This is a genomic window from Sporosarcina gallistercoris, from assembly GCF_050459885.1.
GTDB classification, from domain to species: domain Bacteria; phylum Bacillota; class Bacilli; order Bacillales_A; family Planococcaceae; genus Sporosarcina; species Sporosarcina gallistercoris_A.
On sequence record NZ_JBCMNO010000018.1, the window covers coordinates 115344 to 288802 of the forward strand.

Annotated in this window: 155 protein-coding genes, 4 pseudogenes, 3 riboswitches and 4 other annotated features (1 of these 166 only partly in view); of the genes and pseudogenes, 27 read left to right on the forward strand and 132 right to left on the reverse strand. The window is 42.6% G+C overall.

Annotation, left to right across the window (positions count from 1 at the left end):
• From pheA to ABE021_RS11360, 33 genes are all read right to left on the reverse strand, one after another.
• Positions 1-844: the 5' portion of a prephenate dehydratase gene (pheA, locus tag ABE021_RS11200; protein WP_430288762.1), read on the reverse strand. Its footprint begins 41 nt before the window's first position; 844 of the gene's 885 nt are visible here — the first part of the coding sequence; the start codon lies at positions 842-844; its stop codon lies off the left edge, out of view.
• Positions 845-859: 15 nt separating this feature from the next.
• Positions 860-1315 carry an ACT domain-containing protein gene (locus tag ABE021_RS11205; RefSeq protein WP_430288764.1) on the reverse strand — a complete coding sequence of 152 codons (456 nt, stop codon included), beginning with the start codon at positions 1313-1315 and terminating at the stop codon, positions 860-862.
• Positions 1316-1350: 35 nt separating this feature from the next.
• Positions 1351-2643, reverse strand: coding sequence for a GTPase ObgE (gene obgE / locus ABE021_RS11210; RefSeq protein ID WP_430288765.1), 1293 nt, complete (start codon positions 2641-2643; stop codon positions 1351-1353).
• 11 nt (positions 2644-2654) lie between these two features.
• Positions 2655-3179 (reverse strand): Spo0B domain-containing protein, encoded by a 525-nt coding sequence (locus tag ABE021_RS11215; RefSeq protein ID WP_430288767.1) that lies wholly within the window; start codon positions 3177-3179, stop codon positions 2655-2657.
• A gap of 268 nt (positions 3180-3447) precedes the next feature.
• On the reverse strand, positions 3448-3738 hold the full coding sequence (gene rpmA, locus ABE021_RS11220; protein ID WP_025783524.1) for a 50S ribosomal protein L27: 291 nt from the start codon (positions 3736-3738) through the stop codon (positions 3448-3450).
• A gap of 12 nt (positions 3739-3750) precedes the next feature.
• Complete coding sequence (locus ABE021_RS11225; RefSeq protein ID WP_430288768.1) at positions 3751-4077, reverse strand: ribosomal-processing cysteine protease Prp; 327 nt, start codon at positions 4075-4077, stop codon at positions 3751-3753.
• A 6-nt stretch (positions 4078-4083) separates the two neighbouring features.
• Entirely contained in the window at positions 4084-4392 is a 309-nt protein-coding gene (rplU, locus tag ABE021_RS11230; RefSeq protein ID WP_025783522.1) for a 50S ribosomal protein L21, read from the reverse strand.
• Positions 4393-4406: 14 nt separating this feature from the next.
• Positions 4407-4481, reverse strand: a sequence feature (ribosomal protein L21 leader region).
• 43 nt (positions 4482-4524) lie between these two features.
• On the reverse strand, positions 4525-5136 hold the full coding sequence (locus ABE021_RS11235; protein WP_430288771.1) for a site-2 protease family protein: 612 nt from the start codon (positions 5134-5136) through the stop codon (positions 4525-4527).
• The gene (locus ABE021_RS11240) at positions 5133-5684 is read right to left on the reverse strand and encodes a hypothetical protein (protein WP_430288772.1); all 552 of its coding nucleotides are present in this window, start codon (positions 5682-5684) and stop codon (positions 5133-5135) included. The genes ABE021_RS11235 and ABE021_RS11240 overlap by 4 nt, the downstream gene beginning before the upstream one ends.
• A 148-nt stretch (positions 5685-5832) precedes the next feature.
• Positions 5833-6630 carry a septum site-determining protein MinD gene (gene minD, locus ABE021_RS11245; protein ID WP_430288774.1) on the reverse strand — a complete coding sequence of 266 codons (798 nt, stop codon included), beginning with the start codon at positions 6628-6630 and terminating at the stop codon, positions 5833-5835.
• 1 nt (position 6631) lies between these two features.
• Positions 6632-7303 carry a septum site-determining protein MinC gene (gene minC, locus ABE021_RS11250; protein ID WP_430288775.1) on the reverse strand — a complete coding sequence of 224 codons (672 nt, stop codon included), beginning with the start codon at positions 7301-7303 and terminating at the stop codon, positions 6632-6634.
• 26 nt (positions 7304-7329) lie between these two features.
• Entirely contained in the window at positions 7330-7851 is a 522-nt protein-coding gene (mreD, locus tag ABE021_RS11255; RefSeq protein WP_430288776.1) for a rod shape-determining protein MreD, read from the reverse strand.
• A complete protein-coding gene (gene mreC / locus ABE021_RS11260; RefSeq protein ID WP_430288777.1) occupies positions 7848-8741 on the reverse strand; it encodes a rod shape-determining protein MreC in 894 nt (297 codons plus the stop codon). Before mreC ends, mreD begins: the two co-directional genes overlap by 4 nt.
• Before the next feature lie 19 nt (positions 8742-8760).
• Positions 8761-9777 (reverse strand): rod shape-determining protein, encoded by a 1017-nt coding sequence (locus ABE021_RS11265; protein ID WP_430288778.1) that lies wholly within the window; start codon positions 9775-9777, stop codon positions 8761-8763.
• A 90-nt stretch (positions 9778-9867) separates the two neighbouring features.
• Complete coding sequence (gene radC, locus ABE021_RS11270) at positions 9868-10566, reverse strand: RadC family protein (RefSeq protein WP_430288779.1); 699 nt, start codon at positions 10564-10566, stop codon at positions 9868-9870.
• On the reverse strand, positions 10566-11168 hold the full coding sequence (locus ABE021_RS11275; protein WP_430288780.1) for a Maf family protein: 603 nt from the start codon (positions 11166-11168) through the stop codon (positions 10566-10568). The genes radC and ABE021_RS11275 overlap by 1 nt, the downstream gene beginning before the upstream one ends.
• A gap of 96 nt (positions 11169-11264) precedes the next feature.
• Entirely contained in the window at positions 11265-11936 is a 672-nt protein-coding gene (locus tag ABE021_RS11280; RefSeq protein WP_430288781.1) for a hypothetical protein, read from the reverse strand.
• A gap of 88 nt (positions 11937-12024) precedes the next feature.
• Complete coding sequence (locus ABE021_RS11285) at positions 12025-12780, reverse strand: prepilin peptidase (RefSeq protein ID WP_430288782.1); 756 nt, start codon at positions 12778-12780, stop codon at positions 12025-12027.
• A complete protein-coding gene (locus ABE021_RS11290) occupies positions 12777-13475 on the reverse strand; it encodes a hypothetical protein (protein WP_430288783.1) in 699 nt (232 codons plus the stop codon). Before ABE021_RS11290 ends, ABE021_RS11285 begins: the two co-directional genes overlap by 4 nt.
• Positions 13459-14157: a hypothetical protein gene (locus ABE021_RS11295; RefSeq protein ID WP_430288785.1), complete on the reverse strand. Its 699-nt coding sequence runs from the start codon at positions 14155-14157 to the stop codon at positions 13459-13461. The genes ABE021_RS11290 and ABE021_RS11295 overlap by 17 nt, the downstream gene beginning before the upstream one ends.
• Positions 14141-15118: a type IV pilus biogenesis protein PilM gene (gene pilM / locus ABE021_RS11300; RefSeq protein ID WP_430288786.1), complete on the reverse strand. Its 978-nt coding sequence runs from the start codon at positions 15116-15118 to the stop codon at positions 14141-14143. The genes ABE021_RS11295 and pilM overlap by 17 nt, the downstream gene beginning before the upstream one ends.
• Positions 15119-15188: 70 nt before the next feature.
• A complete protein-coding gene (locus ABE021_RS11305) occupies positions 15189-15641 on the reverse strand; it encodes a prepilin-type N-terminal cleavage/methylation domain-containing protein (protein WP_430288787.1) in 453 nt (150 codons plus the stop codon).
• 121 nt (positions 15642-15762) lie between these two features.
• Entirely contained in the window at positions 15763-16974 is a 1212-nt protein-coding gene (locus ABE021_RS11310) for a type II secretion system F family protein (RefSeq protein ID WP_430288789.1), read from the reverse strand.
• A 2-nt stretch (positions 16975-16976) separates the two neighbouring features.
• The gene (locus ABE021_RS11315) at positions 16977-18014 is read right to left on the reverse strand and encodes a type IV pilus twitching motility protein PilT (RefSeq protein ID WP_430288937.1); all 1038 of its coding nucleotides are present in this window, start codon (positions 18012-18014) and stop codon (positions 16977-16979) included.
• A 15-nt stretch (positions 18015-18029) separates the two neighbouring features.
• Entirely contained in the window at positions 18030-19685 is a 1656-nt protein-coding gene (locus tag ABE021_RS11320; RefSeq protein WP_430288790.1) for a GspE/PulE family protein, read from the reverse strand.
• A gap of 25 nt (positions 19686-19710) precedes the next feature.
• The gene (locus tag ABE021_RS11325) at positions 19711-21135 is read right to left on the reverse strand and encodes a G5 domain-containing protein (RefSeq protein ID WP_430288791.1); all 1425 of its coding nucleotides are present in this window, start codon (positions 21133-21135) and stop codon (positions 19711-19713) included.
• A gap of 35 nt (positions 21136-21170) precedes the next feature.
• Positions 21171-21419 carry a hypothetical protein gene (locus ABE021_RS11330; protein ID WP_430288792.1) on the reverse strand — a complete coding sequence of 83 codons (249 nt, stop codon included), beginning with the start codon at positions 21417-21419 and terminating at the stop codon, positions 21171-21173.
• Complete coding sequence (locus tag ABE021_RS11335) at positions 21416-22696, reverse strand: hypothetical protein (RefSeq protein ID WP_430288793.1); 1281 nt, start codon at positions 22694-22696, stop codon at positions 21416-21418. The genes ABE021_RS11330 and ABE021_RS11335 overlap by 4 nt, the downstream gene beginning before the upstream one ends.
• A gap of 11 nt (positions 22697-22707) precedes the next feature.
• Positions 22708-23136, reverse strand: coding sequence for a prepilin-type N-terminal cleavage/methylation domain-containing protein (locus ABE021_RS11340; RefSeq protein ID WP_430288794.1), 429 nt, complete (start codon positions 23134-23136; stop codon positions 22708-22710).
• Positions 23137-23155: 19 nt separating this feature from the next.
• Positions 23156-23587, reverse strand: coding sequence for a PulJ/GspJ family protein (locus ABE021_RS11345; RefSeq protein WP_430288795.1), 432 nt, complete (start codon positions 23585-23587; stop codon positions 23156-23158).
• A gap of 132 nt (positions 23588-23719) precedes the next feature.
• Entirely contained in the window at positions 23720-25450 is a 1731-nt protein-coding gene (locus tag ABE021_RS11350; RefSeq protein WP_430288796.1) for a diguanylate cyclase, read from the reverse strand.
• Between the two features lie 22 nt (positions 25451-25472).
• On the reverse strand, positions 25473-27185 hold the full coding sequence (locus ABE021_RS11355) for a diguanylate cyclase (RefSeq protein ID WP_430288797.1): 1713 nt from the start codon (positions 27183-27185) through the stop codon (positions 25473-25475).
• Positions 27186-27231: 46 nt separating this feature from the next.
• Entirely contained in the window at positions 27232-28455 is a 1224-nt protein-coding gene (locus tag ABE021_RS11360; RefSeq protein ID WP_430288798.1) for a bifunctional folylpolyglutamate synthase/dihydrofolate synthase, read from the reverse strand.
• An 88-nt stretch (positions 28456-28543) separates the two neighbouring features.
• Between ABE021_RS11360 and ABE021_RS11365 the strand changes: the two genes are divergently transcribed.
• Positions 28544-29410, forward strand: coding sequence for an ATP-grasp domain-containing protein (locus ABE021_RS11365; protein WP_430288799.1), 867 nt, complete (start codon positions 28544-28546; stop codon positions 29408-29410).
• Positions 29407-30207 (forward strand): ATP-grasp domain-containing protein, encoded by an 801-nt coding sequence (locus ABE021_RS11370; RefSeq protein ID WP_430288800.1) that lies wholly within the window; start codon positions 29407-29409, stop codon positions 30205-30207. Before ABE021_RS11365 ends, ABE021_RS11370 begins: the two co-directional genes overlap by 4 nt.
• Positions 30208-30614: 407 nt before the next feature.
• Here the strand turns inward: ABE021_RS11370 and ABE021_RS11375 are convergent, their stop codons facing one another.
• The 24 genes from ABE021_RS11375 to ABE021_RS11490 form a co-directional block, all read right to left on the reverse strand.
• A complete protein-coding gene (locus ABE021_RS11375) occupies positions 30615-33263 on the reverse strand; it encodes a valine--tRNA ligase (protein ID WP_430288801.1) in 2649 nt (882 codons plus the stop codon).
• 149 nt (positions 33264-33412) lie between these two features.
• Positions 33413-33640, reverse strand: a binding site (T-box leader).
• Between the two features lie 235 nt (positions 33641-33875).
• Positions 33876-34487 carry a hypothetical protein gene (locus ABE021_RS11380; RefSeq protein ID WP_430288803.1) on the reverse strand — a complete coding sequence of 204 codons (612 nt, stop codon included), beginning with the start codon at positions 34485-34487 and terminating at the stop codon, positions 33876-33878.
• Between the two features lie 118 nt (positions 34488-34605).
• Positions 34606-35895, reverse strand: a complete 1290-nt coding sequence (hemL, locus tag ABE021_RS11385; protein ID WP_430288804.1) for a glutamate-1-semialdehyde 2,1-aminomutase — start codon at positions 35893-35895, stop codon at positions 34606-34608.
• Positions 35892-36875 carry a porphobilinogen synthase gene (hemB, locus tag ABE021_RS11390; protein ID WP_430288805.1) on the reverse strand — a complete coding sequence of 328 codons (984 nt, stop codon included), beginning with the start codon at positions 36873-36875 and terminating at the stop codon, positions 35892-35894. The genes hemL and hemB overlap by 4 nt, the downstream gene beginning before the upstream one ends.
• A 3-nt stretch (positions 36876-36878) precedes the next feature.
• Complete coding sequence (locus ABE021_RS11395; protein WP_430288807.1) at positions 36879-37637, reverse strand: uroporphyrinogen-III synthase; 759 nt, start codon at positions 37635-37637, stop codon at positions 36879-36881.
• Entirely contained in the window at positions 37627-38559 is a 933-nt protein-coding gene (hemC, locus tag ABE021_RS11400) for a hydroxymethylbilane synthase (RefSeq protein WP_430288808.1), read from the reverse strand. The genes ABE021_RS11395 and hemC overlap by 11 nt, the downstream gene beginning before the upstream one ends.
• A gap of 58 nt (positions 38560-38617) precedes the next feature.
• Positions 38618-39448 carry a cytochrome c biogenesis protein CcsA gene (gene ccsA, locus ABE021_RS11405; protein ID WP_430288809.1) on the reverse strand — a complete coding sequence of 277 codons (831 nt, stop codon included), beginning with the start codon at positions 39446-39448 and terminating at the stop codon, positions 38618-38620.
• Between the two features lie 88 nt (positions 39449-39536).
• Positions 39537-40901, reverse strand: a complete 1365-nt coding sequence (gene hemA / locus ABE021_RS11410; protein WP_430288810.1) for a glutamyl-tRNA reductase — start codon at positions 40899-40901, stop codon at positions 39537-39539.
• A gap of 251 nt (positions 40902-41152) precedes the next feature.
• Positions 41153-41740 carry a ribosome biogenesis GTP-binding protein YihA/YsxC gene (gene yihA, locus ABE021_RS11415; RefSeq protein WP_430288811.1) on the reverse strand — a complete coding sequence of 196 codons (588 nt, stop codon included), beginning with the start codon at positions 41738-41740 and terminating at the stop codon, positions 41153-41155.
• On the reverse strand, positions 41737-44055 hold the full coding sequence (gene lon, locus ABE021_RS11420) for an endopeptidase La (RefSeq protein ID WP_430288813.1): 2319 nt from the start codon (positions 44053-44055) through the stop codon (positions 41737-41739). The genes yihA and lon overlap by 4 nt, the downstream gene beginning before the upstream one ends.
• A 124-nt stretch (positions 44056-44179) precedes the next feature.
• Positions 44180-45445: an ATP-dependent protease ATP-binding subunit ClpX gene (gene clpX, locus ABE021_RS11425; protein ID WP_430288814.1), complete on the reverse strand. Its 1266-nt coding sequence runs from the start codon at positions 45443-45445 to the stop codon at positions 44180-44182.
• Positions 45446-45817: 372 nt separating this feature from the next.
• On the reverse strand, positions 45818-47116 hold the full coding sequence (gene tig / locus ABE021_RS11430) for a trigger factor (protein WP_430288815.1): 1299 nt from the start codon (positions 47114-47116) through the stop codon (positions 45818-45820).
• A gap of 104 nt (positions 47117-47220) precedes the next feature.
• Complete coding sequence (locus ABE021_RS11435; protein WP_430288817.1) at positions 47221-48198, reverse strand: tetratricopeptide repeat protein; 978 nt, start codon at positions 48196-48198, stop codon at positions 47221-47223.
• 74 nt (positions 48199-48272) lie between these two features.
• Entirely contained in the window at positions 48273-48809 is a 537-nt protein-coding gene (locus ABE021_RS11440; protein ID WP_430288818.1) for a hypothetical protein, read from the reverse strand.
• Positions 48810-48853: 44 nt separating this feature from the next.
• On the reverse strand, positions 48854-48997 hold the full coding sequence (locus tag ABE021_RS11445; protein WP_430288819.1) for a hypothetical protein: 144 nt from the start codon (positions 48995-48997) through the stop codon (positions 48854-48856).
• 11 nt (positions 48998-49008) lie between these two features.
• Positions 49009-49464 carry a GNAT family N-acetyltransferase gene (locus tag ABE021_RS11450; protein ID WP_430288821.1) on the reverse strand — a complete coding sequence of 152 codons (456 nt, stop codon included), beginning with the start codon at positions 49462-49464 and terminating at the stop codon, positions 49009-49011.
• 236 nt (positions 49465-49700) lie between these two features.
• A complete protein-coding gene (locus ABE021_RS11455) occupies positions 49701-50417 on the reverse strand; it encodes a YetF domain-containing protein (RefSeq protein ID WP_430288822.1) in 717 nt (238 codons plus the stop codon).
• Between the two features lie 187 nt (positions 50418-50604).
• A complete protein-coding gene (locus ABE021_RS11460; protein ID WP_430288824.1) occupies positions 50605-51288 on the reverse strand; it encodes a copper homeostasis protein CutC in 684 nt (227 codons plus the stop codon).
• A gap of 144 nt (positions 51289-51432) precedes the next feature.
• Positions 51433-51810, reverse strand: coding sequence for a hypothetical protein (locus ABE021_RS11465; RefSeq protein ID WP_430288825.1), 378 nt, complete (start codon positions 51808-51810; stop codon positions 51433-51435).
• Between the two features lie 227 nt (positions 51811-52037).
• Complete coding sequence (locus tag ABE021_RS11470; protein ID WP_430288826.1) at positions 52038-52400, reverse strand: hypothetical protein; 363 nt, start codon at positions 52398-52400, stop codon at positions 52038-52040.
• Positions 52401-53300: 900 nt separating this feature from the next.
• Complete coding sequence (locus ABE021_RS11475) at positions 53301-53786, reverse strand: N-acetyltransferase family protein (RefSeq protein WP_430288827.1); 486 nt, start codon at positions 53784-53786, stop codon at positions 53301-53303.
• A 63-nt stretch (positions 53787-53849) separates the two neighbouring features.
• Positions 53850-54086, reverse strand: coding sequence for a hypothetical protein (locus ABE021_RS11480; RefSeq protein WP_430288828.1), 237 nt, complete (start codon positions 54084-54086; stop codon positions 53850-53852).
• Positions 54087-54494: 408 nt separating this feature from the next.
• Positions 54495-54833 (reverse strand): hypothetical protein, encoded by a 339-nt coding sequence (locus ABE021_RS11485; RefSeq protein ID WP_430288829.1) that lies wholly within the window; start codon positions 54831-54833, stop codon positions 54495-54497.
• Between the two features lie 153 nt (positions 54834-54986).
• Positions 54987-56165: a MalY/PatB family protein gene (locus ABE021_RS11490; protein WP_430288830.1), complete on the reverse strand. Its 1179-nt coding sequence runs from the start codon at positions 56163-56165 to the stop codon at positions 54987-54989.
• Positions 56166-56389: 224 nt separating this feature from the next.
• Here ABE021_RS11490 and ABE021_RS11495 point away from each other — a divergent pair, with 224 nt between their 5' ends.
• Positions 56390-58411 carry a penicillin-binding transpeptidase domain-containing protein gene (locus tag ABE021_RS11495; protein WP_430288831.1) on the forward strand — a complete coding sequence of 674 codons (2022 nt, stop codon included), beginning with the start codon at positions 56390-56392 and terminating at the stop codon, positions 58409-58411.
• Positions 58412-58733: 322 nt separating this feature from the next.
• Entirely contained in the window at positions 58734-59933 is a 1200-nt protein-coding gene (locus tag ABE021_RS11500) for an iron-containing alcohol dehydrogenase (RefSeq protein WP_430288832.1), read from the forward strand.
• 76 nt (positions 59934-60009) lie between these two features.
• Here ABE021_RS11500 and ABE021_RS11505 read toward each other — a convergent pair whose 3' ends face one another.
• Positions 60010-60480: a peptide-methionine (S)-S-oxide reductase gene (locus tag ABE021_RS11505; RefSeq protein WP_430288833.1), complete on the reverse strand. Its 471-nt coding sequence runs from the start codon at positions 60478-60480 to the stop codon at positions 60010-60012.
• A gap of 205 nt (positions 60481-60685) precedes the next feature.
• Positions 60686-62494, reverse strand: a complete 1809-nt coding sequence (locus ABE021_RS11510) for a M3 family oligoendopeptidase (RefSeq protein ID WP_430288834.1) — start codon at positions 62492-62494, stop codon at positions 60686-60688.
• Positions 62495-62881: 387 nt separating this feature from the next.
• Between ABE021_RS11510 and ABE021_RS11515 the strand changes: the two genes are divergently transcribed.
• Positions 62882-63229, forward strand: a complete 348-nt coding sequence (locus tag ABE021_RS11515) for a hypothetical protein (RefSeq protein ID WP_430288836.1) — start codon at positions 62882-62884, stop codon at positions 63227-63229.
• Between the two features lie 285 nt (positions 63230-63514).
• Here ABE021_RS11515 and ABE021_RS11520 read toward each other — a convergent pair whose 3' ends face one another.
• Positions 63515-66667 (reverse strand): efflux RND transporter permease subunit, encoded by a 3153-nt coding sequence (locus ABE021_RS11520; protein WP_430288837.1) that lies wholly within the window; start codon positions 66665-66667, stop codon positions 63515-63517.
• A 276-nt stretch (positions 66668-66943) separates the two neighbouring features.
• Here ABE021_RS11520 and ABE021_RS11525 point away from each other — a divergent pair, with 276 nt between their 5' ends.
• Complete coding sequence (locus tag ABE021_RS11525; RefSeq protein WP_430288838.1) at positions 66944-67828, forward strand: TetR/AcrR family transcriptional regulator; 885 nt, start codon at positions 66944-66946, stop codon at positions 67826-67828.
• A gap of 277 nt (positions 67829-68105) precedes the next feature.
• Here the strand turns inward: ABE021_RS11525 and ABE021_RS11530 are convergent, their stop codons facing one another.
• The 4 genes from ABE021_RS11530 to ABE021_RS11545 all read right to left on the reverse strand — a co-directional run bounded on the left by ABE021_RS11530 (position 68106) and on the right by ABE021_RS11545 (position 70847).
• On the reverse strand, positions 68106-68585 hold the full coding sequence (locus ABE021_RS11530; protein ID WP_430288840.1) for a DnaD domain protein: 480 nt from the start codon (positions 68583-68585) through the stop codon (positions 68106-68108).
• 225 nt (positions 68586-68810) lie between these two features.
• Positions 68811-69824, reverse strand: coding sequence for an LLM class flavin-dependent oxidoreductase (locus ABE021_RS11535; RefSeq protein ID WP_430288841.1), 1014 nt, complete (start codon positions 69822-69824; stop codon positions 68811-68813).
• A gap of 136 nt (positions 69825-69960) precedes the next feature.
• Positions 69961-70644 (reverse strand): DUF3169 family protein, encoded by a 684-nt coding sequence (locus tag ABE021_RS11540; protein ID WP_430288842.1) that lies wholly within the window; start codon positions 70642-70644, stop codon positions 69961-69963.
• Positions 70641-70847: a helix-turn-helix transcriptional regulator gene (locus tag ABE021_RS11545; RefSeq protein WP_191689581.1), complete on the reverse strand. Its 207-nt coding sequence runs from the start codon at positions 70845-70847 to the stop codon at positions 70641-70643. The genes ABE021_RS11540 and ABE021_RS11545 overlap by 4 nt, the downstream gene beginning before the upstream one ends.
• Before the next feature lie 411 nt (positions 70848-71258).
• Positions 71259-71436, forward strand: a riboswitch (Lysine riboswitch).
• 119 nt (positions 71437-71555) lie between these two features.
• Here ABE021_RS11545 and dapA point away from each other — a divergent pair.
• Positions 71556-72440, forward strand: coding sequence for a 4-hydroxy-tetrahydrodipicolinate synthase (gene dapA / locus ABE021_RS11550; protein ID WP_430288844.1), 885 nt, complete (start codon positions 71556-71558; stop codon positions 72438-72440).
• Positions 72441-72876: 436 nt separating this feature from the next.
• Here dapA and ABE021_RS11555 read toward each other — a convergent pair.
• The 12 genes and pseudogenes from ABE021_RS11555 to ABE021_RS11610 all read right to left on the reverse strand — a co-directional run.
• Positions 72877-73332: pseudogene (locus ABE021_RS11555) on the reverse strand (transposase); the annotation flags it as partial.
• A gap of 546 nt (positions 73333-73878) precedes the next feature.
• Complete coding sequence (locus ABE021_RS11560; RefSeq protein WP_430288845.1) at positions 73879-74961, reverse strand: tartrate dehydrogenase; 1083 nt, start codon at positions 74959-74961, stop codon at positions 73879-73881.
• A gap of 39 nt (positions 74962-75000) precedes the next feature.
• A complete protein-coding gene (locus ABE021_RS11565; RefSeq protein WP_430288847.1) occupies positions 75001-75987 on the reverse strand; it encodes an NAD(P)-dependent oxidoreductase in 987 nt (328 codons plus the stop codon).
• A gap of 118 nt (positions 75988-76105) precedes the next feature.
• Positions 76106-77293 (reverse strand): thiolase family protein, encoded by a 1188-nt coding sequence (locus ABE021_RS11570; RefSeq protein ID WP_430288848.1) that lies wholly within the window; start codon positions 77291-77293, stop codon positions 76106-76108.
• Between the two features lie 3 nt (positions 77294-77296).
• Positions 77297-78457 (reverse strand): acyl-CoA dehydrogenase family protein, encoded by a 1161-nt coding sequence (locus ABE021_RS11575; RefSeq protein ID WP_430288849.1) that lies wholly within the window; start codon positions 78455-78457, stop codon positions 77297-77299.
• A gap of 14 nt (positions 78458-78471) precedes the next feature.
• Complete coding sequence (locus tag ABE021_RS11580; protein WP_430288939.1) at positions 78472-79251, reverse strand: enoyl-CoA hydratase/isomerase family protein; 780 nt, start codon at positions 79249-79251, stop codon at positions 78472-78474.
• 13 nt (positions 79252-79264) lie between these two features.
• Positions 79265-80110 carry a 3-hydroxyacyl-CoA dehydrogenase gene (locus ABE021_RS11585; protein WP_430288850.1) on the reverse strand — a complete coding sequence of 282 codons (846 nt, stop codon included), beginning with the start codon at positions 80108-80110 and terminating at the stop codon, positions 79265-79267.
• A gap of 101 nt (positions 80111-80211) precedes the next feature.
• Positions 80212-80892 (reverse strand): 3-oxoacid CoA-transferase subunit B, encoded by a 681-nt coding sequence (locus ABE021_RS11590; protein ID WP_430288851.1) that lies wholly within the window; start codon positions 80890-80892, stop codon positions 80212-80214.
• Entirely contained in the window at positions 80879-81565 is a 687-nt protein-coding gene (locus tag ABE021_RS11595; RefSeq protein ID WP_430288852.1) for a CoA transferase subunit A, read from the reverse strand. The genes ABE021_RS11590 and ABE021_RS11595 overlap by 14 nt, the downstream gene beginning before the upstream one ends.
• Before the next feature lie 214 nt (positions 81566-81779).
• Positions 81780-83258 (reverse strand): sodium/proline symporter, encoded by a 1479-nt coding sequence (locus tag ABE021_RS11600; RefSeq protein WP_430288853.1) that lies wholly within the window; start codon positions 83256-83258, stop codon positions 81780-81782.
• A 47-nt stretch (positions 83259-83305) separates the two neighbouring features.
• Positions 83306-84466: an NAD(P)/FAD-dependent oxidoreductase gene (locus ABE021_RS11605; protein WP_430288854.1), complete on the reverse strand. Its 1161-nt coding sequence runs from the start codon at positions 84464-84466 to the stop codon at positions 83306-83308.
• A 41-nt stretch (positions 84467-84507) separates the two neighbouring features.
• The gene (locus ABE021_RS11610; RefSeq protein ID WP_430288940.1) at positions 84508-85485 is read right to left on the reverse strand and encodes an ornithine cyclodeaminase family protein; all 978 of its coding nucleotides are present in this window, start codon (positions 85483-85485) and stop codon (positions 84508-84510) included.
• A gap of 164 nt (positions 85486-85649) precedes the next feature.
• On the opposite strand from ABE021_RS11610, the gene ABE021_RS11615 reads away from it, so the two are divergent.
• On the forward strand, positions 85650-86846 hold the full coding sequence (locus ABE021_RS11615; RefSeq protein WP_430288855.1) for a sugar diacid recognition domain-containing protein: 1197 nt from the start codon (positions 85650-85652) through the stop codon (positions 86844-86846).
• A gap of 372 nt (positions 86847-87218) precedes the next feature.
• Here the strand turns inward: ABE021_RS11615 and ABE021_RS11620 are convergent, their stop codons facing one another.
• The 11 genes and pseudogenes from ABE021_RS11620 to ABE021_RS11670 form a co-directional block, all read right to left on the reverse strand.
• The gene (locus ABE021_RS11620) at positions 87219-87962 is read right to left on the reverse strand and encodes an amino acid ABC transporter ATP-binding protein (protein WP_430288942.1); all 744 of its coding nucleotides are present in this window, start codon (positions 87960-87962) and stop codon (positions 87219-87221) included.
• 42 nt (positions 87963-88004) lie between these two features.
• Positions 88005-88661 carry an amino acid ABC transporter permease gene (locus ABE021_RS11625; RefSeq protein ID WP_430288856.1) on the reverse strand — a complete coding sequence of 219 codons (657 nt, stop codon included), beginning with the start codon at positions 88659-88661 and terminating at the stop codon, positions 88005-88007.
• A gap of 53 nt (positions 88662-88714) precedes the next feature.
• The gene (locus tag ABE021_RS11630; protein ID WP_430288857.1) at positions 88715-89857 is read right to left on the reverse strand and encodes a saccharopine dehydrogenase family protein; all 1143 of its coding nucleotides are present in this window, start codon (positions 89855-89857) and stop codon (positions 88715-88717) included.
• A gap of 86 nt (positions 89858-89943) precedes the next feature.
• Complete coding sequence (locus ABE021_RS11635; protein WP_430288858.1) at positions 89944-90753, reverse strand: transporter substrate-binding domain-containing protein; 810 nt, start codon at positions 90751-90753, stop codon at positions 89944-89946.
• Between the two features lie 233 nt (positions 90754-90986).
• Positions 90987-92468 (reverse strand): aldehyde dehydrogenase family protein, encoded by a 1482-nt coding sequence (locus ABE021_RS11640; protein WP_430288943.1) that lies wholly within the window; start codon positions 92466-92468, stop codon positions 90987-90989.
• 104 nt (positions 92469-92572) lie between these two features.
• A complete protein-coding gene (locus ABE021_RS11645; RefSeq protein ID WP_430288859.1) occupies positions 92573-93733 on the reverse strand; it encodes an LL-diaminopimelate aminotransferase in 1161 nt (386 codons plus the stop codon).
• A 225-nt stretch (positions 93734-93958) separates the two neighbouring features.
• On the reverse strand, positions 93959-95173 hold the full coding sequence (locus ABE021_RS11650) for a NupC/NupG family nucleoside CNT transporter (RefSeq protein WP_430288860.1): 1215 nt from the start codon (positions 95171-95173) through the stop codon (positions 93959-93961).
• A 176-nt stretch (positions 95174-95349) separates the two neighbouring features.
• Positions 95350-96306, reverse strand: coding sequence for a nucleoside hydrolase (locus tag ABE021_RS11655; protein WP_430288861.1), 957 nt, complete (start codon positions 96304-96306; stop codon positions 95350-95352).
• 307 nt (positions 96307-96613) lie between these two features.
• Positions 96614-96715: riboswitch (purine riboswitch) on the reverse strand.
• 689 nt (positions 96716-97404) lie between these two features.
• Positions 97405-97938 carry a GNAT family N-acetyltransferase gene (locus ABE021_RS11660; RefSeq protein WP_430288862.1) on the reverse strand — a complete coding sequence of 178 codons (534 nt, stop codon included), beginning with the start codon at positions 97936-97938 and terminating at the stop codon, positions 97405-97407.
• Positions 97939-97957: 19 nt separating this feature from the next.
• Entirely contained in the window at positions 97958-98419 is a 462-nt protein-coding gene (locus ABE021_RS11665) for a GNAT family N-acetyltransferase (RefSeq protein WP_430288863.1), read from the reverse strand.
• A gap of 322 nt (positions 98420-98741) precedes the next feature.
• A pseudogene (locus ABE021_RS11670) lies at positions 98742-99527 on the reverse strand (class I tRNA ligase family protein); the annotation flags it as partial.
• Positions 99528-100164: 637 nt separating this feature from the next.
• Here ABE021_RS11670 and ABE021_RS11675 point away from each other — a divergent pair.
• Positions 100165-100605 carry an ASCH domain-containing protein gene (locus ABE021_RS11675; RefSeq protein WP_430288864.1) on the forward strand — a complete coding sequence of 147 codons (441 nt, stop codon included), beginning with the start codon at positions 100165-100167 and terminating at the stop codon, positions 100603-100605.
• Positions 100606-100933: 328 nt separating this feature from the next.
• Here the strand turns inward: ABE021_RS11675 and ABE021_RS11680 are convergent.
• The 8 genes and pseudogenes from ABE021_RS11680 to ABE021_RS11715 form a co-directional block, all read right to left on the reverse strand.
• Positions 100934-101506 (reverse strand): annotated as a pseudogene (locus ABE021_RS11680) (class I tRNA ligase family protein); the annotation flags it as partial.
• A gap of 50 nt (positions 101507-101556) precedes the next feature.
• Positions 101557-101818: a binding site (T-box leader), on the reverse strand.
• A 111-nt stretch (positions 101819-101929) separates the two neighbouring features.
• Entirely contained in the window at positions 101930-103174 is a 1245-nt protein-coding gene (locus ABE021_RS11685) for an MFS transporter (protein WP_430288865.1), read from the reverse strand.
• A gap of 60 nt (positions 103175-103234) precedes the next feature.
• Positions 103235-103488 (reverse strand) — a binding site (T-box leader).
• 463 nt (positions 103489-103951) lie between these two features.
• The gene (locus tag ABE021_RS11690) at positions 103952-104299 is read right to left on the reverse strand and encodes a hypothetical protein (RefSeq protein ID WP_430288867.1); all 348 of its coding nucleotides are present in this window, start codon (positions 104297-104299) and stop codon (positions 103952-103954) included.
• Between the two features lie 289 nt (positions 104300-104588).
• Complete coding sequence (locus ABE021_RS11695; protein WP_430288868.1) at positions 104589-105932, reverse strand: TldD/PmbA family protein; 1344 nt, start codon at positions 105930-105932, stop codon at positions 104589-104591.
• A 2-nt stretch (positions 105933-105934) separates the two neighbouring features.
• Positions 105935-107323 carry a TldD/PmbA family protein gene (locus ABE021_RS11700; RefSeq protein WP_430288870.1) on the reverse strand — a complete coding sequence of 463 codons (1389 nt, stop codon included), beginning with the start codon at positions 107321-107323 and terminating at the stop codon, positions 105935-105937.
• A 258-nt stretch (positions 107324-107581) separates the two neighbouring features.
• Positions 107582-108451 carry a polysaccharide deacetylase family protein gene (locus tag ABE021_RS11705; RefSeq protein ID WP_430288871.1) on the reverse strand — a complete coding sequence of 290 codons (870 nt, stop codon included), beginning with the start codon at positions 108449-108451 and terminating at the stop codon, positions 107582-107584.
• A gap of 141 nt (positions 108452-108592) precedes the next feature.
• Positions 108593-109465, reverse strand: a complete 873-nt coding sequence (locus ABE021_RS11710) for a DUF3298 domain-containing protein (protein ID WP_430288872.1) — start codon at positions 109463-109465, stop codon at positions 108593-108595.
• Position 109466: 1 nt separating this feature from the next.
• Positions 109467-109958, reverse strand: coding sequence for a sigma-70 family RNA polymerase sigma factor (locus ABE021_RS11715; RefSeq protein WP_430288874.1), 492 nt, complete (start codon positions 109956-109958; stop codon positions 109467-109469).
• 298 nt (positions 109959-110256) lie between these two features.
• On the opposite strand from ABE021_RS11715, the gene ABE021_RS11720 reads away from it, so the two are divergent.
• The 3 genes from ABE021_RS11720 (at position 110257) to ABE021_RS11730 (ending at position 114661) form a co-directional block, all read left to right on the forward strand.
• Positions 110257-112332, forward strand: coding sequence for a S9 family peptidase (locus ABE021_RS11720; protein ID WP_430288875.1), 2076 nt, complete (start codon positions 110257-110259; stop codon positions 112330-112332).
• A gap of 243 nt (positions 112333-112575) precedes the next feature.
• Positions 112576-113136, forward strand: coding sequence for a TetR/AcrR family transcriptional regulator (locus ABE021_RS11725; protein WP_430288876.1), 561 nt, complete (start codon positions 112576-112578; stop codon positions 113134-113136).
• 187 nt (positions 113137-113323) lie between these two features.
• Positions 113324-114661 carry an MATE family efflux transporter gene (locus ABE021_RS11730; RefSeq protein WP_430288877.1) on the forward strand — a complete coding sequence of 446 codons (1338 nt, stop codon included), beginning with the start codon at positions 113324-113326 and terminating at the stop codon, positions 114659-114661.
• A 306-nt stretch (positions 114662-114967) separates the two neighbouring features.
• Here ABE021_RS11730 and thrS read toward each other — a convergent pair whose 3' ends face one another.
• The 3 genes from thrS to ABE021_RS11745 all read right to left on the reverse strand — a co-directional run bounded on the left by thrS (position 114968) and on the right by ABE021_RS11745 (position 120082).
• A complete protein-coding gene (gene thrS, locus ABE021_RS11735; RefSeq protein ID WP_430288878.1) occupies positions 114968-116158 on the reverse strand; it encodes a threonine--tRNA ligase in 1191 nt (396 codons plus the stop codon).
• A 732-nt stretch (positions 116159-116890) separates the two neighbouring features.
• Positions 116891-117787 carry a DMT family transporter gene (locus ABE021_RS11740; protein WP_430288880.1) on the reverse strand — a complete coding sequence of 299 codons (897 nt, stop codon included), beginning with the start codon at positions 117785-117787 and terminating at the stop codon, positions 116891-116893.
• 174 nt (positions 117788-117961) lie between these two features.
• Entirely contained in the window at positions 117962-120082 is a 2121-nt protein-coding gene (locus tag ABE021_RS11745) for an AAA family ATPase (RefSeq protein ID WP_430288881.1), read from the reverse strand.
• A 313-nt stretch (positions 120083-120395) separates the two neighbouring features.
• Here ABE021_RS11745 and ABE021_RS11750 point away from each other — a divergent pair, with 313 nt between their 5' ends.
• From ABE021_RS11750 to ABE021_RS11765, 4 genes are all read left to right on the forward strand, one after another.
• Positions 120396-120779, forward strand: a complete 384-nt coding sequence (locus ABE021_RS11750; protein WP_430288882.1) for a CidA/LrgA family protein — start codon at positions 120396-120398, stop codon at positions 120777-120779.
• Positions 120770-121462, forward strand: coding sequence for an LrgB family protein (locus ABE021_RS11755; protein ID WP_430288883.1), 693 nt, complete (start codon positions 120770-120772; stop codon positions 121460-121462). Before ABE021_RS11750 ends, ABE021_RS11755 begins: the two co-directional genes overlap by 10 nt.
• A gap of 206 nt (positions 121463-121668) precedes the next feature.
• Positions 121669-122724, forward strand: a complete 1056-nt coding sequence (locus tag ABE021_RS11760) for a M42 family metallopeptidase (protein ID WP_430288884.1) — start codon at positions 121669-121671, stop codon at positions 122722-122724.
• A gap of 146 nt (positions 122725-122870) precedes the next feature.
• A complete protein-coding gene (locus ABE021_RS11765; protein WP_430288885.1) occupies positions 122871-123167 on the forward strand; it encodes a hypothetical protein in 297 nt (98 codons plus the stop codon).
• Between the two features lie 58 nt (positions 123168-123225).
• On the opposite strand, the gene ABE021_RS11770 is transcribed toward ABE021_RS11765, so the two are convergent.
• From ABE021_RS11770 to ABE021_RS11800, 7 genes are all read right to left on the reverse strand, one after another.
• The gene (locus ABE021_RS11770) at positions 123226-123573 is read right to left on the reverse strand and encodes a hypothetical protein (RefSeq protein WP_430288886.1); all 348 of its coding nucleotides are present in this window, start codon (positions 123571-123573) and stop codon (positions 123226-123228) included.
• Between the two features lie 207 nt (positions 123574-123780).
• A complete protein-coding gene (locus ABE021_RS11775; protein WP_430288887.1) occupies positions 123781-124098 on the reverse strand; it encodes a hypothetical protein in 318 nt (105 codons plus the stop codon).
• 425 nt (positions 124099-124523) lie between these two features.
• The gene (locus ABE021_RS11780; RefSeq protein WP_430288888.1) at positions 124524-125186 is read right to left on the reverse strand and encodes a lysoplasmalogenase; all 663 of its coding nucleotides are present in this window, start codon (positions 125184-125186) and stop codon (positions 124524-124526) included.
• Between the two features lie 94 nt (positions 125187-125280).
• A complete protein-coding gene (locus tag ABE021_RS11785; protein WP_430288889.1) occupies positions 125281-127233 on the reverse strand; it encodes a bifunctional metallophosphatase/5'-nucleotidase in 1953 nt (650 codons plus the stop codon).
• A 42-nt stretch (positions 127234-127275) separates the two neighbouring features.
• Positions 127276-127989 (reverse strand): GntR family transcriptional regulator, encoded by a 714-nt coding sequence (locus ABE021_RS11790; RefSeq protein ID WP_430288890.1) that lies wholly within the window; start codon positions 127987-127989, stop codon positions 127276-127278.
• 25 nt (positions 127990-128014) lie between these two features.
• Positions 128015-128629, reverse strand: a complete 615-nt coding sequence (locus ABE021_RS11795; protein WP_430288891.1) for a sterol desaturase family protein — start codon at positions 128627-128629, stop codon at positions 128015-128017.
• A gap of 425 nt (positions 128630-129054) precedes the next feature.
• Positions 129055-130131, reverse strand: a complete 1077-nt coding sequence (locus ABE021_RS11800; RefSeq protein ID WP_430288892.1) for an S-layer homology domain-containing protein — start codon at positions 130129-130131, stop codon at positions 129055-129057.
• Positions 130132-130580: 449 nt separating this feature from the next.
• Between ABE021_RS11800 and ABE021_RS11805 the strand changes: the two genes are divergently transcribed.
• Entirely contained in the window at positions 130581-131369 is a 789-nt protein-coding gene (locus ABE021_RS11805; protein ID WP_430288894.1) for a serine hydrolase, read from the forward strand.
• A gap of 82 nt (positions 131370-131451) precedes the next feature.
• Here the strand turns inward: ABE021_RS11805 and sstT are convergent, their stop codons facing one another.
• Positions 131452-132693 (reverse strand): serine/threonine transporter SstT, encoded by a 1242-nt coding sequence (sstT, locus tag ABE021_RS11810; RefSeq protein WP_430288895.1) that lies wholly within the window; start codon positions 132691-132693, stop codon positions 131452-131454.
• A gap of 378 nt (positions 132694-133071) precedes the next feature.
• On the opposite strand from sstT, the gene ABE021_RS11815 reads away from it, so the two are divergent.
• The 3 genes from ABE021_RS11815 (at position 133072) to ABE021_RS11825 (ending at position 135846) form a co-directional block, all read left to right on the forward strand.
• Positions 133072-133362, forward strand: coding sequence for a hypothetical protein (locus ABE021_RS11815; RefSeq protein WP_430288896.1), 291 nt, complete (start codon positions 133072-133074; stop codon positions 133360-133362).
• Positions 133363-133551: 189 nt separating this feature from the next.
• The gene (locus ABE021_RS11820) at positions 133552-133989 is read left to right on the forward strand and encodes a hypothetical protein (RefSeq protein WP_430288898.1); all 438 of its coding nucleotides are present in this window, start codon (positions 133552-133554) and stop codon (positions 133987-133989) included.
• Between the two features lie 228 nt (positions 133990-134217).
• The gene (locus ABE021_RS11825; protein ID WP_430288899.1) at positions 134218-135846 is read left to right on the forward strand and encodes an alkaline phosphatase family protein; all 1629 of its coding nucleotides are present in this window, start codon (positions 134218-134220) and stop codon (positions 135844-135846) included.
• A gap of 287 nt (positions 135847-136133) precedes the next feature.
• Here ABE021_RS11825 and ABE021_RS11830 read toward each other — a convergent pair whose 3' ends face one another.
• The 5 genes from ABE021_RS11830 to ABE021_RS11850 form a co-directional block, all read right to left on the reverse strand.
• Positions 136134-136730 carry a hypothetical protein gene (locus ABE021_RS11830; RefSeq protein ID WP_430288901.1) on the reverse strand — a complete coding sequence of 199 codons (597 nt, stop codon included), beginning with the start codon at positions 136728-136730 and terminating at the stop codon, positions 136134-136136.
• A gap of 175 nt (positions 136731-136905) precedes the next feature.
• Positions 136906-137289: a DUF2691 family protein gene (locus tag ABE021_RS11835; protein ID WP_430288902.1), complete on the reverse strand. Its 384-nt coding sequence runs from the start codon at positions 137287-137289 to the stop codon at positions 136906-136908.
• Between the two features lie 267 nt (positions 137290-137556).
• Entirely contained in the window at positions 137557-137865 is a 309-nt protein-coding gene (locus tag ABE021_RS11840) for a hypothetical protein (RefSeq protein WP_430288903.1), read from the reverse strand.
• A gap of 391 nt (positions 137866-138256) precedes the next feature.
• Positions 138257-139432 (reverse strand): CynX/NimT family MFS transporter, encoded by a 1176-nt coding sequence (locus tag ABE021_RS11845; RefSeq protein WP_430288944.1) that lies wholly within the window; start codon positions 139430-139432, stop codon positions 138257-138259.
• Positions 139433-139494: 62 nt separating this feature from the next.
• Positions 139495-140184: a FadR/GntR family transcriptional regulator gene (locus ABE021_RS11850; RefSeq protein ID WP_430288904.1), complete on the reverse strand. Its 690-nt coding sequence runs from the start codon at positions 140182-140184 to the stop codon at positions 139495-139497.
• A gap of 374 nt (positions 140185-140558) precedes the next feature.
• Here ABE021_RS11850 and ABE021_RS11855 point away from each other — a divergent pair, with 374 nt between their 5' ends.
• Both ABE021_RS11855 and ABE021_RS11860 read left to right on the forward strand, forming a co-directional pair.
• A complete protein-coding gene (locus ABE021_RS11855; RefSeq protein WP_430288945.1) occupies positions 140559-141212 on the forward strand; it encodes a 2OG-Fe(II) oxygenase in 654 nt (217 codons plus the stop codon).
• An 853-nt stretch (positions 141213-142065) separates the two neighbouring features.
• Positions 142066-142599, forward strand: coding sequence for a hypothetical protein (locus ABE021_RS11860; protein ID WP_430288906.1), 534 nt, complete (start codon positions 142066-142068; stop codon positions 142597-142599).
• A gap of 143 nt (positions 142600-142742) precedes the next feature.
• A riboswitch (TPP riboswitch) is annotated at positions 142743-142842 on the forward strand.
• A gap of 236 nt (positions 142843-143078) precedes the next feature.
• On the opposite strand, the pseudogene ABE021_RS11865 reads toward ABE021_RS11860, so the two are convergent.
• A pseudogene (locus tag ABE021_RS11865) lies at positions 143079-143864 on the reverse strand (transposase).
• A gap of 299 nt (positions 143865-144163) precedes the next feature.
• Here ABE021_RS11865 and ABE021_RS11870 point away from each other — a divergent pair.
• Entirely contained in the window at positions 144164-144928 is a 765-nt protein-coding gene (locus ABE021_RS11870; RefSeq protein ID WP_430288907.1) for a 3-oxoacyl-ACP reductase, read from the forward strand.
• A gap of 196 nt (positions 144929-145124) precedes the next feature.
• Here the strand turns inward: ABE021_RS11870 and deoC are convergent, their stop codons facing one another.
• From deoC to ABE021_RS11890, 4 genes are all read right to left on the reverse strand, one after another.
• Complete coding sequence (gene deoC, locus ABE021_RS11875) at positions 145125-145787, reverse strand: deoxyribose-phosphate aldolase (protein ID WP_430288908.1); 663 nt, start codon at positions 145785-145787, stop codon at positions 145125-145127.
• An 18-nt stretch (positions 145788-145805) separates the two neighbouring features.
• A complete protein-coding gene (locus tag ABE021_RS11880; RefSeq protein ID WP_430288909.1) occupies positions 145806-147110 on the reverse strand; it encodes a pyrimidine-nucleoside phosphorylase in 1305 nt (434 codons plus the stop codon).
• Between the two features lie 42 nt (positions 147111-147152).
• Positions 147153-148334: a NupC/NupG family nucleoside CNT transporter gene (locus ABE021_RS11885; RefSeq protein ID WP_430288910.1), complete on the reverse strand. Its 1182-nt coding sequence runs from the start codon at positions 148332-148334 to the stop codon at positions 147153-147155.
• 203 nt (positions 148335-148537) lie between these two features.
• Positions 148538-149479: a sugar-binding transcriptional regulator gene (locus tag ABE021_RS11890; protein ID WP_430288911.1), complete on the reverse strand. Its 942-nt coding sequence runs from the start codon at positions 149477-149479 to the stop codon at positions 148538-148540.
• Between the two features lie 204 nt (positions 149480-149683).
• On the opposite strand from ABE021_RS11890, the gene ABE021_RS11895 reads away from it, so the two are divergent.
• Positions 149684-150382, forward strand: a complete 699-nt coding sequence (locus tag ABE021_RS11895) for a pseudouridine synthase (RefSeq protein ID WP_430288912.1) — start codon at positions 149684-149686, stop codon at positions 150380-150382.
• Positions 150383-150780: 398 nt separating this feature from the next.
• Here the strand turns inward: ABE021_RS11895 and ABE021_RS11900 are convergent, their stop codons facing one another.
• The 3 genes from ABE021_RS11900 to ABE021_RS11910 are packed head-to-tail and all read right to left on the reverse strand — an operon-like array spanning position 150781 to position 153842.
• Positions 150781-152460: an ABC transporter ATP-binding protein gene (locus ABE021_RS11900; RefSeq protein WP_430288913.1), complete on the reverse strand. Its 1680-nt coding sequence runs from the start codon at positions 152458-152460 to the stop codon at positions 150781-150783.
• Positions 152457-153224, reverse strand: a complete 768-nt coding sequence (locus ABE021_RS11905) for an energy-coupling factor transporter transmembrane component T family protein (RefSeq protein WP_430288914.1) — start codon at positions 153222-153224, stop codon at positions 152457-152459. The genes ABE021_RS11900 and ABE021_RS11905 overlap by 4 nt, the downstream gene beginning before the upstream one ends.
• Before the next feature lie 15 nt (positions 153225-153239).
• Complete coding sequence (locus ABE021_RS11910; RefSeq protein WP_430288915.1) at positions 153240-153842, reverse strand: ECF transporter S component; 603 nt, start codon at positions 153840-153842, stop codon at positions 153240-153242.
• A 146-nt stretch (positions 153843-153988) separates the two neighbouring features.
• Between ABE021_RS11910 and ABE021_RS11915 the strand changes: the two genes are divergently transcribed.
• Positions 153989-154138 carry a hypothetical protein gene (locus tag ABE021_RS11915; protein WP_430288916.1) on the forward strand — a complete coding sequence of 50 codons (150 nt, stop codon included), beginning with the start codon at positions 153989-153991 and terminating at the stop codon, positions 154136-154138.
• A gap of 567 nt (positions 154139-154705) precedes the next feature.
• Here the strand turns inward: ABE021_RS11915 and ABE021_RS11920 are convergent.
• Positions 154706-156754 carry a transglycosylase domain-containing protein gene (locus ABE021_RS11920; protein WP_430288917.1) on the reverse strand — a complete coding sequence of 683 codons (2049 nt, stop codon included), beginning with the start codon at positions 156752-156754 and terminating at the stop codon, positions 154706-154708.
• Positions 156755-157066: 312 nt separating this feature from the next.
• A complete protein-coding gene (locus ABE021_RS11925; RefSeq protein ID WP_430288918.1) occupies positions 157067-157306 on the reverse strand; it encodes a hypothetical protein in 240 nt (79 codons plus the stop codon).
• 395 nt (positions 157307-157701) lie between these two features.
• Here ABE021_RS11925 and ABE021_RS11930 point away from each other — a divergent pair, with 395 nt between their 5' ends.
• Positions 157702-158553 (forward strand): DegV family protein, encoded by an 852-nt coding sequence (locus tag ABE021_RS11930; protein WP_430288920.1) that lies wholly within the window; start codon positions 157702-157704, stop codon positions 158551-158553.
• 96 nt (positions 158554-158649) lie between these two features.
• On the opposite strand, the gene ABE021_RS11935 is transcribed toward ABE021_RS11930, so the two are convergent.
• The 11 genes from ABE021_RS11935 to ABE021_RS11985 all read right to left on the reverse strand — a co-directional run bounded on the left by ABE021_RS11935 (position 158650) and on the right by ABE021_RS11985 (position 171539).
• On the reverse strand, positions 158650-159441 hold the full coding sequence (locus tag ABE021_RS11935; protein ID WP_430288921.1) for a hypothetical protein: 792 nt from the start codon (positions 159439-159441) through the stop codon (positions 158650-158652).
• Between the two features lie 129 nt (positions 159442-159570).
• Positions 159571-160623, reverse strand: a complete 1053-nt coding sequence (locus ABE021_RS11940; RefSeq protein WP_430288922.1) for a ParA family protein — start codon at positions 160621-160623, stop codon at positions 159571-159573.
• A gap of 215 nt (positions 160624-160838) precedes the next feature.
• Complete coding sequence (locus ABE021_RS11945; protein WP_430288924.1) at positions 160839-161285, reverse strand: type I restriction endonuclease subunit R, EcoR124 family; 447 nt, start codon at positions 161283-161285, stop codon at positions 160839-160841.
• Between the two features lie 4 nt (positions 161286-161289).
• Complete coding sequence (locus tag ABE021_RS11950) at positions 161290-161463, reverse strand: hypothetical protein (protein WP_430288925.1); 174 nt, start codon at positions 161461-161463, stop codon at positions 161290-161292.
• Positions 161464-161481: 18 nt separating this feature from the next.
• Complete coding sequence (locus ABE021_RS11955; RefSeq protein WP_430288926.1) at positions 161482-161589, reverse strand: hypothetical protein; 108 nt, start codon at positions 161587-161589, stop codon at positions 161482-161484.
• A 1213-nt stretch (positions 161590-162802) separates the two neighbouring features.
• Positions 162803-165967 (reverse strand): type I restriction endonuclease subunit R, encoded by a 3165-nt coding sequence (locus ABE021_RS11960; protein WP_430288927.1) that lies wholly within the window; start codon positions 165965-165967, stop codon positions 162803-162805.
• 23 nt (positions 165968-165990) lie between these two features.
• Positions 165991-167205, reverse strand: coding sequence for a restriction endonuclease subunit S (locus tag ABE021_RS11965; RefSeq protein ID WP_430288928.1), 1215 nt, complete (start codon positions 167203-167205; stop codon positions 165991-165993).
• The gene (locus ABE021_RS11970) at positions 167195-168787 is read right to left on the reverse strand and encodes a type I restriction-modification system subunit M (protein ID WP_430288929.1); all 1593 of its coding nucleotides are present in this window, start codon (positions 168785-168787) and stop codon (positions 167195-167197) included. The genes ABE021_RS11965 and ABE021_RS11970 overlap by 11 nt, the downstream gene beginning before the upstream one ends.
• A gap of 274 nt (positions 168788-169061) precedes the next feature.
• Positions 169062-169982: an HNH endonuclease gene (locus tag ABE021_RS11975; RefSeq protein WP_430288930.1), complete on the reverse strand. Its 921-nt coding sequence runs from the start codon at positions 169980-169982 to the stop codon at positions 169062-169064.
• A 402-nt stretch (positions 169983-170384) separates the two neighbouring features.
• On the reverse strand, positions 170385-170993 hold the full coding sequence (locus tag ABE021_RS11980; protein ID WP_430288931.1) for a DUF4352 domain-containing protein: 609 nt from the start codon (positions 170991-170993) through the stop codon (positions 170385-170387).
• Positions 170994-171032: 39 nt separating this feature from the next.
• Positions 171033-171539, reverse strand: a complete 507-nt coding sequence (locus ABE021_RS11985) for an antirestriction protein ArdA (RefSeq protein WP_430288933.1) — start codon at positions 171537-171539, stop codon at positions 171033-171035.
• A gap of 767 nt (positions 171540-172306) precedes the next feature.
• Here ABE021_RS11985 and ABE021_RS11990 point away from each other — a divergent pair.
• Positions 172307-173272, forward strand: a complete 966-nt coding sequence (locus ABE021_RS11990) for a polysaccharide deacetylase family protein (RefSeq protein ID WP_430288934.1) — start codon at positions 172307-172309, stop codon at positions 173270-173272.
• The last annotated feature ends 187 nt before the right edge of the window (positions 173273-173459 follow it).

Consider the following 173459-nt stretch of genomic DNA (forward strand, 5'->3'; position numbering starts at 1 on the left):
ATCCGAATGAGGACACATCACAATTGAGGGCCTTCAGTTCTTCCATTGCACCCTTCATCATCGGATGACTTTCCGTTTCTGCAACGTCAATGATAAAAAAGTAATTTCCGAGACCCGTTTTCAAGGGGCGGGACTCAATCTTACTTAAATTCAGCTTGCGCCAAGAGAACACCGATAAAATCTGATGAAGCATACCTGGCTGATCATCTTCGGGCAACTTAATCATAAGAGTGGTTTTCGGAATTCCTCCGCCCTCATAGGCTAACGTTTCTTTCCGTAACGACAGGACAACAAACCGCGTATGATTGAAATGGAAATCATGTATCGATTCTTCAGCAATGTGGAGTCCATATGTATCAGCAGCAAGATGATTGCCTATCGCAGCAATTGGAAGCTCCGGATGCTCCGAGACGTATTTAGCTGCTGCTGCCGTTGATGACGTTTGAATGAGCGGTACTCGTCTGAAGTGATACTGTAAGTATTTGTGACATTGTGCAAGCGCATGAGGATGTGAGTGAATCGACTCTACTGAATCGATTTTCTCCGCTTGTTCAGGATGCACCATCAGATGTTGGCGGATAGGTGTTGAAAGTTCTGCATTTATGAACAAATCACTGCCATGGAACAAATAGTCAATTGTGAGCGGCACAGACCCTTCCAACGCGTTTTCAAGCGGTACAATCGCATACGCAACATGACCTTCCGTGACGGCTTCTATACAATCAGGAATCGATCGATACGGAATGAGGCCATCCGATCCAAAAAAGTCTGTCGCAGCAATATGTGTAAATGAAGCTTCCGGCCCTAAATAAGCAACGGATGGTGTTAAAGATTCCTGTTTCATCATCAAATTCCCCTTTCACAATGCGCCTGAACTGACCAAATGGACCGAGTCTACAAAGCTCGGTCCTTTCAGTTTAAGGATGAAGGCCTCCATCGAGATATCCATCTCCGTCACATCCAGCGACAACGTAATGTTAGCCCTGCCCTGAACAGGTATCGTTTGGTGAATGGTCAGCACATTACAATGCGATGAAGAAATGAGTTCCATCAACACTGCAAGTGAACCTTTCAAGTCTTCCAATTGGATGAATACTGTCAGCACACGTTCTCGCGCTATCGCTTCAAATGGATATACCGCGTCCTTATATTTATAGAAAGCACTTCTCGATAATCCGACTTGAGCGGTCGCCTCTTGAATAGTTGTCGCGTCTCCGGATACAAGGAGTCGTTTAGCTTCAAGCATCTTTTGCATGGACTCAGTCAAGACATCTTCACGCACCAAATAGAATTGGTCTTCCCCCCGTTGTTTCATCGTTAATCCCCCTGCAACCGAAGAACGGCTCTCTATTAATCGATAAATTCAAATTCGAAGTCAAGCAGACGAACAATATCTCCGTTTTCCGCGCCACGCTCGCGAAGAGCATCATCCACGCCCATACCACGCATCTGACGTCCGAATTTACGGACAGATTGGTCGAAGTTGAAATCAGTCATCTTGAATAATCGTTCGATGGCATATCCTGATAATACGTAAGCACCATCGTCATCGCGTGTAATTTTGAAGTCAGGTGTTTCCGGTTCGTATTTATATAGAACGGAGTGCTCTTCTTCTGTTTCTTCCACTTCGTGCATCGGGAATTCAGAGGTCACTTCCAATAGATCGGCAATTGCAAATAATAGCGAATCTAATCCATTGCGGGTAATTGCTGAAATCGGGAAGATTTTGTGGTCAGTTTCACCCAGTTTTTCTTTGAACGCTTGGAGGTTTTCTTCAGCATCCGGCATATCCATTTTGTTTGCCACAATGATCTGAGGACGCTCCATCAGCCGTAAGTTATATTGCTCAAGCTCTTCATTGATGGTCTCGAAGTCTTCAAATGGATCTCTTCCTTCCAACCCTGACATATCGATGACGTGGACAATGACACGAGTCCGCTCAATATGACGTAAGAACTGATGTCCGAGTCCAACCCCTTCGTGAGCCCCTTGGATAAGCCCCGGCAGATCCGCCATGACAAATGTCCGGTGGTCCTCTGTTTCAACAAGTCCCAAGTTAGGAACGAGTGTCGTAAAGTGGTAATCTGCAATTTTAGGCTTCGCCGAAGAAAGGACAGACAGTAATGTGGATTTCCCTACACTCGGGAATCCAACAAGACCGACATCCGCAAGAACTTTCAGTTCAAGCATGATTTCCCGTTCAACGCCTGGTTCTCCTTTTTCAGATAGCTCGGGTGCTGTGTTTTGCGCTGTCACAAAGCGACTGTTACCGCGTCCCCCGCGTCCGCCACGAGCAATCACCGCAGTTTGGCCATCTTCCACTAAATCTGCAATAATCTCTTTTGTTTCCACATCCGTCACAATTGTGCCAGGTGGAACTTTAATAACCATGCTCGTGCCTCGACGGCCGTGCTGGTTCTTGTTGGCACCGTGTTCTCCACGTGGTGCTTTAAAATGACGTTGATAACGGAAGTCCATCAATGTCCGCAGTCCTTCGTCCACGACGAATATGACATCTCCGCCATTTCCGCCATCGCCCCCTGCGGGCCCACCGAATGCTATATATTTTTCACGACGGAACGCGACGATTCCATCTCCGCCGTTTCCACCCTTAACGTAAACTTTTACCTGATCGACAAACATGTGGTTTCCTCCTATTGTCCACGAATCGTGAACGTCCAATACTCGTTTTCTAAAGACAGTTTAGCTGTCCAGTCTTTCGTATATACATCATTCCATACAATCGGCGCAGTTTGTCCGGGTAGCGAAATTGAAACATTCCACTCGTCCTCTGCGGTGGTCACTACTATGTTGACCATCGAGTCAGCGTAAGGATCTGCGCCAATGACGAGCTGCTGGAATGCATCGTCCAATACAGCAACGATTGCCTGAGCATCTGCTTTACGTGCAGATGTTTTTGGTCCAATTGTCGTTTTCAACTCTTTAGTGAATGCTATGTAGTTCCAGTCGAAAGTTAACATCCACGTTTCGAGTGCGGGCATATCTAGTCCACTCAGTTGGGAATCGGTACGCATTCTTTCTGTTGCTTCCAGGAGTTTGCGCCGCGCTTCGGGGACATTATTGAGGTCCATATGCATGAGAATGAGCTGCAGCTCATTCAAAAAATCATGTCGGGCGAATTTCATCGCATCCCGGACAGTCAACTCCGATTTTTCCATCTTCTTCACCGCCTGCAGTTTCGTTCTTTACAGTATAGCATTATGAGGGTATTGTTCGTCAAAAAGTTAAGACGGGGACTCCACATTATATATGGTTCAATCGACTGTCCAGATTCCCACTTCAGACGAATGCTTGCCGAGGCGCTGTCTGAAACCGCTTCACTCACCAGTTAAAGCTCGCAAATGATATAATCCTCTTGTTTACAGATTTGCAAAATAAAAAAAGAACTGCACACTTGGCGCGTGCAGTCCTTTTTGAATTCAATTCTTATGCTTCCTGCACTGCAGGATACACACTTACTTTTTTCTTGTCGCGGCCAAAACGCTCGAAGCGTACTACGCCGTCAACTTTAGCGAAAAGAGTATCGTCGCCTCCGCGACCTACGTTTTCACCTGGGTGAATTTTCGTTCCGCGCTGGCGGTAAAGAATAGAACCACCAGAAACGAATTGCCCATCGGCACGCTTAGCGCCAAGACGTTTCGATTCGGAGTCACGACCGTTCTTTGTAGAACCTACCCCTTTTTTCGATGCGAAAAACTGAAGATCTAAACGTAACATGTATTCCACCTCCTACTTGGTAAAAGTTATTTTTATAAATTGCGCATAGTCTTGTTCAATCGTCTGCATGGAAACAATCATCGCACGCACGATCACTTGCTGATCATGATCATCTTCCGTCTCCGGCAGAATGACTTTCAGATATCCGCCATCTTCTCCTTGTTGGATCGCTGGTGAATTTCCAGTGAGTGAAATAACCGCATTCACAGCGCCGAAAGACACCGCTGAAGCAGCTGCACACACTAAGTCTTTCCCATGTTCTGCGTAATCGGCATGTCCGCTCATCTCAAAAGAGCTGATTCGGCCAGATGCTTGTTCCTTTACGGTGATTTGAATCATAACAGCTTACAGGTTGATGCCTTCGATAACAACCTTAGTATAAGGCTGACGATGACCCTGTTTTCTGCTGTAGTTCTTTTTCGGCTTGTATTTGAAGACAGTGATTTTTTTGCCTTTGCCCTGTTTAACGATTTTCGCTGTTACAGAAGCACCTTCCACGAATGGAGCGCCAACTTTCACGTCATCTCCACCTACAAAAAGAACTTTGTCAAATGTTACAGCCTCATCAGCTTCTCCCACCAATTTCTCGATGAAGATCTCCTGACCTTGCTCAACTTTGATTTGCTTTCCACCAGTTTCAATAATTGCGTACATACTTGCACCTCCTCAAATAGTCTTAGACTCGCCTTCCCAGGTGATCCATACGGATACTTGTACCTGGTTCAGTGCGGTTGCAGCACGGGTGCGCTACAAACATAACATTAGAATAATAACATGCACAGAACTTTACGTCAAGTCCTTCCTTTTCAATTGCTCATAAATCCGTCGATATCGTCTGAATCGAAAAACACTGATATTCTGCAAACATAAAAATACTGCGAGACTTATTAAAAGTGCAGTTTCAGGTAACCCTGTCACTAACATAGCAGCGCCGACAATCAGAAACGCGATTGAAAACAAAAGAAATGCAGTATGGTCGAAATATCGGCTTTCTTCACGTTCAGCTAGAGCAAGTAACGCCTGTCCGCCGTCTAACGGCAAAATCGGCAGTAAATTCACGAATAGGATCAAAAGCTGGATGCGGACCACCTCAAAAGAACCTGGAAAAGGTACTGTCATTGCTACTACAAGCAACACTGCAGTGGCAATCGGACCGCCAAGTGCTAGCAGAACACGTGCACGCCGCGTATGGTCAGCACGCCCTGCAATCTCCAATTCTCCCCCATAGGGAAGAATGGTTATCGAACGGACGCGCATTCGGTTCGCCTTTGCCGCTGCTAAATGTCCGGCTTCGTGAATGAGCAACGAGCCGAACACAATCGCATAAGCAGCGAGTCCGCCCATTACAGCAAGCAAAATGAAGACTGGCAGCAGAATCGGATGCAACCGGAACCTCAAGGACTCACTTCCGAAAAGAATGCAGGCAGTAACGTAGGGTCAAGTACAAGTCCGTCCCGCTTCACTTTCAAATACATCGTCCCTTCTTCCATCACCGCGAGCGTGTCCCCTTTGTCGACAGCCGTATATGGCAACTTTGCAAACGAGCCTACGAATCCGTAAGTGACTTCATCCCCATTATCATATTGTACAGTGAGCGTTTTACCCGATTGTCTGGTGAATCCAGTAAACACGATAAGACCACTTCCCCGAGCCGCAATCGGAAGCGGTTCAGCATAAGACAGGATCACACCCGTTTTATACGGTTGCATCGATTCGTACGCTGCAAACGGATCGACTGCTTCCACTTCTCCGCTCACTTGGATCATTCCGGATTCCTCAGAGTCTACCATCGAAGCCACCCATTTTTTCATCGCCACAAAATCTTGACCCGTTGAAAGATATTGAGTGACAGGCCGTTCCATTACGCCGAGTTGCTCTAGTTTAGCAACCCCAAGGATAGAGACCGTAAAAACGAGCGCCAAGACCCACTTCGTCTTCCCTCTCACACGCACACCCCCTTTTTTTCAGTATATGAAGCATGACTCCTGAATAGTCGGGTGAGCACGGAGTTTAGTATGCAAAGAGACAATCCCGACAAACGGATTGCTCAACAAAAAAATCCTCCGCACCGGAAGGTACAGAGGATTGGAGATCTCATTTTGAGAATAGCAACTTCAATTTACCAAAGAATCCTGGTTTTCCAGTATCCACTGACATCAATGGAACGGATTCCCCAAGTATTCTGCGGGCGATGTTACGATACCCTTGTGCAGCCGGATTGTTAGGGTCCATGACAACCGGCTCTCCCTTATTGGAAGACGAGATAACGTTTTCATCGTCAAGCACGATTCCGAGCAAGTCAATCGAGAGATGTGAAGTAATATCATTGACGTCGAGGGTATCCCCTGAATTGATGAGATTTCTCCGGATCCGATTAATGATGAGCTTCGGCGGCTCGATATCTTCCGCTTCCAGTAGACCAATAATCCGGTCCGCATCTCGTACTGCTGAAATTTCAGGCGTCGTCACGACTATCGCCCGATCCGCCCCTGCTACGGCGTTTTTGTAACCTTGTTCAATACCTGCAGGACAATCAATCAAAATGTAATCATAATCACGTTTCAACTCAGTTATCAATTCTTTCATCTGCTCCGGCGTAACTGCGTTCTTATCGGTCGTCTGAGCAGCAGGCAGCAAAAATAATCGATCTTCGAACCGTTTATCTTTGACGAGCGCCTGCTGTATTCGGCAACGGCCTTCTATGACATCTACCAGATCGTAAATAATACGATTTTCAAGGCCAAGAATGACGTCTAAATTCCTCAATCCAATATCTGTATCGACTAGACAAACTTTCTTACCTTGAAGGGCCAATGCAGTACCGAGGTTTGCTGACGAAGTAGTTTTACCAACTCCGCCTTTCCCAGATGTTATGACAATCGCTTCTCCCACATTAGCTCCCCCCTTTAAATGTTGACAACTCCGGCCGCAATAATCTTAAGTCCTGGAGACGGTCAATGGCGATGAATCCATTGGTGTGCAAGTATGCGCACTCCATTTCAGGATGTTCAGACAAAATTGCAAGCTCATCTGTCATCGTTTCAATTTGGTCCGCAATCATGAGGTGTGTCGCTTCCAACCACGAAGCCGCAATAACCGCTTCCCGGTTGCCGGCGTTTCCTGCATGCGCTTTCCCTTTCAGCCTGCCAAGTATATAAATGCTTCCTGCCGCAGAGACATGTCCGTTCGGATTCACATCACCGATGACAACCAAATCACCTTTGGCATATACTTCCTGACCGGAACGCACAATGCCAATGTATGTCTCGGACTGCCGTTCCTGGACGCGGCGGTTGCATTCTTCCAATGTAATGACATCACTTTGTATCTTGGAAACTCGTAAATGTCCAGCAGACTGGACAACCTGTATAATCTCTTTTGCTGCCTGCTCACTGCAATAGCGAGATCCTGTGTGGATTTGCACTTCGACAGCTCCCTCGAGACCGGGATCCTGTGCTTTCTTGCCTAACTCTTCCAGTAGTTCTGAGTAGGCGCACTGATCGTCAAGGCGCAAGATGAGTCCATCCTTGGTCCCTTTAATTGTTACTGCTTGCTGTTTCGACACTTGCGTCACCCCGCCCCATGCGAAAATTACATACCGGCTTGCTTCTCTACGACCCGTTTGTAAATCAGATTTTTGAACAACCAGCCAAACATGATAATGAATATCAAGTTAGCAATCACTGTAGGTACAAGTCTCGCTGTCACAAACACTTCCATTTTGATCGACGTCAGCGCAATCAGACTAGCGAACAGATATGACATCATTTCCAGCAAGACGACCATAATTAGAGACAAGAGCATAACAGTCCCGGTAGACCGATGCACTTGACGGATGATCACAAAAGCTAAGAAACAAATCAACGGATAGAGAAACGTATATATTCCAATGATATCAATGTGATACATATCATACAAGAGGCCAAATAAGAAACCATAGATAACCGCCTTGCGAAGATCATAGTAGGAAGCGATGAATACTAAGTAAACAATGAGAAATCTCGGAACGAGTGTATAGCGGACATCACCTAGTTCAATTGGTGAAAACAGACTGAAGACCGGTTCCAGAAAAAACAGAACGACAGCAATAAGAGGGACGATGAACCGGGTCATGATCCATCCTCCCCCTCCGTTGCCGACGTTCCAGGGTCATCTGTCCCTTTTACAGTTGCAGACTGTCTTTTTGCGATCATGACGTGATCCAGCATCGAGAACTCAGCAGCCGGGCGTACATACGCCAACTTCGTGAGTCCGTAATCATCCGTCGATACTTCTGTCACTTCTCCAATTAAGAGACCCTTCGGGAAAATACCGCCGAGACCGGAGGACATGACTTTTTGTCCCACTTTCACTTCAAAACCGGAATCGATCCGTTTCATAATCAATTCGCCGCGTTCGGGATCGTATCCTTCCATCAGACCAAAAATATCTTTCTTTCCAGGAATCATTGCAGACACACGGAAGTTCTGGTTTTCAGTCGACAGCAATTCGACCGTGGAAGTATATTCCGTCACAAGGACGACCTTCCCGACCAGCCCATTTGCGGTCAACACAGCCATGTTGAGTTTGATCCCCTGACTTTTTCCTTTATCGACAATGATTTTCTCTTCCCATTGATCGGGATTCCGTGAAATGACAGTTGCTTGAACAGGATCATACGCACGCAGATCATCTTCCTTATCGATAATCTTACGTAAACGCTCATTCTCTTCCTTGATATCTGCCAATTCGACTTCAGTTGAAGCATACTCGGTCAGACGGGCTTTCAACGCCTTGTTTTCTTCATATGTATTCAAAATACCATCAATGTCATCGAAAAATCCGGTAATGGAATGAGCCGGTTTGGAAAATAGGGATTGTCCAAAACCGACGACATCCTTCACCATCTTTTCAGGGAGGTTGGCGCTTTGCCGGTCTTTAAGGGAAAAAGCTATCAATGCCACTAAGACAATTACGCCCACGAGCAATAAAATTAATCGTTTGTTCGAAAAAAATCGCGGCATTGCCGATATCCTCCCTCAATTATTTCGCTTGCATTTTTTTAATCACGTCAAAGTTGTCAAGTGCTTTACCTGTTCCGATTGCCACACAATCCAAAGGATCTTCTGCGATAAATACTGGCATATTCGTTTCATCAGAAATCACTTTGTCCAAGTTGCGTAAAAGTGCACCACCGCCAGTTAAGACGATACCGCGTTCCATTACATCAGCTGACAATTCCGGCGGTGTTGTTTCCAACGTCTTTTTCACACCGTCGACAATTTGCAGCAACGATTCACGAAGCGCTTCGACAATTTCGTCCTGAGAGATTTCGAGTGTTTTCGGCAGACCTGTCAACAAGTCCCGTCCACGGATTTCCATCTTCTCAGATGTCTCCAGTACACTAGCAGAACCGATTTCAATTTTAACCGCTTCAGCTGTACGCTCACCGATTGTCAAGTTGTATGTTTTACGGATATAGCTGATAATCGCTGCGTCCATAGTATCCCCACCGACACGAATCGACTCACTAGTTACGATTCCTCCTAAAGAAATAACCGCAACTTCAGTCGTACCGCCACCGATGTCGACAACCATACTACCAGTAGGTTCCCACACAGGTAGGTTCGCACCAATTGCTGCTGCAAACGGTTCTTCAATCGTGAAGGCATCTTTTGCGCCAGCTTGACGAGCCGCGTCAATGACTGCACGCTGTTCAACAGAAGTAATTCCATAAGGCACGCAAACCATTACATTCGGTTTCTTCCATGAACCGCCTGCCGCTTTTGTCGCTTCTTTCATATAGTGCTCAATCATTGCCGTAGTGATATCAAAGTCAGCAATAACTCCGTCTTTCATCGGGCGTGTTGCAACGATCGATCCTGGCGTACGGCCGATCATATTTTTCGCAGCACTACCTACAGCTACGATTTCATTTGTAATCGTATTTTTTGCAACTACGGAAGGTTCCCGCAGAACAATTCCTTTTCCTTTGATGAAAACCAACGTATTGGCGGTGCCGAGGTCAATCCCGACATCTCTCGCTCCTAGTCCAAACAAATTCGTTCTTCCTTTCTGCAGTACCGTTTTTATGAGGCTTCTTAAAAGCATACACCATAGTATAACGGAAAGGCGAACAAATTCACAGTGTCACATGTATCCCTTTTCTTTAAGCGAGATAAAGCGCTGGTCTCCGATGATAATATGATCCAAAAGATCGATTCCCATCAGCTCCCCCGCTTCAGCGAGCCGTTTCGTCACTTCGATGTCTTCCGGTGAAGGGGTTGCATTTCCTGAAGGATGATTATGAGCGACGACTAAAGACGCAGCCGAGCGTTTAACCGCTTCTCTGAAAATCTCCCGCGGATGGACAATGGACGAATTCAGGCTGCCTATGAAAATCGTCTGCTTATGCAGCACTTCGTTTTTCACATTCAGGAACAGGACGACAAAGTGTTCTTGTGTCAACTTTGACATATCCGTCATCAAATAGGCAGCGGCGTCTTCCGGTGATTTGATGGTATACCGGCCGTCTTGCGCAACTGAATAGATTCGTTTGCCAAGTTCAGCCGCAGCCATGATCTGCACCGCTTTCGCATCTCCCACACCTTTGACGGAAGTCAGCTCTTCGATTGTGACATCTCTTAAATCCTGGATCTTATCAAACTCGGATAATAGCTTATTCGCAAGAACCAGGACAGATTCTTCACGTGAGCCCGTCCGAAGCAGAATCGCAACAAGCTCCTGATTGGACAAACTGGATGCACCTTGGCGTGTCATGCGCTCGCGCGGTCTGTCTGAGAAATGGATATCCCGTATCATTAACGTATCTTTATAATCCGTCAGCATCAGAGATCGTCCCCTTTCAACCAGATCAGACCACTCGAACGCATAGCATCCGCCAGTTCTGCAATAGGAAGTCCGACGACGTTATCGTAATCACCAGTAATCTCCGAGACAAGCAATCCGCCTGCTGTTTGAATGCCATAGCCGCCTGCTTTGTCCAACGGATCACCTGTTGCTGCGTATGCATGAATAAGTGCGTGATCTAATTTTCTGAATGTCACTTCAGTTGTGGATGTGAAATTGGTGACCGCGCTGTCTTTTATAAGCGTGACGCCGGTTATGACACTGTGAGTCCGTCCCGATAGCTCTCGAAGGAATTCCTCTGCTTGAGCAGCCGACTTCGGCTTCGGGAACACCTTTCCGTCTAACGCGACCACCGTGTCGGCTCCTATAACCAGAGTCCCCGGGTGGTCTTCGTATATAGCGGACGCTTTAATGGACGCCAGAGCTTGTGCATAAGTTTCCGGCTTTTCACCATTTTCTATCGGACGCTCAACGGCATTGCTGGCGTGCACTATAAACGGTACTCCCAATCTCCCAAGCAACTCTTTTCTCCGTGGCGAAGCTGAAGCTAAAATAATGGTTTCATTCGTTTCAAAAAACATACGTAAACTCCCCCTTTGCCACATCATACGACAATGTGATCCGGAAGAAAATTGTGTGGAAAACTGCAAAATAAGGATTTGGCACCTTTTCAACGATCAAAAATCAAGTTTGACACACTCACCCGTCTCTGAATAGTGGGCTAACACATGCATTTTGATGATATTCAGATCGTCTGTAAATGCAGTGATCGCAGCTATATTACTCGCAAATGCATCTTTTTTCCCTTTGCCGACGGTCTGTTTCCGTGAAGTGACCAAATCCTGAATTTCGGAAATTTGCGAAGCACCGAGCACACTCCTCAATAATTCGCCTTCTCCACTGTCGCAGACGAGCGGAGAAACGGTCACTTGTTTACGGAATACCCCTTCCTCACCAGCGGGGTCTGCATCTTTTTCAGAAAGTCCAAGTGCACTCCATACATAGAACTGACCATCAGCATGGACAGCTGCAGCTTTCGGCAAGTTTTCATCCGCTATGAAAGTCGTTGCGGATGTCTTGGACGAAAATACCCCATGCTGTTTCGCATACATGGCAATGGGTGCGCCAGCAGCGGCTTTTTCAGGCTTCGTTTCCTCTTTCTTTCCACTCGTTTGACCGGTTGCCGGACCGCTTGCCGGCACATTTACGTTAGGTGATGCAGCACTTTCAGGTTTCTCTGTTTTCAATAGGATGAATCCGACAATTGCAACTGCCGCAATCCCTAATAACACGCCTTGTCCGAGCGCCAGCATAATTGTCAGTTTCGAATACTTTTTCTTGAAGTTCATAACAATCCCCCCAGTTTCATTAACCGTATCAAAGCGGACATGAAAAAGAACAAGACTCGTGTCGTCTTGTTCTGGAAAATTGTTCGACTTAAGTAAACAGCGTCAGATACCATCCGACAAGGGTGTCGCCGCAGAAGTAGCTGATGACCGCTGCCACAGCGATGGAAGGCCCGAATGGGACGGGTGTTTTACGCCCTTGCTTTGTTTTGCGCAAGTAAAGAATCCCGACAAGCGAGCCGATGAATGCCGCTAAAAACAACGTCAGCAATGTCAGTTGAGTGCCTAGAACAAGTCCGATGACGAAAAACAGCTTGATGTCACCGCCGCCCATGCCGCCTTTCGACACGATCGCGATCAGTAAGAGCACTAAGAAACCGACTGCTGCTCCTAAAAGACTATCCCACCACGGGGAGAGCGGACTAAAAAAGCGCAACAGGGCAATTGCCATTCCAAATGGCAACAAGACCTTATTTGGAATCAGCATATACATAATATCTGAAACCGTAATGATGACGAGCATGGAAACAAAAAGCAGTGCCACTGCAAGTTCTAGTGAAAAGCCCAGATAATAGAATGACAGGGCGAATAAAGCTCCCGTGTTGAGTTCCATTAAAGGGTATACGATACTGATTTTCGTTCCGCATCCACGACATTTCCCCCGTAGAAACACGAATGAGATTACAGGAATCAAGTCAATTGCAGTCAGACGACGATCGCAAATTGTACAATGAGAAGGCGGCGAGACGATCGATTCTTTTTTTGGAACACGTAACCCGACGACATTAAAAAACGATCCGAATACTAGTCCGTAAACGAAGAAAAAGCTTGTCCAGACAGCCGTCATTCCTCTTCACCTGCACGAGTTGTCGGATCTTCTTTCCCAGCAGGCATCGGGGCATCCAGTCTAGGTAGTTCCGGTACGAGCTCCTGGAGGTCGGGGCGGTAGAACGCTTGGAATGACACCATCAGTTCAAGCGGCTCTTTTTCAGCACTTGCTTCCCGGATTTCTTCGGGTGTACCGAGTTCGATGGATTGTACTACAAAAATACGCTCCGTTGCTTCCACTTCACGGATGAATCGATCCATCTGATCATAAGAAGATGCTGTCAACCCGACTTCGACGGTCAAGCGTTTTAGAGCAAGTTCGGGATCTTCCGTACCAGGTTCTACTGATTCACCCGCTTCAATAGGTGCCTCACTTAGTTCATCCTGAGCCAACGTCACATTCGTTATCAATGCCTCCGACTTCACCTCGGCTTTTTCAAGTTGAAGGAGCAACAGGTCCTCGAGTGGTAGGACAGGAACTTTCCGTTGCAATGGACGGGAACTATTCGACTGTTCAACCGGCTGGGACGCCACTTGCCTCTGTAACTCAAAGAGCACTTCCCGCTGGTCCGCGAGTGAAGTGATGACTCTCGTATTCTCTTCCCTTGCAGGCGCATAGAGCTGAAACCAGCTGTAACTGACGAGCACTGCGAAAAAGAGGACGGCAAGAATGAGAAGAACGATGTCTTTCTGACGTTTAGTTAGACTCCGCATCGGACCCCTCCTCTTCCGGAACAGTAGATTCATTGCTATCAGCATCATTTGCTGGTGGTTCAGTAGTTTCGTTGTTTTCAACAGTTTCTTCAGGAAGCGGAGGAGCCGCCCCATCGATCACTTGGCGTCCATCTGTAAAGAAAATGGTATACGTCGCTAGATAACGAGGTAACCAGTTGCTCACGACACCCTCTTCCTGATCGATTTCTTCGGCTTCGATCGATTCGATCGATGCAGTCTCCACTAAGTCAGATGACATTATGCGAGTTAAGTAGTAAGCTGCTTCCGTCTTATCATCAAACTGGATTTCAACTGTCGCTTGATGAGGTGCCGCAAATGCAAGCGAACGGAAAAAACCGCGTCGCGGAAGTTGTGCGACAAGGTCTTCAAGCAACGGAGCCGTTTCATAGCGATAGTCTTCCACCCATTTCACACTTGCAGCAAGCTGATCATGAGATTGGGCAGTATCCGAGCGATCCAATTGGCCGGACAGCTCAGATTGAGTCTCTTGAAGTTTCACCAATTGGTTGTCCAAACGCTCCGTATCCGAGGTCATACTCCGTGTAAGAAAAAAGAAAATGAGCCAGAAAAGAAGCGCCGCGCCGATAAACGCAAGCGCAGCGTAGAGGAGGCCGGAGCGCTCCTTCTCCTTTTCCGGCAATAGGTTAATGTCGACTAGCATGGTGCACCTCTTTCAGCGCCAATCCGATCGTCCGATTGAACGACGCAGGGACTATCCCGCCATCTGTAAATGAAAGCGGCTCGGGCAACAGCGGGCCTGCCACCACATTCAGACGTTCGGATACTTGACTCAGCAGCTCGTCTATTTCCGCATACTCACCATTAAAGAGGAGATGCGTAATCGTCGCACTGCCGTTCCACATATTATAGCGATAAAAATTCACGAGCTTTTCAAGCTCCTGGACAATCGCACGAGGAGACAATCCATTGGATACTGTCGATAATTCAGTCGCCGACACATCGAGTTCCGTGGCATTCTCCAAATCGACAGGACGCATGAATTGCGGATAGTGTTGATGGAAAATCGAGACGACGAGTTTTCCTGCGGTAAGATCAGCTAAAAGAACATGCTCGTCCCCCGTGAACTGATGTTTTTCATGCGCCAACCGATAAAGTGCGAGCGGTGCAATGTCCGCGACGGCAGGTACCAATTTCGCTTCTGTTAACGCGGTCTCATATCCAGTGAGCACACTTTCCTTGGAAGCGATCAAAATCGCTTCACGAGTTTCTTCATTCGGCAAGTAGGGCACCACGTCAAAAACCGGATCATCGAACGGCAAATAGATCGACGACCCGATTTCTATGAAAAAGTGCCCTTTGAGTTCATCTTCCATGACGTCTTCCGGATATGGCACTTTCCGGATCATGACATATGTATCGGGCGCAAGGAACTGGACACTGCGTTTCGCAATGCCCCATTCCTTCGCAAGCCCGTCGAGCACAGTCGCCAAACCAGCTGTATCCACCACACGACCGTCATGGACGGTGTTGGGCGGAAGTGGTATTTCCACCGCCTCTTCCACGGTTAATGGATCTCCCGCTTTCAGCTTTACGTAGCGCACGGCGTCTTCTTCAATTGTAAGTGAGATGGGCCGCTTTGGGCGGGAGAATGGGAATGGCATGGGTTGGCTCCTTAGTGAATGATTAATGATTAATGATTAATAATGAAAATAAATCAGTTACTATTTGATATTATGAATTAGGGACTTTAACATCGTTACCACTTAATGTGATTTGTTCACTTGTTGCTTTAGTAAAAGTTACACTTACATTTTTAGAAGTACCCGTGCCTGAAATTTTTAAAGCTTTGTTAGTGCCTTCTTTATAAACCTTTGCACTTGTGTCTTTATTAAAAGAAGCAGTATCTTCTAAAAACCCTTCTTCTACGAGCTTTACCAGAGTTACACTAACAACACCTGCATTTCCGTCATTCCCCGTATTACCTTCCGCAAAATATATGTTTGCTGCCGATAATACAGTTTGAGCGTCTGCTTTAACAGCTTTAATTCTACTATTCTCAATAATACTTCCAATTGAGGGTATAGCAATCGCCGCAATAATACCCAAAATCACAATAACTGCGAGTAGCTCGACGAGTGTCAGACCTTTTTCATTTTTCAACTTCTTCTGTAAAAATTTCTTCATTTCTTATTCCTCCTTAGTGTACGTGCTTTTGTTCCTGTTGTCAGTATACCAAAAGTTCTGGTCGAGAGGAACTATTATTCTACTAATTTATAAAATTTTAATGGACTTTAAGTTTTACTTGTTACAAATTATCTATCTCGTTAAATAGACTGAACATCGGCAGTAAAATTGCGAGGACAATAGTCCCAACTAATCCTGCTAACAGCACAATCATAATCGGCTCGATAAGTGCTTTCAGTCTTTCTGTCGACGCATCGACTTCGCTTTCGTAGAAATCCGCAACTTTCGCAAGCATGGCATCCAAAGATCCAGTTTGCTCTCCGATTGCAATCATATGAGGAATGAGCGGTGGAAACGCCCAATGCCCTTCCATCGGCTCGGTAAGAGACCCTCCCCGCTCCAATGATTCGCGTGACTTTACAAGCACTTTCCGCACGACTTCATTTTCGATCACTTTTTCTGTCATTGAAATTGATTGCAAAATCGGAACTGAACTCGAGAACAAAGAACTAAGCGTTCGAGTTAACGTTGCCAGTAAAGATTTTTTCACAATATCCCCGAATATCGGCAGACGAAGTAAAATCGTATCGAGCATCATTTTTCCAGCAGGATTATTTCGGATGAGATAAAACCCGATTGCAATCGCTGCGACGGTCATGACAATTACATACCAATAGGACAGAGCAAAATCACTTGCACTCATGACAAAGCGTGTCAGCATCGGTAATTCTCCACCTACACTGGCGAACAAATCCACGAACATCGGCACGACAAAGGTCAGTAAGAAAATGACAACTCCGACTGCTACAATTCCAACGACTACTGGATAGGATAGTGCAGACAACACTTTTTGTCGGGTCTTATACGCTTTTTCATAGTGGATCGCGAGCCTGTCCAGTGCATCATCCAGTGTGCCTGACAACTCACCGGCTTTGATCATATTCACGACGAGTGGTTCGAACGCTTTCGGGTGCTTTGCAAATGAATCCGACAACGCTCCACCAGTTCGTAAATCTTCATTCACTTCTGTCAAAATCTTTTTGAACTGTTTTCCTTCCACTTGGAGTGCCAAAATCCGAATTGCCTCGACGATGGTTACTCCAGCACGGAGCAATGTTGAAAACTGACGCAAAAACATGATGAAATGCTGGCGTTTTACTGGTTTTCCAATTTGTATTTCTTTTGTAAGCGTTGTTTCTGCTTGCTCCGTTAAGTTTTTCACACGAATCCCGTCGCGTTTCAACTTCAACGCCGCTTCTCTTTTGTTGTCCGCCACTACAATTCCTGATCTGACAGACTTTGCATCTCGTCCATCGTATTTAAAACGAGCCACGATTAAGATTCCTCCTGCAAGTATGGTTCAGCGATATCATAACTGATCACTCCGCCATCCAATAACTCTTTAACAGACGTACTCATCATATGCATCCCCGCAGCTCGATTCGTTTGAATAACATTCGGGATCTGATGAACTTTTTCTGAACGGATCAAGTTTGCGATTGCGGCATTTTTAATCATTAGCTCAGTCGCAGCTCGTCTACCCGATAGATCCCTAGTAGGTAACAACCTTTGAGATAAAACCGCAGTCAACACACCAGCGAGCTGGACACGGATTTGAGCTTGTTGGCCATGAGGGAACACATCGATAATCCGGTCAATCGTCGATGCAGCGCTCCAAGTATGAAGCGTAGCAAGTACTAGATGCCCGGTTTCTGCAGCTGTAATCGCAGTTGAAATCGTCTCCAAATCCCGCATCTCACCAACAAGAATGACGTCTGGATCTTGACGTAACGCAGCACGCAGACCATCTGCGAATGAATCCGTGTCAAAACCGACTTCCCGTTGGTCGATGATACTTGAACCGTGACTATGCATATACTCGATCGGGTCTTCTAGCGTCAAAATGTGCTTCCTTGAGGTTTGATTCAAATAGTCAATCATCGAAGCTAACGTTGTAGACTTACCGGATCCCGTCGGTCCAGTCACAAGGATAAGTCCTTGCTTTGTGTCCGCCAGAGATTTTAAAATGCCCGGCATTTGCAGAGACTCAATTGTCGGAATATCCGTTGGAATCGTACGAAACGCAAGAGACGTCACACCGCGCTGTTGAAATGCATTGACACGGAAACGTGCAACATTGGGTAGCTCATATGAATAGTCAATCTGCCCTTGTTCCTTAAATTCAGTGAATAATTTATCAGGGATTGTCGCTTCCGCAACCCCCATCGTAAATTGTTCATCTATCGGTTCACTCCCGAAACGTTTCAAATCTCCGTTAATCCGAAAGACAGGTGGAGAATCTATCGTCATGTGAATGTCAGAAGCATGACGTTCAACCGCTTTCGTCAGTAACTCATCGATCTGTTGTTTCATCATGATATCCCCTCCTTATTCAGGCAAAGCAACGCGAAGCACTTCTTCCGTCGTTGTCAATCCTTCCTTCACTTTATTCAGCCCATCATCGATCAAAAAGATCGTTCCACTGTTCACTGCGGCTTCGCGCATTCTAGCCGGAGTCGCGTTGCTGTTGATCAATTCCCGCATCGCCTCGTCGATCAGCAGCACTTCGTGAATGGCAACACGACCTCGATAACCAGTCATATTACACGAGGCACACCCGGACCCTCGGTTGATTTCCCCTATGGTTATGCCGCGTTTCGCAAAAATTTCCTGTTCCCGTGTCGATGCCGGCATCCTTTTCCCGCAGTCCCTGCACACCTTTCGAATGAGGCGTTGCGCCACTACTGCGTTGAGAGATGCTGTGACAAGAAACGGTTCCACACCCATATCGAGCAACCTGGTGATGGAAGCGACAGAATCATTTGTATGAATGGTACTGAGTACTAAATGTCCAGTCAGAGAAGCACGAATGGCAATCTCAACCGTATCCCGATCACGGATTTCGCCGACCATGACAATATCAGGATCTTGGCGCAGGATCGACCGCAGACCTGTCGCAAAGGTCAGCCCTACGTTTTGATTGACCTGGATTTGGTTGACACCTGAAAGCTGATACTCGACTGGGTCTTCAACGGTAATGATATTGACTTCTTCGCTATTCAATTTGTTCAGTGCCGCATATAGCGTCGATGACTTCCCAGATCCCGTCGGACCCGATATGAGTACGATGCCATTCGGCCGATTGATTTCCGCTAAAAACCGTTCCAAATTCAACGCATTGAATCCGAGTTTCTTCAAATCACTCAATGAACTGCTCAAATCCAAAATCCGCATGACAATCTTTTCTCCGAAAATAGTAGGTAACGTCGATACCCGCAAATCGATTGGACGGAAATCGATCGTTGTCTTAATACGCCCGTCTTGGGGCAGACGCTGTTCAGTAATATCCAAGTTAGCAAGAATCTTGATGCGAGCGGTCAACATGCCTTGCATATGCTTAGGCAGAACACGCTCTGTCTTCAACATGCCGTCTAACCGGTAGCGGATGACGAGCTCATTTTCCTGCGGATCCAAATGGATATCACTCGCTTTTTGAGTGACCGCAGACACCATCAACTGATTCACCAAGCGGACAATCGGAGAATCGAGATCGGTCAGTTCTTCTTGCTGCTTCGTTTCTTCAGGCTGATCAATGAAAATATCTTCGAACGATTCATCTTCGTAATACTTGGAAATCGTCCGGAGAATGTCGTCTTTAGAAGCGATCGCCGTTTCGATATGGAAACCGGTTGATAAACGCAGATCTTCTATTGTCAAATAGTCCATCGGATCGCTCATCGCAACGAACAACCGATCGCCGTCCGCTTTCAACGGAACCAGTAAATTACGCTTCGCAAAGTCCTTATGTACGATATTGAACAATTTCGGATCAAACGGATACCTGAACAAATTGATATGAGGAATCCCGAGTTGGAATTCCAATACTTCGATGAGTTGTTGTTCTGTAATATATCCCCGCCCAAGCAAGGCATCGCCAAGCCGTTGGTCCCGAGGCTTTTCCGCTAATGCCATGTCGAGCTGAACATCTGTAATCAGTCCGGACTCGACGAGTAAATCCCCTAACCGTTTTCGTGGTACCGCCATTGAAACTCCCCCTCCAAACCAGGTGTTACTCGATCAAATTACCGCCTTTATCGTACAGATATCCTTCTTCTCCAGGTTTTGCCATTGGCTTTCCGTCATCAGGATCTGCAGAATCACCAGGCTTGCCAGATGGTTTACCGTTTCCTGAAGGCTTCTCTTCAGTAGAAGAATCACCACTTGAATCCGGCTTGGTATTTGGATCATTTCCTGTACTCGCATTGCCGTTGTCCTGTGAGGAACCGGAATTATTTACCTCCCCATTGTCTTGGGAAGAATCAGCTCCAGGCTCAGTCGTACCTCCCGTGTCTGCTTCGATTAACGGCAGCTGTTCCACACGGGAAACCGGAGGATAAAAATCTTCCGATACAGGTTCGGTTGTCAAAAGAGTGCCGTCTTCAAAGATTTCACGCTGCACAATCACTTCGAATCCATCTCTGCCCGACTCTGCAACACGGACTTGTCCTCGTGAGAGATCTTCACTATATTGAACGACTGTTTTCGGATCGAATGTATTCGTATCCGCCACGTATGGCTTGTATTCATGACGAAGAGGCATCCCTTCGATGGAAATGTTCAGGGATCCACTTTCCCATTTTGCATGCATTGTATAAGAAGTGTAATTCGGATTCGTCATGACATAATCGAGCCCAAGCTGCGTATTAATGGCCGCTTCGAATCCGGGTTCCACCCCTTGCGTGAGTTCTCTTCGGATTGAACGTTCTTCAATCCAGAAGTTCGTCTGTAACGAAGCACGATAAAGGGTGGACGCAAGAATCGTGAGTTCTTCTACATCCAATAAGCCTGGCTGCGTGTTTTCAATGAATTCAAGTAATGAAAAAGGGGTTTTCGGCTCCAGTTCACTACCATCCAACTTACTGATCAACTCGAGCATCGGAGCGGTCAAACCGTCAATTTTAATGGAAGCAGACGCAATTTCAGTAATTGGCTGCGTCGATTCGAGAAAATCTGTTAAAATTATGGATTGTGGCATGATTCCTGATTCCAATTTCTCACTAATTCCGCTGGCGATCGATTGGAGTTCCGATTCATTGATTGTAAGCATCGGTAACTGCTGCTGCAACAACGTGCTAAGCCCATCTTCAGATACCGTCGCAATCAGTGAATTCTCCGCTTCGGATTTAGCTTGTTCAATCGTTGCGGTAGGGTTATATTCGACTAACTCTACAGGCAACGGAATCGTTGCATCTTGGTAGAGTAAATCCGCCTGCAGTTTATCTTGCATCCCTAACAATTCGGACGTCAGCTTCACTTCAGCTTCTTGATCCGTCTGTTTCGAAAGGTTAAACGGCCCTGCGTATGTATGGTCACCAAACCGTTTGCCGAATAAGAGGTTTTCCGCAAAAAACGCCCCCGCCGTGGCAATTCCAAAAAACAGTAAAGAAGCGCCCATGATGCTTAGAAAATAAGTGATGACTGTTCGATTACCCACGTACTGGACGCCTCCCCTCAGAATTATTGTTTCGTTCAATCATGCGATTTCGCTTCCTGCTGCTTCACAAGCAAAACTGCTGTCGCGAAGGATAAGCCTAGGATTACTAGCAATGCATACCAGATTGACATTGTCTGTGAAACTAGCATTGCCAGGAATGCAGTGGATGATCCTAGGAGGATGAACTGAATCACGATTGCTGGCAAACGGTTGGATCTAATAAGCAGGGATATGATTACATAGAATAACAGCGAAATTATGAGCAAGAGTAGATAAGGTATCATGTTGAACCTCCGACAGATTGTTGATAGGTGACGTCAATAGATGGTGATTGCCATTTTTCTTTAGATACATCACTCGAGTTGAAAATTTTACATTTTTCCAATACTTCACTAGCACTTTTTAATTTTGCTATATTTTTTTGGTTTCCATTTAAACTTTTGTAAGTTAATTTATTCCAATAATATAACATGCTATCTTTATCAATACTCAAAGTTTTCCCAACCGAGAGAGATCCAGCAATACAAACTTTACTCTCTTCAATATCAAGATGCCCCTTAATCGTTGCGTCCCCATTGACTACCAGTTGGGACTCTTCAAATTCTATATTACTATCTATATCTATTTTTCCATTTACCACCATAAGTGTATCTTCCACATCATTCATATTTTTAGCACTAAAGGACCCATTAATATACAAGTGTGAATCTTCAAGATCATTCATATTTTTCACATGAAAGGGCCCATTTGAAAAGATAGTCGATTCATCTATTTTAACGTTCCCTTGTTTCTCATTCATATATCCCTTTGGGAAAAAGATTGTAGACTCCTCTATATCTTTAATGTAGAAATTGTTTCCAGCTGTACATTTTTTACCTTTTATTTTGCTTTCGAGGCATGGAGAATTAGGTTCATTTCCGGGATAAAGATTGTTAATATTAATAACACTGTTACCAGCACCTTGGGATGGCAATTCAGAAGTATTTTTAGGATCAAAAGTTATGGTTTTAAATTCCTGAGTAAAATTTAAACGTTTCACAATTTCTGCATTTCGGTAAGTTCCTCGAACTGTACCAGTGACTTTAACAGAAGTTCCCTCTGAAGCTTTTTCAACTTTCAAGTTCTCAGGAAAAAAAGTATAATCTTGATATATACCAAACTTGTCTAATGTACCATTTACCTTTTGTATACCATTCTTCATTTTAGTAAGCAGCAAATCATTTATTGATTTTTGTACTAAAACATAATCGACAGCCACAGCCTTTCCATTATTACTATTTCCAGAAGAATTGCCTTTGTTTTTTTGGGCTTCAATTAACCGGTTTGCTTCAACTTCCAATTCAGGAATGTTATCATAATAGATATTAGAAAAATAATTTTTATAGTAATCCATTCCAGTTTCGGCACTGATTACTGTTAAATGATTTTTGTCTACAGCCTGCTCTTGTTTCGCATTACTAATAGAACCTCTTAGGAAGACTGCTGTTAAGATCGTGATGAAAACAATAAGAAGTAAGACCAATAACAACGCATATCCAGTTTCATTTCTTACTCCCCTCACAATATCCACTCCTAACGTTCACTTTTAAATCTAGTAATAATCGTCGGTATTTCAACTATCATTTTGTTATCAACTGTTTTTACATAGAAACCTTCTAGATTCAAGTCTTCTTGCTTGGGTTCTATAACTTCATTCATATCCGGCCCATATAAGAGTTTTTCACTTTCTATCTCTAAATATTTTGATTTAGTCACGCAATCAATTAATTCAATACTGTTTTTATTTATTATTATTTGATAGCATATCCGCTTCCTATGCTCCTGTTGTATTTTTGTAATTACTGTATTAGCTTCTTGCTGCAATTGTAATTTGGTAGTCTCGACAACATTGTGTCTCATGCTTACGCTCATGGATGTCCATATTATTCCAGTTACAAGAGAAATTAAAACTAAGACAGCAAGTAACTCAACGAGTGATAGTCCTGACTCATTTTTCTTCAAACCCATGCTCCCCTTTTAGTTACTTTACCTGGATATAACCAAAAGACTCACTAATTATCCGGTCATTTTTTAATACATAAACTTGGATTCTATGTAGCCTAACCACTCCAGATTTCAATGTCTCTCCTAATTTCGGACCTTCATCTGGTGTTTTTTTAATTTTAATTATAGTAACTGTCTTACTATCCCTTCTCTCTGTCCACCAATCTCCATCACTTATAAATCGGTTATCGGACAAATCGGCTATTTTCCATTTAACTTTTCTATATTCCTCCAAAACAACCCGAGCTTCATTCATTGTCTCCAACTTCGTCTCGGTCCGGTTATTAAATAGTGTCATTTGAGGGAAAATCGTCATGAACGCAACAAAAACTATGCCTAATATCACAAGTGAGGCGAGAATTTCAACTAAAGTCAGTCCAGACTCTTCAGTGGTTTTACATTTAATCACTTATCTCACACCTCAATTCGTTCCTTTTGCCTATCTCTAGCATAACGGAGTGTTCCTCTGAGTTCAATAGAGTTCTTTTCTTAATTGTTACAAAAAAAGACTGCAAACGCAGTCTTTTGATGTGAATCCATTTTATATAGTCTCCATGGGTTTTGCCAATTCTCCTTCATACACCCCAATACGGTTCCTTCCTGCCTGCTTCCCCCCAATATAGAGGGCCCGATCTGCATTTCTCAACAAACTACTTTCTAAATTGGTATCCTCCGGAATAGCGGACACACCCAGACTTACAGTCAGGTTAACAACTACTGACCCAACGTCTTGAGATAGGTCGGGAGTAATCTCAAAGCTATAGTGTTCCACTTCTTGTCGTATCCGTTCGGCAATGATGACCGCTTCCTGTTTTGTATAATCAGGAAGAAGCAGAACAAATTCTTCGCCTCCATAGCGGGCTAATGTACGGTCATCCGTATCATATTTTTTAAGAATTTGAGCAAATGTACATAAAATGTCATTACCGCTTTGGTGCCCGTAAGTATCATTGATAGATTTGAAGTGATCAATATCCAAAATGATGGCAGCTAGATTAGAAATTTCTTTCTTACTGATACGGTTTGCTTCCTCCTGAAGTTTGGTAGTCAAATACCTGAAATTGTGAAGTTTCGTTAAACCACAGATTTCCCCTTTTTTAATCGTACGTTCATAATGGACCGCTTTTAAAACCGCAGCTTCAAAATACCCGGTAAGCAAATCGACCATTTTCTTATCCAATTCTTCAAAAAAGTGCTTTCTAAAAGAAGTCATCACAAGATATCCTTCTATTTGTCCAGCTCGGTTTATCGGAGCGATCATGACACTTTCAACTGCTTGACTAAATTGGAATTGCTTCAATTCAGTAAGTTCTTTTGATTTTGCATAAGTTTTTATTTGGCTTATAGGGAGTTCGCTTATGATCTTCGTTTCAAAGTTAAAAAATTGCGGGGTCCTGGTTAATGAACCCGCTTCAACACTAGATAGAAGAACTAAAAATTCACCTTTTCTCAAGTCCAACAAGTATGCTTGATCGTAATTCACGACATTTCTAATTTTCTCTATGAATATATCCAATACTTCGAGGGTGCGAAGACTATCTGTTAACTGATGACCGATTTCTACGGCCGAAGAAATTTTTTTGTTCAAACTTTCTGAGGAGAAATACATTTTGAATATAAGAAGCATAAGCAAAAAAGGCACGCCTAGCAATATGACAGATTGGATACCTAGTTTGTTCGCTAACAAACTATAGGAAATCGCTAGAGGAAGAACAACGAGGGTTGTTACAAAATCCCAAAGAGCCACGGTAAAGAAACCTTCTGTACCCGCTTTTTCAAATTTTAGGAACAGGTAGATGACAATGTTATTAAGAATACTGTAGGATAATGCGTAAATTAAGCCCGTCCAAACAAGTTGCCAAGGATTCGCGATTGCGTTAACCACTCCTCCTGAATAGAAGAACATGATTGCGCTTCCTATTGAAACGATCGCAAACATTAAGGAATTCGTTAAGAACCGGTATGCTGCCGGCAGAGGAGATTTCGTTGAAATTTGAAGCACGATAATAGCCGCCTGCATGAAAAGCATCTCGGTAAGTAGTCCATGCTGAAAAAAGATGGTGAAGATTATCCATCTTTCAAGCGCGATATAATCCCCTAATATTTTTAATGGAAAAGCCATTGTCAAACATAAGATAATAAAATTTATCAAAACAAATAAACTTTTGCTATCTTGAGATGGAAAATTGAAGTAAATGTAATAGAAAGAGACCGGAACCACTGCCAGCCACATTAATAACACAATCCATTGCTTTTGTGGTGTGATATTCACTCCGGTCCCTCCTTCCGATTTTTCATTTTACATAGGACGCAACCCGGTCGCGTCCAGCTTGTTTAGCTCCAATATACAAAGCTCTATCGGCATTTCGCAGTAAGGTCATTGCTTCGTCAGTATCTTCCAATGCAGATGAAACACCGAGACTGGACGTAATCTTTATTATTATTTCTTCATTAGCATTCGATAGTCCTGCAGAAAGGCGCATAGGTTCATTGCGAATTTCATGACAGAGTGATTCAGCAAAACCAACTGCTTGTTCCTTAGAAAAATCCGGAAGTAAAAAAACGAACTCTTCCCCTCCATACCGCGCTAACGTTCCATCCGTAGGCAATTTTTCTGCCAACAATGCCGAAAACTGCTTTAATATGGTGTTACCACTTTCATGTCCATACGTATCATTCACTTGCTTAAACCGGTCGATATCCAACATCACCAAAGACAGATTACTGAAAATCCCCTGACTAAGCAATTCCATGGAAGTTTCCAGCTTTTCCTCAAAAGCCCGGTAGTTATACAAACCCGTTAATGCACATCGATCACTGACACGGTGTGCTTCTTCAATGTATCTGGATTTTTCTAAAGACACCATGAAATATGAATTCAAAAGATCTAAAATTCGCAAGTGAACGTCTTTAAAGGCATTCATCCTCGCATGTCCCAGGATCAATACACCTTCCGTCTTTTGATTTCGTATCATCGGCATGCACAACAAGCTTTCAATTCCCTCAGGTGCCAGCTTCAAAGACTTACTTATCCACTCTTCTCGGCGGGAATATAAGCGTGGCTCATTTGTAAAGAGCATTTCCCCTGCAATACCTTCGCCCCTAAGCACTGTCCCATCTATTATGGGTACTTGTCGGCCACCGACGAATAAATGAGTCATTTCAAGCCAATCATCCATGTGTTTAAACAAGTATACATATTCAACATTAAACATAACGGCAGTTTTAGATAAATACTCTGTAATCACTTTTTCTTCTTCCGTAATTCTTGCTATCTGTTGACCGATTTCACCAGCTTCCTTGATAAAGTCATTCAAATCCTCTGTCTGTGTGTTGATGCGAATAACTATCGTAATAAAAAAGAAAGGAATAGCCAGAATCAGGAAACCTATGAGCCCATAATATTGGAGAAGGTAATAAAGGGAGATCGACAATGGAACTACCACAATCATGCGGAAATAATGCAATATGGTTTCTCTTAGAGAATTTCTTCTCATTCTGCCCGTAAGTCTGCTGTATAATTTAAAAATCCAATCATACTGAAGCGAATAGACGAGCTGATAGAAGAGCACCCTGAATGCTAACATCCAAAATGATGTACTGCCCGTTTCACCGCCTGCAAGAAAATATGCGACAGCCCCACTCACTGATAGAACAAAATAAGCTAGTGAGTTATATAAGAAGCGGTATAAGAGATCACCGGAGTTCCTGCGCGATAAGACGGCAATCGCTACTATAAACTGGGTAGTCAATAATTCAGTAGTTAGCCCGTACAATATGAAAATCGGCAAAGTGAACCAGACAAAAAGGATAACAGGTTTTCCATTATAGATAATAGGAAAGTAAAGGCTGAGAAACCCTAATAGGATTGAAAAAAGCAACCATGTCCAATTCAAGTTGTCAGGGGGTTGGGTGATGAGAAGATACGCAATGCCGGTCGGCACAACAAATAACCACGTTAAGAATAGAAGTACCAATGGCCGGTCTTTCCACTTCATCTTCTTCATCCTTCCACTCCCCGCCAATCACACGGAATTTTCTATCTATTGATAATTACAGTATATGAGTCCTTAGGCTGTTTAGCAAGTATAAAGATCCTGAGACTATTTTCTTTCTGTGTAGGCCTTTAGATAGTATTATAGACTCACAATCTTCCTTTGTCACCTTTTTATTTCCAAATTCACATTGATCGTATACGTATTGTGCAGTCGCCGCGCCAGGTATTTCAAACTCAATAAAGGAAAACGAATGCGCAACGGGCAATAATTCGTTGAGTGTCGCTTTGATCTCCTTATTTGCCATCATCCCGATGACGAAATCAAACTTTTCTCCAGGGAATTGCTCTTGAACCGTCCGTCTAAGCATCGCGGCTGCGGCTGGATTATGAGCTCCGTCAAAAAAAACACCGGGGGCGACTTCTTCGAATCGATAGGAGAGCTGTGCGGTTGCAATCCCCGCTTGAATCGCTTCAGCCGAAAGTTGTAGCCCTGTGGCGCAAAGCGCTTCTATCGCAACCGCTGCATTGACTGCTTGGTGGGGACCTTTCATCCGTCTATGCGGAATTGTAAGGTGCAGATTTCCTTGGAACTGTTCAGGTGCCCCTTTTTCCATGCGGAAGTCTTGTCCATAAATCATCAGATCACAGCCAACCTCTTCCGCAACTCTTTCTGCCACTTGATTAGCTTCCTCTTGTAATTGGCCACAGACAGCGGGCACCCCTTTTTTAAATATCCCTGTTTTATGCCAGGCAATCTGTTCGATCGTGTCACCAAGGAATCCGACATGATCTTTTGCGATGGATGAAATCACGGAAACCATCGGTGTTATCACATTTGTACTGTCAAATCTCCCACCCATACCGCATTCGATGAGGACAACATCCGGCTGCAGGCGGTCAAATGTGACAAATGCAGCTGCTGTTAAGAGTTCAAAGTCTGTCAACATGCCGTCAAGCCCTGCATCTTTAATTCTTTGGAAAGAAGCTGTCAACTGCTCTTCTGTAATATTCTCGCCATTGATCCGGATTTGGTCATGGATATCCACCATCGCTGGCGAAGCGAAAACTCCCGTGCTGATTCCAGCCTCATGAAGGATGGACTCCATAAAACAAATGGTAGATCCTTTTCCATTGGTGCCAGCGACGTGAATTGCCCTCAGATTTTCTTGTGGCGATCCAAGGATGTCCATCGCGTGTTCTATTGCCGCGAGACCTGGTTTTATCACATTATCACTTGTGATATTCACACTTTTCTTATACTCTTCCAACTTCGGTATCATACCTAATCCCCACCTTATGCTAAACTAATAGTCAATAGCCTCGAGAAGGCTTTTCTTAAGAGTATAGCACGAGAGAGAAGGGGTCCATTTGAAAAGTGGCTGGATAATTTATAATGGAAGTTTAGTGAATAATAAATTCCGGGATCAGGCGGAGCTCGTACAAGAAGCCGCCTACCGAGCTGGAATTTCCGCATCTATTTACAAAAATTACGAAGTGTTCATGGATGTGACCGCAGAAATTGAAATACTGCCTGATTTCGTCGTGTTTTTAGATAAGGATATCGTGCTGGCGACGTTTTTGAAGTCCCTTGGTATTCCTGTATTCAATGATCCGGAAGTGATTGAGCGCTGTGACAACAAAACAAAACAAGCAATTACTTTGGCGTATGATGGGATCCCGATGCCACGGACGATTGTAGCGCCGAAAGTATATCGGAACTTCACAATACAGGATAGCGGCTACTATGAACGCGTTTTACAGGAACTTGGTCTTCCGATGATTATTAAGGAAGCACGCGGCTCTTTCGGAATGAATGTCTATTTGATCGAAACTGTTGAGCAGTTCTATGAGAAAACGGATTCTTTGCGTGGGGTTGACCATTTATTCCAAGAGTTCATCGCTTCCAGTCGCGGACGCGATATTCGTGTGAATGTCGTCGGGGACCGAGTTGTCGCTGCGATGTATCGACATTCCGAGACGGATTTCCGTGCAAATATTACGAATGGCGGGATTGCGGAGACAGTGGAATTGACGGATGCCCAAATCGATGTCGCTTTACGTGCTGCGAAATCGGTAGGCGCAGTTTTTGCAGGAGTGGACTTATTGTTCGGCGTTAACGAAGAACCGCTAGTTTGTGAAGTGAACGCCGCTGCCCATATTCGCAATATCTATAACGTTACGGGTATCAATGTGGCGGATGCGATGATTGAGTATATTTTAGAGGTGATTGCGTGAAGGGGTATATCTATTATGACGAGGTAGATGCGGTTCGAAATCGTTGGTTCATTGATGAGCTCATTAAAGAAGGCACTGAGAAACAGTTGGATGTTGAATTATTGACGGGGGATGCAGACCTTCCTGATGATGCGAAATTCGTCCTTTATCGAGGCAGGGACTTTGGCAAAAGCCGTCAGTTCGAATCAGATGGTATTATTGTCATTAATCGCAGCGAGGTAAATCGTATAGCGAACGACAAAATCCAGACCTGTGAGCTCGCAGCTATTTTGGGGATTCCAGCGATCCCCACGAGGCGGTTGAATTCTTCTCTGGACGTTCGGGAATACCCCGTTATTATAAAAACTTCAGATGGGCACGGTGGCGCTGAGGTACATTTATGTACGACTGAAGCTGAGGTGGATGAAATAGTCGCTCACTATGCTGATCGACAGCTTCTGATTCAACCTTATATCGAGCATGGTTCCTCAGATGTCCGACTATATGTGATTGGCAATGAAGTGGTTGGGGCGGTAAAACGCACTGGTGTGGGAACTTTTAAAGCAAATGTCGCATTAGGCGGGACGGCCGAACGATTTGTTCCTCCCTCCCCTTTACGCGAGTTCGCAGTGAGGATTGCAAAAGCTTTGAAGAGTGACTATATCGGAGTGGATTTCATTCAGAATAAAGATAATGTCTGGTTGCTGAATGAATTGGAAGATCCTGTAGGGGCCAGGTCGCTTTATGAGACGAGTGAAGTGAATGTCGCGCGTGAAGTCATGCAGCATATATGCAGGAAAATCGAGAAAACCTTATGATGTGCGAGCCAGCACTTTATAAGGTTTTTTGCTGAGCAATCGCATTAGTTTGCTCAGTGTGATATTCGTTCTGCGACAGTTCTATGCCTTTGTCCATAAGCCAGGGAACTTTTCAATAACGGATGCATTTAGATTTCAATAAGGAGTTAATTGGTTTGAATTCCATTTTTAATATAATCCCACATGGACAGGTTGATGCTTTTTAGGCGTTATGAGCGTTTTTCATATTTTATGAGCTATTCCCGTGATTTATGAGCGATTCCCAGCGTTTATGAGCACTTTCAAAGTTTTATGAGCGGGTCTATGAGTTTATGATCACTTTTCCTGTTTTATGAGCGTAATTCGTGATTTATGAGCATCTCCCCAATAAAAATAAAGAGGGCTTTCGCTAGAAAGCCCTCCCTTACTTAAATCTCTTTCAGTTCTTCGATGCGGCGCTGAACAGCCGCTTGTTTTTCGAGATAATCTTGTTCTTTTGCTCGTTCTTCATCCACAACAGATTGAGGGGCTTTGGAAACGAAACGTTCGTTGGACAATTTACCTTGGACGCGTTTCACTTCGCCTGCCCACTTTTCCAACTCTTTACCGAGGCGTGCAATTTCCTCGTCGATATTGAGTAGACCTTCAAGCGGCATGAAGAGTTCTGCACCTGTAACTACTGCTGACATTGACTTGCCTGGAGCGTGCACGTCTACACCGATTTCCAGTGTTTCCGGGTTACAGAATTTCTCGATATACTGGCTGTTTGTTTTCAAGACAGCTGCTGTCGCTTCGTCTTTTGCAGTGATGTATAACGGTACTTGGCGACTCATTGGTGTATTCACTTCCGCACGGATCGTACGCACCGCTTTGATGACATCAGTCAACAACTTCATGTGTGTGGAACGCTCCACGTTCGTCAATCCAGCATCCGCAACCGGCCATGGGGCTACCGTGATGGACTCGCCTTCATGGGGTAAGTTCTGCCAAATCTCTTCCGTAATGAACGGCATCAGAGGGTGCAGCAGACGCATCGTATTATCGAGTACATATGCAAGAACCGAACGTGTCATACGCTTCGCTTTCTCGTCTTCTCCGTATAATGGCAATTTGGCCATCTCGATGTACCAGTCGCAGAAATCATCCCAGATGAAGTTATAAAGCGCACGGCCGACTTCACCGAATTCATAGCGTTCTGATAGCTTTGTCACGGATTCAATCGTTTCGTTGAGACGCGTTAAGATCCAGTCATCTGCAACGGACCGTTCGCCCGATAAATCGATTTCTTCATATCTCAACCCGTCCATATTCATCAACGCAAATCGGGAAGCGTTCCAGATTTTGTTAGCAAAGTTCCAGACTGCTTCAACTTTTTCAGTTGAGTACCGAAGGTCTTGACCTGGTGAAGAACCAGTTGCCAGGAAATAACGCAATGCATCAGCACCGTACTGATCGATGACATCCATCGGATCCACGCCGTTACCGAGCGACTTAGACATTTTACGTCCGTCTTCAGCCCGAACCAAACCATGGATAAGCACATCCTTGAATGGCCGCTGATCGGTAAACTCAATGCCTTGGAATATCATGCGGGACACCCAGAAGAAGATGATATCATACCCTGTAACAAGCGCATCTGTCGGATAGTAACGCTTGAACTCGGAGTCTTCCGTATCCGGCCAGCCCATCGTCGAGAACGGCCATAGTGCAGAAGAGAACCATGTGTCCAGTACGTCTTCTTCCTGATGCCAGTTTTCAATGTCTGCAGGCGCTTCTTCACCGACGTACACTTCTCCAGTTTCGTTGTGATACCAAGCTGGAATGCGGTGTCCCCACCAAAGTTGACGGGAAATACACCAGTCGTGAATGTTTTCCATCCATGTCAAGTACGTTTTCTCGAAGCGGTCAGGCACAAATGTCACTTTGCCTTCTGCTTGTTGCAGCTCAATCGCTTTTTCAGCAAGCGGCTGCATCTTGACGAACCACTGTGTTGATAAATACGGCTCTACAACTGCACCGCTCCGCTCCGAATGACCCACTGAATGGTTATGTTCTTCGATTTTAAAGAGGACGTCCATCTCCTGCAAATCTTGAACGATTGCTTTACGGCATTCGAAACGGTCCATTCCTTCGTATTTCCCAGCTAACTTGTTCATCGAGCCATCTTCATTCATCACGAGGATACGTGGCAGATCATGACGATTTCCGATTTCAAAGTCGTTCGGGTCGTGAGCTGGTGTAATCTTAACCGCACCGCTTCCAAAGTCCATTTCTACGTAATCATCCGCGACAATCGGAATTTCACGGTCGACAATCGGCAATTTCACGGTTTTTCCGATCAAGTGCTGATAGCGCGCGTCATCCGGATGAACAGCAACTGCTGTATCGCCAAGCATCGTTTCAGGGCGGGTTGTTGCAATTTCAATACTTCCAGTTCCGTCTGCCAGTGGGTAACGCATATGATAGAATGCACCCGCTACATCTTTATGGATCACTTCGATGTCGGATAATGCTGTTTTCGTTGCAGGGTCCCAGTTGATAATATATTCACCGCGGTAAATCAAGCCTTTATTATACAATTTGACGAATACTTCACGCACTGCACGTGACAGACCTTCATCCAACGTGAAACGTTCTCGTGAGTAATCCAGTCCTAGACCAAGCTTAGACCACTGTTCACGAATATGGCCTGCATACTCATCTTTCCATTTCCAAGTCTCTTCCAGGAACTTCTCTCGCCCTAGATCATATCGTGTCTGCCCACTGGCGCGCAGCTTTTCTTCCACTTTCGCTTGTGTCGCAATACCGGCATGGTCCATACCAGGGAGCCACAGCGCATCATAACCTTGCATGCGTTTCATGCGAGTCAAGATATCCTGTAGTGTCGTGTCCCAAGCGTGACCCAAGTGCAATCTGCCTGTTACGTTAGGTGGTGGAATGACAATCGTATACGGCTCTTTGCCACTCTCCGGTTGTGCTTTAAAATACTCACCTTTCAACCACCATTCATAACGATCTCTTTCAATCGTTTGCGGATCATACTTAGTCGGCATTTCCAACTGTTCTTTTTCTGTCATATCCATTCCTCCTCAATGTTAAGAAGTTGAGCTTTAAAGGGGTTAATTCACCGACTATATTCCGTTGATTGCAACAGCAGGCGGCAACTCCTGCAGTGTTAACCAACACGCAGCCCCTATAAAAGTCAACACAAAAAACCCCTTCGTCGTTAAAGGACGAAGGAGTCAGTTCGCGGTACCACCTTTATTCGCAGCCATGCAAGTAACGCACGGTGCCTCAATGGGAATAACGGCTTCTAACCGGCTTCCGCTACTGGAAAAAACGTTCACGGAAACTGCTGACGGGTGACTTTCAAACTGCCGATAATAGGTCCTTGCACCCTCCGGACCCTCTCTGGAAAAACCGACCGATCTACTCTCCCGCTAAACGCATCACTATACTGTTTCCAATAGTTTACCGGATGTATAGCGTACCCGTCAAGCCCGCTTTGAAAGGATGGTGTTATGAGAAGAGGTTACAATCCCTATTTGCTTCCGCCATGGCTCAGGAAATGCCGGTTTTACTGTAAAATGATCATTATTCCGATCTCTTGTTTCCAGCTCATCCGGTTACTGATCATCCCTACGACAGGAGATTTTTTACTCCTCTGTATCCTTTGCGGATGTTGTTTTTTATTCCACAAAAACATCATTTAATCGGAAGGATGTTACCGTAACATCATCTTCCAAATCGCTGATGAATGCGAGCATTTCATGGTCTTCGGAGTAGCCTAGCGAGGTTTCAATCAGATTCACGCTGGAACTGTCCAGATCTGCTGTAACCGCTGCAGTCGCCGTTTCTGCTTTTGGCGCTTCATCCTTATCATTGGACTTCGCATCAGCGACTTCGACTTCAGCCAATTTAGCCTCAACTGTCCACATCACTGTAAGGGTTCCATCATCCGTAGCGGATGCACTCGCCTCGATCACAGACGCTTTGAGTTGTCCGCCTGAACTTGTTGGCAGATCCACGAGCAACGGCACGGCGTACTCAAAATAACCCGATTTGTCTTCAACGTCCACATCATCGATGAGGATGGCATCCGCTTCTGAGGCTTCTGCTTGAGCTTCACCGTCAAATGCGACGTTGGCCGCTACATGATAAATCCCGGAAAGACGAACAGCATCCTCCGTCTGATGTTCCGTATATCCCGCGGTCACTTTCACTTCTTGTGCAGAAACCGGTTTCCCGTATTCTGCAGGAAATTGAAACGTCTCTGTTAATGTCCACTGTGTTGGTTCCATTGTTTTGCCGCCTCCTTTTATACGTAAGAGTATATGTCGGCATTTGCCATTACAGAACAATCGGACAAAGAAAAACAGCCTTTCCAAAGAGTTTCTTCTTCGAAAGGCTGTTTGAATTTTATTTTTTTAATTGACCGAATACCTTGTGGAAGGCGTCTACGGTTTTTGAAATGTGCTCTTCTGTATGTGCAGATGAGAGGAACATGCCTTCAAACTGGGAAGGCGGCAAGAAGATCCCTTCAGCAGCCATTAATCGGTAATATTCAGCAAATAGAGCCAAATCCGATGTCTTTGCAGATTCATAATCGATAACGTCTTCATTCGTAAAGAAGAAACCGATCATCGATCCAGCCCGATTCACTGTGTGAGGAATTCCATTTGCCGTTGCTGCTTCACGGAATCCTTTTTCAAGCTGATCGCCAAGTTTCATGAAGTGCTCATAAGACGACGGATTCAACCGCTTCAACGTCTCGATTCCAGCAGTCATTGCGAGCGGATTCCCCGACAAAGTTCCAGCTTGATAAACCGTTCCCGCAGGCGCAATGTGCTCCATGATTTCACGTTTACCGCCGTAAGCTCCTACAGGCAGTCCGCCGCCGATCACTTTACCGAGGCATGTCAAATCAGGAGTGACACCAAAATGCCCTTGTGCACAATTGTACCCGACACGGAAACCGGTCATCACTTCGTCAAAAATGAGAAGCGTTCCGTTTTCTTCTGTCAACTTGCGTAATTCTTCAAGGAAACCTGGCTGCGGCGGCACAACTCCCATGTTGCCTGCGACAGGTTCCACGATGACACCAGCGAGATCCTCTCCATACTCTTTAAAAGCGACTTTCAAACTTTCCAAGTCGTTATAAGGAACGGTGATCGTGTTTTTCGCAACGCCTTCAGGAACTCCCGGGCTGTCCGGCAGGCCGAGTGTCGCAACACCTGAACCCGCTTTAATAAGCAATGAATCCCCATGACCATGGTAACACCCTTCAAACTTCAAAATAAGATTCCGCTTCGTATATCCGCGTGCTAAACGCAATACACTCATCGTCGCCTCAGTACCTGAAGACACCATGCGCACCATTTCAATCGATGGGACACGGTCGATGACGATTTCAGCCAGTTCATTCTCGAGCAATGTGGGTGCACCGAAACTGGACCCTTTCACTGCCGCTTGCTGAATGGCAGATACGACACCTTCTTCAGCATGTCCTAAAATCAGAGGCCCCCACGATAACACATAATCGATGTATTCGTTGCCATCGATATCTGTAATGATCGCACCTTTACCGCTCTCCATGAAAATCGGATCCATATTGACTGATTTGAACGCACGGACAGGCGAGTTCACGCCGCCAGGCATTAGATCTACAGCTTTACTAAATGCTTGTTTTGAATTTGTATAGTCTCTCATTTTGTCTCCTCCAACCAACGAGCGGCATCTTTCGCGTGGTACGTCATGATCAGATCGGCACCTGCACGCTTCATACTAGTCAACGTTTCAAGGACGATCCGTTGTTCATCGACCCAGCCATTAAGGGCAGCAGCTTTCACCATCGCGTACTCTCCACTCACATTATAGGCAACCATCGGAAGCAACGTATTGTTTTTGACATCGCGTAAAATATCCAAGTACGACAACGCAGGTTTCACGATTAGGAAATCTGCGCCTTCTGCGATATCCGACTCTGCTTCACGCAATGCTTCCATGCGGTTAGCAGGATCCATTTGATATGCTTTACGATCACCGAACTGTGGTGTGGAATCCGCAGCGTCCCTGAATGGTCCATAATATGCCGATGCATACTTCACCGCATAAGACATAATTGGAATTTCTTCGAATCCTGCATTATCCAACCCTTGGCGGATCGCAGCGACAAAACCATCCATCATATTGGACGGCGCAATAATATCTGCTCCAGCCTCCGCCTGTGAAACAGCTGTCTTCACGAGCAACTCCAAAGAAGGATCATTCAGTACGCGTTCCCCATCGATGACACCACAATGTCCATGATCGGTATATTCGCATAGACACGTATCCGCAATGACAATCAGTTCCGGGTGGCGACTTTTCGCAAGACGGATTGCTTCTTGAATGATTCCGTGGTCATGGTACGCACCACTTCCAACAGCATCTTTATCACTAACAACGCCAAAGAAAATGACAGAAGGAATTCCAAGTGCCACTGCCTCATCCAGCTCTTCACCCAGTCGGTCCATCGAATGCTGATATATTCCAGGCATTGAAGGGATTTCGTTTTTCACATTCTCCCCTTCAATCACGAAAATCGGGTAAATGAAGTCCGTTGCTTGGAGATGCGTTTCACGAACCATAGCACGCATTGCAGCCGTGCTGCGAAGCCGACGGTGCCGGCGGAAATTCAAATTAGTCATCTGTCAATTCCTTCCTTTCGACTCGGCTAGCGTTCGCACGAGTTCAGGTAATGTATATGTTTCCGGCATAACGTGGACAGGCGCCCCCGCTTTATGAAGCGCCCGTTCCGTAATATGTCCGATCGCACCAATTGTATAGCCCGTCCATCCAATAGCAGGCGCCACATGTTCTTTAAACACAGAAACCGCTGAAGGGCTGGCGAACAGTACTGTAACTGATGAGGTATCTTTCACTAACTCAGCTATCTGATTTGCAGAAGAAACTTCCGGTAGGGTTTCATACACCGTCCATTCATCGACGAGTAACGAGAGTTCAGTTGAAATTAGTGTACCGGCTAAATTGCCTTTAATGAACAGTGCCCGCAGGGAGTGTCCATCAGGATTGAACTGCCGGACAAAAACATCTGCACTGAATACGTCAGGGATGAAATCCACACGAAATCCGATACGTTCAAGCGCATGTGCGGTTTTATCACCTACTGCTGCCACACGCAGCTTGTAATCCTGTGCATCCATTTTAAAACGCTTAAGCTTATTATGAAAGGCAGCAACTGCACTTTGGCTCGTGAAAATCAGCCAATCGTAGGTCCGTGACTGCATGATGCGAGCAGCATCATCTGCTGACACCCGTTCTTCTGTGCGGATCAGCGGATATGAAACCGGAGTCCCTCCAAGCCGTCCTACAAGCTCATAAGGCTCCTCGGATTTTTTAGTACTCGTGAATATCACGGTCTCTCCTGACAACGGGTACTTATTGACCATCCATTTCAGCCTTCACTCGTTGAATGACTTCTGCTGCCCCTTCTTTACGGAGGACACTGGAAACGACTTTACCCGCTTCAACAGGAGTTTCAGCTGTAGCTGTATGACGATACACTTCTGAACCGTCGGGAGCAGCGATGAATCCAGTCAATTCGATACCATTCTCTTTTTGTTGAGCAAAACCGCCAATCGGCACTTGGCACGATCCGTCCATTTCACGGAGGAATGTGCGCTCTGCTTCCACTTCCCTGAATGTCTGTTCATCGTTCATTTTCGCAAGCTGTGTAAGAAGCTCTGCATCATCTGAACGGCATTCAATCGATAATGCTCCCTGACCCACTGCAGGAATACAATCTTCAAGACTCATGTATTCCGTGACGATTTCTTCGCTCCAGCCCATTCGTTTAAGTCCTGATGCAGCAAGAAGGATTGCATCGTATTCCCCATCCTGCATTTTTTTCAGGCGCGTATCGATGTTACCCCGTATCCATTTGATCTCGAGATCAGGGCGAAGCAAGAGGAGCTGAGAACTTCTGCGCAAACTGGAAGTACCGACTACCGCTCCTTCTGGAAGGTCCTTGAATGCAACATGACCCTTAGATATGAAGGCATCACGGGGATCCACCCGCTTCGGGATACACCCGACAATCAGACCTTCAGGTAAGACGGATGGCATATCCTTCATACTATGTACAGCAAAGTCGATTTCCTTGTCGAACAGCGCTTGCTGGATTTCCTTAACGAACAAGCCTTTCCCACCGACTTTAGACAGCTGGACGTCGATAATCCGATCCCCCTTAGTCACGATTTCTTTCACTTCGAATTCAAATGGAACATCCAATGCCTTCATTTGATCGATGAACCAATTCGTTTGGGTTAATGCAAGCTTACTTCTCCGTGAACCGACAATTATTTTTCTCAATGTAATCTTCCTTCCCGAAGTGAATGATACTTACTAAATGTTTTGGAGCTTCTCAACTTCATAACCAAAAATGGAACTGAGATAGTTTACTGCCCAAAAAGAAATTGATGATGAGTAAAACAAATGCAAAAATCGTTGCCCATGCAAAATCAGCTGCTTTCACTTTTCCGCTTCTATTCAGGAAAAGCAATACACCGTAGACTAGCAGCAAAAAGAAAGACCCAATAATCTTTATGTCGAATAGCTTCCAATCGGAAAGCGCTGTGTATGCCCACTGAACCCCTAGGATCAGACTCACGAGCAACATGGGGATACCTGTATAGATTGCAGCTTTCATACCTGTCATTGCATGCTGCAAAGAAGGCAGTCGACTGAACTGGGAAGTGAATTTCTTCTTCTTCAGCAAATTATAGACGAGCAAGTATAGAATAGCGAAAACAAAAGCCATGGCAAACGCCGCATAAGAAAGAATAGCGAATGTAATATGAATGAACAGCAGCTCAGATATTAGCGAGTCCCCAACACCCGAAGATGACAGATGGGTTGGCGCGAATATATGAATGGTCATAAAACAGAAAGCAATCGCATTCAAGAAGAATCCTGCATAACTCAAGCTATATTTCAGTTGAATGCCAAGCGACAACGTGATAAGTACCCAAGCAAAGAAATAGACCCCTTCATAAAGGGATAACACGGGCAATTGCCTCGTCACTATAAGAGCGTGTATAAGGAAACCGGTTTGCATAAGAAATACAACCACAGTCAACCAAAATGCGCTTCTCTGTGCCCGCGGTTCTTTGTTTAAAAAATCCACAAAATAAAAAATCAGGCTGACGGCGTAAAGAATCAGCATAGCTTCCTGAAGCCGCGCCATTGTCAACTCAACCATAGGCTACCTCTGCCTTTCTGTCAAAAAAGCCACTCCCGCATCGACCGTCTAGAGAAGCGGGATGGGAAATGACTTTGTTGGAACACACTCAATATGTCAAATCAGGTTGCAAACCGGAGTTTTGGGAAGCTCCGGCTTCCTGCTCCGCTTTTTGTTGTTGTACCTGAAGATTTTTTTCTTGTTCAACCTCTTCTTCAATACCGAAAATCGATTGGAATAGTTCCAGTTTTTCTGTCGACTTCGCATCCATAGCGAATTCCTTAGCCTGTAAAATCGGGTCTTTCAGTAACTGGTTAATAATCGATTTCGTATGTTTGCTTAACACTTTTTTCTCACGATCAGTTAAGTCGGGCATTTTGTTCTCGATACTTGCCATAGTTTCCGCTTGGATGCTTAGCGCTTTCTTCCGTAACGCTGTAATTACCGGCACAACACCAAGAGTTGCAAGCCATTCTTTGAACACAATCACTTCTCCATGGATGAGTGACCGGATTTCTTCAGCTGCCTCTTTACGCTGCGCTAGGTTCGCTTCGACGATACCTTGCATATCATCGATGTCATAAAGGAACATATTCGGTAAATCTCCGATGCGCGGATCCATATCACGCGGAACTGCAATGTCCACTAAAAACAGCGGACGTCCTTTACGAAGACGCTCAACGAACTGCATGAGTTCATAGTCGATGACATAATTTTTTGAACCAGTACTGCTGATTAGAATATCGACATCGAGCAATGTACATTGCAATTCCTGCAAGGACTTCGCATTCCCATCAAACTGTGTTGCCAATTCTTCGGCTTTAGAAAACGTCCGATTGAGCACAGTGATTTTACCGACTCCACTGCCCTGCAAGTTTTTAATTGTCAGCTCTCCCATTTCACCTGCACCTAAAATGGCGATATGTTTGTGTTTCAACGAACCGAAAATCTTTTTTCCAAGTTCGACAGCTGCATAGGACACAGAGACAGCATTTTCACCAATTGCGGTTTCTGAATGAGCACGTTTTGCAACCGTTATCGCTTGTTTGAACAGCTCATTGAAAATCGTACCTGTCGTACCGATTCCTTGTGCTGTTAAAAAGCTCGTTCTCACTTGGCCAAGGATTTGTGTTTCACCTAGTACCATCGAGTCGATACCGGATGCAACAGACATAAGGTGTTCAATTGCCTCGTCTTCTTCTTTGATGATCAAGTGATTCGCAAACGATTCCAAGGGAAGTTCAAACCACTCCGCTAAAAAGTTTTTTACATAATAGCGTCCAGTATGAAGCTGGTCCACGACTGCATATATTTCAGTGCGATTGCACGTCGATACGATAATATTTTCAAGAATACTTTTAGTTGATTGCAAAGTTTCCATAGCGTGCGGCAAATCAGCTTCGTTAAACGAAAGTTTTTCCCTGATTTCTACCGGCGCTGTCCTGTGATTGACTCCGATTGCGAGTAGTTTCACTAGGTGCTCACACCTTTCGCGTCTATTTCCTGATCATAAGTATAGCATACCATATTATGAGTGAAGCCTTTATTTATGAACATCATATGAACTGCACAGCTTCAATGCCCCTCTTTATAATTATTATAAAGTAAATAGATGTGAGATGCCACTGGTATGTTTTGAGGGCAATCGCATTGCTACATGGTTTGCGAACAGCATAACAAGAAGCAGAGAGCAATATCCTCTGCTTCTTGTGTCATGTATATGTCCTATCTTTGCATTCTACTTTCAATTTCAGCCCAGACGGCTTCAACGCCAATACCTTTCTCGGAGGAAAACACATATAATGGGTCATCGCCGAGCATATTCAATGTCTCCCGCACAATTTTCTTATGCTTATCCCATTTACCTTTAGGTATCTTATCCGCTTTCGTTGCGATAACGATTGCAGGGATATTATAATGGACAAAGAAATTGTACATGTTAATGTCATCCGCTGAAGGGGCATGACGTATATCAACGATTTGGACCGCTGCAACTAAGGGTTCGCGGCTTGTCAAATACTGTTCGATCATGCCGCCCCATTTTTCTTTTTCAGTTTTGGATACTTTAGCATATCCATATCCAGGTACATCTACAAAGAAGAGTTGTTCTTCTATTTTATAGAAGTTCAGCGTCTGCGTTTTCCCGGGCTTAGAAGATGTCCGAGCAATATTTCTACGTCCCAGCATCTTGTTGATAAAAGAAGATTTACCAACGTTTGAACGTCCTGCAAGTGCGAATTCTGGATAGCCGTCTTCCGGATACTGCTCTGGACGGACAGCACTCATCACCATTTCTACGTTATGCACTTTCATAATTCTCGTTCCTCCAATGCGATCGCCAAAACTTCCTCGGCGTCGTCAACCAATTTAAATGATAACTCCTCACGAATCTCTTCAGGGACGTCATCGATATCTCGCTCATTTTCCTTAGGTAAAATAATAACACGTAATCCTGCACGATGCGCACTCAATGTCTTTTCTTTCAATCCGCCAATCGGCAAAACACGTCCACGTAACGTGATTTCACCAGTCATACCTATTTCCCGGCGGATCGGTCGATTTGTCAGCGCAGAAACTAGCGCAGTTGCAATCGTAACCCCTGCAGAGGGACCATCTTTTGGAACAGCACCTTGAGGCACGTGAATGTGAATGTCTTTCGCTTCATAGAACGACGAATCGATTCCAAGACTTTCCGCTCTGGAACGGACATAGGAAAGTGCAGTTTGAGCAGATTCTTTCATCACATCCCCAAGTTTGCCTGTCAGGATCAGTTTACCCTTACCAGGAGAGAGCGATACTTCAATTTGAAGCGTATCGCCGCCAACTGCGGTGTACGCCAAGCCTGTCGCCACACCAATCTGATTCGAAGTTTCGGCTTGTCCATGCCTGAACTTTTTCTTGCCAAGGAAATTTTCGACCGTCTTTGAACTGATTGTTACACTTTTTTTCTTCCCGCTGGCGATTAAACGCGCGGATTTCCGACAGACTTGTGCAATCTCGCGCTCAAGTGACCGCACCCCTGCTTCCCTCGTATAAAAACGGACGATATCCAGGACAGCCGGCTGCTGAAATTTAACTTGCGTCTTCGTCAATCCATGCTCTTTCAATTGTTTAGGAATCAAGTGATTCACAGCTATTGCCTTTTTTTCAAGCTCGGTATAGCCAGCAATCGAAATGATTTCCATCCGGTCCCTTAAAGGTCCCGGGATAGCACTCAAGTCGTTCGCCGTTGCAATGAACAACACATTGGATAAGTCATAAGGCTCTTCTATGTAATGATCACTGAATGTACTATTTTGCTCAGGATCCAAAACCTCCAGCATCGCAGAAGATGGATCACCTCTGAAGTCATTGGACATTTTATCGATTTCATCGAGTAAAAATACCGGATTCACCGTTCCAGCTTTTTTCATCCCTTGTATAATACGGCCTGGCATAGCACCGACATAGGTTCGTCGATGACCGCGGATTTCAGATTCATCTCGAACTCCACCTAGGGAAATCCTGACGAACTTCCGATCTAGCGACTCTGCAATCGATTTTGCCAGCGATGTTTTCCCAACTCCGGGTGGACCTTCGATGCAAAGGATCGGACCTCGCAGAGACTTCGTCAATTGACGTACGGATAAAAATTCAAGAATCCGCTCTTTAACCGAATCCAGACCCTCATGATCTCTATCTAAAATCTTTTCAGAACGGTCGAGATCCAAGTGGTCGATAGAAGCATCGGACCAAGGCAACGATACAAGCCAATCAATATAAGACCGGATAATCCCGCTTTCGGCAGCAGCGGAAGGTACTTTCTCATATCGGTCCAACTCCCGCTCTGCTGTTTGCATGACGTCAGCAGGCATTCCCGACTCTGCAATCCGCTCTCGCAACGCTTCAACTTCCAGACCTTTTCCATCTTTATCTCCAAGTTCGGTTTGGATGGCTTTCATCTGTTCGCGCAAGTAAAACTCTTTCTGCGTGCGTTCCATCGCTTCGCGGACGCGCTCATTGATCTTTTGCTCCAGCCCCATGACTTCCTGTTCGTTAAACAGACGGCTAATCAGCCATTCTAACCGTTCCTTGATGTTACGGATTTCCAGGATGTCTTGTTTCGCACGAATCTTCAAAGGCAAATGGGAAGCGATAGTATCTGCAAGTCTGCCGGGTTCCACAATTGCCGAGACAGAATTGTAGGCATCTTCAGTAATCCGTTTAGAAATTTTCGTATATTTTTTAAAGAGAGTGAGTAGTGTGCGCATGAGGGCTTCGGTTTCCGAATCGACTTCAGTTGAATCCGGGAAACCGTTCACGGTCACAACAGGATACAAATCAGCTTCCTCATAATCCGTCCATTCTGCACGTTCAAGTCCTTCGATCAATACCCGATAGGTGCCATTCGGCAATTGGGTCATCGATTTCACAAGCGCGAGTGTACCAAGATGATAAAGGTCTTCAGGCTGTGGGTCTTCATCATTCAAATCGATTTGAGTCGCTAGGAATATGAAGTTGTCGTGTGCAATCGCATGCTCGATTGCAAAAACGGAACGTTCTCTGCCAACATCTATATGTAAAGTCATCGTCGGGTAAATCAAAATGCCTCTAAGAGGAAGAAGCGGTATATTATGTCGTAATGCCATCGAACAAACACCTCCATCACTAATTTTAACTCATCTACTATGTATTGAATACAATAAAAAATAAGGAAAAAAGCTGACCCATTCAGCACAAACGCGCCTCCTTTAAGTCAGCTTCCTCCTATCTTTATGCAGTATGCTTTTCTGAATCGAGTTTCATTTCTGTACCATCTTCTAGATAGAGAAGTGGTGAACCTTCACCAACGACAGAATCCTTGGTAATGATGCACTTTTTAACTTCGTCCAAAGAAGGAAGTTCGTACATCACGTCAAGCATGATATTTTCGATAATGGAACGCAGGCCACGAGCACCCGTTTTCCGCTCAATGGACTCCCGAGCAATTTCCAGAAGCGCCTCGTCTTCAAATTGCAAATCCACATCATCCAGACCGAGCATTTTCTGATATTGCTTCACAATTGCGTTCTTAGGAAGCGTCAAGATTTGATAGAGAGTATCTTCACTCAGTTGTTCGAGTGTCGCAATGACAGGCAAACGACCGATGAATTCAGGGATTAGACCGAATTGCTGAAGATCTTCCGGAATCATACGTGAGAGTAAAGAGCGCTGCTCTTCTGCAGCGTTTGGATCAGAACCGAATCCGATCACTTTTTGTCCAACACGGCGTTTAATGATTTCGTCAATTCCGTCAAAAGCGCCGCCAACGATGAATAAAATATTCGTAGTATCGATTTGGATGAATTCTTGATGAGGATGTTTACGGCCGCCTTGTGGTGGGACGCTGGCAACAGTCCCTTCCAGGATTTTAAGAAGTGCTTGCTGCACACCTTCACCTGAAACATCACGGGTAATCGATGCATTTTCCGATTTACGTGCGACCTTATCGATTTCATCGATATAAATGATTCCTTTTTCAGCACGTTCCACATCGAAATCAGCGGATTGAATCAGTTTAAGAAGAATATTCTCAACGTCTTCTCCTACGTATCCTGCTTCTGTTAATGACGTTGCGTCCGCAATCGCAAATGGAACGTCCAAAATACGCGCAAGCGTTTGCGCGAGGAGTGTTTTACCACTGCCAGTTGGTCCAATGAGGACGATGTTGGATTTTGCGAGTTCTACGTCATCGACTTTACTGCCGGAGTTCACACGTTTGTAATGGTTATAGACCGCTACTGAAAGTGATTTCTTCGCGCGATCCTGTCCAATTATATACTCGTCAAGAATGGATTGGATTTCCTTTGGTTTTGGAACATCTTTGAATTCGAAACCTTCTTCAAGACCGACTTCTTCTTCAACGATTTCGGCACAAAGTTCAACACATTCGTCACATATATAAACCCCTTGCCCTGCAACAAGTTTGCGGACTTGGTCCTGCGTCTTGCCACAGAACGAACAGCTCAAATTGTCTTTTTCGTCGTTAAATTTGAACAAATTGCTCACCCCTATTCAGTGAAATCTTACAAGATTCCAACTGGTTTATCAACTATTTCGTTCTTTTGCAATATGTACACGGCTTTTACCCGCGCTTGGTGCATTGACACGTTCAAATTAAACAGTCATGATTTCCGCTTCAGATGGACATGAGCCTACAGGATGAAGGTCATGCAACCGTTGCGGCAGAGCGCCGCGAGCGTAGGTTGTTTCCATGAAAGAATCCTACCCGAGTCGCCACCTTACACTTCAATCGTGAGCATATCTTCAATTACAGAAGTTATCACTGTTCTTAAATCAGAAAATCAAACATTGCTCATTATATACAAAAACAAGGTACGGCTAGGCGTACCTTGCATGGAGCAATTCAGATTACTCTGCAGCTGCTTCTGTGACTTTAGCGTTGTCCACTAGAAGTTGAACTGTTTTGTTGAAACGAAGATCGTTTTCAAGCATTTCAGTACCGCCTAGAGCAGTTTTGATTTGTTCGATGTCCATGTTGAATTGCTCAGACATTTTGTTCAGCTCTTCGTTGATTTCTTCTTCAGTGACTTCGATGTTTTCTTCTTTACCGATAGCTTCAAGTGTAAGTGATACACGTACGCGGCTCATCGCATCGTCATGCATTTGCTTACGAAGTGATGCTTCGTCTTGTCCAGAGAACTGATAGTACAAGTCAAGATTCATACCTTGTGTTTGAAGACGTTGTCCGAACTCATCTACCATACGGTTCGTTTCGGATTCGACCATTTCTTCAGGAACTTCGAATTCAGCGTTACGTGCAGCAGCTTCTACGAGATCGTCACGAAGTGCTGTTTCAGATGCTGAGCTCTTTTCAGTTTCCAGGTTTTCTTTCATTTTCTTACGGAGCTCGTCCACTGTTTCGACGTCTTCGTCCATTTCTTTAGCAAGTTCATCATTCAACTCAGGAACTTCTTTTGCTTTCACTTCGTTGATTTTGACTTTGAATACTGCCGGCTTACCTGCAAGTTCAGCTGCATGATATTCTTCAGGGAATGTCAATTCAACATCTTTTTCGTCACCTGTTTTCAAACCGATAAGCTGTTCTTCGAACCCAGGGATAAACGAACCTGATCCAATTGCAAGATCATAGTTCTCAGCTTTTCCACCTTCGAATGCTTCTCCTTCAGAGTAGCCGTCGAAATTGATGTTTGCTGTGTCGCCTTCTTCGATAGCGCCTTCTTCTTTAACTACCATTTCAGCCATTGACTCACGGCGTGTCTGTAGTTCCATGTCGATTTCTTCGTCTGTAACTTTTGTCTCTTGGCGTGTTACTTCTAGGCCTTTGTACTCGCCTAATTTCACTTCAGGCTTAAGAGGCACGATCGCTGTAAATACAACCGGCTCGCCTTTTTCAAGTTTTTCGATGTCGATTTCCGGAGATGCAATCGGCTCAAGACCTTCTGCACGCACAGCTGCATCGTATGCTACTGGAAGAACGATATCGATAGCATCGTTGTAAAGTGCTTCTTCCCCGTACATTTTGTCGAACATTTTACGTGGCATTTTCCCTTTACGGAATCCAGGTGCGTTCACTTGCTTAACGACCTTCTTAAATGCCTTGTCCAATCCTTCGTTGAAAGCCTCAACTGAAACTTCAAACGTTAACTTCCCTTTGTTACCTTCTTGTTTTTCCCATTTAACTGACATCTTTTCATACCTCCGAATCATAGTGACGAATATATTTTGTACCGTTTTATACGCCATTGACAACTTTCTCAGTATATCACAGTCTCTTTATCTTTCAAGAAATTTCATTCAACCGCTTCACCGGGGTCTTGATCGACCTCGACTATCAGCTTGTGTAAAGCTGTTTGAGGAAGCGGCGCCCCTTCAAAGAGAAACGAAGAATAGTTTTCATAAGCACTAGCAACTGCAGCAGCAGGAGCACCCCAATCAAGAGGGTAACTGATTAAGGCGAATTTCCTTACAGCCTCTTCCACCAACGATAGTCGGGATGGATCTTTATCTAAGGCATCTCGGAGCCGTGCGATGATTTCTTTTGAAACAGCGTCTTCACCCGGGAGTGGCAGATCGGAAGGTATCACACTAAGTCCTCTGCCGAACTTTCGGATGACAAGCGGTTTTTCATATCCTGAATTTCTTAATAAAACTAACGCTACTGTCCGTATAACAGGTGGAAGCTCATCGAAAACAGCAATTTCAGTGAGCAAGGAATGAGAATCCTGGGCGCCATTATTCTCTAGTTGCGCAAGCATCTGTTGCTGATGATATCCATCCAGCTGTAAAAACGACTCAAATGAGATCGCTTGTTTCAGCTTTACGGAAACATCGTCCGTAAAACGGCTTAATAACCTTCCATTCAGTTCACGCAAATACAGGAACTTCTGCTTCAACTCCGTCGGAATGATTCCTTCGTCCAAAAGAGCCCCAATGGTATCTTCCACTTCCTCGTAATCCTGAAGCTGCATACAAATCGCAAGATATAACTCCATTGCTTCAAAGTATTCGCTCATATCACTTTGTAACCACTGAGCAGCATAAGTCTTAGCTTTCTCAAAGTCCTTGGTTTCATAAAATGCTACTGCAAGTATTCCCGGGATCTCAGGTGAATCCGGGGCAATCTCAAGAAGCTGTTCCGTAACACGGACAGCTTCTTCAAACTCCTCTGCCTGCATGGCATCTTCGGCTTGGTCCAGCAACCGCTCCACCGTTCCAGGAAAGACAATCATATTGCCTCGCTTATGGAGTCTTTTCCGTTTGTATTTCACGTCCGTCACCTGCTTTCACTGATACTATAGCACAGCATTTCATTTGTATGCATGTACGGCGGACGATAATGTGCTCATTCTTTTTGAGGGACCAATATTTTTTCAACTTCTACCTTTTCATAACCTAGACGATTTTCAATAGGGGGTAGAAATTTCATAAATAAACGATTCGTAGTGAGTGTTAACACGACGTCATCTTTAAACTTAAAATCGAACTCCGAATTTCCGTCATCAGCCGGTACAGATCTGAAAACTGCTTCATCCACATCACTCCAAGAATATGAATGGGTTTGGAAAGAAAACAAAGGGCGATAGGTGATACCTTCATCCGTCAACATCGTGAAGTTCAGTGAAGCTATGTAAAAAACAGTGGCAGCCAATAAGGTCAACATGACACTTACAAATATGGATTTTTTACTAATATGCATTATATAGAGCACGAATGCAGCAGCTATTAGAAGAACGAAGGCTACAGCGTATACCGCATAGACGCCGAAAGTTACAAAGACGAACCAACTTCCAGTTTTGAAATAGAGCGAGTTCGCTATAAAATTCGGCAACAGAAAGACAGTAAATGGTGCCAGCAATAATAAGGAAATCCCGATAACCATCGGGATGTGTCTCCGTTCTGTATGAATAGTAATCCACTTCCTTGTCACTTTATTTCGGGCTTCCCTTTTTTCTCCGCGTACTCACCCATGAGCGATTTCCCATTACAACGGTCTGCATTCCGTTCCTCAACAAATCCCCATCTCTGTGCCATTGCAAAGAGCCGGGAAATCGGACGTTGGGTAGTCATAAGAAAACAACTTAGTGGTTAAACTCAATCCGATGAGTTGTTTCGGACGCTGAATCGTCAAATTCAAAACCATTATGCCGATAAAACGCATCCGCTTTAGACGACTCTGTCTTGACAGTCAGCTCATGGAAATGTTTTTTTGCATGGTCAACAATCTCCTTCAGCAACAACGATCCTGCACCGTTCCTGCGTTCATTCGCTTCCACGTAAAAACGCTGAAGCCGGCCTGTCTCCTGATTTCCTCCCGGAACAGGAAAACGGTTCACGCCTCCTATTGCCACTACTTTCCCACTTTCATCCCTCACACAATACAAAGCTTCCCCCGCTGCTGAAAAAGTGTTGATCCCCCCTTTGTAGTCTTCGGCAAGCCGGGTCAGGAAACGATATCCCTCATCTTCACTCTCAGAAATAAGTGTTTCAATATTAAGTTCCGTCAAATCTTGAACTGGTTCGACTGTGTATGTCATGTCACTCGCTCCTCTATTAGTAAAATAGTAAAATATCTTCACTGTTACCTATTCCACACGTTTAGAGAAAAAACCTCCTTTGTGGGATAATTATAAACAATCAACTTAATCGGATAATTGCAGCACTACCACAGTATGCAGTGTCATCTGCAGATAGTGCAATGCGCAGGAAATCATCAATTTAATAAAAAAATAGAGAACCCTTTAACAATTAAATGTCAAAGAGTCCTCTATCGTTAGCGATCTTTCTCCACTCTCTCATCGATGTGAAGATCTCCATTTCCTTGAATTTCAGCATAGAAGACTTGATCGACACGATTGATACCTTTCTTTTTCAGCTGGTCATATACCCATTCTTCCGTTAAGTTAAGTTCCTTTAAATTTTCCAAAACGAGCTCGCCATCTGAAATTATCTCAGTAGGAATGTATTTCGGTTCTTTTGCAGAAGCCTTGACATCCGCTTTTGTCGCATTCTCTAAACCCGTCCGTTTCATGACACTTAAATTTCCATTGACTTCAAAGATGGCATAATATACGTCTTTGATAGAAAAAATGCTTTGTTCCCTCAGAAGCATATTCAAATCATTTAGTGTAAGTCTCGTCTTCCGTAAAGCACCTTCTTCAATTTTGCCTGCATTGATTACAATCATCGGTTTATCATCCAATAATACACGGGCTTTTTTTGATTTCATCGCAATATAGTTCATTAATATGGTTAGCGCTGCCCACCAGATCATCGCTACTAGTCCGTCCGTAAATGGCGTCTCCGATTCTCCAGCAATATCTGCCGCGATGGAACCGATTGTGATTCCCGTGACATAATGGAAAAACGTTAATTGGGAAATTTGTTTTTTCCCCATGAAACGAGCTAAAATCAGCAACACTAAAAACGCTATGGTTGTACGTAAAATCATTTCCCAAAAATCCACTTCGAAAAAATCCTTATGTTCCATCTTTCAGTTGCACCTCCGTCTTAGTGGAAGTATGCACCTGATCTCTAGAACCGATACGTTTTTTTAGTTGAAAGTTTCTTAGAAAGAATACGATAAAGTGCAAAAAGGCCGTTCCAAGAGATATTTCATCTTCTGGAATGACCGATTTAGTGCTGTGGTGATCGGTAACTCACGAAATAGTGTATTTTTAGCTCATCATGGATTTGATGCTCGTTATCACTTCTGGACTGATTGGATGCTGATAACTTTGGCGTTCCCGGACTGCGGATCCAAAATGGACTTCTGTGACACCAGTAGCTTCAAGAAATGCAGTCAAACCGTCGGGCGTCATACCGTTTCCAGCTAAAATCGTAACCGAAGTAGTTTTGGATTTCTTCACCAATTCACTGATTTTCTCAATCGATTCAGGAGCTGGTGCTGGACCGCCCGACGTGAGGATGCGTTGGATTTGAGGAAATTCCCCGAGTGTAGAAACAGCCTCCAGTTGATCCTCGATTTCATCGAAAGCCCGATGGAATGTAACATTCAAGTCTCTTGCTTCTTCTAAAAAACGCTTTAGATTGACGGTATCGACCCGATTGGCTTCATCCAGAATACCGATGACGATTCCTGCAGCTTTTGTCTGTCGAATATGACGAATATCCGAGAGCATCACTTGGATATCCTCTTCGTCGTAGCGGAACGTTCTACTATGAGGACGAACGATGACATGGACAGGAATCGAAACGCCTTCAACGACAGCTTCAATTAATCCCAGACTCGGCGTCAGTCCGCCTTCAGTCAGTGCTGAACATAATTCCAGCCGGTCTGCTCCTGCGCGTTCAGCTGTACGGGCATCTTGCAAGCTCGTTGCGATAATTTCAAGTTTCAATATCGAAACCCTCCTCTCGAATGAAAAGTAACCACCCATTTCCTGACTTATAGGAACAGAATGAGGAAACTAGTCAGGTTTATACTATACGCACCACATCTACCTATTCAAATCAAATGGAAAGTAAATGTGATTTCGGTCCCCTCATTTTGTCTCCTCTACTCTCAAATTCTTAACTTCACGTATGAGCTCGATTACACTAATCGCAATCACTAACCACAGGACCGGACTGGACAATGATAGTCCAACTTGTGAAACACCACCTATTAAAGTGAACACAAGAATAAGCACAAACAGGTAGGACATGAAAGCTGCGCTCCACAGTAAATCGGATTTCGGCGAATGCGTTTTCCGGAGTCTGGTTACAAAGAAACCTAACAATACGATAAGAAGCATAAGGAGAATGATAACCTGCTTTGGGACACTGAGTAGATTGTTCAACCCGGGAAAGAAATCATATGCCATGATAATGGTAAATGAGCTCATAATTAGCGCGAATGGAATCCAACTCTTTATGTTCACTAATACCTCCTCCTCGCAACTATAAGATGTATTAACAGAATCATTCATTATTCACCAAAAACATTCCAGGAACCCCGGTTCTTTCGTTTTGACCCTTTTAAGCCTCTCCAAAACTTTGCAATCTTTAACTGCATCTGTTAAATGGTAAGGATTATCAAACTGTCATATACGCTATATAGTTGTCATGGATTATTTAATAAACAACAAAGTACCTATCCACAAACTTCTTAACTGGTAAGTAGCAAATATAAATAATTCAATTCCTCTACTATACGGCTTAGATCGAAAAATGCTTGGACTGCTATATAAAATGCAATCGCCCCAAAAGAGGTAATAAGCAGAGCGTACCCATTCAACATATTTCTTTTTTTCTTATAAAGAATAACGAGCGTCACTACGATGAGTAAGAAATAAGATACCGATAATATTAATTCTATCCACTCTAAATAAGCGTCATTGACAGCAGTCATGAAATTCTCTAAAACGTTTGCATTCTCTTCATTCTCTTCAATCATTGAAATCTTCTCCTTATAACCAACTATCCAGGAATAGGTTTCTTGTTCTTTAGATACGGAATAGAAATAGTCCATTCCCGCCCCCTCACTGAGGATAGTCGAAGATTCTTCGGAGCTATCATTTACACTACTGGAACAAGCCGACAACACGAATATTAGAAAGAAAAACAGTGACAAACTATATTTTTTCAATTAAAGTTCATCCTTATCTTGAGATTGTAATGTATGTATTCTTCCTCAGCAATTATATTAGAAAGGAATCTTTCTCTACTTGGCGAGTCTTCTCGTCATTGTTGTTTCTTGCAAGTCACCGATGACCAAAAACTCTCCTTTACTACGACTGCTTTAGCTTATTCCCCGAAGTTTTCAAAACATTTTTCAATTATTCGTTCATCCGCCTGATGGTTATTGTTCATTTGTATTATTATTGCGTTCCCTATTATCACGATAATGATACAGTACTGTCGCTGCTATCTTCCTTTTTCACTCATTTTTCACCTTCTTTTACCAATTAGAAAATGCGTTTTATTGTCACTTACTTATTTGAGAATGCAATTGACCTATAAAAAATATCACTAATTGTTTCAAGCGTTGACAAAGGATGATGCCTGACAGATGTAAAGCTACAAGAGCCCGTGTGAGTGTCTACGCTCCTAGGACAGGTTTCGAATCGTTAATTAGCATACGCACAACAGCGGCCATAATCGACACTGTTTTTCACTCAACACAACAACACTCACTCTTTCACATTTTCTAGTCATGAAAATTCAACTTGTCAGTGGTATTGAGATGATTTCTTCGTTCCGAAGTAAACCCATATGTAGTAAACAATCCAGAAAGTAATGGGAACCACAAAGAAAAAAGCAATTTGGGTCGGCGAAAGATTGAAAAGTAGAAGCATTCCAACTAATATGAACGGCGAAAGCAGAGTGAAATACTTCTTAATAGTTCGTCATGTCCCCTCTTCTCTCAACCTTAAATGGCATAACGCATCCGGATGGATTGAAGCTTGTGGCCATCAAAGTCTTCTTCGAATTCATCAATTACGTCGAAGCCTTTCGCTTCATAGAACGTTTTACCGATTTGATTTTCAGCTTCCACAGTCAATACGATCGTTTTTGCATCATCTAAAAAATTCATTCCTTTTAAAAGCAATGCCGTTCCGATTCCCTGACCTTGAGCATCCGGAATGAGATAGATTGCTGCCAATTCAGATTCTCCTGCTTCGTTTACACGGGTAAAGTTTGCAAACCCCACCACTATCCCTTCTTGTTCTGCAACGAGCATGACTGAGTTTTGAATGCGTCGCGACATCATATCATCGCTATAAGCATTCTTCAAAAACCTTTCTTGAACATCCACAGGTATGATGGCATCATATGTAGCATTCCAGCTGAGTTTCGCCACTTTTTGAACTTGCTGAGTGTCTTCTGATTTCATAGTTCGGATTTTGAATTTCATGTTCATCACTCCTGTTTATTATTTCTTCTATGATTGGCACATCCGCTAAACACGAGTACCCTTTCATTCCGACCAATCACCTCGTTCGCGTAAGTACTGTTCATAGGCTCGCTGTACTTTATCTTTTTTCGGAGAGGTTTCGAACACTTTTTTATGAATATCATTCAGTAAATACACTCCCCAGAATATACAACCCGCCACAATTCCAAAAGCAAGGATACCACCTGCAACAGGACCCGCAATCATAACTAAAAAAATACCCAGTATCAATGCCAGTGCAATAAAACCTAATAGTGCCATTTTTATTCCCCTTAGTTTTATAAGTTAAAGTTGTTTACATAGAAATTCATTTTATTCCAATCAGTACAAATAGAAATAATAAGAAAAGCCAAAAAAGGGTATTCACTATTTCAGAATGGATCACTTTTTTATCCGCTTTATTTAAGTAACTAACAACTACATCAATAAGAGAGAGGATTGTTGAGAGTAGAAAGAGCCATATTAAATAATAACGGTCAAACTGATTGAAGATACTCTTCAATAAAAAATATAACATTAAAATAATAATGAAGATTTTAACGATTTTCAGAATCTTCGAAGTGCACTTAATAATATTCTCTTGAAAGAAAGCTGCCATTCTTCTCCTCACCTCTATTCATAACTTGCATCCTTATGCTTAGCAACTCGATTGAATTACAACACTTATTTTCAATTAAGAGGTCCATACATTCCTACGAACTCCCCAGTATATGCATTTATCACAACCGTGACTTGTTTGCTCTCATATTCCAACACAACTTCCCATTTTCGTTTGTTCATAAGTCCACTCCAAAATCCTTGGTGCTTGGTTAACTCAGTCCGGTTCACTTTCAAAGAAACAATCTCCTCTCCCTCTTTCGGAAAGGATGTTTTCCATTCCTCCGGTGGAGTGACAAGATGTTTTTTTGCATGATCGATTGCCTCGTTCGTTTCAAGAATAGGTTTTTGGTAGGAGTATGCGAAGCCAAATAAAGTGATGATGCATATTGCCAATATGATTCGTTTCATAGTTGAACTCCTTAAATGGATTAGCTTGCTAGCACATAGATTTGAGGGACATTTCTATCGCTTTTTCTCTCCTAACAAAAAAGAACCTCTTTAGACAATTCTATCCAAAGAGGTTCTTTTAAGCAATTCAATTTTTTTACTATTCTTATTCATTCATACAGACAATGTATTCACTGCATCTTTAATCTGTTTTGCTGCTTTTTCGACAATAGAGCGGGAACATGCAAGGTTCATACGGACAAAACCTTCTCCGCCTGGCCCGAACACTTTTCCTTGGTTCAATGCTACGTGCGCTTTCGATAGGAAGAAAGTTTCCAGCTCTTCAGGAGTCATCCCGAGATCCGTACAGTCAATCCACGCAAGGTACGTCGCCTCTAATGGTAAAACCTTCATCGCGGGAACATACTCTGCAAAATAGTCCGTGATAAACTTCAAATTTCCTTCTACATAGTTCATCACTTCATCCAGCCATTGGCCGCCATATGTGTATGCGGCTTCCGTTGCAACAGGCCCAAATGAATTCGGCATGCCGATTGCATTTCTATCGGTTTCTGCAGCAAATTTCTCACGCAGCTCTTCATTTGGAATGATGATGTTGGACGTTTGCAATCCTGCAAGGTTGAACGTTTTACTAGGCGCTGTGCACGTAATACTATTTTGAGCGAATTGTTCTGAAAGTGAAGCGAACGGAACGTGACTTCCTTTTTTGAACACGAGATCCGAATGGATTTCATCCGAAATAACTAGAATTCCATGCTCCATACAGATGTCACCAAGTCGTTGCAAGTCTTCTTTTTTCCAAACAAATCCACCAGGGTTATGTGGATTGCACAGCATCAATAACTTTACAGACGCATCGATTTTCGATAAGAGATCCTCAAAATCCATTTCATACGTTCCCTTATTGTTGACAAGTGGGTTAAATACGACTTCTCGCCCGTTCGTTTCTGTCACTTTCATGAATGGATAGTAGACAGGCGGCTGCACAATGACCTTATCTCCCGGGTTCGTATATGCCTGAACAGCCAAGCTCAATGCGGTTACGACTCCTGGACTGTGACAAATCCATTCTTTTTCAATCGTCCAATTATGGCGCGTTTTCATCCATTCTATGATAGATTGATAATAGCTTTCTTCTCTGATTGTATAACCAAAGATTCCATGAGCTGCCTTATCAGCAACAGCTCTTGAGACTTCTTCTGGCACTTTGAAATCCATATCGGCAACCCAAAGTGGCAGCAAGTCTTTTTCGCCGAACAACGCTTCTGCGCCATCCCATTTCACGCTCGATGATTTCATGCGATCTACTACTGTATCAAAATTGTATTTCATGCTGTCATTCTCCCTTCCACCTTCTTAAATTTTGATTCTGATTCTGATTTCATTATTATCCTATCGCTATCTAGGGAAAGTGTACAAAAATCGGCTTACATAACACAGATATAGAGATAACATTACAATTTGTTATTTAATTTCTGACTAAGGTCTAGTACGATGGTTATATGGAAGAAAAGGACAGACCGACTATAGATGATGGATGAAGGGGGTCATTTTTTTTGAAGAAACTAATGTATGTCATCTCACTTTTACTTGTTTCCATTCTTCTGACAGGATGCAACGAGAAAGAAACGCCCGAAGACCGGATGAAAGCATACGTCTCGACTTGGAATGAAAGTAAATTCCCTGAAATGTACAGCAGCTATTTAAATGAGGAAACGAAAAAAATGTTTGATTCTGAGGAGTTTGTCGACAGACAAGATAAATTGGCAGAGGATTTAGGATTCAAAAATCTGAAAGTCACTTATACAAAACCTAAGGAAGATACAGAATGGAACGTAGAGAAACCAGCTGTCTTCCCTATTCAAATATCGATGGATACCATAGCAGGTCCTATCACATTCGAAAAGGAGATGACATGGCACTACGAAAAACTGAATGACAAAGAGACTTGGTACGCTGAATGGGACCCCTCTTTCATTCTCCCTAAGCTGACGGCGAAAGATAAGATTCAAATCTCTACAATGCCTGCAAAACGCGGGAAAATATTTGATCGTAAAGGGAATCCTCTTGCTATGAATGGAACTGGCTATCAAGCAGGTATTGTGCCAGGTAAGTTTACAGACGAAACGAAAAAAAACGAGCTGGCGAAACTGCTGAATACAACGGTTGAATTCATCGATGGGCAACTCAACCAAAGCTGGGTTCAACCTGATTATTTCGTACCGATCGCTCCAGTTCCAAAAAACAATCAAGCATTGTTGGAACAGCTCCTCACCATTCCAGGGGTCACCTACCAAGAAACCGAAATGCGGGAATATCCTTATGGCGAATCTGCCGCCCACTTAGTAGGATATATCGGAAAAATGACAGCTGAATTGTTGGAAAAACATAAAGACGAGGGCTATAAGGAAACGGATTTAATCGGCCGGCAAGGGCTTGAACGGATTTTGGAAGATCGTCTGAGGGGGAAAGACGGTGTCGGAATCTATATTAAAGGACCGGAGACCGGTGCTACCCTTCAAAAAGTAGTGGAAACCGAAGCGGTTAACGGAGAAGATATTTCGTTGACGATCGATGCAGAGCTGCAAAAGAAAACTTTCGAAGCGATGAAAGGCGAACCTGGAGCGAGTGCGGCTGTTGACCCGATGACAGGTGAAACCTTAGTTCTTGTCAGTTCTCCGAGCTTCAACCCCTCGGAATTCATGGTGGGAATTAGTGGCGAACGCTACAAAAAACTCTCAGAAGATCCACTGAAGCCATTATTTAACCGTTTTGCAGCAGCCTATGCACCTGGATCTTCCATTAAGCCAATCACGGCGGCGATCGGTATTGAAAAAGGCACGTTAGATCCTAAAAAAGGACTTTCAATTACAGGAAAGACGTGGCAAAAAGATTCGTCATGGGGTTCATATAAGGTTTCCCGGCTGCACCCGGAAGCACCCAACCCACTCGATTTGAACAATGCACTGGTTTTTTCCGATAATATTTACTTTGCCCAACAAGCACTTGCCATTGGACGCGAAGATTTTACCAAGTCATTGAAAAACTATGGATTCGGAGAGGATATTCCTTTTATGCTCAACTTCTCTCCATCCCAAATTTCAAACGATGGCAGCATCGGTTCGGAAGGACAGCTGGCAGATACATCTTTCGGACAAGGTCAGATGTTAGCAAACATCCTTCATCTTGCTGTAATGTATGAACCATTTTTGACGAATGGAATTATGTATAAGCCGACATTGTTATTGGATGATAAAACCCAGCAAGTTTGGAAAGAAGAGTTATTAAGCAAGTCAACAGCCGATGAGTTGAAGCAAGATTTGAGAAACGTCGTCGTGGACGGCTATGCTCAAGCAGCCAATATTCCCAACATCCCCCTTTCCGGCAAGACCGGAACGGCTGAGTTGAAAAAATCGAAAGCTGAAAGCGGACAGGAGAATGGCTTTTTCATAAGTTATAACTCAGCTAACCCCACTTTCATACTTGCCATGATGATTGAAGATGTTTCCGACAACCAAGGCAGCGGATATGTAGCTGAAATAGCTGCAAAGGTCTATCAAGCATCTGCGTCACAATGAAGACACGACCATTCTCTAACATTAGAGTGTGGTCGTTTTTTCAATTTCAATGAAGTTCCTTTCGGTCAAACGAGAAACAGTCAGAGATGCAACCAGGTAGTTGTGATGATTAATGAAAGACTAAATGAAACACCGACTCAATTCATATGAAAAGAATACAATTGCCGATGGGGTACCTTTCACCTATCAACTAATCCTCTACTGATTGATAACATAAAAAGGCGATACCCTCTCAAGACTTGGAAACCCGATCTTATTTTCAAATTGTTTTGAACTTGACACTCTAGTACACTGAAGTTATGAATAACAAAGGAGAGCGCTTATGAATCCACTATATTGCAGAACTTACCAATTCGCATACAGAACGGTTGCACAGTTTCTTCCCTGGCGTCACCCTCTCTTGCTGGAAGGGGAAAATAGTTTACTGGAATTGCCCGACTTACTGCGTCGGCAGTCGATTCAAAACGTACTTATTGTAACAGACCAAGGTCTTGCACAACTCGGGTTGATGAATCCTTTGTTGGAAGGGTTAACAACAAGTGGTATACAATTTGTCGTGTATGACAAAACCGTCCCGAATCCGACAATAGAAAATATCGAGGAGGCTTATTCCTTATACAACTCTTCAGAATGCGAGGGGATCATTGCGTTCGGCGGTGGTTCACCTATGGATTGCGCAAAAGGTGTTGCGGCCAGGGCAGCCCAACCAAAGAAAACCCTAGCACAAATGAAGGGACAACTGAAAGTCCGAAAAGCGATTCCCCCGCTCATCGCAGTACCCACAACTGCAGGCACTGGGAGTGAAACGACAATTGTCTCAGTTGTTTCAAACAGTGAAACGCATGAAAAGTATGCCATCAATGACCCAGTTCTCACGCCGCACTTCGCTGTGATGGACCCTTTGTTAACCGTGGGCCTTCCAAAGCATATTACTTCTACGACTGGCATGGATGCGCTCACACATGCAGTTGAGGCGTATATCGGACGGAGCAATACACTACAAACAAAACAGTGGAGCCAGGAAGCAACGAAACTGATATTCGAAAACCTCTATGAAGCGTACAAGAATGGAAATAACCTAAAAGCACGGGCCAACATGCAGCGTGCTTCTTTTCTAGCAGGAAGAGCTTTCACTCGGGCATACGTCGGCTACATCCATGCGATCGCTCATACGCTGGGCGGATTTTATAACGTCCCTCATGGACTCGCAAATGCAGTCATCATGCCGCACGTTCTTGAGTACTATGGAGAAGCAGTCCACAAACCCCTTGCAGAGCTGGCGGAGTTAACAAGCATCACAGACTCAACCGACTCCGATGAAGTGAAATGTAAGAAGTTCATCGAGGCCATTAGGCAAATGAATGAAAAAATGGACATCCCTGAGACGATCAGTAGTATTAAGACACAAGACATTCCATTAATGGTGGACCGTGCTTATAATGAGGCTAACCCGCTCTACCCTGTCCCAAGGATTCTGAATAAGAAGGACTTGGAGACACTGTATATTTTGATAAAAGCGTAAACGTTGTTATGACAAAGCCAGATTCCCATGTAGCGAATCCAAGGAATCTGGCTTATGGTTTTAAACGTAATCCCACTTATTTGTATTTCCTCATCAGATCCTTTGGAATATGACAATAATCGTCAGGATATCTCTCCAACCTGTCTTGATGTTCCTCTGCACTTTTCACATAGTTGGTGAGAGGCCGTACTTCAACAACTATACGGTCATGATCAGATCTTTTCTTTAAAAACGCTTTCGCTTCGTCTAAGTGTTCTTTCTCCTCACTGTATACTCCCGTTCTATACTTTTCACCTACATCTTGCCCTTGCTTATTCAAGCTATATGGGTCAATGATTTCAAATAAATACCCCATTAGTTCGGTAATCGTAACCACTGTCGGATCAAAACTGGTTTTCACACACTCTGCGTATCCATCATAATCTCCTTCTAGTGTCGGACTGGTGCCATTCGCTCTCCCTGCTTCTGTAAACTCAACACCAGGTAATGTTTTTATGAAAGCTTGTACGCCCCATAAGCATCCGCCTGCAAAATAGATTACCTCCATATGGACTCTCCCCCTTCTTCTGCAAAGCTAGCTGATTCTTTCAAACAACTCATCCATCAGAACGAGTAGAAATTTGATTTTACTGCAAGTATTCATCGGGGTAAACAAACAACCTCTTGGGTGAATATTACCTTCTAAAAAGGCAGTCATTATTAAAAGATACGGATCCCACTTTCGGTAGTGGGATCCGTATCTTTCTCTTTTTTCACTTCTGTAATTGGTTAGTCAATTCAACGAACTCTTCAACGTCTTTTCCAATGAGTTCAATTCCAGCTGCCCAGAACTCTTGCTTCGTCACATCTACATCCAAATGCTTCTTGGCTAAGTCTTCAACTTTCATAGATCCCGTATCTTTTAACAAAGAAATATACTTCTCTTCGAATCCTTCTGGATGTTTCAAGTATTCTGCGTAGATTCCGAGACTGAACAAGTACCCGAATGTATAGGGGAAGTTATAGAACGGCACACTGTCGATAAAGAAATGTAGCTTAGCTGCCCAGAAATGTGGATGATAAGAAGAAAGACGATCGCCAAATGCCTCTTTTTGTGCTTCCACCATCAACTCATTCAGACGTTTTTCAGAAACAATCCCTTTTGCGCGCTCTGTATAGAAGCTATCTTCAAATAGGAAGCGAGCACGGATATTCAAGAACATTGCGGTTGCCCCTTCTAATTTATTCGCTAAAAGAGATATTTTTTCTTCATCTGTTGCAGCATTTTTCACCGTAGCATCCGCAATGATGGTTTCTGCAAAGGTACTGGCGGTTTCTGCTACGTTCATCGCGTAACCTTGGTTCAGTTCTGGCAAATCTTTCATGACGTGACTATGGAACGCATGTCCTAATTCATGGGCTAGTGTACTTGTATCACTCGGAGAACCTGTGAACGTCATGAAGATACGGGATTCTTCAAACTCAGGTAAGCTTGTACAATACCCGCCTGGACGTTTGTTCGATCGATCTTCTGCTTCCACCCAACGGTTTTCAAGCGCGTGTTTCGTGAAATCCGTCAATTCAGGTCCAAACAGAGCAAAATTCTCAATTATGAAATCACATGCCTCATCATAAGTGAAACGTGTCGGTTCTGTTCCCCCTATTGCAACAGGGGCATCGACGTCTTGCCAGCCCAGCTTCTCCATCCCTAACAACTTCGCCTTTTGTGTTAAGTAATCAAGAAACGTCTGTTTCTGCGCGTCGACTGCAGACCACATCGCGTTTAGCGTCTCTTCCGTCATTCGGTTATATTCAAGCGGTTCTTCCAAGTGACCTTTCCTGCCATGTGCTTCTTGCAATGTTAAGCGATACCCGGCTAAATGATTCAGAATGTCTGCAAAGATCGGTCCATTTTTAGTCCAGACCTTCTCCCACTCTTCAAAAAGTTCTGTACGCACTTTTGCGTCAGGGTCTGCATACATTTTGTTCATCGCTTGTCCTATTGACAACTCAGTTGTCTGGCCATCTTTATCTGTAAAAGGAATCGTTAGGATAGAGCCTACCGTATTATAAAGATCGCTCCACGCAGCTATCCCGTCCTTATTCAATTTGGCGATCAGTTTCTCTTCATCCTCAGACAAGAGACGTTTCCCGTGTTCACGTGTTTCCTCTAGTGAGAAACTGATTTCTCTCAAGTCCTCATTTCGAAGAAGTTCATTCCATTGGTCCTCTGATATGGCGATGAGTTTTTTAGTGAAAATCGTTGACAGCTGCTGAATTTCGCTGTACAGCTCCATCACTTGTCCTTTAACAACACTTGCATGTACATCATCCATGAATGCATCATGCCACATGTTAATGAATGTCCCCACCTGGCCCAAACTTTTATTGATGACTTCCTGCTTCTTTAGTATTTCCAACAAAGCGGATGCATCGTTTTCTGATTCACCGTTCCAGGACGTTAACTGCTCCTCGTAGACGGCAACCTCTTCTTTTACAGTCGCTAGTTTAGTTTGCACTTCTTCTGAATTCGTTCCGCCTTTGAATATACTTTCCAAATCCCAAGTATCTAGATATTTCATTCTCAACTCACTCCCCTTATCCTTCTATTGTAAACGCTATCACTCAATTTAGAAAGGTTTGTTAACTAAGACAATTCAATTGTTAGTATGTAAAAAATGGACCCGGGATTTCTTCTATTCTTCACCTTATTACGCATCTTTCGAAAGCTGTCTATTATAATAATATTAGCTCGGTGTATAATGATAGCGACTGGATAGTACGTACTATTTGAAAACAACTGTACGACTCATTCTGCATTGGAGAAAAATCATAAAACTGCATAACAGGGAATTCGTCGAAAAAGTTGAACCAGTTCAATTTTCGCTTGAGCAGCTTCTGAAGTGTAAATCTTGCATTCAAAAAAATATAATGAACTCTGTAACGGTCTGCAAAATGGGGGGGATCATATGAAATTCATTGAAGCACGGGTAAAGAAGTGGTCCAGCAAGAAGTTGTATGAACGGCTCACTCGGCTGAGAGACGAAAAGTCTCCGGACACCAAGTCGATCAGCGCCATCCTTTCTGAAATCGCCAAGCGAGATCCCGCAGAGTTCGAGACTGGAAAACTTGAAGCAATAGTGGAAAAGTACAAGCGTCATGCCGTCATGGAAAGCACAGACATCCTCCACCTTGAAATCAAGTACAACGAGGATTATCTCGCCAAGGCAGCATTTGAGACTGATCCGTTCGAGCGAAAAATTCGTGCGGCGCAGCTTGAAGTGGTTCAAAAGGAACTAATGCGTCGGAAAAACTAGAACAATCGGATTGAAAAGCTATTTCATTAAATAGAGTCTACTGCAGTGGAACCTTCAAATGATATTGCAGGGATATTCATCCCATTCCTAAAAAGTATAACTTCTTCCTTTATTGAGAAACGATGAAATATGAAACATGCGTCATTCTGTAGTGAAACACATCCTGTTGATACAGTCCATTCGCTCTTTATCCTAAAACACAAAACAGGTAACTCGCCCCTAGGGCAAGGTACCTGTTTCCAATTAAATTTGAAAAAGATTATTGTTCATGTTCATTTGCAGAAGTTATCGTTTCACTTTTTTCTTGCGTGGTTTCATGAACGTCTCATAAACAATTGGAACAATAACAAGTGTCAATAGTGTAGAACTGATCAGCCCCCCAATAACTGTAACACCGAGACCTTTAGAAATCAGTCCGCCACCGCCGCCCTCTACACCTAGCGCCAAAGGTATGAGCGCACCGATCGTAGCAAGAGCTGTCATTAAAATCGGACGTAGACGAGTAGAACCGGCTTCCAAAAGGGCTTCTCGAGTAGAAAGTCCTTCCTTCTCTTGATGAATTACGCGGTCAATTAATACAATCGCATTCGTAACAACAATTCCGATTAACATCAATGCACCAATTAGTGAAGATACATTTATTGGCTCACCAGCAATCCAAAGTGCCACTAAACTGCCGATGATTGTGAAGGGTAGTGAGAACAAAATAGCAAGTGGTGCTAATGCTCCTCCAAATGTCACAACAAGTACAAAGTATACGATAGCGACTGCAGCCAGCATGGCGAGCCCTAATTGTGAGAATGACTCATTGATCTGCTCTGTAACACCACCGAAGTCCACTTTCACGCCACTCGGTAAGTCCAGGTCACCGATTTTGTTTTCTACTGAAGTTGAAATCGCAGCAACATCTTTGCTGTTCACATCAGCAGTTAGTGAAGCATACATTTTGCCATCTCTTCGCTGGATCGTATCTGGCGTTTTACCTTCTTCTACATCCATCACATCACCCAATTTGACAGGGATACCTAACGGTGATTGAATGACTCGGTTCTTCAACTCATTGATATTCTTAAATTGTTCTTCCTTCACTTCGATATATACATTTAACTCTTTTCCATCTTGTTTTACCGTGGTGAGTGCAGGTTCTTCACCAGGAGCCATGAGATTCATGCCGACTTGTGCTGCCGTTAACCCTAGACTGTTCAGTTTTTCCTGATTTGCGACCAGTGTGTATTGGTCATAAGCGTCTGTAAGGCTCGACTCAACTTTTTCCAAATTCTTATTATCTTCTAGAATAGGCAAGATCTGATTCGTTGCTTTCTCGATATCTTCCTTATTATCCCCAAATATATATAATTGCAAGCCGCTACCGCCCATGCCACTAAAGTCCATACTCTTCCATTTGCCTTGGGCTGAGTTTTTGTTGAGCTTGTCTATGACTTTTGATGTTTCACCACTAAAGTCTTTATAATCCTTATCGTATTCTATGAAGAATAACGCAGAATTACTTCCTCCCATTCCCATCATCGCATCCATTGGGCTGCCGCCGCCTAACGAATACTGATAAGTCGTAACACCTTTACGGTCACTTATGAGCTTCTCCGCATCCAGTGCGATTTTTTCTACATCCTCTCTCGTTTGTCCCGGCTCCGGACTATACGTAGCCATAATCATTTTTTCTTCTTCATCCGGTAAAAAGCTGACGCCAATCAAAGGAACTAAGAAGAAACTTAACACGAGTAAGACTACAGAACTCCCGAAGGTGATCAATTTATGATTCAAAGTCCATTCCAAAATACGGCTATATGCAGTTGCAAGCTTTCCTGGTTTTTCTACTTTCGCACGATTTTCTTTTGTCCCCACAAGGCTCAATTGCTTCTTATATAACGAATGGGCGAGCATCGGGACAATGGTCACCGCTACAATTAAAGAAGCTGCGAGCGCGAATGCAACCGCTAATGCAAACGGCAAGAACATCTCACCAACAATCCCACCAACTAAACCAATTGGCAAGAAGACCGCAATGGTTACAATCGTAGATGAGAAGATCGGGACAAACATCTGACGCGTCGCTTCACGTATTAGCTCTTTACCGCGTAATTGCTCACCTGGCAATGCCATACGTCTATAAATATTCTCCATAACGACGATCGAGTCATCGATTACACGGCCAATTGCAACAGTCAATGCCCCTAATGTCAGAAGGTTTAACGAGATATCCATTTTATGCAAGAGGAATATTGCCATCAACAAAGACAATGGAATTGATACGATAGAAATGAGTGTCGTTTTAATACTTCTCAAGAACAATAAGATGATCAATACGGCAAATATGATCCCAAACAAAGCTTTACTAAGCATTGTGCTGACCGCTTCCTCAATCGGTTCCCCTTGGTCCAGCGTAGTAATGACTTTTAAATCCAAATCTTTTTCAATAGTAGAAAGTTGATCTTTCACATTATTGACAACTTCAACAGTATTGCCATCAGCTGATTTCACAATTTGAATCCCGATCGAGTCTTCCCCGTTCGTTCTTGAAATCGATTCAGCCTCACTCACTACTTTGATTTCAGCTAAATCACCTAATTGAATAGTTGGGATTCCCGCTGGAGGTTGCTGTTCTTGTGTTTGTGGAATTCCCTGCTGTACTTGCGGGCCCCCCTGTTGCGCTTGATTCATCTGACCGTCTTGGGCAGGTAAGGCAGGAATCTCCAACTTTTTCAAATCGTCCACACTGGCAATATTTCCATCGATGACCAGGTTCTTCACTTTGCCATCAAAATTGGTTAAACCTAACGGGAAGGTAATATCCGATCCCTGAATTATTTGTTGAATCGTTTGTTGTGACATTCCGTATTTCTTCAATTGGTTTTCATCAAAGTCTATTGTTACTTTTTTCAATTGCTGTCCCGTGATTTGAACATCCGCCACGCCATCTATTCCTTCTAATAGAGGCAAAACATTTTTCTCAACTACAGTCGTCATCTCATCAGGAGTACGTTCGTTATCGCTAACGCTTAAAGTCAAGACAGGGAGCGCGTTAAAACTCAAACGTGAAACTTGTGGCTCTTTTACACCTTCAGGTAACGAAAGGGTAGTCAAAGCTTCTTTTATTTCCTCGGTTGCCTTATCCATATCCGTTTTGAAATTAAATTGAACTTGAATAGAGGATGCGTTAGCTAACGAAGAGGAACTAACCAGTTCGACACCATCCAAGTTTTGAATCCGTTGTTCGATTGGAACTGTGACTTTTTCAGCTACGTCATCTGGTGCTGCTCCAGGATAGGTCGTTAAAACCGTTACATTCGGTAAAGTTATCGTGGGCATGGTTTCCTGTTTCATATTGAAACCTGAATACAAACCAGCAACAACAACCATAATTGTCAGTATCCACACTGCGAATTTGTTATTGAGTGCGAAATTAGTGATTTTCTTCAAATGATACACTCCTCGTGTTTGTTAGTTTTTTCAAGCATTGACCACTCAGTCAAGATATTTCAAACTATAAATGACCAGTCAGTCAAATGCAAGAATAATTGTATCCTACTCTTAAAGCTTATGTAACAATCAATTGGTTAGTATTCATTTTGCGTGACTCATCGGTCAAAGAATATGTGTAGTGGAAAAACCGTATACCTATTGTTGACAAAATGTGACTGCTTGGTAAACTAAAAGGCAATACATAAAATTATGCTCGATGAAAAGGTGAGACTAGTGAAAGCTCGAAAACAAAAAGAAATCATTGAGTCAGCCATCAGGTTGTTTGCAGAAAATGGCTTCACGAATACATCCATTCAAGAAATTGTGAATGATTGTGGAATTTCCAAAGGAGCATTTTACAATTATTTCCCTTCCAAAGAGGCGTTACATATCGCCATATTCAAATATTACTTTGAAGAAATGAAAACGAGGACACATGAAATCGAGGTCCAGCAATTGCCACCGCGAGACAAACTTACTAGTCTGCTAAGTGTACCTTTTGAACAACTTACCAAGCAGAAAGATTTTTTCACGGTTTATATGCGTGAACAGAGCTTTTCCATCAATAAGGAGCTGCGACAAGTGATGGAGAAAACTCAGTACGAAATGCTGGTTTGGTATAAAACCATTCTAGAAGAAGTGTATGGAAAGAAAATCACAGAATATACCGGAGATATTATCATGCTCATTGAAGGGATTAGAAGCAGTTACTTGGTAGCTATCCTCATTCAAGATTTACAGATAGATGCAAAACTTGTGCCTACCTTCATTGTGAACCGCATTGACGATATGGTCGCTTCTTTCGATAAGGGAGAAGAGCCAATCATGAAACGCAACTTGTTGAATATATTTTCCAATAATTCTTTTGATTCACTAAGCAACTGTGAAAAAGCCTCCTCTCTACTTGCGGATATGCTTGAACAGCTTGAAATCTTGGATTATAGTGATGAACAAAAAGAAGGTCTCAAAGGAGTTATTGTCTTTCTTATAAGCGAGCTGAAGAAACAAACCATCGAAAAATACACTCTCCAAGGGATGCTTGCAAATTTAAAAACGGTCAAAGAGTTTGATAACTATAGAAAAAAAATTGCTAACCTGTTAGAGCTTCAGCTTTTATGAAGTATTACATAAAGAGGGAATCGTCCCTTATACAGCCAACTTATAATTGGAGAGCCATATACGTTCTGCATTCAGTCAAAAAAATCCTTTAAATCCCTTATGGGGATCTAAAGGATTTTCTATTTTAGAAAAGCAGTTAACAAACGACACGGTACCTGCTCAACGTAATGTATGACCATATGAGATTAGATATCTCCCATGCACTACGAGCAGGGCATTCATCTCGATTTGTCTTCTATTCTTCAATGTTTGGTCACTAAACAAGATCGTAGGTCATCTATTTGATTTCCATAACTTCTTTATAGGCTTCATTCACTAGAGATTGGAATCCAGTGTCCTCGTTGCTACAGCCTTTTTGTTGCAGGACCTCTGTGAATTTTTTGTAGGTTTCATCAGAAGTAAAAAAACTCAGTTCTCTTCCACCTTGTCTCGTTAACTTTTCCTCCTCCCATTTTTTCTTCAGTGCATGCTGATCCTTGAAAAAACGCAATGCTTGTTCTGCAGTTTTGATAGGTTGCAGTACTAAATGGCTTGCCAATCGTAGAATTCTCGTCTGATTAACTATCCCATTATCACTTAATATGACATATTGCAGCAAAACATTGATGACTGGTTTTGAGAGTCCATGCGCCGTTTCTAAACGTTCAATCAACTTTATATCTTCAGGAGATGGTATCCGCCCTCCAATTTCTTCGAGCATATCGATTGGTTCAGTACCTTCAATGTAATCAATCAGTGCTCCCTCTTTTTCAATCATCCTACATCTCTCCTCTTTGTTTAGATTTGATTGATCGATCCATTATATTCACTTGTTGTTTTCAATTAATTACTTTAAATATTTATAAATCCGACTTTTCAAATTAATTATACACGAACTTCAGTTTACGGGACAGACTCAAATCTCTTCATGTCAAAAAGACCGAATCTGTCCGCAGATAGATTCGGTCTTTTACATAGTTCACACGCTTTGATAAAGTCGTAGTTAGTCCATCATATCGGCAATGAGTTCAAAAGAACGCAGTCGATCCTCTTGATAGAAGACAGGCGAGCTCATGATGAACTCATTCGCTTTCGTCTGTTCCAAAAATGCTTCCAGTTTGCGTTTCACCGTTTCCGGGCTTCCGACAATTGTAGCTGGTGAATCGAGCATATTGGCTGCTGACACTTTTTCACTCGGACTCCACACAGCGTCCGGCTCATCCAAAGGCGGTTTGAACTGTGTCGGCATTCCTCTATGAAGACTTAAGAACTGTTGTTGGAATGATGTCGCGAGCCATAGTGCTTTTTCATCTGTATCTGCAGCAATTATACTGACTCCAAGCAACGCATACGGATCTTGTAGATGCTTCGATGGCTTGAAATTCTGATGATACAGCTGCAGCGCTTGCATCACATATGCTGGAGCAAAGTGGCTGGCGAAAGAAAACGGCAATCCTTGTTGGGCAGCAAGCTGAGCACTAAAACCTGATGAACCAAGCAGCCAAATCGGGACATCTTGGCCCTCTCCTGGAAATGCACGGACGCGAGCATTCGGTTGAGGATTGAAATACGAACGTAACTCTTCCAATTGCTGAGGGAAATCTTCTCCGCTGCTATTCAAAGTACGCCGCAATGCGTACGCAGTCGCTTGGTCACTGCCTGGCGCCCGACCTAAACCAAGGTCAATCCGGCCTGGATACAGTGCATCGAGCGTTCCAAACTGTTCTGCAATCACCAGCGGTGCGTGGTTCGGTAACATGACGCCACCTGAACCGACCCTCATCCTTTCCGTGGCACCTGCAATGTGCCCAATTAGAACAGATGTCGCAGAACTTCCGACACCCGGCATATTATGATGCTCTGCCAACCAATACCGATTGAATCCTAGCTTTTCGACATGCTGTGCCAATTCCACGCTATTTTTAAACGTTTCACTCGGACTTCCACCTTCATTTATAGGTGCAAGATCTAATACGGATAATGGAATTCCGTTAAATGCTTTAACTGTTGAAGTCACTCTCCACCACTCCTCATCGCTCATCTTCACAACAAGCTTACTATTAGTAACCTATTATACAAGTTACTATAGACAACGTAGGGAATCAACTTTGTTGTTTGGCTCTCCACTATTTAATTTTGTAAGCTGAACGGCATTACGTTTTTTTACGGATGAATAAGAAATATTGCGCATTTGCTCCCAAAAGAACGATACCAACAACAAAGATAGCGAATAATTGCGAAACACCCGTAACGATTGAATATACGATGAGCAGAAGCAACGTGAGAATGAGCGCACCATTCAGCATATTAAAAGAGCGGTACAGGCCCTCCAGCATAACGTGCCGCTCCCCTTCGTCAGAAGCCTCCAGCAACTTTTTTCCATAATCTTTTTCCGAAACAGATGGCAAGTTGCGGTCGGGATAAAATCTAGTGATCATACTAGAGACACCTATGGATAATGCAAGTGCGATGGTTGCAGAGAGGACTGAAACCACTTCCAACCAAGCAGGCTGATTCGTAATGAGAGCAATTGCAGAGGATACAATTCCAATCATAATTGTCGTGATAACAGCTAAATTGGTATCACTGAACTTTTGGTACAGCCATATGTCCAGTTCATCTTCTTCATCATCCGAAACGTTCATTTTCGATTTTTTCCACATCTGTAAAATACTTAACGCGACATATAGCAGTAAAACAAATGCAATGAAAGATAATGCTACATTCACTTGAAATGCAACTGCCGAAAAGTTGTAGTCGATTTGAATTGAAAGGGTTGTGTACATGACAACAAATCCTACAACCGCTCCAAAAATCCCCCAAATGACCAATCTCATTCAATCTCCTCCTCTTCGAATAGAAAAACACTTTCAATCGCTTCATTAAAAATCCGCGCAATCCTGACGGCAATCAGCAAGGAAGGGATAAATTCCTCCCGCTCGATTAAACTGATTGTCTGCCTTGACACTTTAGCCCGTTTTGCAAGTTCCGTCTGATTCAGCCCATTCCGAGCACGCAACTCCTTCAAACGTGTTTTCACTGATCTCACCTCTTAAAAGGAGTGTAACGTATGCCTTCCATAATGACAAGTATATTTGTCAAAATGACAATTTCTTTTTTCAAAACACTTGCACCTAATTAGAGTTGTACATGCTAACTGTTTTATTTATTGCTATATGTGATAATCAAGCAACCATTGATACACTCAAGCCCAGCCATTTGTTATGAAACCATCCGTTCTTACACATAACCGGTAAAAAGCCTTAATTTTTTGTATCTCTTGATGTGCTTTCCTTATGCTTACTTGTTTTACACAACGGAGTATCCGTTGCTCATGTCATCTATATTGCGAAGCCAATATTTGTACTTGTCATTCTTTCAGGGTTGCATTTATATTCACTACAGTGTAAGCTAGTCGTAATTAAACATTCACTTATTTCGTAACTTTCGAAATGAGGATAGAGGCGCAAAAACCATCAGTACACAATCAGAGGATGATGAGATCCGACGAAGATTGTAGAAAGGGGAATTTGCCGAAGTGGAGAGATGCTCATTATCTCAAAGCTGGTTCTGGGCTGAATAAGTGCAGAATTGTCATATAGGAAACTATATGGAGGGCTATCTGATGCAGAGAAATAATTTATTATTTCCAAGCAGCAGCGTTCTCTCGCTGCTGCTTTTTGCGTTTCAGGATACACTGCCTTCCACCTCTATGTTTTGTAAAAAAACTAAAGGAGATGGAGAACAGATGAATTTTGGACAACTGATTACCGCTATGGTCACCCCGTTTGATGAGCAAGGTGAAATTGACTTTACCGCGACACGCAATCTGATTCATCATTTACTAGAAAACGGCTCGGAAGGCCTGGTTGTTGCAGGCACGACTGGAGAATCCCCGACATTAACGCAACAAGAGAAGGTGAATCTATTTGAGTTCACTGTACAGGTGGTTGCTGGAAGAGTGCCGGTCATCGCAGGTACCGGGTCAAACAATACAAGGGAATCCATCGAGCTGACTCAGTTAGCTGAAACAGCCGGTATGGACGGCATCATGCTCGTAGTCCCTTACTACAACAAACCTTCCCAAGAAGGAATGTACCAGCATTTCAAGCTGATTGCGGAATCGACATCGCTGCCCGTCATGCTCTATAACATTCCCGGACGCAGTTCTGTCAATATGAGCCCTGAGACGATTATCCGACTTGCAGAAATACCGAATATCGTTGCTGTCAAAGAAGCGAGCGGCAACTTGGATGCCATGGCGGAAATCATCGAAAATACACCATCTCACTTTGCACTATATAGCGGGGACGATGGTCTGACACTGCCTGTACTTTCTATAGGTGGAGCAGGCGTCGTGTCTGTCGCTGCCCACATGATCGGACCTGAGATGAAAACCATGATTGGCCATTACAATAGCGGTCGTACTTTTGAAGCCTCCACTTTACACCGTCGTTTGCTGCCCGTCATGAAAGAACTTTTTGCCGCTCCAAACCCTTCACCAGTTAAAGCAGCACTGAACTTGAAAGGCATTCCAGTTGGCGGCGTCCGCTTACCGATGCTGCCATTGACAGATGTGCAGTTGAATTCATTGAATTCTGTACTCCTTCAGCAAGACAAGATACTAATCTAATACATGAGTGTGCATATAAAAAGCAGCCCGTTTCCTATATGGAAATGGGCTGCTTCAAACTGTAGATAAAAGGGTCGGGAATCGCTATGATTTCCAACCTTTTGGTGTTGTCCGGGAAAATTTGCAATGGGCAAGAGCCGTTGATCTCCGTTCTGGGCGGACGCTTTCCGGGGGGCTTGCCCTCAGCCTCCTCGTCGCTTCGAAAGCAAAGATGTGCTCCCAACGTTTCACTTATGCTCGCAAAAGCCGTTCTTCGTTACGGCTTTTCCTGCGGGGTCTTCGCGCTGCGCTGATCCCCAGGAGTCGCCGCCCTGCTCTCCAATCAACTAGGTTTCCCGTAGGACACTCGATATGTACAGGAGCCTTCTTGAACAGGATGGCTCCATGTCCAGCTGGCAAGTTTCTTCAGATTTTGGGCAGCAAAGACACGTTTAATAGTCTCTTTCCGAATCGTCTTCTTTTCGGACTTGCGTTTGTTCGCGCTGGCTTTCACCTGGGTTGAATCGATGAAAACATGATCAGCGCTCAGCAAAACGTGATCTGCGACTTCCTTGAGCACCCGATAGAAAATCTGTTTGAACAGATCGGTATCGTCGAACCGTAGGACGTAATTCTTTCCGAACGTCGAGAAGTGAGAGACTTCTGTAAGGAAGCAGAATCCGAGGAACCACCGGTACGCCACGTTGGTCTCAATCTTTTAAATGGTCTGGGGCATCGAGCGAGTACCAAAGGTGTATTGAATGAATGTCATCTTGGTCAGTAAAACTGGATCAATGCTCGGCCGTCCGACAACCGAGTATAAGTTCTCAACCAATGGATAGATGAACGAAAAATCAAGCGCTGCATCGAGTTTACGAACCAGATGGTCTTGTGGAACCAATTGCTCAATCATCAGGATCTCTAGCTGTTCAATTTCATTGACTTGATTTTTGTCATCATATCCATCGCCTCATTTAGTAGTAAGAGATACCGGTTGATTGGAGCGGAGAGCGGCGACTCCGGAGGGATCAGCGAAAGCTGTGACGAAGAACATCTTTTGCGAGTAAAGGCGAAGCGTTAGGAGCACGTGTTTTCGAAGACCCTGGACTGAGCAAAGCGAGGGAGATGAGTGCTGCCTTAATTTCAGCATAGTTCGCTAAAATACGGCAAATCGAACTCTTCGTCGTTCGATTGGCTGAGAGCAAGCCCCTCGGAAAGCGTCCGCTCGCAGCGGAAATCAACCTTTCATTGTTAATTCCATTGTAAAAGAAAAGACTGTAGGCAAGCCCCATGATATCTGGAGTTTGTCTACAGTCTGAAGTATCTCAATTTCTATATGGAAATGGGCTCCTACTTTTTCAAGAACTTCAATGGGCGTATGATGAATACTATACTCATCTAGTAAAACGTTCTTCCCCTACTTGAACAAACCATTGTTCCTTCTAACATTCCAAATCCATTATACGACGTTACCGGTTTTTGCCGATAGCAATTCTACAAACCGATTCCCTAACTGGCTAGTTGACGCTGAACCGCCTAAATCTGGCGTTAGTGATTCTTTTTCATTCAGAATGTCTTTGATGGTTGATAAGATTGCCTCTCCCCATCTTACTTCTCCGAAAAAGTCCATCATTTGACTCACAGACCAGATAGCAGCAATCGGATTCGCAATTCCCTTTCCGGAAATATCCGGAGCCGAGCCGTGTACGGGTTCGAACATGGAAGGATAATCGCGTTCCGGATGGATGTTTGCCCCTGTCGCTAAGCCCATCCCGCCAGTGATCGCTGCTCCTATGTCGGTCAAAATATCTCCAAAAAGATTGGAGGTGACGACCACTTCAAACCTTTCAGGCTCCATTACAAAGTAAAGACTAGCCGCATCGACAAGATATGAATACGTTTGTACATCGGGATATTCTTTTCCAACTTCATCAAAAACCTCGTCCCAGAACACCATGGAATAATTCAGTGCGTTCGCTTTACTAATGCTCGTCAAAGTCCGGTTGGAGCGTCTCGCTTCTTCGTATGCGTACCGAATGATCCGTTCCGTCCCTTTCCTCGAAAACACGCCTGTTTGCAACACAACTTCCTCTGCTTTCCCTTTAAACAGCCAGTCCCCTGCACCCGCATACTCGCCTTCACTGTTTTCCCGGATCACCAGAAAGTCGATGTCTTTCGTCGTTTTACCCTTCAATGGAGTGAGTGCTGGATTTAGTAGTGTAATCGGTCGCAGGTTCACATACTGATCAAACTCTTTTCGAATTCTAAGCAGCAAATCCCATAATGAAATATGATCAGGCACTCCGGGATATCCAACCGCCCCTAAATAGATGGCGTCGAATTTCTTGAGTTGTTCGATCCCGTCATCCGCCATCATCTTACCGTGTTTCAAGTAATACTCACATCCCCAGGGAAATTCAGTAAACGAAAAGGAAATGGCTGGATCCAATTTTTCAATAGCTTGTAATACCTTCACACCTTCAGCAACAACTTCCGGACCTATTCCATCACCTGGTATGAGTGCAATATTAAATGTTTTCATCGTATCCTCCTATGCGTTAGGTCGATGACTCAACCATTTCTAATTCAACAACTTTTCAGCGTTTGCTATGACAGCTAAATTTTCACCGCGAATCGATTTTATCAAGTTTTCTGCAATCACTACTGAAGTCTTTTTCGCAGCTTCCATACTGATGCCGCCAATATGTGGTGTCATCGTAATTTCATTCACTCCGAAAAAAGGATGGTTTTTTGACGGGGGTTCTACAGCGAACACATCGACTCCCGCCCGCAAGAAGGTCCTATTCTTAAGAGCCTCCACTAGATCTTCTTCATGAATGATCCCGCCGCGTGATGTATTAATAAGAACGGCAGTTGGCTTCATGACATTGAAAACCTTCTGGTCAATCAGTTCTTTTGTCTGATCGGTCAGCGGAATATGAAGACTGATCGCATCACTATTACTGAACACATCTTCCATGGAAGTGGTCAATTCCACTCCTAGGGAATCTGCAAGTTGTTGTCTTTCATCTGAAATCGTCCTGACATATGCAGTTACCTCCATGTCAAACCCATTCTTCACTATTTTCGCGACTTTCTGAGCGATTGACCCGAATCCAATCAATCCAAGAGTTTTGCCCTGTAATTCAGTAGTAAATCTTCCATCCCGGAAAGAGAAGTTCCCTTTTTGCATTTCCGTATGGAAAACACTGATATCCTTCATAACAGATAGCAGTAACGCAACAGCGTGTTCTGCAGTGGCGGTGCTGTTCATTTTAGGGGCATGTAACACTTTTATTCCTTTTGCTGTTGCATATTCCACATCAATATTGTCCAGTCCGATTCCCGCACCTGAAATGGCAATCACATTTTCACAATGATTCAAAAGTTCCGAAGTGATTTTTGCGGGCGCTCTCAAAATAATCCCATCTACGGAATTATTTTGTAAGTAATTAATGATTTCTTGCTCATCGAACTCATTGAATTGCTTTACATCAGCTAGTTCCCTCAATTTCTTTTCCCCATCCGGATGATACATCGGCAGAATTTGAACAATATGCAAAGACAATGGACAACACCTTTCTGTAAGCTTTTTATAATGCGTTGAAAGTATTGAACCTGAGCTGATTTCACTGTAGTCATTGTCCGAACTGTTAAAAGGAAGTATATGGACACGCCTATCTGCATTATTGAAGGTTTTCAATAATCGTTGTAATGCCTTGCCCCCCGCCGATGCACAGAGTCACTAATCCGTATTTCGAATCTCTGCGTGCCATTTCATGAAGTAATTTTGTCATGAGCACTGCACCTGTCGCTCCAATCGGATGACCAAGCGCTATGGCTCCGCCATTTACATTCACCTTTTCAATGTCCATACCAGTCCCTTTCATAACAGATAATGCCTGGGCGGCGAAAGCTTCGTTCAATTCTATCAAGTCAATATCATCGATTGTGAGCCCGCATTGCTCTAATGCTTTTTTTGTCGAAGTAACCGGACCGATTCCCATAACTTCCGGAGAGACGCCGCTCACTGCCTGGGCTATGATTTTTGCTTTCGGCTTGACTCCATACTCTTTCAATTTGTCTTCTGACATCATCAGCACGACCGAGGCGCCGTCATTTCGGCCACTGGCATTTCCTGCAGTGACCGTTCCTTCCTCTTTGAAAACTGCACGCAGTTTCGCAAGCTGTTCTTTGGTGGTCTTTCTTGGATGTTCGTCCACTTCAAATCGGACACTGCTTTTTCTCGATTTGACTTCAAATGAGACGATTTCGTCCTTGAAAAGCCCCTTTTGAATCGCTCGGTCAGCGAGAAGTTGACTCCTCATTGCAAACTTATCTTGCTCGGCCCTCGAAATATGATAGTGTTCAGCTAAATTTTCAGCTGTCAGGCCCATTGTCAGTTGCCCATACTTTTCTGCGGGTTGGGAACAAGGTTGACTTTCCGTATTCGGATCTAAAATCATCCCATTCCCCGCAGTGAATCCATATCTTGCATTCCGGATGTAATAAGGAGCCGTGCTCATACTTTCAGCACCACCTGCGATCACTACATCCGATAATCCCAGCCGGATTTGCTGGTCTGCATTATTGATGGCTTGCAATCCTGATCCGCATTGGCGATGTACTGTATATCCTGGAACGGTTACCGGCAAATCGGCTCTAAGCGCAGCGAGACGGGCTAAATTCGACGTATCTGCACTCTGTTTTGCTTGGCCGAGAATAACTTCATCCACTTGGATGTTTTTCCCCGTTCTTTCCATCACTTCCCGAATCACTGCTTCTGCCAAATGATCGACTGTGACGTCTTTAAGCGCTCCGCCCATTCGTCCAACTGCAGTTCTTACCGACCCAACAATATAAGAATTCCGCAAATTCTACAGCCCCTTATTCGCATAATCACGTTTCAGTTCACTTGCAATGATGTTTCTTTGGATCTCAGAGGTGCCTTCATAGATTTTAGTAATTCTTGCATCCCGGTAATACCGTTCAATTGGGTAGTCTTTCATGTATCCAATGCCGCCATGGATCTGTAAAGCTAGATCCGCTACTTTGTTATACACTTCTGAAGCAAACAGTTTAGCAATCGCTGCTTCTTTTACAACACGCATGTTCTGATCGGACATCCAGGCAACACGGTAGGTCATCGAACGGAGAACTTCGATTTGCATGGTAATCTCCGCCAGCATATGTTGAACCGCTTGCATATCGACAATTTTTTGGCCGAATTGTTCTCGCTCATGAGCATATTCAAGAGAGTGTTCCAGCAATCTGACGCAGGACCCTAAGTTTCGAGCGGCTAGTCCTGCCCGACCATTAGCCAGTATTTTCAATGCATTGATATATCCGGAACCTTCTTCTCCTAGAACGTTTTCTGCTGGGACTTCCATATTATCGAAAAACAATTCAGCTGAATGGGATCCTCTTAACCCCATTTTCTGTTCTACCGATCCCAGGATGAATCCTGGCGTGTCTTTTTCGACAATGAACGAAGTGATTCCGCGTGCCCCTTTGGAACTGTCCGTTACCGCCATCACTGTAAAGACATGACCGTCCACAGCATTCGTTATATAATGCTTGGAGCCATTAATGATGTATTTGTCTCCTTTTTTAACAGCGTTTGTTTTCAAGTTGGCTGCATTCGATCCTGCGCTTGGCTCAGTCAATGCAAACGCACCAATCCATTCACCCGTCGCCATCTTCGGAAGGAATTTCTTCTTTTGTTCATCCGTTCCCAGATCTACAATTCCGACGGTCCCGATCCCTGTGTGAGCACCAATTAGCGTCGTAAATCCATTATGCGTTTTTCCTAGTTCTTCATAGATCGCACACTTGCCGACCATATCCAGTCCAAGCCCCCCATATTCCTCTGGAATTCCAAGACTGAAAAGACCCATCTCTTTAGACAGATCCACTATTTTTTTCGGGATGCGATCCTTTTCTTCAATTTCCATCGCGACCGGTTCAACTTGTTCCCGGACGAACTTCCTGACATTTGCTCTTAAAAAATCGATATCCTCCGTAAAATTGAAATCCATACCCATTTCTCCCCTTATCGATTGATGAAATTGGCTGTTCTTTTTTCTAAAAATGCTAGCGTTCCTTCTTTTTTATCTTCTGTAGTAAAGGCGACTGCTTGAGATAGTTTCTCAATCCACATGGCGGTTCCAGCATCTATATCAAATCCTTTATGGACGGCCGCTTTCACAAGTTGTACAGCGATCGGACCTTTTTTCATGACATCAGAAGCAACTCGCTCAACCGTTTCAACAAGTTCGGTTTTATCCGCAAAATAGGTGACGAGACCTATGCGTTCCGCTTCTTCCCCATCAATTATTTTTCCGGTTAAGATCATATCGAGCGCACGCCCTTTTCCGACGATCCTTGAAAGACGCTGCGTTCCGCCTGCACCAGGAATAATTCCTAAGTTCAGTTCCGGTAATCCGAATTTTGCTTGTTTCGTTGCAACACGAATATCGCAAGCGAGCGCCAATTCGCAGCCACCTCCTAAAGCAAACCCCATGACAGCAGCGATGGTCACTTTCGAGCAGTTCTCAATTTTTGTATACATCCCCTGCATACCAGGGATCAGCGCTTCAAGAGCCTCCCGCTCATAAAGTTGTTGAATATCCGCTCCAGATGCAAATGATTTACCGCCTGCGCCTTGAAGAACAATGACACGGACATCCTTGTCCAGTTCAGCATCCGTGAAAGCTGAGTCCATTTCCAATAGCGTCTTTGCATCTAGCGCATTTCGTGTTTCCGGTCGATTCAGAGTGATCCACATGATACCTGCTTCTTTAATCACCACAATATTAGTGAAACTGGCTATATCCGTTCCTCCTTCACGTATAATCGTATAACCCTTTGCCACTCTTCTTTCCGAGACGCCCCGCTTTCACATAGTTGACAAGCAGTGGACAAGGTCGATATTTCTCACCTAATGTAGCGTATAGGTATTCCATATTTCGAAGTCTTGTATCTAAACCGACTAAATCAGCAAGCTCAAGCGGACCCATCGGATGATTCAACCCTAATTTCATAGCCTTATCGATATCTTCAGCGGATGCCACGCCTTCCATCAGCATGTTCATCGCCTCATTGCCGATCAAGCAGTTCATTCTCGATGTGACGAAACCAGGAAACTCGTTCACTTCAACAGCTTCTTTTCTTAGTGACGCAGCAATCCCTTTCACAAACTCTACGGTTTCATCGGATGTTTCAAGGCCTCTGACCACTTCTATCAACTTCATTTTATGAACGGGATTGAAGAAATGCATGGCAACGACTTTATCAGGACGTGATGTTTGGGCACCGATTTCTGTTGGGCTCATCGTGGAGGTGTTTGTAGCCAGTACCGTTTCTGGCTTACACATTCGATCCAGCTTTTGGAACACATCAATTTTCAACTCGATCTTTTCAAGAACCGCCTCGATGACAAGATCGGCTTCCTTTGCCGCTACTTCGAGATTGGAGTCAACCAACAAATTTCTTCTCGCGTTTTCATAGTTTTCTTCTTTTAGAAATCCTCCTCGAAAACTCGCATCCAATAATTCGTCGATCTCTTTTTTTGCTCTTGCAAGTATTTCATCATTCAAATCATTCAGCACCACTTTAAAACCCGACACAGCACACGAATAGGCGATCCCTTTTCCCATTACACCGGATCCTACAACAGTAATTTGCTTCAACACTTAACCTCCTCATTCATGACTACTTTTGGTTAAAAAAGTCTTAACTGTTTTTGGGAGAAAGTCTATCTCACACAGGAGTATGCTTGTCTAATAAACTTTCAACCTTCTTCAGAGACACTATCTTCCAGTGATGAGTTCGAAATCACTGGACTGCATTCAAACTCAGCTCCAGTTATTTGCTTTAAATCCTCTTCGCTCATATCAGACAGAATTTCAACAAGCTTCATTTTTCCTTCTTCAAACTTGAATACGGCATGCTCTGAAACCACTAGGTCCGCTTTACGTATTCCACTAGAGGGATATGTTAATTCCTTCACTAGTTTAGGCTCCCCACTTTTGGAAGAGTGCAGGGTGGCTATAATGATTTCGTTGGCTCCCGCAACTAGATCCATCGCTCCCCCGACCCCTAAAATTGTTTCCCCAGGCACTGCCCAATTGGCAATCTCCCCTGTCTGATCGACTTGCAATACTCCTAGAACCGCAACATCTATATGGCCGCCCCTGATCATTGCAAACGAATTTGAACTATCAAATAGTGAAGCTCCGATTTCCATCGTGATAGGAGCTTTACTAGCACTTATCAAGTCCATATTCACTTCATCGGCAGGAGGAGTGGGCCCCATTCCAAGCAACCCATTCTCCGACTGGAGTACAAGTTTCTTCTCTCCTAAATAATCCGGAATCAGCGTCGGGATGCCGACACCTAGGTTGACGACTTGGCCTTGTTTCAACTCTCGGACGATTCGTTTTGCGATCTTAATGCGATCAGACGGATTCAACGAAAACACCTGCCTTTTTCACATAATTACTGAGGACAATGTAATCTACATAGACGTGTGGGGTTACGATTTCTGAAGGTAACAAATCCCCGTTTTCAACGATTTCATCCACTTCCGCTATGACGATTTTGCTGGCAGTCGCCATGACCGGATTGAAGTTCCTGCCTGTATGGTCGTACACTAGATTGCCTAATCGATCCGCTTTATGGGCTTTGATGAGTGAAACGTCACCTTTAATCGCTTTTTCAAAGAGGAAACGTTCCCCATCAATCACTTTTTCTTCTTTTCCTTCTGCTAGTTTTGTCCCAACCGCGGTTTTTGTATAGAAACCTCCGATCCCAGCACCTCCGCACCTCACCGCTTCCGCTAACGTACCTTGCGGGATCAATTCAATCTCCAATTCACCGTCAACCCACGCTTGGACCGCATCGCGATTCGTCGTAAAGTAGGAGCCAATTGCTTTGTTCAATTTTTTCTCCTTCAAAAGGATTCCTAACCCTTTACCAGGCTCACCTAAGTTATTACTGACAATTGTCAGGTTTTTTAACGTGGAGGCTGCAATGCCATCTATTAGCGTCAAAGGAGTTCCTGACATCCCGAAACCACCTACAAGCAGTTTGTCCCCGTCGTTTACAAATTTCACAAACTCATTTTTCTTCAACAGTTTCCCCAAGTTCGGTCTCCTTCCCAAGTTGTTCCAACGTTTTCCGCTTAATTTAAAACGAGTTTCAAATTCCGCTCATGCCATGTATATTCGAAAGCCTTGCTTGTAATTCGTTTTGTTTGAGATATCGCAACGCGGAATTAATAGATAGTAACGAAGAAAAGACACAAACCAAAAGTCTGCGTCTTTAATTAATCTCGAGATACTCTTCTCGTCCTCTTTCTTAAACAGGCGTGGATTCTGTTTTCTCTACAGAAGCTGAATCTTGCTCCTCTTCTTTTTTGTCCGGGAACAGTAAGCTGAAGACGATACCGAATGCCGCAGCGATGAAGAATGTTGTGAAGCGGGAGGTCGCAATCGCATCCAGTGGTGTGGAGATCCAAATGACTGTACTTACAAAGCCGGATATAATTGTCGCGATAACGCCGATTCCTGAATATCGTTTCCACAAGAACGTTAACATGACTGCGGGAGACAGCGTACATCCTACTCCAGCCCATGCCCAACTGACTACAAGAAAGACGAGGGACTTTGAAGTTAACGCGATTATTAAACCTACAATCCCCGCTCCCACGATCGTAAGACGGGAGATCGCGACCAATTTCTTTTCAGACAGCTTCAAATTCATAGCAAGTCGTATGATGTCTTCACTCACGGAACTTGTAATGACCAGTAACTGTGAATCCGCTGTAGAAATGATGGCTGCGAGTATACCAGCGAGTAGAATGCCTGCAATCCATGGCGGCATCAGGTCAAGAATCATGAAGGGGAGAATCATTTCAACGTCTGCAAATACTTGACCTTGGTATAATGTAAGTGCCGTGATCCCGATCATGAATGCCCCGCTGTAAGCCAGGATAGTCCAAGTAATTGCGACGATACTCCCTTGTCTCGCTTCTTTCTCACTTCTAAGCGCCATGAATCGAGCACTCAATTGCGGTTGCCCGCCAAGGAATCCGAAAAACCAAGCAAAGTTATTAAAAAGTAATAAGCCTAATGAGAAACCAATTGCTCCACCGGTCCACGAGTCCATCGATGGGCCTGCCGCCACGAGCGCTTCACTGATAGACAGATCCGCAGCTGAAATATGGAATAAGGCGACAATCGGTAATACAACCAATGTAACAAGCATCATAATCGCTTGAATCATGTCCGTCCAAACGACTGTTACGAAACCTCCTACATAGGCGAGGATTACCACAACGATAATACTTAGGATGGCACCAACCTTTGTCGGGATATTAAAGACGGCCAACAAGGTTTTTCCGGCACCAGCAATTTGTGCACCGAAGTAGAACATCATGAAACTGAAAATAAGAATTGTAGAAAGCCAAAGAATGAGCTTACCTTGTTTGCCAAAACGGGCCGCTAGGAAACTGGGTAACGTCATCGTACCTGTCTTTTCCGCTTCTTTCATAAAACGTTTCGCCAAGAACAGCCAAGAGAAAATAATACCTGTGGCGATGCCGACTGCTACCCAAACTCCCGATAGCCCTGTAGCAAATACAAAACCAGTGTAGCCGAGCAGGAGCCAAGCTGACTCCCCAGTGGCACGCTCTGAAAATGCCAATGCCCAACCTGGCAACTGATTACCGCCTAAAAGGAAATCTGCATGACTTTTCGAACGGCGGCTTACAAGATAACCAACAACGAGCATGACCAAGAGGTACATGACGAATTCGACCATAATAACCGTATGCAATTTACTCATCTCCTTTAGTTTTGTCAGTACAATTCATACGTAAGCACTTATACAATTGCATCTTCCAACACTAAATCGTTCTCTGCGAAACGTTCGACTCTTAACGGTGTCAAATCAAGCGTTTCATACTTCCCTTTACAGATCAGCTCTGCCAAGCCAAGACCGACACCAGGCGCTTGCTGCATGCCATGTCCGCTGAATCCAAGCGCAACGTAATAGCCTTTCATCATCGGATGCTCCCCGATAATCGCATTCTGATCGATTGTATTGTGGTCATACATTCCCGCCCATCCAGACTCTAATTTAAGACTTTCAAAGTTTGGAATCCGGTGCGCTAAAATGGGCCATAAGTGATCGAAAGAAGATCGTTTCCATTTAAAGTCGATACCAGGTTTGACCTCATCCGAAAATCCTGTGACGACCCGATCCATCTCGTGCCTGAAATAGACGCCAGTCGGATCAATTGTAAGCGGTAACATTTTCTCTAATTTCTTTGCCGAGTCAAATACATACATTTGACGTTTCAGCGGGACGACTGGTAATGGCAATCCCATCTGTTCACTTAATGCTGCACCCCACGCACCTGCACAATTAATGACAATCGGTGCCGAATAAATGGAACCGTCCAGTAGTTGAACACCTTTCATTCGTCCATTTTCTGTCAGTATAGTTGAAACTTCTGCTGTCTTATAATCTACACCTAAATATTGTGCATTTTTCCGATACGCTTGCATGACAGAATACGGATCCAGATAGCCATCTTCTTTACAGAATAAGCCTCCCGCTAAATCATTGGTTTCCAGTTCCGGAATGATGGTCAGCAAATCGGTGGTTGAAAGGATTTCAGAAGGAACGCCCAGTGTATTTTGCAATTTGAGTTGCTTCTCATAAGCTGGCAGCATCCGTTCAGTAGCCAAAAACAAGTAGCCGCGCTGCTTGAAATCTATTTCTGCCTTTTCTTCACCAATAGCCATGTCTTCTGCAAAGTTTTTGTAGACTTCCAAACTGAATCGGCTCAATTGGATATTGATAGCCGTCGAATACAATTGCCGGAATCCGCCTGCACTTCGGGATGTGGAGGAATACTCATACGTAGGATCTTTTTCAAAGACGAGGATATCGCCCTCGAATCCGTTCTTACGCAATGAATACGCTGTACTCGATCCCATAACTCCGCCACCTACGATGATAATATCCGCTTTTTTCATAGCCTGTACTCCCCCTAAAATTGTAGTCCGCCTTCGTTACTTCATGTAAGGTCAACAGTCACTCCTGCTTTGTTTTTGCAAGCTTTATCGTAAAAGTATTTGGCGATGACAATGTCTGCAATGGCCAGCCCAACCGATTTAAAGACCGTCACTTCCTGATCAGACTCTCTTCCGGATAACTTCCCACTTATAATTTGTCCAAGTTCACCGTGCAGCGCATCACTGGTATACACTCCAGCTCGGATCGGAACAACTAAATCGCCCGATTCTTCCAATGCCGATTCTTTCGACTCCACCACCACTTTCGCTGCCTTACAAATGGCCGATGTCGGTAACTCTTGCATAGTTGGCTTGAAAGAACCTACTCCATTTACGTGGGCACCGGGTTTTAAAAGTTCCGTAAATACAGGTTGCATAGATGTTGTAGCGGTAACCAGAATATCTGACTGTCTCACCACCTCATTCGGATCTTCGCAAATGACAACTTCCTTATTAAACTTGCTCCTTACAAACTTTGAAAACGCGAGTGCCTTTTCTTCACTTCGATTGTGTATATACAGCGTATTGATATCCCTCACTGCCAGAATCGCTTCACAAAGTCCCATGGCTTGTTCCCCAGTACCAATAATCCCAAGTGTTTTTGAGTTTTCCCGGGAAAGGTACTTTGTTGCAACTCCCGATAACGCTCCTGTCCGTATTCGCGTTAAATAGGAACCTTCCAATAAGGCGAGGGGTTCTCCCGTTGTTACATCTGATAGCATAACAACACCGTTTATGACCTTTTTTCCAATTTCCAAATTAGAAGGTACAACATTGACATATTTAAGTCCCATTGCTTGGAGACCTTCTGCTACTGAAGGCATCACGACACCAGAGTTTTCAGTGCCAAACGGTAAAATCGTTCGAATGGGTGTATCGGTGGCTGACGCCGAAAATTCCATTAAGGCAATCTCGATACAGTGTAAAATCTCTTTCATATCCACTAGTTCCATTTGGCTTTTAGCACTCAAAACTAATATTTGAAATCCCTCCCATCACTGAATCTATTCTGTCTTCCAATATACTTTCATATGTTGAAAGTAATACATCCAAAATGCACAATAGTTTAGAACAAATCCTAACAATTTCAGGTCAGATCTTCCACTCTGGCTCGAAAATCCAACAATGGAAAGGGTGGAACGAATTGCAGAACATAGGGCACTATGCACAATCAATAGTTGATCAGTTTTCTTCCATATTGAATATCCCGATCAGCATTACGGATAATGAGGGGCTGGTGATCGGGAGCACCGATAATAAGCGATTAGGTTCACACCACATGGCGACTGCTGAAGTGACACGTTCAGGGAAGATGATGTTTTTCACTAAGGAACAGACAACCGAACTTGTCAACGTCTTACCAGGCATTGCAGCTCCATTGCGGTTCCAACAAGAAACAGTTGGGGTACTCGGTCTTATTGGTGACCCTGTGAAAGTTGAACGATATGTCCAATTTGTCCAATCCCATATAGAAATGCTGCTCATGGAACAACACCGTTCCCGAACGGTTGCGTCACAAATGGAAACGATGAGGGATTTCTTTATTCGTTTATTAAGTTATAAAGAGACAGCTGATTTCAAGAGCATCCATAGCTATTGTGAATTGCACGGATTCCCATTAGGAAAGCCAAAACGTGCTATTTTACTGAATCTGCTGTCTTCCGATGAGCCCTCAGCATCGTTCGAACAAACACAACTATTCAACCAAGAAGACCAAGAGCTATATGCATTCTTGAAGAATTTATTCATTAAAAATGAGCAGGGTATTATTGTGCCGTTACCTGCAGGAGAATGGCTCATCTTGGTCGTTGACCATAATCAGGATAGGACTTCGATGATGAAAAGATTGGAGCTCGCTTCAGACAAGCTGCGTATCTTCTTGGAGACCCGCGAGATCGGCAAAAGATTCATGTTTTCATTCGGCGGTCCCTCTCCATCGATAGAGAGTCTATTGGAATCCTATGAGGACTGTAGAAGAGCTTTGGAGATTGCCAAACGCCATCAGTTTCAACAATCGATTGTCTCCTTAGACGACTGGAGCCTACTATCCCACGGTGTGGAGGAAATCATACTCCCCGCTCAGCGCACATTGGACAATCACATTGAAAAATTATTAAATCATGTAAACGGCACTGTCCTCATCGAAAGTTTTCTCGTCTATTGTGATGAACAGCTGAACATGAGCCAAGCCGCCAGGAAACTGTACATTCACCGAAATACGCTGTTATACAGATTACAGCAGCTTCAAGAGATTTTGTGCATTGATTTAAATTCTTTTAAACAATGCACACTTTTATATTTAGCATTAAAGAAGCACCATTTTTTTAATAAGGCTACGTAGAATAAGTGCAGCATCAAAATCAGCAGACGGAATACTCTTCACAACTTGGAACGATTTTGGAACAGCCATTTAGAATGCAACCACCTCTTTTCAGAAAAAGCCATCTTAAATATCCATTGGATAAGAATCCATATTGATTCTTGCTTTTCAATTTGGCTTCTTTTTCCATTCACTCTTATGACTACTGACTGCCAGTTGTTCAGATGATTCCCGCCCACTATTCGTTCCAACGTCTTCAGCATGCGCTCCATCTGTTTATGCGCCGCCTGCACTCCGAACTAGCACACAACAAAAAAATGCAGGGGGATAGGTAGCTACTTCTCCGCCTGCATTCTTTTGTGGAGCTTATAGTTAGAAAAATGAAACACACACTCATTCCGCCATCTTAAGAAATCGTCTTGTTCGTTCTTCCTTTGGATGATCAAACACATCTTCAGGATTCCCTTGTTCAACAATTACACCGCCATCCATGAAAATCACGCGATCGGCCACTTCCCTAGCAAAATTCATTTCATGTGTCACGATGACCATCGTCATTCCCTCTTCCGCCAACTCTTTTATTACTTGAAGGACTTCCCTGACTAGTTCAGGATCCAGTGCCGACGTGGGTTCGTCATAGAGCATGACGGTCGGATTCAGGGATAGCGCCCTCGCAATCGCAACACGCTGCTGTTGACCGCCTGATAACTGCGAAGGGTAATGGTCACAACGATCTCCTAAACCCACTTTAATAAGCAAGGATTCCGCTAAAGCTTTTGCTTCAAGGGGTTTGACCCCATAAATCGTCACAGGACCTTCCATCACGTTTTCAATCGCAGTCTTATTCGGAAATAGATTGAATGATTGAAAAACAAAACCGGTTTTCTTCCGTAACTCCCTGATTTCTTTCTTGCGTTTTCGATCCAGTTTCCCACCTGTATGGAGTTCGTGTGGACCAATTCGTATGATGCCTTCGTTCGGTTCTTCTAAATAGGTTAAACATCTGAGAAAAGTCGATTTCCCAGAACCGCTTGGCCCCATTATCACAACGACTTCACTCTTGTTCACAGTCAAGTCCACACCCTCTAAGACGGGATTTTCTCCGAAAGCTTTTTTAAGATTTTTCACATCAATCACCTTCAAGACATTCCCCTCCTTCCCCTGAATTTCCTAACAACATTATCGAACTAAATGTTTCGATGAGCGCTTTTCGAAATTGTCAAGCAAGGTCGTAAAGAACGTAATCAGAATCCAATAGATTGCTGCAGCTGTCAGATAAATTGTTAGAGGTTCAAATGTTTTTGCGATGATCAGACTAGACATTTGCAGGAGCTCAGTCACGGTTATGACAGAGACGAGGGATGTATCCTTTACAAGAACGATGAATGAATTCGACAGTGTTGGGATGGCTATCCGGAGACTTTGAGGGAGAATGATTCTTCTCATCGCTTGCGCATACGTCATTCCCATAGAAATCGCAGCTTCCATCTGCCCCTTGTCCACAGCAAGAATCGATGCGCGGAATGATTCAGAAAGATAAGCACCTGCATTTAAACTTAACGCCATAATTCCAGATGAGATGGGATCTAGTGAAATGCCGATTTGCGGCAATCCATAATAGATGACAAAAATTTGTACAAGAAGCGGTGTTCCTCGTATTACGGAAATATAGATACTGGCAACTTCATATAAGACCTTGAACTTGAGAATTCGGATAAGCGCTGTGGAAAAGCCTATCACGAGTGCGATGATTACGGATATACAGCTTAAAAAAAGCGTCATGATCGTTGCTTTCAAGAGGGAGGGCAATGAATCGATTATTATTGTAATATCCACTACGTCACTTCCTTCCAGACTTTCTACTGAAGCATGCGAACCTATCCATAACGTTAATCTTTCATTTCAATATGGATGCCCAGCTCTTTTAGCGCTTCTAGAAACGGAGCAAATCTGTCGTTCACTATCACCGTTTCTATTGGAACTACTCCTGTTTCCGATATTTTTTTCTCTGCAATCCATTTTGCTGCTAATGCGGCAGGAAGAGCCGTGGTTTTTGCCATGGACGAAATATTTCGTTCATGATCGTATACATCAACCATTTCCCAAGTATAGGTTTTCGCCTTTCCATCCTTCGTTCCATTCACCTCCACTCGCACCACCGTCACATCCTCGTTGGATACTCCTTTCATCTTGGGCGAAAGGATCTTTTCCGAGAATTTCACGGGAGCAGTCATAACCCCTTGTACTTCGATGGGATTATGGTCTAAGAAGCCTAACTCCGCTAACACTTTCATTTTCTCCCAGTGCCCAGGATAGCGAACCGTCTTTTCAGTTAAGTTGCCCACTTTTCCCTTCAACGTAAATGCCGTGCTATGCGCATCTGTTATGACAGCTTCACATGCACCGACCGGTTCGGGGAACGTCAATGACTCAAGTTCCGATAACGGCGGGACTTCTATAATTTCGCCATTTTTTATGGCAACGGCAGGTTTTGTATAAAGTCCTAAGACACTTTCCAACCGAAATACCACCTGGTACCATAGGGGCGGAACTGGCCATCTAGGAACGCCACCGCAAATCAGCACTGCTTCGTCCGCTTCATCCAACAGTTCTATCCCTTGTGCTGCGAGGAAGTTTGTGATGCCAGGTGCGACTCCGCAGCCAGGAATAATCGTGACTCCAGCCTCTTGCGCTTGAGTATGTAATTCCATTTTTTCTATAAACATTGATCCGACTAGGTCCACTAGATGGCATTTCGACGCGATTGCTGCTTTTACAGCGGTCAAGCTTAAGGAATGCGGGAGACATCCAACTGCGACATCTGCACCCTCCAGCACATTTATGAAATCCTCTTCTATTGACAAGGATGTCGTCTTCCCGATCACCTTCGGATTTCTTGCTATTTTGAGGCAGTTATCGATACTTTCCTGTCTGACGTCGACTGCCATGACTGATTCGATTCCTTCGAATTTTGCTATTTCACTGACGATTGTTGTTCCGATCATCCCAGTTCCCAAGACCACTACTTTCATATAACTTATTCACCCCTGTCTGTTTTTTAAAAATGAAAATCCTAAAGTAAACAACACATGCTGATGCTGTTCACTCTAGGAAAGCATCAACTATCTAAAGGATCTGTTCCAAACCATTTTTTATAGATTTCTTTATAAGTTCCATCCTCTTTCATCTCTTTTAATGCCTGATTCACTTTTTCTACAAAGTCCTCATTTCCTTTATTGACAGCCATCCCGATTTCATCTTTATTTAAAATATCGCTGGTGACTTTGATCGGTAAGTTGTTTTCTTTGATGTTATAGTTCATGAGCAGCTGGTCATTAATGATGACATCCAAACGCTTATTCGTTAAATCCTGGATGTAATCGCTTACAGCTTTATACAATTTTACATCTGCACCTTCCACACTGTTCGCAACTTCTTCAAAAGTTGTCCCTCCACCGACGCCTACTTTCTTACCTTTAATATCAGGAAGTTCTGTAATATCATTCGTATCGTCACGCGTCACGAGTACAGAACCTGTCACCACGTATGGATCGGTGAAATCCACACTTTTTTTCCTTTCCTCTGTCACCGTCATCTGCCCGATGATAATGTCGAACTTGTCCGCTTTCAGTCCGCCGATCAACCCATCCCACTTTGTCGCAATGAATTCAGCTTTTACACCTAATCTTTTTGCAATTTCATTTGAAATGTCTACGTCGAATCCTTGGAATTCATCTTTGTCATTCAGAAAGTTGAATGGTGGGTATGTCCCTTCGAAAGCCACTTTTATGACTTTGGAATCGGCGACACGATCGGCGACATCCGCTTTGTTCACTACCGCTACTTTCTCCTTGCCTTTCTCTCCGCAACCTGCAAGCGCAGCCGCTATTATTAAGGCTAGCAGCGAGTACACGAATAACTTCCTCATCTTTACTCCTCCTAGTCTCCTATTTTCGAAACACTGCCGACCTGAATTCCAATCGCCCCCTTTCCATGTGAGCTTATCCATTGGTTGTCCTAGCTATTGAGGAACAAGTTAATCAACTATATGTTCAGGCATTGTGAATGATACATAAAATTCACTCACAAAAAGTTAAAAGCCGCCCGCACCACTGACAATCGCTCATTGTCAATGATGCAGGCGGCCAAAGTTCCACCTACTTAATAGTTATCAATCTGTGCCCGCTGCAATTTCCCGCTATAATCCACATAGACGGATTTCCATTCTGTATAGACGTCCAGGGCGGCTACACCCGAGTCCCTATGCCCATTGCCAGTCCCCTTCGTTCCTCCGAAAGGTAGATGGATCTCGGCACCTGTTGTTCCGGCATTAATATAGACAATTCCCGTATCAAGATCCCTCATCGCCTGGAACGCCAGATTGACGTTGGAAGTGAAAATCGAGCTGGATAATCCGAATTTCACACTATTATTCACTTCGATCGCTTCTTTCAAGTTTTTCACAGGAATAATGGAAACAACCGGGCCGAAGATTTCTTCTTGGGCAATCCGCATATTAACCGTCGCATCGGTAAAGATGGTTGGAGCGTAGAAATTTCCAGTAATGAGGCCGCTATCGGTTACCATACTTCCGCCGGCAAGAAGTGTAGCCCCTTCTGCTAGACCGATTTTCACGTACTCATGGATTTTACCTAGAGAGGCACGATTTATTACCGGGCCTATTTTCACTGTTTCGTCCGCTCCGTCCCCTAGCGATAGTTCGCCAATGCGCTCAACGAGCTTGTTTTCAAGCGCTTCTTTTACATCCTGATGAACAATAATGCGGCTAGTGGCTGTGCACCTTTGACCGCTTGTACCAAATGCCCCCCACAAAATGCCATCCACTGCAAGATCCAGATCCGCATCTTCCAAAACGATGACCGCATTTTTACCGCCCATTTCAAGGGAAGTCCGTTTTAAGAGTTCCCCAGCACGAGCATTGATAGCACTCCCGACTTCATTCGATCCCGTAAAGGATATTAAATCGATATCCGGGTGTTCCACCATAGCATTTCCGACTTCCCTGCCTGAGCCATTTACAAGATTCAACAGACCTTTCGGCAGTCCTGCCTCCTCAAAGATTTTTGCGAATTCATAAGCGATGATCGGCGTTTCAGTAGCCGGTTTCCATACAACCGCATTCCCTGAAACTAACGCCGGAAATGACTTCCATGAGGCGATGGCAATCGGAAAATTCCATGGGGTGATCAAACCTGCAACTCCGATAGGAACTCGTACGCTCATGGCGAATTTGTTCCGCAGCTCGGACGGAACGGTGTCACCAAAGAGACGCCGGCCTTCTCCCGCCATGTAATACGCCATATCGATCGCTTCTTGTACTTCTCCACGAGCTTCATCGATTACTTTGCCCATTTCACTTGTCAGAATCTGCGACAATTCTTCTTTCCGTTCTTTCAATAGAGTTGCGATTGCGTATAAGTATTCAGCACGTTCTGGCGCTGGAACAAGACGCCATTCTCTTTGAGCTTTTTTAGCAGCTTGAACTGCACGATCCACATCTTCCTCGGTGGATTGTGTAACTTCCCCTAACACGTTACCATTGGCAGGATTTAGCACGTCCACAAATTTGCCCGATGAGGATTCACACCACTCACCATCGATGTAGTTAAGTAGTTTTTTCAAGTCATTCCCTTCGTCCGTCTTCTTACCTTTTTTACTTGGATGAACAACTTGGGTAGCTTTTCGATTTATCATATAAATGCCTCCTCATAATTTTTACGTGTTTGCTAAATGCTTTCCTTGATCCGATTGATCGCTTCGATAAGTCTTGTATCCGGAACCGATAAGGAAATCCGGAAATACCCTTCTCCACTTGGACCGAACGCGTTTCCGGGTGTCACGATAACTCCTGTTTTCTCTAGTACATGTGTGACAAATCCAGTGGAGGTAAAACCTTCTGGAACAGGGGCCCACACGAAAAAACTCCCTTTAGGCGGTTCTACATGGATACCGATTGAAGTTAATCCTTCGAGTACCACAGCCAATCGTTCTTCGTAAATTCCGTTATGGGTACTGACACATCCCTGATCGCTGTTGAGTGCAAAGGCTGCTGCTTTTTGGATCGGCGTGAACTGTCCAGTGTCCGTATTGCTTTTAAGTACTGATAAGGCTTTGATGATCTCTTTGTTGCCCACAACATATCCGATTCTCCAACCCGTCATATTGTAGGTTTTAGAAAGTGAACCGAACTCAACTGCCACATCTTTGGATCCCTCGACCTGCAGAATACTTGGTGCAGTATAGTCCGAATACGTCACCATATTGTAAGCAGAATCATGGGCGATCGGGATACCATGTTGTTTTGAAAACGCCACGGCATTCTTAAAGAAATCAATGTCTACCGTTGCAGAGGTCGGATTGCCGGGATAATTCAAAAACATCAATTTTGATCGTTCAATTACTTCTGGAGGAATTGAACTGAAATCGGGCTCGAAATTATTCTCTTTCAGCAATGGCATGTCAAAATACTGTCCGTTCGCAAGTAAAGTTGCCATCCTGTAGACAGGGTAGCTGGGGTCCGGTATTAAAACCATGTCCCCTGGATCGATCAGTGTAGGGATTAAATGAGCAATGCCTTCTTTAGAACCGATGAGTGCCAGTACCTCTGTTTCCGGATCAAGGTCAACTCCATAGTGCCTCAAATAGAAATCTGCGATAGCTTGTCGATATTCAAGACAGCCGATGAAATTGGGATACTTGAAATTAGCAGGATTCTGCATTTCCTCTACTAACTTTCCAACAATATGCGGAGGAGTCGGCAGATCGGGATCCCCAATCCCCAAGTCAATCACATCCACTCCCTTTTCGATCAATGCAGCTTTCTTCTTATTGATCTCTGCGAATAAATAGGGAGGGATTTGTCCTAAACGATCCGATTGATAGTTCATAAAACCACCTGCCTTATCTTTGATCACATCAATATATGCCACAGTATTGAATTTATGATGGCTGGGTCTTAATTATGCGTTCATCTTGGTTTATCCATGTACCTGAATCAGCTGATTTTCCACAACAAAAACGCATTAATCGCAAAAAACCGTCAACTACCTGTTTAGCAGTTGACGGTTTTTTGAATTACATTGTTGTGACGGTTATTATGAAAAATTATTCTTTTATAGCAACATACCTGCAATCGTTGCACTTAACAGGTTCGCCAAAGTTGCGGCTATGATCGCTCTCATTCCCAGCTCGGCAATGTCTTGTCTCCTTGAAGGTGCCATTCCACCTAAACCTCCGACCAACATAGCTAGGGAAGAAAGGTTAGCGAAACCACAAAGTGCAAAACTGATCATAGCTACACTTTTTGGGGATAGGTTCGCTATTTCAGGTGCAAAGGAAGAATAGGCAACAAATTCATTAAGTACAAATTTCTGACCAATAAATGACGCAGCCTGCACAGCTTCCTCCCAAGGGACCCCGATGACGAAAGCAAGTGGAGCGAATAGATAGCCCAATATCTGTTCCAGTGTTAAGGATTCAAATCCAAATACCCCACCAGCTGCTCCAATAATCGTATTAAGTAAAAAAATAAGCGAGATAAAAGCAATGAGCATGGCACCAACACTTACGGCTATTTTTAAGCCATCCATTGCTCCACGAGAGGCTGCATCAATAACGTTTCTCGATTCTTCGTCTTTAACCATTTGAACATCTTCGTCCAAATCTAATGATTCTGATTGAGGAACGATTATTTTCGCGAATAACAAACCAGCAGGTGCGCCCATAAAGGCCGCCGCCAATAAGTAATTCAGCGGGACTCCCATTATTGCATATCCCCCTAAAACTGCTCCGGATACGCAAGCCATCCCACCTACCATAACAGCAAATAATTCGGATTTGGTCATTTTCTCAATATAAGGTTTCACAACCAACGGTGCTTCAGTTGGACCCAAGAAAATATTGGCAGCTGCAGACATCGATTCCGTCTTACTAGTTTTTAATATTTTTGACAAAATCCCACCGATGACCTTGGTTGCAAACTGCATAATCCCAAGATAGTAAAGAACAGAGATTAATGATGCAAAGAAAATGATAATCGGTAATACTTGAAAAGCAAAAGTGAAGCCCGCATTATCAGCGTTCAGAACCCCCCCAAACAAGAACTGAATCCCTTCATTGGACGAGTCAATCACTGTTTGAACAAGTTTTGAAATGAACTGCAAAACCGTCCTGCCAAATTCCCATTTTAAAACGATGAAAGCGAAGATTAGCTGAAAGGCCAAAGCGCCTAAAACGGTTCTTAGATTGATGGATTTCCTGTCTTTGGATAATAATAGTGCAATTGTTAAAATGGTAATAATACCTATAATGCCCCAAATGTATTGCATCGTCTCGCTCCAGTCCTACAAATAAATTTGATGAATACATATTACGTACGATGTATTTCCCTTTAGATAATTCCCTTGAATAGTATCGATAATGAATGGAATGTCTTCTATCTAGAAGGAGTGAACATCTGTTAACACGCTATCGGATTCCCAGTACGAACTCCATCTTTTCTCCATCAATGAGAATTTTCACCCGTGACTTGCTTCGCCAATTCAGTCATGTAGTCAAAGAAAGCATCGCGATTTACATCATACACTACGTTCACTGGTCGACCTTCAGGTGTTTCAACTGTTCGCCCTTGGCTAGGGCCATTTGAGATGACATCACTGTTAAGGGTTTGCACCTTTACAAGCTCACTGTTGCCAACGAATGCAGCAGTTAATACATCCCATAAATAGTAGGTGGAATTGGTTGAAAAATGAACAAGAGGCGGCACCATAGCATAACACTGACCAAGGAAATCGATGCCAATATATCTTCGCTCTCTAGCCCAGCGTTCTCGCACATCCAAAGTCAATGGTACTTGGTTTGTACTTTCGAGCGCGACTAAATCTATTTTAATGTTAGTTTTCCATACTTGTGCAGCAGCTTCTGGATCCCAGAATACATTCCACTCTGCCGTGCCATCATGCTCGGGTTCATGGACATTTCCAGCCTCTCTAAACGTCCCTCCCATCCAAACTAGCCGTTCAATTTTCTCTTCAATCTCCGGCGCTTCATCTAATGCACGGGCTAGGTCTGTAAGAGGACCAGTAAATAATAGAGTTGTTTTTCCAGTGGTCTTGTTGATGGAATCTATCATATGTAAATGTGCAGGCTTTTCAGCTATAGGTGTCTTGACTTCCCCTGCCTCATTTAAAATGGGTAAGGCATCTACTAAAAATGCGTGCATGCGCCAATCTGAAGGGAAAGCATTTTTTCCGCGGGAATTGGATTCAGCTACTTCGATACCGCTATCTCCGAAGCGATCGATAATTTTTCTACTAGCTTCTACCGCTGGTTCCAAATAGCAATCTGCGGGAATAACCGATACTCCTGTCAATTCCACATTCTCCATCTTAAGAAGTAAAAACAATGAAACCAAATCGTCGACTCCGCCATCATGATTAAAGTAGATTTGTTTTTTCGTCACTACTGAATCCCATCCTTCTCCTTAATTATTGTTATATGGATATTCAAAAATATATGCAGCCAATCGGTACCTTGCCTTGGTTTCAAACTTTATCACGAATCCAAACTCCAAAGGGGCGGATTTCCGCAGACTATCAATTGCACGATTATCTTTTAGTTCGCTCTTACATATAGGTAAGCGCGTGAGCTAAGAAAATTCAAGTTTCCCTCAAATCATTCGAGTAAAATACAAAAAACCTGGGTAAGTACTTACCCAGGTTTCGGAGTCACAAAAAGAAAAAAAGAAATGCATTTAATGAAAAATACAATAACTCGTCTTTCTTTCATGTAGTCCGGTAGTTTACGGTTACCCGGTAGAGACGCTTAAGCCATATTCCTAAGCATATACATTCATCATATATTTATTTTTTCAATGTATAATTTTTAGCACATAAGCATGGAATTCGTCAATAGTTACAATGAAAGTTGTTATATTGCGATATTTCAACGTTTAGAAATCTATACAAAATTCATCTCCCAGTAAAACAGAAATACGGTGTTTGACCCCTTACTATCCCAGTGTACAAATGTGGTGAATAGTTGACGTCCTGTTCAATACTTACACGTGAAATGAACTTAATCGATTATTACCGCATCCCTTTTGAAGAGTATTCCCAATCATGGATTGCCTCCTTCAGTTTGATAACCTACAACCCGTTTTCCCACGAACAAATGATGATTGGATGCGTTAAAAATTCCTCAGAAATGTTGTGCACCTATCAATGTTTCAACATAACGATTTTTCTGATATTTATTGCGCGATTTCTGTCTGATCCTCAAACTATCCATTATGTTTACTTTACTCGGATAATTAATAATCTAGTAAAAATAGGATCATTCCATACAGATCCTTCTAGGAGGTATCTTGGTTATGAACTATATCGTTCATAGATCCACTATACCTTACAATCCCGAAAGTCGTTAACTCAATGAGTATATGTCATGAACCCACCCTGCAATTTCGAAAAAAACTCATGATGAAAAGGAGGATACTTTCTGGTGGGCTATCGAAATTGCATATAAACCCAATTTCAGAGAATCATCTCAATTACCCGGTTACTTAGATGTTTTCACCAGCAGTCACTTTATTGTTCCAAATATAATGAACGAATCTAAACTTTTTACCCTTCATTTCAAATTCTTCAAGGTCGCATTCTCTTGGTTCAAATCCATTGTTCTCTAATACTTGTTGTGAAGCTAAGTTGGTGGTGGTTGTAACTGCCTTCAATATTTGTATATTACGTTCTACAACTGATTCCAGTAATAATTTCAATGCATTTTTCGCAATACCTTGCCCAACATGTATTTGTCCCACCCGATATCCCAAATGAGCAACTTTATTCAGTTCATCAATGTCCACTAAATTTATCCTTCCAAGAATAGAACCTTGTTCATCTTTAATGAGGTAGAAAATCGAAATCCCTTTCGCTTGTTCTTCAAGTAAGTTGACATGCCTGGTTTTAAATACTTCAGGGTTATAGTAATCATCTCCTCGAGTAGGCACCGTTTCTTCAAAAAAATCCCTGTTATCCCATTCGAACTTATATAAATCTTTTGCATCTTGGGCAGTTACCTTATCAATAAATAAATTCATGAATATCCACCATTCAATTTTATTTAGGGAAATACTCCATAGGCTCTTTACAAGGAATGTAGCCATTTTTCTTATAGTAATTAATTGAATCCTCACTTGGCCATACGATTACAAATTCAAACCTATTTTCTTTCACCCAATTATTAACGGAACGAAGAAGTTCACTTCCAGTCCCTTGATTTCTGTATTCAGGAATAGTATAAACATTTGTCACATATGCAAATGGATGCGTTGTCTGACCAGGACGAGGCACCTTTTGTATTAACTCCACATATATGTGTGAGGAGATGTTTCCGTTTTCTTCCGCTACCCAAATAAACCATTGGCGACTTTTAAGCGCGCCATCAAAAAATGTTTTGAATATTTCTCTGAAATCTTCATACGGTTCTTCTTTCTTACTTTTGTCAAACTCGATGGTGAAATCCCATCGCATTTTCATTAATTGTTCAACGTCCTCTTTCCTAGCAAGTCTAATATTCATCTAATCCCCCGAATCTATAAACTAGTTTTTGTTACACCTAAAGGTATCTGCAATGTAAAGTGAAGTTGCGAACTTGATTCATAGAGTGCACCTCTTCTGAAATACGTATCTTCTTCATCCTTATTAGAGTAGGAAAAACTTCAAGGCTGTGTGTGTTTGATATCATATAAGAGGATTACAGAATATCGTTTAAATGCACAACCTATTTTCCTAAGAACTACCTTATCCCTATTAACCTTCTACGCTACGATTCAATAAACCTCCAGCAAGATATGAGTTACTTTCAATTTGATCCAAACACTCACACTAATTTATTGTACTTCTAATTATTATTGGCTCCGTTCTTCAATTCCTCAATTTCTGCTTCGATTCTTTCAAGTTCGATTCTCGTGAATAGGGGTTTCACTTCTTTTAGAGTATGCGCAGAAATTTCGATTTCCTGCCATTTCAAATCATTAAGCCCTAATATTTCTTGAACACGCTGACTTGAAAAAGGAAGAAACGGATTTAGGAGCTGCGAAAGGTTTGAAATGATGTAGATGCAGGTAGCCATAGTCCGGTTACATACTGACAAATCTTCTTTAACTTGAATCCATGGCTTTTCATCATCAAAGTATTTATTTGCTTCTCGTATATATTCAAAAATCAGCTCTAGTGCATTTTTCAGATGAGCATCCTCGATAAGCGAACCCACCTGTTGATAGAGATTTTGTATTCTCGTTTTGATCTTTGTTTCAATCTCTTCTTCAGGAGTTATCCCCTTATAATACTTTTCGATAAATTTAAGTGTACGATTTATAAAATTACCATAGGCACCTAGTAATTCACTGTTATGACTATGGACAAATTCCCGCCACGAAAAATCTGTATCCTTATTTTCCGGGGCATTGACTGTCAAAAAATATCGAAGAGAGTCTGCTTCGTATTTTTCTAAATAATATGGAACCCAGACTGCCCAATTCTTACTTGTCGATAGTTTTTGTCTTTCCAATGTCAAATACTCGTTGGAGACAATGTGAGAAGGGAGTGTTGGATTATTGATGCCCATTAAAATAGATGGCCAAATGATTGAATGAAAAGGGATGTTATCTTTCCCATGTACATAATAAGGATTAAAGTTAGTTTTGCAGGTATGGGCCTATGTTTATGTGGTTTAGTTATCATTCAATTTTTTAAATAAAGTATCAAAAAGCCCGCAGCGTTTAACGGCTAACACCAAAGAAATGTAATGCCTATGTCAAATTTCTTGCTATAGGATGATTACAAGTACAACCGTTTCACACTAGGGAATGAATATCGATACTCTTAACTGATAAGGCATGCATGGAAGTATACGCGGGCGAGCTTTAATAATGGTGAATTGGATTGCTACAATCATGTATAATTGGGGGTGGAAATAAGTATATCGAATTAGGAATGCGATATTTGACCGGAGATAAACCGGAAGAGATCAATGGGAAATTGAAAGATGAAAAAGAGGTAGAATAAGATGCAATAGATTTCAACAAACGGATCAGATTGCATTAAATGAGTATGGATATAGCAATATCTCCGTTAAATGCGATTGTTTGAGTCATACAATTGATTCTATACATAGGGGCTAGCCCAGCAATCATTTATGCGTTATATTTACTTCGTAAAATTGCAAATAAGTAAAGAATAATCTAATTACGTTAATGCGTTTGTTCTGCAAACGGGCCATTTTGCGGAACAAGAAATAATTTTATGTTAGAGGGAGATTATTTATGGATAAAGTACAACAATTTTGGAACGATTATTGTGTAGCAAATCATAAGGTAGGGACGGAATATAAAGATGCATTTCAATTTGGGGTCTCGGCAGATTGGTTAGCTGATTTAGTTGTTGAGGGAAAGAAGACAGCGACAACTTCGGGTTTTGTGTTTTATGAGTTAGAAAAAGAAGCTATACCCCAAGCAGGCGAACATTATATTATTCTAAATGGTCAAGATGAGCCTGTCGCAGTCATTCAAATTCAATCCGTCGAAGTTGTTCCGATGAATGAGGTAACAGAAGATTTCGCCTTAGCAGAAGGAGAAGGGGATTATCAGTTTTGGTGGGAAGCGCATGAAAAATTCTTTACCGAAGCACTAAAAGAATATGATAAAGAATTCTCGCCAGAAATATTAGTTGTATGTGAGCGGTTTGAAAAAGTATATCCAAAATAAATAGTGAAACAAACGGGCGCGATTGTTGAAGTTCAGAATTATTTGTGGGGTGGCAAATTTGCCACCTCTTTTTATTTTTTTTGGTTATAAAGTGAAACTAGCTGCAAAAAAAAATGCTTGGCAATTGTCACTGGTAACTGTCTGACTGAAGCGTTCAACTAAATATGAACGGTTTTTTAGATAGAACATCATGGATTTCATCGACTCCTATACTGATCTTCGCAAATAAAAAACTACGGAGTTCTCGTATAGCGAGAACATCCGTAGTTTGTATTGTTTAAAAAGAGTCTACATCCACATCTTCTAAATTAGCCCAATGAGCTTCTTTTTCACTAAACAAGAAGTAAAAGTGCTCTGTTTCTTTAATAGCAGGTGGATTCCCACAAATTTTACAACGTTTTTCGATTAAATCGAGTGGATCTAAAATCGAAGAACACTTATCACATTGGTCCCCCCTTGCTTTAGCACCGCAATTCGGACAAATCCCTTCCACAAAACGATCTGGCAAAAATCGTTGATCTGTTTCGCAATAAGCTTGTTCAATCGTCTTTATATATAGATGTCCGTTCTCATATAGTTTTAAGAAAATGTTTTGTACGGACTCATGATGATGTTCTGCATCAGTACGTGTATAGAAATCATAAGAAAAACCTAACTTCTGAAAACACTGGACAAATTCTTCGTGATACCGGTTGGCAATTGTTTCAGTCGAGGTATTCTCTTGATTGGCGCGAATGGAAATGGGAGTCCCATTACAATCACTACCTGATACATATAGCACTTTTGCTCCTTTTTGTCTGTAATATCTAGCTAAAATGTCTCCTGGCAATAACGCAGCGATATGTCCTAAATGCAACGATCCATTTGCATAAGGCCATGCTCCTCCAATAAATGTTGTCATAACTGTCCCCTCCCTAATATAAAAAACCTCGCCCCTAGACATAAAGAATGTCTAAAGACGAGGTTTCCTCGTGTTACCACCTTAATTCGCTAACAAGTTTTCTCATTAGCCTCAGTAAGTACATCGTATTACGCATGTACTTTGACATTTATAACGAGTGTCACATCTCGTCAAAGCCTATCTCATCAAACTGAAAGTCGACTTTGCTGCTCAAAGGCCATTTTCAATCAACTATTTTCTGCTTCTTTTCAGATTCCGAAGCTCTCTGTTAGAAAATTGAGGTTGACCTACTTTCCTTCTCATCGCTTTTTAAAATCTATTTCACTTATTATTGCACAAACACTGAAAATTTAAAAGTCTTTATTACTCCAAATTATTACATTTGTTCATAGTAACTTATTTCTCGCCGATTCCTCACTCCGCTTAAAATTTTTTCAATGAAGTGGAATACAAGTTAGATTTGGATGGCCGTATGTTGTAAACAAATAAGAAGCTGGCAACTACTGCCATACTCCAAGAACCGGTAACGACAACCACTCTGATAGAAATCATTTCTGCTGCTAACCCGAAAATGACAGTTAGAAGGATGATTAGGAATGCCTCAATAACCCCATAAATACTTCCGATTCTTCCCATCACATGTACAGGTATATTGTTTTGGTAGAACGTATAAAAACCAGTATTTGCAAAGGCCGAGGCAAACGATAAAACAAAACAACCAACAATTGCTATAAAAAAAGTAGTAGACGATGAGAATACGATATATCCCACTGCAGTGAACAGGGAACCTACTCCTATTAACCATGAGGTAGGTACCTTTTCCACAGTGAATGTATTCGTTATCGAACCCATTAATAAGCCTGCACCTGCGCTACTTACTAGAAGTCCATAATCCCTTTCAGATAAGGAAAGTACTCTGGTTGCAAATGCAGCTTCCAAAGAATCTGTAGCTGTCATCAATACGATCATGACACTAAACAAAAAATAAATAAGCATGGTGTATGAATAGTTACGAGTAAACTGTATGACCAGTTTCCAGTCGTCTTTCAGTAGACCAACAGTCAACTTCCTATCTTCTGTTCTTGAAAATTCTTCATCCGCCTCAACATTAGGCATCGCCATTGTAATAAACGCTGACACAAGTAGAGCAACGGCATTCAAGTATATAGCCATATTGGGTGTCCCTATTGCAAACATAATTCCGGCTATCGCTGGACCGGTAAGAAAAGCTCCTGAATCGAGCAAACTTCGTAACGCGTTAAAACGTTTTCTCTGCTCCATCGGAATTAGCTTTGTAATATAAGTCATTGATGTTGGATGATACATAGAACTCGCCATTGTTAGAAAAAATACCATGCTATAAATAAGTACAAGAGATGAAAAGTAAGGCAATATAGCAATTAGGCACGCTTGAAAAAAATTAAGAATAATCATGAGATATTTCTTATTTCGACGATCAATAAGGCTTCCGGACCAACTATTCGTAAGTAGGGTCGACAAAGCCCTTATGATATACAATCCTGAGACTGCCATTGCTGATTCAGTTAGGTTAAGAACGATCAAATTTAAAGCGATGAAGTAAATCCAACTGCCAACACTTGAAATCCCAATGCTGAATAGCAGAATGGAGGGGTACCGCCAACCGTCAATTAACTTTTTAAAACTCATTTTAGCTCCCCCTCTTATTAAATTTAACCAACAAAAAAATCCCACCTCCAAGACACGTGTCTTGGAGGCGAGATTCTATAATCGCGGTACCACCCCAGTTTATTAATATGTCACCATATTAATCTCATCAAGTACAACACAAAAACATGTGATACTCTAGCTCTATAACAGGAGCTCCTGGCACCTTATCCCCTATAGTAAGTTCCGAGGTGCTGCTCAGAGGTTTGCTTCAATAATCATTTCTTACTCCTTTTCAGCTACCGGAGCTCTCTAAAAAGAAATTAATTATTTACTCTTCTCTTCGTCGCATTTAGTTTAAAGAATAGTATCACTAAAAACTCTTTTAGTAAAGAGCACTTAATTTTGATTGCAAATCGAAAAGTAAAATGCCCATCAATGCACAAGCCTAAAACACGAAACACGTCCTCTTCATCTACTAAAACGATTCTAACTATCGGCAATTTCCATGATAGATATTAATCTATAATGTGCTTAGTTTCCCTCTTTTAAGGCAATTACTTCAATCAGAAGCAAATAATCAAGAAAATAATAATACTTATTTGGGCAATCTTTTTTACAAACATGTACCATCTCATAACTATCATTCGTTACTGGATTTTCATTCCAATCTTTATAACCATTCATTATGTCAAAGCCGTTCACTAACAGAATTCATTCCATTTCTCTAGGGAATACATATCTTAAACTGATTTTGGTTCTCTTGTCACCGGTCACTTGTCCATCCTTGGTTTTGGACCTTCTGATGGTCGTATAGTTCTAAATTTGTTTCAAAGAAACATAGTGACTTTGTGTGGAAACATCCACTATATTCAGTGTTTCGTTATCAGTGTGAAATTTCCAATACTCTTCCGTACTAGGCTGTAATAATTCCTCAATGCTCGGAAACCTAATACCAAAAATGAAAACTCCGTCAATTTCTAAGTGTTTATTCACAGAAGCTAATAATTCATCTTGTTTATCGTTAGTTAGTAAATGTTGAAATGAATTTCCGACTGAATATATCAAATTACTTTTACAAGGAAGATGCAGTTTTGTGCAGTCTTGTTCAACCCATTCTAGTTGCACGTCAAGATTGCTTGATTTTTTTCGAGCCTCTTTTAACATTCCTTTTTGTATATCTACTCCTAAAAGGTTATAACCGCTTTTGCCAAAGGAATAGTCAGTCTACCGGTACCACATGCTAAGTCAATAATAGGCCCTTTTGTATTATATTCCCAAATCATCTAAAATGGTAATTCTGTAAGATACGGTTCATTTTTTTTTCATATTAGATTCGGATCATCATATTCCTCGAAATTAGTTAACGTCATTTTACATCTCCCTATTCTTCATATATGCATGCCTGTACACGAAACTTACTAAACTGTTTTTTGCACAGGCATGCTCTCTTCTACTAGTCCACTGTCACTGAAAGTTCTTTCACTTTCAAAGAAGGTGAACCGTAGCCACCTGGTACAAATTTCAAATCAGCACCAACCGCTTCGATTGACTTCATATAGTCATAGAAATTCCCTGCGATTGTCATCTGTTTCACTGCAGATGCAATTTCACCGTTTTTAATATGGAAGCCTGTCGCAGCTAATGAGAAATCCCCAGAGATTGTATTCGTGCCGGAGTGGAGACCTGATAATTCTGTAATCAGAACTCCATCCTCTATACTAGCAATCAAGTCCGCCTGGCTGTCTTCGCCTGGAGCAATGTACATATGGTCAGGTGCTACTGATATTGTACTTTTATACGAGGACTTACTTGCATGCCCAGTGGATTCAACTCCATCTTTTTTTGCGGTTTTCCGATTGTGCAGCAGCGTTTCAAGTATTCCCCCTGAAATAATAATCGTTTTTTGAGTTGCTACCCCTTCCCCATCGAAATGGCTGCTTGTCAACGCTTCAGGATGGAAGGGATCATCGATAAGCGTAAAGTTTTCCGCTCCAATCCCTTCACCAATCTTGCCTTTCAGCAGTGACTGATCTTTTTGTGCTTCTTCGGCAGAAAAGATCGGAGTAAATGCCGCTAATAAGGAAGCAGATGCATCGTGACGCATGACAATCGGGTATTTCCTAGATGGAATCGATTTCTCTCCGAGGTGAGAAAGTGCCTCCTCAGCTGCTTCTTTAGCTATTTCATCTGCATCTAAAGAATTGAAATCCCGAGTCAACCGGACAGCGCCACCCGTCTTCATTTCTTCGCCATCTTTTGCAACTACGGAAATGAATACAATGAGTCCATTCATTTTATCTTGTAAAGAAAGACCTTTGTTATTTGTTAGGACACGTTCCCGAGTAAAATCCTGAAGAACACAATAATTTAACGTTACAATTCGCGGATCATAGGCTAACGTTCTCTTTTCAACTTCTTTAATGAATGCGATTTTCTCTGTAATCGAGATATTTGCAAGCACATCGTTAAAACGGGATTGTTGAGAGTATTGTTCACTGCCTTCAAAAATATCCGTTCCGTCATCTTCATCTAACACTGCTGCATTCGCTTTAGCACTATCGATTAAAAATGAAATCGACTCATCCTCGATCTTTTCTGTATAGGCATAACCCATTTTTCCGTTATGCAGACCTCTGAAGCCAAGACCGCTTTCTTCAGACGTTTCATAGCTATCAATTTCCCCTTCAAATATATTCACTTGGAATGAAGCCGAGTTTTCAAAATACACTTCAGCTTCCTCAAAATCGGAATCCTTTGCTTTTGTCAAAAGCTCTTCCTGAAAAGTTTGGATGTCCATTGTTATTCCCCCTTTGTCCCACCGACGGTAATTTCGCTGACTCGTAACATAGGCTGACCGACATTGACAGGCAGGCTTCCACTGACAGACCCACACATTCCAGCACCATGCGCTAAGTTATTTCCGACTTTGTCGATAAGCTGCAGTGTTTTCGCGCCGTTCCCTATCAACGTAGCCCCACGAACAGGACGATCGATCTTGCCGTCTTTCACCAAATAGGCTTCCTCAACTGCAAAGTTGTAATCCCCAGTTGCGGGATTCACTTGTCCCCCGCCCATATACTTCGCGTAAATCCCATTTTCTGTAGAAGCGATGATTTCATCTGGCGTCGATTTCCCTGCTGCAATGTACGTATTCGTCATACGGGAAGTCGGGTTGAATCGATACGATTGACGACGCGAAGAACCCGTTGCTTCCGCATTCATCCGGCGTGCATTGAATTTATCAATCATATATCCTTTTAAAATCCCATTCTCAATGAGCACATTCTTGCGTGTCTTCTCCCCTTCATCGTCAATCGTCAAAGAGCCCCATTCATTCGGCAGTGTTCCATCATCGATATATGTCACAATGTCGGGTGCTACTTTTTCACCGATCCGATTAGCGAATACAGAAGTATTTTTCGCTACTGAAGTCGCTTCCAGTCCATGTCCGCAAGCCTCATGGAAGATGACCCCACCAAACTCATTGTCAATGATCACAGGGAACTTTCCGCTTGGACATTCATCCGCACCCAGCATGGTCACTGCAATACGGGCTGCCTCACCTGCGTAATGCTGAAGATCGAGATTTTCGATGAATTCAAAACCGGCATGGGCTCCCGGTCCATAGAATCCACTCTGCATTTCCATTCCATCTGCAGCTGTCGCTTGTATCGCCAGTCGGGAATGGACCCGTTGATCTTCCACAAATCTGCCTTCTGAATTTGCAATCAAGATATTCTGTTCCTCATCATAATAACGGAGCCCCACTTGTCGAATTCGCTCGTCGTACTGTCTAGCAATTTCGTTTGCTTTCCTCATCACTGCCACTTTACGTGCGTGCTCAACAGTTTGTGGGAGTTGAGCAATCGTATGAATCGGTTTGACCCATTCTTTCTGCAAAGGATGGAGAATTCCATTCCCTCCTCCACTAATTGCTAAAGCAGCCCGCTTCGCTGCCTCAATCAACCCTTCTTCGGAGAAATCGGAGGTGTATGTGTACACACATTGAAGTCCGGAGAATATCCGGATTCCAATTCCAAAATCTCTGCCTGATATACTTCTCTCGATTTTGTTGCTTTGCAATTCAATCGAATTCACAAATTTATCTTCTATGAAGACTTCTGAAAAATCGCCGCCTGTCGTCAATGCAGCCTCCAAAACATTTTCAATTATCGATTGCTTGATCATTTTTCCATTCCCCCTCCATTTGGATTATAACCTATAATTTTCTAGAATTCATCAACTGGACAGATAATTCAATATCTTTAGTAATACATATCATTTCATTTTAGAGGATGGCTTTGTTAAAGAGCTTGTCACGCAAAGGAAAAACCGTCATCTGATAATACAGTTGGCGGCTTTTCTAACATGAGTAATTATTGCTTATAGTCTTTCGTCCAATCTTCATAATCGATTGGTAACCTTTCCTAGCAACGCCACTTTTCCCTAAAGCTCAGAATCATTCTGGAAATTGAGTTTAAAGTGATGTGCCTCGTCATAGACAGCGAATTCGTATTCTTGCTCTTTGAAGAATTTAAGGATCCCAGGAAGCGCCTCCAAGGTTTGTGGCTTTTCATGCATCAATACGATTTCTCTGTCGGATGTAGTCCCTTGTTTAATATTCTGCAAAATTTGAGATGGTTTACCCGCAAGTTCCCAGTCGTGCGAATCGATGGTCCAATCCCAGACTTTGATATGTGCATCTGCAAGTTGTTTTCGCATAAGTTCACTTTTCAACCCCGGTGCAGATCCATAGGGAGGACGGACTAAGTGATGATTCAATCCTGTAATTTCTTGGACCAACTCCAATGTTTGAATCATTTCAGGTACAAATTGCTGATCCGTATAAAGCTTTTTATAATTATGAGTCATACTATGGGCTCCGATGTAATGGCCTTCTTTAGCGGCCCGTTTCACACTGTTCTGTAAGTGCTCTTTCTTTAGATTACTTCCTTGCATGAAGAACGTGGCCTTCACTCCGTGATCCTGTAAGATATCCAAAAACTGATCAGTCAACTTGCTAGGCCCATCATCGAATGTTAGATAGACGACTTTCTCATCTTTTTCTTCTTCCACAAGGTCATTTTTATCAGTTTCTTCATTAGCCGATTCTTCTTTTTCCGGCTTTGTTTTTTCCGTCTTTTCGTTTGACTCCGGTATAGGTGTAGATTCTTCTGGCGTACTGGGCAATTCCCGGGCAGAATAAGATTTCCCTACTAAAAAACCAGTGCCAAACAGAAGCAGCAGCAACATAAGGAAGTATCGCTTTTTCAATCTCTTCCTTTTTCTGCTCACCTCTTGATTTAATGCACTCATATCAAGTTGATCCTCCTGTCATGATGAATATCCGATGTTTCCGTGTAGTTCGATCGTATAGCTTATGTAAGTTTGATAGTTCTTCTATGGATAAGAAGGAACAGCAGACGGAATCATTCATCTGCTGCTGATTAAAATAACTTAGCGAATATATGTGTTTCCCACCAGGATATCTCTCAAAATATCCGATGGGATTTCAAATGTGACCACTCCCATATAACCAGGCGCCACTTCGTACTTATCGAAAGAGATCACAAGTTTATGATCAGCTGTAATATAGAAGTTTTGTTCAGCCTGGATGGTCTGAAAGTCAAGATCTGCTCCTTCGAAAGCGAAGTATGCGGTATTTTCATCTTCCTTCATTTGCTGCATCATCTCTTCTTTTATATAGGAGCTGATGACCTCTATATAGGAATCATCCTTAAAGAGACTCGGAAGTGTGATTAGCACATTGTTTTGTTTATCAATCGTATCGTATTGCATCGTAGTGGAAGAGGATCCAACAGTATTCACTTCATAACGGGCAATCGATAACAATTGCTCAGTATCGGTTTTCACTTCATACCCCGTATCGATGCCTAAGTGGCCTGAACCGACCTCTTCCATGTCCTTGACGTCTTCCTTAAATTGCTTAAAGAGCTCTTTATTTTCCTCAATGTATTTGTCGTTCAATGCTGCTTGCAGCCCTTCACTTTCCAATCCACTAATTGCCGGGGTTTTCAAATTTGCTTGGTAAGTCTCTTGATCCATTGTTAAGGTCTGGACAGTGAAGACTTCAACGATGGAGCCTAAAACGGGTACGTTCACCATGGAATTTGCGAATGCTGGACTGAGGTTAATGCTGCCAACGAACATAGCCGCCGCAGCTGCTGCACCAAGGGACCACCTTTTTACAGGTGAACGTTTCTTTTTTGAGATTGCAGCTTTTTGAATGGTTTGTTTCACCACTTCATCCAATTCATGAGGTATTTCAATATCATCATATTCCTTCTTAAGTTTGTTTATTTGTTTCATCTTAAATCCCCTCTCCAATTTCCAAACGTAATTTCTTAAGTTTTCGATACAGCTTGGTTTTCGTCGTATTGACGTTCTCCTCCAAGACAGCCGCTACCTCATCAATCTTCAGGTCTTCAAAAAAACGTAAGATAATTAATGATTTTTCCTTCGCAGTCAGCGAATTCAGGGCATCCAGCAAATCCATATCTGTCTGCTCGTCTTCAGTTTTGGGTAGATACCCATCGAGTATCTCATCGTCCATCACCGTCATACGCTGATGTTTCCGTATGAAGTCGATCGAAGTGTTCACAAGAATCCGATAGAACCAAGTCTTTAAGTACTCGATTTCATCCAGACGGTCAATGGATCGAAGGGCTTTATAAATCGATTCTTGAATAATATCAAGTGCGTTTTCTTTGTTTTTTACGTAACTATAGGCAAGTCGGTAATGAGCATTTTGATTTTCAATTAAGAAACGCTCCACCTGTAAGAACTTTTCATTTTTTGTCATGACAAATGATCCACCTTCTCCATATTTCAACATGTCGCGCTCACGTCTTACTAATTTGACGGGCAGGTTCTTAAAAAAGTTTGGATTGAACAAAATTTGATGATAATTATTCAGTTCATGTTTTAGTGGGGAAGTTCTATATGAAAAATTCTTTACAACTTGTTCTTATTTAACAACGGATAATCTTATTCAGAATCTACAGTCTGCCGTCAATCGCAGTCGGAACATTTCAAAAAAGAGGTTTTTCTTAGTTCTTCACGAAACTATTACGTATATCGAAGGAAGGAGTTTTAATATCATGAAACCACCTATCGCAAACAGAATCCCCCATCCCCATGAACTGCATGGAGATGTGCGGGAAGATGACTATTATTGGCTGAATGATCGCAATAATGCTGAGGTCATCACGTACCTGGAGGACGAGAACGAATATTATAACGAAGTGATGGAACCTCTCAAGGAACAAACCGAAGAAATTTACGAGAAGATGATGGAACGCGTGCCAGAATCGGAAATGGACGTTCCTGTGCAGCATGGACCTTATTTTTACTACTCCCGTTTGGATAAAGCCAAGCAATACCCGATTTATGCATGCAAAACGGCATCCAGCCGCGAATTACTTGCTGAAGCACAAGAGGAAGTGTTGCTCGATCTGAACGAACTAGCTAAGGAAAGTGACTATTTAAGTGTGACAGCACTGAAATGGAGTACCGATCATCGTCTCCTTGCATATTTGGAAAATCGGAATGGGACAGATCGCTATACCCTTTTCGTGAAAAACTTGGAAACAGGAGAACTTCTATCCGACCGGATCCAGGATGTCTTCATCTACGGGAGCGTGGAATGGAGTAGATGCGGGCAGTATATTTTCTACATTACTGTGGATGAGAATGAACGTCCAAGCCGCTTCATGCGTCATCGTTTAGGTAGTGAATTGAAGGAGGATGAACTCCTCTATGAAGAAAAAGATGAGACATTCACCCTCCATATGGACAAATCTCAAAGCGGCAACTATATTTTTGTCCATGCGAATTCGAAAACGACGAGTGAAGTCCGTCTGATTGACGCAGATTCTCCACTCTCTCCTCTGCAACTGGTCGATGCGCGGCGAGACGGTATCGAATACGACGTCGAACACTGGGGGGAGAACTTACTTATTCTAACGAATGAAGGAGCTCTAAACTTCCAGCTGCTCAGTTGTCCACTCAACGATCTGCATGCACGAGGAAATCTCGTGGACTATGATGAAAACCGCTATCTACAGGCTTTGTATCCTTTCCAGGACAAACTTCTTGTCGCTGGTCGTGAAAATGGCCTGACACAAATATGGGAGTTGCGAGATGATAAGTTGGAGCAGATCCACTGGGACGAATCTCTTTACTCCGTTTCAGTAAAATCGAATCAAAGTTACGATGCGTCTGAAGTGTTACTCCACTTCGAGTCCTTGATTACGCCGAAAACAACATATGGACTGGATCTCCTTACAGGAGAAAAGCGATTCCTGCAAGTAGCTCCTGTCAGTGGGGGATATGATCCTTCCGGCTTCCGTCAAAAGCAATTGTGGGCAATGGCAGAAGATGGTGTCAACATCCCTTTGAACGTTGTTTATAAAGAAGGGGCCTTCGATAATGGACCGGCTCCAACCATCCTTTATGCTTATGGATCTTATGGCGCCAACAGCGATCCGAATTTCAGTCCGTACCGACTTCCTGCATTAGAAAAAGGAATCGTATTTGTCATAGCGCAAGTGCGTGGCGGTTCAGAAATGGGGAAACATTGGTATGAAGATGGCAAGATGCAGAACAAGCGCAACACATTCACCGATTTCATTGCGGCTGCACGGTATCTGATCGAGGAAGGGTACACAACCTCAGAACAGTTAGCTGCGCGTGGAGGCAGTGCAGGAGGATTGCTAGCAGGTGCTGTCGCTAACATGGCAGGTGATCTATTTAAAGTCATCGTTCCGGAGGTTCCGTTCGTCGATGTTGTCACAACGATGCTCGACACAAACATCCCTCTCACTACGCTGGAATGGGATGAATGGGGAGATCCCCGGCAATCGGCAGCGTATTTCTATATGAAATCCTATAGTCCGTATGACAATGTGGAAGCGAAAGACTATCCGCATCTGTATATTACGACGGGACTTAATGATCCACGCGTCGGCTATTGGGAACCTGCAAAATGGGTTGCCCGCTTAAGAGAAATGAAAACCGACAATCATACTCTAGTGATGAAAACGAATATGGGTGCTGGTCACTTCGGAGAGTCAGGACGTTTCAACCAATTGAAGGAATCCGCAGCGCTATATGCGTTCGTGTTGGATAAAATCGGGACTGGTGTAGAGTTGAATGTTCAAGGTGTTGTCAAATAAGTCGCTAAACTAATCTGGTGTAGAAAGCATACTGCTTTTCTCCACCAGATTTCTATTTGCACGTTAATAAAATGGGGAATTCAAGGAGTATAATACTGTTTCCCAATGAGCTGCATTCATACTCTACAATCTCTTTTCTCCGAGCGATCAGCTTGACTTCCTGACCATTACATTATATAGTCCTATTTGAACGCTTGAAACTATTTTTGTTTTTACAGTTTACACCCGTCAGGAGGAAGAGGTATGAAAGCACGGATCATGAAAGCCTTTTTAGAAGAAGTGCATGAGAAGAGTATGAAATTCACGATGGATGATCTTGCCAAGAGGCTTGGCATAAGTAAACGTACGCTGTACGAGCAATTCGCCTCAAAAGTGGATATCTTGGATGCAATCATCGACTCAACACTTCAGGAATTCGACGAAAAGACCGAAGCGATCATGCAGAGCCCTCACTTGACCTTAATTGAAAAAATCAAGAAGACGATGACTGTCATTCCTAAATACAACGACTTCTATACATGGCAGATACTCGAACAGATGAAAAAATCGTATCCTGACCAGTGGACACGCATCCATGCGGCTTTAAACGAATGGGATGAACTACAGGAACTGATCGAGCAAGGCATACAGGAAGGACTCATTGCTGACCACAACGTACCACTCCTTATGAAACTGATTATCGAAGCTGCCAATGCGACGATGGATCGGCAATTTTTCCTGGAGAACCGTATTACTGTCGAAGAAGCTTTGGATGAAATTGTCGATATCCTACTGTATGGAATGGTAAAAGTGGATCGTATGTGAAAAAAACCGACACCCTGTTCGGTTTTTTTCCTTGACTTTGTAAACTGATAAAACAAAAATAGTTTTTACGTTTCACAATGAATGAATTGAAAGTAGGATGGAATTATGAACCTCTGTATGAATGAGGGAATTTATCAACAAAAACAAATGGATTATAACCAATATACACGGGGAGGTGGCATGTGCCTTGGGAAAACATACTAAACAACTGAATGACATTGACTCCCAATCCGTAGGTCGCATTTTTTTACGCTACCTCATTCCATCGATGATTGGCATGCTACTGATGGCGGTCAATATTGTCGCAGACGGCATCATGGTCGGTAACCGACTTGGCGCAGAGGCACTTGCAGGTGTAGGCATCGCGGCTCCTGTCTACTCGATTTTTCTTGCTGTTTCTCTTTGGATCGGTATTGGGGCGGCAACTAAATACTCCATGGCGATGGGCGCTAACGATCCGGAAGAAGGACGTCGAATATTCAGCCATGCCCTCGTGTCAATCGTTCTGATTACGCTCATCATCGGTCTACTCGCATTTCTTGCCCGCACACCGCTAGCATATCTTCTTGGAGCGAACCCTGACACATTCCTATACGTGTCCGATTATTTGTATGTCATATTACTCTTTGGCGTCGTTTTAACTGTAGAAAACATGTTCAGTATTTTTGTTCGAAATGATGGCGGCCCGAATCTTGCGATGGTTGCACTTATTTCGACATCCGTTTTAAATATCATCCTGAACTATCTATTTCTGTTCGTTTACGATTACGGTGTCAAAGGAGCTGCATTCGCTACCATCCTCGCTTCAGCGCTCGGGATGCTCATATTGGCGTGTCACTTCCTGAAGCCATCCAATAACTTAAAATGGGTTCGATTTTCGTTCGATAAAACATTATTTGTAGCCATTGTTGTCATCGGTTTCCCAAGTTTCCTGTCAGAAGTAGGAATATCCGTATTCACGATTTCGCACAATATCGCGTTCGAGCGGACAGCAGGTACTGTTGGAGTTGCTGCCTTTTCGATTTTGAACTATGTGCACAGTGTCATGCTCATGTTGTTCCTCGGACTGGGCAGTGCGATCCAACCGCTTATTAGCTACTATCAAGGCTCGAAAGATGAGAATCGAAAAAGAACCACCATGAAGCTTGCGATGGCGACTGCACTCGGTGCTGGCATCATCTCCCTACTCGTTGGACAATTCGCTACAAGTCCTATCGTTTCGTTGTTCGGAGATTTTCCTCGAGAGGTCACAACACTCGCAGAATCTGGTATCCATCTGTTCTTCATTGCCTACCTATTTACAGGCATGAACTTCGTCATGATGACCTATTACCAATCCGTCGGTAACGTCAGGATGGCAACTTGGATCACCGCCTCTAGGGAAATCCTGGTCATGCTCGCATTTCTCATCATTCTACCTGCACTCTTCGGTACGAATGGCATATGGCTGTCCATCCCTGCATCAGAGTTTGTCGTCTTCGTCGGTGTTTGGCTCTATCAGCATAACGCTGCAAAATCACGTTGAGTGACAATGAACAAGTCCCTTGGCGTACTCAGGAAAGGTTCTAGCTTTTTGGTACTTTTCTCCATTGATCACTCAAGTTTCTTAAACTCTTTTTCTAAATGCTTCTATCTCTACAACCTTAAGCATTTGTAAAAGCTGGACGTATCCGATACGTCCAGCCTTTCTTTTTATCCGGATTATTTTCAGGTGTTATCAAAACATAGACAGTGATTAAAAACAATAATCAAGGATTATATAAAATCTATTCAATCAAATAAGGGCCTGAACAGTTTCCAAGACTAGTATTACACAGGCACTGTTTTAAGCTTATTCCAGTAACTCAAGCGCGGACTCAAATGATTGTTGCCCTAAGTCACCTTCTTTTCGTTTACGAACCGACACAGCCTGATTCTCCACTTCCTTATCCCCGACTACCCAAGAAAATGGAATTTTGGCTTTTGCTGCTTCCCTCACTTTATATCCAAATTTTTCAGATCGGTCATCCACTTTCACTCGATAGCCTTGTGCGATAAGCTCTCGTTTCAACTCAAACGCATAATCGAGATGAGCATCCGCAATTGGTAAAATACGAATTTGTTCAGGTGCCAACCATAATGGAAATGCACCTTCGTAATGTTCAATTAAGATCGCGAGAAATCGTTCTATGGAACCGAATATCGCACGATGAATAATGATTGGATGATTCAGCGAATTATCTTCACCGATATACTGACAATTGAACTTTTCGGGCATTTGAAAATCTAATTGAACCGTTCCGCACTGCCAGCTTCTGCCGAGGGAGTCGAGTATATGGAAGTCGATTTTCGGACCGTAAAACGCACCATCACCCTCGTTCAGCGTATACGGCATCCCCCGTTGTTCCAGAACATTTTCAAGTGAACGTTCCGCCTGATCCCACAACTCAACTGCCCCCATGTAATTTTCTGGTCTTGTTGACAGTTCAACCTCATAGTCGAATCCGAACTTCGAATACATCTCATGAATGAGATCCAAAACACGATCGATCTCCGTTTCAATTTGGTCTTCCCTTACGAAAAGATGCGCATCGTCTTGTGTGAAAGCCCGCACGCGTAAAAGTCCATTCAAAGATCCAGAGAGCTCATGACGATGAACCAATCCTAATTCTGCATATCGTATTGGCAGCTCCCGATAACTGCGCCGCTTATGATTAAAGATCAGCATAGCCCCTGGACAATTCATCGGTTTAAGTGCATATTTCTGACTGTCAACTTCCGAAAAGTACATATTATCGTGGTAATGATCCCAGTGACCTGACGTCTCCCATAATTGTTGTTTCATCATGATCGGTGTCTTTATTTCATCGTAACCCGCTTTACGGTGTTCAGCTCTCCAATAGTCCTCCAACGCATTACGAAGAATCATTCCGTTCGGTAAATAGAATGGCATTCCTGGAGCTTCCTCTGATGACATAAGTAATTCAAGTTCTTGACTTAGTTTACGATGATTTCTTTTTTCTACATCTGATTGAATGGACATGTTACATCGCCTCCTGAAATTTTTATATATAAAAAACCACACTCCTCCCTGGTAAGGGACGAATGCGGTCGTGGTACCACCCTGTTTTTTGCAGATAAAAAAATATGCTTCTGCACTTCATTGCGATAACGGTTTCCCGGACATGGTTTCATAAAAATTCATGGTTCTCCATGTCAGCTTCAAGGCGGTAAATCACCTCTCGTTTCTTCAGGACTTTCAGCCGATGGTCCTGTTCTCTGGTGAGAACTCAAGAATAATTCATGTCCTTGTCATAGCTTTCAGTATTCAATTAAAAAACCGCACTTCTCCCCTATATAAGGGACGAATGCGGTCGTGGTGCCACCCAAGTTTCCGCATGCCAAAAATGCAGACATGCGCTTAAGTCGATAACGGTTTCCCGAACATGATTTCATGCACGTATGCAGTTCCTCATGTTAGCCAGAAAGGTGGTAAATCACTCGATTTCGCTCAAGGTTTCCAGCCAATGACCTTGTTTTCTGGTAGCGAAAATGTGGAATGATTCATGTCCTTCTCGTTGCAAATATATGGATTAAAAGCTTTGCTCTGGATTATAGAGCGTATTTTCTGATAAGTCAAGGATAAATATACGAATATGTTGTTATTTCAAAGCCATTAAAACGTATGGAAAACTAAATTATATTAACTATCCATCATTATTCCGAAAAATTAATTATATCAAAAAAAATATACTTCTTTAAAAATCATATAGATTTAAACTTTTCTTGTAAATCGGACACCCGCCACTAGAATAGCAGAATACAATACGAGCGCAATTCCAAACACTTGCCATCCTAGCAAGTGATCTCCAAGGAATAGGACACCAATTAGCACAGCGACGATTGGCTCAATTGTTGCTAAAATAGATGCCTTCCCTGCTTCCAAATATCTTAGTCCTGAAGTATACAATACATATGCCGCAACAGTTGAGACTAATGCTAGCAGTAAGGCTGATCTCCATACATCTGCATGCTGGAATTTATCGACTTTAGCTAAAATATCACTCGTCAATAACATGAAAATGCTGGTATACAAAAATGTGTATGTTGTAATGGTTAGAGCAGAATATCGTTTGGTGACAGGTTTTGTGAAAATAGTATATAATGCATAACAAAATCCTGAAAGAATTCCCATCAGTAGCGTCTTGCCTGGAATACTTTGTGAGCCAAATGGCAACAAACCGACGACGAAGGCACTGCCTGTTATGGCAAATGCAAGTGCCCAACCTTTCCTAATCGTGAGAGGTTCTTTAAAGAAAACACGAGACAAAAGCGTCACAAAAAGTGGCCCTGTATATAAAAGCGTAACCGCCAAGGACAAGCTCGAATGAGAAAAAACTTCAAAATAAAAATAGTTAAAAAAGGCTAGACTGAAAACACCAGCACTTGCAAAAAAGATATGATCTTTTAACCGGGTTCTTAATTGATCTCGATAGAATAATGCCATGATGAGTAATAAAAATACGAAACTGAAAATTCCTCTTATGGCCACGACATCCCAAGATGTAAAACCTCTAGCATATAAAGGGGAAATGAATAATCCGATTAGTCCCCAGCATACCGCCCCTGATATAGTGATCAGGTAGACTCTGTGGCCTGGCAATGTTTCCATTACTTCCCCTCCTACTCGCATATATTTATAGAGTTCCCAAAATTAATCATACAATAGTTAGACTTCTATACAAAGCCGAAATAAGCAGACATAAAAAAAGAAACCACCATTGCATACTTGAGCAACGGAGGTTTCTATGTCTTTTTTAATCACTATCTATTAAAACCCTTATATTCAATACGATTTCTTTACAACTATCTCTTCTTCAACTACATCCACAATAACTTTTCCAACGGCCTCTTCCTCCAACAGAAGATCTGTCAAAGGATCTTCGATTTTATCTTGAATCACTCTTCGCAGTGGACGTGCACCGAAGCGTTTGTCATAGCCCAACTTCACAAGTGCTTGTTTCGCTTCTGGAGAGATTGTGAGAATGATGTCAGTTACTTCAATAGTTTCTTGAAGGTCGCCCAGCATCAGATCTACTATTTCAAGTAAGTTTTCTTCTGTTAACTCATTGAAAGCAACAATCGCATCAAAACGGTTCAGGAACTCCGGTTTGAAATAATCTCCTAATGTTTCAAGCATGGTCACAGATTCATGTTCCGTCTGATTGAATCCGACACTGACTTTTTTAGCAATCCCAGTTCCAGCATTGCTTGTCATAATGATGACCGTATCTTTGAAACTAACGGTGCGACCATGGGAGTCGGTTAATCGACCGTCCTCCATAATTTGAAGGAACATATTTTGTACATCGGGATGCGCTTTTTCGATTTCATCGAGTAACAAGATTGAGTATGGATTCCGTCGGATCTGTTCCGTCAATTGACCGGCTTCCTCGTGACCGACATAACCAGGAGGGGAACCGATGATTTTGGAAACTGCGTGTTTCTCCATATATTCACTCATATCCATGCGAATCAAGGACTCTCGAGAACCGAATAACTCTTCCGCTAAAACTTTTGTAATTTCCGTTTTACCTACTCCAGTTGGTCCTACAAACAAGAACGAACCGATTGGTCGATTTTTGGATTTCAAACCGGCCCGACTGCGTCGGATCGCTTTAGCGATTTTATCAACCGCTTCCGACTGTCCAATGACTTTTTCACCAAGGTTTTCGGCAAGTCCTTTCATTTTTGCTTGTTCTGCAGCTTGAAGTTTTGTCACCGGAATACCTGTCTTCTCTTCTACGATCAATTCGATATCCGTTACAGCTACTTCTATATGGCCGGCTTGCCCATTATGTTTTACTTCTTCTAATCTTTTCCGTAATTGCATTTCTTCTGCACGCAGGTTCGCTGCCTTTTCATAGTTCTCCTGCTCTGCAGCTTGCTCTTTTTGCTGAACGATTTCCTCCAAACGCATTTCCAGTGAATCCGAATCACCAGCAGATGTCTGTTCCAGATTTAATCGTGCTCCCACTTCATCCATCAGATCTATTGCTTTATCCGGTAAAAATCGATCTTGGATATAGCGCTGTGATAGCGCCACAAATGCTTGTACCGCTTCATCTGAATAACTTACGCCATGGAAGTTTTCGTAGCGATCTTTAATACCATTTAAAATTTTAATTGCATCTTCTGCAGACGGTTCCTTAACGATAATCGGCTGGAAGCGGCGTTCAAGAGCTGCATCTTTTTCAATCTGGCGATATTCTTTAAGAGTAGTTGCGCCGATAAGCTGCAACGTACCTCTAGCTAGAGCCGGCTTCAAAATATTCCCTGCATCCATCTGCGACCCTTCAGTTGAACCGGCTCCAACGAGTAAGTGGATTTCATCTACAAACAATAAAACATCTTTCCGGGTTTCCAACTCTCCGATCAATTGTTTCATCCGTTCTTCAAACTGACCTCGGATTCCCGTATTCGTCACAAGTGATGCCACGTCCAATACATATACCTTTTTGTTCAGCAATTTCGCAGGTACATCACCTTCATGGATTTTTACGGCAAGACCTTCAGCGATTGCCGTTTTACCAACACCTGGTTCTCCAATTAGAACTGGATTATTTTTATTTCTTCTATTCAATGTTTCAATCACGCGCTTAATTTCCTGATCACGTCCAATAACAGGGTCGATCAACCCTTCCTGCGCTTCATCGGATATATTCTTACCTAGTTCGTCTAATAAGCCCGGCTCGTGCGTTTCAGGTTCTCTCACTTGCGTAACGGTTTGCTTCGTTCCATTCGCCTGGTAAAATTCATGTGAGGATGACGGAATGTTGCCCGCACCTAATTGACCTTGTAATTCTTGAAAGCAGGAACCGCATAGATTCACCTGCATCGCTTGCTGATTTATCTGCAGTCGTAAATTCATAGTTGCTTGGTTTTTCCCACAATGTTGGCATCTCATAGTAAGTTCCTCCTTCAGATTTCAATCAATCATTTGACTTTGACTATCTTTAACCTTAACTCCATTTTACACTGACCTAATTTGACATTCAAGAAATGTGCTTGCGTCGTTTTTTATTAAGCAAGGTAAAGTTCATTCGAAATTTAACTCTAAGTGGGCTCTTTGGCAAACACTGAAAACAATGTCTTTTGCGTTTGATTGAACCTGTTTTATATAATAAGAGAATTGAGTAAAACCGTTTTGAGAGCAACATCTAGTAGAGTCTTTTAACATTTACTCATTCGAAATAGATGAAAGAAGGAATTCGCAGGCCATGAAAATTCTAATTAAGCTGATTCAAATAACCGCTCTTTATGGTTTTTACGTAGTGGGAAGCTGGATCCACGACTTCTTCCATATCCCGCTTCCAGGAAGTATTTTAGGGTTATTGTTAGTATGGGGGGCATTAAGTACGAACATTCTACGTCTTAAATGGATAGAATCCGGAGCGAATTCCCTATTATCCGTTTTGCCGATTTTCTTCATTCCTGCAACAGTTGCAGTCATGAATTACGGTCATTTCTTTTCAGGAAAAGGTAGCTTGCTAATCCTCATTACGATTGTCAGTACATTTGTGACGATGGGGATGGCTAGTTTCGTAAGCCAATCCATAGCGAAGCGGATGGACAAAAGTAAGGCGGGATCTGAATGCAGCTGATCATTCTATCAATGGGATTCATACTGCTGACGATTGCCACCTATTTTGCAATGACTGTCCTCTATATGAAGATCCACCTACCATTTTTAGTACCCATTATCACGACTACAGTAGTCATTATCCTAATTCTGGTTCTGTTTAATATTCCTTACGAAACCTATATGGTGGGCGGACAGTGGATCGATAAGCTACTCGGCCCTGCCGTTGTCTCGTTGGCAATTCCCCTATTCAAACAAAGGGAACTGTTGAAGCGTCAGATCCTTCCGATTTTAACTGGAGTTTTAGCGGGATGTTTGACGGGGATGTTTTCAGGAGTACTGCTTGCGGCAAATGCAGGGTTTTCAAAAGAACTCGTGCTATCCATTTTACCTAAATCCATTACGACTCCCATTGCGATGCAAATTGCAACGCAAATTGGCGGAGTTCCAGCACTATCAGCCGTTTTTGTCATCATTGCGGGAATTTCAGGTGTCCTGCTCAGTCACTATTTCCTTGCATTTTTCAAGTTGGACACAACACTCGGTCGTGGAATCGGCTTAGGCGTTGCCACCCATGCCATTGGAACTTCAAAAGCGATTGAATACGGTGAACAGGAAGCGTCATTGAGTTCTGTAGCCATGACCCTATCTGCAATTTTCGGATCGATGCTAGGGCCGGTAATAGCTTGGATATTTTATGGATGAAGACTGAACTGCTCGAGTGAAATTCTTGTTAATCCTGTACTTGTTCATCACTATTCGTGATTGTGTGAACATCCACGATAAATGAGGGACAAGTACTTTTTCAATTTACGTACTATTTATGAAAGACTTCACAAAACGAATAGTTGTGACAATTCTTATAAACCGATAAACTTAGAGGGGCGAACCATTTTGAAAGGAGAATACATATGGCGTATAAACCAGACACAACTGAAACAAAAAATCTGATTCAACAACTTGTTTCGATTCCAAGCCCTTCAGGCTATACAAATGAGGTTATCCATTTTGTCGAAGAATACTTGAAAAAACTTGATGTAGAAACGAAGCGCAACCGCAAAGGCGGCCTGATTGCAACATTGCCTGGTAAAAACAAAAATGAGCACCGCATGTTGACTGCTCATGTCGATACCCTTGGCGCTATGGTGAAAGAAGTGAAAAGCAATGGTCGTTTGCGCCTCGATTTAATTGGCGGCTATCATTACAATTCTATCGAAGGTGAATATTGCCAAATCCATACAGCTGCAGGCAAAACGTTTACAGGTACCATATTGATGCATCAAACGTCGGTACACGTTTACAAAGATGCTGGTAAAGCAGAACGAAACCAAGTGAATATGGAAGTGCGTATCGATGCTAAGGTGAAAAATGAGAAGGAAGTCCGCGCTCTTGGAATTGAAGTCGGTGATTTCGTGTCACTCGATCCACGAGTAGAAATTTGTGAGAATGGGTTTATCAAGTCCCGCCACTTGGATGATAAAGCAAGTGTCGCGATCCTGCTTCAACTCATTAAACAGGTTCAATCAGACAAAACACTCTTGCCTTATACAACCCATTTCCTCATTTCCAACAACGAAGAAATCGGCTATGGAGGAAACTCCAACATTCCCGAACAAACCGTTGAGTACCTCGCCGTCGACATGGGTGCCATGGGCGAGGGGCAGTCCACGGATGAATACACTGTGTCCATTTGTGCAAAAGATGGAAGCGGCCCCTATCACGCTGGACTGCGGAACTCTCTCGTAGAGTTGGCAAAGCAACATGACATTGCATACAAGCTGGACATTTATCCGTACTATAGCTCAGATGCATCAGCTGCCATTAAAGCAGGTCATGACATTATCCATGGACTGATTGGACCGGGAATAGATTCTTCTCATGCGTTTGAACGCACACATGAAGAGTCGTTGGCATGTACATTGCAACTGCTTTATCATTATATACAGTCTGAACTTCAGAGTTATTAATTGGCGAAATTAAAAAAACCAGTGACCTTCTATACAGGTCGCTGGTTTTTACGTTTCTATTCATTATAAGTGTGAACCTTTACATTTCAGAAATCACGTTGTTCGTATATACTAAAAGTCATAGATTTACACAGGAGGTCCAGACAATGGAATTTAAAAATCTCGAAGATCAAATCATCCAAAAATACAAAGAAGATGAGACCCTAATGGTTCGTCTTTTTGTACAATGGTGTGCAAATCATGATTTGAATCCCCAACTTCTCTATCAAAAAGCATACCCGGAGCAATCTGCAAACGAAGTCTTAAAGGATGTAGTCGATAGCGATGAAGGGTTTGACGAACTTCAAATCGACAACGAAACGATGCTGGATGTACTCCAAATGTTCGGAAATGAAGACTTGGCATTTGTAGTGGCAGATGAAATCCAGAAGTTGAAAAGATGATTAAGTCCATATAAAAATAGGGTGTTACGGACTAAAAAAGCGTGGAATGCCACGCTCATCACGGCTTCCTTTTCAATTGCAAATTCCCTTTGTTGAACATAAGCAATCCATTCGCTCGCTCATACAGGGCATATAAGGGATACAGCAACCCTAGAAACACGACAGCTGTAGGCATTTTTTCAATAACCGGCACAATGCCGGACAGCAAGCTAATAACGAGTTCCGTTATATAAATAAATATTGGAATTACTGCAATCACACCCACGATTAAAAACGGCGTTACTTTCGTTTCTTTTAACTTCGCTTGGCAGTATGGGCACTTCATAGTAAAAGGGGACGAAAAATCCTCGAAATCTTCAAGAGTAATTGCTTTTTGGCAATTCGGACAAGGTCCATGTGTTTTCATACTGATCTCCTTATACTTAACAATTCAGCTAAGTATAAGTGAGAATTAGGTATATTGTAAATAGGAAATAAAAACCTTTAGATGGTTAAGAAAAATGGCAATATCCACCGATCTACTATCGAATGCCTTCTGAACATCAGCTTCATAGTGAAGAGAAGGAATACGGCATTTAAAAGTAGCAGTATTTACTCATCCCCCTTTCACTTGCTATCCCTCATGCTTTTTTATCAAGTTAAAACGTTTCACCTTGTCTGCAAACCCAGCATCGAGCAATGCGTCCACTTCAATATTTCCGAACAGATCAAAATGAGGATACTCTTTTTTGTAGTCAATCCATTCAGGCTTCAGCCCATAGTCTGCTCCCCATGCAATCAGTCGATCAAGATCCGCGCAGCCTACCTTCGTCACTGTCTTACAACCAGGAAAACGATCATCCAGCCAGTAATGGGTAAGGAATGCTATCTCCCCGCCACGTACTTTCTCTTTCCACGCGTTCAATTCTGCACGATCAACTCCGAATGCCATTCGTCACACCTCTTCTGTTAGTTTCACTTCTGATATATCCATAAATTGGATAATTCATCTCCATTCTTTTTGTTTAGCTACCGGTTTCTTGTCTGCTAACTCGTAGCATTGTTTTCTGAACAACCCCAACTTTACCAGATCCTTTTGTAATACCCAGATGTTACCGCAGAAGGAATCCCTCTAGTACTCATAAGTATCTTTCCGCGTCAAGTATACTAAAAAAGAAAACAGTTCTCAATTCAATAACTCTTGTCAGTTATTCTAGTGCACCACTCAACTTCCATTCCATTCAGAACCGTTCCGAGTTTGGTGATACACAGTCAGCCAAAATAAAATATAACCATCCCCTACCTGGATAAGTAGATGAGATGGTTATATTTTTTGGATTCCAATACTCTTTCGTGAAGAAATCCTACCTATTCTTCTTATCTAGATATCGTCTTTTCCTTGTCAGGACTTAGCTTTACAAACTGACTTCCGATGCTTGCGGCAAAAAAGACTTGCGCAGCGTAGTAAGTAACCATGACGAGTGCATCGCGTGCTGGAAGCGGCGTGACAAATCGGTCGATCGCAAGGAATGAATCCGAGCAAATAAACAGAAATGCCCCTATTATCACCAGTGGCAACCGCGTCCGAATCGCTTCCCACCCCATCAGCAAAATGACAGCCATATAAGCAATGATTGCCACGCCGAGCACCACATCACCTGAACCGATTTGTGGAAACGCAATCCAATAGGCCATAAAGAGACCATATAGAACAAGCGGTATTGCAGCAATTAGAGGGACTGATTTGCGGCGGGCTGACCGGAAAGCTGCGATATAAAACAAATGAGCAACAAAAAAAGTAGCAAGACCAGCCATGAACCAATAAATTGCCGCATCCGCTACCATGCTGATCGCAAGGCCGATAACAACAATCTTTTTATAGAGAGGGGAAACAAGGGACGTGTTGGTAGCTGCATACAGGATGATCAACGTCATAGGAACTAGTTTAAATACTATTTTAGCACCCAGCAGTTCCTCCGGAATTAGAAAAATATAGACAAACCCCATTATGGTGATTAAGGCCAGTAGTGCTTTACGCAAGTAACTCAACTCCTTCTTCCACTCTGCTTGTGCACCACATAACTTCATCATTGTCCATGACTGTTACTAAGTTGTGCCGTTCCAAGACAGCAGTTTAACCTACAGTTTCTTTCTTACGCTTTTTCCTTTTCACAATATAGGTGATCAGTAAAGCTAGGATTCCGACGAATGCTAGGATGATTCCATAAGCGGCTAGGATAATGCCATTCGGATGTTTAAGGACCGCAAAAATATTGGCATCATGCTCTACGATTTTTCTATCTTTCAATTGATTGTAATAGATGGGTACTTGCGCCACACCATCGACTTTTCCAAAGGATTTCATGTAATTGGCAATGGCGTACCACTCTTTCACTTCTTGATGATCCTTCATATAAAAAATATGGTCTTCAAAATCCGTCACAGGCTTCCCCTCTTTTGTCTTTGGCACCACAGAGAGGATTCCAAAAGACTTTTCATTTACATAAGGGAGCATTTGAACTGAATATAAGCCACCTACGACACGGTAGAGTTTTTCATCATCGATTTCTTCCTTTAAGCCACCCCGGGACTGTAAGCTGATGTCTGTCACTTTATTGAAAAGAAGACGATTAGTATTAAACGTATAACTTAAACCTGCGATATACAATTGAACCTCGTTCATAATTGGCGTAATCGACGCATCGACTTCCGCAACGGTCTTTAATTCTTTCCCTGTCAAATAAATATCCAGAAGAGGATACCCAGAAATCCCATCGGGTCCGATGCCTAAAGAATTCACATTGAACACATCTGAAACCGTAATATTCCCTTCAGTAAAAGAATCTCTAATATTCCCAACAGGGACAACGGCAGCAGCAATCGGCTCATCCTCGCTCCCTTCCAATTGTTGAATGGTATGAATAAAGGAGTCTCCAATCAAATTTCCGATTGGTTCTTCTTTTTGCTCGATCCCTAACTCTGTGAATGGAGTGAAGTCGAATGGGGTATAAGCAAGCACTTCATCAAATTCCATTCCGAAATGACGAAGATAGTCGTTCTGAATCGTCTGTTTATATTCCTCAATTGTCTTGGAAATCTCCGGATCTAAAACAAGAGAATCATCGACTGCCTGTAATTCATAATTATTTACTGTCCAATTGTCTTTTTCACTCTGTGAAATAGTGAGCACACCTAAATGTTCTCCATATTCGCCGGCTGAACCTATTATTGTATCCCCTACAACAATGGGTTCCTCCAGAATTGTATGGCTATGCCCACTAATAATGACATCAATGTCCGGAACCTTTTTTGCGATGCGTTCATCTTCTGATTGGGATGGGTCCTCAGACGTACCTGTATGGGATAGAGCAATGACAAGGTCCACTTTTTCGTCATTCTTAAGCACAGCAACCGTTGACTTGGCACTTTCAATTGCATCATTAAACGTTACACCGGACATAGGAGCGTTGCCAGCAGCTTCATGTCCCATCAACCCGAAGATACCAACTCTAACCCCTCTACGTCTGATAACCATATAATCTTTCACATCGTACTCATTCATCGCTTCTTGTAAAGCTTTTACGTTGTCGGGTAACTCGCCATCTTCGTCTGTCGGAAACTTCATATTTGAAGCGACAATGTTAGGGAGTTCTCCTCTACTGTCCTTCGCAGCACGTAAACTTCTCGCTAATCCTTCGGCTCTGAAGTCGAACTCATGATTCCCTATTGTGGTTACATCATATCCCATTCGTCCCATCATTTTTAAGCCTGGTGCATCCGTTTGGTAAATTGTTTGAAACAAAGTCCCCATTGCAAAATCACCCGCATCGACCAGTAGGGCATCCGGATCTTTTACTCTTTGTCCCTGAATCGCACTATGTAACCTAGCATAGCCGCCGACAGTCTTTTTCCCTTGTTCACTTTCGATTTCATACGGAAGGAACTTGTCATGTAAGTCATGCGTAAAAAGGATGGTTATCGATTTTTCAGCAGATTCAGCGTTTCCGCTTGGAACATCCAGAATGAAAACTATCGCTATGAGTAGGACAACTGAAAAAAATCCGATTGGCAATTTAGAAATTGTCATCACTCTTCCCTATGCGTTTCTGTACAACGTACCACAAGCTTATTACAAGTCATCGAACTTAAATCTCACACCTATTTTTTCATCGGATGATAATTGTTTTTCCCATAACATATAGCTTTTTTCCATCATCATACGGGCGATCTCTTCTGCTTGCTGTTCACTGCCTTGTGATGCAGCATCCATTAATTTCTTATAATAGGACAACGATGCACTTCGACGAAACGAACTTTCAAAGTATTTGATTGCCATTTTCAAATAGGCTTTCTCAAAGCTATTAAGTACGAGTGCAAAAAGAGGGTTCTCTGATAATCCCGCTAGCTCTTTTTGCAATTTCCAATCGTAAGACGCGAAAGCTTCCGGAGTATCTGACAGCTCATCCGTTTGAGAGAGCAAGCCTACTACTTTAGGATGATTCAGCGTTACTGCTTTTTTAACATATTGGGGTGTGAGTGCAACTCGCAGTTCTAAGAAATAGAGGACGAAAGCATCGGGCACTTGTTCAAAGTACTCGATAATATCGACAATCGTGGTAATATTTCCGCCATACCAATAATCATTCACAACAGCACGTTTCCCTTTGCTAAGTGTCAGCCAACCGCCATGACTTAAGCGCTGTAAAATTTCCCGAATCGCAGGGCGTCCTATTTCATAGATAGCGGCCAATTCTCTTTCCGTCTCAATTTGACTGCCTGCTAGATATTCTCCTTGAAGAATTGCTTTAATGAGTTCTTTTTCAACTGATTCTATTCGATTCATTGCAAAGTCTCCTTTTCGCAATTTTTCAAGTGCGCTTTTCTAAATTCTTAGCAGTCTCACTTTTTTCAACCGATTTTTGATCTCTATAGGTTCCGAACGTTTTATCAACAGATGTATGTGTCACACCAAACCAGTAGTTTTCATTTTTAAAATGATGCCAGAGATGAGCTTTCTTAATTTTTCTCCCCATTTCGGTTCGCGGTTGAACGGGTCGATGCGCAATGTAGTGCTTCCATTCGTAATATAAGAAATAGACTACGATTCCTGCGAGATAAGCAAACATTAAGGGGAAATTGTCTGTTATTAAGTAAAAAATGAGCGCAAAAATCGAGAAGCCCGGTAAACTGAACCAAAGCGGTAAGAATAACAGTTTTAAATCATTTGGATCTGCGTGGTGATCAAAATGTAAGCGCTTTATGGATTTCAGTAGAAAAGGATGTTCCGGGGTCTTCATGTGAAATAAAAAACGATGGATTACATACTCACTCATTGCATAAGTAGCCATTCCAATAACGAATGCAATCCACGTAGCAAAATAGAAAGCATTTAACAACGTATAGCCCATGAGCGGGATAAACAAAATCAACATGAATGCAATATCAGGAAATGTGATAAACTCTTTCAAGTATTTAGTATTCATCTGCACTCCTCCTATCGTACGGAAAAAATTATACGGTATTCTAACCTATGATATTCATTATTAGGTAAGACCACATTAATTTCTGGTCTTACCAAACTATACAGTTTTCCGAATAGATAGTCAATTACTCCTAAAGAGAATGAGGGATATTCGAAAGAAAGGTAACTAGCTTTGACGACTTAAAATCAACGTATTGGTGTACCGTAACCTGATACCCGTTACTAAACCACAGAAGAATGATGAATATGAAAAAGGTAAATGAAAGATACTAATGTCCTTTCTGTCATTTTTAGCGGTTGTTCAACTATTCATGATTAAATCAATACAGTTAGCCATTAACATAAAAACAATTCGATTCACGAACCTTTCTGCCAAATTCATCCCGCAAAAAAACGTCGGATAGTAACCGACGTCTAAAAGTTCTGTTATTGAATGGATTTCAATTCACTTACCAGTTTACCAGCAGGATCAACCGTCTTCACTCGTCCTATTCCCTTGACATAGTATAGTTTATGACCATTTACGGTCACTTCCACAGCATTCGTAAATGTTTTATATTGTGTTTTCACTGTCTTATTAATCCCTGTAATTTTAGTATGATCACTTGGTGACGGACCCGTCCATGAATGCCCTACTTTCACAGGATATTTCAGTTCGGTGTAGTACTCGGAAAAAGGATAGGATTCAACTAGCATCTCATCCGTCTCTTCCTGCTGCATATAAGAGATATCCCCTGTTTTCGGACCTTCACTCACCCAGAAGAATCCAGTGTAAGAAATTTGAACAAACTGACCCGTTACTTTTTTGTATTCCATACGGATATCACCGGTTAAAGTACTGAAAACGTACTTCTTGGTCATGTCACGAGAATAGCCATCTTTCTTGACCGTTCTTTGTTTATATTCTGCGCTGAGACCTCTTGCAAGAAATGCAGAAAACTGTTCACGGGTCACTTTACTAGTCGGGCGGAATGTGCCATCTGCATAACCAGTCGTTATTAAGTCTCCTGCAATCCCACGGATTGCAGGAGCTGCTTTCATCTGGTCCCCAACATCTTTAAATTTCCGGGCCGAACCCGTTTCAATTTCAAAAGCACGTGATAAAATAATCGCCATATCGCCTCGTGTAATGGACTCATTAGGACGGAATGTGCGGTCGGGATATCCAGAAATGACTCCATAGACGGCTGCGTCAGCAATATATCCACTTGCCCCGTGTTGCGCAGTCACATCCTTGAACCGTGTCGCTCGTGGTTTGCCATCATACCGAAGCATACGACCGATCATAATTGCCGCTTCTCCACGAGTTACATGATGCTTTGGCTGAAACTTTCCATTGGAATAGCCGCTAATGATTTCTTTGTTGACTAAAAACTGGATTTCATCATGAAATCGATCGTTTTTCTGAACATCTGGAAAAGTAGTCGGCGCCGCGACTACTGGCTGCACAGCTACTATACATGCAATTGCCCATACCGCTAACATTATTAGCATTCTTTTCATTAGTATCTCTCCTCATATGATTGAAATGTGTTACTCAATTACCCTGGACAACATGACTATCCAGCTTATCGACCAGACTCCAATTCTATGACAATTCCACTTGAAACATCTGCCATGAGAACTTATTATTTGCTAAAAAGCACCGGATTCCGATCACCTACATCCATATGTTACCAGTCGGTTGAAGTTGACGCAATACTTTTTAAAATGAAACATCCAGTCCTCCATCGCCAACATTGTCCTCACAACTGATGTCAAGATCTATATGATTGCCGTTAGCATCCCTCTACATCTTATTTTCGCTTATCAAAATTCAATAAGTGCAATTTTATTAGACGAGTGCTACGATTATGCAAGGTGTGTCGCACAATTCAGACATAATCTCCGGGAATCGAATTCCAATCGCTAATGCTCTTAATTATCTTGCAATTACACACTCGACTTGGAAGGTGAAAGTAATCGAATACATACAATTGGAACATGAACTAAACAGAATATCCAACGACGCAGCAGGAGACGTCTCGCTGTACGCAAAAACTCCTGATGGAACGATTGCAATACGGCCGAATGAAGTGATCAGGTCAGCAAGCATTTTGAAAGTTCCGGTTGCCATGGCGTGTCTCGCCGCTGCGGATCGTGGCGAAATCGACTTGGACACACTACTAAAGATCGTTGAACCTGTGGGCGGTTCGGGTGTTTTAGCGTATTTGACCGGGGTCGAAGACATTACGTTGCGCGATGCCCTAACCTTATCCATCATCGTGTCCGACAATACGGCAGCTAACCTCGTCATCGACCACATTGGTCTGGAGTGCATCCAGTCGTTTTTCAGACAAGTCGGCGTTGAGCATTCCCTAGTAAGCCGGAAATTCATGGACTATGATGCCTTGGCAAAGGGATTCGATAATGTCGCTACGGCGAGAGAAATGGTACTCTTCCTACAGTGCTTAGACCCCGCTAGTGAATTTCTGTCACTTACTAGCAAACAACTATTGAAAATGATCATGCGCGATCAGCAATTGATCGATAAGCTTCCAGCCTATCAGCCGATTTTCAATGAGACACTGATTATCGGAAACAAAACCGGCAGCCTTCCAGGAATCGAGCATGACATCGCATATTTTGAAAAGGACAATAGACGTGTCGATATCGCAGTGCTCACGTCAAACTGGGTTCATAACCACGATGGCCAGAAAACGATTGCAGCGATTGGCCAAGCAGTCATTGAATATCTGTGAGGAGAGGTTTAATTTGATGTAAATCAAAAAGCCCCTATCACCAAATCGTCTTTGGTAATTGGGACTTCTTTTGTCTAATGCGTTAAGATTTCACTGTAACTGCTTTACCTACTTTACTTTCCTTATACTCTTTAGCGTACTCAGCTGTAGCTGTGAACAGTACGTCAGTTGATGAATTCAGTGCAGTTTCACAAGAGTCTTGAACGACTCCGATGATGAAGCCTACTCCCACAACTTGCATAGCAATTTCGTTCGGGACTCCAAATAAACTGCATGCAAGCGGTATCAAAAGAAGTGAACCACCCGCCACACCTGATGCACCCGCTGCAGAAACTGCCGCTATTACAGATAACAGAAGTGCAGTCATGAAGTCAACTTCAATGCCAAGCGTGTGAACTGCCGCAAGAGTGAGGACAGCAATGGTAACGGCTGCACCCGCCATATTGATTGTGGCGCCTAGCGGAATGGAGACCGCATACGTATCTTCATCCAAACCGAGCTCTTCACATAATTTCATATTTACAGGAATATTTGCTGCTGAACTTCGAGTAAAGAAGGCAGTGAGACCGCTTTCTTTTAAAACCTTGAACACCAATGGATAAGGATTCCTGCGTATATAGATATATACGATCAATGGATTCATAACAAGTGCGATAAACAACATACATCCAACTAAAATGGCAACTAATTTACCGTACACGAGCAGAGCGGAAAGACCAGTCGTCACAATCGCATCAAAAACAAGTCCCATAATACCAATCGGAGCTAGATTGATGACCCATTGTACGACTTTTGTAATCGCATCTGAGAAACTGCCTAATACGTCTTTCGTTGTTTGACTTGCACTTTTTAATGCAAGACCAAGAACAACCGCCCACAATAAGATACCTAAATAGTTAGCATTCAGTAGCGCATCTACAGGATTGGAGACCATATTGAATAGTAAGGTTTTGAGAACTTCGACAATCCCCTCTGGCGGAGTAAGTCCTTCGGCTCCTTTAGTTAACGTCAATGTCACCGGGAATATGAAACTTACAGCCACAGCGACACCCCCTGCAAGAAGCGTACCAATTGCATATAGAGCAAGCACCGTTTTCATGTTCGTTTTCGTTCCTCGCTTATGTGCAGCAAGTGCGTACATCACTAAAAATAAGACTAAAACAGGTGCCACCGCTTTTAAAGCACCTACAAACAGTGTACCAAATATAGTGACCCCGCTTGCAGCTGTAGGAAGCGTCAAGGCTAAGATGATACCGACAATAATACCAAGTGCAATTCTTTTTACTAGACTGATTTGATTCCACTTAACGAATGCATTCTTCATGATTTTCCCCCTGACACTCATTTTTATAAATATCTGTATGACAATATGTGCAATCCCTTTTTTCAGTTTGGTAAGCAGCTGTGATCTTCAACTGAAATTAACTGATAATTTATATTAACACATAGTTTCAGAATTAGTAAATACTTTTTTAATATCAGAAAATATCCAAGACCCTTGCCCCCTTCTCTATCCATAGTTTTAAAGCACTGAGATTCATAGAAATTATATACATTGGAATTACTATGTAATTATTAGTAATTTCAGTATCCACTCTCCATAATGATCCCTCTTATTCTATACCATGCCCAAATCGCGACAGGACTCTTGTATCCCATTCCTACGAATCCGCTAAGATAGAAGTAATGAGCAATTAGGTGTGTGAGTGACGGAAAAGTTAAAAAACTTATTGGACTTGCAGCCATCAAACTATTTTTCACCTTTACGACATGGGCGCTGACGTCATCCTATATGGAAGATTACAATTTCATCTCGGTAGAGCCCGAGAATGTAACGGTTATTGAAAACTCGGGTGCAAAGGGGTTGTTCACACCGCCTTCTCATATGGAAGGAAAAGTGAAAAAGGTGGGCCCCCTACAATCATGCGAATTTCTTAGACCCCCCGGAGAGTACTTACTGGTTAAGCGGACCTATTTAAACAACTCATTCTGAACACCGATATAATGACTGTTCGATAAAAATCTATGAAGCGGAGTGATGATTTTGCACATTCAAAATGATAGGTACGCCGGAAACACTCAAGAGTTGCCCACTATAACAAAGAAGAATCATGCCTCCCCTACTATCACCAAAATCCATACGGATCAGAAAGATACCATCCAACTACCAGGGGCGAACAAAATGTCTGGGAGTATTCTTAGCTTAGACAAAGGAACTGCTGCCCTTACGACGTTATATGTAGACAATGCTACTTTTCAAAAGATAGCAACTTATACGACCAACCATCCGGATAACCAATGGAGCGAGCTTGGCAAAGATGGAGATAAGCGTTGGATTGTAGTGAATGGACAACGATTTGAGTCCCCTTTGAGCGAGGAGGAAAAGGCAATGATGAAGAGAGCGCAAATGACACTCGGAGATTACTTGGATGAAGCGGAAGAATACAAAGAGGAAACTAAGCCTGAAAACAAGGTGACATTAGACTTCACAAGCAAAGACGTCGTCAATGTGTCTATTGAAAACCCTAAACTAGCGTCTTTGCTTAAGAACGAAAAAGTGATGGATATGCTGAAAGATATTTCCAAAGGCTCATTTGGTAAGCTTTCGATTTCATTCTGACACCGATGATATACACCAGTGTACGATGCCGTAGAGAGCGCTTATTTGAACTACGTGTTTAACTTGATCTGGTTAAGGGAAAACTCTTCAAGTTAGTAGTTTTGAAAAGCGAGGGAGTTTACAATACATAAATACATAAAATTTTTCAGTATCATCATTCTTATAGGAATTGCCCATAACTGCACTCAGTTCGCTTATGCGGGTGAGACGACAGGTACCATCAGCGTAGTGTCATTCGATGGGTTAGGTTATATGGACGCCCAGCACTATATGAATAAAGGAATTATGCCTAACTTGCAGGAGTTTCAACAGGAAGCAGCCTATGCCACAGATTTCGTCACTGTAATGCCCTCCCTGACCGCACCATCGCATGCAGCCATGGCGACAGGTGCTCGACCAGCAGCAACTGGCATCGTCAGCAATGAATTTCATAGTCAGGGAAAAAAACTCAAAGACGATCAAAGTGGGTTTTCTCAGACGCTTGGAGTGACACCGATTTGGAAAGAGGCAAAAAACCAGGGAAAGGTTACAGCAACTGTGGCTTTCCCTGACTCTAATCCGAATAATTCTTCTTCTTCTGCTACATATGCGGTTTACTCCGGTGGAACGTTGGCCGAATCCGCCCTTCATGATTTGAAATTTTCATCAGTAAAAGATGAACGAGCCCGCCACCTATTTTCAAAATCAATAGAAGCTGAAGAAGCCGTAGTTACATTGGATATTAAAGACTATCCCACTCAGCAACTATTCGTGCTGAGAACAGTTGAAAAACAACCGAAGCTTTATATTTCCACAGATCCAAACAATGTCGGGGAAGAGATCTCAGTGGACGACTGGAATGCTGTCGTCTTGGATATACCCTATTTCGATAGCTCCGGATTATATATCAAGCTAAAAGGAGATATCTCGAAAAAAGAGGGCCTTCAAATGTTCCAAGGGACGGTGATGGGTGGAATCTACCGCGGTCGGGATGATTTTTCGAAAAAAATTGAATCGGAATTCGGATTTTATCCGGCTGCTGATGAATTAAAAGCATTTTCTTCCGGAACAATCACTAGAGAAGAATATGAACAGGCTGGAGAACGGTTTACCGATTGGGTGACCGATGTCAGTTTGTACATTAAATATACATATCGACCTGATTTGCTGTTTTACTATTATCCTACTGTGGATACGGAACTCCATGAATTTTTGTTGAGAGAACCTGCACAGCCTGGCTATGATCTGGCAGCAGTCCAGGAGAAAGAGAAGTATGTGAGTTGGGCATTCGGACAAGTAGACAAGGTTATCGGGAGTATAAAACGCAATCAGAAATCTGACGATCATTTACTGCTCATCTCAGATCACGGACTGGAGCCGATTCATACTCGGTTGTCACCGAATGTGGAACTCGAAAAAGCAGGTCTTCTAGTGAAAGATAAGGAGGGCAAGATCGATTCGTCCAAAACAAAAGCTTACGCTGAAGCGAGTGGGACGCTTGCTCATATTTATGTAAACTTAAAAGGCAGGGAAAAACAAGGGATTGTGGAGCCTTCGGAGTTCGATCAAGTGACTCAGGAAATTGTATCAGCATTCACAAATCGACCCGTTTTCTCCCCTCTCTATCGTGACCCTCGTAAAGCAGCAAATCCAGTGTTCAAATGGCTGAACGGAAAAAAAGATACTGTTTACAAAGGCAAAGCCTACCCGAATTTGACCATGTTTTCTTCAGATCAGGAGGAAGTCACACCATACGAGGTAATCTGGTCAGATAAAGACGATGAATATGCATCCATAAGTAATGGAAATAGCGGAGATGTTTTTTTGTCTGCCGCTCCCGGTTTTTTGATGGGGAAAGACGCAAACATTTCTTTATGAACCAACGCTGGACCTGGGCAGTCATGGCGGAAATCCAGAGCGCCCGAGACTACGCCCGATATTGTTTGCATCAGGCCCTCGGATTTCAGCTGGTGAATTGAACTACAGAATTACAATGACAGATATTGCTCCCAGTTTATATGAGTTATTGGATTTACAAGCACCTGATTTTGTAGAGGGACAACCAATTTGGACAACGAAATAGTATCTGTGCTGCAAACTCTCATGATGGTTCAACCATTCATGATTGTTTCCTGCACAGGTTTTTTATTCGTTATGGGAATGTATTACAATTGAATACGGAACTCAAGACCTGTAGGTTTCTCTTTGAAGTGGTCTTTATATTCTTTAAATGTTAAGTCAATGCCAGAAAAATCATCTGGTAACGGAGGAGAAACAATATAATTATAATGGTAATATCCTGTCGAGCCCCCTCCGCTTTCCATTCGGCAATCGTATGATTCGCCTACAGACAATTCGAAGTTATCATGATCAAGTTCGTGTGGATGATCATTTGTACCATCCCAATCGATATTGAGGTTCACGACGCTAGCATTCTCGAACTGCCTAATAAAAGTTACAGAATATAAACGCTCATCTTTTTCAACTGATTGTAAAACAGGTAAGTGCTTTCTAAATCCAATTGGTTCCACACGCGGTTTAAATAAATCTTCCATTTTCAGCGTTCCGAATATCGAACTTAAAAAGTCTTCGTAGAGCTCGTACTTATCAGCCAAATTAGCGATCATTTCATCCGACGGATAACCCGGATTATTATTCGAGAGATCCTTACGTTGTTTTAATAAAGCACAAATCTGTTCATCAATCGGATACAAATGTTCATCATAAAAGTTTTTTGGACGTTCAAAAGGTATTTTTTCCATCAGTCTTTACTCCTCAATTTTTAATTAATTTCCATCTCTCCATACTTTAACTACAGTGACAAATATCGAATAGCAGGAGTACTATTTAAGCTACCAGAATCTGAAAAGCAAATCTTTCATCTCATCAAAAATATCCCCTTTTCACAGGGTGTACAAAAAGAAAAAATCAGCTCACCTAAGCGGAAACCTCCTCTTCCCAAACGGAATTTAGCAGACCTTTCAGGTCGACGTTATTCACTAGTTCGATTTTTGTGTTTCCAAGCTGTTTGGCGCGATTAGTGAAATCTGATATCAACTGGTCATCTTTAGCAATGGCGATGACTTGGACAGAGTCAATGACTAAAAGTGAAAGACTACAGGAGCTCTCCATGAAATCTTTGTAATTTTTTATTTTTCTTACTACGTTTAAGGATGGAAACACTTTTAAGTCAGCAACTATCATATTCTGCTGGCCAGAGACTAAATGAGTAATGAATTCTAGTCCACCCATAATATTACTTGCAGTAAAAACCGAGTTCCAGCAAAGTATGATTCCCCGTGACCCATTCTCCAATAACAAGAAGGATCAGTAATGCCATTCAGAATCTCGTACAGCTGATCTCCAAGTTCGTGGCGGATATCAAATACCACACATCCCCACAGTGCCTCCTCTTATCGCAATATTGGATATTTATGTCTTCCGACTTTGAATTAGGTGTGTTATCTTTTCTTCCGAATCTAGTTATCTCTGACTATGTGTCGTTAGGGATTGTGATCCAAAGATTCATGAAGCAAGAAACTTTCGGTCAATTCAATCCCCCTCTATTAGTTGGGGACTATTCGACTCTCAACTCCACAAATACGCGAGTGCGGCGATGCCTATGGAGAGAAAAAAGACTCCGAGAAACACTTCACCATAATAGGTTTTCGGTCCTTGATCCTCCGCCTTGTTTTTCCGCCAGCCGATAAACATCCCAATAAGTGTGCCTATTGCACCGTATCTTAGGACTTCCACGACGTAGTCATAAATAGGCAAGTAGGTGATGATGGTCAAATCCCCCTCATAAGTCGTAGCCGTATAGTTCGCCAGCAGCAGACCAAGTGCTATAGAAATGATGAACCCATACAATGCTCCGTTTCGGATTCGCTTGTTCATAAGATGGTCTCCTTTCTTCTTGAATCCAGACTATAAGATTTAGTTTATTCCATAAATTTTTCATATCTTCATCATACAGCATTTGGAAACTATTCGGAATACATACTTCCACTCTTTTCTCACAGGCCAGATAGACAATTGCCCCCATTCCGGTTAGTGGCTCATTACAATCTATATCTAGTGTTGGCGGCAGCTGATAGTTTTGATGGGAAACCAAAAAGTCCAGTTCTGTTTTAACGATCAACAGAATTGGACTTTTAGTTTTCTATTTTAATTTTTGTTGATCTTTGCACCAGCTACATAAATTATCAGGATTTCACAAACCAGGCTTTATCGAAGCTCAGTGAATGCGAAAAACAGAGTTATTAATAAATGCCAGTGCAGCTACAATTCATGAGCGGGATGGCTCATCTTCTACTTTATTTCCAATAACTTTGTCCCTTCCAGCTGACAAGCCGACTATCAGGATGACGACAGCCAACACAATCAGCATGATTAGAGGGATCGTCCAACTATCTGTCATATCGTGTAAAGCACCAAATACGATTGGACCTGTAGCTGCAAGTAAATAACCGAATGATTGCGCCATACCTGACATATCCGATGCTTCTACAGCATTGCTTGTTCTCAGGCTGAAGAACATCATCGATAAGCTGAATGCGCTCCCTGCACCGATACCAATCATAATGACTGCCACCGGCATGAGCGATTGTTTTCCAAGTAAAACGCCTGAAATACCGAGTATGAACAGAGCTGCAGTCGCGGCACTTAGCAGAGTCTGGTTTTTCATACGTTCGGCTAGGATTGGAATAATGAAGTTAAATGGAAGAATGGCGATCTGCATTAAAAATAGCATCCACCCTGCTCCACTCATACTATACCCCATACCTTGCAGGATTTCGGGTAACCATGTCACTAACGTATAAAAAATAAGAGACTGCAATCCCATGAATAACGTAATCGACCACGCAAGCGGCGATCGCACTAACGACAATTTCTCGTTGGGAGCTGCCTTTGAATAGGCGATTGGCTCTTTTGCCTTTTTCAGTTGGGGGGACCAAATAACAATCGCTATGAAGACCGGGATCGACCAAAATGCGAGAGATCCTTTCCAGCCGATATCACCGATCGATGATAAGGGGACACTTAAGCCCGACCCAAGTGCTGCAAATATGTTCATGAACACGCCATACATTCCGGTCATGATGCCCACTTTCAATGGGAAGTTCAATTTGATGAATCCCGGAAGCAGGACGTTGCCAAATGAAATGGCCACGCCAATTAATATCGTTCCTGCAAAAAGCGCAACGGTTCCAAACGATGAACGTAAAACAATACCAATGGCTAATACAATCAATGATAGGAAAATCGTCCGTTCCATCGTTATTTTGTGCGCTATTTTTGGAGCAAACGGGGAAAGGAGGGCAAATGCGAGCAAAGGAAGTGTCGTAATCGTTCCTGCCAACGCATGATTCAACTCCAAGTCCGTTCGTATCGTTGTGATTAAGGAACCGATTGACGTAAGGGGTGATCTCAAATTGATGGCAATTAAGATCACTCCGATCATTAAGAACCATTTCTTCTTAGTTTCTGTTGCTGTTTGATGTGATAATGAATCTTTTTGCAAATTCAGTCCTCCTGTATGAGCTCTATCTTCTCTCTAAAGCCGTTTATGTAGGTGTTCACGTGACTAATAGCTGCCTGCACGTCTTGCTTTTTGATGGCTTCAAGTAGTTCGTAATGAATTTCTCCGTTATAACTAAAGTCTTCGGCCGCCATCATCACTTCTTCAATGGAAGAGCGCAGCGGTTCCGTTATATGCTCATATATACGCTCTAACATCGTATTATGTGATGCTTTCACCATGGATTTATGGAATAGGATGTCGGCTTGTAAAAATTCTTGTACATCCCCTTTTTCAGATGCCGATCTGCACATCTGGATCGACTTGGTCATCGCTTCTATATCGCTCTCATCACGACGGATTGCTGCTAGTTGGGCCGCTTCCCTTTCTAATGCTAGGCGCACCTCCAACGTCTCCATCACACTCGACTTTTCAATTTGCCTATGGATAGCTACTCCAAAAGCACTTGATGATTTCACAACAGTTCCGCTTCCCTGCTTGGACTCAAGTAACCCGGCATGAACTAACCCGCCTACCGCTTCCCTTAGTGTGTTTCGACTCACGCCAAACTCTTTCATTAACTGCGTCTCAGCAGGCAATCGATCACCGATTTTCCAATGGCCGTTTTCAATCAGCTGTTCCATTTGAATCACGACTTGTTCCACTAAGGACAGCCGTTCTGTTTTTTTCAGCAAGAGAGCACCTCCAAAGTGAGTTTAAAAAGTTGTAGGATGATTGGACATAAGAAATATATCATGAAAATAGGTAGATGTAAATGTGAGGCGCATCCCAGCTTGTCTGAGAAATAAAAAAGAATAAAAAGATAGTTCAGTATCGCTGTGTTCGTTTTGATTTTGACCCACTGACTCTTGGTGAAAACTAAATTTCATTACTAAAAACAGGAATATATAACTATCCTTTTTCCTATGCTCACATTTTACGATATCTTATCCAGCGTGCTAAAATAAAATGAATTTATATCCAAAGAGGAAGTGTGAACCGTACAAGAAGTCCGACATTAGCTGTACACTCATTGCATAATTACGAAGTTGATTTGAAAATCAAGCAAATGAAGAGGTGTTCGAAGTTGATAGCGGAAAATAGAGAGCAAACGATTTTTAATCATGTTGGAAAGAAAATACAGACAGATAGAGAAATAGAAATAATAGCGAAAATCGAGGAACCAATGATCGTCGTATTAGACAACCTGTTAAGTAACGAAGAGTGCGATGAACTGATCCGATTGGCGACAGACAAGATGAAACGTTCAAAAATCGGTACGACGCGTGAAGAAAACGAGTTGAGAACGAGCAGCAGTATGTTTATAGAAGAAAGCGAGAACGTAATTGTCGCGAGAATTGAAAAAAGAATTGAAGCGGTGATGAATATCCCGATTGAGCATGGGGAAGGTCTTCAGGTCCTCCGCTATACGCCGGGTCAAGAATACAGGGCACATCATGATTTCTTCTCGGCGAAGAGTCGTGTAACAAACAACCGGATCAGTACGCTAGTCATGTATTTGAATGATGTCGAGCAAGGCGGAGAAACGTTCTTCCCCCACCTGAACTTTACTGTCTCACCACGAAAAGGAACAGCCGTCTACTTTGAATATTTCTATAATGATGCATCGCTGAACGATTTAACGCTGCACGGCGGGGCTCCTGTGGAAATCGGGGAAAAGTGGGTAGCGACGCAATGGATGAGGAAGCAACGGGTTAGATGATTGGGTTGATTCTATATAGTTTAGTTTTTCTTTGATTTATCTGAATAGTGGAACTACCATTCATTTAACCAGGAGAACAACCGCTTTCTATATCGTAGGACAGTCAACCCAGTCTCAACTAAAAAAGGCCGCGCGCGGCGAACAGTTGAACAAACATGTAAAAAGTAATCACCCTGCTACTTGCACATCAGCAGCGGATGATTACTTTTTTGTGTTAGTTTATAGAGTACTTATTGCTTCACACATTCACTCTTTCCTACTCGAAAATATCTTATTTCCTTCCATTCGTAAGTGTCTAAAGCGACCCGATTGAAGCCGAAGTTATAAAGGGTTTTTCATCAATTGAACAGAGGATGCACCAGTCTTTCCCGGTCGCTGAAAAACTGTTCCATGATTGAATAGTGAGAGGTGTCTTCCGATTCAACTTTCACATTCCGTCATCTTCAAGCTGATAGATTATAGAATCCGGATACGCCATTAGAGTTGATGATCAGATGGCCGTCGATGGGCTCTGAGTCCAATTCTTTAATGCGTGTAGTAATATTGTAAAACATCTCCGCACAAAAATTAACGAGTCGTCTGCCCGATGCACGCCTTTAACTAACAGGAGATACTTATGCAGATTGAAATGCGAATCATAGCTCGAAAATTTAAAATCCCGCGTGTCGCACTACGGATCGAGCCTGAGGTTGATAGCAATCGCCTCATGATGTTCCTTTTGTACTCACCAATTCCGAACACTACATCAGCGAAAATGACAATGTTAACATCACACTCTATCTACACACGGACTCAACACATTGGATGTAACTTTCCCTTTGTCATGCCGTCTACTAGGCAGAGGAGTGATGATATGAAAAGACTGACACTGTTTTTCATAATGAGTGTGATCGTAGTTATGGCTGGCTGTTCTTCTGATAAAAGTAATACGGCGGAACCACATTCAGAATTGGCTCAATTAGTGGCTTCCGAAAAAACATTGCCGAGCAATTTTGAAAGCCTTAGCAATCGATCCGAACCAAAAGGGATTCAAGCTGAGCTTGTGAAAACACAGGATGTATACGAGGATTCTTGGAAAGAGTTTCAACTGGAAGGCACGATTCCTGAAGTTGATTTCAATAAAAATGACGTCTTATTTATAGGCATGATGGAGTCAAGCAGCTGCCCGTATATTGTCGATTCACTTATGGCTAACGCAGCAGAAAGCCAGTTAACGATTACTTTTGAAAAGCTGAATGATGCCTGTACAGCAGACCTGTCTCCGCGCAACTTCGTAATTGCGATTGATAAAAAACTATCTACCGAGTTAACGTCCTTCAAGATCGTGACGGGACAAGAAGATACTGAAGTCCCGATTTTAGTGAAATCGGTTGAGTATGACGATTGAAAGCCAACGTAACATAAAGAGAACTGCATTGAAATTTGCTACAAGATGTTCACCTCAACAAGCATTCGATCGTAAGACCATTTCCTTGTATCTGTCAACTAAATCCGAAAGCTATGATATGATTGAATGACAATTCAATAGAAACTGAACACTAGGGGTGCCTGTAGGCTGAGAGGACATGATTTCCGACCCTTTGAACCTGATCCGATTCATATCGGCGTAGGGAAGTGTCGGATACTCTTTGTTGCCGACCACTTTCTTCAAGTGGTCTCAGACTGTAGACAAAAGGGGTGGAAATCGAAATGATTTCCACCCCTTTTGTTTTTTGAGCGTATAAATCTGCAACTGGTCAAGACCCGTTGATTTCCGTTCCGGGCGGACGCTTTCCAGGGGGCTTGCCCTCAGCCTCCTCGTCGCTTTGCTCCTGCGGGGTCTTCGCGCTGCGCTGATCCCCCAGGAGTCGCCGCCCTGCTCTCCAATCAACTCCATATCCCACAGGACTTTCCATATGTATGTGCATTTTCCCTTACAGGTGGGCTCCATGTCCAGCTGGCAAGTTTCTTCAGATTTTGGGCAGCGAAAGTAAGCATCGTCTGCATAGACATTTTTTTAAGTCCCCTCAGGGTTGTCCATCGCATACGATGCTTCTCTTTGGCGTCGGCAAAGACTCGTTCAACCGTCTCTTTGCGTTTTCCGTATATTTCTTTGATTTCATAATGGTGTCTCAAGTCTTCTGCTACATCTAGATAGTCTTGCCATATATGACGTTGAATCAGCTTTTGTTGATTTTTACTTTTCGTACACTGATCGATTACTGGACAAAGATAACAATCGAAATGCTCATCATAAACGTACTCATTTTTCTTGAAGAAGCCTTCCTTTGTCATAGGCCGTTTATAAGGAAACACCAGCAATATCTATTTTTTCAGGAGAAAGTTTGCAATAGCTGGTGTCTTATAGGCAGCGTCAGCGGCGACAGCCAGTGGACGTTTTACCTTATCGATAATTTTTTGGATCAACGGTTGAAGCATATTGCTATCGTGATCATTACCGGGAGTAACGATATTTGCGAGCACAATAATGAGTACAACTGGATCTATGCTGGGTCTCCCAAATAATGAATATAGATCTTCAACCAATGGATAAATGAAAGAAAAATCAATTGCTGCATCTAATTTACGAACCAAATGGTCTTGCGGAACTAACTGTTCGATTGTAAGCATTTCCATCTGTTCCCGTTTATTAACTTGATTTTTCGTCATCATTTCCATCACCTCATTTGATTGTTGGGAGATTCTGTTGATTGTAGCGGAGAGCGGCGACTCCGTAGGGATCAGCGAAGCTCGAAGACCCTGGACTGAGCAAAGCGAGGGAAGCGGCTGAGGGCAAGCCCCTCGGAAAGCGTCCGCTCGCAGCGGAAATCAACTTTTCCTAGTTAATACTATTGTAAAAGAAAAAGACTATAGGCAACCCCCGTGATTTCTGAAGTTTGTCTACAGTCTGCGACCACTTTCTTCAAGTGGTCTTTTTTTATTGGGTAAATATATATTAGGGGGATTTGTGGATGAATATTGAAGACCAAGTTGTATTGGTGACCGGAGCGAGCCGAGGTTTAGGTCGAGCGATTGCAGAGGCATTTGGACGTGAAGGAGCAAAAATTGTTGTCAATTATTACACACGTAAAGAGCTTGCCGATGCAGTTGTTGAGTCAATTGGTTCAGAACGCTGCATTGCGATCCAAGCAGATGTCCGTGAGAAAGATCAGGTTGAGGACATGTTTAAACAAACGAAGAATCATTTTGGGAAGCCGATCACAACTATCATTAATAATGCTCTCGTGGGCTTTTCCTTTAATGGAGACCAAAAGAAAGATTTGGAGACAATTGGATGGGCCGACTTCTCTTTACAATTCGAAGGCAGTGTGAAGGCTTCATTAAATACATTACAATGCGGTCTAAGAGATATGGACGAAGCAAAATTTGGACGGATTATAAATATCGGCACAAATTTGTTCCAAAATCCTGTAGTTGCCTATCATGACTATAATACGAGCAAAGCTGCACTGCTTGGTTTTACGCGTAACATGGCTAAAGAACTCGGCCCATTCGGAATCACGGCAAATATGGTTTCTGGCGGCCTGTTATACAAAACCGATGCGAGCGCAGCGACGCCTGACGGTGTGTTCAACATTATCCAATCGAGTACACCATTGCAGAAAGTGACAACACCCGAGGACGTAGCAGATGCAGTTCTTTTTTTCGCTTCACCTTGGAGTCGCTCTGTTACTGGTCAAAACCTGGTTGTAGATGGCGGATTAGTGATGAATTGATGCGAAATCATTGGCCGTCACTTCATTCTTAAAATGGGTTTGACGGTCGTTTCACGATTTAAGTGGGTTTAGATATAGGGCTGCACACTAAACAGTGTTCGATAGCTTGAACGAGCTGTATCGCTGCAGTCGGATATTTTTGAAGTAATTAAAAAAGGGCTGTTCTGTACAAAGACAGAACAGCCCTTTTTACACATTAATAATTGGAATCCGACACTTCACCTTTTACAATGCTAATACCAGAACTTGCGCCAATACGTGTTGCTCCCGCTTTGACAAGTGCATCGAAGTCTTCACCGCTGCGCACTCCTCCCGAGGCTTTCACGCCGATGTCCGGACCAACTGTCTTGCGCATTAAAGCGACGTCTTCAACCGTTGCGCCGCCTGTAGAAAATCCAGTGGAAGTCTTGACGAAATCAGCTCCTGCTTTCACAGAAAGCTCACATGCGCGTACAATTTCTTCATCCGTTAATAGGCACGTTTCAATGATGACTTTTACTAACGTTCCATTGGCTGCATCCACAACTGCACGAATGTCCGCTTCCACCAATTCATCATTTTGTTCTTTTAATGCACCGATATTAATGACCATATCAATTTCACCAGCGCCGTTACTAATTGCATCCTTCGTTTCAAATGCCTTTACCGCCGATGTGCTCGCTCCAAGGGGGAACCCGATCACAGTACATACCAAGACGTCAGATTCCTTAAGCTGGTCGGCTGCATACGCTACCCATGTCGGGTTCAGACATACGGACTTGAACTTGTATTCTTTTGCCTCTTCAATAAGTGCCGTTACCTTATCTTTTGTTGCGTCTGCTTTCAATAATGTGTGGTCAATCATTTGTGCTTTATTCATTAGATCCATCTCCTTCAATTAGTTTGTAATTTCATCGTGTACTAATGTTACAGGTCCTACTTCAGCGGTTGACATTCCATAAGCGTGATAGATTTTTTCTTTCACTGCTTCGACGTCTTCCGTATTGCTGTGAATTGTTACAATCGATTCTCCGATCTTAACAGGATCGCCTATCTTCTTATGCAAGACCAAACCGACTGCTAAGTCAATTTCCGATTCTTTTGTAGCACGTCCTGCACCTAAGAGCATCGCCGCTGTACCGATTTCATCCGCAGTAATCGCAGAGACATAACCGGACTCTTTCGCAGGCACATCGATTTGGTACCGTGCTGCCGGCAGTTTGGATAGATCATCGATTACTGATGTATCGCCGCCTTGAGATTTCAGGAATAGCTTAAACACTTCGAGTGCTTTACCGTTTTGAATGACTTCTTCCAGCATTTTACGTGCTTCTTCTGTCGTGCCCGCTTTCCCTGCAAGGCGGACCATATGGCTGCCGAGAGTTAAGCAAAGCTCATGCAAATCCTCTGGCCCATTTCCTTGTAGCGTTTCAACCGCTTCTTTCACTTCAAGCGCATTCCCAATTGCATAACCGAGCGGCTGATTCATGTCCGAGATCACCGCCATCGTTTGACGGCCAATTTGATTTCCGATTTGCACCATCTCACTCGCTAACTCACGAGCCATCGGTAAGTCTTTCATGAACGCGCCGGTACCGACTTTCACATCAAGCACAATCGCGTCAGACCCAGCAGCGATTTTTTTACTCATGATCGAACTTGCAATCAGTGGAATCGAGCTAACGGTAGCCGTTACATCGCGCAAACTGTAAATCTTCTTATCCGCAGGTGTGATATTTCCAGATTGTCCAATAACCGCAATCTTGTTTGTATTCACTAAGTCGAAGAATTCCTTCTCTGTGATTTCGATATGGAAACCTGGAACCGATTCAAGTTTATCCAGCGTGCCGCCCGTATGTCCGAGTCCTCGTCCGGACATTTTAGCAACCGGGATATCCAGTGCTGCAACGAGTGGAGCGAGCACAAGAGTTGTCGTATCTCCGACTCCTCCTGTTGAGTGCTTATCCACTTTAACGCCATCGATTGCAGATAAGTCCACTTGGTCGCCAGACTCCACCATCGCCATCGTAAATTCAGCGGTTTCTTCGACCGTCATACCTTGGAAATACACCGCCATCTGGAAAGCTGACATTTGATAATCGGGAATCGAGCCTTCCGTGTATCCTGTAATAACAAACTGAATCTCTTCTTTTGTTAACGCTTGTCCATCACGTTTTTTCTCGATCATATCGACCATACGCATAGCATCCAACACTCCTATGTGATTTATTTTGTTCGGTTTCTCTTATAAAAACAGCCCAATGACAGTAGCTGAAAGAACTGAAGCTAACGTTGAACCCATGAGCAATTTCAGTCCATTCCTCGCCACTTCGTCACCTTGCTTAGGACTTAATGCTTTAACTGAACCAGTAATGATTCCAATTGAACTGAAGTTTGCAAAACTTACTAGGAATACAGAAATCATACCCGATGCTTTTGCAGATAAGCCTGCAGAAATATCTGTGAAACTAATCATGGCTACAAATTCGTTTGTGACGAGTTTTGTCGCCATAATGCTCCCCGCCTGTACACTATCTGCCCAAGGAATGCCCATAATGAATGCAATCGGTGCAAACAGATATCCTAAAATAGATTGGAAAGAGATGTCAAACACTAATTCAAAGAGATAGTCAATCCCATTCATCAATGCAATGAACCCAATCAGCATAGCAGCAACGATAATTGCGACTTTAAAGCCATCCATAATACTTTCACTGATCATCTGGAAGAATGATAATTTTTTTTGCGATTCGATTGCTAGCGTATCTTCTTCTTCGGATAATTTATAAGGATTAATAATACTCGCGACAATTAACGCAGATAGGATGTTGAGCACTATTGCAATGACAACAAACCGAGGTTCGATGATTTCCATGTAAGCCCCGACGATGGCGACACTGACAGCACTCATCGCTGATGTACATAATGTATATAAACGCCTTTTAGAGATGCCATCCATTTGGTCTTTCACAGTCAAAAATACCTCAGACTGCCCGAGCACGGCAGAGGATACCGCTATATAGTTTTCCATTTTCCCCATACCGTTTAACTTACTCAGTACGAGTCCAACGTATTTAATGATGAATGGTAAAATTTTAAATTGGTTCAGTATGCCAATTAATACGGATATAAAAACAATCGGCAGCAGTACATTCAAGAAAAATACAGATCCCTTTTCATTTTCCAATCCACCGAAAACAAAGTCTACACCTGTTAACCCGATGTCAATGAGCTTTGAAAATAACATGGAGAAAAATCCAATAGAAACTACGCCGAATTTTGTATTCATTAGAATAAAGGTTAAGATCAGTTGCGTTCCAAGCATAATCGCAATTGGTTTGTACCGTATTTTCTTGCGATCCATACTGCTGATAAAACCAACCACAAATACGAGGGCCAAACCAGTTATGTAAAATACAATGTTCATCTTATTTCCTCCTTTACACGCAACTGATGGTTGCGCTTACAACTCACATTTATAAGAAGTTTTATTTCCTAAAAGGTCAGACCTCTTACTTTCAATTCCATACTACCACATGTTCAGAACAAATGTGCAATGAGCATGAAAAATTGTTCATTCGCAATAAAAAAAAGAATCACACTTATCCATAAGTGGATTCATCTTTTACATTATTGGTGAAGCAATAACGCTTGTGCAGTGTATTGGTCCGTTATGAAAACATTGGCATATCCACCAAGCAGCGCGCCATGGATCGCTTCTACTTTACGACTGCCGCCAGCAACAAGAATCGATTTCTCTTTTTGTTTCAACTCTTCTAATTGAATGCCAATCGTTCTGTCATTAATGCCGGATTCACAAATTTCCCCTGTACTTTTAAAAAAACGCGAGCAAATATCACCAATCGCTTCTTTGTGAAGCAATGTCTTTTCTTCAGCCGTTAAGTAGCCCAGACGAAACAGCATCGAGTCATTATCTACGGTACCCACAGTAAACACAGCGATATTCGCTTGTTTTCCTAGTTCAATAAGCCGATGCAGATACCGATCCGATTCAATGACTGCCTTGACTTCAGGTGTGTCCACTAACACAGGCAGCGGTAAGTACCGCGGTACGGTATGAAAAGCTTCCGCAAATTTATAAACTGTTTCAGAATCATATGTATTGACATCCGATAGACCAATGCCACCTTTCAGCTGAATGACCTCGACACCTTTTACATCTTTTTTCCGCAATGAGTTTGCAACTCGGTACATCGTTCTCCCCCAAGTAACGCCGAGGACGTCCCCATCTTTAACGACATCGTGCAAATACGCTGCAGCCTTGACACTCATGGCTTGCAGCAACTCTTGCTCGTCCTCTTCGGCTGAGTAGGCAATTTTCACTTCTTCAATCTGATATTTCTGCTGCAATGATTTCTCAAGTTCGTCGTTATCCCGGAAAGGATCAATAATGTCTATTTTCACATATCCATAACTTTTCGCTTGCTGCAGCAGCCGGGAAACAGTAGGTCTTGAAATGCCTAACTTCTCAGCGATGGAAAGCTGTGTATAGTCAAACTGATAATAGAGCCTGGCTGCTTCTATAATGAGTTGCTTTTTACCGATGTCCAATGCAAGTCCCTCCATTTACGCCATTATGCAATCGCCTGTCTGTTTCAGATGTATGCTACGGAACACGGGTGATTGACTCCGTTCCGCTTTAACAGGCCGATTATACCACACCAGAAACGAATGCGATTCCCTTTTTCGGAGGGTTCAACAAACTAGCAAACATGCTATGATGGAGTGAGAAGCATTGGATTAGGAGCGGAAACCTTGAGGTTGAATCAATATATTAGTTCTTCTGGCTTTTGTTCCAGAAGACAAGCGGAGCGGTATATTACCGCAGATAAAGTTTTAGTGAATGGCAAGATTGCCCCTCACGTCTGTTTTGTTACAGAGTTCGATCACGTTGTAATAGATGGGCATCGTATTAAGAACACATCTCAAAAAGTTTATTTGCTACTCAATAAACCGAGTGGGATTATATGTACAGCCTCACCTGCCATTGCCCATAATATTATTAGCTATTTATCCTATCCAGAACGTATTTTTCCGGTGGGGCGACTAGATAAAGAAACAGAAGGCCTTATTCTTTTGACAAATGACGGAAGCGTTGTAAATGAGTTAATGAAAGAAGAAAATAACCATGAAAAAGAATATATTGTAACCGTCGATAAAAAAATCACTGAATCGTTACTAGTTGAGTTATCAAACGGTGTCGATATTTACAATCCCAGAAAAAAGGACTATACCAGAACCAATGCTTGCCCTGTAGTTCAGATAGATGATTATACATTTCGGATAACTCTTTCACAAGGATTGAATCGACAAATCCGAAGAATGTGCAGACATTTTCAATATACAGTTATCCATTTGAAAAGGGTTCGTATTAAGCATCTTCAGCTCGGTTCATTAGAGAGCGGTCATTGGCGCTACTTGACTGAAGAGGAAATAGCAGGACTACAAAGGTAGGAGTTATAATTTAATGAATCCCTTTGCAAGAAACTATTATATAATGCGGACACTCACGCGGGAAGCATCCTTGGTGGCAAACGAGATTCTAAAGCTCTACACCGTATATCAAATTCCTTTCACTGAACTATGGATGAAGGGACCGGAGGATGAGCGATGAGGCGACTGCTCAAGCACCCTCAAGATCATTCACTTGTTCTCGAAGAGCCATCTTATTTATCACCAAAACCCAGCAAGGATCCGTACAGTGGGTTGTCATCATCATTCTCTGTACAGATCCTTTGTGATTCCCCTTTTAGGTCCTTACATTTCACCACAGTCTTCTAATTTTGCAAATTTTGGGCAAGGAAATTTATTATCCGTTCAAACTTCCACGATTCCTTATCACATGAGAGCTTTCAACTGTATTCTACTAATCTCTGTAAATCACTATCTTTCAATAGGATGTCGGTATACCCCATTCGTTGAGCGAGCTGTGTAAGATGGGGCTGTTCCAATCTTGCTTCGCTCATAAGTTGTTTTTGAGCAAACGCACTACGCGTTCGCCCGTTGAACACGACACGGCCCTCATTCAAAATAATTGTACGCTCAAAGGTCTCTGCAACGAAATCCATATCATGTAAAATACAGAAGACTAATTTGCCTTGTGCGTATAATTCGTGGATGATTGCAGCCAATTTCGCTTTTCCTTCAGCGTCCTTACCCATCGTGGGTTCATCGAAGATCACAATTTTTGTTTCCATTGCTAAAATCGATGCGACCGCAACCATTTTCCTTTCAGCAAAACTTAAATCATATGGATTATCATCCTCTTTCCCGATTAGACCAACAAGCTCCAGCATTTTCAGTGCATTGAACTTTGCGGTTTCCTCTGATTGGCCAATCATTATCGGACCAAACATCACTTCATCCAATACTCTATTCTTAAAGATCTGGTCATTGGGATTTTGAAAGATCAGTCCAATCACAGCAGCCAGTTCCGCAGCAGTATGGTCAGCTGTTTTAATTCCATCAATAATGATCTCACCATGATTAGGTTTTAATAATCCTTTAAGTAATTTTACAAAAGTTGTTTTACCGGCACCATTTTGGCCAATCATTGCAATCGGCATGCCGCGCAATGTCAAGTCCAATCCTTTCATTACTTTTACATCTTCTGTATAGCCAAAGTGAAGATCCGACACAACCATTTCAGCGGTTTGGAGATGGGGTACAGGTTCTTGGATTTCAGGTGGAGCTACATGCTCCAAACCAGACGTCGGCATCTCTTCCAATACGACGGGCAGATTTCTTTTTGCATCTCTAGGCAGATTGAGTAATTTTGCTGCTGACGTGTACACGGGTGGCGCGATTCCATAGGTTTCTAAATCGTCTCTGGAAAAAATCTCTGCAGGCGTCCCCGTCTGGATTAACTCGCCTTCATGCATTAAAAAAATACGGTCTGAATAGGCGGCCAACTTTTCAATGTTCTGTTCAACCATGATAATGGTGATCCCTTGCTCCGATAGCTGGTCGACGACTTTAAACACTTCTTCAGAGCCTTGCGGGTCCAGCTGGGATGTCGGTTCATCCAATACCAGAATATCCGGCCTCATCGCGAGGACACTCGCAATCGCGACACGCTGCATTTGACCACCCGAAAGAGAAAATACATTCTTATCCCGCAACTCTTCTATCCCTAACTGGTGCATGCACTCTTGAATACGACGGTGCATATCTGCTCTTGGAACCCCTAAGTTTTCGAGTCCGAATGCAATTTCATCATATACTGTGAATTTCGCGCCCGTCATTTGGGAGAACGGATTCTCCAAGACGAGCCCCACTTTCGATGTGACCTCACTTACTGAATGGGCATACACTTCCAATTCGTCCAAAAAGACATTTCCGCCATACGTCCCTTTAAAGAAGTGGGGGATCAAACCGCTAAGTGCATAGCAAAGTGTAGATTTCCCTGCAGTATTCTTACCAGCAATCCCGATGAATTCACCCTGTTCAACTGTGAAGGAGACATCCTTTAATGCAAAATTTCGACTCGCTGGATACTTATAGGTGAGATGCTCGACTCGGATACGGCTCAAAGGATTCCCCTCCAGACAATGACTGCAGCCAGTAGTACGACTAACAGAATTTTAACAGCGAGCCCATATTTAAAGTGAATGGGCTCGTGGAGAAACGTTCGAACGTTTTTTGAGTTGAAGCCACGGATTTCAAGTGCAATCGAACGCTCTCGCGTATCGCTGAGTGAACTTAACACCACGGGACTAAGCAATGGAATGAAGGACTGGAGACGAGTGAACAGATTCCCTTCCGTTTCCATCCCGCGTGAACGCTGAGCGTCCGTAATCCGATTCTTTGTCGCGATCATTTGCGGAATGATTTGCAGAACGGACAACAGGACATAGCCGATTTTGGGCGACAATCCTTTCCGGATAAGCGAGTCGACTAAATCGTCAGGCTTGGTCGTGAGAATGAGAACACCAAAGGCGCATACCATATTAAGAACTCGAAGTGTCAGCAGCAGTGCGAACGAAAACCCTTCCTTGTATATGGTGAGTGGCCCGATTGTTCCCCATACCGTTGTACGGTCAGGATGGAAAAATCCCTGCACGATAATAATTGAAAGAATGAGTACGAAACTAAGTCCGATAATAGGAAGAATCGCGTGGATGACTTTTCCAATGAGAAGCAGCAATAGTGTGAAAGTAAGAACCCCTATGACAAATGTATGATTCGGTAAAATATACGTCACCGCCACCGAAACGAAAACGAAAAGTAGTTTTGTCAAAGGGTCGACGTCATGGATGATGGAATCTTTTTTCACATAGAGTGTCATCTTCCTCATGGTATTCCCCCTAATCTACAACCGCTCAATTTCTGACCGGCTATCATAAAGTTGGGTCAAGTTGTTCGGCAGATTTCTAAAGATCAGGAAACCGATCAATACTGTGACGATTTTGTCAGGTACATCGACCACGATGCTATCTGCAAAAGAAGCAAGCCATAATGGAAGATCTTGTGCAATCATCGTTGCAAATAAGGCATCTCCCCAAACGTTGCCTGTCTGCCCGCCCCAAAAGAGAATATTGAGCGGTGTGGAAACAGTAGCTGCAATCACTCCGACAACCAAGCCAAGAACAAGTGCCCTTCCAACAGAAGCAATCCACCCCCGGTACGCCATGATTCCCACAACCAGGCCAATGACGCCTGAAGTTATGGCATACACAAACGATACCGGACTCGCTGTAAACCCATAGATGACGTTGTTAATGATTCCTGTCAGCGCCCCGATAATAGGACCCGCTAACATACTTGAGAGTACCGTACCGATCGAATCCAACCACAAGGGCAGTCTCAGTAACTCGGTAACTAATTTCCCGAGATAGTTAATGCCGATAGCTGCAGGGATCAGGACAAGTGCAGCTGTTGAAAACTTCATAGACCACATACTGTGTTTCTTCATCGAATGTTCCCCCTTTTTGCTGTAACGAATACGGTTTATGTAAAGTGTTTTTACAAGTGTCTTTACACAAGACAAGACTATTATAGACTATGAGATTCGAAATACATAGTATTTTTTATTTGTTTTGCTTTCGAGAATCGCGAAAGTTGTTATCGAGTTTTTCGGGTTGTCATAGATTTCGTTCTGTTCTTGGGAATCTCAGACTTGGAATAAGCGGGTTGCATGCGGAAACGAGCGGGTTCGTTCTTGGAATGGGCGGGTTTCATGGAGAAACGAGCGGGTTGACAGACAACTAGTTCAGCCTACACCCAGGATCCTAAAATGCGCAGCAACGCGGAGCACACCAATCAAGCTTGGTTTCGATAGTGATAAAAGAAGGATTGGTCGCGAGCTTGGATTCGAGTAGGAAAAAGAAAATTACCGCGGGAACGGGCGAATTGCACGGTAAATGAGCGGGTTGCACGGAGAAACGAGCGGGTTGGGACTTGGAATGAGCGGGTTGCACGAGAAAACGAGCGGGTTCTGACGCGGAATGAGCGGGTTGAACGGGGAAACGAGCGGGTTCTGACTCGGAATGAGCGGGTTGCATGGAGAAACGATCGGGTCGAAGACAACTAGTTCAGCCTACACCCCCGATTCTAAAATGCGCAGCAAAGCGGAGCACACCAATCAAGCTTGGTTTTGATAGTGAGAAAAGAAGGATTGGTCGCGAGCTTGGATTCGAGTAGGATAAAGGGAATTACCGCGGGACCGGGCGGGTTGCACGGATAAACGAGCGGGTTGAATATTTTTGAAGTACCTGTGCATGAAACTAACATGTGTATTAAAATTAACACTATCGTTTCTCACACAGGTACCTCGCACTACTCGTTAAACCACTTCTGTCCCCACTTTTCAATACTCTCCCAAAACTCTTTTCTCTTTTCGTCCTTTTCTTTTTTCTTCTCCTTCTTTTCTCTTACTTCCTTCGCCTTTTTCTTCTGCTTCTTCAGCTCTTTTATTTCATCATCAATTAACGACAAATCAAAGTTCTTCGTAGATAATTCACCGGCTGATTGCGAAACAACCTGCGCGAAAATGGGCGGTGCGGTAAAGCTGCTCGTAGAGGTTAAATAATGGTCGGTATCTGTTTTATCATATCCGAGCCAGACCGCACCGGCAATGTCGGGTGTATAGCCGACGAACCAGTGATCTTTGGAACCTTCTACTCCTTCAAACGGGAGCTGTGTGGTGCCCGTCTTCCCCGCTACGTCCATACCCGAAACCAGTGCTTTTTTCGCAGTCCCTTCCTCTACAGCCCCTTGTAACATATACGTCATTTGCTCGGCAACTTCCGCATCAGTCACTTGCACGGACTCTCCCTTCCACTTCCCGAGCACTTTTCCTTCCGAATCTTTAATTTCTGTAATCGCATGGGCTTCTTCCATCACGCCATCATTCGCAAACGCGGAAAACGCTTGTGCCATCCGTAAAGGAGAGGTTCCTTTGTCCATCCCTCCAAGCGCCAATCCAAGCGTACGGTCATTTTTTGTCAATGAAATCCCAAACCGTTCCACCGCACTCACGCCTTCTTGGATGCCGATCTGATCTAACAGCCAGACGGGAGGGATATTGTACGAGTGGGTAAGCGCATCGTACATGGTTACTTCTCCTCTATATTGCTGATCAATGTTTTTCGGGGAGTACCCCTTCATATCGATCGGTTCATCCAAAAGCAAATCCGACATATTATATCCGTTTTCAAGTGCCGGAGTATAGACAGCAAGAGGCTTTAGCGCAGATCCGGGCTGCCGGATGAGATCGGTCGCATTATTGAAGCGTCCTTGCGTATACTCTCCTCTCCCACCGACTAACGCGAGGATCCCGCCCGTTTTAGGGTTTATGAAAACAGAGGCACTTTGCAAAAGCTGATCCGGGGTGCTCTTCGGAAAATACCGGTCATCCGCATATACGTCTTCGAGCGCATCCTGGACGACTGGATTGATTGCAGTCGTAATATGCAATCCACCGGACAGCACTTCATCCTTCGTCAACTCATACGTATTCACCGCCTCGTCGACTACACGATCGATATAATACGGATAGTTCTTTTCGTCTCGTGGCACTGTCGAATCAGACAGTACCAGCTTCTGTCCAACCGCTTCATCATATTCTTCCTGGCTAATATAGTGTTCACGCAACATCAGCGACAACACCAGATTGCGCCGTTTCAGCGATTTTTCCATATTTTTCGTAGGCGATAAATTTGACGGAGCTTTAATAATTCCTGCGATTGTCGCAGATTCGCTTAACGTCAATTCGCTGACATCCTTACCGAAATACGTCTGTGCCGCACGTTGGACACCCCACGCCCCGTTGCCGAAATAGATATAGTTCAAGTAACGTTCCATGATCTCCTCTTTCGAAAACGTCCGTTCAATTTTCTTGGCAAAGATCAGCTCCTTGAATTTACGGGAGAACGTACGCTCCTGCGTCAAAAACACATTTTTCGCAAGCTGCTGCGTAATCGTACTGCCTCCTGACACGATCTTTCCTTTAAGCGCGTTCTCGACTAAGGCGCGCCCCATCCTCAAATAATTAATGCCATGATGGTTATAGAAGCGTTGATCTTCCACGGAAATGACAGCTTCAACCAGTGTATTCGGAATCTGATCGATCGACACACCTTCTATTTTCGAATTCGAAACCTTGCTGATTACTTCTCCGTTCGGATCGTAAATAACCGTCGATCGGGGCGCGGGTCCTTCGAGTTCACTGACATCGCTGAATGTGATGAAAAGATTCAGTACAAGTAGTACAGAAAGGACGGCAAGCACGATACCAACACTTACGAAACGAATGACCTTTTTCTTCAGGCTGCTTTTCTTTTTCATTGCTTTCTTATGTCTTTTTTTATATTCGGATCTTTTCATATAGATTCTCCTGCTTTTTAACTGCGTAGTTTTATTAGTAGTGGACAGCATACTATTGACGAAAGGTGGGTTTTGAAAGTTGCGACCTTCAACTTTGACGGGATTTTCGTACGAGTGCATGAATAAAAATACCTGCGTGAAAAACAAACAGGAAAGTTTGTTTCTCACACAGGTATCGTCTTTTTGAGATGCATGTGCACGAAACTTTCATGTTTGTTCAAACATTCATGATTGTTTCTAATGCAGCATCGAGTTTTTATTTTCAAGCTAACATGGTAGTTTCTCGAATAGGTACTGGTAGCCAAGTTCATTTCATTTTATTGAATCCACGGCTTGTTTTGCCTCTAACAAAGTCAAACCAAATTCCTCACGCAGTATTTTGATCGTTTTTATATCCGATGTTGTTTTGAGGGTCTCTCTTGCATAATCTTGAATTCGCTTTCGTTCCTCAGGATCTCTGGATGAAAACTGCTTCAGATCATCGTCTCCTCTATTTCTCATCAAAATGAAAAAAACCACTACAATCAGCAGCGCGTATATTCCCCACGACATCATATCACCTCCACCTTTTGCGCTGCCTGTGCACAAAAATTTTGCGTTTGTTCAAACATTCGTGATTGTTTCTTTCACAGGCATCATTTTTTGATGTACTTTTCCATTTCATAACTATGTACTACTATCTTGCGCTAAACACTCACATAATCCTCTTACAATTTCTTCTGATATAATCAATTTAATTTCCTTATTAAATAGCCGAGATTCGCTATTGTATATGTCTTTATCTTACTATAATCATACCATTCAAAGGCTTTAAAACAATATAGCGGTTGTTTGAAGTTTGTTTTCATGCATCTATCAAATTAAATAATCCCCTACCCCACCTACATACCCTGTATAGTGAAACTACATCCATTACCTTAAACAATACAAACTGGAGGCGACACACAGTGAAAAAAATCATCCTAACAACCGAAAGCGGTGCCGATCTGCCCGAATCTTTGGCGAAAAAACACAACATTCACGTAGTACCGATGCACGTTATCATGGATGGCACGGACTATCTAGACGGTCAGTTGCCAGTTTCGGACATCTTTAATTTCTATGAGCGCACGAAAAAGATCCCTTCCACCGCTGCGACGAATATGCATGAGTACCAGGAGTTTTTCAAAACGATCCGGACGGAGTTTCCTGACAGCGTCATCGTTCATGTAGGATATACATCCAAAGCGTCGGTTTCCTATCAGAATGCACTGACGGCTGCGGAAGATGTGGAGGATATATATTTATTCGATGCGTTGAACGTCACGGGCGGATTGACTGCGGTTGTGATGTATGCGGCTGTCCTGCTCGAGAAAGAGCCTGACATCGATCCTAAACGTCTGGTGGAGATGGTTAAGGCAAAGGTTCCGAAGTCACGATTGGCATTCCTTCCCGGCAGCCTGGACTTTCTGAGGGCTGGAGGACGGGTCAGTAATATGGCGTATCTTGGTGGTGCGTTGCTGAAGATCAAGCCGTGTATTGAATTGGTGGACGGTAAGCTTATGTCGACTCGGAAATACCGCGGAAAAATGGAAAAGGTCGCTGAAAGTCTGTTTCATGATTATCTACAGCAATACACTATCGACAGACAGCAGATCTATTTCATCTATTCAATCGGGCTGAGTGAGACGATCAAACAACGGATCGACGAGATTGCGCTGGAACAAGGATTCGAGAATAGTTTATGGATTGAAGCGGGCGCGATGATCTCGACGCATTCGGGTCCTGGAGGATTTGGTATCGCGGGGTTGGAAGTGTAAGTAATTTTTTTGCGCTGCCTGTGCACGAAACTTTCATGTTTGTTTCTAACACAAGCAGGGCGAATTTAAATTTCTTTTATCACAAACAGTCATTTTTCAATTAAATGTATGCTCTTTTGACAACGAGGCTACTTCATTTAATTCATCAACATAATAATCAAAGAAATCGTTTGATTTTTTGGTGTCTGAACATATCAATACTGGTAGTTTACTCGATCTTCCCGGCATAATCCTAGTATCGACTACAATGACTTGATCGTCCACTCTATAAATAGTCCTAGCAGGAAATAAATCATGAAAATACAATTTTAGACCACTCTTTTTATTCTCTCTTTTTAATTCATTTATACTTTCCCATAACGTTTTCACTCTTTCTATCGTAGCTTTTAATTCTTCTTCTGTCGTATTATATTGTTGAGCTAATGCTGGTAAGAATCTTGAATCAGGTGAAATCAAAAAAACTCTAATTTTGCAACTTGAATTTCTTAATTTATTTACAAAGTGATCATGATTAGTTTTAGTCCACGATTCCCCGTATGTATGAAACACATCAATATTATTTTTAGCGTTCTTTATATAATAACCATAATCAACAGTAGTAATATCTAAAATTGTTTCATCTATACCAGTTTTCTGAATATCTTCTTTTAATTTTAATTTCTTGAAAATTAACTCTACTAATTTGTCCTTCATAAAAAAGTCATTAACTGCGGTAAAAACTCCTGATATTAGTAAAGCTGCACCTATATTGTTTAATATTGCTTTCCAAACTGTTCCGAACGTTAATTCTGATAGATAAAAAAATAATATCCCTACTAGAATTATAATTAATATTGTAACAAAGTTTGAAACACCAAAAATTCTTTTTATAAAAATATTTTTAGGCATAAACTAACTCCTAACATTATATGATTGCTGTCAGTGTGGTGTTGTTTACCTGTACACGAAACTATTGCGTTTGTTCAAATATTCATGATTATTTCTTACACAGGCAACAATTTTTATTTACATAAGTATTCACCTAGTTATATGAAGAATTTTATCGGCTAAGTCGCTAAATACAGATTTAAAAACATCTCTGTTTTTTTCGTGTGTAGATAATACTTTACCAAATTGTTCTAACTGATCTTTTGTCAATGAAAAAACTGGAACATTATACTTTTGAGACTGCGCTATTAAGCTGTTAAAATCAGAAATATATACTAAATTGAAGCGATCAGGATTAAGAATATTTTCTTGTATTTCTTCAAATTTGTATTCTTCTACAATCATATTTCTATCCTTCAAAGTAGGTATCAAATTTGCTTCAACGTTATTATTTATTCTATCAATCCAAGTCTGAAAAGATTTGGATGGGATACCGTTTTTTGGACGATACCTTTGCAATATGGTCCCAATAAATCTCGGCTTACTATTGGGTAATTTATAATAAGCATTTTTGAAAATAGTTTCTCTCTTAATTCTCGAATAAATATTGTCCCATTCAGGCAGCACTCTAATGAGTGAGTTAATTGCCATATTACAGAAATAGTCAGGGCTACATGGAACCATAAAATAATCACTTTGCATTAAAATATTGGCATTTGTAGCTGTAACACTTGGACTCATGTCAATTAGCACAATGTCAATATTGTACTTTTCTGCAGTTAAAAGAATCATACCATGTAGTGCACCAGGTATATTTTGAGTGAGTTTTAAACTACCAGTTAATTCTTGAGAAATACCTATAGGTACATCATATTCTGAAAAGGCAATGTGTCCTGGCAAGAGAAACAAATTATCTCTACCAGGTATTTCAAAACAGTTTGCGGCTTCCAATTCCTTAGGCAACCCTTCAAAAACAGGTTCCAAAACACTCTTTATATTATTATTTTCACTTCCTTCATAAAAACTTTCGATATCTTCAATTCCAGCTAAATTTAGACATACTCCTGTTAAATTGCATTGTGAGTCTGCATCAATCATTAAGACTCTTTGTCCTTTCTCGGCCAACATCCAACCTAAATGGAATGTTGTAGTCGTCTTACTTACCCCGCCTTTATTATTGAATAACGAAATGATTTTTACCATAAATAAACCCCTTTACTTTTTTAAAGTATATTTAGTTATATCTTACACAACCTACTAATTTTACCTTTAGTATTTTAGCTAGCGCCCACTCCCGTTGCCTGTGCATGATACTTTTGTGTTTGTTTAAACATTAATGATTGTTTCTTACGCAGGCATAGTAATAAATTATCCATAACATCTAACTCCCTAGACTACATAAGATTGATTTCACAAATCTACCGCAACTCATCCTCATAAGGCACAATCTCATCCTGCAACATTTTCAACCACTCTCGCTTCATTTGCGGGCCATATTTCAACGGTTTCGCATCTGGATGGACTTCTTTGTATTTATCGAACCATTTGCTGTCAAGGATGCCGCTGATATTTGGTATGTCTTCGGATCTTGGTACGTATTGGATAGCCGATAGATGCAATTGGTATTCGTTGACGAACCAGGTGTTGGACAGATTTTCGATGGCTGCTTTGGAAGCGTCGGTGAAGTACTTCCGTTTGATGGCTAGGATGTCCTCGTCTGATGTTACTAATCTTGTATCTATTTCGTTTAGCATGCTGTAATACACGTTCTTGACGGCTTGTGGCTTGTTGGTTTTCTGAAGCAACTGCTCGATTTCTACACGTACGTCGTGTTTGTCCGCACTCGTTGCATAGACTTCAAGCAACTGGTCAATGTACGTAGAGTTTAGCTATATTGTCTGCATAGAACTCAATTTCCGATAAATCCGGTTCATCATCAGTTAGATCGCTTTCATTCATTAACGATCCTTTGACCGTATTGTAAATCTCTACATACTCTTCCAGTATCTTCACTTGTTCCTTCAATACTTCCGATTTTTCCATGTCGTCATTGTAATCGTCTTAGGTGACGAGTGCTTCGAACGCATTGTTTAACTCCTGGAATGCCTTCACAAATTCCACTCGTTGATCGAGCGGTGAATTCTGATCGAGGTTTGCAATATTTGGCACTGACGTTTTGAATTCTTGATGTGCTGTGTCGAAGCGTTTTTTGATTTTTCATAAGAAGGATATACCAGTGCCGCTTCCTCTTGAGCCTGTGAGTATAACTTCGTCGCTTCTTCGACTTCGCTGCATGGTCTCGGGTTTCCAATACGTAGTTAATCGGTACCTGGACCGCATACAAATGACCTGATTAAGAATGTCAGTGGGAACAGTAAAAAGTATCCCGTAAAATATATTCTCTCTTCAATCATCATTTGTCACCTCTTAGTCATTGAGTGATTCAGAAGTTTAAAAATTAGTGTAGGGTACCTGTGTAGCAAACTTTCATGTTTGTTTAAACATTCACGAATGTTTCTCGCACAGGCACTTATCAAAACGCAATAGTTTTTTACACAGTTGCTTCGCACTAAAAGCAATCATTTCCTAATTATAGATTTAATTATATTCGGGCCAAATTTAACTGCAGTGCCTACCATCGCTGTTAAAGCTACCCCAGTTAACCCAGCCAAGAATTTTTTATTTTTATCGTCATGTTCTAGCGCATTCTTAGCATGCGTGTCTATTCTTTCGTAAATACTTTCTCTCTGTTCTTAACTGAGATCCTCTCTTTTAAGTTCATCCTCATAAATTTGAATTGTCTGTTTCAACAAATCTAATACCTTGTTTGATGAGCTGAAAGTAGAATCAGTTATCTTTAAAACCATTTCTTTAATACTAGGTGCTAATTTCATTAAGTTTATAATATCATCTAAAGAAATATCAATATTGTCTTTTTTCAAAATAAAGTGCTTCAGATAGTGTAAAATCATTTTCAGATTCATTATTTATATCATTCAAAAAAATCTCTCCCTCCAAGTAAAATTAGTCATTCACAATAGTTATAACCTACTAACACAGGTTGTTTAACCATTTGAGGTTTTTCGTACCATAGCTCTTTCTCTGCACTTCATCTTTTTTATATTCTAATGTCTATTAACGAATTTAGCATGAATGCTTGAATGAACATGATTGGCCGAACCAACATGAAAGTTTCTCACATAGCTACTTAAATATTTTGTCGAAAAATTAACTATTTTCCTTTACTATCATTATATCATCTCCAGTATTTTACACAATACTCATATATTCGTCATTGATGTATGTAAAAATAAAAAACTATCCCTTCTATTGTGTAACCTAACAGAACGGATAGTATATTTTTATACAACTATATATAACTTTACCTCAACTCGTCCCCATAAGGCACAATCTCATCTTGCAATGTCTTAAGCCACTCTTTTTTCATTTGTGGGCTGTAGCTGAACGGTTTGGCGTTTGGGTGGAGTTTTTTGTATTTGTCGAATTGCTTGCTGTTCAAGATGCCGCTCATGTTGGGAATGTCTTTGGATCCCGGTACGTATTGCCGAGCAGAGAGCTGGAGTTGTTCTTCGTTGACGAACCATGTATTGGATAGCTCTTCGATGGCTGCGTTGGATGCGTCGGTGAAGTATTGACGTTTGAGTGCCAAGATATCCTCATCCGGTGAGACGAGCCGGTTGTCGATTTCATTGAGCATGCTGTAATAGATATTTTTCACAGCTTCTGGCTTATCCATTTTATGCAGCGCTCGCACCAACTCTTGACGTGCACTTTCTTTATCTTCTGTCACTGCGTATACTTCCAACAGCTGGTCGATGTAGGCCGAATCGATATCGTAGAGTTTGGTCGTGTTGTTCCCGTAGAATTCAATCTCCGAAAAGTCCTCACCTTCGCCTTCCTCTGACGGTTCGTTGATCAAAGAGCCTTTGACTGTATTGTAGACGCCAATATACTCTTCTAAAGTCTTCACTTGCTCTTGCAAGACGTGTGATTGCTCCATTTCGTCGTTGTAGTCATCATACGTGACCAGTGCTTCAAACGCATTGTTCAGTTCCTGGAAAGCTTTCACAAATTCCACTCGTTGTTCTAACGGAGAGTGCTCATCGATTGCGGAGAGATCCGGTACACACGTTTTAAACTCCACATGTGCAGTGTCAAAGCGCTTTTTGGATTTTTCATACGACGGATAGACCAGTTCTGTTTCTTCCTGAGCTTGTGAATACAACTTTGTCGCTTCTTCGACATTGCGCTGCATCGTTGCAGGCTTTCGGAATGTGACAATCAATCCTTTTTTCTTATCCGGATACGTCCGATTGGTGCGGGAGAACGCTTGAATCAGATTCGCATAACTGAGGTTCCGATCGACGAACAACGTGAGGACGGTCGGGGCATCGAATCCTGTCAGTAAGCGATCGACTACAATGACTAAGTCGACTTGTTTATCCAATTCTTTAAACTCTGCACGCTTGCGCGCAAGTCGGTTGTTAATGTCTCCATTGTAACGTTCGATATCCTCGAGCGACCATGCGGTACCGTAATACGCATTGTAATCCGCGATGATTTGTTTCATTTCCTCTTGGGATTCATTGGCATCTGCTGCATTTTCATCTAAAGAGTACGTAATCGCAATGCGCGGAAAATCCGGATCATCCATTGTACGACCTTTCCGTAAAGGGTGAGCCGCAAATTCGATTTCCATCCAGTCTGGATCTGCAGTCATTTTCTTAATGGCATGATAATAACGCTTCGCCATGGCGATAGAACTCGTCGTCAGGATCGCAGATTTCGTTGGGCGTCCGTTTTTAAAATCGAATTTTGAATACGCATTGTCAGGCTTCAGTAGTTTGCGAAGCACTTCATGGATATGCTCTTCCGTTTCGTACGTGGACGTATCTAAAAAGTCCTCTTTTTGAATGGGGTCCATTTCATCGATCAACTTGCTCAATTCTTCACTCGGCATGTCGGCATATTTCTCTTTTAAACGAAGCTGTTGATAAATCGTATTGTGCAAGGAAATCGGTTCAATCGTGTCTTCGTGCTCGACTTGAAAACCGAGTACCGCTCCGTCTTCGAGAGCGTTTTTAATGGTATACGTATGCAGCACTTCTCCATATTGGTCATGAGTGGTTCGCGCCAGATTGCCTTGTGCTTGTTTTTTGTTTTCTTCGAAAATGGGAGTGCCTGTAAACCCGAACCACGTAGAATTCGGGAAAAATTCTTGAATAGCTTTCATACCTTCTGCGCTGAGTGCACGGTGGCATTCATCGACTACAAATACGATATGCTCACCCATGAGCTTGTTAAATCGGTTCGTTCCCCGTTCTTCTTCGATGCTTTTTGCATGCTTTAACGCAGCTTCTAACTTTTGACGCGTCGTGATAATGACCGCACTCGAATTTGCGCTCGACAACAGCGTTTCACTGAGTTCTTTTGAACTGCCAGTCCCGACGATCAAACTGTTCGATCGAGCGTTGCCTGAAGAAATCCCCGTATTGAATTCCGATGCAAATTTCGTAAATTCACTCGTCGTCTGATTGTCCAAGTCTTTTCGGTCAATGAGCATCACGGTACGATCGACACCAGGCTTACGTGCCAGCAGTTTTGTTGAGACGAAGCTCGTCAGTGTTTTCCCTGATCCGGTCGCATGCCACACGTATCCTGACTGGTGTTTCATGGCCGAGGCGAACAGCGCTTCAATCGCATGGATTTGGTACGGATGCAAGACCATCAACACTTTATTATCTTGGTCTTCACTGACGATTGTATAGTTTGCAATGAGACGGTGGGCATCTGGAATATTGAGCACTTGCTTACAAAAGTCATACAAGTTGTCGACTTTTTCGTTATCTGGCGTCCGCCAGCCGAAGATGAACTTTCTGTGCAAATCTTTCGGCAAGGCATTCGCAAAATAGCGCGTTGTCTGTTCGTTTGAAATGACAAACAACTGCAGCGTCGAGAAAATGTTATTTTTAAAGACACCTTCTTCTGCATACTTCTTGACTTGGTTGAACGCTTGGAAATACCCGTCTTTGGCTGTTACTTGCTTCAGCTCAATTTGCACAATCGGCAATCCGTTGATGAGCAGCGTCACGTCAAATCGTCGGTCACGGCCCGAATCGTCCACTTTCTGTTTCGCAATCTGATTGACAACTTCATACGTCGAGATGCCGCCGCCTATATCTTGGTTGGAATAAAGTACTAGGGACATCGAACCGAGGGATACGTCTTCACGTTCAATCGTAATGCGTGCAATCCCGTTTTCCCCTTTGAGCCATTTGGCAGCTTCAAACGGCGTTTTCGTCATTTGCAGCAATTCAGTTTGAATGGTTTCAAATTCATATTCCGTTAGCGGTGTCTCTCCGATTTCGGATAAATTATTTTGAGTAATAATCTTGCGTAAATTGTTCCACAAGTCTTGTTCAGACTTCAAATCCGGCCGATAATTCCACTGATTGTGCCCTTCGCCTAATACTTCAATGAGACGTCGTTCCACTTCCGCTTCATCGTTATACTGGAGTTTGGTCATCTGGTATCCTCCTTTCCAGCTGCTTAGACAAACATCTTTTGTAGGAATGCTTTTTTGGTTTGTTGCAAGGCTTTTAGTTCTTGTTCTTGGAGAGTGATGGTTTTGTCTAGTTGTTTGAAAAAATTGCCGATTTGGATTTGTTCTTCGATAGATGGTGAAGGGATTATTATATCTGAAATAATTTTTTTATTCAGACCTCCCCGTGTTCCGTCACCTGATGAAATACTTCTTAATTCAAAGTATCTCATTTCAAGATTACTAAATAAAAATTCAAAATAAAATTCTGCAAAAGGAACAATCGCTGCTATCGATTGATTTGTTGTTAATTTTATTTCATTTATAGCTACTGTGCCTCTAGTTTTACCTTGGCCAGCTAATGCAATTAAAACTGAATTTTCTTTCACCCATCTAGCACTCGAATTATCAAAACCTTGCTGAGAAATTTTATTATCTGTAGATTTAAGACGTTTATTATTAATCTCGCCTGAGGACATCCAAGGTATTTCTTTCGGCTCCCAATAATCTTTAATTTTAGTTTTAGGAGTTCCACCTGTTAAGATTTCTGCAAAATCTCCTAGTCTTTTTTCCTCCCACTCCCCACTAAACCCCGGAAACCGAACTTCCGGCACGGTCTCGCCTTCTTTCGAAAACATCTTTTGCAAGAACCCTTGTTTTGTTTTTTTGAGGGTGGTTAATTCTTGTTGGTGGAAACTAAAAGCTTGATCTATATTTTTTAAAAATTTTCCAATCACAATTTGTTCTTCAAGTATAGGATAATTGATTTCTGTGTTAAGTATATTACTATTATATAATCTTTTGATAGTACTTCCTTCTATCCCTCCCCATTTAATAATATTATAATATTGTTCTAAGAATAAATTATTTAGCAAGTTTTTATTTCGTTTTAACCAAACAATGTTCGAATCTTGATAATAGGCATCTTCACCTTTGTATACTACGGTCCTACCAATTGTTCCTGATGCAGATATGAGTACATCGCCCTTTTCAGGATAAGGATATTTATGTTTATACTCGTTATATATATCAAGTGAAATATAAGAGTCAGGTGCACGTCCAAATGTACCTATTTTAAAGAATGGTATTTCTCCAACTTCACTTGTTTGATCTTTAAATATCCTTTTACACATGGTAACTGTTCCTAAGTCACCTATTTTTCCATGGTTCCACTTATCTTCAAATTTTTTGAATCTAATTTCCGGAACGTTCTTATTCCCCACGATTAAACACCTCTAACGCACCGGCAATCCACTCTGCATTCTCTTTTCCATACTCCAATGAAGAAATCATTTCATGCAAATTAGCCTCTAATTCAGCTTTCTCTTTTCTAATAACTTTAATTGAAGCACCTACCGCCGCCATGTCGATAGTTTCTTCTTCATCAAATGTGTCAACGTATCGTGGAATGTTCAAATTGAATTCGTTCTCTTTAATTTCTTCAAAGCTCGCGACGTGTGCATACTTCTCCACGTCTTCCCGCTTTCGATAAGCTCCCACAACTTTATCAATATTTTCCATTGATAATTTGTTCTGGTTCTTCACTTTTGTAAATTCACTACTTGCGTCAATGAACAACACATCACGCGTGGTACGATTTTTCTTTAAGATGATGACTGTTGTAGGTATAGACGTTCCGAAGAATAGATTAGATGGCATGCCAATGACTGCGTCAATGCTGCCATCTTCTAGTAATTTCTTTCTAATAATTCCTTCCGCTGCACCGCGGAATAACACGCCGTGTGGTAGGACGATTGCCATCGTACCCGAGTCTTTCAAGTGATACAACCCATGCAAGAGAAACGCAAAGTCAGCTTTTGACTTTGGTGCAAGTCTGCCGTACCGATTGAACCGTGAGTCGTCTAAAAACGTATCATCTGATGACCATTTCGCAGAATATGGTGGATTCATTAAAACCGAGTCAAATGTATACGGCTCGTCTGTCGGCCAGTCTTTGTTCAATGTATCGCCGTTGCTGAGACGGATGTCTTCGTTATCCACACCGTGCAAAATCAAGTTCATCTTCGCTAAGTTGAACGTCGTTGTATTCAGCTCTTGTCCGTGATACTTTACGCTTTCAGGATGGTTGATGTAATTTCGGATGTTCAGCATAAGGGACCCTGATCCCATTGTTGGGTCATAGACGCTGAATAGCTGTTTGTCTTCTTGTCCCATTGCCGCGATACGCGCCATCATGACGGATACTTCGTGTGGCGTGTAGAATTCACCCGCTTTTTTGCCCGCTTCTGACGCGAATTGGCTGATGAGGTATTCATATGCATCGCCGATGACGTCGCCGCCATGACCTAATAGATTGATGGGGTTCAATTTCTTAATGACTTCTGAAATCGTAATGTTGCGTTGCTGCGGGTCAGACCCAAGTTTTTTTGATGTTAAGTCCACATCATCGAATAAGCCGGAGAACTGTGTGTATCGAGTCGATAAGTCCGTAAATGCTTTCGTCAACTCATTTAATTGAAAGACATTTTGTTGAGCTTTTTCGGTTAACACGTTGAATAAATAATCGGGCTCAATATGGTACCCGACCGTATCGACCAACGTTTCGATTAAATCATTACGGACCTCGTTATCCGCCAATAGTTCGGTGTATAACTGAGTTTGTTTTTTCGCAGTATCGTATTCTTCCAACGTTTCATCCGCCTGCTCCACGACGTTTACAAGCAGTCGATCGGATAGGTATTTGTAGAAAATTAAACCTAGTAAATAGTTTTTGTATTCGGATGCATCCATTTTGCTGCGCAGATTGTCTGCTGCACTGAATAATCTTGAATTTAATTCGGACATGTTCTGTTCCCCGCTTTTCATTATGTACTTGTAGTGCCTTGCTCACTTTCCAGAAAAGCAGTATGAATTTTAGTCGACTGCTATTTTTACTGATATAGATGGAAAGTGTTTAGTGTAATCATACCATATTTTCTAACCTTCATTATCTTATTACAGCAAAAAAGCTCCCGCGTCGAGGAGCTTACACTGTGGTGAAATTTTTATTTTGAAAAAATGAACATTTTAACATAGATATAATCGTCGTTTGAGATTTAGTTATACTTTTTCACGCTACTCACCCTCGAAACACCCACCGCTTATGCCACTTCAAAAACGGCTTATTCCCCACCGTCCGATTCACTCGCATCTTCCCATGAAGTCCAACCTTCTCATAATCCTCTCCAGGAATCCTCGATGAAATATGGATCTTCCCTTGTCCATCAAACGCGATCAACCCATTTGAGTAGAGCGCGTCATGGTTGCGACAAAGAAGGATGCCGTTGTTCGGATCGACTCGTTCGCTTTTGGTGCTGTCTTTCCATGGTTTCGCGTAACTTGCTTGAAGCAGTTCAGTTAACTCGATGTCACAGAGGGCACATTTTCCGTTCCAGAGCGGCAACAGTTCGTTTCGGAAACGCTGGCGTCCGAGTCGCACCTTTGTTTTCGCTTCCGCTTCTGTTTCAGCCAGTATCGGCGTGAGGAAGTCGTGCTCGGTCCGTCGCACGGTTCCCATCACGAATTCCAATTGCTCTTCGTCGATCTCATAGATGTTCAAATCCCCGATCAGCTCGACCAGCTTGATCGTCAACTCTTCGTTGCACGGATAAAGATAACCCTGATTGCCATTGCCGTTTTCTTGAAACGGCGAATATTTTATCGGCAGAAGCGGAAGGATTTCATCGAAGAAATCGTCAATCGTTAAGGGCTTTTCGAGTTCATGGTATTCGGTCTCGATAAGGTAGCCTTTCTCGTCTTCACTTCCAGGCAGATCGATTGTGTAAGGTTTGCGCTCTTCCTTGTAGCTTGTTTTTGCCACACTGATTGCGACAACTTGGCCTTTAACATAATGGAAAATACGATCCCCCTCATCGATTTCTTTCATACGTTCCCAGAAATGCTGAGTATTACCGGCGCTGTCTTGCTGCAGCGACCAGAGGATGCCTAATTCTTTCTCTTCGTGATAGGTACGGCCTTGCATGACGAAATAACTTTGCATATGTATTCGCTCCTTTACCAACAGGTACATGGTCTTCTGCTTTAATGATAGCGGGTTATGACACAAGTTGCATCTCTAATTGCTGAAATTCAGTTACGTCTTTATTTCTGATTTGAATTTAATGAGTGGTGATGAATGTACGTATTCTAGTATACGAGGTCACGATGAATAGGAATGAGCAGAAGATTGCTTGCGGATTTAAAAGGAATAGCAGATTCCGCAGCCTAAACAAGATGCAGGAGCAGGGAAAAGAATTCAAATACAAAGTACCGGAACCTTAGAGAGGAGGAAACTCATAAATTCCGTAGCTCTTTTTGAGGATAAATAGGTACCATCTCCATTATAAAAAAATGATGATTTGAAAGGGTTAACTTTCAAATCATCATGTAGTAATGGAGTATGTTACTGACTGATTTTGATGAGTCCTGTTTCAGTACCAAAGAATCCTGATTGTACTTGCAACATCAGCTCTGGGTTAGCGATTAATTCATCGGACACATCAAAAACGACGACGCCCGTTGCTGATAAATCAGGGTTTATCTGTTCCAGGAAGAAATCCGTTGCCTCATTAGCATAGATGGATGCCGTGCCATCAGCATCATATGTTTTTTCTCCAGCTTTAAGTCGGAAGAATGAAGTATCCGTTGTGATCGATTCATTACCTGAGTTTTTGACAGCTACATGAACAAGTAAGTACGTACCTTGTGCATTTTCTCCATATTCGCCACCTACATTTTTAGCCGTGGATGTGCTGTTCACTGTGAATTCCACTTTCCCTACTTTTACAACCTCACCAATTCCAGCAACCTTAACTTCTTTCTTTACCGGTTTTGACTTTACTGGAGTTTCGGCTTTTGCAGGTTGTTCTTTTGACGTATTAGGTTCCGCAGTTTTCGCTTCATCCTCACCATTCGTCGAAACTGCAATTATGACGATGACTGCAAGAACCCATACCCACCATTTTTTATATAATGGTTTTTTCACTTTAGGATTTGTTTGGTTAGTTGTCATGTTATAAGTCCTCTATTCTGTATGTGTTGTGTACAAATTTCAATATGTAATGTAAAATCCTATGTCAGATAAGTCGATATGATCAAATTTCCTCAACCAATCGGCTGCGATTTTCTCCATATCTACGTACTCTTCGATTTCTTCAGGAATCTCAAAGGAGAGAAACCCTTCGTCATTCAGGTAATGACCAAGCTCTTTCAAATTATGACAGTTGAAGGCCATATACTCGCCCTCTCGATGTACCTGGATTACCTGTGCCAATTCCATTCCTTTCGTTTTCGCAATCTGTACAATAATTTGTCTTTCTGATTCTGTAACCCTTTCAAGATACTGCATGACACGGTTTAACTCATAGATGTCATCGTTTTCACGGACCTCGATTGGCAAGGAACTTTTATAATCACGAATGACGATTCCCTTATTGGTACCTAGCACTGAATTTAAATGGGCCTCGATCATTTTTTTCTCCGTCGGAAGCGATATCCATTCCCCCACTAAATTACCAGCGGTATATTCTGCAAGGTTAGCCGTGTACAGATTCAGCATGTTTTTTTCATTTCCTTTCTTTGTGTTATGAATTGCTTTGGATCGCCATTCCTTAAACCTGGTATATAAGAGAATGGAATAAGAATGAACTGAATGTCACGTGTATAAGTATGTACACATTGTTTTTCTCGGCTCACGATTATCAATATAGCATGTTAACATTTGCATACATAGATGTAATATTTGGTAAAATATATAGATTGATTAATAGTGGAAAATAGGGTAGGTAGAAGGTTTTCGAGGTCAGATCAGTAACCTTCTATAGTAGGAAGAAGCAGAATCATGCTGGAGTTATTATTAAATAAATAGGGATGCCCCGAAAAGTTGCATGAAATTCAGGCACATTTAAAAGTAAAGGATAGCATCCAAAAATGTAAGTTATCTGTACATTGAGAACAGGCTATACCTGTTGACAAACTGAACGGGTATAGCCTGTTTGGTGTAGCTTAATTTAACTCATTAGAGACTTTAAAGCGACGCCCATCTATTCAAAAGAAATGCTTATTGAAGCTTTACTTACACTTATTCAACAGGTACCTCCTTTCAGCAAATTGGTACCGAACCACCTTTATTTGCTCTATCAAAATAGTAGTGTCTTATTTATTACACATAAAAAAAGAGAGTCGACATCAAGCATAGTTCTATTCAATTCTTGATGTCGACTTGATAGTGGCATTTGCGTTGAAAGTCCTTATTCCGTCGTATTAATAACTGAAGTTCGGGCATACCAACTCAGATGAACTCCAACTTCAATAAGGGAGGATATAATGAAACGAATTTTTCCACTCATACTCGTGATTGTAGCTTGTGTCGCAATCATCATTTTAGGAAATATAAAAAATTCCGCTTTAAAAGAAATGATGATTCCCGCCTCAAACTCTACAACCCGAGACGTCGAAACCGATCTTTACCTCAATGAGATTGAAACCTATGCAAAGAAGCATGAAGTACAGCCAATCGATGCAACGATTGACCGGGTTTGGAAGGCCATCCCAGGGTATAATGGTTTGAGTGTCGACATCAGGAAATCCTATCAGCAAATGGTGGACCATAACGAGTTCAACCCTGCCCATCTCGTCTTTAAAGAGGTTCCACCGAATGTACATCTAGATGATCTTCCTCCCTCTCCTATTTATAGAGGCAATCCGCAAAAGCCGATGGCAGCGTTATTAATCAACGTGGCATGGGGGGAAGAGCATATTCCTAGTATGATACAAACATTAAAAGAGTCTGGTGTAAAAGCTACTTTTTTCTTTGACGGCAGCTGGGTGACAAAAAACCGCGACATGATCACAATGATCAGTCTCGAAGGACATGAGATAGGGAATCACGCATACAGTCATCCAGACCTTGCCAAGCGTTCCCGCGAGGAAACTGTAAAAGAATTAAAGAAAACAAATGATGTCATTGAAGCAGCACTTGGCATATATCCGACTTGGTTTGCACCGCCAAGTGGCAGCTTCAACCAATCCACTATTGATGTTGCCCATGAATTGAAGATGAAAACGGTTCTTTGGACGGTCGATACGGTCGACTGGAAAAAACCAGACACTTCAGAAATGGTAACTCGTGTATTATCGAAAATGGAAAATGGATCCATGCTATTGATGCATCCGACTCAACCGTCTGCCGAGGGATTAGGTGCAATAATTGAAGGGATAAAAAAGAAAGGAATCCAACTAGGTACAGTTAGTGATTTAATGAGTGAAAAGCGTGTGGAGCCCAGCAAATAGTATTAGGGTAAAAAATGTACCACCGGAGAGAAAGCAACTAGTTAGTCTTTAGTTAAAATTCCGATTCTATATCCTTTTCTAATAATTTCACATTAAAACTTTCACTATATTTATATGTAGTTATCAAAAACCGCTCATTAGCCAGGGAATGGGCAGTTTTTAAATATGGTTCTAAATCAAATGTTGG

Bases quoted from the DNA above. Each gene is read 5' to 3' on its own strand.
- ABE021_RS11205 (WP_430288764.1), bottom strand. From the start codon at position 1,315: ATGAAACAACGGGGGGAAGACCAATTCTATTTGGTGCGTGAAGATGTC.
- obgE (WP_430288765.1), bottom strand. From the start codon at position 2,643: ATGTTTGTCGATCAGGTAAAAGTTTACGTTAAGGGTGGAAACGGCGGA.
- ABE021_RS11215 (WP_430288767.1), bottom strand. From the start codon at position 3,179: ATGGAAAAATCGGAGTTGACTGTCCGGGATGCGATGAAATTCGCCCGA.
- rpmA (WP_025783524.1), bottom strand. From the start codon at position 3,738: ATGTTACGTTTAGATCTTCAGTTTTTCGCATCGAAAAAAGGGGTAGGT.
- ABE021_RS11225 (WP_430288768.1), bottom strand. From the start codon at position 4,077: ATGATTCAAATCACCGTAAAGGAACAAGCATCTGGCCGAATCAGCTCT.
- rplU (WP_025783522.1), bottom strand. From the start codon at position 4,392: ATGTACGCAATTATTGAAACTGGTGGAAAGCAAATCAAAGTTGAGCAA.
- mreD (WP_430288776.1), bottom strand. From the start codon at position 7,851: ATGACCCGGTTCATCGTCCCTCTTATTGCTGTCGTTCTGTTTTTTCTG.
- mreC (WP_430288777.1), bottom strand. From the start codon at position 8,741: ATGCCGCGATTTTTTTCGAACAAACGATTAATTTTATTGCTCGTGGGC.
- radC (WP_430288779.1), bottom strand. From the start codon at position 10,566: ATGCTGACGGATTATAAAGATACGTTAATGATACGGGATATCCATTTC.
- ABE021_RS11275 (WP_430288780.1), bottom strand. From the start codon at position 11,168: ATGTTTTTTGAAACGAATGAAACCATTATTTTAGCTTCAGCTTCGCCA.
- ABE021_RS11280 (WP_430288781.1), bottom strand. From the start codon at position 11,936: ATGAACTTCAAGAAAAAGTATTCGAAACTGACAATTATGCTGGCGCTC.
- ABE021_RS11285 (WP_430288782.1), bottom strand. From the start codon at position 12,780: ATGACGGCTGTCTGGACAAGCTTTTTCTTCGTTTACGGACTAGTATTC.
- ABE021_RS11290 (WP_430288783.1), bottom strand. From the start codon at position 13,475: ATGCGGAGTCTAACTAAACGTCAGAAAGACATCGTTCTTCTCATTCTT.
- ABE021_RS11295 (WP_430288785.1), bottom strand. From the start codon at position 14,157: ATGCTAGTCGACATTAACCTATTGCCGGAAAAGGAGAAGGAGCGCTCC.
- pilM (WP_430288786.1), bottom strand. From the start codon at position 15,118: ATGCCATTCCCATTCTCCCGCCCAAAGCGGCCCATCTCACTTACAATT.
- ABE021_RS11305 (WP_430288787.1), bottom strand. From the start codon at position 15,641: ATGAAGAAATTTTTACAGAAGAAGTTGAAAAATGAAAAAGGTCTGACA.
- ABE021_RS11315 (WP_430288937.1), bottom strand. From the start codon at position 18,014: ATGAAACAACAGATCGATGAGTTACTGACGAAAGCGGTTGAACGTCAT.
- ABE021_RS11320 (WP_430288790.1), bottom strand. From the start codon at position 19,685: ATGGCGGTACCACGAAAACGGTTAGGGGATTTACTCGTCGAGTCCGGA.
- ABE021_RS11330 (WP_430288792.1), bottom strand. From the start codon at position 21,419: ATGATACCTTATCTACTCTTGCTCATAATTTCGCTGTTATTCTATGTA.
- ABE021_RS11355 (WP_430288797.1), bottom strand. From the start codon at position 27,185: ATGAAGAAGATGAAGTGGAAAGACCGGCCATTGGTACTTCTATTCTTA.
- ABE021_RS11360 (WP_430288798.1), bottom strand. From the start codon at position 28,455: ATGATACCGAAGTTGGAAGAGTATAAGAAAAGTGTGAATATCACAAGT.
- ABE021_RS11375 (WP_430288801.1), bottom strand. From the start codon at position 33,263: ATGACAGAAAAAGAACAGTTGGAAATGCCGACTAAGTATGATCCGCAA.
- ABE021_RS11380 (WP_430288803.1), bottom strand. From the start codon at position 34,487: ATGGAACCAACACAGTGGACATTAACAGAGACGTTTCAATTTCCTGCA.
- hemL (WP_430288804.1), bottom strand. From the start codon at position 35,895: ATGAGAGACTATACAAATTCAAAACAAGCATTTAGTAAAGCTGTAGAT.
- hemB (WP_430288805.1), bottom strand. From the start codon at position 36,875: ATGACTAATTTGAATTTCCGCCGGCACCGTCGGCTTCGCAGCACGGCT.
- ABE021_RS11395 (WP_430288807.1), bottom strand. From the start codon at position 37,637: ATGGTCAATAAGTACCCGTTGTCAGGAGAGACCGTGATATTCACGAGT.
- ccsA (WP_430288809.1), bottom strand. From the start codon at position 39,448: ATGGTTGAGTTGACAATGGCGCGGCTTCAGGAAGCTATGCTGATTCTT.
- yihA (WP_430288811.1), bottom strand. From the start codon at position 41,740: ATGAAAGTGCATAACGTAGAAATGGTGATGAGTGCTGTCCGTCCAGAG.
- lon (WP_430288813.1), bottom strand. From the start codon at position 44,055: ATGGCATTACGACATAATATACCGCTTCTTCCTCTTAGAGGCATTTTG.
- tig (WP_430288815.1), bottom strand. From the start codon at position 47,116: ATGTCAGTTAAATGGGAAAAACAAGAAGGTAACAAAGGGAAGTTAACG.
- ABE021_RS11440 (WP_430288818.1), bottom strand. From the start codon at position 48,809: ATGGTTATCGGGATTTCCTTATTATTGCTGGCACCATTTACTGTCTTT.
- ABE021_RS11445 (WP_430288819.1), bottom strand. From the start codon at position 48,997: ATGACTACCCAACGTCCGATTTCCCGGCTCTTTGCAATGGCACAGAGA.
- ABE021_RS11450 (WP_430288821.1), bottom strand. From the start codon at position 49,464: ATGACATACACAGTCGAACCAGTTCAAGATTTGACGGAACTTAATATT.
- ABE021_RS11455 (WP_430288822.1), bottom strand. From the start codon at position 50,417: ATGGAACATAAGGATTTTTTCGAAGTGGATTTTTGGGAAATGATTTTA.
- ABE021_RS11470 (WP_430288826.1), bottom strand. From the start codon at position 52,400: ATGGACTATTTCTATTCCGTATCTAAAGAACAAGAAACCTATTCCTGG.
- ABE021_RS11475 (WP_430288827.1), bottom strand. From the start codon at position 53,786: ATGAAATTCAAAATCCGAACTATGAAATCAGAAGACACTCAGCAAGTT.
- ABE021_RS11480 (WP_430288828.1), bottom strand. From the start codon at position 54,086: ATGGCACTATTAGGTTTTATTGCACTGGCATTGATACTGGGTATTTTT.
- ABE021_RS11485 (WP_430288829.1), bottom strand. From the start codon at position 54,833: ATGAAACGAATCATATTGGCAATATGCATCATCACTTTATTTGGCTTC.
- ABE021_RS11490 (WP_430288830.1), bottom strand. From the start codon at position 56,165: ATGAAATACAATTTTGATACAGTAGTAGATCGCATGAAATCATCGAGC.
- ABE021_RS11500 (WP_430288832.1), top strand. From the start codon at position 58,734: ATGAATCCACTATATTGCAGAACTTACCAATTCGCATACAGAACGGTT.
- ABE021_RS11505 (WP_430288833.1), bottom strand. From the start codon at position 60,480: ATGGAGGTAATCTATTTTGCAGGCGGATGCTTATGGGGCGTACAAGCT.
- ABE021_RS11510 (WP_430288834.1), bottom strand. From the start codon at position 62,494: ATGAAATATCTAGATACTTGGGATTTGGAAAGTATATTCAAAGGCGGA.
- ABE021_RS11515 (WP_430288836.1), top strand. From the start codon at position 62,882: ATGAAATTCATTGAAGCACGGGTAAAGAAGTGGTCCAGCAAGAAGTTG.
- ABE021_RS11530 (WP_430288840.1), bottom strand. From the start codon at position 68,585: ATGATTGAAAAAGAGGGAGCACTGATTGATTACATTGAAGGTACTGAA.
- ABE021_RS11540 (WP_430288842.1), bottom strand. From the start codon at position 70,644: ATGAGATTGGTCATTTGGGGGATTTTTGGAGCGGTTGTAGGATTTGTT.
- dapA (WP_430288844.1), top strand. From the start codon at position 71,556: ATGAATTTTGGACAACTGATTACCGCTATGGTCACCCCGTTTGATGAG.
- ABE021_RS11560 (WP_430288845.1), bottom strand. From the start codon at position 74,961: ATGAAAACATTTAATATTGCACTCATACCAGGTGATGGAATAGGTCCG.
- ABE021_RS11575 (WP_430288849.1), bottom strand. From the start codon at position 78,457: ATGGATTTCAATTTTACGGAGGATATCGATTTTTTAAGAGCAAATGTC.
- ABE021_RS11605 (WP_430288854.1), bottom strand. From the start codon at position 84,466: ATGAAAAAAGCGGATATTATCATCGTAGGTGGCGGAGTTATGGGATCG.
- ABE021_RS11630 (WP_430288857.1), bottom strand. From the start codon at position 89,857: ATGAAAGTAGTGGTCTTGGGAACTGGGATGATCGGAACAACAATCGTC.
- ABE021_RS11635 (WP_430288858.1), bottom strand. From the start codon at position 90,753: ATGAGGAAGTTATTCGTGTACTCGCTGCTAGCCTTAATAATAGCGGCT.
- ABE021_RS11645 (WP_430288859.1), bottom strand. From the start codon at position 93,733: ATGAACTATCAATCGGATCGTTTAGGACAAATCCCTCCCTATTTATTC.
- ABE021_RS11650 (WP_430288860.1), bottom strand. From the start codon at position 95,173: ATGCAATACATTTGGGGCATTATAGGTATTATTACCATTTTAACAATT.
- ABE021_RS11660 (WP_430288862.1), bottom strand. From the start codon at position 97,938: ATGAATTTATTTATTGATAAGGTAACTGCCCAAGATGCAAAAGATTTA.
- ABE021_RS11665 (WP_430288863.1), bottom strand. From the start codon at position 98,419: ATGAATATTAGACTTGCTAGGAAAGAGGACGTTGAACAATTAATGAAA.
- ABE021_RS11675 (WP_430288864.1), top strand. From the start codon at position 100,165: ATGGATAAAGTACAACAATTTTGGAACGATTATTGTGTAGCAAATCAT.
- ABE021_RS11685 (WP_430288865.1), bottom strand. From the start codon at position 103,174: ATGAGTTTTAAAAAGTTAATTGACGGTTGGCGGTACCCCTCCATTCTG.
- ABE021_RS11690 (WP_430288867.1), bottom strand. From the start codon at position 104,299: ATGTTAAAAGAGGCTCGAAAAAAATCAAGCAATCTTGACGTGCAACTA.
- ABE021_RS11695 (WP_430288868.1), bottom strand. From the start codon at position 105,932: ATGGACATCCAAACTTTTCAGGAAGAGCTTTTGACAAAAGCAAAGGAT.
- ABE021_RS11700 (WP_430288870.1), bottom strand. From the start codon at position 107,323: ATGATCAAGCAATCGATAATTGAAAATGTTTTGGAGGCTGCATTGACG.
- ABE021_RS11705 (WP_430288871.1), bottom strand. From the start codon at position 108,451: ATGAGTGCATTAAATCAAGAGGTGAGCAGAAAAAGGAAGAGATTGAAA.
- ABE021_RS11710 (WP_430288872.1), bottom strand. From the start codon at position 109,465: ATGAAACAAATAAACAAACTTAAGAAGGAATATGATGATATTGAAATA.
- ABE021_RS11715 (WP_430288874.1), bottom strand. From the start codon at position 109,958: ATGACAAAAAATGAAAAGTTCTTACAGGTGGAGCGTTTCTTAATTGAA.
- ABE021_RS11720 (WP_430288875.1), top strand. From the start codon at position 110,257: ATGAAACCACCTATCGCAAACAGAATCCCCCATCCCCATGAACTGCAT.
- ABE021_RS11725 (WP_430288876.1), top strand. From the start codon at position 112,576: ATGAAAGCACGGATCATGAAAGCCTTTTTAGAAGAAGTGCATGAGAAG.
- thrS (WP_430288878.1), bottom strand. From the start codon at position 116,158: ATGTCCATTCAATCAGATGTAGAAAAAAGAAATCATCGTAAACTAAGT.
- ABE021_RS11740 (WP_430288880.1), bottom strand. From the start codon at position 117,787: ATGGAAACATTGCCAGGCCACAGAGTCTACCTGATCACTATATCAGGG.
- ABE021_RS11745 (WP_430288881.1), bottom strand. From the start codon at position 120,082: ATGAGATGCCAACATTGTGGGAAAAACCAAGCAACTATGAATTTACGA.
- ABE021_RS11750 (WP_430288882.1), top strand. From the start codon at position 120,396: ATGAAAATTCTAATTAAGCTGATTCAAATAACCGCTCTTTATGGTTTT.
- ABE021_RS11755 (WP_430288883.1), top strand. From the start codon at position 120,770: ATGCAGCTGATCATTCTATCAATGGGATTCATACTGCTGACGATTGCC.
- ABE021_RS11760 (WP_430288884.1), top strand. From the start codon at position 121,669: ATGGCGTATAAACCAGACACAACTGAAACAAAAAATCTGATTCAACAA.
- ABE021_RS11765 (WP_430288885.1), top strand. From the start codon at position 122,871: ATGGAATTTAAAAATCTCGAAGATCAAATCATCCAAAAATACAAAGAA.
- ABE021_RS11770 (WP_430288886.1), bottom strand. From the start codon at position 123,573: ATGAAAACACATGGACCTTGTCCGAATTGCCAAAAAGCAATTACTCTT.
- ABE021_RS11775 (WP_430288887.1), bottom strand. From the start codon at position 124,098: ATGGCATTCGGAGTTGATCGTGCAGAATTGAACGCGTGGAAAGAGAAA.
- ABE021_RS11785 (WP_430288889.1), bottom strand. From the start codon at position 127,233: ATGACAATTTCTAAATTGCCAATCGGATTTTTTTCAGTTGTCCTACTC.
- ABE021_RS11790 (WP_430288890.1), bottom strand. From the start codon at position 127,989: ATGAATCGAATAGAATCAGTTGAAAAAGAACTCATTAAAGCAATTCTT.
- ABE021_RS11795 (WP_430288891.1), bottom strand. From the start codon at position 128,629: ATGAATACTAAATACTTGAAAGAGTTTATCACATTTCCTGATATTGCA.
- ABE021_RS11800 (WP_430288892.1), bottom strand. From the start codon at position 130,131: ATGAAAAGAATGCTAATAATGTTAGCGGTATGGGCAATTGCATGTATA.
- sstT (WP_430288895.1), bottom strand. From the start codon at position 132,693: ATGAAGAATGCATTCGTTAAGTGGAATCAAATCAGTCTAGTAAAAAGA.
- ABE021_RS11820 (WP_430288898.1), top strand. From the start codon at position 133,552: ATGTCTGGGAGTATTCTTAGCTTAGACAAAGGAACTGCTGCCCTTACG.
- ABE021_RS11830 (WP_430288901.1), bottom strand. From the start codon at position 136,730: ATGGAAAAAATACCTTTTGAACGTCCAAAAAACTTTTATGATGAACAT.
- ABE021_RS11840 (WP_430288903.1), bottom strand. From the start codon at position 137,865: ATGAACAAGCGAATCCGAAACGGAGCATTGTATGGGTTCATCATTTCT.
- ABE021_RS11845 (WP_430288944.1), bottom strand. From the start codon at position 139,432: ATGATCGGAGTGATCTTAATTGCCATCAATTTGAGATCACCCCTTACG.
- ABE021_RS11855 (WP_430288945.1), top strand. From the start codon at position 140,559: ATGAAGAGGTGTTCGAAGTTGATAGCGGAAAATAGAGAGCAAACGATT.
- ABE021_RS11860 (WP_430288906.1), top strand. From the start codon at position 142,066: ATGAAAAGACTGACACTGTTTTTCATAATGAGTGTGATCGTAGTTATG.
- ABE021_RS11870 (WP_430288907.1), top strand. From the start codon at position 144,164: ATGAATATTGAAGACCAAGTTGTATTGGTGACCGGAGCGAGCCGAGGT.
- deoC (WP_430288908.1), bottom strand. From the start codon at position 145,787: ATGAATAAAGCACAAATGATTGACCACACATTATTGAAAGCAGACGCA.
- ABE021_RS11880 (WP_430288909.1), bottom strand. From the start codon at position 147,110: ATGCGTATGGTCGATATGATCGAGAAAAAACGTGATGGACAAGCGTTA.
- ABE021_RS11885 (WP_430288910.1), bottom strand. From the start codon at position 148,334: ATGAACATTGTATTTTACATAACTGGTTTGGCCCTCGTATTTGTGGTT.
- ABE021_RS11905 (WP_430288914.1), bottom strand. From the start codon at position 153,224: ATGAGGAAGATGACACTCTATGTGAAAAAAGATTCCATCATCCATGAC.
- ABE021_RS11910 (WP_430288915.1), bottom strand. From the start codon at position 153,842: ATGAAGAAACACAGTATGTGGTCTATGAAGTTTTCAACAGCTGCACTT.
- ABE021_RS11920 (WP_430288917.1), bottom strand. From the start codon at position 156,754: ATGAAAAGATCCGAATATAAAAAAAGACATAAGAAAGCAATGAAAAAG.
- ABE021_RS11925 (WP_430288918.1), bottom strand. From the start codon at position 157,306: ATGTCGTGGGGAATATACGCGCTGCTGATTGTAGTGGTTTTTTTCATT.
- ABE021_RS11935 (WP_430288921.1), bottom strand. From the start codon at position 159,441: ATGCCTAAAAATATTTTTATAAAAAGAATTTTTGGTGTTTCAAACTTT.
- ABE021_RS11940 (WP_430288922.1), bottom strand. From the start codon at position 160,623: ATGGTAAAAATCATTTCGTTATTCAATAATAAAGGCGGGGTAAGTAAG.
- ABE021_RS11950 (WP_430288925.1), bottom strand. From the start codon at position 161,463: ATGGAAAAATCGGAAGTATTGAAGGAACAAGTGAAGATACTGGAAGAG.
- ABE021_RS11960 (WP_430288927.1), bottom strand. From the start codon at position 165,967: ATGACCAAACTCCAGTATAACGATGAAGCGGAAGTGGAACGACGTCTC.
- ABE021_RS11970 (WP_430288929.1), bottom strand. From the start codon at position 168,787: ATGTCCGAATTAAATTCAAGATTATTCAGTGCAGCAGACAATCTGCGC.
- ABE021_RS11975 (WP_430288930.1), bottom strand. From the start codon at position 169,982: ATGCAAAGTTATTTCGTCATGCAAGGCCGTACCTATCACGAAGAGAAA.
- ABE021_RS11980 (WP_430288931.1), bottom strand. From the start codon at position 170,993: ATGACAACTAACCAAACAAATCCTAAAGTGAAAAAACCATTATATAAA.
- ABE021_RS11985 (WP_430288933.1), bottom strand. From the start codon at position 171,539: ATGCTGAATCTGTACACGGCTAACCTTGCAGAATATACCGCTGGTAAT.
- ABE021_RS11990 (WP_430288934.1), top strand. From the start codon at position 172,307: ATGAAACGAATTTTTCCACTCATACTCGTGATTGTAGCTTGTGTCGCA.